Consider the following 230,686-nt stretch of genomic DNA (forward strand, 5'->3'; position numbering starts at 1 on the left):
AACTATCCAAACAATGATTTGAACTGTTGGATTGATGATTGGATATAGTACAATTATCAGTACCACAACCATTATCAAATCTGCACCAGAGTCAAGTTTTTCGCCCAATTTGCTTGCAGTGTTGGTTTTTCTTGCTATATATCCATCAAGAACATCGCTAATTCCACAAACGAGATAGATTGCAAAAAACGCTATACTTAATGGTTTTGCCAAAGCCAACGTAAGGGCAAGAAATATTCTCGCAATTGAAATATAATTTGCTATTGACTTCACTACCTCACCTCAAGGTATCTAATATTTTCCATTATTAAGTCACTTGTGGCATAAACCCTTCATCCATTATTCCCACATCTTATCATACATAGTCTTAGTCTTAGTCTTAGTCTTTGTCTTTGTCTTTGTCTTTGTCTCTTTTTCACTCGTTCCGTCTCTACTTCATCAAAGACATATACCCCATCGGTACCCCGAATGGCATCTGCCTCTTTTAGTCCAGTTCGAACTTCTTGTTTTTAGTGCAGAGCAAAAGTGTACCCCCTAAACTAAAGTGGGTATATTCTATTATTTAGGATCATTTTCCTCAAGCAATCTTGTATAGTAAAATCCGCTTGTATATAATGCTCCGGCAGGATTATGGGCAAGTACACGATCCTTAGTAATAAGGGTTGTCACAGGTGCCTCTGAGTACTTAATGAATATTGAGTCATGACCAACACATAGCCCGACGATTACATTTAGCTCAGTCTTTTCTTTATTAAGTAACATTGCTTGCAAAACAGGATTACATAAGGATTCATGACTGCCCTTTTTGATTTTAAACTTTTCGTCGATTCCGATTTCTGTTTTGTCAATTGAGCTTACCTTACAGACCACACAATAACTTTCCAGTCCTTTTGAATTAAGTATTTTGGCAAAGGTTTTAGCTTCACTCATTAAACCAACACAGGTTGCGATCCCAATTTTTTGTGCTCCAATTCTTTTAGCAAAGAGAACGATTTCTTCTACACGAGTTATCTTACCAAAGTATGTCCCCTCAATCTCTGCTGCCGCATGGGAAAACTTAGAAACGAACTCATCGTTTTGATAAAGGCTATTCGCTTCTTCGATCATTTCCTGATCAGTATTCGTTGTGAGACAGAATTGTGGAAAGCTTTTTTCTTTCCTATAGCAGTTTATTAGTCCGCAGTCTGAACAACTAAGATTCTTAGTTTCTTTACTCATTTTTTAAAACCCCTTTATAAATTGGTCCAATTATCAACTGATATTGTTGTCATCCCTCCTCACCAGCAGAAAACTGAACCTTCTCAAAAATTCTTCTTTTTTTCTTTAGTTTCCTTCTTTATTTTCTAAAAAATAAGAAATATCTCTTCTCATAAATGCCGTTGAGCCAACCAACGGTTAACGTGGCATTCCGTCCGTTCATTCCAAAAGAAGCGCGTGCCGCGCGAAACAATTCGCGAGCTTCTTGACTGCCCGCTTTGCGCCCACGGCATGTAATTCCCAGGGTTATCATACCTTGTAGTGGATGACCAGGACACGATAAAGAACATGGCGGCTATAATCGCCAAGGCCGCAATGGCTTGCGGCGAGGAATTTCACAGTCTCCAGTTTGAAAATTACCGATTTTGAGATGGACTAATCTAGATTAGCCAGACCTCAAAACCGGCAATTTTTAATCATCTCCTCGGACACAGCCTCCTCAACATCCTTCCATTGACGGGCCGGTTCCTTCCCCAGTTCCGCCGGCACTGTCTCCGCCAACTGGGTTTGGCTGTCACCACAGCGCTCTTTGACCTGCCGGACCGCTTCCGCTACCTGATCCTCATAGTGATGTTGTTTCAATAGTTCTGCCGCAATCTTTTGGCCCAGTTTATCCTGAAGGCTTTGATCCAGGCTCTCCTGCATGATCCTTGTGGAGGGTATCACTTTGCCTTTATCGTGCATATTGAATCATTTGTACTTTTTCAAATACTCTTACCCATCATATTTGAAAAGCCCCTAGTTTCCCAAAACCGCCACCCTGGGCAAGTTGAGCCCCCTTTTTATCTTGCTCAAACTTCTTTATTTAAAGCTGGAATTTTGTCTTAAACACAATAACAGCTCTTCCACCAATTTTGACTTGTTCCGGTTTTCCGTTACGTAAACTAACAGTAACGTCTACTATGCCACTACGCCCAATAGCGTTTCCTTGTTCACCTTTGAAAGAAAAGCCAGAACCATTATATTCTGCCAAACCATGTTTAACTAAATATGCGCCAAGAGGGCCATTAGCGTTTCCCGTTACCGGATCTTCGTTAACACCAATGGCGGGCGCAAACATTCTTCCGTGAGTTAAAACCCCCTTTTCTTCAGAATCCATCGTGAAAACAAAATATCCATTACAGTTAATCGCTTTACTTATTTCGGTTAATGCAAGCATATCCGGTGATAGAGTATCTAATTTACTTCTTGTTTTAACTCCAATTATTACTTTGGAATGTCCCGTAGAAACAATTTGAATTGGACAGCGTGGGTCCAATTCATCCTCTTTTAAACCTAGAGCTTTAACTGTATTTCCCCTTTCTTGCTTAGCAAGTGGTGGATTGAACTCGATTCTCCCTTGAGTCATTATTACAGAATAATCGTTTCCCTCTTTAATTATTTCGACCGGCAAAATTCCTATTCCGATCTTATGAATTACCGTGGAAGAGTCCAAATTTTTTTCCCTAGCCCTAACATAGTGAGCGGCGATGGTGGCATGTCCGCACACTGGGACTTCAGTTTGGGGCGTAAAATATCTAATCTTCACCTCGTGATCAGTCCCATCCGGTGAAAGTATAAATGCTGTTTCTGAGTTGTTCAGTTCTCGGGCAATGTTCAACATCTCTAGATCGGTAAGTCCATCTACGTTCATAACAACACCAGCAGGATTGCCTTTGAATTTTTCAGCAGTGAATGAATCCACCTGATAAATCTTTAATGTTCTCACCTGCCTCCTCCTTTCCATTTTTTCAGAGTCGCGAGGTACATAGAACTATTTATTAACCCTTTTCCCCCAAGGCTTTAATATTGACACAAAGACTACTACGATAAGTAGAGCCGCTTGTATCATCCCAAAATACAAATTTAAGTTAAAGTTGCTAATATATTGGTAATTCTCGCTCGGCTTAAAACCAATCTGATTAGATATTTTCGACATGTTATTCAGCCACGGACCAAGAAAAAATGTCCCCATCGCTATCTGCAAAATTATCGTGACCCACTTAAATATTATCCAATAAAATTTAGTGAAACCCCACTTTGTAAAAACAGAATACAAAAGTCCAGTAAGTAAACAACCTATTGCGCTTGGAATAATAATGAAATCATCAATAACTGTTAGCGATGACGTTACTGCATATAATTGAAGTTCCGAATTTGGTTGAGCCTTCATCGAAAGTACCAAAATCATTGACAAAGCGGCACCTAACCAAGCACATGCGAACAACACATGAAAACCTTTAAGCCAAGCCTTACTCTTAAAACCTAATTCCATAAATAATATCCCACCTTTTCATACTTACGCTTTCTAATCAAACAACTTTTCAGACTAGGGGATCTCATTAGTTATTGACTTTCTGTAAAAGATACCTTCCACATCTTTAGTTCATTTCCCTCCAAGATTCCCAACGTGCCCTGATTATTTTGAACAAGGTCTTAAGTTCCATATCCAATCCTGTCGTTACGATCATAATTTTGTGCGCTTCTTTCTCCTTTAGTCCTCTTCACCAATACATCATTTATCTTTACATACCGTTGAATTTCCATATCTCGATCCTCGATTAATTGGCGTAGTCATTCAAACGGCTTGTCCTTTTTCATTATCAATTTCCAAAAGTCCCAAAGAGTGAAATGTAAAAATGTTGTCCCTCCACGGCGACTGGCAGGGACAACATTTATTAACCAGTTATTCAAATCCTATTTCGATTAAGGATAAGACCTTCCTTTTCGGAAGTAATCCGGTCTATTATCTTTATGACTGTGGCATCTACACCAGATGTTGCTTTATTTAGCCGTGTAGATGATATCCAGAAACTAGGTATCCTACTCCGATTCTTCTTCAGATAGGAGTGAATAATCTGCGCTTCATCGATATCATGCTGTGTCAATCTGACTATGCCACTATTCTCTGTCATAAATATATCTCTGATTATTTGATTTATTTCCTGCCTTAATTCAGAAATATCAGCCGTTGCTATATTAAACACTTTTCCATAAAGAATCTTGTTCCCTTTGATCAGGAATAATTTAGCAAGTTCAGTGTCGATAAATTCAACTGCTAAGACATTCCGATTTTTACTTGAGGTTTGAACTAATCGTTGCTTTCCAATGACATGTCGAAGCGCTAAAAGATACGCATTATATTGGGCAGCTTTTTCAAAATTAAGATTTTCAATAGCGGTATCCATCCTTTTAGAAAGTTCCTGAACAGCGATTCTATCATTCCCGTTCAAAAGCTGCCGGATCTCTTCAATATAAACCTTGTACTCATCAGGACTTACCCGCCCAGTACAAACGCCCGTACAAGTACCTAATTGTAAAAACAGACAACCATTAGTCCTCTTAACCAGTCCCGGAGTAGAACATTTACGTATAGGGTAGAAATCCTTCAAATATTTTAATACTGTCTCAACTCGCTGAGGACTGGTAAAAGGGCCAAAATATAATGCACTATCATCCACTTTTTCATTGACTATCGTAACCTTAGGGTAGCGTTCTGACGTTACTTTAATATAATTATACTTTTTAACATTCTTCATCTGCTTATTATACCGAGGTTTTATTTCCTTGATCAGGCGACATTCTTCAATAAATGCATCCAATTCCGTATCTGTAGCTATATATTTAAATGAATGAATATGGCGTATCATTTCAACGACTTTTGGAGCCCGGGCCTTCTGATTATTAAAATATTGTGACACCCTATTTTTTAGATTTTTCGCCTTACCGACATAAATAATATTTCCAAGTGAATCGACCATCATATAAACACCGGGTTTCTCTGGTAGCTGCACTTGTTCGTAATTAAAAGTCATTTGCTACTCCATACGCTTTAGTTCTTGTGCTAAGAGTATTATATCATAATTTATTTCGGCTCATCACTAAAAAAGCCCCTCTTACCTAGACTTTACCCCGGTAGGTTCTTGCGGGGGTAGAAATGTGGTTTTGTGGGAGCGATTTAGGCTACTGGTTACAATAGACTAGACATCATCGGTTATCTTTAGTTAAAGACTGTATTACACGATTGTAGGACCCGTCCTTGCTGAGTTTGTACTTGTTTTGCATTAATTTGTGTATAATGTAAAAGTGGTACATTGCCGTCTAACGGTAATCAGCGGAGCGGGCATATTTACTAAAGGGTATAAGAATAACTGGAAAAAGGTCAAATATGTCATTCTTTCAGAACATAAAGAATGCTCTCGAAAGAATGACATATCTTTTATGGTATTTATGGCAGGGATTTCAAGAAAGTTGTTGAAATCTTGTTAAGAGTAGCTGAACTCATTTCTTATGACGTGACGCATTAGTAGAATTATGTGCAATTGCACATCTTAATAAATTATATAAGAGGAGAGTGTGATAATGGAAAAGGTTATATGGGTTAGAAGTAATGGAAAAATGATAGGTGCAAAAGAAGATGACGGTTTGGATATCGTAAACAGGCATTTAGAAGAAGGTTGGAAAGTTAAGCATATATCTGCATGTGCTTTAGGCGAAAGCATAAACACAGGACAGGCATATATTGTTATTGAAAAAGATAAAGATGTTGATTAAGGCGATACGAACCATCCATATGGGCCGTAATCGGACCCACCGCCATATATTCCCCCATAGATTCGTCAATACCTCAATTTTGATATAGCCGTATCTGGGCTAGCTATCTCATCTTCCAGAATTAATAAGCTAACTAATGGTTGCAACACAACTCTTAATAATGGGTTCAAACTCTAAGGCCCTCCAAGTAGCTTCTGCTTCTAAATTATCTATGACATAGTTAAGCGTAAAAGTGTTGATTCCGCGTTCCTTATATAACTCGATTAACTTGTTTACCATCAACGAACAAACACCCTTTCTCCTATAATCCTCATCAACCCATACATCATTTATCTTTACATACCGTTGAACTTCCATTTCCCTATCCTCGATTAATTGGCCTATAGTCATTCCAACGGCTTGTCCTTTTTCATTATCAAATACCAAAAGTCCCAGAGAATTAGAATTGCCGATAAGGTCACTGTAAAACTGCGGCAACCCCACTTTCCAGGTTTCATTATGTTTTAAGATTCGCTCATTTGCCGTTTCCATGTGAAGTTGGAGCATTAGTCGCATCCGAACTAGAACTGGAACATCGTCCTTTGTAGCTTTGCGAATTATACAGTTGGTTCCTGACTCCGTCTCTAGCAAGGTCCACCCTCCTTATAGCAGTATTGCACCTGATATAACTATCTGAATACATCCTTCAGCAACATCAGGACGTGCAGTTCTCTTATGCTTATAATATCTTCTTATAAATCTATACAAACATATCAACCGATTTATATGGTAGCTTCAAGATATTTAGTCACAACGCTAATAGCAGTCGGATTTTTACTAATTTTCTCATCATTTTTATAAAAGGTAAGTTCATCATCATAACTAAAATTTCTATTCTTTTCGTAACTTTTAATATGTTCATGTTTTTCCACTTTAACTTCACCTTCTCCTGAACCCACTCTAATTGTAAGTCGGTCAATTCCAATACTCTCATGCGGACCAACATATGGTTCTACTTGAAGTTTAATTATAAATGAAAATGAACGATAGCCCATAGGTCTTTCGACATTCAAGATTTCTACATATTCGGGTGAATACATTGGAGAAATTGATAGTAACCGTCCATAGTAGTCATCTAGCTCTTTTTGAATATAGGGGTCTAGTAGCGTAACGAAAACATCCTGGTAAAGTTCCTGTTGTGATTGTTTAGGCGCCTTAGATGCAGTTTCTGTAGAGGAAGTTGATGCTATAGCAACTGGCAATTTTGCTGATTCTAATCCAGCAGTTTTACTGCATCCCATTAAAGTTGCTACCAGCAAACAGCTAAATAATAACAAACTAATCATCTTTTTCACCTAATACCGCGCCCCTTTACTTTATAAGTGCATTTTTTCTAGAAACGTGCAATAGTTCAAAACCAACAAGGGTACCCCTTCGCTGCCCATGCTGATTTCGGCAAGTGAACTTGTAACCAGCAGAAAAACGTCTGTTCATACGAGCTTTGATATGGGAATAATCCTAGACTTATTCCTCTCTCTATTGTGCTAATTCATTTAGCAGTGTTTTGAGTTCCTTCTGGATTGCCCAATATGAACGTTTTTTTCCCGACCTATCGTTTCTTTGAACTTCAAAGTCCTTCCCCGACCGAATAATGCTAAATGTCTCACCATTTTTCTCATTAAGAATTATCCCTGAGCCAGGTGTCTCACCTGCAAAACCTTCGTTTTCCCGAATTCCTGATGCTGAATTAAACCAGTTGACTATTTTTCCAAGCTCTTCTTGAGTTGCCTCTTTATAACCACAATATCCACCCCATAATGTTATACTAGAAATATCTTCAACCTTTATAGAGCGGTGTAAATTCGAAGTCTTGACATAGGTGCAAATACCTAAGAAAAACGAAAGCAATAGAACAACTACCCCAACCAGTAATGATTTCTTTAACATATTATTCCTCTCTCCCTGTTGCATTGGAAAGTCATAACATTTACAATATGTGTTTTCTCTGGCTTATTAACAACCACTTCCTTGATTTTCATTTAACCTAAATCAGACCAAAATTTCTTCCCTTTATGATTATCTTCGATTACACCTATTCGAAAAGATTTTGACACTAACGTAATTGCCCATATTTGCAACACCCAATATTAAATCAAACATTTCCTTTTCGGTTCGCATAATACTAACTCCTTGGTCGAAATATTATTGCATAGTTCAGTGGCTCTATGGATTTACGAAAGCTTAGGTACGAAACCCTAGTTTCAATTTCATAGAGCATTCTCTTATCCATACTCGCTAATCACCCCGAGAATAAGAACGGTAATTACAAACGCCGTAATTTGGTAGGTCTTTTTCATCTCTTATTCCTCCCAAGAAACATGTCGTAGATTCACTCGATATTTCGGCTCGATAACAAACAGACTCGATTTTATATCTACGCAAAAGCCCTACAACCCACGTCTTGTATGTGAAATTCCACATCTTCCCTGTACATTCCTTCCAATTCAACAAATAAAACTTGAACTTTAGTTAATAGGTTCATTCTCTGGGTGCAAAACTAAAAATGACACCGATAATCCATGATGATTCTTAACCCAGAGAAGTGCAAAATTTTCACAAATCATAAGCCCCTGTATTTCACATTCGGGAATACAGGGGCGTTGCGAGACGGAAGAAAATCTGCGTCCCTATTCATTTGTAATTTAGTTCATAAAGCTTCTAATTTTGAACGTTTTACTGTGGGTATTGTGTCCAAGATATGCTGCACATGGGGAAAAGTGTCCTTTCCATGAGGGAAATACATCGCCTGTACGAACTGAGGCTGAAAATCTGGTTCGACAGCTGTTTCCACGAATTGAACAAAATCGGCTACTTCTTGGGCTTCTACCCTTTTATCTTTATCTAAAAGGGCTATTTTGGCTCCGTCTCCCGCAGCATTCCCCACAGCAACTACATTATCCAAATTACAATCTGGGAACAGACCGATAACCAAAGCGCTTTCTTTGTTGATATAACTACCAAAAGCACCGGCTAAGGTAACACTGTCTACTTGGTCAGTACCCCATTTTTTCATGAGGATTTTAGCACCAGTGTACAATGCCGCTTTGGCCAATTGTATTTCTCTAACATCCCCTTGAGTCACAGTAATGTCACTTCCGATGGACGTCTCCTCTGACCAGGCCAATACATACTCGGGCTTATTGTTAGCATCCCGACGTATTCTTCGGGATGTTTGTTGCATATTAAACTTGCCGGTTGGGTCTATAATTCCCGATTTAAACATTTCGGCAATTATGTCGATAATCCCAGAGCCACAGATCCCCTTTGCTTTAATCGTTTGGGACGGCTGGAACCAATCAGCCTCGCCAATGACTTTATACTGTGGTTCTAACGAAACAGGATCTAGTCTTACTTTTTCAATAGCACCCGGAGCAGCTCGCATTCCGAACTTGATCTGAGCTCCTTCCAAAGCTGGGCCAGTGGCACAGGAGGTGGATAACAGCCGCTGTTTATTACCAAAGTCAATTTCTCCGTTCGTACCAATATCGATCAACAACCTCCTTTTTTCCTGTTTATGTGGTTCTTCTGCAATGAGGACCGCTACATTATCTGGACCCACAAAACCGGCTTCTACTGGAAGACAGTGAATATTGCCTCCAGCTGCAATTCTTATCCCTAGGTCTCGCGCCTTAATATCCAGAGATTTGCGGACAGCGGGAGCAAAAGGAGAACGCCCCACGTAGCAGGGGTTAATATTTAAAGCTATATGGTGCATGGCAGTATTAAAGACCAGAACCATTTCAGCGACTTGCTCCACATTAATTCCAGCAGCCTTGGACAGTCGTGTAACAAGGGTGTTAATCCCTTCAATAATAGTCTGGTGCAATATAGCCAAACCGTTATCATCGTCCATACCATAGGTGATCCGCGATAAGACATCTTCACCGTACCTTATCTGGGGATTCATCATTGAATCTTGCTGTAATACCTTCCCCGTGGTTAGGTCACATAGATAGGCCGCAACAGTGGTTGTACCAACATCAACAGCCACTCCATAAGTTGCTTCGACTAACCCAGGTTCAAGAGCAACGACTACCTGTTCCTTCCACAGTGTCGCTGTTACAGACCATTTCCCTTTGCGCACGATAACTGGTAATGAGAGCAACACTGTGTAGTCGATACTCAACTCTTTGTCTAGATGGGAGTAGCGGTCCAGTAGAGCGGCCTTTAATCGTTCAGAATCATCTCTGTGATCTTCCAGACTGGCAGGTATCATTTCTACAAAATAGTTACGTACAGCTGGGTTGACCCGTAAAACTCTATCCTTACCGGTTTCCAAGACAACCTGTTGAGTGCTCCGGCTTTCTTCGGGGACAAAAACTAATATGTCGCCCTCTATTTGGGTACAGCAAGCTAAACGATAGTTCTCACGTATTTCTTGAGGTTGAAGCATATTTTTTTCATTCTCTGTTAATTGAGATACATGGGAAATATGAGTTTCCGCGCTCAATTCATCAACATATCCTTCGTCAATTTTCACCTTGCATTTTCCACAGCAGTTTGTTCCTCCACAGGGACTTTCAATATCTACACCCAGTTTCCTGGCTGCCTCAAGTAGGCTAGACCCTTTTTTTACCGTACCTCTACGGCCAGAGGGCTGAAAAATCACCTGACAATCCATATTTTTGCTCCTTCGATTGCGTATTTTAAAGGACATTATTCTTTCAATATCTAAGATAAAAAAACCAAAAAGATCACATTTCCAATGTTTCAATAATTTCCTTCAATGCACAAGCAAACTCGATGCAAGCTCCTTCTAGATCTTCTTCTGGGATAGAATTAAACCCAAAGAGGAAGATGTTTTCCGGTGCTTTTTGCTGGTTCTGCCAATAGACTTTCGTCCCATAAATTCCAAAGCCTCTCAATCTCATCTTCGTGATCAGACCTTCTTGACTCGTGCATCCCGGAATTTGTATCAAGGTATGAGAACCTGCTGGCGCCGGGAAAATCTTAACGACATCTGCAAGATGTTCTTTTATCACTTTGTTAAATAGTCTGTATTTTCTTCTGTTTGACAGCGACATCTTGCGCACATGCTTTTCGAGATGCCCATCTCTGATAAAATACGCCAGTGCCTTCTGATTATAAGTCGGAAGCGCCGAATAATAATACTTGTATTTATCTTCATATATTTCCATAAGTTTGTATGGGAGGACAAAATACGCACACCGAATAGACGGAGAGAGAACCTTCGATAATGTGCTCAAATAAATCACATTCTGGCCAGTGCTCAAAGCCTGAATAGAGGGAAGGGGTTTTTCTCCATATAAAAACTCATTGTCATAATCATTTTCAATAATATAGGCCCGGTTCTTTTGCGCCCATTCCAAAATCTGCAAACGTTTTGTCAAGGATGTAGTGACTCCGGTAGGAAATTGATGGGATGGCGTTAAGTAAAGTAGCTCACACATCGAGTTTTCTAGGACATCAATATCGATTCCTAGATCGGTCATGGACAGCGCTTTGATCGAGTATCCTTTATTCGTAACTATTCTTTGCATTCCAATAAAGCTGGGGTCTTCCACACCTATCGTAAATACTTCCTCATGCAATAGATCGGTAATAATGTCCATAGCATATTGTGTGCCGGCGGAAATGACGATTTGCTCCCAACTGCATTTTACACCCCGACTGTTATTGATGTAATCGCACAGACTTTTCCGTAATTCTACATTTCCTTTGTTGCATTCATAGGCGATTTTCGTGGAACAGGATTCCTCCAGCATTGCGTCCTGCATATACTTTCTCCACTTCGTCCACGGAAAAAAACTTGACTCAATGCTCTCATAATTGAAATCATACTTCAGCGGAACAATAGACTCCCGTACTACTTCTTTTTGTCCCATTCTATATAACACGCTCGATCTCGGTAAAGTTAACAAGTTCTCTACATAATAGCCGCTTCCCTGAACCGACCGGATATATCCTTCCGCCAATAGCTGCTGATATGCCCTGCTCACGGTATTGATGCTGATGTGCAGTTCTTCCGACAATACCCGAATCGGCTTAAGAGCGTCGTTTGTTTTGAGATCACTTTGTATAATACTCTGCCGTAAAGTCTCAAATAGCTGTTCATACAAAAATGGTCCATTTTTATCCAGCAAGAGCATAGAAATCCCTCTCTTTCCAATTCTGGATATAAATCCTGCAATCATCATAATAATGTGGCATACCACCGGGAAATTTCCTCATCATTTATATGACGATGCGGAGGATTTCTAATTATGTTTCTCTACAATACAATACACGCCAAATTCTACCAGCATTTTTAATCCAGCACCCATTTGCAAAAAACTAATCAGAATATTTGTATCCGTAATACCTGGTGCGTGTGTAAGCAAGTGACTTTGATGCTCCAATTATTTCTTTGGTAATGTTCATAATTTTAGTTATTAGCTTCATAACGATACACCCCACATATTTTTACATTGCAAACCAGCTAACTCAGACAAAAAATGACGCTCTTCTGGAAAATAGGTTAAACCTACCCCGGAAGAGCGCCATTGCTCAGGGAAAAAAATGACGCTCTTCTGGGAATAGGCTAACCTACCCCCGAAGAGCGCCGTTGCTCAGAGAAAATATCTTACTAATAAGTCATTCATAAAGCTACGATGCTTTTCTGAAATTAACTTACCATCACAATATATGAAAAATTTTTACTAGTCAATAGTTTTGAACTATTGAATATTGTATTTTGGCGAAATGATTGAATTAGGTAACCGAGTATAGTATTAAATGTACCTGGCAAATTGACGACGGATATGTTGCATAAACTTATTATGCCATCTTTCTTCCCGCCTTACAATACATACAGGTTTTCCCTGAGGATAAGCAGTTCCCGCAATCATTTCCGACGAAGTTTTGTTTGCTGTTTGTGACCAGAAAGAACCCAGCATAACTCTTTATGGGCGACATAAAACCACTGTCAAGCAATTTTAAACAGATTTTCTCGCCATCCAATATGGCAAAAAATTGCTCCAACTGTGAAATATCCATACCGAAAAATCCCGGTCCAAAATTATCTGAAACATACCTGTCTGTATTGCAACTTAATCCCTGCAAATATTGTCTTAATATTTCCTGCCCGGCATCCATGTATGCATTTTGCCACATATCATAGTAAACCTGATTCAGGATACTGGCTTCGCTCAAATTTAGTTCTCCAACTGTTAACAGGTAGATGTATATTCGCTCAATTTCCTCGGTGGGAATCTGAGCAAGAGCATTACAAGTAAGCAGTTTTCCGTCCAGCTGCATATTTATTCCGTCAACACAAGTTTTTTCGTATTCTGAGATCAGAGCCTTGATTTCCAGCTGATGGTACACATCATTCAAACTTTCTAATGATCTTTCAATTATTTTCTGGGGTACAGGTTTTGCCCTGTTATACCCGCACATGTCTCTAAAATTCTTTTCCGCGAGTTCCTTTCCCTGATCCTTATCTAAAAAAATCACATGGTTTTTCATGCCTGCCTTCTCCTTCTCCTTCTATCGAACACAGTATCACTGTATTTTTAAACAAACACCATCCAGAAAAACATTGCTTTTCGAATAACGATGAATGCCACTCTGCTTTTCCCTGTGCATCAATAATCGTTCCAACCCAAATCCGATGCCGACCCAGGAACAGGTGATTCTCCATTTGTCATCCAGTGGATGAGGCCCCATACCAGTAGATGCCAGCTCCAATCCATCACTACTTACCACATCAAGCCCAACGCCATAAACGACCGAGTCCTCTTCGTGGAAAGAATAGTCGTCGATTCGGGCTACCTTTAACACCATGTCAGCAAATTGTTTCAGTTGGTCGATTCTGTTTTCCTCCGGTGTTCCCCACTCGACCAGATTGAGCATGGTGAATTCTTTCAAATGAGAGTTACCTTCCGATTCCTTGCGGAAACAAGAGCCAATTTCAAAAATACGAAGTGGCAGCTTTTGGCTAGTTAATATCTTTCTGGAAACTTCATATAGATTCGGGGCAAGCATTGGACGTAGGCAAGTCTTGGTATCCAGCCAGAATACCTGCTCGTGCAGAGGGTTGTTCTGGTCAATTGTCATTTTCTCTAGAGCCTTCGACGAGATTATGATAGGGGTCGTCACTTGGGTAAACCCTTTTTCACACAGTGCATCCGCCAATTCCTGCTGCAATCGGCAAAGTGCCGGTTTGTGGCTCTGTTCCAACAGATACTTTAAATCGGCCTTGTTTTTTACAACCGCCTGTTTTTCCACTATTTTATAGGTCTGTTCTCTTTCATTGACCGTTTCAAACATCCGAAATACAGTTTCCTTTTTGAGGCCCAACTCCGTCAATCGGTTTTTTTGAGTTTCCGTAAATTCTATACTCATACCGTCACCTATTTTCTGGCATCCGTAAATACCGTCTGGGAATATTTCGTCAGTTTCCATTCCGGGATCTTGCACTTTTTGCAGGGATTTTTACACCAACGATTGCGTAGCCATCTTGCGCTCCGGCTATTCTTCGAATCCCACGCGACAAAGGATTCTCCACAGTGTGTCGTCACCACCATGGTCTTACCTCTGTTTTCTAATGATTTTACACCGTGAAGCGTTCCGGAACGCGACGGCCATAGTTTGACCTTATTGATCAATTGGAATAGCCTCTGATTTTTGAAGATATACCTTACGACTTTTTGTTTTTTGACTTCCTTTATCTTTTCGTCCATATCTTAATCCTCTAACTGTTTCATACAATTAAAATACATGGTTATGATCCCAAGCTCCAATGGATTATGTATTACAGTGGCTTTTTCTCTGGCTGCAGCCGTCGCTCCGCACGGCATACCCGGTGCCGCAATGATTGTCTTTTCGGTCACGTCTTCTCCCGTAATAAAATCGCCTGTCGTACCGGCATTGATGATATAGGTAAACTGATGGATAGGAGCCGGCGAAGAAATCCATGTGGAATGCTCCAAAGTTGCTGCCAAGCAAGCCGCTTTGTTATTGTCCAAATCGCAGATTACTGGTAACGCATGTTGTTCTGCGATATAATGGGCCGCCGCTTGTCCCACCGGGCCGGCTCCGATTATCAGCACGCGTTCCTGCCGAGGATTTATCCCCTGTTTCCTCATAGCCTCGATGATTGCCGCTGCAAAGCCCCTTCCCGTAGCCCAGCCATTGTCGGAGTGCACGGCACTCCCAATCCCAAATGCCGCGCACACGCAATCGTCGGCAAGAAATGTGATCCCGCATTTCGAGAGATACGCTTGTTGGAGACCGGCAACGTCCGTTTTCTCCGCAATCAACGTTTCCACCCGGCAGTGACGAAGAATGGCTCCCACCGCTTGAGAAAATCCGGTGATAATGCCCAGTCCGCTCGTAACCGAAATTACTGCGGTCTTGATTCTCTTAGTATTTTTCGTTAATCCGACCGCTTTTTGAGCAATTTCCTCCATGGTATAGCCTGTTTGCCTAATAAACAGATCTTCATAATCCTGAAGTTGTGTTTCAATCAAATCAATATCAGATTCCAGTAGTCTCGACATACGTCCGTACTCCTCACATCATTCAATAAACTCCCAGTCTTCGATCCCCAACCGTTTCTTCAATTGCTGAATAAACATGAGAAATGTTTCGTGCGCTTGCTGTCCGGTTTCCCCGGTGACGATAATAATTCCTTTCCAGTCCCTGCTGCCTTCTTCATAGTCGGTGATAGCTTCTGTGCATCCAAAGAATCCTTTGCGAATCTTCAATTGGCGGCAAGACCCAATGATATGTTCTCCTGTGACTTTGATCTTTCCGTCGCAAACCTGTATCTGCTGGTACAGACAAACCTGTTTTGCCGGAAGAATCCGGATACTCTCGGCGTTTCCTAATGCCAGCTCGGTCATCATTTCCACCATGTTCATCCCTGTTGAATGATATACACTGATCGGGGTCTGGCTTGGCAGCCTTGCATCGATCTCTAGTATTTTCAGTTTTCCCGCCTGGCTGATCACTTCAATGTCGAAAATGCCCTTAATCTTCAGGATTTCTGCCAGCCTTTGACCGATCTCCAGCAGCTGTTGCTTTTCCTGCGCTTCCAAATTGGCTGGAGCAACGATTCGTTTGCAGTCATATTCGTCGTCTACTATAACTTCTGTAATCTGCGGAAAATAAAAACGTTTTCCGTCCCCGATCACTTCCAGAGAATAAGAGGCGCCCTCCACATATTCCTGAATTACAGGATGAATGTTTTTATGCGTTTCGAGGTATTCTTCTACCTCGCGACGACAATAAGCCTTCTGTACATGCTTGCTGCCACTTTCCCCGTCCGGCTTTAAAATAACAGGGAATACACAATCGGGATATATTGCGGGTATTGGCAGACGGTTTTTTTGAAAAAGTTCAATGGAACGATGTTTGGAACGGGAAATATTATACGCATTCACATCAAACATGACTTTAGTGCCCATTTTCCTTCCGTACTCGTCCACTTTGGCGATGACTTCATGATCCTCTATTGCCGGCAGCACGACATCCGCTTTCAAAAACAGTGGGAGTATCTCTTCTTCATCAAAGACGTCCGCTTTGATGAATTCGTCGGCCAGATCTCTGCCGGGAGCATCCGCATTATGATCCAAAGCCGTAACATGATACCCAGCCTTTTTCGCCAGATATATTGCCTCAACTCCTTGCAATTTCGCACCGATGATCAGTATGTTTATCATGGAATCCCCACCTTAACCGCAAATGTAATCATCGGCACATTTTTCGCTGCATGCCATATCTAAAGTTCTTCTATCCGCAACCCAACGGCTATAGTCCTGTGCCGTAGCATTCTCCAAATTACATTTCTTCAATGTATTCTGAATCCCCGCCACCGTACGGCTGCCCTCATCAATATCATATTTACATTTTGCAACGCCCGCGAACCCCTTCTTAGGCGGAATGATGGAGGTCACGATGTTTGCCCCAGCCATCAGTCTCTTTTCAAGGCCACCCAACCCTTCTATATCCATGGATGCCGGGATCAATACATTCGGGAATAGCAACCTCATGACCGCGATATTCATCAGTTCATTTTGATATCCCTGATTCTCCGCACCTTCAAACGGTGCTCCCTCTTGCGGGACAAAGGTCATAGTCCTCATTTGCATTGCTCCCAGTCTTTTCATCTCTCTAAACGAATGAACCCTGTCCTCTAACGTGTCTCCGATTCCGGTCAACAAGCCTTCCTCAATGAGCATCCCCAGATCTCTGGCATATCGTTTGGCAATCATCCGTTTTTCGTAACTTTGCCCTTGCCGCAGCTGTTCAAACAAGGATATTCGATGTGTCTCCTGATACAACGCATACCAATCGGTCCCCGCCCGCTCGATCAACTCCAAACCGTGCTGGTCCAGCACTCCCGGTGATACCATGATAGACAGACCGGTTTCGTCTTTTACGGCTTTCACAATTGAGGCCAGTCTCTTCGGATGTTCTGTATAAAACGTATCGTCTCCCGTCGTCAAATCAATCAAATGCACTCCGGAATTCTTCAATTCCACAGCTATGTCAACCACTTCCTGCAATGTTTTGCGATACCGTGGAGAATTGGGGTTTTCTTTTCTGAAATAACAAAACGTGCAGCTGTTCTGACAGTACGTTGAAAAATATACAAAACTATATAAAAAGACTTTATTCCCGAATACGGCTTGCCGTACCTTTCTTGCGGTCGCAAAAATCTGTTCCATTTCACTTTCATCCGTCCGACTCAATAGGTATACAATTTCCTCGGACGATAGTTGATTTCCTCGCTGGCATTTTCTGAGTATCGTTTCAAGCATTCTGTAAGCCTCCTGTAAGCCTCCTGCTTAACTATTTCCTTCCTGTATCTTTATTTTTCTGCCAAAAGGCAGAAAAATAAGCGAACATAACATAAGCACCCTCCCCAAACCTATGGATTTCAATATACATTTTTCAATAAAAAAATATAGGAATCCGCAAGTGCTAAACATACATCAATGAGACATACCAGAATGTTTAGACCTATCAGACACCTATATACTGAAATCCATTATGGCGAAGAGTCCCGGAGTCGCACCCGGCTGTACGGATTTAGAGTCCGCAAGATCACTACGATCCACCCTCCATATAGTCATCTGCCAACAGTCCGCAGATCGTACTTACGAACCCCCTGAGTCAATAAGCGTAAAACCCACAGACTGCCGACAGATTAATACCGTAATAGCATTTATGCCTGATTGAAATTAGTCATTCCAATATGTCAGGCCTAGATCAGTCATAATTTTAACAGCTTCATCGTAAACCTTGATGTATTCCTCCGAAGGAACCAGTTTCTTTACATCATAGCATTCCTGGAAGGTTTTCCCCGCAGGCGCCGCTTTATAATCCTTTTCATACATAGAAACTAGTTTGTCCAACAGAATGTTTACTTCATGAAGATCCATTCCCGCAACTGCATGTGCTACTTCCCCCATGAAACGGGCTTCCATGGGTGTAAAGAGGTCGGTGACCACACCTTTACCGGCAGCGACACCGGACAAGATCTCTCGTCCGCTGACTGTATCCGTAATAGCCTGAGCTGCCGTCTCCAGTAAGCACATGACTGTGCAGGGACCTGCTAAAGTGTAATACTGATTTCCCAAGATCAGATGGGTATTCTCTTCAATGGCACGAGCTGCGTGACCAGCAACGGCAAGAGCCTCTCTCGTCGTTGTTATGCCCCAGCGCACGTGCACCGGCCCATCCAGATGCCAGGTGGCCTGTAACATTACAAATGAGTTTAAAGTTGTAGCGACATCACAGATTGTGGTCTCTTCCAGGCCACCTGCGTATCCGCCGAAGATAGGCATCTGTTCTACCATTACGATTACACCAGCTGTAGCGTAATGTGCTCCAACAACCAACGCACCTACGTCGATTTTGAGCTCATTCAGCTGAGAAACCTCATGTGAATCAGATGGCCTCATGCCGCCTTCAAAGTCTGCAGATATGACTCCAGCAGCACTTAATGATGTCTCATTGCCCTACGTTCCCATGCCTTTGCGTCCGGCTCTGAGCTGTGCCTCGCGCACTTGTATAGCCTCTGAACGCACAGCCATTATCTCCCAGGGAGAACCGGGCGAAGGGTCTTTACCCATGACAGTCTGCAACACACCGTCAACTATCGTATCGATGATCCGTTCTTGTGCGTATGACTGGTGGATTGCCAGGAACAGTTCCTCCGAACAGGGAGAACCGGTTGGGCCGCCCTGAATAACGGGAGCCTTCGACGAATCATAACTCCTTGGCACTACATAGATAGCCTCTTTGCCTTCACCGAAGGTGAAGTGGTCCGGTGCGGCTTTAATAGCATGGAGCACCTCATCCTTTGTGTACTTGATTATCCGTCCGGTATCCATGCAATAAATGCCGCACTCAACCAGCATCTCCAAACCTGCCTTAAACAGCTTGTCGATAAGTTCTTTGTCCTCCGGAATAATTGTTTTTTTGTCCATTTTTATTCCGTATTTTTCTTTTAATTTGCGGGCGGTCTGCGGTATTAATTTAAAATCCCAATCTTTTTCATCCATTTTTGGTCCGGTCTTGGCCCGATCATAGACGTCAAACACCGTAACGTTTTTCCCTATGGCCTTCATTAATTATGCACCTCTTTTCATTGCAATCAAGTCTTTGGCCATGGCAGCGACCTCTGCAGCCGTATCGGTGTAACCGTCTGCTCCGATTTCCTTACACCACTTGGCGGATACGGGAGCGCCTCCGAACATGACGATGTATTTATCACGAATTCCGTCTTCCTTGAGAGAATTGACAATTTCCTTCATGGAGGCCATGGTTGTCGTCATAAGGGCGGAACCGCAGATAAGATCAACGCCGTATTCTTCCGCTTTTTTGATTACTAACGGAACCGGCACATCACGTCCAAGGTCAAATACTTCAAAGTTGTTGGCCGACAACATGACACTTACTATGTTCTTGCCAATATCGTGAATATCGCCCTGCACTGTGTGAATAATAACTTTTCCACTGGAAGCCTTATTCTTCTCCTCGACAGACAGTGCACTTGTCAAGATATTGATCGCGGTTTCGAAGGCCTCGGAAGCCATCATCAAATCAGGAACAAAAGCCTCGCCTACATCGAATAAGTCACCCATAACCGCCATGCCTTTCGAGAGGCCCAAGCTGATACACTCCAACGGATCAAGGCCCGCTTCAATGGCCTCATTAGCTGCTTCTTCTGCTAATGAGGGGTCCATTTCCACAATCGAATTTTTGAGTTTTTCATAAATAGCTTCGCTCAAGTATGTTTCTCCCCCTTTGCTAGAATTTTTCTTTTGCTAGAATACTGACCCATTACAAATAAGCTAACGATATGATTGATTTGACACAAGATTGTTTTACTGCCAAGCAATTCTCCCAAAAGCTTAAAATTGACAATAAAAAAAGAGTCATAAATATTTGCGACCCCATTGTCTGCTTAGCACTTCGTCTCGTCCGTCTCATGTGCCAAATCTATATGCAAATTATAAGATACCGTTCCTCATCTTCAAAGATACAATTTTAGAATTTTTTCGGGATACAATTTCCTTTGGACTATGTCTGTCAATTAAACAATGTAGCTTTTTCCCTTAGTCAATGAAGAATACACTTTGGACGATTTATCTCCGAAGAAATTGTATCCTGAAAATCCTTTCAAATTGTAGCTTCACAATTTTTAAATCATAATTTATACTTTCGTTAATATCTATCAGAAACTCATCACAGCAAAGACAAAGACGCTGTACCATTTTATCGGAAGTGTCTCTTTGTATACATTGCCCTGCATTTGAGGCGGGGTTCGGTGGATGAATATTCATTTCAATACGTCAGGAGGATACAAAATGGGTAAAGAATTGCTAATGAAGGTGTTGAATCACGAGGATACTAACGGACAGCTTCCATGGATTCCTTTCGCGGGTGTCCATGCAGGAAAGCTAAAAGGTTATTCAGGAAGAGAAGTCTTAACTGATTCCGCCAAATTGATCGAATCTCTGCGTGAAGTATACAAGCTTTATGAACCGGACGGTATGCCAATTTCATTTGACCTGCAACTAGAAGCCGAAATTCTTGGTTGCGAGCTAATGTGGGCTGATTACAACCCCCCCTGTGTTGTGTCTCACCTGTTCGACAAAGAAAAAGGGATTCCCTGCAAATGCAAATTCCCGACTCCGGAATCCGGACGGATACCCGTTGTCTTGGAAGCAATGCGCGTGATGAAAGAAGAAATTGGCGATAAAACCGTGCTTTACGGGTTGATCTGTGGACCATTGACACTCGCCTCGCATCTTCGCGGAAGCGACTTTTTTAAAGATATTAGAAAAGATCCTGATTACGTCGTACAGCTCACGTCCTTTTGTGCCGAGTATGCGCAGAAAATGGCCGACTTATATATTGAAGCTGGCATGGATGTGATCGCTGTTGTCGACCCGTTGGTCAGCCAGATTTCTCCGAAGGTCTTTGCCAATCTGATGCACGAGCCGTTCAAAGCTGTCTTTGACTATATCCGTTTGAAAGGTGTAAAGTCTTCCTTCTTTGTGTGCGGGAATGCTTCTTACCAAATAGAAGTGATGTGCGAGACTCATCCGGATTCCATGGCTGTCGACGAAAACGTCGATATGGTTGCCGCCAAAGCGATTACGGATCGGTATAACATTGCGCTGAGTGGCAACATTCCGCTTACAACCACCATGCTTTTCGGTACCCAACAGGATAATATCAAGGGCGTTCTGGATTTGATCGATAGCATCGACAACAAACACAACCTCATTATCAGTCCCGGCTGTGATATGCCCTATGATGTGCCTCTGGAAAACACAGTTGCCTGTGCTTTGGCTGTCCATCATCCGGATGACGCCCGTGCCATGGTTGTCAACTATTCCGCAAGCGAGTTTGACCAGATTGAAATCGAGATTCCCAATTACGCAGGCATGGATAAAGTGTATATCGAACTGTTCACACTGGATCCGGAACAATGTGCCGCCTGCACTTATATGGTGAAAAGTGTCACCGATATTTTTGATGAGATTAAAGATATGGCTGACTATATTGTATATAAGTACTTTATCAAAGAGGACATTGCCAGAACCGCTAAAATGGGACTGAAAAATCTTCCCACGATGTGCATTGACGGGGAAAGTGTGTACATTTCCATCATTCCCGATAGTGACGAATTAATTGCCGAGATAACCAAACGCTACAATGCCAAGCATAACAAATGAGAATGTGCCGATTTAAGGCATATGAAAGAAAATAACAAGTCATGATGCCCAGGATATTTTGCGTCAGACAAGGAGGTGTGTTCCCCTCATAGCGGGGCTATTAGGGGAACATGCCGACGCAGTATGACACGAAATAGACGGGCAGACTGACTAGTTATTTCCTTGAATGTGCCTAGATATTAGAGATGGAAAGAATGATGCTTTATGACACAACTTATCCTGCTTACAGGCTTTCTGGGTACGGGAAAAACCACGCTTATGGAGCGCTTGCTTCATTACTATAAGGATAGCCCTGTGGGGGTTATCGTCAATGAATTCGGTGAAATCAATATCGATGCCCGTTTGCTGGAAAAAGACGGAATTATTATGCGTGAGTTATCCAACGGCTCAATATTCTGTGCCTGCATCAAAGAGAACTTCATCAAGGCTCTGATCGATATGTCGTCCCAAAACTTCGAATATCTGTTTATTGAAGCATCCGGACTGGCGGATCCCGGTAACATGCAGCAGATTCTGAAGACCATCGACCCATACACTGTTCATCCGTACCACTATTCAGGTTCTATATGTATTCTGGACGGCGAAGCTTTTCTCGAATTGAAGGATCTTCTTCCGGCAGTAGGTCACCAGTTGACCCATGCGGGGGTTGTTCTTGTCAATAAAGAAGATCTGATTTCTTCCGCAATTAAGGCCGAAATCCAGGCTGAAGTACGGAAGGCCAATATCAATGCCCCTATATATTTTACCAGTTACTGCGATATCGATATCAATACATTAGTCATGAATTTGCAGCCCTCAAAATTGGCAAGCCGTGACAGCACCAATACGCCGGAAAACAGGCCGCAGACATTTATCATCAAGGTTCTGCCATCTGTAACAATGCAAGAACTTCAGGGTTTTCTAAATTTCATTGCGCCCATTACTTATCGTATGAAAGGTTTTGTAACCGTGGGAGATACCAATTATTCTGTTAGTGGTGTGCGCTCTCATCTGATGATCATGCCCTGGACCAGAGATATTCCATCTTCCGAAATAGTACTTATTTCCGCTGTTGGGATAGGCTTGACCGGGGCCATAGCTAACGCGATAAAAATGAATGCCCCCAAATCAATAAAGCTATGATGAAATATGCATATACATCGCCCACTGCCCATATTGCAGGCAACTTAAACATAACTACTTGGTACATCTTCTTGCTATTTGAATCCAAGAATTTGACCGTAACCGTTCCATCTGCATTGTTAATGGTCATGAATTATCTCCCATCCGGCACTCCTTTCTCTTTAGAGATTTCACAGTCTTCAGTTTAAAAATTGCCGGTTTTGAGATGGACTAATCTAGATTAGCCAGACCTCAAAACCGGCAATTTTTAATCATCTCCTCGGACACAGTCTCCTCAACATCCTTTCATTGACGGGCCGGTTCCTTCCCCAGTTCCGCCGGCACTGTCTCCGCCAACTGGGTTTGGCTGTCACCACAGCACGCTTTGACCTGCCGGACCGCTTCCGCTACCTGATCCTCATAGTGATGTTGTTTCAATAGTTCTGCCGCAATCTTTTGGCCCAGTTTATCCTGAAGGCTTTGATCCAGGCTCTCCTGCATGATCCTTGTGGAGGGTATCACTTTGCCTTTATCGTGCATATTGAATCATTTGTACTTTTTCAAATACTCTTACCCATCGTAAAAACCGCTCCGTGAGACGTAGAATACCTGGCACATCTTCTCAACCGGATACACGGTTCTAAGTTCCTTTATCATCTGGAACATTACTTCCGGTTGTCTTTGGCGAAGATGGCCGTGGCTTTTTTTAAGATATCTATTGTAAGCTCATGATCTGCAAGTTTCTTGTCTTTGGCTTTTATCTCCGCTTGCAGCTCAGCAATGATTACTTTATCTGGATTTTCACGTATCTTGCTTTCTCCAGTCCATTTCCGTACGGTCTGCTGACTGATTCCAAAATCAGTCACAATACTCCCTACAGAACGCTTTTCTTCACGTACCAAACGAACTATATCTGCCTTGAATTCTTTATCATAACGTTTCCCGTTGTTTGACATAATTTTCGCCCCCTACAGGTTTATTTTACACTAACTTCCCTGTGTCCGGCGAATCGGGTATACGTCATTCTATATTTTCTAGTGAGTCACCATACCAAATCGTTTATCTTATTTTTGACTGGAACTATTTCTAAATACATCATTGTTTTCTTTATGTCTCTATTTCCTAATAGCTCATTCACATCATTGATAGCTAGTCCGTTCATTAAACAATGGAGTGCATAACTATGCCTGAAGCTTGATGGATGACTTCTATCATCAATGAAGTCTGCCTTTTTGCAGGCTTTTTTTACATAATTGAAAGCAGTTCTGCTTGTAAATGGAAACAACGGCCAGTTCAATGGAATAGCATGTGAATTGATAAATCTTTTTAACTCTTCTAAGAAATCTTTCTGCAAAGGTATCTCTCTATTATGATTTGTATCTTTACGGCGCTTACGCGTATTTATAACTACTACACTTTTGGCGTAATCAATATCCTTAGGGGTTACACCTAAAGCTTCAGAAACCCTCGCTCCAGTCCGCCACAGAAACTTACAGAAGATGTATAACTCTGGATCAGATTGTACAGCAGTAAGAATACGATCAACTTCGCCTTTAAAAAAATAGTGTGGATTTGCTTCTTTCATACAAGAGGGCATTTGCATCTATACCTTTCTTAAAAAGAATTCTATTTAAGAAAATATTAACATATATTTCATGTAATTACAACAAATTTCCACATAGAATTTACGGATACTATGTGAAATTGAGTCTATTTTTCAAAACAGGTAGGAGGATTGGTCATGTAACTTATGATCGAATGGTCTTCATAATTGTGTCGTAAGTAGTTTAATTAGGTATTTTTATATCCGCAAAAAGGACGACATAAAAATACCCACTAATTCGAAAATCTCCAAATATAGTGGATATATCTACTCTGTATTTTTCTGTCGCCGGACAGATATAGCTTGATTTTGCCAGCATCAAGTATTGGCATTAACTAAGTTGCTCGGTCATTGGTTCACTCATAACCAACTCTAAACCAACTCTAAACTCAGCCTCAAGGAGCCTCTGTAAGGCTTTAACGTATGATCATCTAATCCATAGAAACCATGACGATTGGCCTTAGTACGTGCATTAGGGACATTTTACTAATGAGACACTTTTTATACAATTCGAAAGTGATTGCTGACCGATTAGACGATTAAGATAAGACTTGCTCAACAAAGATTTAACCTATTTACTTAGAGTCACTTCTGTTGTCATAACAACTATGCGCTAAAATACTCTTTAATGCATAGTTATTATTTATTATATTACTATATATAATAGCGTTATCATCTTTACTTTACTTCTTGCTCCTTGACTTGTTGCACTTTACTATATTCATTCTATTTAATTCACGGAGGTTAGGTTTGATGAAAGATAACAATGGATCAACTTCTTCCACCCTTCCCAATTTTGCTCAAGATTTCATAAATCACCTTGCTGTCATTAATAAGTCAAGAAATACTCAATATGCCTATACCCATGAACTTAGATTGTTCTTTCAATTCCTATGCGATTCTATGCCTACCTTCCCCTCTTCTCCTGAAGGCATAGATGCCTTTGCCCTCTTGGAATCTTTCGCTGCTCCCATTATTAAGCAAATAATCAAAACTGAGCAAATACCCACTAGGGATGGTTTTAATATTCTTATTAACTTTATAGCATTAATGGCCTCAAGGACACCAAGAAGGATAAACCATCGTACTCAACCGCTAGTTGACATAAGTGAAATTATGATGGAAATGAATCTTTCAACAAAAGAACGTTGGCTAAACTTAACCTCGAGGATGATAGCTGATGGTAAGTTACCACCTGAATCTCTTCAGAAACAAGATTTAAATTATGATAAACTTCGCGAATTCTTTAAGTCCAAACGATACACTATGACTGTTAATCAAAATTACAAAATAAAACAGCTACTTGATTCCATCGATATCCTAATACCATTATTGGCAGAACGAAAGTGGTCTTTACTTATCAGTAAAGACATGACAACCACGATGCCTGAACTTGGTGGATTCATTTGTTCTGATAACCCTGTTGCTTTGGTTTCTTTAGATCCACTTCCTCCAATTTATTCACCCGGATTTGGTATGCTGAGAACTGAAGTTACTATCCCATTATCTAAAAATGTTACACTCGTAGGCCGTTTTGAGGGAAAAGGAACTGTAACAGTTATATCTGTAAAAGGGATGGCTGCAATTAATAGCAGAACTGGCATGTACGCAGATCGTTTTATATATCACTCTAACCAAAACTTTATACATGTAAACCAGCAGCAGGGAATTAGTAACGCAACCGATTTTCTCAAATATTGTAAACTTAATTCAGAATAATTATCAGACTTTGTTCTTCTCAACCCACCCAGAAAATCACTTAACTACCCCAGATCTCTTTACCAAGCCGGTACACCCTTCCCCTTCTTCGAATGATCCGGCGACAATTTGCCTCAGTGCAAATTCATATTTCTGGATAAATACGCAACAACGTTATAAATACAAAGTAAACTAAATGCTAAATTCGACGCCCACAGCACCCTTATCACGCTCAACTGGCTTTTCAAATTCCTTTTTGCGGCATGAATTAAATAGATACAAAGTAAGCCAACTCCGACCAGCTTATAATAATGAAGAGCATCATGGCCAACAAAGTAATCTGCTATTGGATTTCCTTCTAACTCAAAGAGTTTGGAAATGCAGTCAGTTATAGTTGGACATTCAACAAAAGGTTTTATTCTATCTTTTGTCTTATAATGGTCTTCGTGAACCTTAATATTTATTCTGTCTTATAGTGTTCTTTGAGAAATTGGCGAACTTGCTTCTCGATTTGTTTAAAATCATCATAAGTTATATTAAACTTACTAAATAGTTCATCCATTGAAACCGATTGTGTATTAATCCCATATCTCGAACTTATAATTAATTTTTGCTTATCGTTTAAGTTACAGTGTTCAATTGCATATATAACTTGGTTTTTATTATACATAATCCGAACTCCTCTTACAGTTTCTCGAATTGGATTTCATCAATTAACCATTTGCCATTTTCAAATTGAATAGAGTATATGATTTTCGAACGAAATTCTCGAACTACTTGGTTTATATCTTCAATTTTTCTATAAGTAATAAATTCTATGCTAGGGCTTTCGGTATCTATTTTATCGAATTTCTCGACCCATCCACTGGATACTACATGAAATTTTTGAACAAAATCAACATCCGATGCAGTACCAAAGTACAATTTTCTAGCTTTCTCTGTAAAATATTTTTCTCCTTCAGAACCTTCGTAAGTCTTCCATGAAAAATTGTTAGAAGCATCAATTGATTCTTTAGTAATCATCACTAAATATTCCTCTGAAGGATGAGTCTGAGAAACTCTAAGACATCCAAAATTAGAAGTTAACAATAGAAGTATCAAAAAATATACACAAGTGTACTTGATTTTATATACCATACCCACCCTCCATAAGTTAAATAGACTCTCGGCATTCGTCGAGGTAGTTAGGACAAGGGTTTCCTTGAACCAACCTTATGGCATTCCTTCCTCTTTTAGTGGGAGGACTTTTACTTTTCATCAAGTTTAACTGGTAATTCGCGAGTGATAAAAAGTATCTTAATTTTCCCGATACGTCTAAAAGAACTTGACATTTCTAAAACGTCCCATGATCGCGTAATGAGGAGTTTATTCCTTTGATTACAAAATTTAGGGTTGATTATTTGAAACCTTATACTGATTTTTTCATGAACTCTATCAGGGTTCCGTCATTCTTCGTCTCCGCCAATAATATTCCGGTGGGATCTTCGTCATTGTCAATAAAGACTGGCCTTTGGTCGTAAAATTCTGGCGAAACGATTTGTCTTATATTACCACACTGCTTCAGTATGGCTATGAGCTAAAGGCCCTGAACCCCGTGATCCGGCTTCTATGCTTCGTTCCTATCTTCTCTTTCTCATGACGAAACCTGAAATCGGTCTTACAGAATAGATTAAATGAGACGGATGTGTCAACACATGGATGCTTGGTATTTTCACCAAAAGGAGAGCTTTGATGAACTTAAATCATTAAAGCTCCCCCAAGCAGGCTAACGGCCTCTTTTAATAAAGTGATGCTGTGACGCTTGTTTGCTCTGTCAATCAATTTTTAAAAACCATAGCACATTTACCGCATTTCACATTTGATATGAGTCAATTTCCAGTTATTTTTTGGCAATTTGCTCATTCCATCAACGAAATTCCGAGACGCTATGTTAGTCAGATTATTAAAAAACAAAACAATGGTCACGAGCTTAATTTTAAGGCACAAGTTTTTCTATTGCGGGGTATCGTCAACATTCTATATTAAATAACGCGAGACATATTCTGGAAGCTCATGGTTGTTTTTTTAATTTTAAAACATTATACCAATAACTTAAGTATACTGACAGTTTCGCTGGCTTACCTGGTTGAGTCGTCTGTTTCTATCTTTCTTGTCCTGATTGGCAATTGTATAGAAGCTGATAGAAGCCCGTTTTGGTGTCATGTTTGAATCGCGGACTCGTAGTCGTAGGTCACCGTATTGCCATCGTGATCGTCGCGGTAATCTCAGGTTCTTGTAGTCGCGATCACAAGCGTACTTACCGCAATTTGTAATCAAGTTGCGGCACTATCGGCACAAATTGGTGCCCACGATGCTTGGTAGGAAGCTAAGGTCTATCGAGAAAATGTGGCTACTGAGAGAAAAAAATGAGAAACAGCCTTGGTAGAAGAGTTTTTGAAGCCTATTAAACCGGCTTGTTTCCCCTTTGGTATTAAGTTTTTAGTGTTATAATATAACCCTCTGGGTTTCTTAAGGACAGTAAAACAATTAAACCGTTACGCCGTCTCGCCGTATTGATGAGCTTCTGGTTCTAGTGATGCCCGTTTAAACAGTGTTTTCTTTAATTTTAATAAAGTTAGTTATTCATATGTATCATCAACATATTGTTTTGCACTATAGCACGTATTAGACCAGTAGCTAGGAATAATGTTTGATGGAAAATATGCCTTAAAATAATTCTTGCTGCGATAGTAGCCCCAAGATAATTCTCTGTCGAAATATGTTGGTGTTACTAAGGTTTTACTATTATCGGAATAAACTGTAGTTTGAACTTTTTCATTTGACCAACTTGATCCGACAGCTGACATATACTGTTCCGTTTCTTGAATAGATGCAGAAATCCATGTATTTGCGGACGTAATTTTACCTGAATAATAAATAGCATCGTTGGAAGAATTTATAGCTATAAATGACCCAGCAATATTAGCTCCTACGGCATTTGGAGATATCTCCTCTTTTCCAGGGTTAGTATTATTTAGAGTTGGTGTTTTCTCTGAAGTAACAGAATCTTCTTGAATAGGCATTTTTTCTGAAGCAGAAACTATTATTACATTGCTAACTAAAAGAGTGAAGGTCATAAGTATAATAATTAACCTTGTCTTTTTCATGAAAACAGTCTCCCCTTTCTTCCTTTTTTAGTAATGAAATCAAATGCTTAATCTCACGTAACGGCATATCGTTTCTTGAATCACCTCCTTTAATTGATATCCTAAAGACTTACTTTAAACCTGTTCCAGTTATTTCTAACATTACTACTATTTATTATTCTATCATAAAATTATTAAAATATTTGTATATATATGTAACAATACCCTAAATTTATTTTTCTTACTACATCTTACCTAATTTCAGGAACAAAGTAGGACTATTTTTGTGATTGCAAAGGTTCTATAGCACTACCACGTACTCCACGTGCCCTGTCACGATGAAAGGGATATATTTGTAAGACCTAATTAGGGATTACTGAACAGAACGCATTTTTTCAGATTCTAAGCTAAAATTAGGTTTTCACGATTGAAAAACATCGCTTCGAAAAATAGGCACAAAAGATCCCTGAGACGTTTGCTCAGGTTCATAATAATAAACTGTAATCCTATGACCGTCTCGCTAGTTTCTTTAAGACGCGCCATGATACGGCCCAGACCATCGTTTACCTTCACCAAATTTGCCTTCGACTGCATTTCTTATCCCTGCTTCTTGCTTCTCTAGGCGCCTTTGCTCTAAACGTTCCTTTTTATCTTCTGGTGGTCTGCCAAGTCTTGGCCCATTAAGCCGAATGCCATGAGCTTTGCAGTACTGCAGATTATCTCTATTTCTATAAATTTTATCGGCAATCACAGATTCGGGATAATTCCCAGTGCGCTTCATATAGGTTTCCACGGACTCGATCAGGGTTTTTCCCTCATTAAACTTCCCAGCTCAATTTCTCGATCCAAGCGTATCCATTGACGACGCTTATGGCCAAAGCCTCGGTCTCTCTAACATCTGGCCTTTGCAAAACAATCATTTCAATATTCGCAGTCATCGTCTTGATAAAGCTCTGCCTGTCTTCACAGATTCCGTTGAACATCCGTACAAAGGCATGCATCAAAACATTCTCATCGACCGCTTTGGCTCCACAGGCATCCTTGCCGTCCATTACGTAGGTTTTACACTGCCATACAACTTTCTTTGATGCATTCGTGCTGTTCCAGTGCAGCAATTTAGCCTCTGAATTATTTTCACAAACCCTTATTGTTAATTTCAATTATTTTGTGAATTACTCTCCTATTTGTCTAATTCTCCTCAAAAAGGGTTTGACTGTGGTTGAGGCTAAAGTGCTGCCTATAAACGGCTTGTCCCAAATACGAAAACGTTGTCGTATTTGGGACAAGCTTGGGTTGTATAAAATCAAAAAAAGCGGTCCGCAAATAATAACCTTCGGACAAGCAAAATCATAGACTATACGGACAAGCCGAAATTCAACAGAGTAGGCATTCTTTTTCAACATAATCATGAGCAGCTCCAGATTTGTTTGGGGCTTCTTTTTGTTGGTCCCAATTATTAATTATGAAAAAATTACCAAACAGTCTGATGTAACTTTCCGCTCCCCAGTTTAATACTGTATTTCAGACCCTCAGCTATCCACAAAAAAGGAATTAGTCAAAAGTTGCCTTTGTCTAACAATCCTTGAAAGGAGAGTTATGTAAAATGAAAATGTTATCTGTGCCCTTATCCACACTAAAGCCAGGTGAAAAATCTAACGTTGTACACTTGGACGTAATAGGCTTACTCCGTCGACGAATCCTTGACCTTGGCATTGTCCCAGGCACCGTTCTTACTTGTATTGGGAATGCCCCGGCCGGAGACCCAATCGCTTATTTAGTCCGCGGTACCGTAATTGCCTTGCGCAGTGAAGACGCTAGCCTGATAGCCGTGGAACAAGTATAGAGAGGACCTTACCAGCTTGATTATAAAAATTTCTTAGGGGTGAAAACATGAAATTGAAACTTGGAGACCATTCTAACGCGCTGAATGATCATAGTCGCGTTATGAGAGAACAGTTTGGAATTAGAACAACCGGCGAACAATACGTGATAGCACTCGCCGGAAATCCAAACGTCGGAAAAAGTACTGTGTTTAATGCGCTGACCGGTTTACATCAACATACGGGCAACTGGCCAGGAAAAACAGTGGATAATGCGCAAGGAAATTACTCCTATCGGAATAAATCTTTTTTACTGATTGATTTGCCTGGTACTTACTCCTTACTAGCCCACAGCGTTGAAGAAGAAATTGCCAGAAACTTTATCTGCTTCGGTCAACCCGATGCAACCATTGTCGTAATTGATGCGACTTCTCTTGAACGCAATCTTAATTTAGCCCTCCAAGTGATGGAGATTTCCTCAAAGGTAATTATTTGTGTAAATTTGATCGATGAAGCAAGGAAAAAGAAACTTAGCATCAACTTCGGCGAACTAGAAAAAGAACTGGGTGTACCTATTGTTCCCACGGCAGCAAGGAATGGAGAAGGGCTATCAGACCTACAAAAGGCGGTTTACTCAATGGTCGTTGAGAAGAAAAAGACCTGGCCGAAACAGATTCCCTATTCTGAAGAGGTTGAACAGGCAATTAGTGCACTTCTACCAAAGGTTGAAGCGCTAAGCTTGGCGAGCATAGTAAATCCAAAATGGTTGGCTCTTCGTCTTTTAGATAGTGACGTTTCATTTATCGAGACCATCAGCCGTTATGCAGCAACACAACCTCAAAGAACAGTGGCCTCACAACGGCAAGGGGGTTAATTCACACTATGAGCATCCTCAATCCGCTGGATCCACTTCTGAAGATTTACTCAGATACTGAATCGGTCCGTTCGTCTTCAGGAACGCCCATCGCAGACCGTGTTGTTACAGATATCTTCGCTTACACTGAAAAGCTCACCCAACGGGTAGTATTACGGGAAGACTGTCTACAGAATAGTTGGCAGGATAAAATCGATAAAATTGTTATCTCTCGTGTGTTTGGGTATCCACTTATGTTACTCTTGTTAGGCGCGGTGTTTTGGCTTACCATCGCTGGAGCGAACGTACCCTCGGCAATGATTGCATCAGTTCTCTTTGCCTTTCAAGATGTTCTTACCCATTGGTTTCAGCTGGTTCAGGCCCCTGCCTGGCTGCATGGCGTGTTGGTCTTAGGTATGTACCGTACCTTGGCCTGGGTTACCGCTGTGATGCTTCCCCCAATGGCCATCTTTTTCCCTTTGTTTACTCTCATGGAAGACCTGGGTTATCTTCCACGCGTAGCCTTTAACCTTGATAATATGTTTAAGAAAGCAAATGCTTGCGGGAAACAATGCCTGACTATGTGCATGGGTTTTGGCTGTAACGCTGCTGGGGTCGTGGCTGCACGGATTATTGATTCTCCTAGAGAACGTTTGATTGCCATCCTGACCAATAACTTTGTTCCCTGCAATGGACGTTTTCCCACACTCATCGCCATCGCTTCGATCTTCATGGCCAGCACACTTTTCTTGTCGCAATCACTACTAGCGGCTGGCATGATAACGCTCTTAGTCCTGCTTGGAGTAGCGTTTACCTTCGTAGTATCGTGGGCCTTGTCCAAAACGATTCTCAAAGGAGAACCCTCATCGTTGGTGTTGGAGCTGCCTCCATATCGCTTACCCAAGGTCGGTGCCGTTTTCTATCGTTCCCTGATTGACCGCACAATCTTTGTGTTGCGCCGGGCGCTTGTAGTAGCCGCCCCCGCAGGAGCACTCACGTGGATTCTGGCAAATGTCTACATCGGCGACGTCAGTGTCATTGCCTCTATCGCCGGGGTTCTTGATCCTATAGCCAAGGCCATTGGTCTGGATGGTTTTATCCTTATGGCCTTTATCTTAGGCCTACCTGCCAATGAAATCGTAGTACCCATCCTACTCATGTCCTATCTTGCCACAGGGCAATTGACTGAGTTTGATAGCTTATTCGAATTGAAAAAAGTTCTGCTTGCTAACGGATGGACTTGGCTAACCGCCTTCAACACGATGCTCTTTGCTCTACTCCACTGGCCTTGTGCGACAACCTTACTCAGCATGTACAAAGAAACAGGAAGTAAAAAGTGGACCTTTATGGGTTTCATGATCCCTACTGTGATCGCGTTCTCAGTATGTTTCATCATAGCTCAGGTAGCATACCTTTTAGGCTTAGTGTAGTTTAAATGGCAATGTTATTGGTGGATATGTATGAGAGTTAGTATTTAAGCAATTAAGCTAGTATTTCCTACTTCAGGAAAAACTAGCTTAATTGCTTAAATAACGTTGGTTACGAAAATTAGTTATTAACTCCTGGATTAAAAAACATTTCTAACTATTCTTCTGAATTCATGAAATCGTTAAAGGCTTGTTGCCAAAAGGGATTGTCTTTCATGAACTCTACCAGAGTTTTGATGGCATCGATCGTTGCTGTTGAAAGGTAATGTTCCATAGCTTCGGCCTCGGCAGCAAAGTTACATTTGCTACATATTAGAGCAAGAAACTCCTGCAGCAATTGGTTCCTCGTTACTAAATAGTACCCAAATTCTTTGCCTTGATCGGTAAGCTTAATCTCACCATATCGTTCGTACTTTATGTAACTCTCGTCTCTCAATTTATAGAGGGCTTTAGTGACTGATGGCAAAGCAACTTGAAGCCTTTTACTGATGTCCGTCACCCGAACCGTATCCAGCGATAACGAAAACCGGTATATCTCCTCTAAATAGTCCTCCAAGCTGGGTGTTAGCATGTACGACACTTCCTTTGCTTCACCTTAGTTACCATCCTATGCCCATTTGAGCTAAGAATTCCATAACAGACAGCTTATTGAACCATACCTTGAAACAGAGCATTTTGGACAGTACAATTTGTGATCTGGATACGGGCTTGGCAAGCAAATCCTTAATCGTTTTATCTGTATACTCTCGACCAAATACCCATGCAGCGATAAATGTGTATCCGATAAGTCCCAGTGCGGCAAGACCACTAAGCAATTCTGTTAAATACATTTGCCAATTGATATCACCCGTGTTACTGGACAAAATAGTTCCAACTCCCATCATGATTGGCCCAAATGCAAAAACAAGAAACACCAGCCAAAATACATTAGCACGGATAATCTTACGAATTTCACAATATAGAACAGAAAAAGCCGAGAAAATTTCACCAGTGCCATCATACCCGCTGAAAGGAAGAAGGTCTATCATTCTCTACTAAAAGAAGATAGCCTTCTTTGTTAACACTTGCCAAGAATCTTTTACAAATGATTAGATAAAGAGAGCCGCAAGTAGTAGTGTACTTACCCCAACTTCACCGGTTCCTGCATATCCTGCATATCCTCCATATCGCCCCAACTGAGAATGTCCAAATAGTCTTGTATTTACTGGGCGACCAAGACCACCATAACCACCTAGTCCGTTCCAACCAACAACACGCCCTCTAAACATACAGTTACTCCCCCCTTGCCATAATACTTTTCTCTCAGCAAATATCATTTGTGTCACATCACAAACCTGTTCGTAATCGTCCAACCAGCTATACAAGCCTACATTACTATATGTTTATTACAAATATTTTGAGACAAAAAAGTAGATCTTTTCAAATTAGGAGTTCGTACAACCAAACAGTTATCCGACTACTCCGATAAAGGTTCAATACTTGCCGGGATAAGCATTCTTCAATCTAAAATCGGATAAAAACTCTTGAACTTGCTCCTCAAAAAAATGAGTAATGTGGTTCTTATGTAGCGAAACTATATAGCCACGAATACCTTGTTGTATCCATCTATTTCCATTAGTTAAAGAAGAGCTAATCTAAGGCAAAAAAAGGAGAAACGAATATGTTTGGAAATCAACAAGCCATGCCACAACAGAATCAGAGCTTTCGACCACCGATTGCTCTCGGACAATTCGGTGGGGGTAATTATTCTCCGATGTTTGGCCGGGGACTTCAGAGATTTCTGCCCATGATGGGAGGGCAAGGAGGTTTGCCGATGCCGCCGGGACTTGGCCGAATTCTGAATGGTCTCGGAGGAGGTCTGGGTAGAAGTATACCCTGGGCTAACGGAATACCAGGAGGAAATCCAGGTTGGGGGGCTGGGCCACAAAGTGCGGGTGGTCAGGGCTACGTTGCTCCAGACTATCCACCTCAAGGCTTCGGTCAGCAACAGCTACAGCATCCTATGCCACCAGCTCAAGGTTACCCGCCCCAAGGCTATCCTCTCCAAGGGTACGCACCTCAGGGAAATAACCAAGGGTATGGGGGACAAATGCCCGTCCAGCCTGCCTGGGAACAACCTAAAAAAGGTGGAATCAAAGGTTTTATCAGTAATCTTATGACTAAACGGAAGAGATAGCCTCTAAGTAGTTTTTATCTTAAACTCTAGTAAACCTGAGAGGAATGCATTCAGGAAATGGGAGAAACCAAGAAAGTAGAAAATATGACCTATTTTGAGTTACTGGCTTGGCTAGGTATCGGTAGTTCCCACCCTGGGGGATTCTTTACCACTAAGCAAACGTTAGACACTATACAAATAAAGTCCGAGGACTATGTCCTTGACGCTGGATGTGGTAGCGGCCTGACCACTTGTTATCTAGCTAAAACAACCGGATCTAGAATCATAGGTGTCGATATCAATCCCTTGATGATTGATAAAGCATTCCAAAGGGCAGAGAAAGAAAGAGTATCCCATTTGGTCGATTTTAAAGTAGCCGATGTTTATTCCCTGCCCTTTGCAGAAAACTTTTTTGATTGGGTCATCACTGAATCTGTTACAGTATTTTTAGATAAGGTGAACGTATTTCGGGAATTCTACCGAGTCCTTAAACCCAAGGGCCAAGTCGCTGACCTTGAAATGACTTTGCTTAAAGAATTACCCACTAATCTCCAGAAACAATTGAAGGAGTACTACGGTTCGGGCACCGACCCTGTGTCCATTGAGGAATGGTGTAATTCTTTATCTCGGGCGGGATTTGAAGGTGTAGAGATCAAAAATCCACAACTTCTGAAAACTGACAATCTGGTAGCAAGCGAACTCAAAAGAGATTGGCTGCTCTACAAAGACCTCGACGATAAAATAAAGAAACAGCCCGGCTTACTACCCAGATTGCAGAGAAGTGCTGACTTCATTAAGAAGAACCAAAGCTATGTTGGATTTGGACTTCTCTATGGGCGGAAACCCGTAGCCACTCCCACTAAATTTGTGCTGAAGGAATGGTTACGGAAAAAAACATTCCGCAAATAGGGTATATTTTCTCCGCCCTAGTTGCTTCCATTTACACCAAAAATGTCCCCTGACCCGCTTATTTTCAACCAAATAGGAGGAGTGCTATGAAAATTACGAGCAAGTTTTATATAACCGTTCCACTGGCAGAAATCTGGGAGATTATTTTCAATCCTTACAATATTGGCAAAACAATTCCCGGTTGCGAATCCGTCGAGTTAATAGATGATAACACTTATTTAAGCCTGGTAACTATAAAGGTTGCTAACATTAAGGCTCGCTACAAGCTAATAAGCAAAATTGTGGAACAGTATTCGCCCTTTCGCATTGTCACTTATACAACATGGGAGGGCATTGGTATTACTAGCAAAGTTAGTCAGTCCACTACCCTTCAACTATATGCCTCCAATTATGACTCTACGGAAGTTGCCATTGATTCAGAATTAAATCTAACAGGAACCATAGCTAATCTTACTGCCAGGATTATGCGGGCTAAAATAGAAAGCATAGCCGAAGAATGGAGTCAAAGGTTGAAGGCGTTAATCGAGGAACATTGTCAACCCATAGAAAACGTTAGTGTCTACCTTGCATCCCTATGAGGACAACCATAGCTTCCTCTAGGATTTCTATCAATCACTTTTATGTATATCAGCATGGGACTGTTGGTCTGATACACCAGTAGTCCCTATATAGCATAATTGGCATGCATATTACCATTAATTACATTTCACAGTCTCAAGGGTCCCCGTACATTCCGAGGAACATATCCCCTAAATATTTCCTGAAACATGTTCCTTGGACAACAATTTACCTATATAAAAGAACAGTAGGCACATGAGGGCTCGTGCAATTGGATTAACCGGAAACCGGTTTATCCAATTGCCAAATACATTCTTCTATAAGTGAGGTTCCATGTTCTGCTTTAGTTGATCAAATTAACTATCGAGATCTTCTAAAGCAGATTCTAGGAGCAAATTTCATTAATTTAAAGAGTTGATCAGAAGAAGTGATTCCCATTTCAGCTAAGAATTTTTGCATTCTCATTGGCATTGGGCGAGACTGGTTCAAAAATCCCTCCCCAATAGATACGTAAATAAACAATCCCTTTTCTAGACATTTTTTTTTGCCCTCAATGCTAAAGCCTTCAAAAACTCGCCAGGAGTTCGAAGTCCACCGGCTACAAGTACTGTAAATTCTTGCCTCGCTGTTTTGAAGCATAAAAAAAGGGATTGAAGTAACCCAAGCAATTTCTGTTTGCTGAGGTCATCCTTTAAAGAAATATAACCATCTGATAGCTTCTACCCAAGTATAGATTTTAACCCAGGTTCTTCTGCTTTCTGTTGAGAAACAATGGCAATAATAATTATCCCAATCAGTAATATCCAGCTTCCGATAGTAACAAGCAGTTGAGGCCTGATTTCTTCTTCGTTGGACTTAAATATTTGTTTATATATCAGATCCCTAAATCGGAACGCATTGTTAAATGCTAATATTGCAATGCCAGCACCCCGTACCCAAGCAGATATTGCTGTTATTTTAGTTGGATCAATACTATCCGCTTTCATTCCCAATCTCTTAAATATTTCAACTCTCTCTGATTGTAAACAGGAGATAACAAGAAGAATATATCCAATTGTCGCAGTAACACTGCCGACTTCAGCAATTTTTATATAAACCAGTTCATCTGTTGTCATTATTTGGACCCACCAATCTTTATATTCTACTACGCTATTGTATGTACCGAATTTTATCTGGTCACTATCACTTTGGTTTGCTTTTTGTCTTCAAATATTAATCAGGTACTCCCTTAGTAGAGGCAATGGGATTTATTAGTAAGATTGGGTATAGAGTTCACACCCCTTCAAGAAGGACAGGGAAAAGCCCCCTAGACAGGGTTTATATTTAAGCGACCAGCTGCCTGTTCATCTGCTAGCATTGAAATCACTGTACCATAACCCGTAAGAATAGCTGGTCTGAACTTATTAAATTCTGATACTAATTCATATATTGGGGTGTGTACAAAGGATTCAGATCCATATTGAGCCATCCATTTAGGGTACAAACTTATCAATCATCAATCTTCTTCAAAGAGTTCAAATAATTCAGGGTGAACATAATTGCTTTCTTCGTCATTTCTTCACATAAGTGTGGTGGATTTTCAGGTTTAAATCCTTGTGGCCTTAGAACTCTACAATCTAAGCTCCCAAACTCTATTTCGAATCCCTTCGCGAACTCATAGCACGTATTCACAATATCCCTAAATTCCAAGCTCTTTTCTTTTCCTAAAATTCCAATAAACATTAATGCGCCACTAACTAGTCCGCACTGAGCTCCATACCCACCAGCTCCAGGCATTCCAATGCCTGCATTAACAATTTGTGAGCATAGATTAATATTATATATTTCTGAAAGAGTCAGTAACGATGTAATGGCACAGTTCAAGTCATCATTCCAATAATAGCTATGTACTTTATAGTTTATAAACTCCATATATTGAATATCTAGCTCCCCCTTAAAGATGCGTATTGATATTTATGATTTACTTAAATACTTTTATCATCAAGCGGATTTGGGTCCCTTTCCTACTAAAATAGAATCTGTGAAATATGGATTAATGGGAAGTTAAGTAGTTGTTATAAGACTACGAATTATGTCTTTTATAAGCACTTTCATCGTTCATCTTCTAGACGCCCTTCTGATTTCCTAGAGCATACTCTAGAGCAGACCTTAATTCAAAAAACCTAAATTCAAAACCTGCACCGAGAATTTTTTCTGGAATAGCCCGTTGACCGTACAATAACATTTCTGCCATTTGTCCTAATGCGATTTTCAATAAGCGTTCAGGAACTGGTAGCCAAGATGGTCTTTTTAGGACTTCACCTAACACCTTGGAGAAATCTCTCATTCTTACGGGAGTTGGTGCAGTCGCATTTACGGGACCGATTACTTCCTGATGTTCAATTACAAATCTTATCATACTGGTTAAATCTTTAATGTGTATCCACGAAAGCCATTGATTTCCTGTGCCCAGCGGGCCACCTATGAAGAATTTAAACGGCATTACCATTCTTTTGAGAGCGCCTTCGTTTCCTAATACTACGCCAATCCGTAAAGTTACGACTCTAGTAAAATTGTTTTGAACCTTGTTTGCTTCTTTTTCCCAAGCACGGCAAACTCCAGCTAGGAAATCCTGCCCCGCTTTTTCAAGCTCAGTTATCTTATCATCCTGACGAGGACCATAATATCCAACTGCTGAGGCGTTAATTAGAACTTTTGGTTGCATGGTGCGATTATTTATTGCAGCAACAATTGCACTAGTAGTTCTAATCCTACTTGTCAAAATCTCCTGCTTTATTGAATAAGACCATCGACGATTGCCGATTGACTCACCCGCCAAGTTTATAACTACGTCAATGTCGTGTAACTCATACATAGAAGATAGAGGAGAAATATTGTCCCATTCTATTACCTGAACATTATCTCCCAAGCTGTTGAGGGTTTTTTGACGATTCCTCGATACAACGGATACCTGATAACCGTTTGCGAGTAACTCCTTAGTTAAGTTTCTTCCTACAAAACCCGCCCCGCCAAAAATTAAAATTTTTATCTTTTCCACCTCCAAACTATGTTATTGTTCATTTTGCAAAAACCAATCCTTTGTCTTTCTATTCTTCTCTCCCCTCTACTTTGATGTGACTTTAAAATTCCCTCATATCTAACAAGTGGCACAATAATCTATCATGAATTATTGTCCCTTTTCAATCCCGCAGTTCTCATCTTTTTTAAGAAATTGACCAAACCCTGTGAACCAAGAAAGATTCCTAATCCAACGAGAAACTCAGTTATTAACCCTCCCGATACAAGTAGTCTTAACCTTGTAGAATTAGGAAGCCCACTCATAGAATTAATATTTATTAACGTTGATACTAACTTTGGCAATGAATTTCCGAGAAAGAAAAGGCCGAGAACAGAAAAAGATATTCTCTGTATATCACTGGCTGTTATACCCGAAACCTCGTATGTATGCTTTCCCCGTGCAACCATAATTGCAGATAATTTATCAGAAAGAATCCATAGTAAAACTCCAAAGAGAATATAAACTAATGAAAAAATAATATTGATAAAGCTTTCATTAGCCACATGGTTCGGTATTCCGAATGAGACAGTAAGTACACTGAACAATGCATTAATCCCTAGAATAATTATGTAGATTCCAAGAACTTTACAAGCTAAGCTTGCGACCTCACGATTACTCACTATTCTTTCCCCCTTTTCCCAATAAAGTCGGCGTATAAATGGCTCAAAGACTCCCCACAGTTTAAGACGTTGGGGCCATGCATTCATTGCAGGAAAATACTGCCCACTTCAACAGTGTACCTTAAGATATGTGAGAACTTTCTTTTCAATTTCACGAACCTGTTCCCGTCTTGCTCCAAACCTCAACTCAATCTCATCTAAACTCGTGGTTAATCCGTCCTCTATTCCGAATCTAACCTTAATTATTTTGCCCTCACTTTCGTCTAAACAGTTCTCGATTGCGTCCACAATCTGCTCACGTGAATACAATTAAAATTTCCCCTTTACTGAAAGCTTTATATTATCAGCCTGTCCCAAATACGAATGCGCTTACGATTTTTGGACAGGCATGGGCTGTAAAATGGTGGTCGCTGAAAGTTCCGCCAACCACACTACTCAGAACTACCCCTAAAGGAGCTGCTCACCCTTAGGAAAGCCTTGAACTGTGCGAAGAGCTCATTTTCCCGTCATACTATCTCTTCAACGCGCCATTCGTTATCGCCGTATTTGATAAAATAATAACCATCCCGCTCGATCGCATTTTTACATAACTCACAATAAGAAGGACGAGACAGTTTCGTATCATGCTGCCAGAACAGAGAGATGTAGGGGATATTGTTTTTCATGATAATATTACCCAGGGGTAGGGGGAATTTTCGTCCATCATAAAGCTGTATCATAAGCCGACCACTCTGCTCGGTTATCGATTGAACGAAAAAAGGAGCATCCTCCACCCTCACAGGGTACAATTGATCCTGCCAATCTATATGATATTTATCATAACCATCTTTTTTTAGACCGGAAGCAAATAACATAATAATCTCTTTTTTGATCATAAGCACGCCATCTGCGTACCACAGTCCATCCTTATCAATAAAAAGTTCGAGGGCGCGTAAATTATCCACGATATTGCCTCCTGCATGTAATACTAATTTATGAAACTATTGTAAATCCATAATTGTGTCCATTTTATTCGACCCTTAAGTCACTTTTTTTATTTGGTCGGTAGACAGATTAAAGCATTTATAGGTTTAGTCCACCCAATAACGCCTTAACTGCTTCAGTTCCTCTGAATCTTAGATAACCTTCCTAGCAACAATATTATTCCGGATGCTATTACACCTGAAGATACTCTTGTGGCAATATCAGATACTACCGCAAGTGAGTTTTGTATCAGGGTTGGATCATCTTTGTTCTTTATCTGTTTTAGAGCCTTATTAATAAGTTGTTTCACAAGTTCAGCATCATCTCCAAACTCACTATTAAATGATGAGTCATTGAATTTCTTATTAATTGCATCTAAGACCTTAGATGCTTTTTCATAATTAAATACTTGATTAATAATCGTTACAGGAAAATCTTTTGAACTCATTGAAAATCCAGTCGCGTTATCTCCAATACTACCAATAATAACTGAAGCTCTTGAATTCTTCGAGGCTTCTACTTGTTCATCATGTCTTCTTAAATCTTCTTCAGCTTCCTTTTTCCTATGCTCAATGAAACTATCAATACTTTTATTATAATTTTCCAGAAATTCATTATGACTTTTTTGATAGGAAGGGGTTGTGTTGATGGTAGACAATAACTTTGAAGTATCAAAACCCTCTAAGCCCTTTATCTTATTAAAGGGATCATCTGTCATAATAAACACCTCTTTCTTCTCTCGGCTCCTCTTTCGGTGGCTGACATCACATATGATTTACAGATTAGACCCACCCGGAAAATCACCTAACCACTTTACTTCTTCTTTGGTATGCGTTACACCTTCTCCATATTCGAATGATCTGTTGATCAATTTAGGTTAACATGGGGAGTCAAAAGGAGCTCAAATCAAATTTCTTGCTAGATCCACTGGAGATGTCCTTAACCCTCAACCGTAAATTCCACAATAAATGATTGCTCCTTATATGGACGGTTTGGAACAATATCCTCGGGAGGCCATAACCCTGCTGAAAAACGCAACTGAAATTTATGCCTCCATTGCCTGTCCTTTCCGTTACTTTATTCACAGAATATGTGGCAAATCTCACGAGGGTGACAAACCTTATAGAAACGGCCTGTCCAAGAATCGTATACGTGTACGATTCTTGGACAGGCCTGTCAGCATCCCTTTATAATCAATTTCACACGTAATGCAAGTAACCTTTTAATTAATAAGGCATTATGTAATAGATTGGAGAATCCTCTTTTTTTACGGGATCTCCATATACCATAAAAATTAAACCTTCTAGGCTTCTACCCTTTATCAAATGTAAACCTTCGTCATTAAGTGCATATAGATTATCTCCTGGGCCTATAGCGCTTGATGAATAAAAATTAACATTATAATACGAATAATCTCCTTTGGGAAATGTTATCCGTTTTTGTACTTATCAAATCTTGTTAAGACTTCTGTTGCAGATGGCCCTATTTGGTGAGTATCAATTGCAGTCTGCTGTCAATTCAAACCCGCTTGCCATACTACGCTATATCCTACTAATGCGTCACATAATATGAATGCGTTTTGTTACACTTAACAAGATTTCAACAACTTTCTTAAAATACCTGCCATAATACCATTATTTAAATAAATGCCCTTCTTTCAGAACGTTAAGAACGCTCGTTTTTGGCTATAGTGACTCCCGTATGAGTAATTGAATCTGAAGAGAACTCATACAAAATTTTCTTAAACCATGAGTATATCGAATGATCGTGCCATGGTAGATTAGTATTTTACCTATTGACATTTTAATGGCATATAGGCATAATTAAATATAGGTAGACTATATCTAATATATGGACTGGAGGGAACTTGGATGTCCGAAGGAAAATCTAATCGTCGCGCTTACACTAGCCCCCTGCGTTGTAACCAGAAGGAAAATACGCGGGATCGTATTTTAGATACAGTGGCGGAGATCATCAGTGAAGGGCGCATCCTTGACTTTAGTGTGAAGGATGTAGCTGTCCGTGCTGGCATCTCTTACGGTACGGTTTACCGTCACTTTCCGACGCGGGAATCGTTTCTGGAGGCTCTATATGAAATAGCCTCAGAAATTATGGATCAGAGTTCTCCTTTTAATCCGCAATCGTTGGATGATATCCCAGCTATGGCAGAGAAGACATTAGAGATATTCGAGGAAAGGGCAACCCTTGTACAGGCTTTCACGATAGCTTTGTATGCTAACAATGTTAAACCTAAAAGCAGGCACCAACGAGATCATAAAATACAGGAAATGGTAATGGAAAGAAACTCTCGCTTGTCTTTAGGAGCTGCTAGGCAGATTACTGCAATAATTTCCAACCTCTACAGTTCTCTAACTTGGGCAACTCTCAGGCAGAGGTATGGGCTTAACTCTAATGAAACGGCTGATGCACTGAATTGGGCATTGCAAACTTTGATTAAAGATATAACGCGTCACGAGGAAGATTAAACCCCGGAAACTATTTGTGGGATAAGGGCGATGGATGACATGAATGATAAATCAGACTTAGAAAGGAGGGGTTGGGTGAAACAATTAGTTTACTTATTTAAGGAATTGAGAACTGAGCATAATCAGCTAGCGGGAGGGAAAGGCGGAGTACTTGCGCACCTTTATCAAAAGGGTTATCCAGTCCCCAATGGCTTCATAATTATGCCGACGGCTTTCAAAAAAGACGAATTAATTCCAGAAGCCTGGGGCCAGGTCCAGACGTACCTTAAGCAAATATGTCAGGAGGGAGGTGAAAGCTCCTGCGCTGTCCGTTCATCTGCACTATCTGAGGATTCGTCTATGGCTTCTTTTGCTGGCCAGTTTGACACTGTACTGGATGTCAGCACCGACGATGAAGTCCGAAAGGCGATCCGAACCGTGAGCAAGTCACGCCATAGTAAGGAAGTGCAGGTTTACAGCGAGGTAAAAGGTATTAACGAGTCTCACGACATGGCTGTGGTTATTCAGCAAATGGTAAAAGCAGATATTTCGGGTGTTTTGTTTACAGCTGACCCGGTGACTGGTAACCGCAATGAAATGGCCGGCAACTTTATCTTCGGGTTGGGCGAGAAATTGGTGTCTGGTCAGGTCACAGCTTATACATTCAAGCTGGGGAGAAAAACAGGGATTTGGCGAAGGGTTGCCTATGATGGCCCTCCGGAACTGAAAAATTTCGCCACTAAACTCTATAAACTGGGGAACCGCCTAGAGAAGGAAATGGGTTGTCCCCAGGATATCGAATGGTCGATCGCAGGAGGCACCTTATATTTGCTGCAATCCCGGCCAGTGACGACCCTGATCGGACATAATCCAACCACTGGTGAGTGTAACGATAGTATGACTGGTAATTACTTATGGTCGAACGTTAATTTCGGGGAAGCAATCCCCCAGGTGATGACACCTCTCACTTGGAGTGTACAGCAACAAATATTCGAATCATGGAAGTTGCTACCCGGATATCAATCATCCGGCAATATTGGTGGTCGTATCTATCTTAACTTAAGTATCTATGCTTCGGTTTTAAGTGCTTTGGGCAAAAGCAAACAAGGTATAATGCGGTTTCTGGAAGGCTTGTTATACACACGGATTCCAGAGAGCATAGAGATTCCCTTGATACCTCTGTCCAAGCGAACTATGGTGTCCTTCATTTTTAATTTTGTAGGAATAATAATCACACAGATGGGGGTGGTTCGAGAATTGCCTAGGTTCCTGAGTACGAATCCGGCTTGGTGCGAGAGAATGCAAAAACAGCTCCATGAAACAAATAAGAAAGCCGAACTGACTTTCTTGTGGCACAATGAAATTTTCACTCACCTGAAGGACACTGTTTGGAGCGTAATGGGTAGCACTACTCAGTTCTCAGACTATACGATTAAGTTGCGACGTGAGCTAATTGAACTGCTTGGGCCGGAGGATGCTGATACGTTAATATCGGGTTTGAGCAGCAGTTCGAATGTCAGAGACGCCTCAGGCTCAGGACTCATAGCAAGTCTTGGACCTGTTCTTGGAATAGCAAAATTGGCCCGCCGAGAAATCGACCGTACTGAATATATAGATCAATATGGCCACCGGGGACCCAATGAGTTTGAGCTGTCGGTTCCTCGTCCAGCAGAGGACCCTGGTTGGCTCAATCAGCAGTTGGCACAGTTTGAGAAATCACCGATAGATATAGAAGCTTTACTTATAAAACGACGCGCTGAGTTCACTACTGCCTGGAATCGCTTTGAAACAAGCCATCCACGGAAGGTGCGATCTATGAAACGTCGTATAAATAAAGTAGCTCCAAAGGCTCGCATGCGCGAAGCAGTTCGTTCTGAATATGTGCGTGATCGTTGGGTTGCCCGCAACTTTGCTCTTCGCGCTGGGCAATTGACAGGTCTAGGCGATGACGTTTTTTTTCTGACAATTGAAGAGGTGTTGAATGTCTTGTCTGGAGATGAAACAGTAGTAAAATTTATCCCTGCAAGGAAGGACATCCACAGAAGGTACTCGTCTTTGCCTGCCTACCCGTCGATTATATGTGGCCGTTTTGATCCGTTCCTGTGGGCGGTAGATCCCAAGCGATGTAATGACATTTACGATGCTTATGGCTCCGCCTCCGGTTCCACGTATGATTCCAGTGAGTCGAAGGGTAATGTTATAACCGGTTCCGCAGGGTCTGCGGGTCGAATTGAGGGAGTGATTCGTCGCCTGCACAGCCCAGAAGAAGGAGATCAATTTCAAAAAGGAGAGATCCTGGTTACCTCCCAAACAGACATCGCATGGACACCACTCTTTCCTCGGGCGGGAGCAATTGTCACCGATGTGGGAGCACCGCTCTCTCATGCTGCTATCGTTGCTCGCGAGTTGGGTATTCCCGCAGTTGTGGGCTGTGGCAACGCGACCATGCGTTTGCAGACCGGTGACCGCGTACTTGTCGACGGCGGACAAGGCGTGGTAATAAAATTGACTACCTCGGGCCCAAGTGTTTTGAATAAGGACTCTGACTGTCGGTGCGTTTAGGCCTACTTGAGCCCCTATATTTCCAAATGCGGAACGGGTAAACAAAAGAATAGGGGATTAATTCGTTGGGAAGAACCAATGGATGTAGTTGGAAAATCTAGTTGCCAGGCCTGTCCAAGAATCGTATACGTGTACGATTTGGACAGGCCTGGCAGCATCCCTTTATAATCAATTTCACACGTAATGCAAGTAACCTTTCAATTAATAAGGCATTATGTAATAGATCGGAGAATCCTCTTTTTTTACGGGATCTCCATATACCATAAAAATTAAACCTTCTAGGCTTCTACCCTTTATCAAATGTAAACCTTCGTCATTAAGTGCATATAGATTATCTCCTGGGCCTATAGAGCCTGATGAATAAAAATTAACATTATAATACGAATAATCTCCTTTGGGAAATGTTATCCGGTTTTTGTACTTATCAAATCTTGTTAAGACTTCTGTTGCAGATGGCCTTATTTCGTTTTCTCCTCTCTTTTTTTCCGTTACATTAAAATAATTAGTGTCTCTATCATAATGTATAGAGTAACTTTTCAGTTCAGCATTAGATGTATCAATAACAACATTCATAATCATTACTCTGACTTTATAATTAGTAGTAAGTCCAATTTTTAACTCTTCTAGTTTTAATTTTTTATCAGTACTAGATGAATTATAGACAAAAACTTGCCTATAAAATTCCATCATAGATATATCATCAAATGTATGACTTTCAATGTATTGTTTCGCCTGTTCCATATTATTAATTCGCACACTAGGTTTGGCATTCTCGTTCATAACACTCGTAAAAACTGCAGAAGCTATTAGTATTATCACTAAAAATCCTAACACTGCACTTAAATGAACCGCGCTTAAACTCTTTAATAATAGTTACCCTCCTCTTGATGCTATTTGGTGAGTATCAATTGCAGTCTGCTGTCAATTCAAACCCGCTTGCCATACTACGCTATATCCTACTCATGCGTCACATAATATGAATGCGTTCTGTTACACTTAACAAGATTTCAACAACTATCTTAAAATACCTGCCATAATACCATTATTTAAATAAATGCCCTTCTTCCAGAGCGTTCTTAACGTTCTGAAAGAAGGGCATTTATGCACCTCTTCTTAGTATTTTCAACTTCCCAGTTTAGACATAGTACAGTGAAAGCCCTCATTATCTAATTAATAGACAGTCTAGGCTTTCACTGTTAAAAAATATGTTTTCTTAATTCTTCTAAAGGATGAACTGTTCCACGCCATTCAATACCGCCCCTACTTACAATCTTGACCATGGTATTTAATAACGCCCCAAAATACAGTAAACGGCTATAGGGTAAATTTCCAGTTATAGACTAGCAGAAGCATTCATGGGAGCCCAGCAGGACAAATATACTGCCTTTTCGAACAGTAAAATTGATATTTTCGAGTCGGGTAATAAAGAGGTCTCTCACTATGCTATAAGAAGTTATTTGATTAGATGAGTCAAATTGTTACGTTTTAATTTCCTATATAGAGTCGACTTACCGATTCCCAATAGATCAGCAGACAGGGCGACATTTTTATCACAGCGCATTATAGCGTTCGTAATAGCATTTACTTCTGCAGCTTGTATACTCACTACATCTAAATGAGCGAGGGTACTTGTATTCGTAACTTGTTTAGGTTGATTGCTTTCAATGATTTCTTTGGGTAAATGTTCCAGATCGATGATTATACTTTGAGTTGTGTTTACTGAGCATATCATGGCATTCTCCAATTGCCTTACGTTTCCAGGCCAGTCATATTCGACTATTCTCATTTGAGTTGCATAACTGAGCTTAGGTGGCACTTGACCTCTTTTTTCACAATAGTTGTCAATAAAGTACTGACAGAGTAATAACTGATCAGTTCCCCGGTCTCTAAGCGGTGGTATTTCAATATTTAAAACTGAAAGACGATAATATAAATCCTGGCGAAAACGTTTTTCAGCGACGAGCTTATATAGGTCTTGATTAGTTGCGGTAATAACTCTGAAATCAACATCTATAGATCGCTGTCCGCCTAATCTCATAACTTGCTTATCTTCGAGTACACGAAGTAACACCGCTTGGAGTTCAAAGGGTATATCTCCAATCTCGTCGAGAAATAACGTTCCACCTTTGGCTAGTTCAATCTTTCCTGGCCTACCGTTGCGTTCAGCGCCTGTAAAGGTACCTCCTTCGTACCCGAAGAGTTCACTCTCAATCAAATTTCTGGGCATAGCAGCGCAATTGATGGCTATAAAAGGCCCTAAGGGTCGGCATTCGTTATGAATAGCTTGAGCAAAAAGTTCCTTGCCAGTTCCACTTTCACCAATAATCAGGACATTTTCGTTCGTGCACGCATACTTTTTGCTCAGTGATATTGACTTTTTAATAGGCTCACTGTTTCCAATAACATCCTCAAATCTAAACTTTGCTTTGGCACCAACTCTGTTATTAACTAAGGCATTAATTTTATCTACGTTCGCCAGTCGGAGAACTGCGCCATTTCTACAATTATCATCTTCTGAAATAGGTTTAATCGATAACAGGTATTGAAGTTCATTGATTTGGTTAGTAATAGAGACCTCCAGGAACTCTATAGGCTTTACACTTGTTAAAGCCTTTAAAATGTTAGATTGTTTTCCAAAGAAAGGCTTTAAATCTCTGCCTACTGCCTCGTCTTGATTCAAGCGTAATATGCGTGAAGCCTCTCTGTTTAAGTGTTTGATTTTCGCTTCATGGTCTATGGAGATGATACCTTCATCAACATATTCTAGAGTAGCTTTCAGAGTACTATTTGTCATTTTCAACGCATAGTTGCGCTGGGCTAATTTTAACTGAGCTTCAATGGCCACTCCCATAGATGATACCCATCCTAAAGTGTGAGCTTGCAGGTTTAGAAAATTGTTTTTCCAAGGAGAGTCTCCCCGTATCTGATGTACTAGCACCAGGGCTCCGATAACATGACCGAATTCATTCATGATGGGTGACGCTGAACTTATATTATCCTCTAGTTGCAGACAGTAGTGTTCAGGACCCAATAGCTGTACTGGCCTTTTCAGTCTCATACTCAATGAATGTGCATTCGTTCCAACATTTTTTTCAGACCAAACAGCTCCAACCACAGCGTTTATTCTGTTGAATGAGGAAAGAATAGCGGGTTCACCCTCCTGATGCAATATTGTTCCATCACTGCTGAATAAGACTAACAGGTAACCGGATATTTCTAACAACGGTTTAAAAGTCGTAATTAAAGGAACTGCAGTATCAATTAGCAGGCTATTTTGATGAATGAGCTCTTGAATCTCCGCGGTACTCAACATATAGCCCATTGTTTTCATATCAGGGTTGACACCAAATTCCTTTGACCTTATCCAGGATTCGGCAACTTCAGGAACCATACAAGATGTATTCCTTGGATCTATATTATTGGACAAGAAATTCATCTTATTTTTGATCAATTCTCTCCAGCGAGTAGTAAAAACATCTTGGTTATTAGAAACAGGAATGTTTTCTGCATTGGTCCAATTCATTTAAAATCGACTCCTTGCTGAATCAGAAAAGGTTAGAATATATCATGTATTATCTCTAACAAGAGGAAATATTCAGTATTTGTTAATTATAACATAAGTAACTTCGCTTTAATATTTGATAGTAAAATGCAACATATGAGAAAGTTGGATATTTATTGGGACGAGATTCTATAAAATGAGAAAAAAATACACCTAATCGAATAACAACCGACTCATCAATAAGCCCTTTCCAATTTTATTGGACTATCTGTATCCGTTAATTGCCTGAGTGCGGATAGGCTGATCTAGGGGGTTCTGAACGATTAGAAAGTCTTCCCATCTCAAAATATTACATTATACTACGTTTTGTGTTTTTTGGGCATACTTCTTGCTTAATGTATAAGCAGTACAGAAATTCAAAGTGTACCAGATCGCTCAAAATCGAATTTCGACTGAAAACTCTATTTAGTTTAGGAGGGTAGCCGCCTGTGTTTAATTTTATTAATTGAACGCAAAATTGCAGTTTGGCTTTTGCAATATGTTAGCAAGATGCAGAATGGATTGTACTTTGATACATAAGCTATCTCAATGGAAGGATGGAGAATTATGAAAAATAGTACCATACTAAAAATTACCGTATTAAGTCTATCGCTACTTAATCTCACTCCAAATGCTATTTCTGTTGCCCTTGCAGATATAACCCAATCATTTCCTGATACCAGCCCCAGCACGATTGCGATGATTCTCACTTTACCATCATTATTCGTTATTTTCTTTTCTAGCATAAGCGGAAAGCTATCGACTGTGATTAGCAAAAAATTACTGGTACTCGTCGGGCTAGTGTTATTTACTGTTGGAGGAGTAGCTCCGGCAGTGATGTTTTCTAACAGTTTAATCTTCATTTTAATTATGAGAGCTATTATGGGTATTGGTCTAGGAATTTGTGTACCCTTCACGACAGGATTGATTGCTGATTTCTTCCAAAAGGATGATGAGCAAACAACCCTAATGGGATTTCAATCTTCAGTCGTTAATATCGGCGGAATCGTTACAAGTCTTTTGGCAGGAATATTAGCTGCAATTTACTGGAGCAATGCTTTTTGGGTCTATGGAATAGGAATCATTGTATTCTTGTTAATATTATTCAAACTGCCTGAGCAGACTAGAGTTGTCATTGAAGGTACCCAGAAAACATCTTTAGGAGGGATAGTGTATTTCATAAGTTTTCTTGGGTTTCTATTTTCAGCCTTGACGTTTCCAATCTTTGCTAATACGGCTCTGCTTATAGTTGAACAAAATTTTGGAAATGCAGCTTCTGTTGGCATAACACTAACTTTCTTCTCTATAGCAGGTCTAGTTGCAGGTCTCATATTTGGGAAAGTTATGAGTACTTTAAATAAATTCACAGGCGTTTTTGGAACGATATTCGCAGGGGTGGGTTTTCTAGTAATCACCTATGCAAGTAGTTTGAACATGGTCATTGTTGGGGCAATTTTAACAGGTTTTGGCTATTCAACGATTATACCATTCCTGGTTGTTAACACTGTCATAAACACAGATCGATCACAAACAACATTTGCAATTGGAATCTTGTTAAGTTGCCTTTATTTAGGTCAATTTGTATCACCGTTTATATTAATCAATATAGCTAAATCCACAGGAAATACTTCGCAAATGTATACGTTCTTATTATGTGGAGCTATTTTAATAGTAAGTAGCATCGTTATTTTCCTCTTCAATCTAAAGAAGTCTAGTGCCCTTGCCCTAAGCAACAAGTGAGAATTTCAGAAGTTATTGCTATTTACGACCCGAGAATTTGCTACAAGGAGGTGTTCGCAAGGTAGATTAAGTTTCTGCAATTAGTATTTAGGGATACAATAAATTTACCAGGGAGGGAAAAATAGGATGAATTTGAGCTTACTAACACAAGCGGTAGGAGATATCGATGAAAGCACTATTTTAACAATCATTAACGATTTTGTCGCTTCAAACCCCAATGGTGAAGATGCGCAGAAGGTTGTATTAGCTTGCCAGCAAGGTATGGCGATTGTTGGGGATTTATTTGAAAAGAACGAATACTACGTGGGCGACTTGATTTTTGCTGGGGAATTGCTATCCCAAACAATTGAATTACTAAAACCTGTATTAAGTGGTGTAGCCACTCAAAAAGTTGGTTCGATCGTCATTGGTACTGTTGAAGGAGACTTACACGATATTGGGAAGAATATTTTCGGTAGTATGGCAGAAGCAGCAGGCTTTGACGTGTACGACTTGGGTATTGACGTATCACCTAACGCATTTGTCGAGAAGGTAAAAGAAGTTAAACCACAAATCCTGGGGATGAGTGGCGTCCTTACCCTTGCTATTGATTCTATGAAAAACACGGTAAATGCACTTAATGATGCGGGCTTTAGGGATAGTGTGAAGATAATTATCGGTGGAAATCCTGTAAGTAGAGAAGCTTGTGAACAAATCGGTGCGGACGCTTTCACAACAAATGCTGCTGAAGGCCTAAAAACTTGTCAAGGGTGGGTGAAATAAATGATTGAAAAGATGCCATCATCTGAAGAAAGAACCCAATTGTTTACCGATCTAATGGACGGCAAAATCCCTAAGAGAGTACCGGTGGTTGCGCAATTAACGCATGAATTTGCCATTCAATATGCTGGCGGAGATTTGCAAGAGGATCAGTGGGATACTACCAACCTAGAGGCGAGTTTTGAAAAAGTATGTGAGGACTTTTATTCTGACCTATTACCCGTTTCCGCTTTCAGATTGCCGTCTTTTTACAAATTATTGGGCTCCAAAAATTTTGTAATGGGTTCAAATGGCTTTCTCCAGCATCCCGACGTTGAAGGACTTAAATTAGAGGATTATGACGATTTTATTGCTTCACCTTATAATTGTATCTTAGAGAAGGTATTACCAAACTTGCATTCGGCACTTAATTCGGATCCGGTTACAAGGTCTTTAGTGATGGCTAAAGCCTTCAAGGCCTATACGGATGAAACTAGTAATCTTTTCAGGATATATGGAAACCTAATTAACAAATCTAATTATGGCACGGTAAATTTCTATGCAGGTTTCTGCGAGGCTCCGTTTGATATTTTAAGTGATCAGCTAAGAGGATTTAAGAATATTTCCTTGGATGTAAGAAGAATTCCCGATAAGGTAGAGGCAGCAGTCAATGCAGTAACTCCTTTGATGATAAAAATGGGTAACCAACCCTTCCCTGATAAATACAATGCTACCTTTATTCCTTTACACATGGCTCCCTATCTGCGTGACAAAGATTTCGAAAGATTATACTGGCCTAGTTTTAAAAAATTGGTCGAGGGGCTTGCGGAAAAAGGCATGAGATCCTTTTTGTTTGTTGAACAAGATTGGATGCGTTATGTGGATTATCTTGCGGAACTTCCTGCTGGGACTTTAATGACGTTTGAGCATGGCGATCCCAAGATTGTAAAGGAGAAATTAGGAAATAAGCATATTATCAGTGGTTTCTACCCTCTTTCACTCTTGAAAACAGGTACAAAAGAACAGTGTATTGACAAGGCAAAAGAGCTCATCGAAATTATGGCACCTGGTGGCGGTTATTACTTTAGTTTTGATAAAGTAATTATTACGTTAAACAGTGTTAATGTCGATAATGCAAAGGCTGTATTGGACTATGTAGCTAATAATGCCAGTTATTAAAGGAGGGACTCTTTATGAATACAAATTACTATCAAACCTGGGAAGAGTATTTGGCTGAACATACGGAACTCGACGAGAAAGAGGCTCAGGTAATGGCCCCAAAAATGCAAACCTATGAGGAAATGTTGTTTGCATTCATTATGTTTCTCTGCGCTTAAGGTAACGCTAGTGGTTGAAATCCGTTGTTTTCTCTCTGTGCGAACTGCCTTAGAAGCTGCCCCCATGATTTGATCCACCTTCCACCCCGCAAACCGACTAGGGATTTTTGGTCTATGTCAATGGTTACAGCTTAAAGGCACTTGCGAATGTATTTTGTCTACAAAAGAAGGACAGGCGCTCATTAAAGTGCCTGCCCTTCTCCAATTTTTTTGCCTGCCCATACCCATTCAGTCATCAATGGTTTGACTGAGGTAGCTAAAGTGCTGCTTCCTTGGAGGTCTGGTTCAAATAAAAAGCTTAATTGTTGCAAGGGCAGTGATAGCTATTACAATATTGCGAAAAAACTTATCATCGAGCTTCTTTATAATTGCCACTCCCACCAAAGCACCTATCGTGATAGCGGGTATCATACCGCCGGCAAGCAAAATACTTTTCATTGTAATATTATGCCATACGAAGATTTGAAGAGGAACCTTAGCTAAATTTATAATTAAGAAGAACCAAGCTGTGGTACCCATGAAATCATTTTTCTTAAAATCCGAAGCAAGCAGATATAGTGTGAAAATTGGACCAGCCACGTTACCGATCATCGATGCAAAACCGACCAGAATTCCGATTAAAGCATAGAACCAAAACTTCTTTGGAACATTCAAGCGCTCCCCCTTCATTTCTGTATAAACCAAAATAATTAAACATATTAAAACCATTATGGCTATGAGGGTTTTAAATTGAGAATCGTTGATATATTTACCGACGGTTAAGCCCAATGCAAGTCCAACTACCGTCCAGGGTAAAAGCTTCTTTATATTGCTCCACTCGGTATGCCGATGGTAATACCACACCGCAAACAAATCGCCCACTATGAGCATAGGCAAAATAATTCCCGTTGATTCCCTTCCTCCAAATACATCGGCCAGTATAGGTATGACAAGTATTAAAAATCCACTAATTCCAGTTTTTGAGAACCCTATCATTAATGCCCCAACGAAGAACCAAGACCATTGGAAAATAGTCAAATTGAACGTATGTAAAAATTCCAAAGCATACCTCAACTCCACTCCACTAAGATTTAATTGAATACAAACATTATTCTACTCTCAGATAGATATACCATAATCCAAATCTAAATATATACAAACGAAATATATACAGTTATGCGCTTTGAGATACCTTAAATTGCTCAAGTATAGAATTCAACAAATTCCCTAAATATCCCTGCCATAAATGCGAATATCGGAAAATAATAACCAGAACGCAAATAGTTTAAGTCAATAAAAAAAGAGTCTTCTCTGTAGTTCAACGAACTCATGAAAGGACTCTGCAAAAATTCTTTATGAGATGGGAGCAAAGATCTAGATTCAAGGAAAATTCATCATTTCGCAGCTGAAAACACTCTTATATAGGACAGTGCGTCGCCATCACAAGTATTGTTAAAACGCCTATCTAACTTTCGTATAAAAGGTCAAGTCTTGAGTAAAAACGCAATCTGCGTGATCTTATCCTATCGACATTATTGGGCAAGTATGCTATATAGATTCTGAGCAACTAGTGCAGGATCCACTTTCTTTTTCGCCACACCGCTGTCCATAGCTGCTTTGGCGACTGCGGCTGCTACCTCAGGCGCAACTCTGATGTTAAAAGCTTTCGGGATGATATAGTCTGCACTGAGCTCAGAGGAACTAACAATTGAAGCGATGGCTTTAGCGGCGGCTATTTTCATTGCCCCGTTGATTTCCGTCGCTTCAGAGTCTAATGTGCCACGGAAAATTCCGGGGAAGGCAAGAATATTATTGATTTGATTCGGATAGTCGGAACGGCCTGTTCCCACAACTGCTGCACCAGCTTCCTTCGCTTGTTCCGGCCAAATTTCCGGGACCGGATTAGCTTGTGCAAAAACAATTGAATCTTTGGCCATTGAACGGACCATGTCTGGAGTCACAGTATTCCCCACTGATATTCCGATAAACACGTCAGCCTCTTTCAATGCGTCCGCCAGACTGCCTTTAATCATTGCGCGATTTGTCTTCTTAGCAATTTCATACTTGTATTTATTCATTCCTTCTGTACGGCCCTCATAAATTGTGCCTTTGGTATCGCACATAATCACGTTTTGAAGACCGCAATCCATCAATAGTTTGACAATGGCCATACCTGCTGCTCCTGCTCCACTTGTAACAATATTAACACTTTCCAAGTCTTTATTAACCACTTTAAGAGCATTGATGATGGCAGCTAACGTTACAACCGCTGTTCCGTGCTGATCATCATGGAAGACGGGACCATCATAGATCTCTTTCAATTTTTCTTCAATTTCGAAACATTCAGGAGCTTTAATATCTTCTAAGTTAATGCCACCAAATGTTGGTTCTAATAATTTAGTGAATTCTACAATTTTATCGACATCTTTTGTGTCAATACAGATTGGGAAGGCATCCACTCCTGCAAAATGTTTAAATAGAAGCACTTTACCTTCCATTACAGGCATCGCAGCGCGGGGCCCTATATCACCAAGCCCGAGAACTGCTGTCCCATTGGACACTACTGCCACGCAGTTAGCTCTATTTGTATATATATTGACCAAATTAGGATCTTTGGCAATCTCCAAACAAGGTTCAGCAACTCCAGGAGAATAGGCCAGACTCAAATCATGCTGATCACGACAAGGAACTTTAAGTGCTATCTCGATTTTTCCACGATTATCGGAGTGGAGCTTTAGGGCATCATCTTTTATAGACATAAAAAGCATCGTCCTTCCTTTATATAATTTGTTCAGACTGACAAAATCAAATTACTTGTTTCCTAACTTTGCCTCGATTTCGGCTTGTGCTTTGAGTATATCCAGTGCATTGAGATACACTGGAGTGTCAACCATCTTGTTATTAAAAGAAACTGCTGCTTTTCCCTTAGCAATAGCTTCTTCTTCGAAAACTTTCACAATGCTTTTAGCCCATTTTACATCAACTGGATCCGGGGAATACAGTCGATTGGAGGCTTCAACCAGATTTGGATGAACGATCATACGGCCTTTATAACCCATCTGGCGGCCTTCAGCCACGTTGAGTTCGTAGGCAGGAATATCCAGGTAGGATAGGAACGGAGCGTCAATCGCGATCACGTGGGCTGCACGAGCAGCAATTGCCATATATCCTCGAGCAAACTGTTGTTCTACAGCCTCAGACGTCAGCTTAACTTGCATATCGCGAGTGTAGTCAACAGCACCGAAGATAGCAGCGACAACGCGCGGGCTAGCTGCGCAAGACTCATAGGCATTGATGATACCTATTGCAGTTTCAATCAGTAGGCAGATTTTAACACTACCGACTTCCAAACCGCGATCTCGTTCAAGTTCTTCTAATCTCCAATCAAGACGCTTCACGTCTGAGGCACAGCCAGCTTTCGTCAAATTTATACCGCTAAGGCCTTCGTATACAGTAGCTTCTAAATCATCATTGGTCAGGTTAGTTTCCCAACTGTTCACCCGAACCCAGGCTTCCGCGCCAGTTGAACCGGCGTACTTTATATTTTCACGAACCATTTGACGAGCTTTAGCTTTCTCTGCTGGCGGCACTAAATCTTCAAGATCCAACACGATAACATCTGCCTGAAAAGTCAAAGCTTCCTCCAGAGATTTCTTGTCATTACCGGGAACATAGAGCATTGATCTCATGATTGCCATTATCTGTTCCTCCCCTTTTCACATTACTTATTACAAGCGCTTGTTCTATCTTCATTGTAGATATCTCATATGGTTAAGTAAAATACCTGTTAAGAATGCAGTGTATTTAGACAATAAATAAAGCCATTATGAATTTGACTATTTTAAGCTGAATAATGTTTCATAATCAACCTACTCGCTTTATTCATTAGGTAAATACAATCTATTCTGAATCGATATTTTACTATGTTATGGAAGATATTTATGATGTAGAGAGAATAACCAAGAAGATTTAATTGTAGGGTCAATTTTAGGTACAAAATTATAAATAAAGGCGGGTGTAACGAAATCGTCAGTATGACACCTCTGTCATTAGGATGGAATGATATAAAAATAGTGGATTCTATTGTAATGGCAAACCTGAATCCACTATTGATAAAGTATTGGAATATTTTTTGGAGGATGTTTTGATGGATGAATCGATTCGAAAGTATATGAAAGTTGGCCTGGTCCATTTTATGGCATACCCCAACACTATAAATGGGGAAGGACCGATCCTAGAGACATTAAAGAAAGTTGCCCTAGACGAATACTTTGAAGTGGTCGAAGTAACCTGGATAAAGGACAAAGAAGTAAGAAACAAGGCCAAAAAGATTATTGAAACATCGCACATGGAACTTACCTATGCTGGTATGCCCAGACTGCTAATCACTAAGCAGAATATCAATAGCCTCAATGAACAAGAACGCCTGCAGGCACTATCTAACCTGAAAGAAGGAATCGATGAAGCTTATGAGCTGGGAGCTTTAGATTTTGCCTTTCTGAGTGGCCAATATCTTGAAGAGCTAAAAGAAGACACTTATCAGGTGCTAGTCAAATCGACCAAGGAATTATGTGCTTATGCAAAATCAAAAGGAACAATGAAAGTGGCACTAGAGGTTTTTGACTATGATATCGACAAATGTTCGCTTATCGGGCCAGTCGAACTAGCCAAAAGATATGCTGAAGAAATCTGTCAGGAATATGATAATTTCGGCTTAATGGTGGATTTAAGCCATCTGCCGCAGCTTCGGGAAACTGCAGAAGAATCTCTTATTCCTGTCCAGGAGTATATAATCCATGCCCACATGGGCAATACGGTCGTCAAGGATAAGGCTTGTTCTGCCTACGGCGACACTCATCCGAGGTTTGGCTTTCCCGGCAGCGAAAATGATGTTGAACAACTTGTTGCTTATCTCAGAGTACTCTTATCGATAGGTTTTCTAAACAAAGAAAATCGTCCTATCGTCAGCCTCGAAGTCAAACCTTTCGGCGACGATGATCCTGACTTGATCGTCGCAAATGCAAAAAGAGTATTAAACCTTGCCTGGGATAAAGTATAAAACAAAGCTACTTGTCAGTCTCAGCCCACTAAGGTTGGGGTTCAATCTAATATCAAATAATAGTATGATCCTGGAAATTTGCAAAACAAGCACTTAGTTACGTCGTTCAGATTTAATAGAAAAACTGCTTTAAGCCGCAAGACTTAAAAGCAGTTTTTCTATTAATACCTGGATTTGGCTTAAGAAGGTCTGCCTGTTAATATTCACCAGAGACTACCGCGTACACAGTATAGCCGAAAGTATAGAGCCAAAGAGCGGTTAACATGACCATAAGAAAAATGGTATAATTCATAATTAAAGGAGACAAGAAATTCGCAGCAATCTTTTGGCTGGCAATAGTGTACACATGAAGAGAAAAGATTAAAGCCCACCACCCAAGACTGAAGGAAATTCTCCTTTCCCACAATTCATGAATCAGAATAATTAGGATAACGCCCACAATCCAAAGACCAACGCCCCAAAATAGAACGGCAAGCAGATAAAAGAAATCTGTACTACTAAATAAACCCATGATCTGGGCATTTTCTGCAATATCAATCAATGTACATATCACCAGACCTACTACACCTAACAAGATTCCGAAGAAAGAAGTCATTGAGACCGGGGATAAAGATCTTTGCGCTACCCGAATAAAAATAATTCCAATGATGAAGTGAAAAAAAGTAATACCGATACCCAGCAAGACAAGATTAATGATTAATATTGTCAATGCCCAACTCGGGTGGAGGTTCATCGTTATTTTCAAGACAGGATTCCCAATAAGTAAGATAGTCAGATTAGTAATCGGAACCATAAACCAAGATAAATTCATAGTCTCAGGTAACGAGGATACTTTCGTGCCCATCATTTGCAAAGTGGTATAAAACGTTAAAAAAGCAACTCCTAAAATCACGATAACCCAGATGGAAAAGGTTAATATGTAAACTACGCAAAGACTGAGATAAGAATCCCAAATAGTGTAAATATTTGTTCCTAAAATTATAGTAGCGACAGTCATAACCATAAAGAAGTTGATAGTTACCGACTGGCGCAGGTCAATTCTTACGCACTTGTAATAGATTACCCAGCGAATCAGCCAAAGCATAAGTACTGTGAAATATAAGATATCAGCCGAGCCTGCTAAGAAGGTTCCTAAAAGATGTACCGATATAGCGCTTGGCTGCCATTGACAAAGGATATTAACCAGACCTCCAGTCCCAATAATTACAGCAAACCAGTGAGGTACAAGATACTTAGTAAATTGTTTTTCCGGCATCTGATTTGTCCTTTCTCAACCGTAATTAAACGTTGATATTTAAACCATCAGCATATTAATGCTAATCGCAGTAACACTTAAGAACACTTATACTGAGGATTGGATGCCAGTAAATGAATAATAAATTATTATGAAACCAAGCGCTTGTTAGGTTCATTGTAAATACCTCTTGTTGTTAAGTAAAATACCTATAAAGAATATAGTGTATTTGAACAATAAATAAAGACTCTATTGGATACCAATAGGTCTATCATCCGCCTTGAAACCAACACTTTAGAAGATGGTTTCTTATTAAATTCGCCATTGTATGAAAGGTTGCGAAAATATGGAAATTAGACATTTAGAATATTTTATGGAAGTTTCACGCTATAAAAGCTTCAGTAAAGCAGCTGAGGTCACTCATACCTCTCAGCCTTCTATTAGCAAGGCGATTAAAGATTTAGAGATAGAACTAGGAATAACTCTATTTTATCGCAGTACAAAATATGTTAAATTAACGGACGCAGGAGAGGCTATTCTTGAACAGGCACAACAAATAGTATCATCTTTTAGAAATATAAATGCTCAATTAGAAGGTCTTACTAAAATGCAAACGGGGAAAATACATATTGGATTACCTCCCATCACTGCAGTAACAACCTTCTCTCATTTGCTGGGCGCCTTTAAAAGTGAGTACCCTAAAATTCATATCCAATTATATGAGTTTGGGCCCAAGAAGATTGAAGCATCTCTTCAAGATGGCCTACTAGATATCGGTATATTCACGCCTGAGGACAGTGATCATTTCGAATGGATTTGGTTCGAGCAAGATCCGCTCAGTGTGATTATGCACCCGACACATCGGTTAGCTCAGTGTTGTAACGTTGATTACGAAGATTTCTATGGAGAACAAATAATTTTATACAATAGTGATTATAAACTCCATGATATTATTATCGAAGGATGCAGACGAGCTGGGGTTAACCCGGAAATTGCTTTCGAAACTTCTCAACGCGAGTTGATGACCCAAATGGTGGCTGCCAATCTCGGTTTAGCTCTTTTACCAAGCAAGATATGTAAGGATCTTAATCCAGAAGTTATTGTTTCTCGTCCGTTCTCCGATTCGCAATTATGCTTGCAGTTGGCATTAGTATGGAAAAAAGGCCGTTACCTTCCTCACGCCGCACACGAATTATTAACTTTTTTGAAAAACTATCTTTCTGATGAAATAAGAACGCAAGCATAAAAATAAACCTAACCCACTCCATTGGAACAAATGGCAATATGGATATTATGTAGATTCAGTATAATGTTTAGTTCTTCCCCCTCTTCCGCAGCAATTTAGCCTTTATGATGAATTCCACTGCCTCTTGTTGTTTCAGTTATTCAGTGAATTATCTCCCATTGACTAATTCTCATTAAAATTGGCTATACCTTCCCCTACCCCCAAATATCCCAACGGGCTCTCATTATATAAACAGTGTCTTCAGCGCCATATCCATACTAGTCGTTACTATCATTATCTGTGTAACTTGTTTTGAATCTTCATGATTTTTTCATTGTCATTCGTGTCATCATATTATATAATTTAAATTATAATAATTATAATTTAAAACGATTTATTAATAAAGCAAATCATTTTATTTTAAACAGTGCAAGCTACATCATCATGTTTCTGGCATCGTTGTCAAGGTCGGGAAGTATTTTCTCCTTTCGTCTATAATCTCCATCCTTCCCTTGATAATCCAGATATGCAACACTTATTCAATGACATTATTATACGAGGAGGGAACTTTATGGATGAAAAAGGCAAATGCCCAGTAACAGGCAGAACGAAAAATGCCACTTCAGGCGGTGGTACTTCTAACAAGGACTGGTGGCCGAACCAGTTGAACCTCAAGATTCTTCATCAGAACTCAAACTTGAGTAATCCCATGGCTCCAGAGTTCAACTATGCAGAAGAGTTCAAGAAGCTTGATTTTGAAGCCCTGAAGAAAGACCTACATACATTGATGACCAACTCGCAGGATTGGTGGCCTGCGGACTACGGTCACTACGGGCCGCTCTTCATCCGGATGGCATGGCACAGCGCAGGCACGTACCGCACAAACGACGGCCGCGGGGGCGCGGGATCCGGCACCCAACGCTTAGCGCCCCTCAACAGCTGGCCCGACAACGTGAACCTTGACAAGGCGCGCCGCCTACTCTGGCCGATCAAGCAGAAATACGGCAGGAAAATTTCCTGGGCCGACCTGATGATCCTCGCCGGCAATTGCGCTATCGAGTCAATGGGACTTAAAACCTTTGGCTTCGCCGGCGGACGCAAGGATGTGTGGGAGCCGCAAGAGGACATTTATTGGGGCTCTGAGGCCGAGTGGCTTGGCGACAAGCGCTACTCCGGCGACCGGGATCTCGAGAATCCCCTTGCCGCCGTACAGATGGGGCTGATCTACGTGAACCCGGAAGGGCCGAACGGTAACCCGGATCCCGTCGCCTCCGGCCATGACGTTCGGGAGACCTTCGCTCGTATGGCCATGAACGATGAAGAGACCGTCGCCCTCGTCGCCGGCGGACATACCTTCGGCAAGTGTCACGGTGCTGGCGATCCGGCGCATGTCGGTCCAGAACCTGAAGCCGCCGGCATCGAAGAACAGGGCCTCGGCTGGAAGAGCAGCTTCGGCAGCGGCAAAGGCGGAGATACGATTGGCAGCGGCATTGAAGGGGCCTGGAAGCCGAACCCGACTAAATGGGACATGGGCTATCTAAAGGTGCTGTTCAAATACGAGTGGGAGCTGGTCAAGAGCCCGGCTGGCGCACATCAATGGCTGGCCAAGGACGTGGCCGAAGAAGACATGGTGGTTGATGCCCACGATCCGTCGAAGAAAAACCGGCCGATGATGACCACGGCGGACCTCTCCCTTCGCTACGACCCGATCTACGAACCAATCGCGCGGCGCTACCAGCAAAACCCCGAGGAATTTGCGGACGCATTCGCCCGTGGATGGTTCAAGCTGACCCACCGCGATATGGGGCCACGTTCACGCTATCTCGGTCCTGAGGTTCCTGGGGAGGAACTGATCTGGCAGGACCCGGTGCCGGCAGTGGATTATGTATTGATTGACGAACAGGATATCACTGATCTCAAGGGTAAAATCATGGTTTCCGGCCTGTCCGTCCCCCAGCTTGTCTCGACAGCCTGGGCATCGGCCTCTAGCTTCCGCGGCTCCGATAAACGCGGCGGAGCAAACGGGGCGCGCATCCGTCTTGCACCACAGAAGGATTGGGAAGTCAACCAGCCAAGTCAGCTGGATACAGTGCTTTCGGTCCTTGAAAAAATCCAAAGGTCGTTCAACAGTGCACAGACAGGCCAAAAGAGGGTTTCTCTCGCTGACTTGATCGTCCTTGGTGGATGTGCGGGTATAGAGCAAGCAGCGAAGAATGCCGGTCACAATGTGTCCGTTCCTTTTAGGCCGGGACGCACAGATGCCAATCAGGAGCAGACCGACGTTTCGTCATTCTCGGTGCTCGAACCGGCAGCAGATGGATTCCGCAACTACTTAAAAACCAAATTTTCCGTATCAGCGGAAGAACTTTTGCTTGATCGTGCCCAACTGCTGACCTTAACCGCTCCGGAAATGACAGTTCTGGTTGGTGGCATGCGCGTTATGAATGCCAATTACGGACAATCTCAGCACGGTGTCTTCACCAAGAAACCAGAGACACTTACCAATGACTTCTTTGTGAACCTGCTCGACATGAGCACAACCTGGAAGGCGACATCTGAAGATAAAAACGTGTTCGAGGGTCGTGATCGCGCGACAGGCGAACTCAAATGGAGCGGCACCCGTGTTGATCTCATCTTCGGTTCAAACTCTCAACTCCGGGCCATCGCGGAAGTATATGCCTGTGACGACTCTCAGGATAAGTTCTTACATGACTTCGTATCTGCCTGGAACAAAGTGATGAACGCAGATCGTTTCGACCTGGCCCGAGTCATAGCATAAACGACTTTGATGTCTTTTGAATGGATCTGCCAACCTGCGTTGACACTCCTCTGCAAACTATAATATTTTCAAGGATCCTTCCCCCGATCACCGGGGGATTTTTTATGCTCATGACTTTGAATTGATGAGCATAAATTGCAGTCTGCTGTTAATTCAAACCGCTTGCCATGTTGTTTAATTAATGTCATAGTCAGCATTTGGAGTAACCATGCTATGGATAATCCTGCAAATAAAAGTCAACCAAGAATTTCTGGAAATATTAATATATATTGAGTATAGCAAAGCTGACCAGATACTGAAAGTCATCTGGTCGTTTTGAACAATGAGTCTTTAGGCTGCAACACAAACCTCTTTCACTCTAGCTTATTAGATTATTTAATGAGAGACATTTCCAGTTTATATTACTTTTTCGGGGGGAGGTTATTAATAGAAAATAAACTAAAAGGAAGTGTGCTTGCTTTGAATAAAATTAAGGACAGAATAACCCTCGGGATAGTCTCAGGGCTTATCGGAACAATCGTAAAAACAGCCTCAGATGAACTCTTCCTACGACAAAAAGCTTCAAAACGCTCATTTAGGGTAACCGCAGCGGGAGTGTGGGTTAATACAAAAAGACAAGCAAGTACACCGTATGGACAAATTTTAGGTGCAATAATGGATTTAGGTCTGGGTATGGTCGGAGCTGTCGCTCAAGTTTATATTCTTTCGAAAACTGGCAAAAACAATCTATTCGCTAAAGGTTCTCTTTTCGGAATGACATTTGGTTCTACAATCACTGCGATGCTTAGTGGTTTTGGTTCTAATAAGGTTAAACCGAAAGATGCTAAAAGTAACCTCACCTATATATTTAGCAGTGGTATTTTCGGGCTGGTAACAACTTATGCCGCAGCATTACTCGGAGATGATTCTCTATGGGATGCACCGCCAGCAAACAACTATCTACCACCGACCAAACCAACAACTGCTGAAAAAACTAGTCAAGTCCCTATACCATCTAATGAACCATCTAATAGCCATGAGTGGTCAATAATGCAAACTGACTAATTCTCCTCCTGTTCAAACTATCTTAGAGAACCTTGCTGTATCTGATTGAGAAGCCCTATCCCTTACCTATTAAAATGAAAGAATGCGAAGTACTCCAGGCCGTTTCTCCTCTATAAATAAGCACAAGCATCCAACCCGTTCATTCGGGTCGTTTGCTTGTGCTATTATAGTAACAATGCGAATCTGAGGCGCTCCATATCTCATTGCGCTTCCGAACTGTCATTAACAGATTTGCGTCTGAATTGTCAATAATCTCTTAAATTTCAAGAAGTACTCAAAACTGCACTTCTTCAGCCCGATTACTGCTCATTCTCTGCTCTGAAGCCACAAGATGTTGTGGTTTCAGAGCTTTATTTATCCTTTTGACCACTATTAGTCATCAGAACAATACACTCAGCCTGCCTTGTCTCATTTTTTACTATAACCTGCTAATCCTAATTTGTCTCCCATAGAACGATATTCTCCAAAAGTATATCCATAAGGTCTTATTTTATCTACGTCAGGAACCCCATTTTCTTTAAGCACTTCTTCATCATAATGAGTTGCAACAACTTCTCCAACAAATATATCGTGGCTTCCAAAATTTAAAATATCCTTTACTTTACATTCTATATTAACTAAACATTCCTTTATTAAAGGAGCTTTAACAATACTTGCGGGTATTGGCGTTAGACCAGTTTCTTTGAATTTATCTACATTCTTTCCCGATACAATTCCGCAATAATCGGTTATCTTTGCTAAATTTTCAGAAGGTATATTTATGACATACTCCATCGACTCTTTTAACATTGAATGAGAATATCTTGCTGGATGTACCGCAATGTATACTATAGAAGGGCTATGACTAAAGACACCAGTCCATGCTATTGTAATAATATTGGGACTTTTATCTTCTGCTTTTACTGTTACTAGCACAGTTGGCTCTGGTAATGGTGAAACATTCATTTTGTTTATAATTTTTTTACTCATATTTATTCACTCCATTTTAAATTTATTGTAATTAAACTCTTAAATTTTTCCGTAATAACACTTCAATGGATTTCTTTCCACCCCAATTTGGCAATAATTACAATTTATGCACTTTGATTGCTGCTGTTTTCCTTCCATAAACTTCTTTACAATGTTTGGTTCAGTGATAAATGGTCTTGACATTGAAACAAAATCACTTTTTTCGTTATTAATAATCTCTTCAATATCTTCGAGCTTTCTAATACCGCCTACAACTATAACAGGTATTTTTACATTTTCTTTGATTTTCTTTGCACTATTAACATTATACAAGTATCTAGGTTCTGGGCTTGCAAAGGAATGTTTTAATACAGGTTTAACCACAGGATAAAGGATCTTGGGAATTCTTTTCATTAAATGATTATGCTTCGCTATCATTTCAAAAGGAAAATCACCTCTTAAAGCCATAAATCCTTCTTCAGCAATGCCACAGGATACCTCAATCCCATCACATCTTGATTTTTCAAGGTACTTGGCAATTAATACAGCTTCCTCTAGTGTTATACCGTCTTTTGATTTTTCATAACCGTTTATTTTTGCAATAATTGGATAGTAACCGACCTTCTCCCTAGCCCGTTCCATAATCTCCTTAACAATTCGGAAACGATTTTTAGTAGTTCCACCCCATTTATCCTTTCGTTTGTTCATATGAGGAGATAAAAATGATGATAACAAATACCCATGTGAAAGCTGTAACTGAACACCATCAAATCCTGCTTTTTTTGCTCTTTCTATTGCACTTACGAAATTATCGATAATCTCATAGATTTCCGCGTCATTCAATTCATGCGGAATGTCTTCATTGTATAATTTATCTTTGATAGGAGACGGAGCAACAGTAGGCAGACCTGTTGTCTTTGAGAACGTTTGTCTACCACAATGAGTAATCTGCAAAAATATTGGAGTATTGTACTGATGAGTTCGATCTACAAGTTGCTTATAATATGGGATTTTTTCATCATTATCAATCATTAACATATTAGCTAGTGGTGATTTTCCATTTTGCATAATTGCAGCATAGCCTGTAATTATTGCTCCAACGTCCCCCTTTGCTAGCGCCTCATATTTCTTTATTAACGCTTCAGTAGGATTTCCCAAATCATCTGCCAGGGCCTCATGGGTTGCAGCGCGAATGATTTTATTTTTTAGTCTAACTCCAGCAATTTGAACTTCTGAAAATACTTCTTTCAACCTCGCCCCTCCTTGTTATAGCCTTACCATTCTTGACACGAATCTTTTAATAGACTACAATCTATTCCTAGACACACGTTTATTATATTGATAAGTTCTTTTTCCATCAACCATCAATGTCGAGACTAAAGTCTGTTATTCAACCAATCTATCAACTAGGTCTATTATAAGAGGAGAATTAAGATGAAAGATCGACGTGTAAGAAAAACAGAACAAGCTATCCAAGCCGCTTTTGCCAAATTATTATCAGAAAAAAGCATGGAGAATATCACTGTAAAAAGCTTATGTGAAACAGCCGATATTAATAAAAGCACTTTCTATTTGCATTATAAAGATATTTATGATTGTGCTGACCGCTTACGAGATACCATCGTAGATGAATTAAGTGCAGTGTTTGCACCGTATAACTTTGCTGATATAATAAATAATTTTTCGGCAATTCTGGAAAATATTATGGATATATTTGAAAAGAATAGAGAACTTTATATGCCCTATCTTAAATCTCCAAGTCTTTCAGCCAGTTTATGCAAAATGAAACAGCTAATACTTGAGAAAGTATTAGCAAGAGTGGATGATAAAGACCGAAGTAACGGAATATCCCGATGCACTGTTTCCTTTGTTATAAGTGGCATTATAAGTGTACTTGAACAACATGAATTTGCTGAAATTAATCACCAAGCAATTTTGGCTCTGGCTGATAAAGTCCAAAATGGATTTGCCTGTCACAAATAAAAAATATGGGCAAAATGCCCCAAAACCTTTAATACAAGTCTATTTCCTCTCTATTCTCACAATGGATGGAGTGCGCATTGTCCACTTGGGTGACCTCGGACAACTTCTGACTCCAGATCAACTTGCTGAGGTTGGACATGTTGACATCGTCTGATGCTAGTCTTGCCGCCCTGCGGATTGGGTTCTGGCTTATGATAACGTTTTTCTTGTAAAAACACATAAAAATAGGACAGGCGCTCATTCTAAGCTGCCTGCCCTATTTTTATCTATATTGCTTTACTTATTCATGGTGACCGGACTGGCTATGGGACATATGTCCACTATTGTCATTATTACTATGTTCTGTCACAATGTGTACAGCGGGCGTAGCTGGAATAGCTGGTGTAGCACCCATGTGTGTTTCTGAGGAATCAGTATTGGGAACAGCAGGCGTTGCTGGAACTGCTGGCGTTACACTCATATGTGTATCTGTGGCATCTGCATTGTGAACAGCTGGTGTCGCAGGAGTAGCACTCGAGTGTGTAACTGAACCATCCGCATTGTGAACAGCAGGTGTCGCAGGAATGGCTCGAGTGGCTGGGGTTGTAACCGACTGAGCAGCATGGGTATCAGCGGGAGAGTCCGTGGAATTAGTAGTGGCAGCACTGACTATTCCGACAGTACCTACTATTAAACAAAGTGATAAGGCACTTACCTTCAATGTGTTTTTAAAGTTCTTTTCCATAATAAAATCATCCTTCCCTTTTTAGACCATTGTTTCATAATCTTTAAGCAATATATTGCTTAACTGTAAACTTGTTTTAACCAATCACTTTTCTGCGTGGCCTCCCCTGTTGTCATTTAGTTATTCGTTAAAGAAAAGTCAATTTTGAGGGGTAGGACAAAAATATTACTGTTTTTTTACGTTATCTAACACAATAGCAACATTAATGTTACAATACTGTAGCATTAAATACTTATATATAGAGGTAGAATGGTTTTTTCTACCCCATGAAAACTGCTTCAGTTTTACGAATAACTAGTAAGCGGAGTGATTAAATGAAAGAAAAGATTTTAATAGATACCTTAATAGCAGCCCAAAGCGGAGATATGCTCATTCGAGAGGAACTTATAAGATCTCATAAAGCATTTATATCACGGGTAAGCTCCAAAATCTGTAACAGGTATTTAACCTGGGATAATGACGACGAGCTCAGCATTGCACTTATAGCCTTTAATGATGCGATCGACACCTTTGACCCTGATGGGGGCGCTTCATTTTACAGTTTCGTTCATATGGTGATTCACCGAAGATTAGTGGACTATTTTCGCAAAGAAGGAAAACATCAACATCTTTCTCTTTCGCCAATGAACCCAGAGGATGAAGAACTGAGTCGCTACGATAGTAATACGTCCCAATTTCAGTATCAAGAAATTGAGAATACTGCAGTCTTTGCAGAAGTCGTTGAAAACTATGTTCACGTGCTAAGTGACTATAACGTTACGTTAGATGATTTGGTCAAGGTTTCTCCGAAACACAGAGACAGCAAAGAAACACTCCTCAGGGTAGTCTTAGCTTTAAGCAGTGAGCCTAACCTAATGACCCATCTAAAAATACATCGACTTCTCCCCATTAAAGAACTAGAGTTATTGACTGGAGTAAAACGCAAAGTCCTAGAAAAGGGGCGGAAGTATCTTATCGCCCTTGCTCTCGTCCTATACGAACCAGAATTTCATCCCCTGAAAAATTTCATGCAGATTCCAACCGAACCGGAAGAGTAGGAGTAGAAAAATGGAAAAAACTAAAGGCCTCGTTATGAGAACCTCAGCAAAGGTTACAATCATCCTTACAGCAAAAGGTGACTATATAGAAATTTCTACTCCCAAGGAGCCGCCTCTCGTAGGCCAAACAATTGAAGTAGCGCTAAAGCCGTTAGGGATTCCATGGTTTCATAATTCCTGGCGAAAATACTCGACTGTAGCAGCGGCTTTATTACTTGTATTAAGCATTACTGCCTTCTATCTCTTCATCCCTAATATGGCAGTTGCCTCGGTCGCTCTTGATATCAATCAAGGTGTAGAGTTAATGATCAACAAAGATGGCAAGGTTATTAATGTGCGCGATGTTAACGGTGGATCAAGTATCATTGAAGGATTGTCAATCAAAGGGTTGGATGTCTATCAAGCCGTTAATTTGATCGTAGAAAAAGCTCATAACAAAGAAATGCTAAACGAAACAAAGAACTTGGTTTTAGCCAGCGTGGTGCCGTTGAATAAGTGGGGAAACCAATTGATTGATACTGAAAAACTTCGAAACGCAATCCGTGATGACCTGATTCTCAGGAACCAGTCTGGAAGCGTGTTTGTGGGTCAAACGAGCCAGGCAATTCAACAAGAAGCCAGACAACTGGGAATGACAGTGAACAGTTATCAAATTTATGATCGATGTAAAGAGAATGGTATAATTGTCCAACCTGAAACACTGCGCATTGATGTGCAAAAGGCTCTGTTAGATGCGAATGTAAGTATCTCCAGCCTTTTCCCTGAAGAAGGTTTGGAGGTCATAGCCCAAAACGGGATGAGTAACTCCAATGATACGCAGCATAAGCCAACTGATCAAAAGGCTTCTGAACACATCCAACCGTCAGATAAGGACTCAAAGCCTACAGAGAACCATGGCGATACGAACGATTCCGAGAACCAGAGTCATTCTCCTGTAATTCAACCTTCACCAGATAAATCCCATGATATGAGCGAGCGGAGTTCCGACCATTCTTCTCTTATACAGCCCCCCACAGCTACATCTCATGATTGAGAATATCCGTGATATCAATGGTTTGATTGTGGTAGAGGCTAAAGTGCTGCCCACTCGGTATATTGAATATTTCCTCTGGATACTTTTTAGCTGTCGGACGACGTTTAGACGAAGAATTGGAATTCCTCAGCCTTACAATCCGCTATATGATTTTCCCCGCTAGAATTAAACTTATAATAGCCTAGGTTATAAATACCTTGGCTATTGCTCGTTACATCTGTGTTCCAACAGTCAACGTTTATGATCATCTCCTTTTTAGAGTGCCACTATTTTCTGATAAATTTTATAGTCTGGGGGAACGACGTGTCACATTCTTGTTCAGGTACGTTCGAGATTACCACAATAAAATGATTGTATTGTATTGTGGGAAGTCATGTAGAATATCAGAAATTAAAAGGGAAATAATAGAGATGTATTAACTAATGGGGGTTTGATTATGAGCGACATACAACAACAAAATCAATGTAACACCGAGGAAGTCCTTTTTGGTGCCGTCCAACACAACTTGTCAGATATTTTGCCTTCAGCGTCTGAAGTCGGTCACCTTTGGATTAGTTACTTAGCTGAATGTATGGGTGTGTGTTTTCTCAAGTATTATGTTGCTAAATCAAAAGACCCCGATATTCACGCTGTTTTACAACGCGCACTTGATGTCTCAAGCCAACGCGTAAACACTATGGAAGATATCTTTAATTCGATTCATCATCCCATACCTGAAGCTTATGGTGAAAGGGATGTGGATACCAATGCCAAACAGTTATTCTCAGAGAGTTTTACACTTCAATATGCTAAACTTATGAATAAGTTTGCCTTAATTAATTATAGTAAATCATTAAGTGCGTCTTCTCGTTCTGACGTTCGTCGCTATTTTTCTGGAGCTCTAATCACTTCGCTGGAGGTACATCAAAAAGCGATGGAGGTATTGTCAGCTAAAGGGTTATTGGAAAAATCGCCTAGTATTGTGACTCCTGACAGGGTAGACTTTGTGCATAACACAGACTATCTTGGCAATATTTTGGGTCTTGGAAATCAAAGACCTCTTAATGCACTGGAAATCAGTCATATTGTCACAATAATGGAGACTAAACAGTTATTGAAAACCTTGAGCCTAGGTTATAGTCAAGTTGTAAAGTCTGAGAAGGTTAAGCGTTTTATATCCCAAGAAAAACAAACTGCTGATAAGCAACTAAAGAAACTAGCTACTTATTTAGACGATGAAGATTTGCCTCAACCAATATTAACATCCAATATAGTGGCCGACTCTACTGAATCTCCACATAGTGATAAATTAATAATGTGTCACGTCACCTCTGTTATAGCGACTATTATTTCTGAATACGGACTTTCGGCTTCATATACTGCCCGAAAAGATTTGGCCGCTACCTTCGCTAGTTTATCGTTGGAGGTTCTTGCTTTAGCAAAGGACGGAGCAGAATTAATGATTGAAAACGGATGGTTAGAGAAAATTCCCCAAACAGCTAACCGTAAAGAATTAATAAACTAAGTGAAAAACAAAGGTCTTTGACGGCGTTATTTGACCCAGTTAAAGACCTACTCATATTTGCGAATGGCCTTAACCACTTTTATGGTTTTCTATTTATGTAACTTGATGCATTGAACCCTGTCTCACGGATATCTCAACCACTAAACACAAAAGAATCAGGATGGATGGACCGGCTGCAAATGGCAACTCCAACAGTTCGGCTTTACCGCAGCATAATCATGGCATGAAACACAGAATTGATCAGACGTATTCGAGGCAGGGTCATGATGACAGTTCAAGCACGTTTGAAGACTAATTCTGAATGACTTCCCTTCACTATTAATATATTCCGTTTTACCCTCGCGCAAATGTCGCAACGAAAAGAAGGATCAGCGCAACGAAAGCAAACAATTAAACGGCTATGTATTTCGATAACAAAACCTTCCATCGCTTTATTGGTCTGATCAGCAATAGTTTTATGGTTCCAATATTAATTTCTTCATTACCGTCGTATTTTTAGATCCTCGTTTATTTAACTTTCCCATACTTAAAGCATATTACTAAGCTTTTTATAGAAGCCATATGGATCAGGTTCATATCATTCTCAACTGTAACTTTCAGATTATTTAGCTTTTAACCGAGTAGCCAATGGCAAATCTGCAATAAGACGTTGTTATAAACTTGAAATAATATATAATAATGGATAGAAGAACAACCTAACAGTTTGTTCCAGGAATGCGCCGAAAGTGGTGCACAGCTAAAGAGCACTTATATGTATGTAGGAGGTAAAAACTAGATGCTGATAGAGGAAGATTACAAGAAAAGATATAAAGCAGGTGATACTCCTTGGGATATTGGCAAACCTGATTTCAACCTTATTCAGACTGTAACCACCATGGCGATAAGACCCTGTAAAGTATTGGATATTGGATGTGGAACTGGTGATAACTCCATATGGCTTTCTCAAAAAAACTTTGATGTAATAGGTATTGATACTTCTGATATTGCAACGCAGAAGGCTTTAGAAGAATCTTCTAAAGCTAATGTCAAATGTACCTTTATTAAGATTGAGTTCCATACAAACAAAATTGAAGGAGCGCCATTTGGCTTTGCGTTTGATAGAGGCTGTTTTCATTCATTAACTTCTGATGAGGAACGGAAGATCTTTGCCGAAAATGTAGCTGCACATTTAGAAATAGATGGCCTGTGGCTGAGTATTATTGGCAACGCTGATGAACAACGGGATAGACCAGGTCCACCGCAACGTACTGCCAAAGATATTGTTATCTCTGTGGAACCTTACTTCGAAATCCTTTCGCTCGTTTCAAGCCATTTTGGATCTAACCGCCCACTCCCGCCTAGAGCCTGGGTTTGCCTAATGCGGAAAAGGCGTTTAGCATAAAAGACTTGGTTAATCAGCTTACTTTTCAATCCTATTCAATTTCACATATAGGGACCCATCAAGTAGCTAAAAAATAACCTACCATTATTAAATCGTTATTTTTTAGGAAAACAAACGTGAGAAGCCGCTTGCTTCGCGGCTTCTTTCTTCTTGAGTAAAAATATAGTTTTAGACGCTCCTTGAGATCCGTCTTTACACCAGCCATACAGTAATATAATATTTGACTGTACACGAAACAGGGAGCTGATATATAATGTCCAATGCTTACCTAATGGCTGGTGTTGCAATGGTGTTTTGGGGCATAGCTCCGATCTTTGGGAAATTGGGGCTAGGTGGTACGCCTCCGTTAGCCGCTCTCACTATCCGCAGCCTAATTATTAGTACAATCCTTTTGATAACGGTTACTGTAGCAGGACAATGGGGAAATGTCGTCGGAGTAACGGCAAAAAACACTACATATATTGCACTTGAAGGTATTTGCGCTGCTCTGATAGGTCAACTGGCTTATTATTACGCACTTAAATTCGGCGAAGTAGGACGAGTATCTCCGATTGTTGCGGCATTTCCGCTTGTAGCTTTGTTTGTAGGCATAGTATTTTTAGGTGAACAAATCACTTTTTACAAAGTTATTGCAGCATTTCTAATTGTTGCCGGGATTTTCCTTTTAAAGTTTTGATTTATAACATCTAATTGAAACATTAAGCTCTGCGACTGTCACAAACGAGGAACCTCTTTCAGGCTCCTCGTTTGTTTCATATTATAGTCATTCAACGATAAATTTCTTTTTTCGTTTGCTGAATTGGGGATACAGTTTTTTTAGTATTCCTGCTGAACTTTTTCCTCAGATCATCCAGCAGAGAATAGACTACAGGAACAATAAAGAGTGTTAATATCGTGGAAGTAATCAACCCACCAATGACTGCATGCCCCATTGGCGCACGCATCTCTGCCCCGGATCCTGTTCCAGTGGCAACGGGAATCATACCGAAGATCATGGCCAGAGTCGTCATGAGAATAGGTCTTAACCGGACGGCACCTGCTTCAATCAAAGACTCTTTGACACTAAGTCCTTCATTCCTTTTCTGCTTTGTAAAGTCAATTAGCAGAATACCATTCTTTGCTACCAGTCCCATCAGAAGAATGATACCAATGAGGGACAATATGCTGAGTTCACTGCCCGCGATATACAGTCCAAGAATAGCACCAATAAGCGCCATTGGCAGAGAGAACATAATGGCAATGGGATCCAAAAAACTTTCAAACTGCATAGCCATTACCAAGAACATGAACATTATACCCATCAAAAGCGCAGTTACAAGGCTACCGAAGCCTTCCTGCATAGTCTCATTCATTCCTCCAACTTTTATAATAACCCCCGGTGGAATATCCAACTCATTCGTCAGTTTGCTCGTATACATGTTTAGAAAGTCTCCAGTGGCTATTCCTTCAACATTTGCTGAAAGCTCAATCTGCGTCAATCTATCATATCTATGGATTGTGGAAAACGAAGTGGAAAGGACTTTCTTAGTAACATTGGCAAGCGGTATCTGTCGGTCATCTGAGCCAATTACATAAATACCATCCAGATTATCTAAGCTCTTACGCTGATCGTCTTTCAATGATACCCTCACATTATACCTATCACCTGCCCACTCAAATTTACCGGCATCTATTCCGTCAAAAAGCGCCTGTATAGTCGCAGCTGCAAGTGATGTATTAACTCCTAGATCAGAAACCTTATCTCTGTCAACCTCTAATTTTGTTTCCGTTTTGCCAGTTTTGAGATCTAGCGCTACATCTTTGGCATGAGTATCCTGACTCAGTATCTTTTTCGCTTTCAGCGCAAAAGCCTGCATCGCCTCCGTGTCATTCCCCAGGATAACAAAGGAGACATCTTTACCTTCGTTGGGTCCTAACGAACTTGCTTTTACAGCCAGTTCAATTCCGGAGATTTCTTTTAAGTCCTCCCTGATTTCTGAAGCAATCTGTTTAGACGACTTTTCTCTCTCTTGTTTCTCAGTTAATTTTACATAGAGTGATATTTTTTCAGGGCTAACCGTAGTATAAACATGAGTGACTTCAGGATATTCTTTAATCCTTTTTTCAAGTTCTTTGGCTTTTTCCCCTCCTGCCTGCAGTGTCAAACCAGAGTCCGTACCCACGCTTATATTTATACCCCCTGCATCAGTGGAGGGGATAAAACTGAAGCCCAGCAAAGGAATCAAGCGCATACTGGCAGCAAAAATTACAATAGTAACGATTAGGGTTATAAAACGGTGACCAAGAACCACCTTTAATAATTTAGAATATTTGGTTCCCAGTAAATCAAATTTGTCATTAAACCAGTCTAGAAAATGACCAACGAAGGTTCTTTTCATCTTTCTCTCAGACTTTAACAATCTGGAAGCCATCATAGGCACTAATGTGAAAGATATAAACAGTGAAACCAGCATGCTAAATGCTACGGTGAGTCCAAATTCAATAAAGTATTTTCCGATAATCCCCGTAACCATGGCGATAGGCACAAATACCGCAACCACTGCAAAGGTAGTTGCCATAACCGCTAATCCAATCTCTGATGTAGCCTCCCGGGCTGCCTGCATGGGTGACTTCCCCATATGTAAGTGCCGGACAATGTTCTCGATTACCACGATGGCATCGTCAATCAATAACCCGACCGATAGTGACAGGGCCATCAGTGACATGGTGTTAAGAGAAAAATTCATGACCTTCATGGCAATGAAGGTTGTTACAATAGATGTTGGTAAGGAAATTCCACTGATCAAGGTAGTTTCCCATTCCCGTAAAAAGAGGAATACTATAATGACCGCCAGGATACACCCTTCAAGGATCGTTTTTACTACTTCGTTGACCGAATCACGTATAGACACAGAATTATCCGCGACGACATCTATCGTTATTCCTTGGGGCAGAACGCCTTTGATAATCTCCAATTGTTTTTTTACGTTATCCGAGACAAGCACTGTATTAGAACCAGACTGTTTAACAATATCGACCCCTATGGCCTCTTTACCATCATAATAAGAAATACTGTCCTTATCTTTAATTCCGTCTGATACCGTTGCTACATCACGAACCTTAATTTCACGGCCTGAACGTACCCCTACTGTAATATTGTAAAAATCCTCTAGACTTTTAACTTTGTTATCGGTCCGAAGAGATATTTCACTTTGCCCGTCCGTAACCTTCCCGCCTGGTCTTTCCATGTTACCATTCTGAACACTGGTCACCATCTCGGCTGGAGTTAAACCATATGCTGCTAGTTTCTCTAGATCCAGCTTGATCTTTATCTCCCTTTCCTCTTTACCGTATACCTTAACCGAGCCAACACCGCTTACGGTATAAAGACTCTTTATGAGGACATCATCCACGATCTTGGAGATGGCGCGATTATCCATGGTACCGCTTACTGCGAGTGATAATATTGGCGTTGCTGAGAAATCATATTTTGCAATAATCGGCTCATCGATATCATTAGGGAGGCTTTTCCTTATCGAACTGACTTTATCCCGCACTTCTTGGGCTGCAACATCCGGCGATTTTGCTAGGTCAAATTCAACGATTACGTTGCATACGCCTTCACTGATATTTGTATAAATATGCTTTACACCGGAAATTTGCCCGATAGCTTCTTCAACTTTCTTGGCCACATTGGTTTCCATCTGGTCGGGCGCAACCCCATGCTGTTCAATGGCAACAGTTACATAGGGAAAGTCTGCTTGTGGCATGTCATTAATGTTTAATCCTTTATAGCAAAGCATTCCTACAACAATGAATGCTATGATGATAACGGTTATAAATACAGGCCGTTTTGTACTGATATTTGTTATAAACATCCTTTGTCCCCCTATTCTGAAACCACCGTGATCTCATCACCCTCTTGAAGCATGTTCAGGTTTGTAGATATAATTGATTCATTTCCTTGAAGTCCTGATTTGATCTCTGCCTGATTATTTACTAAGTTTCCAACAGTTACTGCAAGTTTTTTTACAATTCCATTATCATTTATGTATACGGAATAGTCGCCTTCCTTCCCAGTTATGAGCGCTACAGGGATAACAAACTTCTGGACTTTTACATCATCTGTCAGCATTACCTTAGCAAATACCCCCGGTCTTAACGACAACTTCTCATTATTCAATTGAATCTTCACCTTGAAGGCCCTTGAGGATGGATCGGCAGAGGGGTTGATGCTTTTTACGATACCTTCATAATTATTAGTATCATCTTCATTTAGCTTTACCCTAGCCTTTTGTCCTATTTTTATAGTTTGAATTAGAGCTTGGTCTACCTCAATAGCAGCATCTATCACTGAAATATCTTTAACCTTACCCAGCACGCTTCCTGGAGCAAGAAACTGTCCAAGACTGACATTTTTTCCGTCCATAACTCCGGTGATTGGAGCTCGGATGATCATATCGGCTAATCCAGTTTTCAGATTGTCAATATTGGTCTGCGCCGCTTGAATATTAGCTTGACTAGAAGCAATGTCTGCCTTAATCATTTTAAGAGACGTTTCTGCGTTATCCAGTTCAGCCTGAGCAACAACACCTTGCTGCGCCAGTATTTTTGTCCGATCGTATGAGCGTTGAGTATTTTCTAGGCTCGCCTCCGACTTTTGCAAAGACGCCTTTGAAACCTCTAACTGACTTTCAGCGGACTTTATCTGATTCTTGATATCTTGATCATCTAAAATTACAAGTGACTCACCCTGTGTGACTTGCTTTCCATCATTAAATAAAACACTGATTACCTTTCCGCTGTTCTTCGAACTAACAATTCCTTCCTGATCAGCTTCCAGTGTTGCTTTATAGTGTAACCCTTCGCCTTGAGCTGCCTTTTGCGGACTGATTACTTGTACTGCGACCTTGTTACTTGCAACTGGTGCCTCACTTTGTTTGTCCTTGGCTAAAAAAGTTGATTGAAATTCATTTCCATTAAAAATGGCAACTCCACCTATAAAAATAACGACTATAATTACGATTGAGATCATTCTTTTTTTACTCATACCTTCACCCCTCATTAGACTGAACAAAATCCAATCCTTACTTTGTTTTAGCACCTATTCCGTTTAGTATAAAATCAATCATTTTTTTCCTATCAAGGTCTTTCTGATCCTGCGACCAGCAATCACCCAGAATATGCACCTTGAATTTACAATAAGCTCCAATCATTTCGGGTATGAAATTTGCCGCAAACTCCCAATCAAATTCCCTGAGAATTCCCTCTGCAGACCCTTTTTCAAAGTGTTTCCGTAATACATTTACAGATTCCTCTCTATTACTCAAAATCATTTCGTACAACGTTTGCTTTACTTCGCAGCTCATTTCGAAAAATTCACCAAACACCATGAACTTGAAGAAGAACTCAGTCTCTTCCATCGTTTCCTGAGTAAACTTAATAATTTCGTTTAATATATCCCGCAGCGTAGTTTTATCCCTAATCCTTCTGTTAATTTCATTAAAGAAATGACCTGTTTTCGTCTTGACTACCTGTATAAACAAATCTTCCTTGTTCTGAAAGTATTCATACAGAGTACCTTTTCCAAGTCCTGCCTTCGCTGCGATATCCTTCATGCTGGCATTTGTAAAACCATTCTCACTAAACACTTGAAACGCTGCATTTAATATTATTTCCTCTTTGTCTTTCAGCCTGGCCATATTAACCTCCGTTCCGATAATGTCCGACTGTTCGGTCAATATAAATATATTGTGTCTCTTTAGACATGTCAATATCTTATAGCATAAAGAATAAAATATGCCTTTAAATATATAAAAAAAGCACCCTAAAGAGTGCTTCATACAGAAGGTTTGTTATACAGCCATCTTGTTGACACTTTCAGCAAGTCCATTATTAAAAACTTTCTAATATCTAATTATAGCAATAAGCTCCCCATGTGAAGGAGAGCTTATTGTAATTTTAAGAAGGTTGTGATCAGTGATTACCCATAGGGAATATTACAGGCTTTCGGATGGTACTGGCTCCATCAATTTATTGGGAGTAGTCATAATATGTCCTTGAATTTTCTTTTTAGGCGATTTCATCTCCAAGCTGAATTTCTGCCATGGAAAGTGTTGCGTTAGTCTTTTTAGCTTCTGTTGACCTTAGACTCGCAATATTTATCAGTTGCTCCATTGTGTGCCATGGATCATCAGCACGTTCTTCATGCCGCCGTCCCCCAACTACTCCTGCTGAAATACTTATCTCTATTCCACAAGTAAAGCTGTGCCGACCTATAATATCCGCTAAATAGTAAGCTAAAGCTGCACCTGTGTCCATGTGTGCTGGTAATAAAATAGCAAATTCATCCCCTCCAAAACGGCACAAAAAGGCCTCCGAAGGAGCATTTTCTCTTAACAGTTTGCTCACTTCGATTAAAATATTGTCCCCTACTGTATGTCCGAAAGTTTTATCGATTAAACCGAAATTGTTTATGTCAAAAAAAAGAATACTAATTTCTTGCTTATTTTCAAGTAGTCGAACGCCATGATAATATATGTAATCACTCTTATAAAGACCAGTCAATGAATCAATATGAGATCCTAGTTGAATCTCGAGCAGGTTTCGAGGTAGAATACCGGATAATATACCTTTTTCTTCTACTAAGAAGACATCTAAACCGGTCTCGTCAAAGAGTTCTTTGGCTTGCCAAAGCGGCATTTCTGCAGGAACTGTGACCGGTTTCCCTCGCATAGCATCTGCAATGATTCGATTGGGATGTGTTCTCAGGAGCTCCTTGTAGGTTATTACTCCAACCAGATTACCTTCATCCATTACCGGACAACAACCATATTCTATTTCCAATAATAATGTCCTTATCTTTGAAACTCCATCCAATACATCCACTGCGTAGAATTCTTTAGAATAAATATGTTCAACTCGCCTAATATTAATCATAAATCAATAGATTTGCTGATGTGTACAGTTATATTGACATGAGCTTTGATAATCGTAGTTTCATCAACAATCTTCCCTCCTTCCTCTAAAATGAACTCACATAATTTATCTTCGGGGATCATGTTCATCAGAGCATTACGTACTACTATGGCTTCTATGACTGGGTGATCAACTTTAATGATCTTATATTGATCTGGGCTAAGGACATCAACCATCCTTTTTAATGCCTCAGGTCCTATAGGTGCATTACGACCCACAATGACAACGTCTTGCATGGGAGGCATTTCAAATTCGGTCAGATTCATTTGGATTTCCGCTTTTTTGGCTTCTTTCATGACGTTCGCGTTAGACCTCCGTTTTTTTTGATATATAATAACTAGTTTGTCCAAAATAGTCATTTGATAGTTCTTCGAAAAAGCACCGCGCCTCATCTCTACATGCCCAATAAAACGAGTTAAATCCTGCATCAAATCTACATATGTCTCTTTAAGAAGGAAAACAGAGCTCCTTCGATGTTTCTTACTGCAGCATTTCAGTTAATATCGACTTATTGCTTTATGTTACACCACTACAATTGATAATCCCACAAATTTTGTTCGACATATTTTGCATAAAGCGAAAAACTGCTCAGCTGTTCACAACACTTTTAACTTAATACTATTAAACACACACTTTATCTTTGGCTCTATATTAATTAATTTGTCATTGTTGCCTCAGTAATCGTTACCCAAAGCATGGTATTTGTAGAAATCTATTTTCATCGCATCCCCCCTTGCAGAAAGTTTTAACACCAAATATTATAAGCTTTACATTGGCGGATTGCGGTGTTGTTCAGCAAATTGTTCCGCAAAAGAACAAATCAATTATATCACTTCCATCACGGCTTTTCCGTAAGGTTAAGCCGTTCTTTTATTGGAAACACGAAAATTTAGGGCAACAAAAAATCTAGGGTCATTCATGATTCTTGCAACAGTAGCAATCTTAAGTAAACAGGCATACTTTATCCTAGGTTTGGATACCAAAGCGTTTTGGGCAATACGTAGCAGCTAACGTTAAAAAATGTAAATAGTAATTGTTTGCTCTTTCCCGTTTTTGAAATGGCGTCGCATTCTAGCAGTACTATCGTAAATTCTTATTTGAATCTAAATGCCATTCGGCTGTCCTCGACACTGAAAACGCTTGTCCAGGGTTCCAGACCCTCGTTTTGGTCAAGAAATTGACCGTATTAGCTACTGAATAATTTATACAAAAGTATATAAACTGAGAGGACGTGCTTATCTTGGAACAAGAAGGATTAACAGGTAAGGTTATATGGCCTTGTGATCCAGAGTATGAACAAGCTAGACAAGAGTACAACAGAGCTATAGATGAATATCCTATAGCAATTGTCTATTGCTATCATAATCAGGATGTAGCCAATGCCATTCTTTGGTCGGAAAAAAATCAAGTAAGACTTCGCATTCGTTCAGGGGGACACAACTACGCAGGCTATTCAACCGGAACGGAGAAACTGGTAATCGACACGACACTAGTGAATCATATAGAAATAGATACTCTTAAGGACGTAGTAAAGGTACAAGCAGGAGCTAGGCTTAGAAAATTATATGAAATACTATATGAATACGGATATGCATTTCCGGGAGGTACTTGTCCTACAGTAGCAATTTCCGGATTGGTTTTAGGTGGAGGAATAGGTTTATCTACCCGCTACTTGGGACTTACCATTGACAGCTTGATTGAAGCAGAAATGGTGGATGCCAAAGGAAATATATTAATAGCTAATCACAACTGCAATCCAGATTTGTTTTGGGCATTACGAGGAGCAGGAGGAGGAAATTTCGGGGTTGTCACTTCCTTCACGTTCGCCTTAAAAAAGAAAATAGATAAAATAACGCTTATTCAACTGAAGTGGAACAACAATCAACCTGCTAGGCTCAGCTTTTTGAGTGTATGGCAAGAATGGTTAGAAGATTTGGATAGAAGAATGAGTGCATTTGGCAGAGTATATAAACAAGGGGCATTAATGTTTGCTTTCTTCTATGGAAGCCCCGCTGAAGCCAGAAGACTATTAGAGCCTATCCTAAGTATACCGGGGATTACTTTTGAAAGTATCGAGTATGTTGATTTTATTGATGCTGTAAGCACCATAGGAAACACATATCCGAAAAGTGAGAAATTCACGGACACAGGAAGATTTATGTATAAGCATCTTTCCGACCATGAATTAGGTGAAATCATAGAAATAATCGATAAAGCCCCTACGGATTATAATTCCTTTGTTAAAGTTTATTCATTAGGCGGAGCAGTAAGTGATGTTATGAAGAATAATACTGCTTTTTATTATAGGAAGGCAAACTATATTATGGCCATTTCGTCAAGCTGGGAAGAGAATGATGAAGCGTCAATCAACAAGGAATGGGTAGCAGAGGGCTTTTTATATATTGAGAAGCTTACTTTAGGTTCATATGTGAACTTTCCGTATACTAAACTAAAGGATTACCAAATGGCTTATTATGGTCAATACGTGAACGTTTTGCAAGACATCAAGACTAAGTATGATCCAAGTAATGTATTCAGTTTTCCTCAAAGTATTAATCCTTCACAAAACCCAGCTACGGAATTATTCACTGCTGACCTAAAGCGCCCCTACTCTGTTAGCAATAAAGAAGATAAGTCGGTAGGTGAGGGTGAAAGCGACCTAGAGGAAACTCATTTAAATGGAGCCGAGAGTTTAGCGCCTAATCCCCTTGATCCGACAACTATTCCGAAGTTTGTAAACCGATTTTTTGTCCCGCCTGTCTTTATGCCAACAGTTGTAAAGCACTCGATTAGCTGTAAAATAAAAAGCCACGACTATAATGTGACAGTCAGCCAGTTCACCCAGCAAATTCTACCAGAAGGTTTTCCTGAAACAACCGTATGGGGTTATGGCGGCAAAGTCAGGATTCCTGAAACGGATGAGATCATACCTGATTTCAAGTCTACACCTGGTCCAACGTTTGAGGCCAAAAGACACATTCCCATCAATGTGCAATGGAGCAACAACCTAACTGAACCACATCCGTTAGCGGTAGATCCTACGCTACACTGGGCTGACCCGAATAAAATGGGCATGCCTATGCCCCCCTTCCCAACGTTCCCCTCAGGATTTCCTTTAGCCCAAAGCCCCGTGCCAATGGTTCCTCACTTGCACGGCGGGGAGATTGAATCATCTTCTGATGGGTACCCTGAAGCTTGGTTTACTGCCGGGGAAGCTGAAATTGGACCTGCTTTTGTTAAATCCCTTTATCATTACGTTAATGAGCAGGAACCGACCACTATGTGGTATCATGACCATACGTTAGGTATGACTCGCCTGAATGTCATGATGGGACTCGCCGGTTTCTATTTATTACGCGACCCTCAAAATCACCTCGATGAAAAGCATTCCGTGCTTCCGCAGGGCAAATATGAGATACCCATGGTCATCCAAGACAGGTCCTTCTTTGACGACGGCTCCTTGGCGTATCCCAGTAATGGACTCGTTCCGAATGTTCATCCCTACTGGATACCAGGGTTTTTAGGTAATACGATTATGGTAAATGGCAAGGTATGGCCCAATTTGGATGTCGAACCCAGGCAATACCGTTTTCGAATTTTGAACGGATCTAATGATCGTTTCTATAATATGGCCTTCTCAAATCAGATGCCATTTGTGCAAATTGGCACAGATGGTGGCTACCTGCCGAAACCTGTTCAGCTCGACTCCTTGCTCATTGCTCCTAGCGAAAGAGTTGACATCCTTATAGACTTCTCCCAGCTAACACCCGGCACCAAATTAATTATGACTAATACTGCCAATGCTCCGTTCCCTAATGGGAATCCACCTGATCCCCAGACAACGGGACAGATTATGCAGTTTACTGTGCTGAACAAACCCGCTGTCGTACCCCCACCATTGCCAAAAATCTTGAATATTCTATACCCACTCAAACGTGACAGCAAAAAACGAACCCTGACTCTTAATCTGGTTCTAGGCCCCACGGGACCCTTAGAATTTCTGCTGGACGGTCAGAAATGGCATATGCCGACCTCCGAACTACCCTTAGTAGGATCTACCGAGGACTGGCAAATCGTTAACCTAACGGGAGGGGCTCATCCGATTCACATCCACTTAATTCAGTTCCGGTTGATCAGTCGTCAGGGCTTTTTGGTTAACAAATATAGGAGCGATTGGTTAGCCCTAAACGGTGAGCCTCCCCTTGACCATCCAACTAAAGTGTTACCCGTGGAACCTTACCTCCTGGATGGACCAATTAACCCACCCGCTCATGAAAATGGCTGGAAAGATACAATTCAAGCCTATCCCGGACAAGTAACTACGATCAGGATCCGATTCGCGCCTCAAGCCGAGGTGGTCTCAATCCCCGGCATTAATCAATTTCCCTTCAATCCTGCCGCGGAGCCAGGTTATGTTTGGCACTGCCATATTCTCGACCACGAAGACAATGATATGATGCGTCCCTACGAAGTCAGAAATCCGCTGGAAGATTGTTAGCTGCTGTTACTCTCTGTAGACAATATAATAATAGTTCAGATTGGAGACTAGGTTTATCCAGTCCTCAATCTGAACTATTGACATTACAAGTACCACTACGAAAAAAAATGTCTTTTTAGCTTTGGTATTCTTCAAGCCTTCCGGGTAACTTTTCTTATTGCTCCCGAAGAATACGGACTGCATTATTTATTGCCGTATGCATATCCTCTGCACTAATCACCAAATTATCCAGGCAATCCTCACCACTTGTGATAAACCTATCCATAGCCATCAGCGCTGCTTTTTCACATATGCCGTAAATATCAGAACCGGCAACCCCGGCAGTATGACCTGCCAGTTCTTCGATATTCACTCCCTCAGCCACGGGCCTGCCTCTCAGATGAATTTTAAAGATCTCACATCTCTCCAACTCATCAGGTTCAGAAATTTGAAAGATGTGATCAAACCTGCCCTGTCTCAAGAGGGCAGGGTCTACCAGGTCTATCCGGTTGGTGGCAGCAAGGACAACAACACCTTTCAGTTCTTCTACCCCATCAAGTTCGGTCAGCAACTGACTGATAACCCTTTGACTCACACCTGAATCAGAGGCTCCCAAATCCCTTCCACTCGTCATGGCATCAATCTCATCGAAAAATATTATACAAGGAGCAGCCTGCTTCGCCTTTTTAAAGATTTCTCTCAATCTCTTTTCTGACTCACCCACCCATTTAGTAAAAAGAGCCGGACCTTTAACTGAAATGAAGTTTGCGTTGCTCACAGAGGCCACGGCCTTAGCGATGAGGGTCTTACCACTCCCTGGCGGTCCTGCCAATAAAATACCTTTCGGATTTCGAGCCTTCACATGGTCAAAAAGTTCTCTATATTTAAGCGGCCACTCAATTGCTTTCTTAAGAGCTTCCTTTATCTCACTTAACCCACCTATATCGTCCCACATTACATTTGGAATCTCAACAAATACCTCACGAATGGCAGACGGCTCGATCTCCCCCATTGCACAGGTAAAGTGGTCCATGTTGACCTCCAGCCCAAGCAAGCTCTCCTTGGGTATAAAGTTCCTGTGAAAATCTATTTCAGGAAGGATCTCTCTGACAGCAAACATCCCTGCTTCCCGACATAAAGCCTCTAGATCTGCTCCGACAAATCCATGTGTGATCTCAGCAAGCTTTGCTAAATCAACGTCCTTCGCCAGAGGCATTCCCCTAGTATGAATCTCAAGAATTTCTGTCCTTCCGCCTTTATCAGGTACACTGATAGAGATTTCTCTGTCGAACCTGCCCGGTCTCCGCAGGGCTGGGTCTAACGCGTCAGGAATATTGGTCGCCCCAATAACTACCACCTGCTTGCGTTTTTCCAGTCCGTCCATCATCGCTAAAAGCTGGCCTACGACCCTCTTCTCGAGCTCTCCGGATACCTCAGTCCGTTTTGGCGCAATCGCATCAATTTCATCAATGAATATGATGGCAGGTGCATTACTGGCAGCTTCATCGAACACACTTCGTAATTTGGCCTCGCTCTCTCCATAAAACTTATGAATGATTTCAGGCCCGTTTACTGCAATAAAATGAGCCTCGGTTTCCGAGGCTATAGCCCGGGCAATCAAAGTTTTACCCGTTCCCGGAGGGCCGTAAAGCAAGACACCTTTGGGCGGATCTATCCCAATCCGTTCAAATATCTCTGGAAATCTGAACGGAAGCTCGATCATTTCCCGTACCCGCTGTATTTTAGTATGAAGGCCTCCTATATCCTCATAAGCAATTCTGACCCTACCTTTCCGCCCATCAGTAGTATTCACAATTTCCAATGCTGTACAAGAATGGATCAGCACAACCTCCCCCGGAGACGTCTTAGTCACCATAAAATCCATAGATCTTGACCCAAAGAGTGCGACCCGGACCCGGTTACCTTGCCTCACAGGCAAACCTTCCAGTAATTTGCAGATATATCTGGTATCCCATCTCTGATTGGGGTTACAGTCTTCAATGATTGGAGACAAAGTAACAGAACTGGCTATAGTACATATACTTTTTCTCACAACCACTTCGTCATCAATACCTACCCCAGCGTTCGCGCGCAGGATTCCATCGATCTGGAGAATTGATTTACCCCGGTACTCCTTATGGGCTGGCAGGACCTTGGCAACAGCATCCTCTTTGCCAAAGATAGAAATAACATCACCAACCTCTACACCTAACAAGAGGATATCGTCCGGATCCATTCTTGCAATACCACGCCCCACTTCTCTGGGCCCAGCTTCTTGCACTCTCAGAGACATTGTATTTTCCTGACCTAAATACACGCCTGTCATCCCGGTTTGCTCCCCCTTTATGCTTATAAACTTTGGCCAGAGTTAAAGACTCAAATCCATTCTAATCTTCGAATCTCTGATTATTCGTTTTTGAAAGTAATTGGCATCACACATATACATTTATATTGAAAAGCATTGATAAGTATTCATAGATTTCAAACTCTATTGAAATACACGGAAAAATAAAATATTTTATACCAATTTAAAACTTCTTTAGAAAACACCCAAGCCAATAACCTCCCTCAAAAACTGATGAAGGAGAGTTACTGGCTTGGGTGTTTTATTTCCCTTTGTCAGTATGCTAATTATATGGTTAAAATCAGATCACCATAGAGGGGGGGATATTTCCTGTTATTCAAATAATAGTTGTATTGCCGATAACGAACAAATCATGTCTTCTGGATCTTGAGCTAGCATTACCTGTATAGAAGTTCCAAACATAGCTCCTAATATCATCCTTGATAAGGCTACAGATGAATAGCTTTTATACTTTTCTTTAATGGAAAAGCTACATAAAATATATCTTTCAATTAGGTTTGTCAAATCATTAAAAAGATTACTAAGAAGTTCTTTCAACGCTCCCGACCATAACGCCATGCTTGTCAAGTCAAAAAGAAGCTTAAACAACTCAGGTTTTGTTCGCAACATATCTTCAAAATACTTTATAAAATATGCTATCCTTTCATCTGCCGATTCGCCTTTTTTTAAGTTATCCTCAATTTCAGATAGATATTGTTGAGCTAACATCTTGATTACTTCTATTAATAGCCCCTCTTTATTTCTGTAGTAGTAATTTAACTGACTTAAAACTACACCTGCTTCATCCGCAATATCTCGTAACGATACATTTGCATAGCCTTTTGATGATATACATTTAAACGCTGCGTTAAGTATTCTTTGCGATTGACTCACTTCATTTATTTTTTCATTCACAGATCATGCACCTCAAATCGGACGTATGTATTATTCATTATATCGCTTATGCATTCTTCGAGTCAACATAGCTCTGGATCAAGCTTAGTCTGTTTAATGGAGTTATTTTTTCTCTTCATTTTATATTGTGCTATTATGGTGTAAAAAATGGGGACTACGACAAGAGTGAGGATTGTCGAATACAACAGCCCAAAAATAATCGCGATGGCCAGAGGGCGGAACAATACATTACTGGACACAGCGATAGGTATCAGGCCTACAATTGCCGTTGAACTTGTCAACAGAACCGGCTTCATACGTGCTCCGACTGCATTGATTACCGACGGCTTTAACTCAGCTCCGGTATGATATTCATTCTCAATAAATTCAATCAAGACAATTCCATTTCTGGACACAATGCCAACCAATGAAATAACTCCCATAAGTGCCATGAATCCGATGTCCGACCTGGTTATGAACAGCCCGATGAAGCTACCAGAAAAAGCAAGAAGAATTGTTAAAAGCATTAAGAAAGCCGCACTCAGGGAGTTAAATTTAATAGCAACTGTAAGGATGATCAGCAAAACCGCAACAGCCAGGAGCGTTCCGAGTTCCTTCAAAATATCCATTTCTTTACTGATTTCTCCGCCCAACTCCCAGTAGTACCCCTCGGGTAAAGTGATTTGATTAAGTAATTTCTTTACTTCAGGTGTGGTATTAAAGGCGGTATAGCCCTTTAAATCACCTGTCACGTCAATCACCCGAGATAAATTCCTATGGTTTATTACTTTTAAATTAAAAGAGGTTTTCATCTGGGCGATTTCCTTCAAGGGAATTTGCTGTCCTAAGGCATTGGGTACCGCTAAGTTTTCAATCCGCTGTAGAGGATCTGTTATTGATTTATCTGCGTATAGATCAATATTGATCAGGTCCTTACCGTCATCAAAATTGCTGACTAAAATTCCATCTGTGGCTAAGCGCAAAGTACTGGAAAGAGCTGCACTACTGACTAATTTATGATCCATGAGCGGTTTATTGACCTCTAGTCGAAGGGTGAAAAGGTTGGAACCCATGCTATCCTGAATATTGCGTATCCCTTTGACATCTTTTATTCTTTCTTTCACCTGCTGTGCAATACTGCTTAATTCTGTTATATCCTGGCCATAAATCCTAATATCGACCGGTTTTCCCACTGGAATACCCAATACTAATTCTCTGGGCATAATTACCGCTTCAGGATACTTTTCTTTTAGTTCGTCATACCATCGGTCTACTACTTCTGCCGTTTTTGTTTTATTATCCACTCTAACAATCAATTGTCCTAATTCAGCGCCAATTCCTATAGGTTTGTCATCGCCGAACATATCAGGAGCACTGCCGCCTGCATATGCCGATACCATGACAACTCCTGGCTGGTTTGAAACCCATTTGGAAACCTCCGATACCAGATTTTTGGTATTTTCCAGGCTGGTGCCCGAAGTTCCTCTGATATCAACCAGCATTTCAGACCGGTTCGCAGGCGGAAAAAGCTGTATTGGAGAAACAAAAATCAATCCATAAGCAGATATACTTACAATTAAGACGGTTAAGCCGATAAGCAAAGGTTTTTCTAAGACAACCGGCAATATTTTGAACGCATACCAGTCTGTGAACCTTTTAAATGGTTTTCCCAGCAATCCAGCGGGTTTTTCATAATCCTCTATCTTCTTTCGCGAGCGTTGTTCGTACCATGTGCGAAATATTGGAACAATGGAAATGGACATCATCATAGATGTTCCCATAGCGAGTGCTGCGATGATTGGCAGCGGACGTCCCATCTGACCAATTTCGCCGGATAGAAAATATAGAACTCCAAAAGAGAAGATCGCTGCCAATACTGCCGTAAAAATAGATGGCAAGACCTCTTGGGCTCCTTCAACAGCTGCTTGCTGGGGTGTTTTTCGGAAAACAGAAAGGTGCCTGTTGATATTGTCATTGACAACCACCGAATCATCGACCAGTACACCAATCAGAATAATCACAGAGTAGATGGAAATCTCATTTAATGTGACATTGAAAAATTGGGCAAAAAGCATGGAAACTGCAATGGAAATAGGGATAGCCAGGGCAATGATTACAGAGGTTACAAAACTCAAGCCCAAAGAACACACCAGCAGGACTGCTGCAATTGCGACAAGCATTTCCCGGGTGATGTCATGAGACAAGTCATCTAGGTAATCCGTCTTGGTATAGACATTTTCTATTTTTGCCCAGGAAGGAATGTCTTTTTGAAAGGATGCTTCTTTCTTGTCTACATCCTTTTGGATCTCGACGATATTGCTCCCCAGATTTGCTACTAAGGTGAAGGATATGGCTGGCTTCCCATTATGGTAAACGTAGTGATCAGGTTTTTTAAAACCGACGGAGACCTTGCCAATATCTCTCAGATAGACCGGATACCTATCTTTGGAAAGGGTAATGAGGCTATTGTTTAATTGCTCCGGGTTATATAATTCATCAAGCTCCAACTTATATGTACGATCTTGGGTGTCAAAATTCCCCATAGGTGCCTTTGTATTATCTGCCTGGATGGCGCTGGACACCTGCTCCCACGTAATCCCGTATTCACGAAGCTTTCCGGCGTCCAGATCGATCTGGACTTCCTTGGTGGGCAGTCCGATCAATTGTACATCTGACACGTTCCGAATGGTTCTTAACTGATCTTTCCAAGAATTTAGCGTTGGATAAAGGCTATACAACTGATCAAAAGTGTCGGCAGTAACATTGAAGGTCTGAATGAAAGATTTGCTCAACTCATCGTTGACAGAGGGCGCCAAAGTACCTTCCGGGAGCTCTGGCTTCACGTCCCCGACTTTTGTTCTCAGTTCCTCCCATACCTTTTCTATATCAACATGTTTTTTAGCCTCAACCGTAATAATTGAAACACTGTCCTTGGATTGCGAAGTGATGGTTTCAATGCCGTGCATTTCATTTATTTTTTCTTCAATTATTTTGGTTACCGCATACTCTACTTTTTCAGGAGATGCACCTGGGTATACAGTCGTTATCATAGCACTGTTAGCAGCAATATCCGGCATTTCTTGGCGTGGGATCTTGAGGAAATTGAATAATCCCATGACCACAATCATTGAAAATATAAGCAAGGTTATTTTTCTTTTCTTAACAAAATAGTTTATCAAAATTTCACCCCCCCTACGATCTTAATTTTATCTTTATCAAATAAACGTTCCGCACCTTTAATAACCACTTGATCACCAGGCTTTAGACCGGAAGCTATCTCTAACTTATCATTCTGTATTTTTCCGAGTGTAACAAATTTTTTTACAGCGATATCATTGTCAGCTATAAAAATATGCGGATTTTCATTTCCATTTTTGATGACCGATGCTACGGGAATATAGATAGCCGCCTTCCCATCAATTGCATGTGAGCATGTTATGACCTGTCCCGGAAGCCAGTCATTTTGTTCATTAGCAATCTTCACCTCTACTCCAATGGTTGCGGTTCCTTCGTTGATGGAGGGGGATATTTTTGTCACTGTTCCCTCTTTAGAGTTTCCATACAGGGTTGCTGTGACTTTATCTCCGATCTGCCAGTTTGAAATTTCAGAATCTGGAACTGCTAGTACAACTTTGAGGCTTTCAATATTACCAATCTTAAATACTGGTGTGCCGACATTGATTAACTGACTTGCCGTAATATATTTGGCTATGACCGTCCCTGAAATCGTCGATTTCAGTTGCGTTTTTGATAACGCAAGGGTTGCTTGATCTTTTGAGGCTACAGCAGAGGCATAGGCTGCTGAAACCTGGTCACGGTCTTCCTTACGGGCGCCTTCTGTTGTGAGAGAGTAGACCTGTTGTGCTGAAATCATGTCTTTTTCGGCAATTGTGAGTTGAGTCTCGATCGACTCGTATTGAGTTAAGGCAATACCACCTGACTTATAGAGTTCTTCCCACCTTTTACAATCAGTCAAGGCCTTTTGATAAACAGCGGTAACCTGATCTAACTTTGATTTGGAAATGAGTATCTCTTGTTCACGGGCCCCCTTTGATATTAAGTCTAAGGCCGCAGCAGCTTTTTTCAAATTTGAATCTGCCATATTGACCTGCAACTGATAACTTTCATCGTCCAATTCGGCAAGGACATCCCCGACGTTGACCTTTGTGCCCTCAGTGACATTTATGTTTTTGGTTCTTCCTGGGACTTCAAATGAAGAAGTAGTTTCCTCAACTACCTGCAATGTCCCTGAGAATTTCGAGATTTCAATTTCATTTTCTTGTTTTACCTCAATGGCCGCAACTTCTTTTATTCCCTCTACTTGAGAGTTTGACTGTTTGCAGGCAGTCATCGTTAAAATCGTTATCAAACACAAAAGAATTACCAGAATACTTTTAACCCTCATGATTAAACACCACCTTTACAAAAGTTGAGTTTTGCCACATGTTTATACACTCCAGTTGACGACAATATAACTCCTTACATAAATTAATACATACATCCGAATAATTCGGACGTATGTATTAATTTATCTTAACATATGCATTCCTTTTGAGTCAATCATATGAATACAATGCCTGAGAGAAAATAAAACATAAATCGCAATAATATTAAACAGGAATCAGTCTGCCAGCAAGCATCCCTGCTTTCCGACATAAAGCATGCCTGTCATCCCGGTTCACCCCACCTTTAGGCTTATAAGCTTTCTCCTTATTGTATCCTGTGACTCACCCATCCACACCGTGAACAGCCGTTTATGAGCAAATCATCCCTGGTTGCTTTTCTGCCACACCTGGGACATGTTTCCATCCTTTTTCCGGCATCATGTTCCTTGGTCAGTTCTCCAATCACTTTCTCCCATTCCCGCAGGGACGCTTCATTGAATGAAAAGCAGACCACTTTATTTTCTTTTCCCTCTTTATATAATACCAGTAGAGACTTTTCCTCTACTGGTGCACTTCCAAACTGTACATTTTGCACGGTAACGTGTTGAAGCTTTTCAGAAGGAATCTCCAAAAGCAGCTTTCTTTCAAAATCATACCACCAACAGAGCCTCTTATTCGTGAGATATAAGTGTCCCGGTTTCCATTGATAGCGCGTGTTTCCATCCTCCAAAAAGGAGATCTGATGCCACATCTGACCCGAATGATGCACCTCTTCCTCCTGCTCTAGAAAGTCGCCCGGCACTTCTTTCTTATCCGGGAAGACAAGATTCTCTGCCAGGCTTAGTCCCTTAGCTTTAATGGCGTTTTCCAAGACTTTTCTCAAGGCATCCGAATCTTTTGTGTGCAGCTGAGCCACGTCATCTTCCCTTAACAGGAGATGTAGTTCCTTTCGCTTGCTGCCTGTGAAGTGATCCCTTTCCCGAAGAGCCATCGCCCTGATCTCTTCGTAGTACACTTCAAATAAAACTTCAGAGGGCATTTTCCTGAACTGGATCAGCCTTTTATTCGTAATATATAGTGTGCCTGCCCGCCAACTGTTATAGATCCCCTTGCTGTACCAGTGGGTTCCGAATACGGAAAAAATGATATATTCATCTTTCCCCAAGGAAGGCCTATCAATTTCTGTTTCTTTCATAGCCACAGCACGCTGGGCTTCATCCCAATCCTGCATGATACCGTATTCCAACATGGTTTCCATCCCTGCCAGGGCTAGTTTGAGATTAACACCCAGGAGGGGAATCCCGGCTACAGATATAATCAGGTCTGTATTTAACAGAATACCATTGTCAAGGATTCTATCCAGCAGGTCATTCAGTGTTGCCTGGGAGCTCCGGGTTGGCTCCATTGTAACTCCACCTTTCGGCCAGCATAAGTGTCATACTTTCATTAATCGCCTCAACCCATTTCTTAGGTTCTACCAAGGTTATGTAGACTTGCTTCGTCTCAAGGCCAGCGCTGTAGCTAATACATAGCTGTTTCACTCTCACCCCCAGCAGCCAGCTCCTTTTGGCAATGCTCATTCCGGTAATCTGATCCAGGCTGACTTCAAATAGCTTTTTAGCAATATGGATAAAATATAGCCGCCTGTTCGTAAGGAAAAAATGACCCTGCTTCCATGAGGCTCCAAACTGTAAGTGGCCTTGTGCCTGTAAGATCATCTTTTCGCCACTATTCAGACTGGTCTTCTCCATTTCTTGTCACCCCCTTTTCAGGAGTGACAAAGCTGTAAGGCGCCCATGGGCCACTAAATCTTACCGAAATACCATCGACGTTTTCAATCTTCTCCAGCTCATTTCCTAATTCGCTGACCCTGTCTTTTTTCACCAAACAAGACAGATTCATCAGCATTTGCTGATTTCCCCCAACCTTTTTAGCCTTTCCTATGACAATGTCCTCAGTGGATTCTTTAATCCTGTGGTAAAACTCCCGAAAGTACTGATCAGCACTCTCCTCAACCTTTTCCTTCAAAAGGTCCTTCAAAATTTCTTTCTCCATATAGGCAATTCCTTCCGGTTTAGTGTCGATCTCTGCCTTTTTCATTCTCAGTTTTTCATCGGTTGCAATGAGTCTCTCACTTATAATGCCTGTGTCCATGATGACCTGGACTCCATATTCCTGCTTGTCCTTAAGAACAGACATCTTTGCGCGAAAAGTTTCATAATTTTTTTCTAGCCATTCCGTTACCGCTTGATCAGGATCACTTCCGTTCTTTCCCTCTACGATCATATCGAAGCTCATAGGAAGCACCACGCCAAACTTCTCCGCTACCGAATCCAGTACTTCCTGCTGAGTGAAAAGCCATTCCTTTACTACGTTCTCATCCTCTGATTTGTAAGGCTCCGCTGAGCAGTCGTGAACAATGACACAGGTGTCTTTATAAGGAATTGTGTAGACTTCGTTACCATCCAGACCTATTGGTCCCAGAAGTTCCTTTATTCCTTGATCGGCTATACCATACACATACCGGGCAGGTTGTTTCTGCACTACTTTCTCAGGTTCATCTGCCTCTTTCACCTTTTCTTTGTCCGCGTTGACCGCTAATCTTCCCGGCTCCTCGTGTTTGGGGAATGCCTTCTTCTCAGCGGCTTTTGTCAGAGAGTTTTCCAAAACCTCAAATCGTTTCTGCAAATAGCTGATCTGCTGACCATGAGAAGGTTCCGCTGTTTTATTGATCGTTTTCCGATGAGCAGTTGTTAAAACGGACAATGCGGGGATCAGAAACTGAACTTTAGCCTCATCCGCTTCCATGTCCAAAGCAGCAAAAATCGTTTGTATATTTGTTTCATTGATCTCCTTGCCAAGCTCCTGGAGAAACATCGATAGATATAGATACTCCATAATCACCCCTACCTTTGCCTAAAGACTTATTCGATTTGTCCTTTATTCACTGATCCGCTTCTTCCGCCCATCTCTCAGGATTTAGAAGCCTGTCTACAACACTATCTACAATTTCATCCAATCCATCTCTTACACCCTTTACCGATTCGGTAATTCCCTGTTCCTCTTTTATTTCCTCAATGGCTATATCGAGTTCCATTAAGGCCCTCCCTAATCTCTCCATCTCCTTATCCGCTAAAATCCCACTTTTCATTCTTTCACGGGCTTGGTGTTTTAAAGAATCTCTAATAATCTCTACCAGAGCCATAACCAACCCCAGTAAGCCGTGTTTCAAATTGTCCTCATTAATATCAATGGCCATGGCCACTCCCCCTCTTCCCTGGATTTTATCGGAGTTTATCTAGCCTGATACTTAGGATACCCGGCCTCTGCTCCACTTTCACCTGATCGCTTACTGTCAATGAGGGAGATACCTCAGAGATTATGACAATATGGTCATGTTCATCAAAGAGATCCAGGGCTGGTTTCCCCCCGACCTCTGTCTGAAGTTGGTTAACTTCTGTGAAATCCTGCAACCACCAATGAAAAAGCACCTTTTTCCCGGTAACTCGGTCAATCCTGGATTCACAAAAATCCACCAAAGACCTGCCCAAAATGCTTACGGCTAGGGGATTTATTACCTCTCTTAGTCTGTATAAGACCTCCATATTGTTAGTAGCATTAATAAGTTCAGTCAGTTCGGCAAGTCTAACGTGTCCATGACATCGGAAATGCCAGAATAGCCTCCTGCTCTTCTCGTCCAGAGCATCCATGAATAACCTGAACTCTTCTTTATTAATAGGTCTATTTCTCCGCTGCTTCATCCTGCCTCTCCTCCACGCCAAGTTCTACCGTTAATACTTGTAAAGCATTATCTCTGAAGCATAGGCGGTATTGGCGCAGATATTCTCTGCATCTCTGCTATCTCTCTCTCTTTTAATCTCAGTTCAGCTTTGGCGCTGATCCAGCCGCACCAAGGACAACATTCAGTGAGTAACTCTTCTTTACTCACTTCCTTGCCGCACTGAGGGCATGTTTCCACACCGGCTTGTGCTATCTTCCATGCTTCAGTCTGGTAATTGGTACCAGAGGGGAATTCAAGGCCATACTTTGCTGCAGTTGCAAAAGAGGCCAGGGCGGCCCTAACCTTTATACCCAACAGCTCCACTCCGGCTACAGATACTGTAATATCTGCATTAATTACCAACCCTTTATCCAAAAGCCTGTCTATCACATCTACAAGAGACGACCTGTCATTTTTGTCCCGAACTGCTTCCATCATCTTAACGCCCTCTTTTCTTTAACTAGTGTTAATTCTTTCCGACTCCTCTTATACCGCTTATAGGAAAGAGTAACCGTACCAAAGACCGCTCAATATCTGATTTGTTCTCATCTTCTACAAAGGAATACGGAGGCCATGGCCCACTAACTACCAAAGTTATCCCCTCTGGTTCAAGTTCAGCGGATAATTTGTTTATTTTGTGCTTGAAATCATGAAATGCGTTTTTTTCTACAAGGTAAGACGCATTGAAAAACAGAGGATTTTCTAACTGCTGTTGATTGAAAGATTCCACATCCAAAATTGACTCGTGCTCGCTCGCATCTCGCAGTAGCTCTACAATGTGTGGAATAATCCCCTCAAAACGTTTTTCCATTCGTGCCTTAATCAGGTTGTCTATTTTGAGTTGAATGAGAAAGGAAGCCTTGACTGACATGAAGGAAAGCATTTCACTTCTTTCTCTAATTTCTGGAGTATTATCGATAATGAACTGTTTAAACTTTTCAGAACTCAAGTATGCCTTAACACCCCACTCCTCTCGACCTTTCACTCTTTCGAGTGCTCTCTCATATTCATGGTAATTGTCAGCTATATAAGCTATTATGTCTTCTTTTTTTCTCACAATTGAACAAAACCTTGCGGGTAGAAGAACATTCTCTTTCATCAATCTCTCAACTATCTTTTCATGAGTTTGGGCCTTTTCCTCAATCCACTCCATATCAATTTCTTCACCTACAGCTGATATTTGTACTTTAAAAGTATCAATCTCCACCTCGCTTACAACAGCAGTAAGGTTGCGATATTGTGTTGAAAAAAGGCTGCCAATACCATCGATCCCCTTATGGTCTTCTATCACTGCTGTGTCGCCCAGCATAATACAGTAAATATAAAACCCTTTCTCCTTTGTTCCGAGTTCGTCACAGATATTACTTTTCTCCATATAATCCATTATTCTCCGCCCCTTCATATGAACAGAAATATTTCCACACTCTTTCCGGTTTAGACGTGAGATACGAACTCTTCGATAATCTTAACAAAACTGCTTACACTCTCTGCTGGCATTCCCTCCAGGATATTTCTAATAAGGCTGTATCTGTACTTAAGAATATCTTCAAGCAAATCATGTCCTTCCTTTGTAAGATTTAGTTCGATAACCCTGCGGTCATCTGAACGCCGTTCCCTACTCAACAGCCCACTAATAACCAGTTGATCGGTAAGATTACTGACGGTACTGAGAGTTACACACATTTTTTCATAAAGTTCAGTTAATGAAAGGCCGGGGTTGAAGTATACCTCAACTAGCAAAATAAAGCGGGCATTCGAAATGCCTTTTAAAATCAGGTACCTACGTGTTTTCTGATCCAAAAACAATTCTATCTGGCGAAGATTTCTTTCCAATTTTACCCAGTTTTCTTTTCCTTCTATCATGTCCTCAAGCCCTCTCTAAGCTTCGAATCTCTAATTATTCGATTTTGAAAGTAATTAGCATATAATCATTTATATTGAAAAGCTTTAATAAGTATTCATAGATTTCATAGCTTATTTACAATAGAAATTTATTAAAATATTGGAAGCAACGAAAATTTTATAACAAACCCCCCCCTAAACAAAAAAACAAAAAGCACAGGCAAAATAACTTGCCCTGTGCTTTTTGTGGAGTTAGCTCTTCCGTCAGACAGTTTATTCAAACCAGTGCAGCTAACGCTCTTTTTTCTTTATAATCCTCACGAAATCATTTTTAAGCAAATTTAGATCTTTATCTGACGTTAAACTAAATCAGCCAGGTATTTTCTTACTTTATCTGGATTTCCCGAAATACTTTCTGCACGTTTTTGATCTTTATTGAATTTGTCAATAGATTTTCTTAAAATCTCCTCTTCGTTATTTTGTGGAATAACTACAACGCCGTCAACATCACCCACGATAAGGTCCCCTGGATAAATTGTTGTTCCACCACATGAGATAGGAACGTTAATTTCTCCTTGATCATGTTTGCTGCTAGCGGCTACGGTAGTGCCTTTACAAAAAACCGGAAAATCCAACTGCTTGATCCCCATAATATCTCTAATTACTCCGTCAACTACAATTCCACCTAACTCCAATGTTTTAGCCATTCCGACAATAAAATCACCAGCTATAGCCCGATAGGTGTCTCCTTTTGCATCAATGACTAAAATATTACCTGGCTTTGCTTCCCTGATCGCTATCAGCACAGCCAGGTTTTCTCCTACTGGTATTTTCACGGTAAACGCTCTGCCAGCAATTTTATAGTTTTCTTTTAGTGGTTTAACGGATGAATCCAAGTTATTTAACCCATTCATTGCGTCAGAAATGCAGGTTGTTGGAATTTCCTTAAATTCACTAATTATATTGGTCATCATAATTCCTCCATAATTTACTCATTTATTTGATACATGGAAGATCCCATTGCTGATAGGGTATTCCCATACTATCGATAATCTCTATTGAATTACGGCTTTTATCATGAACCTCAAACGGAAAATATTCAAAATCCACAGTTGTGGAAATTTTTTTGTATATTCATATTTGCCAAGATGCAGGTTCAAAATCAAGGTTAGTATAGCATTTTATTTTGAAGGGATTCAATGATGATTGACCTTTGTGATTGATTGTGACACTAACGTGTGTGAGCGATTAGTCATATATAATGATGCATGGTGTTATCTTTTTATTGCATTACTGCTGTCCATAAACTCTGCATGGACCATTTTTAATAACTCTGGGATTTCTAAAGTCTGAGGGCAATTTCCTGTACAGATTCCACATGACACACATTGATCTGCACCAGAACCTGCAGGCACCAAATTACTTTGATATACTACTGTATCTATCGGATGCGATTTCATAAGCTGTTGGCTGTTATAAAGCTTAAATATTTCAGGAATTGTTACCCCTTGTGCGCATGGCATACAGTATCTACAACCGGTACAGCCAATGCTATTTTTTGCTTCGTAAGCCTCACGAATCATTTTAATCAAATTTAAATCTTCATCTGACATAACATTTGAAGCTGCCTGTTCAAAAATTTTCAAATTATCCTTTAACTGTTGTAAACTGCTTGTGCCGCTTAAAATTGTTGAAACTTCTGGCATGTTGTAAAGCCATCTAAAACACCACTCTACCAAAGTACGCTTTTCCGGATATTGATTAATCAAATCCTGAGCTTCCTGAGGAACAGTATTTAGAATATAGCCACCTCTAAGCGGTTCCATTATAACTGCTGCTAAGCCTTTGTCTGCAGCATATTTCAAACCCTCAACACCAACTTGTTGCGTCTCATCCAGTATATTAAGCTGAATTTGAGCCATCTCCCAATCATAGGTATCTACGATTTCTTTAAATGCCTTTAAGGTATTGTGAATAGAAAAGGCTCTATGAAGTATTTTTCCTTTTTTCACCATTTTATCTAAGAAAGTAAAGCCATCAAAGTTTTTGACCTTCTCCCAATGGCCATGATTCATATTATGCAGAAGATATACATCGATATGATCTGTTCCAAGTCGCACCAATTCTTCATCTAGATATTTCTCGAAATCTTCATGTTTGTTTATATTCCAAATAGGACTTTTGGTAGCTAGGTAAGTTTTATTTCTATAGCCATCCCTTAAAGCCTTTCCCGTTATGATCTCGCTATCTTTATAAATAAAGGCGGTATCAAGATAATTCACTCCATTATCGATGGCGTAACGTACCATTTCAATAGCTTCTTTTTCATCAGAAGGAAATCGCATGCAACCAAGTCCAAATCTAGACACTTTTATCCCTGTTTTTCCATAATTTGCGTATTCCATATTGTTTCACTTCTTTCTAAATATCAATTCGGTTATCGTGGTGAGATACATCTACTTTCATGCCCTAGCCTGTACCTAGAGGACATACATTTAGCCTTACTAGTATCTCTACTTGCTCAGAGTATTTAAAACACTTCTTAAGATAGTTTTATTCTATATCTTAGAGTTCACTCTAAGTCAATAGTTTTATACGCTAATTAAATATTGCTATTGGATTTCCTCGAAAAGCTGCGTTTCCCATAGTTCTAAGGTTAGTAAATATGTCAAGGCTAAAAGAAACTAAGTTCATCTTGTCCTTATAGTGTAAATAATTAACCGCCCCCTTATGCCCTCTTCAATATTTCCATTTCAGCGCAAAAATACTACCCTAAAAAAGAAAAGTTCCCTTAGAACATTGCGTCCAAGGAAACTTAAAATATACAATCAAATTAACTCTGAAACCTCCAAATACCAAGCTATTTCCGTTCTATCATCATAACTGTCTCCGCGTACATCCTCTGGGGCGTAGTCCTTACTTAATAGAACACACACTAAACCGTGATAAAATATTATTTACTTTTTAGAGCTTATAAGCATCCCAATTAGCATAATAACGCAGAAAATAATTAGGTAGAAGAATACTGCCTTGCCATGGGCATAGATAGCCGCAATCACCATGAAGACACAAGCGCAGATAGCAAGCGTAGGCATGAGAAAACGTTTAAAAAAGTTCAGAGACTTTTCTTTTGCCATCATCATAAAAAAGATAGGGATATACATTGCATAGATACTAACAATGGGAAGTTCAGAACTATCAAAACTAAACGGGCCAAACCAAGGGGTAGCTGTCAGATTTGCACCGTAAAAGTACAAAAGCCACGTTCCGCTTAACAGAAGACCTATAATCGAAGAGTTAGTTGGCATATTGGTGTTTACATCGATGCATTTTAAAATTTTTGGTGCAGGACCCATATCTCTAGCTGCCAGAGAGTAGAAACCGCGGGTGCAACCCATCATCAAACCATTTAATGTTCCCAAGCAAGAAATTACAACGAATACGAACAAAACTGTTCCTCCCATGTTAGAGAAGACCGTAGAAAATGCGAGCTTTGCCCCTGCTTCGCCGCCTTCCATCATAACGCTGTTACTAACAGCTCCGGCCAGTCCTGTATAGTACAGAATGTAAATCAGCGCAACAAACATTGTTCCAAAGGTAAGTGCTAGAGGCAGGTTTTTCTTTGCATCCTTCAGTTCAGCATTGATACTGGTTGCAATAATCCATCCTTCATAAGCGAAAGAGGTAGCAACAACAGCGGTAAAAAGCGGGTTAGTACTGGTCACATTAACAATGACACCACCAGTGAAGTTACTAACCAAAACACCGTTACTTAGACCGACAATTGTCCCGACGACTGCCATCAGAGCAAGTGGAATAACCTTGATAATAGTTGTAGAGACTTGGAACTTCCCGGCAAGCTTTGGAGAAAGCGCGTTTAAAGCATAGCTTCCAACCAGATAAAAACCAGCAATGGCCATCGCTTCAGCGCCAACGATATTCCATCCCAGCAAAACACATGTGTATCTGGCTGAAACCCAGGCAAGTACAGAGGTGAGCGTTGGATAATAAATAGCAGCCATGAACCAACCAATAAAATAAGCGTACTTACTGCCAAGAGTCGCTTCAGCGTAGTCAACGATTCCATTCACTTTCTCATATCTAGTTGCCATCGTCGCGAAAACATAGGCACAGACGATCATTATTATTCCGCCAATGGTCCAGGCTAAGATACCCTGTGGAAGATTGCCACCAGTAGCGGTTAAAACTTTCTCCGCTTTAAAAAATACTCCACTACCGATTACAATACCAATAACCATTGCTATAGCAGTTATAAGGCCGTACTTTTTTTGTAGTTCGTTTTCCATAATCAATCTCCTCACTACCCAATATTTTGTAGAAAAAACGATATTTTTGCAGTTTCTAAACTACTGTAACACAATGTCCGAAATAAATAAATGCTAGGTCTTCAATTTTTATATCGATTATAACGTGTATTTAGCTCCAATAGATTGTTTAGCAGGATAATTCTAGTGCACCCTTAAGAAGGAAATTACTTTTTGTTGGGTGAATGAGATATTTGATGCATATTATATTAGAAGGTAACTTCCTTGTATTAGACAATTTATAGAAATTACATGATCAGTTGTCAGAAGAAAAGAAAGGCGGAGTTTGCTAATGAGTGAAGATAAGAAGTGCCCTATCTGCCCTAAATGTGAGAAGGAGTATAACTATACTGCAAATTCTAAAGATGAAATTAACGTCTGCCCGAATTGCGAAAAGATGGAAACACTTAGAATTTACGCAAAGCACCTAGTCCAAGAGGGATAAATAGTAAAATGGTACGTTTTTCTAGTTGACTAAAATGCTTAATATTACCTTCTTCTTTTCTAGTGATTGGAGTTAAGTTTATGAAATCATCTATGTCTGATTTAATAAACTTAACTCCAATCACCTGTATCATCGGGCGAGAACGATATAAATGCCATAAAACTTAATCGGAATAGGAAAACCCCCGAAGACAGACTTCGGAGGCTTTTCTAACCCGAGTATATTTGATTTTCTTCACTAATACATTTAGAACATTTCTTTACTCATTTTATCGATCGCTGCAGATGCGCTGTCGTAGACACCTGGGAAGGAACTGAAACCCAAACCTTGAGTTAGACAAGGAATAAAGTATAACTTTCCGCAATTTTTGCAAGCTCTCTCGACTTCTTGCGTAACTATTTCAGGTGTCCAAGTTGGGAAATCAACCGTACCGCTATCGATGTCTCCCATGAAGGAGATTTGTCCCCCATATTTCTTAATCAGCTCAGGGGTATTGTTGGTTGTCATAACTCCCTGCCAGATATCTATTCCCATCTCGATCATATAGGGAACCAGATTAGCCGCATAAGAATCACTGTGGTGCACGATCAATTCAACACCATTCGCTTTATAGAAGGCATAAACTTTCTTGTAAGCTGGTAAAAAGAACTCTTCAAACATGGCAGGTGAAATGAAGGAAGATTTTTGGCTTCCCCAGTCGTCATGATGGAATAATGCATCAGGATGGATACGATCTATCAATATTTGGGCATAGGCTAACTCATACTCAGTAAGGGTTTCGATGAGCTCATGCATAGCTTCAGGTTCTTCATAGAGCGCCATCAAGGCATCTTCCATACTCATGAGGTGATGCGTCATTTCAAAGATACCAGGTGCAACAAACGCAGTTACAAATTGGTCGTTGCGGTCGACAGAATTTGCGTGCGCTACAGCTACAGCCCAAGCCTCATCTGAATTTTCAATAGTAGGAACTTTAATGTATTTTTTCCACTCTGTGATATCCTTCAATACCTTGTGTTCATCGTCATGCACAGGAAATTGACCAAGCTGACCTTCCGGCCATCTGAAGGTAATGCCCCAATTATTCTTAAACTCTGTACCTGGTGTGGTCATTGATTTTACTGGAACTTCCAGTATTATATCCATAAATTCGTACTGATTGACAAATCGATCAGGATTTCCACCTTTAATTGTTTCCATTAAATTCTGTCTTTTTGTTAACATATATTTCGGCCTCCTTCTTCTAATGCCTAGTTTTTAAGCGCTTACTAATTCTTTAGCTTTGACAGCGGCACTTCCTGCATCGGGAGCAAAACCATCGGCACCGACTTCTGCTGCGAATGCTTCTGTTAAAGGCGCACCACCGACGATGACCTTAAACCCTTTTAATCCACTGGCTTTGAGCGCCTGAACGGTGCCCTTCATCGCAGGCATTGTTGAAGTAAGAAGTCCTGAACAGGCCACTAAGGTTACATTTTCATTATCTTTGACTGCATTTATAAATTTTTCTGCAGATACGTCTACGCCCAGATCGACGACCTTAAATCCGGCGCTTTCGATCATCATGGCAACGAGGTTTTTGCCGATGTCATGGAGATCGCCTTCAACCGTACCGATAACGCATGTGCCGAGAGAAGAAGTGCTCTCGCCTGTGAGCAAAGGTTTGAGTACCTCTACACCCTTGGACATGGCTTTAGCTGCCATCAGCATTTCAGGAACAAAAAGATCACCTGTGGAGAATTTATCACCGACAACGCCCATTGATTCAATCATAGCCTCAAGAATATCTCCAGCTGCGTTTCCTTCGTCTAAGGCTTCCTGTACCAACCCTGCGATTAGTTTCGCTTTTCCTGCCTCTACTTTGGCTTTTACTTCTGCAATTTTAGACATTATAAATTCCTCCTTAATAATTATTGATGACTATTTTTTCTCACCGAATTTACCCTCACGGAATGCTCCGATGTATTCCATGCAGTATTCGTCTTCACCTTTGAGTGCTTCAGTGGAATAGATCATGCCCATCATATCTCTGTTTAACGGGTTAATGATCGCACTGTCCATTCCTGCTGCCATCGCCAAAACTATGAAGGCTTGATTCACGAGTTTTCTAGATGGGAGATTATAGGAAATATTGCTTGCTCCCCCAGTGACATGAATCGTCGGATACTGTGCTTTGATTGCTCTTATAACTTCTGTTACTGAGTTGATTCCGTCTTCCGAGGTGCAAAGCATTTGAACCAAAGGATCAATGTGCAAGCGGGACGGATCAATGTTATATTCTTTTGCCTTGATCATGAGGGCAGCAAAGACTTCCATGCGTTTCTCAGAGTCCTGAGGAATTCCTGTGTCATCGTTTAAGAGGGCAACGCATTCCCATTTCGTATCAGCTATAAGCGGGAATATTACATCAACCTTGTCGCCTTCCATGGATACCGAATTGATAAGACCAGGCTTGTTGCAGAATTTAATCGCTTCTGCACAGATACGTACATTAGGGCTGTCGATAGCAATAGGTGTAGCTGTAACCTCCTGTACCAGATCAATAAGCCACTTTATAGTCTCGAGTTCTATGCTGTTCTCAACCGATGCGCATACGTCAATAAATGCAGCTCCTGCATCTGCCTGAGCTTTAGCCAGATTCCGAATAAAGTCTGCATCCTTTTCAGCGATTGCCTTTGCTACGGAAGGAATTGTACCGTTAATTTTTTCACCGATGATTATCAAGATCGATCTACCTCCATTTCTAATTTGACTTTCAAGCTGAATTTGCAGATTCATGAATAGCAACACTTCATAAGAGGATTAAAAAACCTTTAGCTAAAGCAATTCATCTTAGGTATAATAAAGATTAGTTGCTGTCCCCTCCTCAGATATTATTTGTATAGACATCTCTACAGTTTATATTCGTTTTTTTAAAGGTTCTCCCTTTGTAAAATATGACATAATATTCTGTTAAAAAAGTGCATAGTGCACAATCACCTAGTAAGGAGGCACCTATGGAGGATAATGTATTTCTTGCTCGCTATTCCCTGGAGTTAGTAAAGACACTCAGCAAAGGGTCCGGCTTGCAAGCCCTAGTCGATCTGGGATATCAAATGCTGGGCAACCCTTTTACGATAACTGACTTTAGCGTAAAGCTTCTTGCTTCAACCGGCGAAACCAACGTAGCCGATGACCCCGTCTGGAACGAGCTTCAGCTGAATAATAATTTTATTTTCCAAACCTATTCGTATTATGCTAAGAACAGCCTCTTTGACGAAATAGTGAAGCATGAAGAACCTTTTTACTGGTTGGACCCATACTGTAAATACCCCAGAATTATCGGGAAAATCTCCATCAACAATAGGAATGTGGCTGTTTTGGTGGCTTGCGCCCATAACCAGGATTTTAGAGAGAGCGACAAAGAAATCGTCTCCATCCTTTGCGATGCCTTTTCGATCGAGCTACAAAAAAATAAGTATAATCATTTATCTCAAGGCATGCTGCATCAAAGCTTTCTCCTCGATCTGCTCGATGGCAAGTTTGATGACGAAAGAAAAATTAATGAACGAATGAAAACATTAGGTTTAAAGTTTAAACGCAAGCTGTTTGTTATATGCTTGGACACCCAAAATTTGGATACATCAAAGTCAACGCTTCCTTATTTGAGAGAAGAAGTTGAGATTAAATTAGCTAACGCTAATGCAATAATCTATAATCACAATATTTCAATTCTCGCCAGTTGTGAAAATGAAATACATTTTCTGGAGATTGAATCAAAGGTTTTAAGAGAATTCATTATAACTAATAATTTACAGGCAGGTATCAGTCGCTCATTTACTGACTTAACGGAAGTAAGAGAACATTATCTGGAGTCCGTTGAAGCGCTAAAGCTGGGCAATCTTGTCAGAAAAGAGATTCATCTTTTCAGTTATGCTGATTACCTTATTTATGATGTTCTAAATCTTCATGTTGCTAACGGAAAATATAAAAAGTTTCTGCACCCTTCCTTGCTCAAACTGATCGAATATGATAAAAATTACAGCACAGATTTTGTCCACAGCTTTCATATCTATCTCTGTAATTTTAAAAACATCAAGGATTCGGCTACAGTTTTGAATATCCATCGCAATACCATGTTTAACCGGATAGAAAAGATCGAGAGTATATTAAATGTCGACCTTAATGACGTTGATATTTTGTTTCAGCTTTATCTGTCCTATAAAATCTTAGAAATGACGTTGGACGTTGAGGCCTGATCCGTCCCCAACGATCTGGAATCGTTGGGGACGGAAACTTATTGAAATATGGTTTTTACTCGTTGGGTTGAGCCGTCAAGAGCAAAAAAAGATATGCTCTCCTTAAGGTAGACAGATTAAAGAATACAAATCTGTTACTTTAAAGGGGAGCATATCTTTTTGCATGTTTTCAGCAAACATTCAGTCCATCTTCAATTGTGATTCAGAAAGCTTAGTTATAATGCCACTATACCAATTAAACATTACACATGAGGAGAAACGAGGTGTGAACACTGAACCAGCCCATTAAATATCGTCATGAGTTAAAGTTCTTTGTCAATTTTCATCAATATTACACAATTCGGCAGCGTCTTAAAAACCTAATGCAACCCGATGAGCACGTCAGTCCTACGGGAGAGTACCATATTCGCAGCTTATACTTTGATGACATCGGTAACACGGCGCTCACGGAAAAGTTAGGAGGAATACGTCAACGAAAAAAATACCGGATCCGTATGTACAATTTAGACGACAAGGTGATTCACTTTGAAAAAAAGATTAAGAATGGGGAGTATATTGCCAAAATCAAAGAGTTACTCACCAGAGAAATGGCTGACAACATCCTCGCCTGTGACTTTCATGAACTCAACATCCCGAGCAAGCCGTTTTTAATGGAATTGCACAACGAAATGACCCATAGATTGTTGCGACCCAAGGTGATCGTGGACTATGTTAGAGAGCCTTACACTCATTCTAACGGCAATGTTCGCATTACCTTCGATAAAGACTTGAAAAGTGGTTTACACCGCACGGATCTTTTCAGTCGAGATTTGAGTATGGTTCGGGCCTTGTCCGAAAACCAGATCATCCTGGAGGTTAAATTCGATGAGTATTTACCCAGCCCTATTCGAACTGCCTTGCAGTTGGAGGGTTTACAACATCAGTCCGCCTCGAAATATGTTATTTGTAGAAAATTTATTAAATTGAATGCATGGGAGGACCAGTAACGTATGAACACAGATGTAGCACTTACCTTTTCAGATATTATTAAAAACTCCGTCACTAGTAATTTTGTTTCCGATATCGCGATCTCAGAAGTCCTTATCACGATGACGATGGCCTTCTTTATCGGCTTCTTCATCTATCTACTCTATAAGCGAATTTTTAGCGGTGTCTTATATTCGAAGAGCTTTAATGTGACCTTGATTGGTATCACGATGGTTACCTCTATGATTATCATTGCCATCAATTCGAACCTTGTCCTCTCCCTAGGTATGGTCGGCGCACTCAGTATTGTGCGTTTTAGAACTCCAATTAAAGACCCAACGGATCTGATTTTCATTTTCTGGGGTGCCGCTGCAGGTATCGTGGTCGGCGCAGGATTCTATTCCCTCGCCATTGTTGGATCCATAATGATTGGTTTAGTGATGTTTATCTTTATTAAAAAGTCCTCCTTTGAAACACCCTACCTACTAGTGGTGAATTGCGACGGCGACGATAGCGAAAAAAATATTCTCAGCCTAGTTCACAAACATGCCAAACGATACAACCTGAAACAAAAAACCATATCGCAAGACAATATTGAAATAACACTTGAAGTTCGAGTCAAAGACAAAGAAAGCAGTTTTGTCAACCAAATCTCGGCACTTGTTGGCGTGAAAAATGCCGTACTCATAAGTTACAGCGGTGATTTTGTATCATGATCGGTGGTGATAATCAATGAAGTCCAAACTTGCAGTACCGTTTCTTCTTTTCGGGTTTGTCATCGTACTAATTGTCGGGTTCATGACTAATGGGGGATTCAGCCAAACTGATGCCTCCGTCCCCTCGACGAGCAACTCAGAAGTTATAGACAACAACGCAGTCCTAGACGAAACGGTGTTTCCCAAGGACAAAGTCGTCGATGTGAAAATTACGATGGATGACAATGATTTTCAGAATCTCATTGAAAATGCCACGGAGGAGGAATATAAAACCGCCTCTGTCGAATATAACGGCATAAAGCTTGATAATATCGGCATACGTGCCAAAGGCAACTCGTCCCTACGGAGTATTGGCAAGACGGATTCTGAGCGTTACAGCCTTAAGCTGTCGTTTGATGAATATATGGACAATCAGTCGTTGGCTGGACTGACTAAAATCAACCTCAACAATATGTACAGCGATGCCTCCTATCTGCGTGAATTTCTAACGTATGAATTAGCCGAGAAAATGGGACTACCGACCCCTAAATACTCCTACGTCAATATCTACGTCAATGACGAACTCTGGGGCTTTTATCTCGCGGTGGAGCAGATAGGAGATACCTACCTTGAACGGAATTTCGAAAATACCACCGGTGAATTGTACAAGGCCGAAATGAATGGTTCTGGTGGTGATCTCACGTGGTTGGGAGAAGATATTTCATCCTATTCAAGCCTAGTGGAGAAATCAAAGTCTTCCGACAGCGATAGCCTTATCAACATGTTGAATGAACTCAATAACGGCACGGATTACGCAAAGGTGTTAGATGTGGAAGAAACACTTGGTTATGTTGCTCTTAACGTGCTTACTTCAAATATGGATAGCTACTTGGGCCAAAACAAGCATAATTATTATTTGTATGAAGATGATGGCGTCTTTTCGATACTACCCTGGGATTATAATATGGCCTTCGGAGGATTTGGGGGATCCAATATCTTAATCGATGAGCCCACGCAAGGTGCTTTGTCTGAAAGACCCCTTATAGCTAAGTTACTCCAAGTGGAGGAATATAAAACAGCTTATCATGAGATGCTTAATGAAGCCATCGAAGGATACTTGTCTGATGCTCAGTTACAAACCAGAGTGCAAGAACTAACCCAGCTGATCGATCCCTATGTCAAGGCGGATCCATCCGCGTTCTCCACTTATGAAGAATATGAGCAAGGCGTAACACAATTGCTAACCTTCAATACCTCTAATGTTCAAACTATCGCTCAACAGCTTGACGGAACGATTCCTTCCTCTGGAGATGGTTCAGGAAGTGGCGAGAGTCGCGGAGGCGCCATGGGCATGGGCCAGAGAGAAGATAATGTCCAAGGGAACGAACCAACCGCAGCACAAGGGCAACCCGAGGCCAAAGCCCAAAACACGGCCATCTCAACACAAGCTGAGCAGACTCCTGACGCACAGACTAACCCCTATCAGGCTAACGGTCAACAGGAGCCTAATGACCAACAAAATGGTGCGCGCCAATTCGATAAAGGGGGGCAAGGCGGTCCACCAACTGGAATGGACGGCATGGGCGGTCCCCGCGGCGATATGAACGCAACAACTGGCCAAGGTAGCATAACAGAGTTGATTACAACAGGGATTTCGCTACTTGTTCTCCTTCTTGCCGGCTTGTTTATCACCTTCTTCAAGCGCAAGAGATAAACACAAAAGGACGTTGTCTCGCGCAGACTGTGCCACCGAGGTTTTAAGACTATCGGGTTAACCCTAGTGAACAACGCCCGCAATTATGCAGTGAGTGTTAGTGAGTGAGAGGTCAAGACTACCTTCGTAGTCTTGACCTTTACCATTTATTGTTTATATTTTCAGCTGAAATTGGCTCAATATTTCAGCTGAATTTCAGCTTCAACTCAGGTTCATTTAAGGATAGCCTTGTAAAGTATAAATAGAGTTATTAACTCAGTAAAGGAGGATAACAATCATCGATACTAAGGTCAAGACGAACAAAGCAAGATACATCCTGCTCATTCTAATTTTAGCCATTGCCTCCGTGTTATACCTTCTTGCTGATCGTTATTTGATCGAACATGTCGAAGGTAAGGAATTAGTAACAACTGAAAGTGCTATTACAGAAACGGCAAGCAACGTGTCGTCCGATGATTGGAACTACAAAAGTGACAACGTGGCTATCAGCATTGAAAAAATACAAACCGGGCAAGGCAAAGACACGGTCACTTATTTTGTGGCGGACGTTCAATTGAGTGATTCTTCAAGTTTAAAATCAGCCTTTGCCAAAGATCTCTTCGGACAAAACATTGTTGAAAAAACCTCAGAGATTGCCGCAGATAACAAGGCCGTCTTCGCGGTCAATGGAGATTATTACGGGTTTCGCAGCGATGGGGTATTAATCCGTAATGGTGTATTGTACCGAGATGAACCAGCTCGTGTTGGTGCTGTCTTATTAAAAAATGGGACGATGCAAACATTTGACGAAACGGATGTAACCGCCTCTTCCCTATTAGCCGATGGTGCCCTTCACACCTTATCCTTTGGTCCGGTCCTCATTAAGAATGGTGAAGTCGTTGAGGACTTTGACAAGGTTTCGGTGGATAGTAATTTCGGAAATCGATCTATTCAAGGCTCGAATCCGCGAACGGGTATTGGCATGATTTCTGCTAACCATTATGTCTTCGTGGTCGTCGATGGGCGTAAGGAAAACTACAGTAAAGGTATGACGTTATCTGAGTTTACCGATGTATTCGCCGACCTTGGCTGTACCGAGGCCTATAATCTTGACGGAGGAGGTTCGTCAACCATGTATTTTATGGGCAGAGTTGTGAACAACCCTCTAGGTAAACAAGCGGAACGCTCAATTAGCGATATTTTGTATATAAAAGGGTGATTGGACCTAAGTTGAACGACAAACTCATTAAGTAGGAGGTCGGATGTAATGACGATACTGATTCCTGCATACGAACCAGACATAAGACTATTGGCCCTGATCGAGAAATTACAGGCCGTCTGCAACTTTAAGATCGTCGTCGTGGATGATGGTAGTGGCCATGCTTACAGCGGTATTTTCAAGACTGTCCAAGATTATGGGTGTACTGTATTAACCCATACAACAAATCAAGGTAAAGGCCGAGCCTTGAAGACAGGGTTCAGATATATTCAGGAAACAGGTGAATCTGACGGCGTTGTCTGTGCTGATAGTGATGGACAACATTTACCCCAAGATATTCTCAAAATATCTCAAGAAATTAATGCATTTAAAGGACACATTATTCTCGGTTGTCGACGTTTTACAGGGAACGTTCCAATGCGTAGCCGTTTTGGAAATACTATAACCAGAATGGTCTATTCCTTTTCTACAGGTAAATCGATTTATGATACCCAGACGGGGCTGCGTGGTTTTTCTTCTGATATGCTCGACTGGCTCTGTAGTGTTTCGGGAGAACGATTTGAGTATGAAATGAATATTCTGCTCGAAGCTGACAAGGAAGACTTCTCCTTCAGGGAGGTGGATATTGATACTGTATACCATCATAACCACTCCTCACATTTCCGAACCATTATCGATTCGGCCAAAGTATATCTTCCGATTCTAAAATTCAGTGCGTCTTCCCTGCTGTCTGGTGTACTTGATATCGCCCTATTGCTACTAATCCAGTCAATATATCCAAATTTATTACTTGCTGTAGTAGGAGCAAGAGTTTGTAGCTCAGTCTTCAATTATACTTTGAATAGGGTTTTTGTCTTCTCTAAAGGCAATCGGACTGGCTTCCAAAGTTCTCTGAAAAAGTACTTTACCCTGGTACTCATCATAATGGCCTTGAATTATGGACTTCTATACATGATCAATCTCCAATTTGGTGTTCCCTTGTTTTATGCAAAGCTGCTCACTGAGACAATCTTATTTCTATTCAGCTATTTGATACAAAAAAGACTAGTATTTAAAGATCGTAGGGGTTCTTCGGGACCCGTGATGTTCAAAGGACCCGAATATTTTAAACCAACGTTCTAAAACTTACTAATTGAATTTAAAGGAGTAAAGACATGATATTTAAAAAAATTAAGACGATTTACATTGGGCTATTCACCCTCCTATTAGTTGTTGGAATTGGAATCGGATCTGTTTATGCTACTCAAAACAACATTGTTGCCAAGGTCAACGGGGTAGAGATTTCTGAGACTGAACTGCAGGATTTTCTACTTCAGCAAGGGGGGAACGATGCATTAGATACTTTGATTCAACAGAGTATTATTAAACAAGAATCCGAAAAACAGAATATCCAAGTTTCTGAGGCAGATATTGATAAGGAACTAGCAACAGTGAAAGCAACTTTTGATAGTGAAGAAGCCTTTAACCAAGCCTTAGAAACGAATGCCCTTACACTAGATGATCTTAGGAAAAATATCGTTACGAATATTCAAATATTACGCCTTCTTGAAGCCAATAAGCCTATAACAGAAGAAGAAATAAAACAATACTTCGAGACGAATAAAGACAGTCTTGCCGTTGCCGAGGAAGTTAATGCTAGCCATATTCTAGTGGCAACCGAAGAACTTGCCACCGAGGTTAAAGCGAAGATTGCAGCAGGGGAGGATTTTGCTGATTTGGCTAAACAGTATTCGACTGACGAGAGTACCAAAGATCTAGGTGGAAATCTTGGTTTCTTTGCAAAAGGAGAAATGGTACAAGAATTTGAGGAGGTCGCGTTCTCTTTAGAAGTCGGATTAGTTAGCGATCCTGTCAAAACAGAGTATGGCTATCACATTATTAAAATAGAAGATAAAAAAGAAGCAAAGGTAGCCACTCTTGAAGATAGCACTGCAAAAATCAAAGAGGCCTTGTTGGATCAAAAATTGGAAACAGAATTTGATCCTTGGCTTCAAGAGCGGTTAGCAGAGTATACTATCGAAAATTATCTGACGAAGACTTGATAACCTTCGTTAACTAACCTCAAAGGGGATCAGGCGCCAATGTGCCTGATCCCCTTTGGGGGTCATCTACAACAAAAATCTTAGCCATCCCTTGCCCTCTTTCCCTATAATTATTGATAGTTATAATATTCCACAAATATTATAAGATTCTTTCTTTTACTTAAACTTCTTTCCTTATCTAATCTTAAAATTTAAAAACAAAATGCGCTGAATTTTGCATCTTCTCAACCAACGCATTAAATATTTCATGATCAAACTCTCCAAGTAGTTAGTCCCTACTGTTTATTGTCCCTTGGATTTCTTCAAGCCTTTGCTTCAACCATCTTTTGATCGATTACCTTAATCCCTAGACACTTTTTATATATGAATATCTTGAACATAAGAGGAGTTTTTCCAGTGGAGAGCATATAATAAAAAAAGGCGTGAAAACAGATGATCATGATTGTATTCTACCATGGTTCAAGTTCGCAATCTTAACCTGGTGGTGCCCCTTTCGAACAGTCACATATTAATTTGGTAGAATCCGATGACTGTCAGCAATTTACTTTTAAAAATAGATTTTTAGGGGTGTGAGTAACCTACAGGACAAAGGTATATTAATTGTTTCAAACTGTAATATTTAATAGGAGTGGATAAGACATGGGAAATAATATCAAGAGTAAAAAGGGTAATATGGTAATTAAGGCTGCTATGTTTGGAAGTCTTGCTGGAGTAATAACGGGGTTATTACTTGCTCCAAAGAGCGGATTGGAATTACGCCAAGATCTTGCCGTACAGGCCCACGAAATCGGAGACAAAGCCGTAGAAATCAGAAACAAGGCGCAAAGTGCTTTGCAAAACGTCGAGGAAAAAACCCAAATTACAGTTAATACCGGTAAAAGTTTGATTCAGAAAGGAAAACAACTGGTTAGTAACCTAAAAATACTGGTATATGAGATTCAACATGGTGCTTTGACAAAGACCGTTTCTATTTATGCATCTGACAATAAGGATAGCGGTGAGCCAACAAATGATATACCAATCATTGAAAATGAACATGAGTACTAGTTTTGCTGGTCCAAGGTAGAGATACAAACCAAAATTTCTCCATCCGGTGGAAGGCGTGGTGCAACAGATATACTTATGAAAGCTATAAAGGGGTATGTGAATAATTTATCGGGGTAACTTTATACTCCATTATTTCATCCACCCTCAACCCACTCTTCATTGCGCAAAAACAAAATGCGCTGGTGTGAGAATTTCTATCTTCTCAACCAAGCATTAAATATTTCTTCATTGAACTCTTCAAGTAGTGTATTCGGCTATTTATCGCTTCTAGGATTTCGTCAAACCTTTGTTTCAACCCTTCATCATTAGATACTACCAACACTATTATATATATACTGCTTCTCTCTTTCATTTAATAGCTTTCCAGTGATGTAAGCAATGAGAATAATTACAGGAATATTAATTACAAACCGAGTTATCATGAACTTCCAGCCCATCGAAGAAGCCTCAAATAAAAGCATTGGTATTTTGGTTGTTGACCAGGCACCAATAAAGATTAAGACATTTGAAAGCTTGCTCCCTTTCTGAAGAAGCACGCCTGCTACAGGAAACGCTGCATATAACGGCCCTGCCGCAGCCGAACCTAAGAAAAATGCGATTAGAACCCCAAGTATTCCCGATTTCTCACCCATCAACTTGATCATTGTTTCACGTTGTACCCATACATCCAAAAGACCTAATAGAATAAATATGGGAGGAATAATCGAAAGCATTTCTACAGCATTGTTCCAAGTGATGTCGATTGACTTTTGACCCACTGCCGGATATAAAGCATAGATGACGATATTTATGATGATCATTCCCAAGAAATACTTGTATCTTTTAAGCAACATTTTCATCCCAACACCACCCCGATTGCTATTGCAACGATAAACGAAAACATGAACGCCAAGCTATTCCTGAGTATTGTGGCTTTTCTGCCAAAATACTTTATCTCCAAAGGAATTGTCACGATTCCAACCATCATTAATGTAGAGATAAATACGGCGATTTGCATAAACCCCGCACCGCTGTTCAACAAGGCCGAAGCTAAAGGAAAGGCCACAAATCCGGGTATTAAGGTGACTGAACCGACAATAGATGCCATAAGCATTCCCCACCGCCCAGATTTCTCCCCGATTAATCCAGAGATTACTTCAGGGCTCAAGACTGCCAGCATGATACCTATAATCACCAAAATTGATAGTAATTGTGGGAGAATATTTTCAAAAGACTTCCACGCCTTCTTTAAGGCTAGGAACGTCTTTTTCTTATCCCTTATGTAGGAAAAGATAAGAAAGCCGAAAGCCACAACGTACATAAGAATAGTAAACATTTTTAAGCATCCCTTCTCAATTTTGCTATAATAATCTTGCAATATAATTACAAATATTTTCGTTATCTTTCATGTTTCGCGAGATTAAAGGTTCTATCCTCGCCCTTGATCATACTCCCCTGGACTATGATCAAGGGCGAGGGAAATCAATCAACTTAATCGAACTAAGCTCATACTTTTGATGGCCACGGAAAATTGACAGTAATCACATCCGAAGTCCATCATTAATACTAATCTTCATCTTACGTTTCCCTAATTCTTGCTCTAGCAAAAGAAGGTGTTGTAAGGGAGGCAAGATTTCGTCATCCTCTATAATTCTTTCAATGAAATAAAGGCAGTTGGCTTTATCCTCTTGTGAATTGTTCAAGGTTTTATACTTAAAACAACTTACTAGGTCGTTGTTGTCTTCAATACCCAAACCGCAGCTCTGACATGTTTTCATGTTCTCGCTTCCTTTCAATTTTCCCAGCCTCTTTAAATTTCTTCATTTATAGTAAAGATCCTCCTGCGATAAGAAAATAATCCTCACAGGAGGCGAGTTTGACCCGGTATTCTTATCCCCATAGCTGAAGTTAGGGGCTTTACGGCAACAAGTGGTAATCAAAAAAAGGACAGCTAAAGCCGTCCTGAGATGTTGAATAATTAATCATGACTAGGATCTGCATTATCATTAGTTGGGATATCCGTCTTTTCTGCTATTACTTTTGACTTTGGTGTTATTATTCCTGGTTTAGGAGTATTTCCTAGTGGTAAGAAATTTGTATTGTTGCTTTTACCTAAGGTTGCCATGTTTTAATCTCCTTTACAGTAATCTGACTTTAGTTTCTACAATAGGCGGAATTCTAAAACGTTAATTTATGCCATTAAAATAATTACCAGAGCACAAAACATCAGACTGAGTTTCTTCGCAAAAGACGACTGGGGGCCAAGCCCTCCATTTGTTAAGCATACATTACCATAAAGTTGAGCATAATTTTCATGATCATAAATACTCCTGTATATTAAATATAGAGGAAAGACAGATGAACAGCATAGAAGAAGCACAGGAAATGATTTCAAATTGCAAATACAGCTACGGGATGTAAGCATGAATTACTGGACCGAGCATGTATTTAATACTTGGCAATGGTGGTTTAATATAGCGGCCCTTTTACTGCCAGTCATCTTATGGTGGAAATTGGTGGACAAGAAAAAGCTGATGGAAATCATTGTCTATGGTTTTATGGTAAGTGCTTTTGCAATTTACTTTGACACTATCGGTGAAACTTCCGTACTGTGGGAATATCCCTATCTTATCATTCCCCTGGACTATATATTAATCGATGTAGATTATGCAATCATGCCAGTGTTATATATGCTAGCTTATCAGTACTTTCCCACCTGGAAGGGCTATACAGCTGCAAATATTGTACTTTCCGCCTCTTACGCCTTTCTAGCGGAACCGTTGTTTGTAAAGCTCGGTCTTTATGAAATGCACGGTTGGAAATTCATTTATTCCTTCCCTATCTATGTCGTTATAGCAATTTTATGTAAATGGCTCACACTCTATTTTATTGAAAAGCAGACAGCTATGGAAGATTAATATTTATTCTTAGCCTAAATCCAAAAATAGTCCCTACCGACAAGGTAAGGACTATTTTTCGTTACTATATTTCCAAGGTGTGAAACACAAAACTCCAATGTTCTAGCTATGAGTGCCTTTCAACTGTGCTTATTATTCTCAAGAATTTATAAGCGTATTAATAATATTAATTTAGAACTATTCAAATATAGACTTTACTTTTTCCAGCTCTTGTCGAATCGGTATAGCCTGAGGACAATGAGTTTCACATATACCACATTCTTTACAGTTTGAGGCCCTTTGCTGTGGTTGAAGCATCTTATATGATTCTTCTCTGCAGAACATATGATGGTTGTTGTACATAGCAAAACAAGAAGGAATATTTACCCCGGCTGGGCAAGGCATGCAATAGCCGCAAGCTGTACAATTTATTTTAATTCTTTGCTTAAAGAGACTTTTAGCCCTATCGATTACGTCCAATTCTTTTACTGGTAAAGAGTTCTCTCTCGCTTCGCTAGCTATCTTTAAATTTTCGACAACCTGTTCCATGGTATTCATACCGCTTAACACAACCGATACTTCTGGATGATTCCAAACCCATCTTAAAGCCCATTCAGCCGGAGTTCGATTTACCTCGGCTTGGCCAAATGCATCTAGAACGTCATCCGGCAGTCCCACTGCAAGCTTCCCGCCTCTTAAGGGCTCCATGATTGTAATGCCTAAACCCTTTTGGGCTGCATATTTCAGTCCTTCCAAACCAGCCTGAAAATTCTCATCCAAATAATTATACTGTATTTGACAGAAGGACCAATCATAATAATCTACGATCTCATTAAAATTATCATGCTTATCGTGGAAGGAAAAACCTGCGTGTTTAATCCTTCCATCTTTAATCGCCTGATCTAGGAACTCAGTAATTCCGGCTTCTTTGACATTTTTCCATAAGACACTGTTCAAAGCATGGACTAGATAAAAATCGATTACATCAGTCTCAAGTCGTTCTAATTGTTCATTAAGGTATTTATCCATATCTTCTCTAGTTTTTATCAGCCAACTAGGGAGTTTTGTAGCTATTTTTACCTTCTCTCGATACCCATCCTTTAATACTTTGGCAACGAAGGGTTCACTTTGGCCTGCTGACCCCATACCCGTACCATGGTAAGGATAAGCCGTATCTATGTAATTTACGCCTTCATCTATTGAATATCGGATCGACTGGATGGCTTTTTCTTCATCGATTTGGGTCTGATCACCTCCTGGAAGAATCGGGAGCCTCATACATCCAAATCCAAGAATTGAGACCATTTCATTTGTTTTACCAAATTTTCTAAATAGCACATTAATTCCTCCGTATAAACAAATTATTATTAGCTCACTGTTAATTATACAATTATTACGCTATTTTACCCAAAAAACGCCTACAACTATTTGTTCAGACGTTTTTTAAGGCGTATTATTTTTAATAGCCACTATCCTTGTCATAATGTGAAACTCCCAGTTCTAGAGGAGTGAGGCCCCCACGCACTAAAACTTTCATAATATACCAAAAGTTCATTTTTACACTATATCGTTGTATAATAAATTAATATAATAATTATAGAGGTGTTAAATATGCCCGTAGAGCCCGTAGAGATTGAAGATAAAGAGAAGATGATTAAAACCTGTCAAGCTATCTTGGATTCTTGCGAAAAACCTTTTGTTTGGGAAGACGAAGATACATATCAATATGGGAACTATAAAAAGCCTTTTAATCTTTTTCTGCCGCATAGACAGATTGATGACGAATTGCATAATCTGTTTGAAGGATTTTCAAGCTCTAGCTATTTGTACGATCAGATTAAGGCAACTTGTACACTTGATGAGGAATGGGTTGAGTATGGGACTTACGGCTTGGATAGAGATTTCAGTTGTTACTTCAGTAAATTTACTCTAAAACCAGAATATATTGAGCAAGTCAAAACCTATTTTAATAATCGCCTTAGCGAATTAAAGAAGAGTACAAGTGCAGTAATTTAGCTGCCGACATTATTGCGGATTAAATACATCTCTTCGCCGAAATGGTACGACTTAATGGTACGACTTATTAGAAGAGGCTGTTACGAAACTTGAGATTATTTAAGTCGGTGGTGCGTTATCCCAAAAAAGAGGATTGTACACCTTTGAAGTGGTGAACAATCCTCTAAATATATAAGGAATTAACAAATATAGTGGGGCTGTAACAAACTGGAAAACATGTTTAGTTACAGCCTATTAATTGTTCAATTCCAGTGCTAACTCTATTCCACAAACTCTTTTTATGAGTGATCTAATGCCTTTATCAGGTACCGCAAAAGGTTCGGTAAGGACGGGCTGATAGCTCAGGCAATGTACAGTAATCAGCCTGTTCGGTGGAGTGCGCGTACGGGCTTGAAAGGACATCAAGAAGTTTTTCCATCACGCTGTAGTCTTCTTTTTCCACCGCGGCTTCTAGCGCAGCTTCTACCCGGTGGTTGCGAGGGATTACGGCAGGATTGGAATTCCGCATCAACTGATGCGAGGAGGCTTTCGATTCCTGTTGCCTGCCTAGTCTCTCCTGCCACAACTCATGCCACTTAGCAAATTCCGAGTTGCCATACAGAACCGTATCCTTCAGCGTATCAAACGTTAAGGCGCGGAAGGTATTGGTATAGTCCGCACGATACTTCTGCATATTGCTGAGCAGATCATCAATAAGGGATTCATCTTGTTTCTCTTCATTAAATATCCCCAGTTTTGCTCTCATTCCCGAGAGCCAATGATTGTGATACAACTCAGTAAAACCTGAAATCGCATCCTGGGCCAGTTCGACAGCCTGGTCTTGATCGACATGCAGTAGCGGCAGTAGGGTTTCAGCAAATCGGGCAAGATTCCACCCGGCAATAGATGGCTGATTGCCATAGGCATAGCGTCCTTTAACGTCAATAGAACTAAATACTGTTGCAGGGTCATAGACATCCATGAAGGCGCAAGGACCATAATCAATAGTTTCTCCACTAAGGGCCATGTTGTCGGTGTTCATCACCCCGTGAATAAAGCCAACCAGTTGCCATTTGGCAATCAGCATTGCCTGGCGTTTGATTACCTCCTGAAGTAGTAAAAGATAGTTGTTTGGGGCAACGTCAAAGTCTGGAAAATGTCGATACAATGTATAATCAGCCAAGATCCGAAGATCCGGCGCAGTGCCCCATTCTGAAACAAATTGAAAAGTGCCGACGCGCAGATGACTAGTAGCCACACGGGTTAGAATTGCACCAGGCTGTTCGGTTTCGCGGATGACTGATTCACCGGTTGTCGCCACCGCTAGGCTGCGGGTGGTAGCAATACCAAGCGCATGCATTGCCTCGCTGATGATGTATTCGCGCAGCATCGGTCCAAGCGTTGCTCGACCATCTCCCCCGCGGGAGTATGGCGTTCGCCCTGAACCCTTGAGCTGAATATCAACACGATCACCTTGAGGAGTGATCTGCTCGCCAAGCAACACAGCCCGGCCGTCCCCTAATAAGGCAAAATGCCCGAATTGATGCCCTGCATAAGCTTGCGCAAGAGGCAAAGAGCCTTCAGGAATGCGGTTGCCAGCAAGTACCTCTACACCATCTTTACTTCGCAGTGCCTCGACGTTCAACCCGAGGGACTTTGCCAACGGATAATTAAGTATGACCAACTTTGGTGAGCGAACAGCGATTGGGTTGAGACTGGTGAAAAATGTTTTCGGTAGACGAGCATAACTGTTGTCTAAGTTCCATCCTGTTACTGTCATCGTATCTCCTATTCTTCTTTTTGTCTTTATCTACTTTGCCAATTTATTATACCCTTTTCAACGGGATTAATATATTTAGCAATCTTTTAATTTCAATTTTACATACACGCCCGCATGATCGGATGGCCAGAGTTTTGTTGTACGATCACGTGGAGTCTCTCCTACCACTTCAGCTTCGACTGCAGTCCAATCCATGTTATTCTTGAACAAAATTAAATCGACTCTTTCATTTAGTTGAGATTTAACATTCAACAAATCAGCATCTTGGCAACAAGTGAACCCATAACTTTTGTCAGCGGCAATCCAAGTGTCCTCAAAACCTGCTGCAATCAAATTCCGATAAGTTGGGGTTCCACTGCCATTGGCATTTGAATTAAAATCGCCTGTAAAAATTAGTGGGATTTTCGTTGCTGCTGGCCCCGATAACAATTCATTAGCCTGGGAAATCTGTACTTCAGGAGAAGCCGAATCAAGATGTGTATTAACCAATCTGAATCTACATCCCTGAACTAAGGCGTCAATAGCTGACCATCCCCGCAGAATTGTAAATGGTTGTCCGGCAATTTTCACCTGCAAGTTAGTCTTAAAGTTGGTCTCTACCTTTCTGATAACCTTTACCTGACTTGTCTCACGAACCAAAATAACATCTCTATCGGTTAAACGGATAACATTCCATAAACTGCTTGGTAATGTCGCTTCTGAATTCTTGTTTTGTGCTACTACTTTATATACTAACCCTCTGCATTTTAATTCACAAAGAAGAATATGTACGAAGTCGTATACAAGTCTTTGCGAATATGGTGAATTAAGCTCCCATAACGCCGCTTCCTGCAATCCGATAATATCTGGTTTTTTTAAAATGATCTGGTGGGCAATAGCCTTTGCTCGTTTCGAAAAATCAGTAGCCAGAAATTGATAAAATACCTTTGTTACAAGTCTTGGAATTTGTTGATGGATTGCTCTAAGAAGAGGTGTCAGCTCCGCACCAATATAAATATTCCAAGTCATGATTGAAAGCAGGACATTTCGGGATGATCTCAACATGTTCCCTTCTTTCTCCATAATAATATAGTGTAGTATATGTGCCTCTTTCTGAGTGGTGGTGCGCTATCCCCAAAAAAGAGGCTTATACACCTATGAAATGGTGAATAAGCCTCGAAAATAACGGCAATTCTCGAACAAAAAGGGTCTGTAACAAACTGGAAAACAAGTTTAGTTACAGACCCTATATCTTTACGAAGAATTTAAATAGTAATTTAAATTTAAACTTCCACCTCAAAACTGAACACGTTAGCAACTCACTGAGCAGTCACTATGGTTATGGCAATCGCACAAGTAGTCGAGGATATAAGTGAGTATTTTACAGTTCCTTTCTCAGCCTTGGGTCGAGAAAGTCCCTCAAACTGTCCCCGATAAAGTTGGTCCCCACTGCCATGGTCAGAATTGCCAAGCCAGGAAAGGCTCCAATCCACCAATAGTTAAAATTCAAAACGCCATCTGCCACCATTGCTCCCCATTCCGGTGTAGGCGGAGGGGAGCCAAGACCCAAGAAACTCAAACCTGAGAAAAGAAGAATTGCATTGCCAAAATCTAACGTAGCCAAAACCAAGACTGGACCAATACTATTAGGCATAATCTCATGAAAGAATATTCTAAAATGGGAGGCACCCAGTGATTTGGCCGCTTCCACATACTCATTCTCTTTGTTGGCGATAACCATACTGCGCATAACACGAGCATAGTTGGGCCACCAGATAATTACCATAGCCAACAAGGTATTATAAAGACTTGGGCCTAAAGCGGCAGCAATGGTCATAGCCAAAATAATCCCCGGAAAAGCCATTACCATTTCTGAGACACGCATCATGATTTCATCCGTTAGTCCACCAACATAGCCAGCAATACCACCATAAATCATTCCTATAAATGACGCTAAGGTAATTGTAGCCAGTCCCGCGATGAGAGAGATTCTACTCCCTATCAGAACCCGACTGAAAACATCGCGCCCAATACTGTCTGTGCCAAACCAATGGGCACTGCTTGGTGCTTGAAAGCGATTTGCCAAATCTTGTCCTAAATAGCTATAAGGGGTAATCAAAGGTGCAATAATAGCTATTACAATCCACAAGGTACATACAATGATCCCTATCGAGAATAAGAAGTTGTTTTTCATGATTCGTAGTAGCATTTTCATTTATACCTCACTCTGGGATCTAGAATTCCATAAAGGATGTCTACAATCAGATTAATAACAACATAGTTAATGGAGATCAAGATAGAAACCCCGATGATAGCAGGAAAATCTAAGTTCCCCGCCGCCTTATAGGCATATTGACCGATACCAGGCCAAGCAAATATCGTTTCTACTAAAACCATTCCACCCAAGAGATTCCCAAAGCCTATACCAATCACCGTAACTACTGGTATCAAAGCATTGCCCAGGGCATGTTGCATAATAATCATTTTTTCAGTCAGACCCTTAGCCCTTGCGGTACGAATAAAATCCATTGACATAACTTCTAATAAACTTGAACGGGTCGTACGAGTAATTAAGCCCATAGTGAAAGAGCCCAACACTAGACCCGGTAAAAACAAATGCTGTAAAGCATCCCATGCCAGACTCCAATTTCCTGCTAAAAGGGCATCAATAACGTAAAAATTAGTGACCGCAACTGGTGGCATCATATAAGGGCTTATCCTCCCTGGCCCCGGTGCTATCCCCAGTTTTACATAAAAAACTAACAACACCATTAGCCCTAACCAGAAACTAGGCACAGATACCCCTAGAACAGAGATTCCTCTGATCACTTGATCGGTAGCGCTATTGCGTTTGATAGCAGAAATTATGCCAAAGAGCATACCAAAAAATATGGCAATAATAATTGAAAAGATCGCTAATTCAAGCGTTGCCGGAAAATATTTTTTCAGGTCCTCCATTACAGGCCTCTGGGTTCTGATGGAGTTCCCCATATCTCCCTTTACTAAGTTACCTACGTATATAAAATACTGGGTATGTAAAGGTTTGTCCAAGCCCCACTTGGATTTAAAGGCTTCGACCATTTCTTGGTTATCAATATTCCTCTGGCTTAAATTGGCCAAAACGGGGTCACTGGGCACAGAGTGGGAAATGAAGAAGACAACCAACGAAACTCCAATGACAAGGAATACTAAGAATAGCAATCTTCTGGCTGTGTATTTTAGAAGTCCCAACGTTCGTTTTACCTCCTTAAAGCCTTTTGGGTTAAGAAATATCTATGTACTTGCTGCTCAGACTCAAACAGGCTATTCCAGGTTTTAGAGCGCCGGCTATTGAGGCAAGTTTCCCTGTAGCCAGACTCGAACAGGACGTTCGAGCTTAGAGCGTCGCCATGAATGGCTTGTGCTCCGTAATGACGAGAAGGGACAATCTCAAGGGAGGCAGATGCTAGTATGCACCTTGCACCTGCCCCCTTTTAACTATTTAGCGGAAACATCTTTGAGATTAATTTTATAAAGATCGATATAGTCAGTGCCCACGATGTTATCTCGTGTAGCGTAATGACGAGCGTGCTGTAACAAGACATCAAAAGCGCTATCTTCATCCATCATCGCTTGAATCTCTTGGAGATACTTGATCCGAGTTGCTTTATCAGTCTCAACTGACGCCTTTTTACCCAGTTCGGCTAATTTGGGATTCATTTCGGCAGTCCAATTGGCACGAAGACCGACTGAATTGCCAGGTAAGAAGGCTAATTGGGTGTTTGGATCTGGATAATCTGGACCCCAATACCAAAGCGATAGAGCCTGTTGACCTTTACGATAGGGGTCAAGGGCAACCATGATATCCGAAGTTTTGATTTCAGTTTCAATACCAATCTGGAGGAGATCGTTTTGGATTTTTTGAGCGAGTGTGGGTAAATTCATACCTTCCACAGCCAAGGTCGCAACTTCAAGGGTAGTTTTGAACCCTTTTTCGTACCCCGCTTTTTTCATTAACTCTTTAGCTTTTTCGATATTTTGAGCAGTTTTAGGATCTCGCGGAGGCAAAGTGCCTAGAAATCCGACTTGAAATGGTGCAACGGGTGTAACAGAACCTTCACCGGCAATTGTTTGTATCCCTTGATAGTCTAAAACCAAACGAATGGCTTTTTGAACATCCGGGTTAGCAATGGGGCCACCGATTTTCGGATCACGATTCATCAACAGGAAGGTCAGGGTCATTGATTGTGCTTTCTTGATTTGAATGCCAGGCTTGTCTTGAAGTTGCTTGACATGTTCAGGTCCTAGGTTGAACGCGATGTCAATATCCCCTTTTTGGAGCATCATTAATTGCGTTCCAGGATCAGGGATTGATTTCAAAATCACTTTATCGTAGTACGGGGCTTTACCCCAGTAAGTTTTATTCCGAGCTAAGACTACTTCCACTTTCGGGGTATAGGATTCAATTACGTAGGGGCCGGATCCTGCAGAATGAGTGTCAAACCACAATTTCGCCTTATCAGAGGTTGCCGCATCTGCTGCATTGGTTGCTCCATTGGCCATCGCCAATTTGCTGTCAATCACACCAAACGCATTATAGGTCAGTTTGGTCAAGAAAGAGGCATCTTGCTCTTTTAGCTTAAAAACCACCGTATTTGCATCTGGCGTTTCGATTGATGTAATACCATCTGTCAAGAAAGCACCATTACCTTTTAGGTTAATGGAGCGCTCGACACTCCATTTGACATCTTGGGCGGTAAGCGCATCACCGCCGGCAAACACTATTCCCTTGCGGAGCTTAAAGGTATAACTTAGACCATCCTTGCTGACCTCATGGCTTTCGGCTACGCCATATTTTGGGGCATCAAGGTTCTCTTCGAACTGCATCAAGGTATCATAAACCGGATGCAAGACAAGCAAACCATAGACCTCATAAGCCAGACCTGGATCAAAGGTTTCATAGTCTGGATCGAGTGCCATAATCAACTGTTTACTACCGTCTGAGGCTGGCTGCTTAGTATCAACAGCCTTGCTCCCTCCACATCCTGCGATTAAGAGTAACACCAGGGACAGCAAAGCTAGCAAAATTCCATACCTTTTCTTCATAATCTCCCTCTCCTTCTCTTTTTAAATCGTATTTGGGGATTAGTTTTACACCCCCTTAAGAAATCAGAATCTAATAATCCCTCCTTATTCCAATTATTAAACTTGATGACAAGCTGCAAAATGACCCGCAAACACCTCCTTTAGAGGAGGTTCAACTTGAGCGCATAAGTCTGTCGCCTGAAGACACCTAGTATGAAAACGGCACCCTGTCGGAGGATTCGCAGGACTTGGCACATCCCCTTTAAGCAGGATTCGTTCTATCGAATTATCCGGATCAGTATGAGGAATAGCAGATATCAAGGCCTTGGCATAAGGGTGCAGAGTGTTGCGATAGATATCTTCATGATTACCGGTCTCCACAAGTTTACCTAAGTACATTACACCGACACGGTCGCAAATATGATGTACCACGCTTAAGTTATGGGAGATAAATAAATACGTCAAATCATATTCTTTTTGCAGATCTTCCAACAAATTAATCACCTGGGCCTGAATCGAAACATCCAACGCAGACACTGGCTCATCGCAGATAATCAGCTTCGGATTCAAGGCCAAAGCACGAGCAATCCCGACCCGTTGCTTTTGTCCTCCAGACATTTCATGGGGATAACGACTAAGATGATAGGCAGAAAGACCCACCTTGTCCAGTAAATCGTTTATTTTCGCCTTGCGTTCAAGCTTTGTTCCAACCTTATGTATGTGAAAAGGTTCATTTAAAATATCCGCAATAGTCTTCCTAGGGTTTAAAGAAGCACTGGGATCTTGAAAAATCAGTTGCATTTTTTTACGCATTTCTTTCATGCTCTTATTTTTAAGGGCAAAAATATCTTCTCCCTCAAAAATCACCCTACCAGCATTGGGCTTATAAAGCCCCAGCATAGTGCGCCCAAGTGTGCTTTTTCCACACCCTGATTCACCGACCAAACCAAAGGTTTCTCCCTTAAAGAGTTCAAACGACACGTCATCAACGGCTTTAATATACTTTTTCGTGAACGAATAGCTTCCTTCCGTCTGAAAATACATCTTGAGGTTTTGAACCTGAACAAGCACATTATCATCCATGTTACACACTCCTATTGCCCCTGCTTACTTAAATCCTTCGCCTGCCGCCAGCATCTAACTGCACGTTCATCTGGCAGATGGATCAGATCTGGGATCTTCTCGGAGCAAATAGCCGTTGAGTATTGACACCGAGGTTGAAAGCTACAACCAGGAGGCATGTCGAAAGGGCTGGGAACTGTACCCTCAATCGTATGCAAACGTTGCTTTTCTCTGGTTATCGTTGGAATAGACTTTAGGAGCCCTTCCGTATAAGGGTGCAACGGTTCTCGGAGCAAATCTTTTAGTGGGCTAGACTCCACCACCTGCCCCGCATACATTACTACCACACGATCGCACATCTCGGAGATAATCCCCAAATCGTGGGTAATCATAATGATGGCGGAATCTATTTCCTTACGCAAATCCTTCATTAATTCTAAAATCTGCGCCTGAATTGTGACATCCAACGCCGTTGTAGGTTCATCGGCTAAGAGCAGTTTTGGACGACAAGCCAATGCCATAGCAATCATAATCCTCTGTCTCATTCCGCCAGATAATTGATGAGGGTACTCCTTAAATCTTTGCTCCGGAAGGGGAATTCCAACCATCTTCAAGAGTTCTAGCGCGCGTGCTTTGGCTGCTTTTTTGGTGTAGCCTTTATGCAGTAACAGAGGTTCCATGATCTGCTTCCCACAAGTGTGGATCGGATTTAAGGAGGTCATGGGTTCCTGAAAGATCATCGATATTTCATTGCCTCGGACTTTTTGAACTTCTTTGACAGGCAATTTTAATAAATCTAGGCCATTAAAGAAAATTTCTCCGGTAACCTCCCCAGGGGGATTAGGAATTAAGTTCATAATCGAGAGCGCCGTAACACTTTTACCACTGCCACTTTCCCCTACAATACCGAGCGTCTCGCCAGAACGTATCGAGATACTTACATCTCTAACCGCTCTGAACACTCCTTCAGTAGTCCTGAACTCAACATTTAGGTTTTCTATTCTCAGTAAATCATCATAGCCTAATGGATCGTCACTCATGGCTTTAGCTCACAATCATCAAGATTTGTTCTTCTGAAACAAAGGCACATTTAAAGAAAACTTGGCTAGTGCCAAGCCTTCAGGGGCCGGCGATCGCCTTAGTTGCACTTATGCTTCCAGAAAGTATGTAACTGTAAAGTTATACTTTTTGACTAGTACAAGAAAATAACTAGTCCTCACACCTCAATTAATTCTCGAGGGAAATTGTTAAAACGTACCGGTCCTTTTTCGGAAAGTCCGACAATGTCTTCAATGCGAACCCCAAATTGCTGCGGTAAATAGATCCCTGGTTCAATACTAAAGGTCATTCCTACTTTCAGGATTTCTGTATTACCCGAGACCAAAAAGGGATCTTCATGGACATCAAGACCTATACCATGACCTGTACGATGAACAAAATACTGACCGTACCCTGCTCGGGAAATGGCATTGCGGGCGGCCTCATCTACTTTTTCACAAGCGATCCCTCCTTGGACAGCCTGAAAACCAGCTTCGTTGGCCTCTTTTACAGCATTGTAAACCTTTTTGACTTCTTCAGACGCTTTACCTATGGAAAATGTTCGGGTCATATCCGAACAATATCCTTGAAAGAGTCCTCCGAAATCTAACACGACTAAATCGCCAAGAATTAACTTTCTTTCTCCCGTATTGTGATGTGGGGAGGAGGTGTTGGGTCCTGAGGCTATAATTGGTTTGAATGAAACCTCATCTGCTCCATATTCCTTCAGCTTATTTTCGACAAAGAAGGCTATTTCCTTTTCGGAAATACCGGGTTTGAGCACCGTGGGTACTTCTCCCATCACCTTGTCCGTCAACCCACCGGCCTTTTCTAGAATGCTCATCTCGTTTTGGTCTTTAATCATTCGCACTTGCCTCATCAATGCTGAGGCACCCATGAATTCGTAACCAGCAAAAGCTTTTCTGATACTCAAAAAGTGTCCTGCCCACATTCTTTCATCGATCGCTACTATTCCTGAAGGTTTATTGATTAACGGGAGTAACAAGTCCACAGGATCTAATCCATCAGCCCATGTCAATAAATGAAAGCTTTTTTTCTCAAGATTGGTCGCCATTTCCCGATACATCTCTGGCAAAATCATAACAGGAGTGCCTTCTGCTGGCACTAAAAAGAGTTGCACCCTCTCATCTGCAGTAGTCTTTAATCCTGTGAGATAAAATAAATGGGATGAAGGAGCCAATACCATGTATTCCGTTCCTTGACGTTTCATGATTGCTTGGATTTTCTTGATTCTCGCTATAAAATCAACCATAACTCTTGTATACCCTCCTTATAATTCTCCGCTATTTGACCAAAACCCAAATTAATTCACAGTTTTCAGTTCCATCATTAAAAGCCCAGTGTTCTTCACCGGCAGGAATTAAGGATGCTTGCCCTTCGGATATACGGCATTCTTTTCCTCCACTCACAGTTAAGAGTGATCCGCTTATTACGAATGAGTATTCATGCTCAGCATGAACTCCCGCGCCCTCCGCCGGCACTCTTGCTCCAGGGGGAAACACCACAGTCCCCATGGTCACCCTCGCATCCTCCACTGCATCAACGCCAAAAAGAGTTTTCATGATCACATCACAACGATTGGCTGCTATAACATCTTTGTTAATTACAAGTTTCAAAAGTGCCATTCTCCTTTTATCTTCTTCTTTTTTGAAGGCTTGTTTATAGCCGTTAAACATAACGATTACTCATGAAATATTATTGGGGTAAGTACAGCAATCATGTGTACTGACTCCTCTGTTGGGTTACGCCAGGTATGATCTAACATTGAGGGGAAATGAATCGTATCACCCTCGTTCATTTCATATTCTTTCTCCCCGACTGTCATTAGAACACTTCCTTTTAATATGTAATAGAATTCCTCGCCTGGATGGTTAAATACTACATCTTTTTCTTGACGCGGGGCTAAGATTATATGAAGCGGTTCCAACACTTTTCCTGAAAAGTCCCCTCCTAATCGTGCAAATACAGAATTTGATCGCTCAATCTGAAAAGACTTGCGACCTTCAACCGGTGTAAAGAAACTGTTACTTACTGTACTTTCAAAAAAAGATGACATTGAAACATTGAATACGTCCGCTATCTTTTGAAGAGATGTAATTGCCAGAGAGCTGTTTCCCCGTTCTACCTGAGAAAGAAAACTGATTGATAATCCACTTTTTTCACTTAACTCTTTAAGAGTCATGTTCATGTTGACGCGCAAACTCCTAATTCGTTCGTATATATTTTCCATAACTACCTCAATTTCCTTTATCAATTACACTTATATGAAATATATTATAGTAATACAATAATGTCTATACTTTTTGTAATATAATACAATATTACGATATTAGCTATCATTATTTATATAATATAGAAAGCAATCTATATCAACTATGATTAAGTTTGCCTTTGCCTTTGCCTTTGCATTTCATTCCGATATCAGAGCGGAAATAGCAATTATTTCTTTGGCTGAAGAGATTTAAGATTCTATTACTGACGACAAACAAAGCCAAGCTAGTCTCAAAAACCAGCTTGGCTTAACATTTAATGGACGAGTTCAAAAAGTCCTTTTCCATCTCTTGTACTTTTTGATACAGCCATTCATTCGTCGGTGTTGGCACATGGTATTGCCTACCCAATGAGATCGTTCATCTCGATATCCAGGCCTATTTGAATGGACTCGTATTGAGCGCACTCGATGTTCATCCTTAGTTGAACAAGTTCACTTTCCTAATTTATTAAACACGGCGTAAGCGTCATCAATATTGTATTGCTCTGATTCGTGATTCCCTTTGGCGCCTGCCGTTACAAGTATATATTCCTTGCCATCTTTCTGCGCTAAGCTTGCAAGGCATAGCCCGGCTTCTTCCGTGTATCCGGTTTTACCGCCTAAAATTTTCCCACCTTTAATCACTGGATTATTAATATTTTTAAACATTGTGTTTTGAAAGGTAATCCCCTCAGGATGTTTGTTTGTCGGTGCCGTGGAGTAGCGTGAAGCAGTAAAAATATTCCGAAACGTGTTGTTTTGTAAGGCATAGCTCAAAAGTATCGATAAATCCTTTACGGTCGTGTAGTGATTATCGTCTTGAAGTCCGGTAGAATTGGTAAAATGTGTATTGCTCATTCCGAGTGCCACTGCTTTTTGATTCATTTTCTCGACGAATTTTTGCTCTGATCCACCAATATTGTCTGCCAGACCAATGCAGCACTCCGCTCCGCTTGGCAACATTATGCCGTAAAGCAAATCGATTGCTCGGACTTTTTCATTCGGTTTGAATCCTGCTAGTGAAGCATCAGCTTTGTACAATTCCTGAAACATGGAATTAGGTAGATCTATATTTTTCTGTAAGTCCGGTAACTTCTCGATTGCAACGATTGCAGTCATGATTTTAGTTAAAGACGCGGGGTAAATCTTTTGAGTGCTGTTTTTCTGCATTAAAATGCTGTGATTATCCATCCGAACCAAAATCGCGTTCGAACTATACAGATTGTCTATGGGTATGGAAACTGCGGAATTAGATACTACCGCCGTTAACGAAGGAACCGACTCGACTTTATCGCCGCCGATATTTTTAAAGAATGATTGGCCGTTAAGAACAATGTCAGATTTGTACCCGATAACAATAACGACAATCATTAACAGCAGGATCCAAGACTTCGATTTTCTCTTTTTTGTATTACGCATTATATAAAACTCCTTATTCAGTGCTGTTTCTATTTAAGCACTGAATAAGGAGCTATGTTGTACTTTTCTCTTATGGACTTCTTAAGATTTTCTTATGACGGAAGCTTTACCGTAAATATGGTGTGTTCTGGGTTGCTTTCCGCTGTAATCGTTCCGCCATGTGCCGTAGAAATTTCTTTGGCGATTGCCAAACCCAAACCAGCTCCGCCAGTGTTTGTGGAGCGTGCGGAATCCAGTCGGTAAAATATTTCGAAAATAGTGTCCAGCTTTTGGGCAGGAATCGGATCACCCTGATTGGTGAAAGTAATAACCACGTCCCCCCCCTGTTGGGCCGCTGAAATATCAATCACGCTGTTTTCATAACTGTAGGCAATTGCATTCTTCAAAATATTGTTAAAGACGCGGGCAAGCTTATCCGCGTCCCCCACCAAGATGAGATCTTCGGGAACATTAATCGCGGCTTGTTTTCCCTCCGGCGTGAGCATGGGGTAAAATTCATCAGCCATCTGCTGAAGCATAAAGGCGAGTTTTATTTTGCTTTTATGCAAAACAATAGACTGTAGATTAAATCTTGTAATTTCAAAAAATTCATTGATCAAGTCTTCCAGCCTATAAGCTTTCTTTAAAGCTATGCCAACGTATTTCGCTTTTTGCTCTGCTGGCATATCCGGGGCTTCATCTAACAGGCTCAGGTATCCGATTACTGAAGCTAGTGGGGTTTTGAGGTCATGCGCCAAATAAGTAATCAGATCATTTTTTCGTTGCATTTCCGTTTGCACAAGCTGCTGATGTTTTTGTGAGATTGCTTTTATTTTGATAAGCTGTGTTTCAATTTCGGAATATTTTTTTGGCAGAGTTAACTCATCATTATTTGAGTTCATGAAGGAATTCATTGAGTCTGTAATAAAGACGATGTCTTTTTTACTTATATAACGCGCATAAAAATGTGCTGAGAGACTCAGACATAATATGAAAATCATTAGAAAAGCAGAAATTCCATTAATAAAAAATTGTTTGATTTCAAACCAGCTTCTAAATATGACTCCTATTTTTTCATTACTTGAACCTCGGGCGTCAACAATAAATCTACTGAAAAACCAATCACTAAATGCCCCATTAAAGACATGGTCCGCTAGCCACACCGCACTTAAACAAAATAAAATAATTCCTATGATGATAAGAGATGCTTTCAAAATTCTCGTTTCATTATTTTTCAATTTTGTAGCCGACCCCCCACACCGTTTTAATGTATTTTGGATGCTCTGCGGAATCGTGCATCTTTTCCCTCAAATGGCGGATGTGTACCATCACTGTATTATTGCTGTTTTTGAAATATTTATCGCCCCATACCTCGTGGAATAGATGTTCTGAACTCACTACGCGCCCCTGATTCACACCCAGCACCCACAGAATAGAAAACTCTGTGGGTGTAAGCGCAAGCGGCTTTTCGTTTAAGGTACATTCATGAGAATCCTTATCTAAAACCACCCCTGAGAATTCAATTAACTTTTCCTCACGCAATGGTTCGCCAGAATTATATTTAATAAACCTACGCAACTGTGCCTTGACACGGGCAACAAGCTCCAAAGGCTGAAATGGTTTTGTCATGTAATCATCCGCACCAAGTGTCAGTCCGGTAATTTTATCGACTTCTTCTTCTTTTGCTGTGAGCATGATAACCGGGAAATTGTGATTTTCCCTAATTTTTTGGCAGAGAGCAAAACCATCAATATCTGGTAGCATGACATCAAGTATTGCAAGCTCCAGCTTTTCCGACTTAACGCACTTCAACGCATCTTGGCCGTTATAAAATTTAAACACTGTAAATCCTTCATTTTTTAAATAAACTTCAATTAAATCCGCTATGGTCTGTTCATCGTCTACAACTAAAATATTGATTCCCATAAGTCCATCTTCATCTTCTTCCTACATGTAAATGGAAATCCCCATTATCAGGGTACTGTAAAAGAATAATTTGTATCATACTAAATTTCTTAATATAACCTTAAGATTTTATTAAGATGCTTTCTGAATGTATTCGTTGAAATATTATTTGTAATTTACTTCATAGCTCATTACAGAATAATCCTTCAAATTAACCATCATTGATACATTTTTTCCATCTTCTAAATTGCCTATAACGCTTATTGTACCATAATTAATAGACTTGCTGACTTTTATAGTCATATCTAGAATATCTTTCTCCATTTTACTTAGATAGCTAGAGATTGCTTCTTTAACTTTGCTATCATCAATTGTTTCTTTATAACTCCACATCTTTCTAATATTTTCTCCCAAGACCGTTTTTAATCCAGGAATGAATTAATAGACCGTTCAAAGAACGGTCTATTAGATAATTATAACGACTGATATATCACATAATTCTACGCCCAGTTACTTAGGCTTATTTATTGCGCATTACTCCTAAGAAAGCTTAAGTACCTAGTACCTTGAAAGTTTAGTTTTCCGATGTCATCCTCCGCAAGTTGTCCGTATTCACTACCATTGACCATGAATTCCATGCGATCTCCGCTTTCAACCTCAAAAGTTACAAAATATGTAGTGCTGGAATGGACATGATGCATTCCTGTTTCTCCAGCACCATTGTGAATACTGCTTGTTGAATGCGGTCTTTTTGCGGTAACCTTGGCAATGACACTTAATATTGGTTGTGAGTTATTATATTTCCATTGTCCAATACTTTTTACGATACCAAAAATAATTATACCAAACACTAAGAAGAAAACTACAAAGAAAATAATTGGTGCTACTGAAAACAAAAAATTAGGTGGACCATTATCCATAAACATGCTAACACCCCCTAAAACCTGAATAGTCCCTCTATGGTTAAAGTCGACCCAACTACTTATAAACTTACATTCTACATCTTTCTAAATAAATCCTCCCATATATGGTCCGATTAGTAAAAAGCAATTAACCCCTTGCTGTAGGCAAAGGGGTTAATTGCTTTTACCAAGGCATTTGCTCACCTTTTGTCAGTTTTTGCTTTTTGGGTTTTATGTTCTTATTTCTAGATGCAGATAAGGATTTCATAGCCCAATCCGCTAACAGTTCTCTGTTTTCCAAAATATCAACAGGAACCTCATAATATGGCATTACCAGGGGTTTGTCATCAAATGGTTGGAATGGTTCCATTCCTGCCCTTACATAATCTGACTTATTAGAGTCATCAACTCTAAAATATAGGACATCATCCCCAAGTAATCCGAAAATCAAACTGTCATAGTAAATACCAGCACCGCCAAACATCTTCTTGACAGTAACAACACCCAACATACCAAGTTGGTCTACTACATAGTCTTTGAAACCTTCGTCAACTGCCATTCTCTTCCTCCAGTTTAAGTTAATCAAACTCTTTCTTTAAGACACATTTTATCATAGCAATAAGTAATCAAATTTGCTAGCTCTCTTATGTCCTCAAAAGAGTTGATATAAATCCTTGATTCTCCAATTCCTTTTGGCGCTGCTTATTTTAAAACCGTTACCGTATTTTTCCAAGATATCTGGGGCGATTCTATAAAAAGACAATCGTTTTCTCAAACCCGCTCATATCATGGCTTTCTGTCATCAACAATATAGCCCTATCAAGCAATCCACGTGCCCTGTCACGACAAAAGAGCTGTATTTATTATAGCCATTTTGCCGTGACCAGGGTGCCTCGGTTCGCCGCACAGGCTCGATAGAAAACACATGTAACTCATACAATATGTGCCAATGCACCTTGAAAAGTGATCTCAAATAAATTAAAAATACACGTTACTGATTTAAAACCTCAGTTATAGCTTCTAGTGTTCGAGAATATAAAAAATCAAGATCATGCTGATTCACAACATAAGGTGGCATAAAATAAATCACATTTCCTAAAGGTCTAATTACTATGCCTTTGTTTAGGCCTTTCTTATACACTTCATAACCTATACGTTTTTGCGGTTCAAAACCCTGTTTTGAGTTTTTATCCATAACCAACTCTATAGCTCCAACCATTCCAATCTGTCTATACTCACCGATATTTTTATTCTCAGAGAAATAGGTATTAGCACACTTTAACATGTACTTTTCAAGAATTTTGTTCTTTGCAACGATATCCTCAGTTTCAAAAATAAGCAGTGATTCATTTGCCACAGCACAAGATATCGGATTTCCAGTATAACTATGGCTATGCATGAATGCCTTATGCTCAAAATAATCACCATAAAAGGCATCATATATTTTAGCTGAAGTTAAGGTTAGGGCAAGTGGAAGATACCCCGCTGTAATCCCCTTTGATAGACACATGATGTCAGGTGAAATTCCAGCATGTTCGCAGGCAAACATCTTACCTGTCCTCCCAAAACCAACAGCTATTTCATCTGCAATTAGATGTATATCATATTCATCACATAATTTTCGCAACCTTTTTAGATAAACAGGTGGATACATTTTCATACCGGCAGCACACTGTATCAAGGGCTCAATAATTACCGCACACAGTTCTTCATGATGCAATATAATATCCTTTTCCAAGTTCGCAAAGCATTCAACATTGCAGGTATCTCTACTTTTACAATAGACACATCGGTAGCAATCCGGGCTTTCGAGACGTAATGTATTGAGTAAAAGTGGATTAAAAACCTTGCTATATAAATCAAGATCACCTACTGACAAAGCACCTAAAGTCTCACCATGATAGGCGTTTTGTAACGCAGCAAACCTTTGCTTTTTAAATTTCCCCGTTTGCTGATGATATTGAAAGCTCATTTTTAAGGCAACTTCGATAGCGGATGAACCATTATCTGAGAAGAAAACTTTGTCTAGCCCCTCAGGAGTGATATTCACGATTTTTTCTGCAAGCTGAATAGCCGGTTCATGAGTGAAATTTGCAAAGATAACGTGTTCCAGCTTTTCCACTTGTTCGTTAATTGCTCTATTTATTCTATCGTTTGAGTGGCCGAAAAGATTTACCCACCAAGAGGAAACCGCATCAAGATAACTCTTCCCGTCGATATCGAATATATAAGCGCCCTTGCCATTTTTTATAACGATTGGTTCAAGGTCTTGATAGTCCTTCATTTGAGAGCATGGATGCCAAATATATTTAAGGTCTTTTTCTACTAAATTCATAGTCTCATATCTCCTTATACAAGCTGCAAAGCTTATCATTTTGCATATTCAGCCTTTTTGCACCTTTCTCTACCATTGCCATAACTTCGATACCAGTCAACCTTTCTATAATCCGCTTGTTATCCCTGTGCAAAAAGCTTTTATCGTCATAATTATTAAGAATAATTCCTCTAATGCAAATACCCTGTTGTTTTGCATATTCAACAGTCAATATAGTATGATTTATTGTTCCGAGTTCTGCTGAAGCAACTATAATCACTTCAAGCCCAAGTTTTCTAATAATATCAGTCAGCATGATCACTTCAGAATCTAACCGAATTGGACAGATAATACCGCCGCTTCCCTCAACGGTTATATACTCAAATTCTGATTTAATCCGATTGAAATGATTATACATAGTATTAAGTTCAAGCGTGACGTTTTCAAGTTCTGCCGCTAAATGGGGTGAGACAGGAGCTTTCAAAATGTAGGAAACATAATCATTGGGTTCTTTTTCAATTTTTGCACAATCAAACACAAATTTCGCATCCCCAGCAATAATCTTTTCATTGATTATTTCTGCTCCACTAAGTACTGCTTTATAGTACCCTGCATTTATTCCATTATCACATAAAGCTTTTGTTATCAATGCTGTAACATAGGTTTTACCAACATCTGTACCTGTTGCTGTTATAAATATTCCTTTACTCATAGCATTTGCACCTTATATCCACAGTCACTTATTATTTCGATATCTTCTTTAATCGATATCCCGCTTGTAGTAAGCATATCACCCGTGATAGCAGCATTCGCTCCAGATAAGAAGGCTCTCTTACCTTTGTCAGCAAGCAACCCCCTTCCTCCTGCAAGGCGAATTGCGCCATCAGGAATGATAAACCTGAAAACAGCAATTGTTCTTAGTACCTCTTCGTCGGAAAGCATTGGGTTATGCTCCAAAGGCGTACCTTTAATGGGGTTTAGTATATTAACAGGTATAGATCTTACGCCAAGCGCTCTTAAATCCATCACCATATCCACTCTATCCTCAAATTCTTCTCCAAGCCCCATAATACCGCCGCTACAAATTTCAAATCCTACCTGTTGAGCATTTTTAATTGCCGTTATTTTGTCATCATAAGTATGCGTAGTGCAGATATTGGGGAAAAATCTTCTTGATGTCTCAAGATTACAATGATATCTTGTAACCCCTGCTTTTTTAAGCAGTTTGAACTGTTCATAGGTTAATAAGCCATGAGAAGCACATAATGATAGGTTACATTTTTCTTTAATAGACTTGTAGGTACTGCAAATATCCAAAAGTTCATGATTATTCAAACTGCGCCCTGATGTAACAACTGAAAAACGAAGCACTCCCTTTTGATAATTGGATAAAGCACACTTTAAAATCTCCTCTTCACAAAGTAGTGAATAGTCCTCGACACAAGCTTTATAATTTACTGACTGGGCGCAATATTTACAGTCTTCTGAACAGTTACCACTTTTTCCATTAATAATTGTGCATATATCGAAAGAGTTTTTACTTAAAACTTGTCTAATCTCATTTGCCAAAACTAACAGTTCATCAAGGGGCCAATCATAAAGTAATAGAGCTTCTACCTTTGTTATTCTGTAACCATTAATCACATTATTTTTCAGACTTTGTATATAAGACATCTACAATCACCCCATATTTCCCCAAATGACTTGTTTAGATAATCACTTATATATCTCTCTGTCCCCAGCCAAATAAACACTGATAGGTGGCAAAAACTCCCTGTTCATTAGAAAACATTGAATCATAGCTCTTAATGAGAGGGAAAATTCCACTGCCCATCCCCTGTTCACCCAGTTTCCCAGCAAGGTAATTATTTGCGCCAATCTTTTTTATAGCTCTTAAAAATTCACGGCATGAATTAAAATATTCTTGTTTTGTGACTTCTTCTACACCGATAAACTTAAATCCAGTATTAATTAGGTGTTCCTGAAGGCTTTTGCTTTCAATAAATGATTCCTTATTGGGGTGCCCTTCACTGCAACTTAACTCCTGTTGGGTTTTAACCCTTGAGCTATTGTTCAAGCAACTATATAATTCCTTAAAAGTTCCGGCGCCAAGCGTGCTGAAAATCAGATAACCACCAGTATTTAACAATACGTAGTACTGAGTAAAGGCCTTGGCATAGTTAGTAAACCACTGAAAAACTACATTGGATACAATTAAGTCAAAGGCTGAGGCGACTAGTGATTCTTCACCTATTTGCAGCTTTTCTCCATCAGCTATTAAATAGCTTATATTTGAAAAACCCGATAACTTTTCTTTAGCCATATCGATCATTTCCGGAGCAATGTCAAGCACTGTAATTAGTGCTTTTGGGTATTCTCTGGCAAGGAGTTCTGTAAAAAAACCGGTACCACAGCCAATTTCTAATATGGTCTGAAAGCAACGCCCCGTACTCTTGATCTTAGCAAGAAGTACCTTAGCCATCTCCTTCTGAACTATTGCGTAATCGTCATAAGTAGCTGCACTTTGACCAAAGTTTTTTTGCACCTGCACTTTATTTACCATCATAGAACAGCTAACCACTCCTCTAGATCTAGATGAAAATTTCTAAATTCAGTTAAGAACGGGATGTGTCCAACTCCTGGATAACTGACTAATTGGGCACAGGGTAACTGTCGTTCAATAGACTTAGCTCCCTCTAAGGGGCAAAGGTTGTCCGCTTCACCATGCAGCAACAAAGTAGGACAAGTAATATTCTGCAAATCTTCACGGACATCTGCTTCCATCAGAAAATCTAAACCAGACAGGGCTTCTAGAAGCTCCCATCTCCGTCCACAGCTGAGGTTATTGTCCGTAATTTTGTCATCCAATCCCTGTGCCTGCTCTTTAGAACTAAACATCAGTTTGTAAAAATCTTTTAATGTTCTCTCCAGATTTTTGCTCAGTCGTTTTTTCATTTTTGTTACCAATACTGAAGGAATACCTTCCTGATAAAGCTCGTTATTTTTAAAATCTGTATCCTCGAGAGAGTCTCCGCTGCCCAGAACCTGTGTCGGCATTTCAGCTATAAATTTACTCGTTCCACTGACTAATACCATTCCTTGTACTTTTTGTAGCAGGTAACTTGCCACCTGGATGGCAACAATGGAACCCATAGACCAACCTACCAAAACTACTTTAGTCAGACCCTTTTGCTCAATCAACTCAATCACAGCATCTCGATAACTATAAGTATTTTTCATTAAAAGTAAGTTGATAGTATACAAGCAGTATTTTTGTTCTAGGTAGTTTTCGGTCTCCTGCCAGATACTTTCATCACAGGCCCAGCCGTGAATAAGTACGATATTTTTGATCACCGTTCACTTCCTCTTAGATTATCCCCAGTTCCCGACCGATAAGCTTTATCTGTTCCACTGCCCAGGTCAAATCTTCTTTGCTGTGAGTGGCCATAATAGACAAACGTAAGCGGGCGGCGTTGGGTGGTACCGTTGGTGGCCTAATAGCCACTGCTAAGATATTCACATCAAAAAGACGGCGACTGAACTCCAGAGTTGCTTCATTCCCCCCCACTAAGATAGGAATAATCTGGCTTTCACTGTTTAACAAATTGAATCCCACCTTGGCAAGTTCTTCCCTCACCCAGGAAGCTTTAGCCAAAACATCTTTTTGCCGCCAATTCTCCAGTTGTACTACCTGAATAGCTGCTTGAATACTGGCCACAACAGCTGGTGGGAGACCCGTAGTAAAAATAAAGCTGCGAGCTTTATTACGCAGATAATCTATTAGTACTTTTCGCCCGGCTACATAGGCACCGGAACAACCTAAAGCCTTACCCAACGTACCCATGATAATTTCCACCTGATCAGAAACCCCGTAAAAATCCGCTAATCCTCGTCCATTTTCTCCAAAGACTCCACTCCCATGGGCTTCATCGATCATCAAAACCGCTTTATACTTTTCCTTCAATTCTACTATTACAGGAAGGGGGGCAAGGTCTCCGTCCATACTAAAGACACTGTCAGTGACGATCAATTTACGCCTGTAACCCTCCGCCTTTTGCATACACCGCTCCAAATCGACCATATCTTTATGCTTATAGCGCAGAATTTCTGCCCCACTCAAGCGGGCACCATCAATAATACTGGCATGGTTGATTTTGTCACTGACGATGATATCTCCTTTGCCTACTAGTGCCGTAATTATTCCTACATTAGCCATATATCCAGAGTTAAAGATTAGAGCTGCTTCAGTGTTTTTAAACCGCGCTAAGTCTCTTTCCACCTGATCATATAACTCGTAGTTTCCCACTATCAGGCGTGCAGCAGTGGCACTACAGCCTAATTGTTGAATCGCTTGGATGGCTGCACTTTTCAACATAGGATGATTAGCAATGCCCAGATAATTATTGCTGCTAAGATTTAAGAGCCTTTTTCCCTTGATCTCCACCCATTCGGTCGAAGCCCCCTGTACAATTTTCATCTCTCGGAAAAGATGCTGTTCATCTAATTTATGCAACTCATTTTCCAGATTTGTGTAAAAACTTTTCATCGACTCTGCCCCTTTTTATTCACCCAAATTTCTAATCCTTTGAAAAATATACATTCTCATTATTATTGTAAACCATTTTTAATTCTTAGGTTTACAATAAATTTATATCATGTTTATATCCGTTGTCAAGTTAAGAATATTCCCCCAAAATCCCCCTTACTTCAACCCCCATTTTGAACGCAAATTCAGATGAAGAAAGGTGCATTTTTGTAATTCACAAATTATAACGATTGTTCTTCGTTCTTTCATCCTCATATTCAATGAAATTTAATGCAAGAAGGGATTTCTTGTTGCTTGAGGAATAACTTATCGATGCATATTTATTGAATTATGTGTAATCAGATTATTATTTTGACGAGGTGTGAAATGTTAAAACGAGCATTAAAATTTGCTATAGGTCCTAGCATAGGGATTACAATAGGCGGTATCATTATTCCAAGAATTATGTTTTCAAGCCTATATAACGAAACATATCCATCTATACCATTACACGCTAGTTTATATTTTGTTGTTGGGTATATTTTATCTTTTTTAGTATTCTTGCTCATTGAATGGGTTAAATCAAAAATAAAAAGTAAGTAGCGAGATTATGAGTACTTTTACTGATTGATTAATTTCGCACCATTGTAATTATCCAAAGTTAGGGTTAGTTCAATCCTCAAAATATCCATTTTAAGCTACTCAAGCTCTACTCCAAGCTTCAGCATTTTTATGCCTAACTTCGGATAATTTGCTGTGAATGTTGCGACTTAACTTTAAATTGCCCGTTATGCTCAAAATGCGAAAATATTATCTCTCAACCACTGCCTAAAATAGTATAGTTGTTCGTCAGTATGGAAATAGTGCTCCCCATCTTCAAACACATGTAACTTGCAATGGTAACGTTTTGCAAATTCAGAAACCACATTAAACTCAGAAAGATTGTCATTTGAACCATAGAGAATCGCAGTAGGTTGGTTCCAAGTGTCAATAGGATGGGATTTTACATAGCAGTAATAATCCCAATAAAGTGTCTGTCCGATTGGTGTTTCAATTTCTTTTTCGGCTTTTAATCTATCCTCGCTTACGTTGAACCATGTCATCATATTGTTTATGATTCGCTCCATGTTTAACACAGGAGAAAGAAACAGACATTGTTTGAGTGGCAAGTCTCTGTATGCAAGTAAACTGAAATATGAACCCATACTGCAAGCAAATACGCTTATATTACTTGAAATAGTTTTGACATACTCCACAATGGCTGTAAGGTCACTAATACAGTTTTGAACCTTGCAAGCATAACCTTCACCTTTACGGTCACCATGTTCAGGCAAATCAAAACTGAGTACCTGATACCTTTTGTCAATTGCTTCTTCAGCAAAAATTTCAATTAAATCATCATCCTTGCTGGACATGTTTCCGTGAACAGAAATAAATATTTTATCAGATGGCTCTCCCCACAAAATTGCTGGAATGCCTTCAATCTTAAAATCAACTTTTAACATTTTCTTCCCTCTTTCGACAAATTTGATAATCTTTACTTCGTGTCACGAATACGTCACAACATAAGAAGAATACGACACAGATGAGCTTTAATATTTCGCGCGAATTTTCTCGATATCCTTTTTGTTATCAATCCACTCTTCAGAATACCCGCAGCTGCAACATAAATATCGAGTCACCAAGACTGCACTAAAAGTTGTCATTCCAGTCATGATATTATTACCTGAAGCATATGCACCAGCCCTTCCTGGTATTTTTACAATGTCATTCGAATTGCACTTGGTACATTTCCCATTAGTTTTCATACGACACCTCCACTAATTTATTTGAAATTAATTATCCTAAAAGAAACATCTATTATGTCGCATGGATATGTGAAGTTGACATTTAACAGGATATCCTACGGTTAATAAGTTGTTGTACATTAGTCACTAAATTGGACCATGGATTTTAGAGTAATACGATTTTAATTACTACACCCAAGCAAAATATACTTGATAAAATAACCATTATGCCATCTCTTTTTCTATCTTGCTCGTAAAGTGTAAACCATTAAATAATTGAAAAAAGCTCATAGAAGTAAGCATATAGTTAATTTGGTTAATATCGATATTACCCATTAACCCATATATGGCTAATATCATTGTTTGTTAAGATTCCAAGTATAAATCTAGGTATTAAATATTTACTTCTCACTCTATATATATCACCTTTCATTTTTTGAGTATAGGTTTCCTACTAAATACATCACATCATAAGAATGCGTTCAGCTACTCTTAACAAGATTTCAACAACCTTTTTAAAATACCTGCCGAAATACCATTACACAAAGAAGGGTTTTTATGGAATGAAATTGAATTTAATTTGGAGGTGATATTTATGGAGGTAGTTATGAATGTTCTTTTTTCAGTATTGTCCTTAATTAGTGCCTTTATAGGAGTAGGTACAGTCTTGCTTTGGTTTAGATATATTAAAAAGAGACCCGTATTTCTGGAAACCGATAGTTCGAACAATGGTGTTATTTATCCAGCATTATCTGTAATAATTCCAGCCTGTAATGAAGAAGAATCCATTGAACAGGCAGTTAGACAGTTAATCAGTCAAGATTACCCTAATTTAGAGGTAATCGTAGTGAATGACCGTTCTACTGATAACACTGGGGCGGTTTTGGAGAAACTTAAAGTTCAATACCCGCAACTGAAAGTTATAACTATTTATGATTTACCTCCCAACTGGTTAGGTAAAAACCATGCTGTTTACCAGGGAGTGAAAGAGGCTACGGGCGAGTGGTTACTTTTTACCGATGCTGATGTTATGTTCTCCTTAGGAAGTTTAAAGAAAACCCTTAGATATGCTCTTGAACACACGCTCGACCACCTAACAATCGCTCCTGATTTATATTACGGAGGTGTTTTCTATCGTGCCTTTCTTACCTACCTCAGTTTTGCAATTACCGCTACGGTGATGTTTACAAACAAGGTGGGAGTTGGTGCATTTAACTTAGTGAAAAAATCCGTATACCAGGAAATTGGTGGATACGAAGCAATAGCAATGCGGGTAGCTGATGACATGTCTTTTGGGGAACTCGTGGTAAATAAGGGATACAAACAGGATTTCGGGCTATCGGGTAAAGGCTTTATTATAGTGAAATGGTATGATAACCTTTTTGCCCTGCTCAAAGGAATTAAAAAAAATCAGTTTGCTCATTTTAAATACAGTGTTGTTACAACATTACTAATATGCCTTTATGCTCTGCTAGTGGGTGTTTACCCATTCGTTGGTATATTCCTCGGACCAATTTGGGCAAGAGCTTTGTGTGGTGTTTCTGTCATCAGTTTGTTTGCTGTCTATAATTACTTAGCGAAATACTTGAATATCTCCCGTAGTTATGTTGTGATTCACCCTATATCTGTCTTGCTGTACATTGGAGCAATATTAAATTCGATGGTTAAAACTATAAGCCAAGGTGGTATCGAATGGCGAGGAACCAATTATCCCATAAAAGTATTGAAGAAACATATAAGATGGACTAAAGAATGAGTAACTGAGACAATAGTAGTCTTGTTGGATTAATGGGAATTCTGGGGTAAGTCTTTGCCGCGTCAGATAATAAAGATATTTAAGATACGATAATTAAAAGTCCCCCCGTCCGAAGTACGAGGGGACTTTACGTAACCGTAACTATAGGTCTCAAACTTAAAAAAGGGCGAAAAAAGACCCGGGATCACCCCGGGAAGGTCGGCGTCATTATTTCCCCCTGTGTTTCTGCTTCGCTTTGTGAATAGCCATTTCACGCTTTTTAGCTTGAGCCGCTTCCTTCATCTGGCGACTGGTGATTTGTCGTTCTTGCTTGTTACCTTCCAATTGGACTCTGAGCGCTTCTTGAGCTTTTGTAGATATACCATGAGTGTTGATTTCCTTTGCTGCGATTCTAGCTAAACGTTTAGGATTTACGACACGTTCAACGACTGTTTTAACCGTCACTGCTTTGGAAGGCTTTGTTAATAACGTCAATATTGTGCGATCTAAGAAATCTAGTACGTCTGCGTCATGGGGTTCCGTACCAAAAACAAATCTCATAGCTGTTAGTTTAGAATCCACACATTCTTCAATGACACCAACCCAAAATTGTCCATTATGATAGATCGTCAATTTCACATATATCCCCCCTCTAATTAATAATTAGAGAACGATGGACATCCCGAGGGGGAAGGTTACTGACATTGGTAAGACAACCAATGCATCCGGACTACCTACCGGATCGTGTTTTTACGTTCCATAAATATTATATAGATCCGCTTAATTAAAAGCAACGTATCACCCTGAAAGTGAAAGCAAGAAGATATTTTAAATGCGACTTTTCTTATCCATGTTTTTTCCTTTCGTGACCGTAAAATTATCTATATCAGTTCATAAGCTTTACTCGTTATTTATTCACCTATTAGCATTCTACAAATAACGAGCGATAATCCGAACCAACTTTGCAGGGAACTCTTTTAGATTTGTAATATCCAGAAATCGTTCTTTTCCATAGATATGACTAATCACATCCTTATCCTGGCCGATTGCGGCTGCTAGAAATGTAATTCCTTTCCGTTCATATTCGGCTATTGTCTGTTGCATGTCTTCAACTGCATAACTTCCGGTATAATCGTCCATTGCTTTGGGTTGTCCGTCACTTATGCTAATCAATAGCTTTGTCTGTTGGGAGGAAACAGTTAATCGATCCGCAATAATTCTAAGAGCCATTCCATCACGGTTATTACTTCTGCCGCGAATCCCCATAAGCCTAAATCGGTCATTGGAATCTGGTTTATCATAGTCCGTATAGGCAAAAATCGACATTTGCTCCAACTTAGAAACATCCGCAGTATCACCGTAGACCATTATGGGAATATCACAAATTTGACAAAACTCATAGACAGCAATAACTGCACGCTTTGCTGCTTCTAATCTCCCAAAAGCTGACATAGAGGCTGATTCATCAACCCTTAAGCCCGCCACAAGGGAGGGGGATTCAGATGGCGGACGTTTCTTAGAAAAATACCTGAAATCCCGATAAGCAACGCTATCTGCTTGAAATTTACTGCCATAATAATGATTTCTCGCAAATTCAGAAGAAATATCATGTTCCAACAGTGGAAGTGTCTTTCTGGCGATTTCCCGCACGATCGGCATAAGTTCCTTACTTAGATTGGCATATTCCTGTTGGTTTTCCAATCCGTAATCTGGACGGTGGACAATGAGCTTGACCCCTTTATGAATTGACTTGGACACAACTTCCCTAGCATCTCGATTCAGCTTTTTACGGAAATCCCGATCTTTTTGTAACGCATCCTCGGATATTGTTTCAGGATTTGCCTGATGATATTTGGGAGAGCCATCCTCTCCCAAATCCGAACTTTCTATATCGGTAGATTCATCCGAAACATTGGAAGAACCTTCGTCACTATCAGCAGACTTCTTAAAGGCGATCCCATTTTCCTCTGCTTGGTTGTCAGTGTCAAAATCGGTGTTGTCTATATCTCCCCATGTCCTTATCTCTTCTGCATCAGAATTTGGTTTTTTTTTACTTCAATCTCAAGTTCATTTAAGCTGACTAACAAACCATGGCTTTCTAGTGCTTCTTCCAATAGTTCGATTTCTTCGGAATCGGTTGTTATCTTGTAGATGACTTTATGATAAAGGGATTCTTTTGCTGAGGCACCTCCAGCAACCGCATCTGCCCAGTAAAAAAATGAACGCATACCAGCCACGCCTTTAATCGCATTGGCTCGGGCTGTTTTGTCCAAAAGAATAATTATATCGGCTAATACATCCAATACCAATGGATTCCTATAATTGGTTTTGGCAATCGCACGTTCTATCATGATTTCTTTGGTTGGCAAGTCCATCTTTTCCGTGTGTTGAACCCTGTCACGCAATGCCTCGTTTAGCGGTCTGCACCCTGTATAACTGCGGTTTGTCGTAATGACTACTATAAAGTCTGGATGTCTGCGTATTATTTCTGTAGGGAGATTGATGCTTCCATCGAGCTCTAAGGCAGAGTTTAGGGCCATTAACACAGCAGCATCTCGAATAACGGTTGGTTCCTGTATTTCCAGAAGATAGCCTTTTTGATAGGCTCTGACTATTTCGGAGGGGTAAAATCGATACTCAACCACTTCACCCTCAGTATTTTCATTAACCAGCTTCAGTACTTGCTTCATTTTTAAAGCAGCCTGTTCCTGTGTAACCCCCAGTACGTCCATCAATATTTCCGTTGTGCTTTGAAAGCCATCGCTCTCATATAATGCGTTCAAAACGATTTGTTCCACAGGCTCCATCTTCTCTAATCGCTCCGATGAAATAACGGGCAAAATAGCGCCAATAATATCTGATTTATCCATATCCGCAAAACATGTCACTTTCGTATAGGGCAAACCGGAGTTAGCTGACAATGCTTTTGCAAGTTGTGTTTTGCCAGAACCAGCATCACCTTCTAGTAGAATGTTGGCGATTTTCATTTCCCTGCGATTCCAATTGCGTTTTATTTCTTTACAAATACGCAGTTCTTCCTCGCTTACCTTATGAGATAATGGCTTTTTCCAAACAAGTTCTTTTTCTACATCAGTCAGTTGTCTTGTAGGTGACAAATAATATTCTTCACGGATGCTGTCACACCCATGTTCTATTGTGTTCAAAACAATTCTCCTTTTCTAGCATTTCTAATACCCCATTTCTTTTAATAGCCGGGATAAGACACGAAGTCGCTCTCCAATCATTTCACCATCATCACTAAGAGCCTGAGAAAACAGTTTAATATCCTCATCAATCATGGGATTTTCTGTACAAACGGAAACACTCATGGCATCCCCTTGCAACCCAATACGGTCAATCAGTGTCTTATCAGGATCATACAGTTTCGGGAACCGATAAGCGTCCTGGAAATATAAGCTGGTTCTACAAGTCAAAATGGCAAGGTCAAGAACACGGTGCATTGGCAACTCTTCTGATTGACGAGACCATTTTTCTCCTGTATAACGCCATACTTTGGCGGAAATATCCAGTTTCCCTCGATCATTCCACTGGGCTAGCCCCAAGGAGAGCCCTTTGGCATCTGTATCGTGAGCCTTCCGGCCATCAATATTTTCATAGTTTTCAGATATAATGACCGGTTTATGTTTTAAAGTAGTTGGTATTTTCATGAATAAGCCTCCTTGAGTTCATTTAGTATATTAGTAATTTAGTAAACTACTAATTGAATTATAACCAATATCCCAAACTATGTCAACTGAAGGATAAAGATAGATATTGAATCTTCAATTCAAAAGCAAAATGCGTTGGTGTGAGAACCATATCTCAACCAACGCATTAAATATTTCTACATCAATCTCTTCAAGCAGTGAATCCAATGAATGATTACTGTTTCGGTTCTCCGGAGTACATATCCAAACTTTTTATTGCCCCATACTTGCACCATTTCATACAGGTTCCGCATTTTATGCACTTTTGTTCATCGATCACATACGCTTTCCCACGTTCTCCGCTGATCGCCCCAGCCTTGCAAACTTTTTTACATCTGTCGCAGCCCCGGCATTTTTCAGCGTTAATCTGATACCGGCAGGGAGGTGTGACTGGATTTCTATTTGGCTTCCCATCTGCATTCTTTTTGAGACGAGAAAGTATATCCTTTAGCATTTTGCACCTTCTTTTTTCTTTAAACGATCTATCCATATCCCACACAGCTTCTGGTTATAGCCTTTAGCAATTAAAATCGTATTCTTAAATATTTTAGACCCATTGTAAGTCAAACAGCATTCCCGTTCATCGATAGGACCGATGCTGTATTTTTCATATTTCTTGTAAGTCATGCCACTCACGCCTGATTCGTAAATTGAGGCTTTGACTTAGTGTCCGCTTGTCGTAGCGCCAAATCTTTTGCCGCTGCCGCCTGGGTGGTATTTATTATTTTATCTCAAGAAAACATTATGAATCTCCGTATAATAAGTTTTTGTATGGGTCACTTTTTCAAGAATCCCGATGTTATGGCTTTGGACGGGCAATTCTTTTTGCACTTGCCGCAACGTATGCATTCAATGTGGTTCGGTGTTTTATATGGTTCAATATCCATTTTACAAACATCAAGGCATACTCCGCATTTGGTGCAGCTTTCTTGATTGACCTTGTATTCGCCGAAAGGAAGCAGATTACACCAACCAAGGATTGGGCCCACAGGGCACAGATATTTGCACAACGGACGGCTAATTACAATACACAACAGGGCAAACATCGCCCACCCGCTTGCTAAGCCCGCATTAAATGTATGCGCTTCATTCATCGAGGTGGTAGAGTACCCGAACAGATTCGCGGCTACCATCAACATCAGTAAGACATATTTCATGTACCTTAAGTGCTTATCGCCTTTGAAAGACCGAATTTTTTTCGGAAATGGTATCTTATTCAGCAAGTCTTGCAAAAGTCCGAAGGGACATATTCTACCACAGAAGAATCTGCCGCAAAATACACTCAATACAAAGAGGATTGTCAGCAATACGGCTGAAATATTCGCGGTCACTATCATGCCTCCAATATTTGCGCGCCATTCTCATATCAACGACGCCATTTTCTCAAATGAAATAGAATTATTTTTCTTTTTCAATCTTATCAGCCGATTTACTGTCAAAAAGATCGTTAATATCAGTGGCAAACCGTAATATTGTAGCTTGCTCGTTGTCACTGTAGTGTTCGAAAAAGGACAACCACTCTTGTCTGGCTTCGCTATGGATTTTTTTATGCTCGCCATACACAGACTGTCCGCCCTCAGTCAGTCGAAAGTAAATTTCTTTGTTATTTTCCGGCTCCTGGTAACTCTCTATTAAGCCCTTACCTAGTAACTTTTTGCAGATTCTACTTATGCCTCCCCGCGTCAGGCCCATCTTTTCGGAAATTTTTGTTACATTCGGATGGTCAGTCATACCAATCCAGTCAAGACAGTGTACTTCCGCAAGGCTGATTTCATCCAACAGACCCTCTTGTTTATGTTGGAATACGTCCGAGCGCTCCTGTATTTTTATAAAAATGTCTAAGATCTTCAGGGCTTGATTCATACGATCCCTCCTTTTTTGTTGACGTGGTAACAATAATAATTTATCACGTTTTTGTTCCCTTGTCAACAAAAGTTCTGTTTCAACCGCGATAACGAACGGCGTGCGGCCATTGATTAAATCGCACATCACAACTTCCTCCATACTCTTACTTTATTCACAGAATATGTATCCAGCTTAAGAGTGTGACAAGCTCATACCCAGGCCTGTCCCAGAATCGACAGCGCTGTCGATTCTGGGACAGGCCCGGGTACCTATAAGAACCTTGCTGCCGGACTCCACTGGATCAAAACCAATCCATTAGGTCAATGGGAACCAGATATTATCATGTTATCCCACCAACAACCACTACAATCCACTGCGAATTTAGGGGGATAAATAAAGGAAACTTGGCTGTGGCCAAGAATTAGCGAAGAAATTTTTGACACCGAGACATAAAAAGGCGGCCCTACGGCCGCCTTTTATACAGGATCAACTATGGTACCTTTTCTACGAATATTTCTTTTTATGGCATTCACTACGCTTAGAATAAGTTCAACGCCCACATTTTATCTAACCCGGTTCTGCCACTTCGACGCAGTCCGCTTTCGACGTCAAAGAACAAAGGAACTTACATCCTTTTAGTACTAACGCTTGAGTGTAGCCATCTCCAATATCCTTGCGCTGATACTTACTATTCCAACCTTCAAACCATTTTTTCATTACAGGAACATCGTTAGCCCAATGTCATTCGCATTTGTGGTTTAAAACAGAAAGCATAATTCTCTTCCTGGTTCATACGATGCGTATGGATTTTATCATTCGCCAAATACCACTTACAATAGGGGAGACGAGTGAGAGCTAAGAATATTTTTAAGATTGTATAAAATTTTTTAATTTTATTTTTTAATATATGGTTGTAATTTCGAGAATAAAATTAGCGATCCAATCATAACACAAGTTGCCACTCCATATAGAATGCCCGGACTTAATGAATATATAGCTGCTGCTGCAAGAGGAACAAGAACTCTGTAAGCCGACTGCAAACTTTGATTTACACCTTGTAATTTTCCTTGGCTACTTTCGTCTACAGACTGCGAGAGTCGTCCGTTGTAGGACGGATCGAACAAGCCTTCGCCTAGCGTGATACTCATAACCGCAGCAAGAATAAGTACTGGAGACGAGATATGAATACTAAGAATTATTAGCGTAAGTCCCAGTGCTAGTCCGAAAAGACCAACAATACCAATATTTTGCTCACTGAACTTTTTAAGAAGAAGCGGTAATAACACAGCTCGCGAAATAATATCGCAGGCTCCAATAAGAGTAAATATACCACCGATAAGCGCGGGCCCCCACGAGTAAATATCTTTTAAGAAGATGCTGAAATTGAATTGATAGATTCCTAATCCCACATAGAAGAATCCTCCGACGATGATAAGCGCTCTGGCCTCTTTCATGGTGAAAATATCTTTGAACTGACCCAAGATATTGAAACTTTTTATCGAAAAATGGGTTGATCGTTTTTCGGGAGACAGTGATTCCGGCAGAAAGAAATAGGTACAAATAACGGAGAGGAACATTATACCTGCCGTAACAAAAAACGGCAGCGTAATTGAAATGGCGCCAAGCGGACCTCCTAGTGCAGGCCCTATCATGCATCCTATTCCCATGGCAGCACCTATATAGCTAAACCATTTTGTGCGCTCCTGCGGCTCGGTGCTATCAGCAATGTAAGCAAACAACGTACTGATATTGCCTGCTGTTAGTCCATCAATTATCCGGCCCAGAAAGAGCACCCACAGCGCCCCACCGATACCAAACAGAATATATCCTATAACAGATCCGAGTAAACTAATGATTAAAATCTTTTTTCTACCGTAGCGATCGCTTAATGCCCCAAATATTGGCGCTGCCAAAAAAGTGCAAGCCGCAAAAACTGATGCCAGCGCACTCATTCCTACAACTATTTGCGAAGCGGGCAAGTAGTTGCCAAGTAAAAATGGCAATAGCGGGAACACCACCGTCATCCCGATTCCATTCATCAACACAATCCCCACAATGATCCACAGAAATTTTTTATGCATTTAAAATTCTCACCTCTCGAAATAAATTACTTATGTTTCCTTGGCAACATAAGTAATTTACCATTTTATCGTTTCCTTGTCAACAATAAAATGAGGCTGTATCATACGCTGATGTTCCAGCGTTTTGATACAGCCCCCTTTAGGCTACTTTTTGATACAGCCCCATTATTCAAAATCATTTCTATTTGTTATATCTACACCTTGCTTCTTTATTTCTGCATCCAAATGCCTACTATACTTTTCCACGAAGCTAAGCATACTGTCAAATTGTTCCTCGGTTACCTGCTCAAATACGGCTTTATCCCGCTCTTGAAACTCTTTGTGCAGTTCCTCATGGACTTTATAAATTACTTGCCCTTGCGAAGTCAAGCGGAAATAGATTTCTTTCTTATTATCCGGTTTCTGATAGCTTTCAATGATACCCTTTTTTATGAGCTTCTTGGTCATTTTGCTTATGGCGCCCCTAGTCATATAAAAGGACTCCGCAAGTTTTGTCACGTTGGACCCTACATTTCTTCCAATGTATTCGATGCAATGTACTTCAGAAGACTTATAACCCTTAAGACTGTCTTCCATCTTAAACTTATTAAGCCAAGCCATCTTGTTTAATAAGTCCCTGAAACCCATTGTGACCTGTTCTTCTCTGTTCATGGCCTGTCCTCCCACCCGTTGGTGCATTAACTATATTATATTAAATTTTTGTTTCTATTTCAACAATGTTAAAGTAAATATTCTTAGAATTGAGCTACAGGCCGCCGGCATCGAGGAATATCTCGGTACCGAGGTTCCTTCGGAGGAACTGATCTGGCAGGCCCCAGTGCCGTAGGCTATTAAATTGGCGGATTTGGAATACACTCCTTGCTGGGGACTTCCTCAGCGTAGTACCGAATTGTATTAATCGGGGTTGCAGAGAGGAACTTTAAGGTGATAGCCACCTTCTGAGCCATAGCCTGGTTTTCAGCAATTTAGAAGAGTGTCAATACGAATATACAATTCTGTGCCTACCTTTGCATTAGACCCGTCCTTGCCATTTTGCATATAGGTGTTGCCATTCATTATGAAAAGATAATAATCATGCGACGAATTTGAATTTTTGCTGCTATAGATTACTCGCAGCATATAGCACGCATGGAAGGAATCAATATCCTGTGGAGGATATTGGGTAGACTTTATCAAGTAACTGAATACTCTATATTCCGCAACGGGAACGTTGTCAGTTGTCATTAAGTGTTTTGATTGGCAATCGAGAGAAATAAGGCGAGTGGCATCTGGCCGAGCATCCGAGTAGCGGGAATAGGAGGCTGAGAAAAGCGTAATGTACATGGCCATTTAACCGCAGTAAAATTATATCGAACCTTTAACTCGCAGACATGTCCCTGTCCACTTGTCACGTTTCCCTTGTCACGTTGTCACGTGTCACGTCCAACGTTCACTGCTTCTTCATTAATACGAGATCGACTGAACTCTTCTAAAACATCTTCGGTTTTGCCCAATATTATGCCCTCCCAGTTACTCAAACTCACGACAGATTGACTACTTGCGGAATGCTATTTAACACAGTGATAATCTTTCTACCTATTTGAAATTTCGCTTCAAATCATGATAACTTGTCTGTGTAAATGTACATTCTTTAACGCAAACTGTACACCCTTCTTAGCAACTAAACGCGGTTCTGTATTCCCGATTAACACTGAGGCCTGTTGAAAAACAAGCTATAACAATGATAAACTAAATATAATAATATACCAACCAGAATATCCAAACTTAAGGTTTGGGAAAAAGCTATAGAAACCTTGAGGGAAAGTGGGGAGAAAATTAGTAAAATGATCGGCGACGAAAAATCATATGTTGAAGATATAGTAGAAAAACCAAAGAAACAAAGCCCTAGAACGATTATCGGTATCCTGATAACTTTAATACTAGGATTATTAAAGTTTAGCAAGCTTGCAGTTATCGCAAAGTTTTTGCTGACCTTACTAAAGGCATCAAAATTTGCCGGCACCTTTTTGAGCATGGGTTTAACCATTATTCTGTATGCTCAAATATATGGTTGGTTATTTGCAATAGGCTTTGTTGGTGTTATTTTTGTTCACGAGATGGGTCACTATGTCACGAGCACGAAAATTGGTCTTGATGTCTCTGCTCCAACTTTCATTCCTTTTCTTGGCGCTTTTATCAGGATGAAGAGTATCCCGAAAAGTGTTAGGGAAGAGGCAATAGTAGCGATTGGCGGACCCGCGGCAGGGGCGTTCATCACGCTTGTTTGTATAGGGCTATACTCTATAACTGGTACTCCCTTTTGGGCAGGATTAGCCTATATAAGTGCCTTAATAAATGTCTTCAATTTACTACCTTTTGGCTTCTTAGATGGGGGCAGAATTTCGAAAGCAATTTCGCCCTTTATTTGGATTATTGGCTTAATCTTAGCTATCATTCTTATCTGGAAGCTACATGCTTATATACTCCTCTTGATCGTGTTCTTTGGCATCCTTGAAATCATCTCTATGTATAGAAATAAAGCTCAAACTGCTCTATACCTGAGTGTAGAGCCCATCTTCAGGTTTCAGATAGGGGTCTCCTACCTTTTTTTACTCGTGCTTTTAGTAGGTTTAATGATGTATTCGTTAGACATTTCAACGGCATTCACAGATTCGCTTCGTGATATGCGATAACTTTCTTCTCTATGTTGTTCTCAATAGGACAAAAACAGGTAGTTGACCAGTCAAGTCAACCACCTGTTTTTTATCATGCATTTTATACATCTTAACTACTTAAGCTTACTAAAACGAGAGATCCCCTTCTCGATCGAATCCTTCAACTCGTTCCACGATTTCTCAGTTCCAATTTTTATATCTTCCCATCCAAGTTCGCTGGTTTCTTTAAGCTGTTCATATTTCTCAAAGAAAGCATCCCTTTTCTTTTCTAGGCTATCCATGTGAGAAAGGTACTCTAATTTAATATCCGCCTTAACCTCAGCGACTCCAGCCTTCATCACCGCTAATTTTGCATTATATTTTGCTAGATTGGCCTCAAACATGATCGAGATAGGGTTGATAAAGCTTTCAAACTACTAAACCAGAAGTGTACGGGAAAGACGAAATAATAAAATCATAATAGTCAATTTCTAAAGATTTATTTTATTGACTAAGCATCTCATTAAGATTCCCGGTAAGGTTATTGACAAGGGCATCGTTATCCTGGATCACCCACATTTTTTTTGCCTTATCTTTATTCAATGTAATCTCAAGTTCATTTGTCAGAACGGGAGCATCCGGCTTTGATATACTTTCCTCCAGATACTTCATCATGTTTTCTTCCATTTTTTCATCAGAAATTTCCTCGCCTCCGAAAGCGGAATTAAGCGCTTCATCCATGACTTTCCCCAATATCCCTTCAAAGATTTTCTGAAGGTCAAGATTGGTTACCTTGACTTTAGCAGTTGCCGTCTCTCCTGCTTCTACTGAAGAGACGATTTCATGTTTCGTTTTTGAAAAGATTAATTTTGCAAGCTTTTCTTCTTGTGGGTCAGCAAATGTAAAATTACCGCTATCAGAAGCACAATATGACTCTGCAGTTTTCAAATCAGCTTCGCTTAATGATTTGAAGAACCCATTTACGCTTTCTTCTGCCTTTGGAAAATTAGTCTTCGTGCAACCTGCCATAGAAAAAACTAATGTGATGATTACCAGGATGAGTAAACATCTTGATGGGTGTGAAAATTTTGTCATGATATCTCCCCTTTAGTTGAATTTTCAATCGAGTAATATAAATTTCTACAATTTTCTCGACTATTTTCATTGTAAATAAAAAAGCCCGACATTTAACCTATCGAAAGTTAGGTTAAAAGTAGGGCTTTTTCTGTTTTATAAACTATTTATAAAACTCAGCTGATTATATTAAGACGTCTTGCCTTATCCACTGCCTGAGTGCGCTTATTGACTTCCAGCTTGGAAAATATGTTGTTGATATGCCATTTGGCCGTTCCGGTTGTAATGAAAAGCTTTTCAGCGATCTCATCATTGGACAAACCTTCCGCTATAAGCTGGAGAATCTCTATTTCCCTTTTCCTGAGAAGATCTGTACGTTCGTAGATTATTTTTGTTTCTTTCCTGAATAATTTATCAATAAATTCCGGAGCTGTATCCCTCACTTTATAAGTCAGTTCCAGAAGCTCGCTTCCCTCATCAATAAAATATCTTTCATAGCTTTCAGGGGCGGCTATTGTTACTGCTTCTCTCACACAGTCCAGAGCTTCGGCCTCCGTCCCCAGGTGTTTCTTGACCAAAGCTGACAGCAGCAGCACTGTAATCAGCTCTCCATACCGGCCTTCTTTTCTTACAAGTTCTTCTTTCTCTTCAAGAGCTGTCTGGGCTTTGAGGAAATCTTTCTGCGCAATCAAAACCCTTATGTATGTAAAATAGGGGTTTATGTCCGATATCCCCGATACCTTATCAAAGGTGATTCCCGGTTCCTTCAGCCACATGGAAACCCTCTCAATATTTCCTTCCCTAAGAAACAGCTCCATTTCCAATGCTTCGAAAAATACGGTGATCCTATGGGCTATAAAATCTTTGTAATAAGCTTTTAATCGATATGCCATTTCGAAAGCCTTTTCCTTTTCTCCCGTACTATAAAGCAATAATACTAAATACCATTCTCCCAGCCCTCCCAAATGAGCAAATCCCAGTTCCTGGTAAGATGCAATACCTTCCTCCAGATACTTTTGCGCTTCTTCCAGCTTATTAGCGCAATACAGTAGCATCCCCACAGGCAAATATACGATTTTAGCCATCGGCAAGTGATTCCCGCCATGATCCGTTAATCTTTCAAGGGTTCTTTCACATACGGCGAGCGCTTCTCTTCTCTTCCCCATACAATTAAGATAAAATGCCACATCGTGAAGAGAAGTCACTTCCAGGAAACGGTAACCCTTTCTGCGGGCTCCTTCATGGACTTTGGCATGTAAGGCTTCCGCTTTGCGGGTATGTCCGTTCAAACCATTTGCGTGTCCCAGAGCAATTAACGCTCCATAATAGAAAAGCTCCTGCTTATCCTTCACAAATGAAAGTCCTTCTTCTGCATCCTTCAAAGCCTTCTCTTTATCTTCACTATTATATCTGAAAGGCGCGGATGCCTTTGCCATCCCAACGATTATCGGATCATTGCTGCTTTCCTCTATATGTTCCAAGCTATCGATCACTTTATTTGCTTCATTGATTTCTCCTGTAATCAACAGGCACCAGGCCCTATATACTTCCAGAATACCTTCCTTTTCCTTCTTTATTGCCGATACTGAATTCAACCATGAAAGCAGAGTTTTTAACTCACCTTTTTGAAAAAGCTCCATTGCCTTATCTTTAACCAGGCTTGCCGCCGCCTCTCCGTCTCTCGCCTCCAGGGCGTATTCCAGAGCCGCTTCGGTAAATCCGTGCTCCCTGCACCACAGGCTCGCCTTTCTGCACATTTCTGCCTTCCGGTCCTCATTCAGGCCCATCCTTAAAAATTCAGAGAATAGATGATGGTATCTATACCATGTATACGTGTCATCCAAGGGTACGATAAAGAGATTATCCTTTTCCAACTGCTTTATGATTTTTCTGCTGTCTTTGATTCCCGTTACAGCTTCGCAGAGCTCTCCGTTAAATTTTTTCAACGTACAGGTCCTGTTCAGAAAAATACGGATTTGCTCCTCCTGGCTTTTCAGAACCTCATCCATTAGGTAGTCTGCAATGAACCGGTGATTACCGTTAAATTCTTTCATAAAGCTTTTGGCCCGGGCTTTTTCCATATTCTTTATGGACAAACCGGTCAATTGCATGCCCGCAGCCCAGCCTTCCGTCTGCTTTTCAACGATTTTCAGCATATCATCGTCAAAAACCAAATTAAAATATCTGCTAAAGAATCCGCTGATCTCTGCACTTGTGAATTTTAAATCCGTGGAATTCAGCTCTGTTATTTTATCTTCGACTCTCCACCTTGAAAAGGCAAACGATGGTTCCTTGCGAGTAATTAAAACAAGCCTTGGTGCTATGGAATCAAGCAGTTTTTGTAACAGTTCATTAATGTACGCGTTATTAATAACATGATAATCATCAAACACCAGAATAAAAGGCTCTTGGACCTGTTCCAGCTCTCTTGCCATATATAAGCTAACAGTTTCCACTCCCGGCAGCTTTGGCGCAGCCATCAAATCCTCTATCATTGTTCCGAATCTTTGATTTATCTTTCGGACTGCCGCGAGCAAATAGTTTATGAACTTTAAAGGATCATTATCATATTCATCTAGGGATAACCAAGTGTAATTGTACTCCAATCTGCTTAACCATCCCGAAATAAGCGTTGTTTTACCGTATCCCGCCGGAGCGGAAACAATTATTATTTTATGCTCTTTATCCAGTCCCTCATCCAGCTTTTTATTCAGAATATCCCTGCATATATGGTTCTGTCTGATAGACGGCATATGCAGCTTTGTATCCAGAAGAAATTTTTTATCCATTTTTCCCCCTCATATATATGAAAAATCATCACATTGTAATATCGTATTTTTTTGATAAAAAGAACAGATTTCATCACAGAATCAGGAGGTTTCTTTTTTTCAACCGCTTTTTTATTTCATCGATGAATAACAAGGCCAAAAAATGCATTTTTTCGGTCCGTCTTTTGCCGATTTTTTGCATCAAACCACTTTATACTGGTTGTCCTGCTTATTTTCCCCGGGACCACAATTCGTCATCAGAATTATACTCTCTAACTCATTACTACCTGCAAATTGCAGTTGGTGTTTTTTATATTTCAACTTCTATTCTCGATAGGTTCAGAGCTTTTCCACCCACTTTGACCTCATATATTTCATTGTTTTCCACGCTTAAAGAAACCATAATCTCCGATGGCATGTTCATAGAGTATCCTTGCTCAAAAACCATGTTTTTTGCGTGTTCGGGCTTAAGCTGATCATATTTAAGCAAATAACAAGCCAATGCACCGTTTGATGTCCCAGTAGCTGACTCTTCAGGAATACCATAAAGAGGAGCCAAGTTGCGACAATGTGCATTTGAATCATAGAGCGAATCAAGAGCAAACAAGTGATAACCAATTGTGTTGTACTTTTTGCTGATTTCTGAAACCTTTTCAAAATCGGGCTTTATGCCATTCAATACTTCCATGCTTCTGATGGGGACTATGATATCTCTGAGCCCAGTCGATACAATCTGTGCAGGCAATTTTTCATTCATGTCATTTACAGAAATATTTAAAGAATCTGCTATTTCTTGTTTTTCTACCGCCTCATAAAAACCAGGCTTCGTTTGATTCATCATGATTGATGAGTCCGCCATAACCTCTACATTTAAAACACCTGCTTTTGTTTCCTGCGTATAATTTCCACGTTTAATATAGTCCTCACTTAATAATGTTGAAAAAGCCGCTATTGTGGCATGCCCACATAAATCAACTTCTTCAGTCGGTGTGAAAAAACGTACTCTATAGTCTGCAATATCAGACTTCATGACAAAAGCAGTCTCGCTTAGTCCAAGGATGCCAGCTATCTTTTTCATATCATTTTCTGATAATGAATTTGCATTTACCACAACGCCTGCTGGGTTTCCACCTTCCACTGTTTTAGCAAATGCATTTATTATATAAGCCTTTACTTTCATACGAATTCCTCCAAATCAATTTAAATATGTGCTGTGAAAACAATTTCAATTCCTCTGCTTTTTCTACCAGGTATTTTGAAACGGTAATATCTTGCAATGCTATCCCTGTACTATCAAAAATTGTGGTGTCTTGTTCCGATATCCTCCCTTTTACATTACCCGCTATCAACTGTCCAATTTCTCTCAGAGCCTCTCTTTGATAAAGATTTTTTCATTTATAACGACGGGGTTGAATTCGAGCATGAGAGGCTTACCTTTCATGCTTCGGTTATGTTGGGGGTTAAGAAGGCTCAATCCCTAGCTCCATTATATTCATCGTCGCTTCTCTCCCTCTTTGTCCACTTTAAAAGTCTGTAAACAAAAAAAGTGCTGTCCGCACTTTTTTAAAAACTATAGCTTTTCATCAACTAGCCAGGTTATGAAATGATCAACCAGCTCCTGCTTTTTCTCATCACACAGCTTGATTTTTTGATTAATTTGGGAAAGCAGACTGTCATTCGTGTGTCTGAAAATACCCAGCAGGAGGTAATCCGGCGTGATGTCCAGGGCCTCACATATTTTAAGCAATGTATCAATGCTGGGAATAGAATGATTGTTTTCTATATTGGAAATGTGGTTGTTGCTAAGTCCCGTGGCTTCTGCGACGTCATCCTGGGTCAGGTTCAACACCTTGCGCCTTTTCGCAATCCGTTCACCTAATTCTTTGTAATTAATCTCCAAATCTTATCACCCTGTTTAACTTTATCAATTATGAATAATATTTTTAACAAAGTACAAGGGTATTTATACACTTGTACTTGTATCTTTAGGGATATATAATGGTTTTAATACCTTTTTAGTTGTATATAAAATAGCTTTGGAGGGAGATATTTTGTTTACTATCGGCATTTGCGATGACAGGCCGTTGTGTCGTCATTTATTGGAGGCATTCATTCATTTATATGAAGAAGAAAAAGGGTATTTATTTGATATTTACCAATTTGGCAGTGGTGAAGATCTTCTCGAAGAACTTAATACGCAGGGGATGATTCTTGACCTTCTTTTTCTTGATAATAGTATGAAAAAGATGACTGGTCTCGAAACCGCCAAACAAATACGGCAATCCGATTCCATGTCAACATGCAGCATTGTGTTTGTGACATCTGCCGATGATTACCATCAATTTATGCAGGTCCAGCCTTTACAAGTCGTATGCAAGCCCGGTACCCAGGAGCGTATTGCTACTATATTAGACAAGGTTCTGTCCAAAAAAGTGTAATAGTAAGCTTCAGTGGGATTAAGTATTGTCACTGAAAACTCTCCTTCTGTATCCACATAGTTGAGTTCATAGGCTTCTCCATAGATTTCTGATTGCTTTCGTAGATTGGCCATGAGATCTTCCATTTCTTGATTTGAACGTACACCATTAATCACTCTGGATGCTAAGTATTCCACATTGCTTGGAATCAATTAGAAGATGGAGGGAAGTTTCACTCTTCGAAGTTTTGCTGCCAGCACGTTGTTTAAAAGAACGGCTGGAAATGACCCAGATTATAGAAATTTATACCACTGTAAGCCTGAAAGTTTACAGTGGTGTTTTGAAGCTTCCCTAAATAATAATCAAGTTTGGCACCTTTTAATATACCGTTTTTGTAAACTAAAACTACAAGGCACCCCTATCTTTAGCGGTATAAATAGAAGGATATTTTGGGTGGAAATTTAGTTCTTTTTTAATGCGCTCTGTATCTGCTGTCAATTCCCATAGGTTAGACATAAGCCACCCATCCTTATTAGGAACCTGCTCTGGTCCTCCGTGTAGCTTATATAATTCACCTATAGTAATAGGGTTATCATCAGCAACGTTGTATATGCGACCGCCAATACCGGGTGTACTGGCAGCAAGCAGCAGTGCTTGGCTGACATCCTCGTGATGCACTGGCGATAGTTTCTTTAACGGGTTCCAGTTAATCATATAAGGCAAAATTTCTTCAATGTGAGGATCACCATTACCATAAACAAATGCTAGTCTCATAATACGAATATCTAATCCTTGTTCACGATATAATTTTAGTAGAGCTTCTTCTGCAGCAATTTTTGTTTTGGGATATATCTCTTTAGCTGGTATAAGAATATCGTCTTCTCTGCATGGTCTGTTTACATTCGTGTCTCGATATACATTACTGGTACTGGTAAAAACAAATCTTGTGACACCTGCTGCTAGAGCTGCTTTAGCTAATGCAATCGTTGCATCTAGATTCACTGCTCGAGCTACTTCTTCACTAATACCACCTCGAAATTGGGCTGCTGTATGCACCACAGCATCAACCCCTCGTATGGCTTCAGTGAGATTCTCATTATCCACAAGATCACCTAAGACCACTTCTGCCCCCTGTTCTTTCAATGTGAGTGCTCGCTCAGCACTTCTTACAAGAATACGGACAGCATGACCTTGCTTAAGTAAATACGGTACTAAACGACTTCCAACCTTGCCTGTTGCCCCAGTTACAAATAGTTTCATAAATTAATTCACTCCAAGCTAAATAGTTTTTGTTTATCAGTTATCTTTTTGTTATATTACTAATATATCAGAGTTAAAAATTTCAACCAGATTGTGTTTATCATACGATTGAGAGTAGTAGGATATGAGGAGCAAACTAAATGAAAGAGATTACATTACAGCAGTCGCTAGGTGAATTTTTGCGTGCAACTAGAGAACGCCTTACACCAGAACAGGTTGGATTGACCTCACACGGACGCCGCCGCACATCCGGACTTCGCCGCGAAGAGGTCGCTGAGCTTGCCAATGTTGGTGTTTCTTGGTACACATCTATAGAACAAGGGAAAGACGTACACCCTTCTCCTCAAGTATTGGGAAGTTTGGCTACTGCGTTAAGATTATCCGATGATGAACGCCGATATCTTTTTTTATTATCTAAATCCGATGAAATGGAAGAATCAGAAGTTTATAAAGAAATTAGCAAAGGATTAGAAAGAACTGTTTTCGCATTGGAACCTCATCCTGCATATATAATGGGTAAATACTGGGATGTACTATTATGGAATCGTGCAGCAGAATTTGTATTTCGATTTCCTCCATATTCTTCGAGCATAAATCCAAAACTAAACTTATTACATCATTTTTTAATTGATCCAATCAGTAAAGAAATGAACTCAGATTGGGAGGAACGGGCTAAAATCATGATTGCGAGATTCAGGGCAGATTGTGCCAAGTACCCTCAAGATGCGAGGCTAAACGAAATGATTGAGAAATTTAAGCAAGAAAGTGAATTATTCAATTCATGGTGGTCTCGCTATGAAGTTAAAACTGTTACTGACTGTCACAAATTATGCAATGATCCTCGAATTGGAGAATTGGAGTTTGAACATGTGAATTTGCAGTTATCAAACTGTCCTGATTTGAAACTAATGATTTATACTGCCTCACCTTCTACAGCAGAAAAGCTTAAAAAAAATGCGCTGGTGTGAGAACTTCTATCTCAACCAACGTATTAAATATTTCTTCGTCAAACTGAGCAGGGCGGAGAGTCTGTCACGGACGTAGCTAAAAAGATTTGCCAAGTCGGAATTAAAGTCGTTGTAGACCTCTATGACGGCGTCAGATCAGAATTATACTCTCCACGTGCCTAGCAATAACCTATCGTTCAATTAGAAAACACATGAGATAGTAATTTTCTTCTTTATCTGGACTGTGCTTTCAATGTTGTTTTTTTGAAGTGCTAGCCTCAAGCCCACCCCTTCATTCTCAAGCTTTAAACTCCCTAATTCGATTCTCCAACATTAGAGATTTACGTCCTTATTGCTATCATTTATTAGGTCTGCAAATGATATGAAGGCACCGATTACTAAAAACGATACTATACTCTATTATCTATAAGGTCTTCGAGATGCTACCTGAACTGAAATCTTTCTCTTTGCCCTTTCCGTAGCAGAACTTTCCGATACGAAGTAGTTCCATTCACCAGTAATAGGTAACTATCAGTTACGCACCTCTCTCTCCTGATGACGGCCGTCTCAAACTTCCCCATCCCAAAATGTCAAAATGTCTCCTGAAATATCACGGATAACCTTGCCTTCCTTGAGCAGTAGGGCAGCCCGTGTCGAAGTCACGTTATAGCGCTGAGCTATCCTTTTCTTCCTTGACATGTCCACTTTAACCAGTCTTACTTTGTGCCCACTTTCGGCTACTGTCTTCTCCAGCCTCGTTACGGCGTGTATACTTTCTTCATCCACAGGACTCCAAAATGCAAGCAGCACCGGCTTGTTCGCATTTAGCACATTCTCTTTAAAGTCGTCTTCTTCGGCCAAGTATCTCTCAACTGTCACTGCCGCTACTGCGCCGTCATTTGCTGCGGTCACCACCTGGCGGAGGTATTTGACCCTGGCGTCTCCCGCTGCGCACACGCCATCTACACTAGTCTCCATCATCTCGTTGGTAACAATGTACCCTCGATCGTCTAAGTCTACTTTGCTTTGTAAAAATTCTGTCTCAGGCACCATGCCCACATATATGAAGACTCCTTCAGCCTTTACTTCTGTGTGCTCTCCGGTCTTTAAGTTTTGGATCACGACTGCCTCGACATCTTCACTGCCTTTGATCTCGGCTAGGACGGAGTTCCAGATGAAATCCATCTTTTCGTTCTTAAAGGCTTTTTCAGCACTGGCCTTGTTGCAGTCCACGATTCCTTCATCGTGAATGACGATTACAATGACTTTGCTGGCGTACTTTGTGATGTAGATGGCTTCTTCTATGGCAGCGTCTCCGTTGCCAACGACTATTACGGTCAAACCTTCGTAGAATTCGGCGTCACATGTGGCACAGTAGGATACTCCATTGCCTCTCAGTCTTCTCTCGCCTGGTATGTTCAGCAGGCGGGGCTGGGACCCTAGCGCTAAAATTACTGCTCTGGCCTGATACTGATTGCCTTTTTTAGTTTTGATAGTTTTGATTTCTCCATCCAGCTCGACTTCCGTGACTAGACATTTAATAATTTCAGCGCCAAACTCTTGGGCATGGTTTGCCATAGTTTTTGTTAAGTTCGGACCTGTTATCGATTTATAGCTGGGGTAATTTACTATCTCCCGAGTGGTAAAGGCCATACCGCCGACCGCGCCTTTTTCTAAGATTACTGTTTTCAGCTTGGCACGCGCTCCATATATTCCTGCAGTTAAACCTGCGGGGCCACCTCCAAGTATCAGTAGATCGTATATTGACATTAGCAAGACCCCTCAATGCAAGTATGTTTTAGAAGTTTGGGATAAAACTGCTCGTTGACTATTGTTTACAGCAATTCTGCAATCTTTTCTTCTAATTCTTCTTCCTCAACTTTACCAGCCAACTTAAATTGATATTCACCATCTTTAAAGAATAATAGCTGTGGTACTCCTCTGAGGGAAAATCTATTGTACAGGTCCCTTTGTTCTTCTGAGTCAACATAGTAAAATCCCAATTTGTCTTTGTAATTCTCGGATATCCCTTCAACCATGGGAACAACTTCTGCGCAAACATGGCAGGTTTTCCGACTAAATACCACCAGACAATTTTCAGCTTTATCGTAAATAATCTCATCAAAGGTTTTTGCATCCAATCTACTCAGTTCCATTATTTTACCTCCATCATATTATTAGCTTTATAGCTGGAGCGACAAATAATACATTTCGAAAACAGGACAGTATATGTTTCACAACGACAAGTCTTGATTTGTCAATATTAAATATTAATTTCTTCTAGCGTCAGATATAATGTTTCAGTTACAGCATCATACTTCTCACTATAGCGACAATAACCATAATGATTAACGTCATAAGGAAAGCATAAAAGTTATAGAGGTAAGCGTGTTTAACTGGAATCCATTCGCGGTTGCCAAAAACTAAAGCACCCGGAGTTGACGCACCAGGGGTTGCGATGGCTGCACTCAAAGCCAAGTTCAAAAATGGAGCAATCACCAGAGGATTAATACCTAATTGAATTGCAAACTGACACATAAGGGGGGTCATTATGGCCGCAGCAACTAGATTATGAGCAAACTGGGTTAATACACTGGCAACAATCGTCACACTAACAATTAACATCATAGGACTGAGACCGGCAATATAATGACCAAAATTCTGGGCGACAAAGGCCATGATACCCGAATCTTTGGCACCCAACCCATTGGCAATTGGTATTGAAGCTGCAAGCAAGATAATTATTTGCCAATTCATATTTGTATTCGCCATTTTGGCAAAATCCATTAGAGGCTTACCTTTAATTCTGACAGCGACTAGAATTAGTAAGACAATAGCTATACTACCAGTCATGCCTATATTGGCAAGCTGCTTTATCCCCGGGGTTGTCATAGGCAGTACCCCAGGCAAAAGCAACATGAGAATAAAGGTTCCTAGAGCTGCGATGCCAATTTTTTGCTGGTAAGTTATTTTTTCATCTCTAAATTCCGCAAAAAAGTCTTCCCCTTTTTGAAGAGGTGCAACATCAGGTCTAATAATAAACTTCATCACAGCCAAGTAAGCAAGAATACCTAAAATGCTAATTATTAAGCCAACAATGGTAAAGCTTCCAAAACTAACGGTCAAGCCTGTCAATTTATTCATATTCCCCAAAATAATTGCCGGTAAGGGTTTCCAAGGCAAAAAAGAACCGCCCAACATACAGCTATATGCTATCCCAACTAGCATCGCTGAAACATACTTTTCGCCGGGTTTATAGCCCAATTCCGTTGCAACTTTATAAAAAATAATCCATAAAATCAAGGTACAGGCAATTATACTAATAAACGAACCTAGAACAAAACCTGCCAAAAAAATCATTAACGAAAATACATAAGGCCGTCCTATGGAGATTCTTCGACTAATAAACCAATGTGCAATGGTCGTAGTTAAACCAGTTGAATCTAAATACACCGCAAAAACTAAGGCAAATAGTATGAGCAAGGTAACAGAGTTGCCAAAGCCGTCCTGGAATGCGGCTGTGACAGTAATGAAGCCGGATAATCCTACTGCAATGATCCCTAGCAAACTGGGCCAGATCATATCGACGAAAGTCCAAGCGTACAGTAATCCAAAAAATATTCCTAGCAAATTCATACCTAAGTGGGTAATTGGAGCTACGGGTGGAATATACTTAAAGCCAAACATAAGTGCCAATACCACTACACAATGCAGAAAATATGCGGTGTCTTTTGTCTTTGCCTTAGGCACAATATTTTTCGTTTCAACTTTATTGGAAACACTCATCGTTTATCCCCCTGTTCATATAATTGTTAAATAAAAATTATAATAGTATTGTGTTTGCAACAAATTCCGTGAAAGCCTATACTTTCACAAAATATAAGAATTCTAGCACATTGAATTTCATCTAGGTTCTGCCTAATAGGGTCTCTTTCCTATGCAATAGTAGAAAAATTGCATACTACCAAATAACACTTCTGAGAAGTTATTGAATATTGGTAGTATGCCTTCCTGCATTCATCTATAAATCAGACAAAAATTAATATTCTAATCCTAGAACTCTTCAGATAAGATCTGGTACACGGGTGCACCTTCACATTGAGCAGGCATTCTGACACCGCCAATAACTGCTACTGTCGGGGCAACGTCGACTTCACGAATAATACGCTCTGTCTTAAAGCCAGTCTTAAAGCCAGGTCCTGCCGCCATAAAGATTGGAGAAACTGAGGTGCCACCGTACCCTCGGGTCGTGGACAGCGAATCGCAATGGTCGTAGTTATAGCCTTCTGCCGTCCAATAATTGATATCGCCTGATTCAGGGCCGCCCATGCCTAGTAATACAGCATCTTGGTTTCTTAAAGCCATGGCAATAACCCTCTTGCCAGTTATCTTGTCTTTATAGCCATAAAGGGCAGTCATGATTTCTTCTTCAACTTCGTATTGATCTTCAGGCTCTACAATTCCGTATTTATCCCGGCCTTTAATATTGAGATAAATATGGTTACCCCGGCTGGCAACGGCTTTGGTATTGGCCCAGTCGATTTCTCTAAGATCATTACCCTCGGCATCTTGTTTAATGTTCGTGAAGCCCAGCTCTCTCATCAAAGCAACGTTAACACCAGTCATATCCCCAATTAATGGTACATCATGCTCTGGACAAACGGCAGCGTGATCTGAAACAATCAATACTGTCCAGCCTTCATCCAATAAATGCAGAAAGCGACCGATATAGCCATCTGTCTGCCGATAGACATCCTCCATCATTTGGCTATAATCTTCCGGATTCCCTTTCCCCCCCTTCTTCATATTGTGGATAATCATATGACCTTGCAGGTCAATATTATGGAAATGAGAGAAAATGACTTCGAAGTTTTCCTTCTCGATCAGGTAATTCAGCGTATCTGCCTGCCAGTCAGCGGTAGCCTGCCATGTGGCGATCATACATTCCTTTGCGATCTGGATAGTGGCATTACCAATTAAACAAGTCGGCTGAGGGAACGCTACATTTTCGGTTACAGTTCTAAATAAACTTTTAGGATGCCATAAATCATCGTTTGTAGTATCCATACCGGCTGAAATCCACATTCTGACCTGCTCGCCATTAGGATCCAAATGCAGTATCCGCATATTGCGGTTAGCCAGGACTTTTTCATCATCGTCTCTAATGGCTTCGTCAAGCAGGTCCCTGACATACACACCCTTTACCAGGACGACCATCGGTTCCGTTTCTTTCTTGGACTTATAAATGGCTACTCTGTCATATATACCCTCGGCATTTTTCAGAATAAGACACGGTCTACGAATCAACCCATGACCGTGTAGCATGGTAAATTCCCTTGCATCTGCCGGCGCATCTGCCCAGCCAGCTGCGTCTTTAATTGGTGAGTAGACCACATCAAAGGGGGCTTCCGGCATAGCACCTTCGCCATCCGCTAAGGTCAACAAAATACGGACCTTTTTCTTGGCTTTTACACTTTCAGCCAGATTAAAAGTGCTTTTCTGAACCTTCAAATCGCTGATGACGCACGGTACATCACCGTCAGAGGCTGCTTGTTTCTTATATGTCACTTCTTCAGTCTTGACACTGGCGATCAAAAGCTTTTCAGGATCAACTATGGCCACGCCCATATTTACATTGCCAGGCTGTGTACCATCTACAACACTCAGGTTAGGGCTACTTGAGCTTGGAGGCCATGAACTCCCTGGCCAATGCCAGACGAGGGTTTTCTTCCCGGCTTCGGCAAAAACATTCCATAACTGTTCTGCATGACAATTGGACGAATCCAAATTATATTCGATGGTGTCCAGAGACTCCTTTGACTGTCGATAAAAACAAGTTATCCCATGGGTTACTGGATAAGCGCCAGTTGCCAAAGTAGTCCACATTGGAGGTGTAACTGTTGGATGCCCTCCCTGCATAATCAAATCTTCTCTCTGAGCACCTCGTTCTAAAAATTTTTTAGTATTAGGCATCTTGCCTTCATCCACAAACCTTTTCGTTAAACTTGGATCCATACCATCAATACCTAAAATTAGAATCTTGTCTGCCGATGCTTTTCTACTTCTATCCATTACCCCACTCCTTAATTTTTTTCGGATGACGTGTGGAAAGTCTTAATCTAATTGGCATTATGCATGCACAGGTATTTGCTTTCCTAATATCATTATAAGTAATGTAACTATATTGCATAGCAGAAGTAATGGACATCTATCGAAATATTGCAAATAATAGTTGCAACAGAAAAATGACAGAGAAGACATAAATGCTTCATAACGACAACGTTTGATTTGTCATTATGAAGCATTTATGTCTTTCTAGAGTCTTATATGGGGTTTCATTGAGCGAAAAGATCAAAAGGATATCGAGGCCAAATTGTGGACGTAACGAAATTTGGAAAAAAAGCTGAAAGCACTGGCTAGCGGATCAGGTAAAGTTTTTCAGCATATCCAAGAACAGATCAATTACCTTCTGATTTTGCGCATAAGATTCTTTGTTGAGCACCGATATAATGATAGGGGTTGGCGTGTTCTTCAACGGAATAAAAGCCAATCGCTCTTTTTGTTTAAAGAAAGTAGTGCTTTTGATTAATAATTTGCTGACAAAACCAATGCCCTGCCCAGCTAAAATCGTTTCTTCAAAGGTTTCAAGACTGTTGGTACTAATTTTAATATGAGGTGAATAACTTTCTTTTAATGCCAGTACGGCAGGAATATTGATTTCTTTCCCTTCATGATAAACTACAAAAGGATATTTGAGGAGCGATTTAGGAGTAACGGCCGTTTTTTTCTTGGCCAGCGGATGTTCATTGCTCGTGACAATATATGATTTGTCTGTCAAAAGGGGATTAATTAGAAAAGGGTTGTCAGGTTCGAGCCATTCTAATGGCGTTTCATATATGACTATGAAGCCTAACATGATTTTTTGTTGCTTGATATTGCTCAGGATATCTTCCAAGGTTGATCTGGTGATATCAATAGTAATTTGTGGATATTTCAACATAAACTGCTTGATGGTTGGCTGAACCAAGCTGTAGTTGGGGATCGCCATAGTTGCAATGTTGAGATGGCCTTTAGGTAAGGCGACGTTTTGGCCCCCCTCAATTTTGGCAATCATTTCTTGCAACTGGGCGAGCTTGATTAAATGGGTTGTCGCAAAATCCGCCGTGAGTTGGCCGGTTTCTGTCAGAGAAACCCCTTGTTGATTGCGGTGTAAAAGACAGGTATTCAATTCATCTTCTAAGTTTTTAATACTTGCATTTAGCGCTTGATGGGAAATATTCATTTTTTCACTGGCCTTATTAATAGAACGGGTCTTGGAGATTTCCAGCAAATAAAGTAGTTGCTGAGTGCGCATTTTGCTCCTCCTTACTTAGGGGCAACTGAAAGACCCCTCAATATATCTTCAATAATTCGAATATACCTCCGGTCATTGTATTGAAACTGTGATACTATACTCATATAATTAAGGTATAATATGAGTATAATCACGATACATTAAATTTGGAAGGACCCCAATTATTTTCCGATTCGCTAATGGCCTCAGTACGTTATCACCAATAATGAGGTCCCTCTGGAGAGATAAAACCACCTGTGTTAGATTATTCTACCACAGGTGGTTTCCTTGTGTACATTATGCAAATTTGAGGCAGCGTTTTGATCATCTGACTGCTTAATCAATTGGAATCTCTAGCATTTCGTGGTTGCTTTTTGAATAAGTCATTCTTTGGACGTCTAGTTCCAACTCATCCCCAGTACCCAAGAAACGCAGTGTTCTTGTATGAATGATAGTACCATCGTATGGTTTATCAGACTTGTCTATAATGGTTTGTTCTAGAGAAGCTTTCTGGCCATCCATCACTAGATAAACCCGACTTAATATTAAGCTTTCTTCACTGCTAATGGTTATATGTGTAGAGGGAGAATACTAAGATTCAAAAGTTTAATTTTCCACTAGGAGAGATTTTCTGGTCTTATGTAAGTATGAGGATGCTCTGGGAGAATCAAAAATATGACCAGTAATTATACGTTGGCGAACTGATGACAAATGAACCCAATGAATCCAAATATTTGTATTATAAATATTGAAAACTAATTACCGGGCAGTTGGATGCCACACCAACCGCTTACATCGCATTGGCCATATTCATTATCACCCACAGCAACCACCGTGCCGTCCGATTTAAGGCCGAGAGTATGAGCGCAACCCGCCGCAACCGCCACAATATCGCGCCAGCCACTTACATTGCATTGGCCATGCACATTCCAACCCACAGCCTCCACAGTACCGTCCGATTGAAGGCCGATGGTATGAAGGTAACCCGCCGCTATCGCCACAATACCGCGCCAGCCGTTTACATCACATTGGCCATGCTTATTCAAACCCACAGCCGCCACCGTTCCGTCAGATTTAAGACCGACGGTATGAAGGTAACCCGCCGCTGCCGCCACTATGTCGCACCAGCCGTTTACATTGCATTGGCCGTACCGATTAATACCCACACTCGTCACCGTTCCGTCAGATTTGAGCCCAACGGTATGCCAGTCACCCGCCGTGACCGCCAGCATATCACGCCAGCCACCTACATCGCATTCGCCGTAAGTGTTGCGACCCACAGCCACCACCATGCCGTCCGATTTAAGACCGAGGGTACGACACCAACCCGCCGCAACCGCCACAATATCGCGCCAATCGAAGACATCGCATTGGTCATGCTTATTCCAACCCACAGCCACCACAGTACCGTCAGATTTAAGACCGACTGTATGAGCATTACCCGTGTTCGTCGCCATATGTACATTACCCGCCGCGACCGCCACAATGTCGCGCCAGCCGCTTACATCACATTGGCCATAATTATTATCACCCGCAGCCGTCACCGTTCCGTCAGATTTAAGACCAACGGTATGACGACGGCCCGCCGCTATGGTATCTTTGGGAATCCATACCTTGCTGAACCGAACAACGCCATTAATCCGTCCTTCCTCGCACAATTTTTGGATGCGCCGTTCTGAAACGCTCCACCTCAACGAAGCTTCTTTCGGTGAAATGTAATCCATGTTTTACCTCCTTGAAAACAAGTCCTATTTTGTTATATACGAAATGGAATACTTTGGGGTTCAGTATACATTGACATTCATATATTAATTATTAATTGCTTACCTCTGTTACGGATTGAATGAAAAGATATTGTTTTGAGAAGTGCCGCCTGCATCGCATGATGACAGGCGGCCTAAATTTCATTTCAATTAACCTTCTCCAGCCGCACCACCGTCTCCACATGCCCCGGAGCGACGATTCGGATAACTCTGTCTTGAATACAATTGCCACAAGGACATGGACGAGGTTCTGACGGACTTTATGAAGTTCATTAGCCCTCCAATCGGCACGGGGGTTTCATTCCAAGTTAGGAGAGTAACCCCATCCCTTGAAGGCCAGTGGCATCCGCAATCCCCATTACGGCAAACATTCACCTAACGGCTACTAGATCAAGGCGTAAATTTGGCGACAATCAGGACTCAGCTTGGACTTGTTTCGCCATACCAAAAATGTCCTTCATATAATACAGATATTCAGCGCACCCGAACCGAGCTGCCGGACAAGGCTTGGGCGCCATAAGCGAGAAAAGATTTCTCCCAGCTGTCAACATAAGACCCTGTGGCCCACTCAGCCATGATTACGGTTGCTCCTTCCGGCAGGTCCAGCTCCGCCAAGGGGTTTTCGGCTAATTGCTCTGCACCGATGGTGTAAATCGTTAATTTATTTTTGGTTTTAACCAGGGCAATATCCCTATTGGGGGAGGTAAAGGCGTCCATGGCGTCAGGAACCCGGTCCTTGATATTGTGCCAGCTTAAGACTAAGGTATCATAGAAGACCAAATTGGTCGGCGGGATGATCTTGAGGTCAAAGTCTGTTTGCTCAAACATTCCCCCATTTTGATAGTTAATTCTCCCCACCAGAGACCAATGCCCGTTTTTCCGTGCCAGGCCGAAATTTTCCCCAGATTCATCTCTGACAATCGAGGTAATCCCTTTGTCTCTTAAGCCTGCAACAGTCTGTTCCCTGACACTCAAATAAGCGTTAAATCCGTTGTCCCCCAGCAGATCAGATACCTTTATTTCTGCAGGAGATGATAGTTTGTCGACCGGAAGCACCTGTAATTGATTAACACTGCCGATTTTCTTCTCGATAGCCACATAATCATTACCGATATAGTTGATGATTCTTTCCGCCGGATCGGTATAGACTTGATCGTCCGTTCCGTCTTCCGCTTTCTTCATGTCGGAGATCTTAGCCGCCACATTACGGGCGCTCAATAGATTGCCTGTCTTTCCGGCGGTCGGGAGGTCCTGGACACTAAGTTCCCAAAAACCGCTGGTCCGCGGAAAAAAAGGCTGTTCGGAGGCCAGAACCGGGTGAAGCTGATGATGATCGGCGGCAATCCAAAGTGTTTGATAGGTATAGCCATCGCCCTCCTGCATCCTCAGCCCCAGCAAGACACCGGAAGTTCCTTCATTGCTGTCTTTGTTCAGATCCTGGGCATTGGTATTAGCTGCTCCCAAAGTACTTTCCGCCTGATCGGAAACTTTTTTCAACAAAAGAACTTCGTTTTGCACAAAGAAAATCATATTTTTATCATCAAGCTTCATAAATTCACCCAGATAATTGGCAGCCGCATAGACAGTAAGCACATCAACCTCCTGGGTTTTCTGAGCAGAAATACCGGCAGGCGGGATATATTTTGTCAGCAAGTAATCATCTGCCTTCACCCTTTTGATTTTATAAGAAAGCTGCTCCCAGACATGTCCGCCGAAAGAGACGGCACCTGCAGCAAACTGGACATCACTTCCCACCCATTGCTGGGTTGCTTCTTCCCCATTGCTGTTGGTATCCAGCTCTTGAAGCACCGTCCATTTACCAACTAACGGAGAGACCGGTTTGGACGGCGGGATAATCTTACCGGCCGATGCTCCCGAGGATTCGGCGCAGCCGCCAAGTATCAGCAGCAAAAAGGAAAGCAAGAGAAGCTGGCATTTTTTAGCCATTGGCACACACCTCTCTAGGCAGAGTAATGACCACGGTTGTCCCCACGTTGACTTCACTGCTGATTTCCAGCTGCCCCTTCATCAGGATGACAATCTCTTCACAGATGGATAAACCAATCCCGTTTTTGGAACGTGAGCTCTTGCCTTTGTAAAACTTTTCTTTCACCATGGGCAGCTCCCCGGCAGCAATGCCGCACCCCCTGTCGGCAATCGTAAACGTATAGTCTTTTTCCCCGATCTCAGCCTGAAAGCGAACAGACCCCTCGGCAGCCGTAAAATTCAGGGCATTATCCAGAATATTGATTAATACTTGTTTCAAACGGTTAGGATCTGTCAACAGATCGGGAAGGTTTTCCGAGTAAACAACCGTGAAATGAATATTTTCCCGGGTAGCCCGCGGCGTCAGCTGTTTGCGGATATGTTCCATAAGCTCGGCCAAATTAACAGTTTCATATTTGAGTTTGATCCTGCCGGAAACAAACTTGGAAAAGTCCAGGAGTTCCTCGACCATCTGGGTGAGGCGTTCAGCCTCCTTGGCAATAATCCCCAGGCCGTCCTTCAGCATTTCTTTCTGCTGGAATTTTTCGCTTTGCAGCGTAATCGCCCAACCCATAATCGAGGTTAGCGGGGTGCGCAATTCATGGGAAACCGAAGATATAAAATCATTCTTCAGCTTTTCTTTTTTGGTAATTTCATCAGCCATGTAGTTCAAGGTATCTGAGAGCTTGCCAATCTCGTCATCCCGCTTTTTTTTGCTCTTGATTTTAAAATTGCCCGCCGCCATGCTCTCGGCAACGGCTGTCACTTCTCTCAAAGGGATAAGAATAGTATTGGCCAAAAAAATGCTGAGCAACCCGACAATCAGCGCCACAAAAAGGCCGATGGCGATAAAAATTTTAGCCGTGTCTCGAATGTCCTGATCAATAGCACTGGTAGAAGCAATAAAACGCAAGGCTCCGACAATTTGCCCCTCCGATTTCAAAGGATAAGCTACGGCCATAACTTCCTGGCCGTTTAATTTCCCTACCCATTCCCCCATCTTGTCATTGAGAGCATCCTGGATATCCTCCATGGACTCTCCTTGTTCAGGGATCATCCCCAGGGAATCCATGACAATCTTCCCGTCCCGATCGACAATCTCCACTTTGGCATCGCTTTGATTCCAAAAGGCATCCACATTATACAGGATGTTATCTTCTAAAGAGGTATCGGAATAGTATTTGGAATACATATCCGCACTGATTTTGACCTGATTGGTCAGGTTGCCCCTTAGGCTGTCGTAATAATTCTGCTGAACCGTATAAATCAGCAGCACTTCCAAAATGGCCACCGAAACCAAAATCACAATCATAAAATTGGCCGTCAGTCTCCCTCTGATCCCTTTCATGGAAGCCTCCCACCAGACTCTGGCTGCCACCGGTAACCGGAACCCCAAACGGTTTTAATATGGCGGGGCTCAGAGGGATTATCTTCGATTTTTTCTCTGAGCCGCCTGATATGCACATCTAGAGTTTTGGTATCGCCAAAATAATCTTCTCCCCAGACCGCATTCAGCATCTCTTCTCTTTTCAGAGCTTTCCCCGGATTTTCCATGAACATTTTTAACAGAGCATATTCTGTAGGGGTCAGTTCCACTTCCGTATTGTTTCTGAGGAGTTTATTGGCGGCGATATCCAGGGACAGGTTGCCGTAAGTATAGGCCGTTCTTCTGGCTTCAAAATGGTTCCGGCGCCTTAACATGGCTTTGATCCTGGCAATTAATTCAAAGGGATTAAAGGGCTTGACCATATAATCATCCGCTCCCAGTTCAAGACCCATAATTTTATCCGTATCCTCTCCCTTGGCCGTCAGCATGATGACGAGCGGGTCCGGCATGGTTTTGCGAATCTGCTGACAGACTTCCAGTCCGTCTATCCCAGGCAGCATCAGATCCAGCACCACCAAATCGGGGAGGAATGTCGTGAGCAGAGCCAAGGCCTCCTCTCCGCTGGCCGCTTCTCCGACTTCATATCCGGCCATCTCCAAATTGAGCGTGATAAAACGCCGGATCGAAGCTTCATCTTCAACAACCAATACTTTTATCTTATAATCGTGCATATTCTCATCCCTTAGTTTTTTTGTTATTATAACACGATTTATGTTTATCGTTTTGATTGGAAATCAAGGCTTCGATCAGTAATTCCCCGTAGGCTTCCACCCCGGTCTGGGTCAGATGAACACCGTCCGAATAAAAATAATCGCCATGGCCGCTGCTGGCCGAATACCAATCGATCAGCCTGGTCTTGGGGTAAGACTCGGCCACCTTGCTCAGCGTCTCATTCACCACCGTTTCCCAAGGCTTCGGGACACGGGTATTCACCAGCACGATCTCCGTGGTTCCTTGCAGGGAATCCAGGGTCTGCATTAACTGTTTTTCGGTGAACGCACCGTTTGATCCTAATTCAATAATCACAATATTCCCCAGCTCACCTTCTTTTTGGAGCTTGGCCATGACATCCGGGGCCTGATGCATCTGTCTGCCAATTTGCGCGTCGATGACAATGCCCGGCAGGTGTTCTTGCAAAGCAGGTTCCACATTGATCATTAAGGAATCTCCAATGACCGTAATATCCTCTCCCTTAATATCGCTCTTCTTATCTGCCTCAGCAAGTTCCCCCTTGGCAGCACTATCTTCCTTGACCGTCCCTGGCGTTTGAGCTTGAGCTTGTTCTGTAGTCACCTGGCTCTCCGCTATCGCTTTTGCCGAAGTTTCCATACCTTCATCGGGACTTACAAACACCAGCAGAAACATCAATACCATACTGACCGTAATTTTGGTGCTGTGGGCCAATGGTCTTTGCCACCACTGAAGGGCCGGCGCCCGCCTCCGCACTCGTTTCCGTCGTCCGTAGCGGATCGGGTCCTCGATGAGGTAGCGGGACAGAGCCGCCAGGGTAATGCTTAGGGCAATTTGCCCGAGGGTTAGGGAAAGGTTCAAGCCTTCCGTATTTACAACCGGATTAGTCAGGATGATAACCGGGTAATGCCACAAGTAAATCCCATAGGAACACCCTCCCAGCCAGCGTAAGGGGCCCCATCCAAAGAACTGGCCCAGATAACTGGCGGGGTGGGACAGAACTGCCACCAGACAAGCCGCCGCAACAGAGAAGAGCAGGAGCCCGCCCTGGTAGAGGGAGGTCTGGTATTGGCTGGTTTTTCCGATCATCAAAAGTACCACCAATAACCCCAGGCTTCCCGCCCCATCCAGCGCCAGTCTCTTTTTGCCGGACAGATCCGCAGTCATTTTCCCGCTGGGCCATACCATCGCCAGTAGAGCCCCGACCAGCAAGGCGAAAACACGGGTATCCGTTCCATAATAGACACGGCTGGGATCATGACCCGGTATGTAAATCATTGCCATTGCTGCGGCTGAAGCCAACGTGACAGCCACTGTGCCCCCGATCAGCCATTTGCGCTGCCGAAAACAACGCAGCCCCCATCCCAAAAGAAGCGGCCAGAAAAGATAAAATTGTTCTTCTACCGCCAAAGACCAGAGGTGCCCCAGCGGAGACGGCGGACCGAAGCTTTCAAAATAGGATACCTGATGGAAAATCAGATACCAGTTGCTGGTATAGAATACTGCAGCCAGCGCTTCCGGCTTCAAGGCTGCCAGGCGTTCCGGAGCACAAAGCATAACCCAGAGCATCACGCCTGCCAGCATCAGAAAAAGAGCCGGCAGCAGTCGCCGGGCCCGGCGCAGCCAGAAATCTTTCAAATCAATCGATCCCGAGCGCTCCCATTGCTTGAGCAGAATATTGGTGATCAAATACCCGGACAGCACAAAGAACAGACTTACTCCTAAAAGCCCTCCCGGGGCCCAGGTCAGCTTAAGATGGTAAGCAATCACGGCAAACACCGCCAAAGCCCTCAGTCCGTCCAATCCCGGCATATAGCCGCTGGAATCCGCCCGCACTCCTCTTTTCTGCAAATTCGACTGCCAATTCGATTGATCTGATTTCTTGCTGCAGTTCATGTCATCTTCACTCTCCACTTGTGCCAGGCTTGGGGTTTTCCCGTCATCGCCCTTTCTTCCTCTTCACTTTACCAAGCTTTGAGTTTCAGTGCTTTACAAAATACTTAAAATTTCTTACGAAAAAGTTAATAATTCACGAATGATGGCAGATCGTGCACAAAAAAGAAAAAAGAGCGGTTGAACGCTCTTTCGGTCGGCAATGAACTTGCCATTTCCTTACTTATTTACTCAAATCTCAGTTGAATTAGGCATCCCATTGTTGATCTTACATACACCAGCGAATTGCTTTTCAAATGGCCATAGCATTTTTCTACTTCATCAAGGAAATCGGTGACTGCTGTGAATACTGTTCTATTGCTTCTTCAACATACTGATTCAATGATTTGCCCTCTATCAAGGCCCTTTGTGCTGCTTGTTTATGAAGCTCAGGGGTTATCCTTACATTAAAGCTACCTTTATACATCTTTTCCGGTTCTTTACCGTTCAAATTGCACAGTTCAAGATAATCCTCAACCGCTTCTTCAAATGCTGACTTTAGTTCGCTGACACTACTGCCTTCATAACTGATTGAATCATTTATGCCTTCAATCTTGCTATAGAAAATCTCGTCTTCTGTGCTGTAATGTAATTTTCAATAGTAGATAGTTCGGAGCGCAGTAAATTATTGATGAGTTGCTCCTAGATCCCACCCATAGGGAACACCCTTAAATCTACCTTCAATAGAAGTAACACCAACGTGCCTTGAGGATACAAAACAGATGTCGTATCAATCTGGTATCCCCTTGACGGCATAGTATATTTCTGAAACCATCGTCTATTACAGGCTCTTTTTAATAAATCAGCTGCTCGCATTTTGCTTTACAACCCAATTGAATTGTAAGCAATAAAGCCTTCAAAAGCAATTATCTTCTTGAAGGCTTTATTCGATACAATTTCGTCATCATCTGTGACTGCTTTTACTTTACAATGCATAAATGACTACAGCTCATATATTCAACTCACGGCACATCTCATCAAATCATTTTCTGCCCCATACTTTCACCGTCAGTATATATCATTTCGAGGCTTTCATCCAACTTAAGCAATGTTTGATACAGTTCTTTCATGCGAATAGATAACTGTATTGGTGAAACAATATCCTCTTTTAGAAATACATAAATGATATATTTCAATAATTGAGATAGGAGGAATTGTCGGTGACAGTAGCAAATCAATCCAACATCAGACGCCAGCAGGTGTGAAAGATATCACCCGACTTATCGTCCTCCCCATTAACTATTCAATGCCACAACTCCAATTGCAGTCATCATTGCCAGCCCTACGATAATCATACCAACCATAATTATCTTTCTGGAATTGTCGCCACTTAGAATAAACAAATCAGGTTTTTCTTTACTATAAGCAATCTTAAGCTCAGTTCCAACCGGATATTTTTGGCGATTGGAGCTGCTTTGTTCTCTTGCCTGAATTAATCTTCCATCTGAATGATAGTATTCAACAGCCATCGTATACATCGTAATAGTGTTAGGATAATCTGTGTACTCATAATATGCGACCACTTTGGCAGTTGTATTTACCGAATCTCCAAATAATCTATTTTCCCTTTTCAATGAGAATATTCCAGCGATAAAAGTCAGCAACCCCACTATAAACACAATTGAAAAATCATCCATATTAACCATCGCCCATTTCCTTAGTTTAACATCTTCAGTTCTTGCTCATACGGATCTTTCATTTCATATACCTCGCCAGTGCTTTTACTGACGAAATACCAGCCAATATTATCTTGTGATATACTGTCGCCTTGTTTTTCTTCGGTATATACACGGATTATATAACAATCAATCCCATTCGCTACTTTACCATTGTCACGATTGGCATTATAATTTCCTTTACCGTCGGGAATCACTTGATCTTCATGATCAAGCTCAAAAGAATATTTGTTGTTCCCGTTCCCCAAAAGCTTTATCACTCTAGCGATGGCAGCGTTTGCAGTGGTCACAGATTTACCCTTACCAGATTCCGCATTCGTATTTGTATTTGTACTCACTGTGCCTGCGCGTTTAAATTCCGTACCACCGATTTCTATTGTGTTATCATCCAGAAATGTTATCGTTTCCGAACTGCTTTGTTTGTCACTGTCCGTGAGGCTAACCTTTATCGAATCTTTACCGCCATTCTTGCCTTCCGAGGTCGCTTTATATGTAAACTGACTCCGCTCTCCGCTTTCCGTAACAATAGCTTCTCCCTTGCTGTTGAACTCTATAGAACCCCCATCTGTGCTCCATTTCCCAACAATCAGCTCCTTTGGATTTTTCTTTGTCTCCACTTTCTTGTCAGCCTCCGCTGTCTTCGAATCGGCTGCCGGACTATCCGATCCGCATCCGGTCAACGTTACAAAGCATGTTAACAAGAGAATCAAGCACATTAAAACAGTTGATACATGTCTCTTCATAAACCCATCTCCTCGTCTTCAAAAAATCTTTATTTGCTATACTGCTAGCGGGCACAATTAGTCACACTTCATCTGTGCATACAGCGAGTTAAGTTTGCAGTATATAACCTTGAGCAATGCGTTCCGTCAGCTTTTGACAAAATGCCACATCCTCCTGAAGCTCTGTGTTGCAGTTTTCAGAGTTCATTTCCATACCTCTTTGACTATATTTTTATCTGATTCCATCAATTATTGTTTAGTGTTAGAGCTGTTGGAGGTCTTGGAACCAAAATAAGCCATCAGATATTTCACTGCAGTCACTATACCCACAATTGGACCTGCGACTAAAAAGATCACCCCAAAAACTACAATTATAATGACAAACCCAAGTTCGTCACCTATTGAAGTCGGAATAATATTTTTAACAAAATTCCAGGTTGCTTTGGCTCCAAGGGCTAAAAGAATAATATAAACAGGAAACAATACCATTAACATCCGAACTATTCCTCCTTTCTTTAATTTTTCCGTATTTCATGTGTATCCCAAAAACATGAACTATTTAATGGCAATCGTATCCGCTATGCTTTCGAATTCCTTAACAGCGGCGTCAAATCCCTTTTCACCGGCCCAAACCTGGGTGACAAGAAGATACCCGCTCACTGCTGTGACCTCCATTTTGACCTTAAAGTAACCGGAACTGGTCCTGCAGTTGAACAGCGCCTCCCGCGTCACAGCTCCACTACTCGAGGTGGCGCTACTATCCGTATAGTTCGTTATTTCATCGTTTGCATTGTTTTCCAGATTGTCTATATAGGTGTAAATAAAATCCTTGGTCGCACCCGCGTAGTCGAGGCCTTTATCAAGGGAATCCTGCAGGTATTTTTTTTCGCAGCGGATGAAATAGGTTGCATTCGTTGCGCTGACCAGTTGAACCGTATTGTTATCCTGCGGGGTTATTTTCCACGAGGCGGGATATTGGAAAGTTGCATAATAACCGGAATCATCAAAGGTTTTTGAATTATTGCCGTTATTGGATTTGGCTGTATTTGTATTGCTTGTATTGCTTGTATTGCCTGCACTGCTTGAATTTGCGCGTTTAAAGGTTGAGTCTCCCAGGACCATAGTATCTTTGTCTTTAAAAACTGCGGTTTCCGTGCTGCTGCTTTTATCGCTGTCCGTTAAGGTTACCTTGATTGAATCCGAACTTCCGTCAATGGTCGTTAATTTATAGGTAAACTTTTTTGTTTCTCCGTTTTCCGTGGCCGTCGCTTCCCCGTTTTTGTTAAATACAAGAGTATCCCCTGACAAGGTCCATTTTCCAATAATCAAATCCTTCGTTGAATTCGAATCTGTCGTTTGCGTTTGCGTTGTGGCATTTTCACTGCCACAGCCGCAGAGCGCGACCGCGAGGGTCAGTATCACGATAAGGCTCATCGTCATAAACTTAGTCATCCTACTCAATTTTTTCATTTTCTTCCTCCTTAATTTTTCTGCCCGGCTTCTGATATTTCAGAGAAGCAATTCATCTATTTTTTATGCTCCTGTCACCGTAATGTTATTCCGTAATTTTGACCGTATATTCAACCGTATTGACGGTTGCTTTCTCAGTTTCCCAACCGCGATAATACTTGAAGGTGATTTTTGTCGTACCGGCTTTCAACCCTTTAAAATTCCACGTATGTTCGCTGCCGGCACCGACACGGCCGGGTACACTGCTGGCTGCGCTGCTATCCGAATCCGCGGTATTCTCCGAGTCAAACTTGATCAAATCCGTATTCCCGATCACATAGTGCCAGCTGTACCCGGTGGTCGTATTTTCGTCCAGGGTTATGGCAACCGTTTTTCCTGCGCTTGCCGTAAGTGTCAAACTGGAATTATCCGTTGCGCTTGTTTTTGCTGTCGCGTTCTTCGTTAATTCAGTGCTCATTTTGGTGACGATATCTTTAAAACTTTCTTTTTCGTTCTCCGGATAGGATATGATGAACCCACATACCTGATCGCCGACAGTACAGCCGATTTCATCAAAAATGATGGGGTTTTCATCACCGCCGCTATATTCAATTTGATACGTTTTATCGTCGGCAGACTCACTGGCGATATGACTGACTCTTTTTTTAGCCGCTGCCAAAAGCTTGGTGCCGTTATCATTGCTCACATTGTTTGCGCCCCAGATCTTCAGGGTATATCGTTTATCCTCGTTCTTCATCGTGATCCCATCGCCGTTGTCGCTTTCCGTTTTTACGGTATAGATATCCGGATAGGACAGGGAAAAACCAAACCGGGCATTGGTATACGTCAAATAGGTCACGGACGTACTGTTTAGTTTACTTTGCTCCGTTGTCTGAGAAGCCGTGTTAGTCTTATTGGCCTCCGTATTTGCTATATTTTTACTGTTGCCGCAGCCGATCAGGGAAAAGACCAGTATGAGTACAATAATGCTGACCGGCATTCTTAGCATCCTTTTCATTATCTTCGCTTCACCGCTTTCTGTTCGTTTACCGTTTCATCAACTCAGAAATCTGCTGTTGGACATTTTGACTTACAGCACCTTCTCCGCCAAGTATGGTTGCTCCCGGCAGTTCTCTATTTTTCAAGTATGTGGTTTCATTATCTGATAGAGTTTTGTCTGCCAGAATAATCGCGGCATTGTAATTGGCCGCATAGACGCTTCCTGCCAAGGCATCCGTGAAGTCGTTGCCGGTGGCGATACAGACATTCTGACCGGATAAGTTGAAGTACTTGGCTACCGCCAGTGAGGTTTCATACCGATCGGCTCCCCCGATCCTTACAATATTCGTTTGAGTTAAACCTGTTATCTGGGCAACCTGGTTTTCAACGGACGTACTTATGACCCCTTGCAAACCGATAATATATACTTTTGCCGGTTTGATTGCGGTAATTTCATTCTTGACCGCGTCACTGAGTCCATCATTTTGAACCAATAAGATGGGACTCTGCATTACTGCCGCAGTGCTGCTAATAGATAAAGCATCAGGATAGTTTTCGCCGCTGACCAGGACGATTGGTGTTCCTGTTTTGATATCCAATTGGCCAGCTATTTTAACAGAAGTTTCATAACAGTCTGCTCCACCCAGTCTGGTTACATGGTTGAAACCGCTTGCTGTTACTTTGGCTTCCACAGCACTGCTGACGGCACCGGTACCTCCCAGGATATAAACGGTTCCTGCTGAGTCCATATTTGATTTCATGTAGTCCAATACCTTTTCCTGGCCGGCATTCGTGCTGTCAACAAGCAGGATTGGAGCATTAAGCTTATAAGCCAGGACACTTCCGGCTAAGGCATCCGGATAGTTATCCGCCGTGGCTAAGATGACATTGGCAACTTTGCTTGAGTAGTTGGCTTTAGCTATTTCCAGTGCCGTATCGATTCGGGTCAGGCCGGAGAGCCTTTTTACTCCTTTAATTGCTTGATTCATCTTGAAGTCCCATTTTACGATATCTTGTTCTACAGAGATTGTCGGACTCTTATATTGCTCATAACCCTCTTTAGCTGCCACAATATAGTAGTCGGATACGGGAAATACCATAAAGCCATATGAACCGCTGACATCACTGACTTGGGGATTTTTATTATTATTGGGTTTGAATCCGTCTATTCCTGGAAGAGCAACTACTGTGTCCGGGGTTTTGCCTGCCGCTTTATTCCGATCGGTATTGGCATAATATAAGGTTACATTTACTTCCTGCAGGGCTTTTCCTGTAGCTGCCTCAATAATTATGCCATAAGGGTCAATTAACGAAATTGTAAGGCTCACATTGCCGCTGCTGTCGGTTTTAATGTCTATGGTTCCGATCGTAATGGTCTGTCCATTGCCTAAATCGTAAGTCATTTTGAAAACATTATCTGTTCCTTTGGCTAGGTTTGGCACTTGGATTGTTCCGTCACTAGATATTGTTATGGTAGAACCGGCTGCTGTTGTAATTGTCAATTTGGTAATATCACTGAACTGGCTTGTACTGCCGTCAGGTTGTTTAAAGATTGCCAGTTGCGCTGCCGGCATGGAAACCGTTTTATTACCGCTGCTGTCCGTGGTTACAGTTGCCGTGATATTGGAAACATTCGCACCCGTAGCACCGTTTATGACACTGCCGGTAACGGTAGTTCCTCCGCTTGCTGCGCTTCCGCCGCCCGATGAACCTCCTCCGCTGCCTCCATTTGAATTAGGTACCGCTTCAAACACTGCCGATATAGTGACGTTAGCCGCCGGCATGGTGAAGCTGGTTCCGCTGATTGGGTGATCCGTTGTTCCGTCATTATACTTTAAGCTCCCTGCTTGCAGCCGCATCCCTGGGTTTGGGGATATGGTGAGGTTAATTGCCGAACCGGATGTTGCGCTGGTCGGGCTGGCTGTTATCGTGCCTCCGGCCAGCGGGCTGATACTGATGGTGTAATTGCCTGCCGGTACCGCTTCCTGTCGTGTGATGGTGAGGGTATATACCTTTGTGGTGCCGTTTTCAGCGGTTACTTGAACGTAAGCGGCGTTCGGGCCTACGGAAAGCACCATGGTCTTGTCGATGATCTCGTTTAGGCAGGCGGCATCGCTGTACAGCTTCCAGCTTGCGTTTGCGCTCACGGAAAGAGCTATTGCTTGGCTGGTTACGCCGTTTGCCACCGTTGCCGTAATTGCCGCCCCGCTAATGGAAGCTCCGCCGGGCGTGGCGACGCCGGTCACGTCCTTCGCATCGCTTGGCGGTGAAATGCTGCTGTCCGTCACGTTGACTGTAATTATCCGATCGTATTTGGTGTCGCCAAAAGCAACATCCCCGCCGGAAAAGCCGATGGAAACCGTAGCCGCGCCTGTGCTTATGCCGGTAACGGTGATGCTGCCGTCTGCGGTCAGATCTGCGGGCGTGGCAGGTGTCACGGAAATCGCGCCGCCGGTTGTCGTTACGGTCGCTTTTCCTGCAAGCACGTTTGGATTGCCGCCGCTTTGTCCAAGTTTTACCTGAATGGTGGCGGTGTTGGTTCCGCCCAGGTCAAGGCTAATGGGGTTTATGCTGATTACGGCAGGTGCCGTACCGGATGGAGCTGAATTCACTACTACTGTTGCCACATTGGAATTGACCGGAGTTGCGCCTGCGGCTCTTACCTCGCAGTAGTAATAATAGCTTCCTGCTGTGAGGGTGGTGGGAATGGTAAAGGTATTTGCCGTTACGCCTGTGGTAACCGGATTTGTATGGCTCGTATCATCACAGGAGAACCACTCATAAGCCGGCGTACCGCTTGGGTGCACCGCTGCCGCAACCGTCAGGCTTCCGCTGATGCTGCTCTCGGTGACGTTGGTCAAAGCAGCTGGCTGTGTGGCGATGGTAATGGCTGGTGCCACGGGAGCCGGATTGACCGTAAGAGTCGCGGCATTACTGGTTATATTCCCTGCCCCATTGCTCACATAGCAGGTGTAGCTTCCTGCATCCGATGCCTGGACATTCGTGATTGTCAAAGTGCTGGAAGCAGCTCCGATAATATCAACCCCATCATTTTTCCATTGATAGGAAAGAGGTGCCGTGCCGGATGCCGCGACTGTGAAGGTAGCCGTCTGTCCTGCCGTTACAGTCTGATCGCTTGGATGGGTGGTAATGCTTGGAGCCCCAGGTGCTGCTTCCCTGTTTATTGTCACAGCATAGTACCGGACTGTTATCATATCCTGTGCCGTCACCTTGATATATACTGTCGTCGCTCCTCCGGCCGTCAGGCTCACGCTGCCGGTTTCCGGAGTTGTAAAGCTGGTGTCCGTTCCGTAAAAGGTCACCGTTGCTCCCGCACCATGTCCTGCGATGTCTCCCGAAGCCACTGTCGCTGTGATATTTGCTACGTTGACGGAGGCCGTTTTCGGAGCTGTGTCTGTCCCTGCTTCCGGTCCTGCGTTAATTGTCTTCGCCGACACGCTGGTCAAGCCTGCATCGCTGTTTGTCACCTGAATCCGGTGATTATCGGTATCAGCGACATATATATTCCCCACGCTGTCCGCAGTCATGCCGCACGGCCCGTTAAACTGTCCGTCGCCGTTTCCGTTGCTCCCCCACTTTGCAATAAAAGTGCCGGCTGAATCGAATTTTTGTACCCGATGGTTATAGGAATCGGCGACATATATAATCCCCCCGCTGTCCACAGCGATGCCGGCCGGAATGTCAAACTGACCGTCGCCGCTTCCGCCGCTCCCCCACTTTGTAACAAATGCGCCGGTAGAATCCAATTTTTGTATCCGATTGTTATAGGTATCGGCGACATATATATTCCCCATGCTGTCCACAGCTACGCCATACGGCATGTTAAACTGGCCGTCGCCGCTTCCACCGACTCCCCAGCTTGCAACGAAACCACCGGCGGGACTGAATTTCTGTATTCGGCTGTTATAGGTATCGGCGACATATATATTCCCCCCGCTGTCCACAGCGATGCCGGTCGGAGTGTTAAACTGACCGGTGCCGCTTCCGGCGGTCCCCCATTTTGTAACAAAAGCGCCGGCTGAATTGAATTTTTGTATCCGATGGTTATAGGCATCGGATACATATATATTCCCCCCGCTGTCCACAGCTACGCCAAAAGGTGCTGAAAACTGGCCGTCGCCGCTTCCGATGCTCCCCCACTTTGTAACAAAGGTGCCGGTTGAATCGAATTTTTGTATCCGATTGTTATTGGTATCGGCGACATATATATTCCCCCCGTTGTCCACAGCTACGCCGTTTGGAGAATTAAACTGGCCGTCGCCGCTTCCTGTGGTTTGCCAGCTTGCCAGAAAAGCTCCCGTGGAATTGAATTTCTGTATCCGGTTATTACCGCAGTCGGCGACGTATACGTTCCCTGCGCTGTCCACAGTGATGCTGACCGGAGTGTCAAACTGGCCGTCGCCGCTTCCTGTGGTCCCCCATTTTGTAAGGTAAGTGCCTGTCGAACTGAATTTTTGAATCCGATTGTTAGAGAAGGCATCGGCGACATATACGTTCCCCGTACTGTCCACAGCTATGCCAGACGGATTGATAAACTGACCGTTACCGTTTCCGGCAGTCCCCCACTGTGTAACGTATGTACCCGTGGAACTGAATTTTTGAACCCGGCGATAAGAGGAATCGGTAACATATACATACCCCGTGCTGTCCACAGCTACGCCAGAAGGCGCTGAAAACTGGCCGTCGCCGCTTCCGGTGGTTCCCCATTGTGTAAGGTAATCACCTGTATAACGAAATTTTTGAATCCGGTTGTTAGAGGTATCGGCGACATATACATTCCTCTCGCTGTCCACAGCTACGCCAGAAGGCGCTGAAAACTGGCCGTTGCCGCTTCCGTATTCTCCCCATTGTGTAAGGTAAGTGCCTGTAGAACTGAATACTTGAATCCGGTTGTTCGAGGTATCGACGACATATACGTTGCTCGTGCTGTTGTCCACAACTATACCAGACGGATTGCTAAACTGACCGTGACCGCTTCCGGCGGTCCCCCATGTCGCAAGAAGAGTGCCTGTAGAATTGAATTTTTGAATCCGGTTGTTCGAGGTATCGGCGACATATATATTCCCCGTACTGTCTACCGCTATGCCCCGCGGATTGCTAAAAAAAGATTGCCGTTCCGGTACAAGGGTAGATGAACTTGTAGCCGCGAATGCCTGTGTTCCGCCAATAAAGGATACTACAAGCATCAATGCCAGTATCAAACGCAAAATCCGATTCCTTGTTCCTTGGTTCATCTGTGTTTCCTCCAATTGTTTCTTATTTTGTCACCAGCTGAAATACCTCAGCGGCGGAAATTTCAATCAAATAGCACCACCTGATATAGCTTTCGAGCTTGCTTTTTACTTTTCCCATACCAGACGCTTTGCCAGAACAAGATACCCGCCCTTGTCCGTGTGATGAATAAATAGCCGGTTTCCCCGTTTGTGCATATCCCTTAGAAAGGCATCGTCCGCCCCGCACTCGTCATAGAGCCGGGCCGCTGCCTGTCTGTACTCCGGCTCTATAAGCTGCTCCGGCGTGATTTCAGCGGCAAGGGTAATCACAAGCCCTACGCTGCTTTCATCAAGCTGGCTGTAATACATGCCTTCGTATACAAGCTCCTGTTCCTCCCGTTCATCGAAAACCGCCCGTATCCGAAGGTCTCCGCTCACTTCATCGGATACCACCTGTATCAACCGGGCATTCGCATAATAAACGCCTGGAGCCGGCCCCCGGATTGGCCAAATCATACAAATTACCCCTTTCCGTTTCGCTTGTGTATAAAATAACATTTTCTAAAACCGGCAGGTACACCCTAAAAGTTACCTCTTTTGCGGAATGGGCAAAAAAGTGGCTTCGCCACTTCCGCTAGGGAACCCTATGGTTCCCTTCGGCGGCTGCAGAGCAGCCTGAGCCCCCTCCTTTATCGGCGAGGGGTGCCTCCTCTGCACTCCCCTTTTTATCGTATAGGAAACGATATTTCCTATACGATAAAAAAAGCCGGAGGCTTTGAACGCTCCCGGCTTTGGTCTGAAATGCTGTTATAAAAATAGTTTTTTTAATTCACTTCTTTTGCTGACGTACTTTTTCTCATAGATCGCAGCGACGACTTTTTTTACATAGTTATAGGAATAGTGAAGCGCCTCGCCTATTTCCTGATTGGTGTAGCCCAGCGCAATCAGCCGCGATACTTTCCTCTCGGTGTCGCTTAAACCGGCTGATGTCCGTTCAAATTTTCCCTCGTCGATCCGGATTTCCTGCCTGTTTTTCTCAACGATACTAAGCTGACGGAGCCGCTTGCCGTTTTCCAGATGCACTTTCAGCCGCGCCAGCAGGATTTCCTTGATAAACGGTTTGGTAATGTAGTCCACCGCGCCGCAGGACAGCCCCTTCAGTTCCGCTTCTGTTCTAGTCACCCCCGTGAGAAACACAATGGGAATATCCTGCGCATTCTCTATTTCCCGCAGCGCGGTCAGCGTGTCAAAGCCGTTCAGTTCCGGCATATCGATGTCCAGCAGGATGATGTCGGGCACATAGTCCGTCTGCAGCAGGGCAACCGCTTCACACCCTGATTTCACACAGCTTACCGCATAATTACCCCGCAGGATTTCTCCCGCCATTTTAAGAAGCGCCGGATCGTCGTCCACAATCAAAATCGTGTTTTTATCCTCCAACTGCGTCACCTCCCATGCCAATCAGGAGGCGCTCCGCTTCCCGAAATTCTATCTCGTCAACCTTTTGCCAAATTTCTCGCAGGCGTTCTATGGTATCCGTCCTGTGGGACAAAGCAATCATGCGTTCAAGCGCCGCAAGAGCGTCCGGCTGCCGGTTGTGTTTAAGCAGGATCAGCAGCTCATCCATACTGATACCGGTATTTTCTGTTTCAACCTGCCCGGCCGGAAGCTCATCAAGCTCTGCGACAAACTGTTTTAAACCTTCCTGCGCCCGGCTCCATTCATAGTACAGGACGGGCATCGTAAGTTCTAGATACGCATCGTTTTCCTCCATACACTGCTTTTCCACCTTGGCGGCAGTATCGGAAAGATTGACGGCTCCCACGGCTCTTGCCTTGCTTTTGAGGGAATGAACCGTAAATTTCAGGCTCTGCCAGTCTTTTTGTGCCTCAGCTTTCGCCGCTTCCCGCCTGCTCTTGTCGTAATTTTCCACAAAAAACACCGCCAGGTTTTTATACTGGAGCATATCGCCGCTCAAATAGCCCAAACCCTCCGCCAGGTCTATGCCGTAAACAGCCGCATCCCGCGCGAGCTTATTCTTGATCTCAGGGGGGATCAAATTCTGTGCGCACCGGTTATTGACCGTTATCAGGTCTGCGGGAAGAAGCCCCATGAGCGTTTCCTCCAAATCCTTCCACATGATGGGTTTGGATAAGTATTTGATAAACCCGGCATTCAGCAGGGTTTGCTTTACCCCGGCCACAACATTGGCGGTCAGGGCCACCACCGGCGTATCAAAGCCGGGGATTTCCTTCAAAGCGCGCAGGGTGTCGATACCGTCCATATCAGGCATCATATAATCTATTAGAATAACATGATAGCGTTTTTTCGTAACCGCCTTGATACATTCCTTTCCGCTTATGACCGTATCCACCCGCAGCAGTGTCCGGGAAAGCAGAGATTTTACGACCAGCAGGTTTTCCGCGCTGTCGTCCACCACAAGGACATTGCCGCCGGGCGCAATAAAGCTGCCTTCCCCTGCCGCTTCCTCTTTTGCCGTTGTCGTCCGCTTGTGGAGCGGCGTTTTATTGTGAACCTTTTGCGGAATCTCCACGGAAAAGACGCTGCCGTGGCCAAAGCGGCTTTTTACATCAATACGCCCCTGCATCAGACCGGTGAAATTTTTCGCTATGGCAAGACCCAGGCCGGTGCCTTCAATGTTCCGATGGTTGGAGAGATCCACCCGGGTGAACGCATCAAACAGCAGGGCGATGTTTTCCTCTTTGATACCGATCCCCGTATCGGAAACCGATACGCAAAGCAGTATTTCATCCGGTGCCTTTCCCGACTTTTGGGCGAAGGAAAGTATAACACCGCCCTGCTCCGTATACTTTGCCGCATTGCTTAAAAAGTTGACAACCACCTGTTTGATATGTAAAAAATCACCGGTCAGCCCGCAGGGCAGGCTTTCGTCAGCCTGAACCTTAAACCCAATACCGTGCCGGCTAACCCGTTCCATTCCGATCATGGCAAGATCATCAATTAAATCCGCCGTCTGGTAATTTTCCGATACAATCTCCAGCTTCCCCGATTCGATTTTTGACATGTCCAGAATATTGTCGATAAGAGCCAGAAGGGTTTTGCCCGCGTTTTGGATATTCAGGCTGTAGTCTCTGATGCGCTCCGAGCCCCTTTCCCGCATAAGCACTTCGTTCATACCCAGCATGACATTGATAGGGGTTCGGATTTCGTGGCTCATATTGGCGAGAAAATTGCTCTTTGCTTTGCTGAGCCGGAGCGCTTCCACTCGGGCGGCTTCAAGCTCCCGCTGCTGTTTGTTGTACATTCTGAAATGAATGTACAGGGTAACGCCCAGCGCAAGGCTGACACTGGAAAATCCGATGATGATGTCCGTTAAAAGTTCCTGTTCCGTTTGAAAAAAGCGGACGCTTTGGGGATACGCATACGCAGCCAGGCAGATTCCTATGTAGACCAGCATTTCTATGACGGCCATCACAATCATTTTTTTGCCTTCCAGCATAAAGACCGTAAATAAAACGGCAAACACAAAGAACGTAGGCATTCCACTGTGATAGCCTCCGCCGGTAAAAAACAAGACAGGGAAAAAGATCAGAAAGATGATAATCGTGGTGAACATGTAGCACTGCTGATATTTGCCGCTCTTGTAGGAGTAGTACAGCAGGCAGAACGCAAGCGCCGCAGCGATCAGATTAGCCAGTATATTCCAAAATCCCACGTTTGTAAAAACACCCAATACCGACATCATGATACTAATCGTCATGCCCGCCGTTGCCAGTACGTTGAACAGCCGCACACGGAAATCCAGCCGTTTGGCTAAAAATTTATCACTGATAAAGCGAAGAAATCTGATCACACAAACACCTCTCGAAAAGTAATAATTCTATATGCATAAAATTGTATGGCGAAACATTTATAGAAGTTTTTATAAAATAATTATACCATTGTAGATTTCAGAAATATCATCTGGAACAAAATTAACAAAAAATAGAACCTAAACCGTGCATCGATATACTTTGATCTTTACAGGTAAGCTCTATTTACAATATTTTCAACCTGTGAGAATATAGGTTAATTCTTACATACGCTTTCGGAGGTTGATTCCTTGATTGATTTTTACGCGCTTGGTTTATATTTACGAAACTGGCTTCTAATAATTGCTTGCTTTTTCCGTACAAGGTTGATGTCTAATTTTGCCAAAGACATGGAGATTTTAGCCCTTCGCAGCCAATTGTCCATCACTCAGCAGCAAATAATGAACGGTAAAATCTCCAAACCACAATTTACTCCCGCATTCCGACAGTTATGGAGATTCTTATCAACAACTCCTGCCTGATTGGCAGTCAGCTTTATTCCTTGTCAAACCAGAAACGGTTATTGGCTGGCATCTGATTCCAACATCAGAATGCCTTTTTTTGTTGGCGTTTTAGGGTTTGATCGGTAATCTAAACATAGTATTTAATTGACTTATTGTTCTATTCCGACACCAGCCTTGCTTCAGATGATATTTTTGAAGGCTACAGGTTTTCTGAGGTGTGCGTGGATGGTTGGTTTTGATAACATACTTGGGTTCGGAAATGCCTGCCTTTTCAGCCTTAGCCCTTGCTTAAGAATTCCACCTTTCTTAATGATATGGATAAGTCTACCAAGCTGTTGCTTGCATCCAACGATATGAAGATTCTGCCGCCAAAAGTACAAAATGCAAATTATTGGCTTTGAACTATAGCAACAAGCAATGTGTTACAAATTATGTTACGTATGGACTGCAAAATATATAGAAATGATTGGTAGGGGGATTGGGGATTTAATAATAAACTCCTTTCCTCAAATCTCCCTTCGCAACTATCCCCAGTAGGTGTAGCATGGAAATCACCTACACTTGCGTAGGGGATGCCATCAGATCACTTGCTGCTTTGTGCCGGTATCGATGATCAGATGGCTGTTCTATTTAAATGGCGAAAGCCATCCAATAGCCAAGGGATAATATTTATTTGCCTTGGGCCATAAGCGATTCGGATAACTCTTCCTTAAATTACAATCGCAAAAAAATACCAAGCAATTATTACCTGGCACTTCGCATTTATAGTCTGTTATGTCATTAGGTGACCTGCCTGAGGATTGTCTTTTTATATTTCATCTGATTTAAGTTGTAGGCGTAGAGCAATAAAACTCATAATATGGTCTGCATCTTCTATTGCTTGCCGCATATCACTTTCGGTTAGCTCAATCTCCATAGGGTAACGAGGCTGTACACCGTAAGCAGTCAGACGTATACAAAATTCCTCAATTTCATCAAAGCCATCTGCCATTTTCCCGCACATTCTCCTTAGCAATCTTAAATCATGCGTTTTCGGCGGGTCAATATTCTTGTCAATTAGAAACCCTTTCAATATCTTTTCAGCCGATTGCTGGCAATGATAACATATGATCTCTAGTTTAAGTGGATGCAGCCCCAATAAATATTTTGCTGTTATCAAATCATCCTTGGCAAAATCACACCATGATTTGACTATGCTGTTCTTGTCCATAGAGCTTCACCCCATCTCTGAAAATTGTTCTTTCAAGAGTAGGGAGTTGTTTTCGCTGGTTAAATTCACTTTCCTTGCCGACAATAATGTCTACTGCCCGAATATCCTTCCGACTGATCGCTCGACCAATTTTTTGCATGGCTTCGATAGGGCGCATACTCTCATCAGGGATAACCACATAAATATCAAAGTCACTATCATTATGAGTCGTTCCATAGACAAAAGAACCAAACAAGTATATTTCATTAACTATAATAGTATCTAAAATGGCTTGCTTAATCGTTTCAAGCTCTTTACTTGCGGCAGCGTCCATATAAAACACCTCGATCTCAATACTATTGTTTTGTAAGTTTTCATTATTCTAACGTAATCATCATATCATGATATGGTATAAAAAGGTAATATGTTCAACTTTCCTTCTATGGTTCTCGCAGCACTTTTTAAATTTTTTGCCGCTGCCACAAGGACATTAATCATTATACCTATTTTACCACCGTCCTTATATCAAAATGAATAATATGCTCTGTCACACCGAAATATTAAATCAAAAAAGTTCGTATCTATTTGACCCACCCTAAATGGCTACTCTAGTAGCAGTTCTCAAGTAATTTATTCTCTTTTTTTGCGGCGGCCAGAGCAATTTTCATTTCATCACCATTCAGCGAGGTAATAACTACCGATCTATATCCTCCATTATAATGCATTCTCATAATAATAATAAAATGTTCGTAAATTATATTTTGCATTATTTAAAATAGCAATGCTTGTTGCAGCTGATATACAAATGTCGTTATTATTCGTTATTATTTGAAAATCTGGCTGTTTTGAGATTGACTAAGCTAGATTAGTCAATCTCAAAACAGCCAATTTTTAAAGGAAATAAACCTATACAGCTGCTACTTTTTTGTTGGGCTTTTAAGCCACATCAATCTTTTTCCTTAGAACGGTCAATAATGATACCATTTGAAGTCAGATGCGCAAACTCAATGAGTCTTTTGCCGCCTTCGGTGAAATCTCCACAGGCCACTACCACTTTTTCTTTCCCGCGTGGATCAGTATAGGTGAACAGGGTCTCCTGGGTTTTGAATCCGAGGGATGCAAAGATATGGCAGGCAAGGTATTCACTGATACATCCGTTGGTGTGACTCATGGTTTTATTGCGGCTTGGGATAGGCGGAAATTTAAGCATATAGCTATTGCCGTCATAAAGAATATTGATTTTATTCCCATTTGCCCCACCGTAAGCTCTGAATTTATTTACTTCACACAATGTAAAATCAATCATTAATACCATCCTCCTTTCCCTCTGTGCCAAGATATTTTACACGTAGATAGCTTGCCTGTTCCTCAGTAATTAAGCCAGCCCAAAGGTCGGCATTAATGGCTCCATATAACTCATTCCACAAGCAGTCAAGATATAGCACCTGCTCCTTTTCGCCTTGCAAATAGTCTTTTTTGCTTTTTGGACACTCTCCGACAGCCCGGTTTCCAAGTAAGTTTTTATGTTTGGTTTCCCGGCGGCTGTGTTTTTTTCCGGCTCTGTTTCCATTGCCAACAGTTCCTCAATAGATAGACCAAGTGTTTTGGACAGTTTGGAAAGCGTTCCTGCGCCACATCGGTGCAAATGGGTTTTCCCGGAATAAATATCCGCGAGAGTTGCCCATGGAATCCCACTGATTTTCGATAAACGATAACGGGACATTTGCATATCATGCAAAAGCTGTTGTATTGTCATTTTTATCACCTAAATTTATTATATCGGTGTTCCGATATAGCGTCAAGGAAAGTTATAACACATAATTCAAATGGGATATCTCCTTTGCTTTACCCTTCACGTTGCAACAGCACTACACATTCTGTATGCCTTGAGGATACAAAAAAGATGTCGTCAAGACCAATTATCTTAAAAGAGAAATTTAGACGAAGTTTAAATGGAATCATACTTTCTAAAAATATTTGAACACAAAAAACGGTGGATTAGCGATCCACCGTTTTTCAAAATGATTTAAAGTTGTTTCATATACCACTACCATGGCCTGGCACTAATTTTATTTATGAACCGAAGACTTTTTAAAATATTTTAGTTCGATTATGGCCCTAGTCTGTAAAGTATAGCCCGTCGAAAACCTCACCGGCCGGAATACCCAGTTCCCGTACCTGTTGGAATCCTTCGACAGAAAACCATCCTTTTACGCCGTTCGCGGTAGTTGCATAACACCATTCCTTGTCATCACTGCCCACCAGCAGCAATTTATCTCCGGGTACCACACGAACCACCACCTCTTGACTGCCCGGAGCCGTGTAGAGGGTCAGCACTTTTTTGACTGTTACGTATTGTTCCTTGAAGGTTGACAGATAAAGCGGTTTTGCCACGTGTTCCAGCACATGCTGCTCATTGATGCGGTATTCATCGTCATAAAACCATGTTTGAAGTATCTGAAAACGCGTCTGGGCCATTACTTTCCCGTCTCCGGGCAAGCGGCTGTAAGTTCCGCACAGGCCCTGAACCTGGCCCATCTCGATGATCTTCCCGCCCCCATAGGCATAAAAGGTAGTTCTATAATCTTCACTGGGGCCATACTCCTGGACCGCAATTTCCTTTACGCCGTCCATAATGTCCAGGTCGACAATGGAAAAACCCTCTTCCACATTCGTACCACTGTCATGGACGGTGGCACCGTTAATGGTCAGGGTGAAATCGCTTCCTTCCGACAGGCTGTACTGAATTTCTTCCGGCTTCCCATCCCCATCCAGGTCAAAACGGGCATATTTCCCTAGGGGCAGTCCCTGGCTTTTTGCCGGTTCCTTCCGTGCTGTTTCATATCTTTCAATCAAGTCCACATTGTCTTTTTCAATGTCCGAGATTTCATTATTGAAAGCTGCATTTTTCGCATACCAGCTTTTAGCCCCGAAATACTTTTGCAATCCCTCATCCTTAAAGATATAGCCCTGTCTGGCGAAAATTTCATTTCTGGCAAGATATAGCAGGCGGTAATCCAGGTTACGGACATTTTCCTCTTTCAGCCGGGTTGAATCGCTGTCCTTAAAAATATAGCCTTCCTCTGCAGCCTCCGCTTTGTCCCCTTGTCCGCTTCCCGCATCGGCATTCATGCCGGCCGGGCTTTCTCCCGTCTGCAGACCGTTTGTGTCGGCCTTTCCCCCGCAGGCAGTCAGCCACAGCAGACTGGTGCAGCAGATGCAAGCCAGTACCCCCAGGGTTTTCTTCATCCCTTTCATCTGACTTCCCTCTCCCCTCATGTATCCATCCTGTATCCACAATTATTACGCTAATAAAAAACAAATTAAGCGGGTATATCGAATAGTAATAAAGTGATTTTACGACAATAATACTTGGACTACAAGGTATTGAGATTATCCGTACCAATGTAAATAATGGCATATTTACTGTGAGGAATTAAGTAATGGTCGGTTAAGAATTGCTGCAGGCACAATGTACGTAGCGATTAAGAAAAATTTCCGTACTCCTCTGGTATCCCCTTGGCGGTGGGGTATTTTCCTTGAATACTTGGATATTACCTTTCCACATTAGGTTTAAACTTTCGCAATATCTTCAAAATCACTCTTTTCTAAAGCATTATATGGTGAAGAAAGTTTGAAAAACCAGAATTAATCTGTTCAATCTTTGCCAGAGGCACTAATCTCCATTCCTACTGACAATTATTAGAGTATCACAAGTTCAATCATTCTAGAATAACCTTCCCCTGTAACCTTTTATGTAAAAAACTCTCAAGAGTTGCTATCCCTGTAATAAGAGGATATGTCATCTGTTTTATATTCTCCAGGGTCATGTAATTCCCAGCTACTATAATATGCCCCAAACGCTTTATACACATTCAAGCAAGCAAACCGATTCTGTATGCCTTGAACGGTCAAAAAAGATGCCGCATGAAGCTGGCAGAGCCTTGGCGGCAAAGTATATTTATGAAAATGCCACATAAATGAAATACAAAAAAGCCTTAGTCATCAGTTTTTACCGCATATTTCATTGTTCAGATGGCAAATCTCTTTTCGTGTCATTATAAACAATATCCATATTTTTCTATCCTTTTTGCTAATATAAATCAACATAACATCATGCACTGCGTATCGGATGCCGAAGCACTGTTTTCAACTTCTCCGGCGCTACCTTGCGGGGGTCGGAAATGTATATCTCGTGATGACGGCGGGTGTCGTCAATATCTATGATATAGCCGTTTTCTATGGCGAAACCGTCAAGCGCCGCTACCGTGGCAGGTTCATCATCATACGAACCGATATGCATTACCTGAACGCATAAACCCTCGGTGATTGTTTTGAATTTTGCCTTTGATGTATCAATGCTCGGTTTTTTCTTGGCGAGGGCAGCCTTTGAGGCTTCGAAAATGTCCGCTGTTACGAAGTCAGGTTGTCGAATCACCATCGTCCATACAAATTTGCTCTTGTCACTTATCACTGCACCGCCGCCCCCGAAATCATCGTCAACACTCCAGAAGCCTTCAAGCGGCGGAACAACGTATTCCAAGATCGATTTGTTGCCCATCTTTATCGTGTAGGAAAACCCATACAGCAGTTCAACGGCAGCGGTATATTCCGCGCTCGTGTTCGGATCGCCTTTACCATCAACGGTGATAAACGTCATCTCCGGCACATTAATAATGGATGGCGTGGTTTTTGGTTGGTATAAGTCTTTTTCGGTTTTCTTATAGTCAATCGGCATCGTCGCACCTCCTCTCTTTTTCAATCAGCGCCAGTGCAATCCTCAGGGCCTTTACCCGCCTGTCGTTTAGGGTCTTCTGGGCCAGAGCATCTCCGCGGGCAGCAGACCGCATAGTAATGAGGCTGTTCCCATGCCCAGAAGCCCCAGATGGACAACCGGGAACTTGCTTTTGATCGCGCTGAACTTTCCAAGGATGACGGCGCAGAGCATCATGCCGCCTGCATAGGCGAAATTGACCGCGCCTGCATGCCAGGCGTCGGCGCGGAAATAGTCGCTGGTCAACCTCAACTCCTCAAAACCTTCTCCATTGGCTTGCCTTTTGCCAATTCGTCAACCAATTTGTCAAGCCAACGGATTTTCTGCATAAGCGGGTCATCGATTTTCTCTACGCGAACACCGCAGACTACTCCCGTGATTTTATCGGCGTTCGGGTTGATCTGCGGGGCTTTGCTAAAGAAGGTTTCGTAATCGACATTCTTCACAATTTGCGCTTGCAAACCAGAATCGTCATACCCCGTTAGCCAACAAATCACAGCATCAACCTCGAATTTGGTGCGCCCTTTGCGTTCCGCCTTTTTGACGAGTAGCGGGTAGACGCTCGAAAACGCCATCTTGTACACGCGCTCGTTTGTCATAAAGTATCACTCCGTTTCGCTTCCTGATTTACTCTCCACCGCACGATGTCGGTGATGAGTTCATAATCTATCGGCTTGCCAAGCAGTAGCTGAATCGCTCCCTTGGAAGTCTTATAACCCGCGAGCCGCTCCGCAAATTTGGATGTGACTTCGCCGCCGGGGTACAGCCCGATGTGCTTCTTGAACGCCGCAAAATGGACAAGGTTCTCACCCTGCCAGAACGTCGGCATCTGCCACGAGATTTTCTCTGTGGCTTCCGGCGCAGCTGCACGGATGGTTTCCCGGATACTTTGCAACAAAGGCCGCACATCTTCCGGTTGTGCGGCGATGTATTCGTCAATGCTGTTCGGTTTCACGCAAAAGTGATCTTGTTCCGTGTTTTTGAACTCACGACCGCACTTCGGGCATTTCCACATTTCATCCACGCTCCTTGTTATTGTGTCACTGATTCCTACTTGATACGCACCCATCGGTGACTTATCAATAGCAAAGCGACAAGTAATAATGCCAAAATGGTGAATACCGCGGCAAGTACATTGATAACCTTATTTGTCCTGCCTTTCAGAACCTTGAACAGCAAGGCATACATGCCAATCCCGATGATTCCTCCGAGCGTGTTACTAAGTACATCCGTGATGTCAGCTCTGCCGATTGCAAAAATAAATTGTATTATTTCAAAAGCAGAAGTTAAGCCAACAATTGCAAGAACCTTTTTCCAATAGGCCACTCAGCTTTTAGCATACAAATATAGATTCCCAAAGGGACGAAAGCGAGAATGTTAACTCTGATTTCGGCAAATCGAATAACGTCGTTATCACCGTAAGACCCTAGAAGCGGAATCAGATTGATGATTCGTCCTTCCTTTATTACCGGGATAGAAAATTGCAGTTTGAAGAGAATCAACCAAGTTAACGCCAGTAAATAAATTACGAATAGCACAAGAGTAAGCGTGTTTCGTTTTTCCGATTTCAAATTTTCCATATCACTGACGCTCCTTAAGGACTACTTTTACGGTGTTGCCAGCTTGCTTGCCGATTTTCGCTCGTATATCCTTGCGGATTCCTATGATGTGGCAGACCGAGCCATCGGCGTTCTTGATGCCCATATTGACGACGCTCCCGTCGTAAGGTTCACCGTCAAAAGTAGCGTGAACCTTAACACGCCCCTTGCCGAACTCCGCTTTCACATCGTAAGGAAATTCGATATATGCACCGTCTATATCGGGGGCCTTCTGAATGATTGCTTCAAATTCGTATCTCTTTTGATTCATATATCTCACCCGACCTTTCGCCGATACTAATATTTGACCTGTTCCCACTCACATGTCCAAATCCGAAAAACATCTATCCTGTCGTATCGCGAACGCCCGACATTATTCTGTACACTCGCGAAAGGTACTTGAGCTTATGGACTTATTCCCATCCAAACTTCATGCATAGGGACACGTTTACTTACACCGACTAAATTAAACGCTGGTTTGTCTTCAATTCTAAATTCCATAGATACTCCTCCTTTGATATTTATTACGAATGAAAGTTTTGGGAACGATTTACTTATGCCTTTTTTTTCCTTTGAACCACAATACGTCATCATTATTATACACTCAACGTGCGTGGAGACCCCAATAGAGCTATATTTATTTTCTATACAATAAAAAAACAATAAAAAAGCACCCCCTGTTATTATGCTAACAGAAGGCGCTCAAATTGTAATTATTTTATTTATCTAGTTCTTTTGTTCGGAGCCTGGCACTTACTTTTCCACCCCAATATCTTCATCATCCCAACTGCAACCAGAAGTATAAGAAATGAATAAGCAGCCATTGATACCTGAAAACTAACGGACGCCGCTATCCTGGTCATTATAGGGGGACCGAAAAACATACCGACGCCCCAAAAAAGATAATATGTCCCCAAAATTGTGCCTTTTAAAGAATCAGGTACAGATTCGTTCAAGAAGGCCATTGAAGCGAGATGAAAAACCCCCAACCCTAGACTTGATATAGCTAGCACCAATAAGATCAACGGGAAGCTGAAGGCTGGCGAAACAATGATCCCAACAGCAGCTATAAGTAGCCCTAAAATCATAAAACTATTCCGACCAAATCTGTCCGATAATGAACCAGTAAGAATTTGTGAAAGGCTTATAGCTACATAGAACAGTGAAAAAAACACGCCGATATCAACTGCACTAAAAGCCTTTTCTTGTAACAGAAATGCGGGAATTGTTGTGTGTAAGATGCCGTAACCTGCTCCGTATAAAGTGATTCCCATAAAACAAATCAACGTCTGTTGCTGTTTTACCAGTTCCAATATGTTTTGATAATAATCTGATAGGTCGATTGTCTGCTCTTCCTTCTTAGCAGGAGTCTCTACTAGAAAATAGATTACAATCGCGCCCACTAAACAGGAAAAAGAGTAAACTAGGAATATCTCATTGCTGTTTAATCCCTTCGCCAGTACTACACCTAGAAAAGGCCCTACAGTAAGGCCAAAATGAAAGGCCGCGTTATATATCCCCATCACTTTCCCCTTAGCCAGAGGAAATCTTAGCGATAGCAACGCCGGGGCCAATGCCCAAACCGGTGCTTCGCCAGCACCTTGTAAAAGCCTGGCAAAAAATATCATGTTAGAGCTTGTTGCAAAGTAAAACACCAGTCCGGTAAGAAAACATAGCAAATATCCAGCAATGAGTAACGGCTTGAATCCTATCTTATCCGACAAGCGGCCGATAGGAACTTGAAGTAACAGATACGAGAAGGCAAAGGCCGACGCTATATACCCAACTGATCGTCCATTTCCATCCAAATCGACAACTCGCTGCGGCAATAGAGTGACTACCATGCCTACTCCGATCATCATTAACACTACCGCTACAACCAATCCCAAGAGAGTTTTATCCTTAAACATTCAATTATCTCCTTGTTCTCTTTTCGAGCCAAGGAGGACACCACCAATTATTTTGTGTAAGCAGGCAATCCTTCTGGCTAGAAAAGATTGTATTTGGAATTGACGCTACTTACAGATTGTGGTGGTGAAAGCTTATTTACGTAACAGGTAGCCACAACTTGAATCTCCAACTTATAGTTGTTTGACACAATAAAAACCTCCTTTTTTGCCTTTCTTACGCCAAGGAGTAACTATTGATATAGCTTAACAAGGCAATACTTCTGGTTTGGGAAAAGTTATTTTGTAAAGGGACTGCTTTCGTTTAGGAGAAGAAACTCCTTTCAACAATCTTAAATACACACTCGGCATCCGTCATAATTCTTTCATAAGGCACTAAATTTTCCAATTAACTTCTATATTTTATTCCCTCAAAATAAAGGTAACATATTTACAACTAAGCATCAATACATTTGTTTAAACAAAAGCACAGATTGACTCCTTCTTTTAAGATCCTACCTGCGCTAAAAAGGTACATCTTTTTTATACACTCAAGGACTATCCAAAACTTGAAAATTAATTAAGCGTCTCAAACCCTTTATTTATCAGCCTTTCAATCCTCGCGACGACCTTACAACGCCCTGTCTGAGACATAAAGCTACACTAAAAACTTACAATGAAGTAACGCCAAAGTGCCCTGTCACGATAATATGACTATATTAAATATAGTCATATTATCGTGACCAGGGTGTGTTTTGGGGTAATGATGATACGGGTGCGCGGAAATATTGTTTTGCGTAAAGGTAGAACGCACTCATTTCCGAGTGCGTCCATTACCTTATCTTGTATTTAAAAATATATTCCAGTTTTCATTTTAAGTATTTAAATAATATTCAAAGCCAAATGCCCTACAAAACTCTAAATCTATTTTTACTAATTTGTATTTAGATTTCTATGAGTAATACACAACTTTATTTAGTTCATAATATTCTAATTTAACACAGGGGGATACAGCCACAAGTTAGTAGCCCCATTCTTGATTTATAGTTCATTGAAATAGAAAATACTGTCTTATGGCTGAAGTACAAGTTAGTATAATTATCTCCACCAAATAGAGTTAGGGTACTCCACCGAGCCTATAAACACTGTTTCCCCAATTTTGGGTGTTGAAATGCCTAAGTTACGTTTTCTCGCTGCCTTCCTTACCCGTTCAATGGGATCTGTCCAATCATGAAAGGCTAACGTAAAGGCTGACCAATGTACGGGGATCAGAATTTTTCCCTTCACATCAAAATGAGCCTGAACTGTTTCCTCTGGCATCATATGAATAGCAGACCATCGTTCATCATATTGACCGCATTCGATGAGAGTTAAATCAAAAGGTCCGTACATTTCTCCGATCTTTGCAAAATGAGGACCATAACCAGTATCTCCACTGAAATAGACCCGTGATTCTTGCCCTACGATCACCCAAGAACTCCACAGTGTGGTGTCTCGATCGGACACACTCCTACCTGAAAAGTGCCTAGCCGGAGTACAAACCAATGTCAAACCATCAAGTTTATATTCATTCCACCAGTCGAACTCTTTAATTTTCTCTGCTTCGACACCCCATCTTGCCAGATGATTTCCAACGCCAAGGGGAACATAGAACTGACTGACTTTGTCTTTCAGTTTCTTTATTGACTGATAATCCAAATGGTCATAATGATCGTGAGACAGAATGACAACATCGATGGCAGGTAGCTCCTCGAGTTCGATGGGTAATATCTTGCTATAGCGTTTACCCCCGATCGAAGAAAACGGAGAAAGAGTCTTCGAAAACATTGGGTCTAATAATAATCGTTTCCCGTCCATCTCCAATAATAAAGTCGAGTGACCAAACCATGTAACTTTTGTATATTTATCTGGCATGATGACTGAATTTAAAGGCTCCACAGGAATTGCCCTCTTTGGCTTACCGTTTGGATTACCTTTCATAAAATCTCTCAATATGCCAACCATAGTCGTTATTCGAGTATCCATTACCGTCGGGATCTGATTGATAAACTTTTTCCTGGCAAAATTTTCGGATTGACTTAAGGCGTTAGCTTTCTCCTTAGATGCTTTTCCACCAAAGACTGGATGATATTTCAGGAATAGAAAACCAGCCAGGAGAATCCCGATAACCAAACTAAGCATAACCCTCAGGATCATGATTCATACCTCATTTCTTTTCTGGATTAGACTGCCATCTACTATTTCTTCATTACTACTGAAATGTTATAATTTAATAATTTTACAACTGTCGAATCATTTGAATTTTTAACTCTGTGATTAAATCATTATGCTGTATTCAAACAACCAATAATATCTGCGACACAACATTCCCCTCCCGTTTCAAAACCCGCTTCATGAGCCTCGGCAATTTTTAAATATAATTCTAGCCTATTGGGATTGGAGAGGGCCTTAAATATTTTTGCCATTTTTTTAGTATCCATCTTATGAGCCCCTCAAATCTATTTCAATATAATTCGATAACTGTCGAATTATATTGAAGTTTAGTTTATCGCACTCTTCTTGTCAATACTCTTTTCGCAAGTCTTTACCAATATAGAAGATTCTTGGTGTGAATAAACGCTGGTGCTTTTACGCAATAGACATTATCAAACTCAGACAGGAATATAAATGCGCATGTGCATCCCTATCTTAATATACAATCCTATGTGGTGGTATGCCCAGGCTGGCACTATCCATCCCCCAAGGACACGACGTGAGCCGAATAGGAAAAACCCGAAATAAACACCATAGTAAATCGACGTGAGCGAGAGGTCTTGGCATTTTCATTCTAACTATATTAGTGTGAACTGTTTTTGTTCCATTGTTGATGACTAAGCTATTATCTTAATATGTTTTTTACGAGAAGTTTGGTATACGCACGTTGGTTATCCGTTTGGTTTAATTCTATTCCGAAAATATCTACAGCTCTATTTCCCAATAGAACCGGAAACGCAAGTGAGCTTAATAACTGCATTGTTAGCATATAAAGAATAGAATCATTCTCTTCTGGTCTAAGCTGGTGAATCGTATTTTTTATTAACTCTATTCCTTCGAATTTCAAATATTCTTGAAAATTGTTGCTTACAGAATGCTCATGTATGCTCTGATGAATTAAATTCTTAACTGGATCAGGATACGTAAACAAAATTTTCGAATATTTTTGAATAAAAATTTCTAATCGCACTTCTGGAGAGTGTTCTTCATCTTTTAAATAATTAAATATTTTCTTCATTTGAATCATTACATGTTCAAGAGCTTCATTAAGTACCTTTTCTTTAGAACCAAAATGATAGTTGACTGCCGCTATGTTAACACCAGCCATAGTGGCAATTTTTCTGATGGTAACTTTTTGAAATCCCTCACTAGCTATAATCTCTAAAGCAGCCTCAATAATTTTTTCTTTGGTTGTAAGATTATTTATAGTTTCCTCCATATAGTCTAGCCTCTATTCATTCTTATGTTTAAAACAGCGTTTAGCAGTATCTTATTGTAATATTTTTTTTTTGTCAAATACCATTAAATATATTTAATGTGTTAATCATTGACATTTTTTATAAATCGTAATATTATTTCACCATAGATTAAAACAATGTTTGAAATAACGTTTTAATCTATGGTGAAATAATATTGGTAAAGAGGTGAATTTTTATTATGGGAATACCTACCGGTGACTTTGTTATTTGGGTTTTAGTTTTGGCCTATGGATGGCATATTCTAAAGAATTCAATTACAACTGGAGGGATTGGGCAGGCCAAACGTTTGAATTTGATACAAATTGGGATCACTTCTATGTTGTAAATAGCTTTGTCATTGTTTTTGGTTTTTCGGCGCTTTACGCCTGGGCTTTTCACTGGTGCTTTTCTATTCATACCAATTTCACTTTGGGCCTATTGGAGTGCATACGTAGACAGAGTATTAACAACACACAGTATACTAATATCCTTACTAGGCGGCGTAATAATCATGGCTTCGCTTCCCCTGTTAATAAAAACTAGGAATTATAAAGTGTTTGATCCCATGAAAAACCAAAATCCCAGATAATTTGTTTTACTGGTCTAATAAACAGCATAGCTGTAGTTCTATTGAAAAAACAAAATACAGGAGGATAATACTATGAATCAATCAGTTATCAACATTAATGAGACTACCAATCATTTTTATGGCCTTATCTGGAAAGAAGTACAGATTCCTATGCGAGACGGTAGTTATTTGGCAGCGAATCTCTACCAGCCTGATTTTCCGGGTGAATTTCCAGTTCTCATAACAATATGCCCATATGGTAAAGACTTGCATTTTTCTCAATTTGCTCCGATTAACCCGACAATTGCAAAAGAATATAGTCAGCTCCAAGACAAAGGTCCTCTGCTTAGTTGGGAAACCCCAAATCCCGAATTTTGGGTACCACAAGGATATGCATTGTTGCGTATCGACGAGCGTGGTATCGGAAATTCGCCAGGAAAACTGGATATATTATCCGAATCTCTAAAAAGAGATTACTATGATGCAATTGAATGGGCCGGTAATCAGTCTTGGAGCATTGGCAAGGTCGGCTTGATAGGAATTTCCTATTTAGCCATGAGCCAGTGGGCTGTCGCATCAGAACAACCTCCTCATCTAGCGTGTATTGTGCCTTGGGAAGGTACTGTCGATTACTATGCTGAATTTTGTTATCCTGGAGGAATTCAGGCCAATGGATTTCTTTCTTTTTGGTGGAAAAACGGTATTTTGCCTCGTCAATACAATCCTGACAAGAAATTTTCTGAAGAACAATTAATTGCCAATCGCGTTGAGTTTCCTGAAATGGTGAAAAATACGCCCCTGCGTGATGAATCCTGGATAAAACGTTCTGCTGATTTAAGCAAAATAAAAGTACCCATTTTATCCGCCAGCAATTGGTTTAGTGCCGGAATGCATACCCGTGGAAATTTCCATGCATTTCAATATGCAGCAGCTGAAAATAAATGGCTCGAAGTGCATATTGGCAGTCATGTTGCCGGGTTTTATACCGAAGAAGGCCGCGCATTGCAGAAAAAGTTCCTGGATTATTGGCTTAAAGGCATTGACACAGGTCTCATGAGAGAACCTAAAGTCAAACTTGCCATCCCAAGAGGCGGCAAAAATTATACATGGCGCTATGAAAATGAGTATCCTCTCAAACGTACCCAGTGGACCAGATTTTATCTTGATGCCAATTCAAACAGACTTACGAAAGAACCGCTACCAAGAATGACTAGCCAAGATTATGAAGGAGATAGAGATCAAGAGTCAGCGTCTTGGTTAAAGCCGATGAGGAAGGTGTTTACCAAGGCTGAAGATAGTTCCAAGCGAGTACTGTTTGAAACTGCCCCTTTTGAGCACGAAACAGAGATTCTCGGTCCAATTAAACTTCGACTATGGGCATCATCATCAACTGATGACATGGATATTTTCGTGAGTTTGCGCAACATTGATCCCCAAGGTAATGAGGTAGTTAATTCAGGTGCATTGTCAGAGGCTTTTCCGATCAGTAAAGGATGGTTGCGCGCTTCCTTGCGTAAAACTGATGAAAAACGATCCACCGAGTATAAGCCTTACTACACCTTCGATGAGAGTCAGAAGTTAACTCCCCACGAAGTTTATCCTCTCGACATTGAAATCTGGGACAGTGCAATTGTTTTCGATAAAGGGCATCGGCTGCTTTTAGAAATCGGTAGTCAGAGTCAATGTGGATGCTTTATGCTGGAAACTGGAGATGACCGGATATGGGATGCAGATGTAACTATATATACAGGCGAAAAGTTTGAATCGTACTTGTTGCTTCCTATTATTCCTTAGGGAGTTTCACCACCGCCTGTCGCCATCGTTTTCTTGGCAATACGGCACTTTTTATTGCTTTACTATCCGAATAAAATTGTAAGCAATAAAACCTTCAAAAGCGAGCATAGCTTGAAGGCTTTATTCGATACAATTTTTTAAAATTATGAAGCATAAAATCGTATTCGATCCTTATCTGTGGGGATTCCGTTATACACTTTTCGCCATTCACCGTCTTTGAATGATTCATACTGCTCAAAAGCGCAAGGCAGTCCCCTTGCTGAAAGTATGTCACTACTATCCATGAGCTGAAAATGCAAATGTGGAGAAAATGAATTGCCTGAATGCCCTACTTTACCTAAAACATCACCTTTTTTCACACTTTGTCCAATCGAAACCCTAATTGAACCTTTTTGAAGATGGACTAATCCGGCATATACATCGTTACTACATTTCATAATGATATAGTTGCCGGCAACGGATTGTATATTGTCTTTTCTTGGGTTAAAGGCATACGCGCTCTTTACAGCAACAAACAAATCCGAAAGTAAATGCGCTCTGGCTCTTTCCTTATAACCATCTTCGGCTTTAACAATTACCCCGTCGCAAGGCGCATATACATCTTGCCCCCAACAGTAACACTTATTTAGAGGAACACCTATAAGGAGATACCGCAGCCAGTGAACACGATAACTGGGCCAGCCTTTTCTTTTCCAATCCACTTGTAAAAAATCGTAAGCATATCGTGTCCCTAACTGATCTGTTCCGTGGCTTGGAATCTTTTTGCCCGGCGTATTGGGAGCCAACCATTCTCCCCTTAAAGGAAACTCAACTATTATAGGTTTATATATTTCTTTCATTTCATACCTCCGCAACATCTAATGATATCCTCAACTTTAACATTAGGATTGTGATATCTTGTACGTCCAATTGTATTTCTGCCATACTCAATAGCTTCCCAAGGACACCAGTGAATACAAGCAAGGCATGCATGTGGTCATTGACTGAATAACACAGTTTTCTAATTCTTCTTCTAAATTACGGGCAATTTGCAGCGAATTCCCTGTGGCGGAAAAATAAAAAATCTTAATACCCATGCAAGCCTACATTACTTAATCGACCAACTGCTTTTCTGTTTTGGTCAAAAATATCTGTAGCGCATCACAGATGTCGATGTTCATACGCTCTGCCAAAACAATCAGCCACCATGTACATTCGCTAAGCTTATGCTCCAGTTCAGATACACTATCCCCACCTTTCGGCCAACGCTCTTGTTGGTACATAGTCAAACGTCCAACCAATCCAGCATCTGTTAGAAAAGCTAGGGCATCTTCTTCTACCGTCCACTCTTTTCCATGGTATTTCATCTCCATTTATGATGATTTTCTCTTATAAAATTTATTATCTTTCAAACTTTCCTCCATATCTTTGTAAATTTTTCTTTTCAGTAGAATGAGTTTATATCCATATATAATCAAGGCAATTCTCTTGTCTACCTAAAGCATTTGTTTTACGTCTGAAATCGTTATTTCTAATACTCTGTTCAAAAATGTAAATTTATCTTTCATCATATCAAATTCCATTCCTGGTCAAAAAATCTTGCCGTTCCTTCCACAACAAAGCCTGTTCCTTGATAATCATTATAACCTAATACATTTTTACTGCCTAATGCCATCTTTACTTTATTATTCACATTTACGTTTTTCTCTGTTCTACGCATTATTCCAGCTGGAATAAGAATTCTTTCATCTTTTGTCACTACCAAATAAGAGTTCCATTCATTTACGATGTGTGGTTCACCTTCACCCCATGTTACAATAGTTACGATACCTTCATTTTAATTTTTCTGTAAGCATATTAACTCCTTATTTTAAATTAAATTACATGCATTAATGTAGAGCATTGCATAATGCGTGTTTTTTCTTTTGTTATATATAATATTAACATTTATAATATGACTACATCCTGTCATATTATAAATGCCTGCATTGACCCATTTCAATATTACTAGAGCCAATATCTGAATTTTTTTCATAGATTAACAAAATCCAAATGACATAACCATCACCCTATCGTCAAATACAGGCTTAGTATAGTTATTATTGGGAAAACCCAAAGAAGTATCCTTGAATTCATTAGGTTTGGCATTGAAAGGGTATTTTAATACTGGCAGCCCTTTATCCCCTTTGTCATCTGTGAAAGTGCTCAAAAAAAGGGGCCGAAAAATGCACTTTTTAGCCCCCATTTTAGCTCAATTTTTGTTCCAAAACTACAATATATTGTGTTCGAACCGTCTCACTTTCCATTCCGACCACAATACGTCATCATTATTATCACCTCCACGTGCCCTGTCACGCTAAAAGAGCTATATTTATTATAGTCATAAATCAGAGACCAGGGTGCCTCGACTGCTCGAATTGTCTGTTTATAAAACAGGTTGAGGGCTTAGTATTCTGTTTAGAAAACAGTTGACAAAATTATTCTCATCCGTCTGCTCATATTTGTCCTATTAACTGAATTCTATTCCTGTTGTTATAATATTTATTAAATTCCATGTGCAAAAACAGGCACGTCCCCAATGCCCGCCCTGGATTCCTCCGGCCCTGGTGCGGAAAATAGTACAATACTTCATCAGATTCCCCGGCCTAATTTGGTACTATTAGAATAGTTCAAACCATATCTTTATAAAAGATAACAATAAGAAGGAGTATAAAGGCAATTGATAACAGTTAGTTTACGGCCCATTGTTAGTAAGATAAATTTACCTACTGTTTTGAAAACAACTATACATCCAGGTGACTCAATCGAAAGATTATTTATTGCAACCCAGACAGGGGAGATCTTTTACATTGGAAACGGAGTTATAGAGACTTTTTTAGATATTCGCCCGCAAATCATAAAATTAGGTGCTTCTGGTCGTGGATATGATGAAAGGGGATTAATAGGTCTTGCGTTTCATCCCGAATTTTATTATAACGGCCTGTTTTATCTTCATTATTCAGTAGCTGGAACACAAGGTCCAGGTGCTCTTCCAAGTGCTCGTCTTGAATCTTTTAAGCCTAACCCATGCGACCCCAGAACCCTAAACCTAAAGTGGATAAATAGAGAAATTAAATATGATCATATTGATACAGTTGAAGAATGGATTTTGCAATCGAATGGTCAACCTCAAAAAAGGCGGACATTACTTAATTTAAGAAGACCATTTTTTAATCATAATGGTGTCAATAGCTTAAACTTTTCACCCGAAACAGGAAAACTTGTTTTAACAACTGGAGATGGTGGATCAGGCTATGATCCATTTAATTTAAGCCAGGATGATATGGAAATCGCCGGTAAAATAGTTGAAATTGATGTAGTTAAGGCTACATTTATTTATAATCCACCCATAGTCACACGTTTTAATGAACTTCCCACACCTATTCAGGAAACGCTTACGGTAATTGCCAAAGGGGTTCGCAATATACCAGGCATTTCATTTCACAGGTTTTATGATCAGTATATTAAATATGTGGGAAATGTCGGACAGGATCTGGTAGAGTCGATTTTTTCATTCGTTCATTATAAACCAATACCGGTTACTAAGCTAGTTCAAGCTTCTTTAATGAAATCTGAACTTGACCAAGAAGGATTTATTAACTTTGGCTGGCGAGGGTGGGAAGGTGCTTTTCCTACATCGATTATAAGGGGCTGCTCTGCAAATCAAACTTTGGATGAGAAAATAACTGCTTATTACAATGACGTAGTAAAAACTTCAGTACGGCGTCTTCAACCTCTAACTAGTTATTTTCATAAAGACCCCCGACCCGATAAGTTTGGAGGAACTGCACTTACAGGAGTCCAGCCATATATGGGGAATGAAATCCCCGATTTAACGGGAAGCGTTGTGTTTACCGATTTTGCCCGCGATAAAGAATCTCAATCTCCGGTTAGAGGGGTTTTAGCTTATACCTGGGTAAGAACAGATTGTAAGCTTAATGATTTTAGTGTTATTGAAACCGATTATAATTTTGGGTCTCAATCAGCCTTTTATGTTAGTTTGGGAGCGAATCTGGATCAAACCAGACTATATTTAGGAGTTTATGGCTCTATGAATGTGACTAACTTTAATCAAGGTACTGTTTTTGAAATTGTTCCATGATTCATAACTAATAAATTTTGCTTAAAAATTTATTAGTTAACAGAAAATCACTTGGTCAACTTTCGCTTTGCGGCTTATGGAATATGTTACCATTGGGAGTAACTATTACAGGGGAAGTGAACACTATGCACTATCAACAAACCGTACCGATCTATGCACCGTATCCGCGTATGGTTGCAAGATATCCAATTAATTATATTGGTGGTTATGAACCACCTGAATGGGAATTATTCGAAGAACAATTCCACCCACTTTGGCTTAGACGACTTGAACGAAAAATGGGCATAAGACCAGGACTTGAGCCTTTATGGTGGGAACTTTTTGAAGAACAATTTGAACCACCTTGGTTACAACGTTTAGAGCGAAGAATGGGAATTCCTCAGCCTTACAATCCTTTATATGATTTTCCCCGCTAGAAGTTAGACTAACTATAGCCTAGGTATAAATACCTAGGCTTTTTTACCGAGCATGTTTAAATGCATCTTTGTCGAAACGTCTCTATACTCGAACCGTAGTTATAAGAAAAGCAGTTTAAATTCCTATTATTACTTTTTCATGGCAACTATTGTTTATACTGGGGTTCCTGCTGTCCGATATATTGTTCTCTTCCGTTTAACTCGTTTAGAGCAGAATCAAATGTTTGAGCAAGTTGTTCAAAGCTCTTTTTAGCCTTCTGGTCCTCAGTTTCTAGAGCAAACGTCTTCATGGTTGCTGCTGCGCTTTGAACTGTTGCTATAGCTTGTTGCATCTGGGTTCCAACCGTCATTTATTAATCACCTCCTTATTAGAGTATCAGTTTAACCCTTAGGTCTGAAAATGAGTGCCCCCATAAATGCGAAAATAATTGCCGCTGATATCCCTGCACTGGTAATACTAAAAATCCCGGTCAGGACTCCAATCGGACCAGTGGAATCAAACTCTTTTAAAGCACCCTTGACCAACGAATTCCCGAAACTACTAATCGGTACGGTCGCTCCTGCACCAGCAAACTTAATCAGTGGATCATACAGACCCAATCCTCCCATGACTGCTCCTGTGACGACCAAAGTAACGGTTGTGTGAGCAGGCGTCAGTTTAAATCCATCCAATAACAATTGGCCAATGACACAAATCGTTCCTCCGATCAAAAATGCCCATAGAAATTTTTCCATAGTGATTCTCCTTATAGTTCAATACTTACCGCATGAGCAACCGAAGGGATACTTTCTTTCTGCTGGTAAGACATAGGGGATAATAGAGCACCCGTTGCGATGACCAATAATTTTTTAATTTCCCCTTTACGCATCCGATTGAGAAAATGTCCAAAGGTTGTTGTTGCAGCACAGGCACATCCACTACCGCCTGCTAACACCACAGGCTGATCCTTCCTATAGATCAAGATCCCACAGTCTGTAAAAATTTCTTCGGGGATGTTTAGGCCATGCTTCTTCAATAAGTCGCCTGCGATTCTATGGCCGACTCTGCCTAAATCACCGGTGGCAATCACGTCATAATAGGAAGGGTCTCTGTTTAAGTCTCTAAAGTGAGCCTCAATCGTATCAACGGCCGCTGGAGCCATGGCGGCCCCCATATTGAAGGGGTCGGAAAGCCCCATATCGATGACTCGACCTATTGTTGCTGCTGTTACTTTTGGACCCTCTCCGGTATCTGAGACCAAAGCGGCGCCTGACCCCGTCACGGTCCATTGGGCAGTTGGAGGCTTCTGTGCGCCGTATTCCGTGGGATACCGGTATTGTTTTTCGGAGGCAGCATTATGACTTGAGACACAAACGAGAGCATTTTTGGCGAATTTGCTATCGACGAGGAGTGACGCCAAAGCCAAACCTTCCATCGAAGTTGAACAGGCACCATAAAGACCAAGAAAGGGAGCCCCTAGTGTACGAGCAGCAAAACTACTGGGAACAGTTTGGTTCATCAGATCCCCTGCGAACAAGAACTGAACATCTTCTTTTTTCAGGTTGGCTTTTTTTATGGCTGTCTCACAGGCTTCTTCTTGAAGTTTCTTTTCCGCTTTTTCAAAGCTATCCTGTCCCAGCCAGAAATCGTCATGGAGGAGATCAAAATCGCACGCTAAGGGACCTTGTGCTTCGTGGGGTCCTCCCACGGCTGCCGAAGCAATAATGGTGGGCTTGGAATCGAAAACCCAAGTTTGATGACCTTGTAACATTTACATCACACCCAATGCTCTAAAAATGATCACGACTAACGAGACTACAAACGCTGAGAAAACACCGAATACGATCACTGGACCGGCAATTTTAAACATATTGCCGCCAACGCCCAGAACAAACCCTTCACTGCGGTGGTCAATCGCTGCGGAGGCCATGGTATTGGCAAAACCAGTCACTGGAATGATCGTACCCGCGCCTGCCCATTGGGCAATATGGTCAAAAACACCCAACCCGGTGAGTAACACCGACAAGATGATTAATACTGCGACTGTCGGGTTTCCTGCATTTTTTTGGGAAAAATGAAAGTATGTAACAAAGAACATCTGGATACCCTGACCGATGACGCAAATGACTCCTCCCACCAGAAAGGCCTTCAGACAATTTAAGACAATCGGCCGTTTAGGTTCTCTAGCCTGAGCAAATTCTTGGTATTCTAGTTGAGTCGGGGTAAGCTTTTTTTTCAATTTATCCGACATATAACACTAACACCTCTAAACTTATTAATTTAGTAAGTAAGGACGTAATTTATCGAGGAGATTTTCAAGCTTTTGAGAGTCTCTTAGATACATTCCTTTGGCCTTTTTATCGTCAGTTTGCAGAGAGAATGCGGAAAGATCGGCTTGAACTTTTTGAAGGTTAGCAAAGAGTAACTCCTTCACCTTTGGTTGTGGAAGTTCCACAGCATCATCAAAGAGGTCTAAGAATAAGTCCCCTGAGGAGTCGACCTGCCCGAGAAACACATTCTTAAGGTCTACTTCCATTTTCTCAAGTTCAACCTTGAGCCATTCCTGGTTGAGACCTAACGAGAACAGAGGCTCATTGAGGATATTCCCATCCATGATCACGGTTTGTGGCTCAGCCTGTGGGGCTACCTTTCGACTTAAATCGTGCGCAGTTACTGGCTTTTTATCCGATTTCAGATAAGCATTTAGCTCACCGTTGGTCTCCATGACTGCAAATTCTACGTCGGTAAGATTAAAGATATTCTTAGAGCGTAGTTCAGCGAGAAGGTCCTCTCCGGTCATTCTAAGTTGGATAAGGTTTTCTTCCATGATCTTGCCATGCTTGATCAATACGGTTTCTTTTCCGTTGATCAACTGATGGATTACTTCACTCTTGATCGATAAATATTCTAGGGCTATGGGGAGGACAAGCCAGGTTAGTAAAACTATAAAACCTGAAATGAGATTTACTAGGTTTAAGGACATTAAAGTGGCGACAATGGCTAACACAATATAACTCATAAAATTAAAGGGTTTTACTCGACTAATCGTTCGTTTGCCGATAAGTCGGGTCGCTAACCAGACTAAAACAAAGAGAGAAAGTGATCTAATAATAACCGCCAGTGGTTCCTGCATTGTTTCACACCCTTTTAATTACCTTTATACTGTGGCTCTTCAAATTCAAGAGTTTTAAGTCGTTCCTCTAAATCATTGATAATGGTATCGGTTATTTCTAGTGAATTCGTGTAAACTGATTCCGTTTCTTCATCCCTTGTTTGCGTGGTATACATACTTAACGTTCCCCGAGCTCCCTTTAAACTGGCGAGAGTTTGCTTTACTTGAGAAGCAACCGTCATAGGTATCGACCTCCATTCACTCTTGCTTATTATTACAATTAATCCCTGTTTAATCCTTATTGTGAGTTGGTAAGTAAAGGATGTAATTTAATCAAAAGAGAGGCCCCCACTGTTCCAATGAGGGCCAAATGAGTAGGACGAGAGTTTTGTTGAGTGTAAGGTTGCCCAGGATTTTGACAATATACTTTAAGTGAATAGTCAGAACCTACCAGCATACAGATTTACTCCTTAGATATAATAGACTTGTAATGGTCGATGAGGCTTCTTGAAGAAATAATGCCACCAACTTACAAGAAGTGATCCGTTCCATTTATACAACAAACAAAGGGAGAGCTTAACGGCCCTCCCCTTTTGGGTTTTCGACATTGATAAACCCTATAAGGATGTTCAGAAGATTTGACCCTGCTAAATACTTGGTTAAGGGCAAGACGGAGAATCATTCCCGGCGTATGCATGCCTATGCCTATCGTTAAAGGTTGTAACGCCTTGGTAGTAGTGGATATGACCGCCCCCAGGAAAGTAAATGGCAGGTCCAGTTACACCTCTATAGTAGTGAACATGTCCATCATCCAGAGTGGTAGCCCCATAGTAATGATGAACGTGGGTATTTCCTCTTGCAATTCCCAGAGTGGTAGTACCGAACATTCTGTGGGTGTGACCGTCTTCAAAAGTGGTTCCAAAGCTGTAGTGATGAACGTGATATATCTCTGCAGTATGATTCAATAAAATTCACCTCTCTTCCCAACTTCTTTTCCATTATATGGAGTAAAAAGGTTAAAAGAGACTGACCACATTAGCATACCTGAAAAGATGGGTTTATGTACTTAACCTCATTATTTACCGTGCACTTCAACAAAGAATAATGCTTCTCGTCTGATATGGTCTATTAACAAGGGGTAATTAAAAGTAAATAAAGTGCAACTTAGCATTTGATTTAAAATTCTAGTTTTAAACTGTATAAGCTCCTGGGTCAAAGCAATAGCCCGTTGATTCAAATTTGCTACAGCGGTCTCTAAGCTTGGGTCTGAAGCGCCGGGCTCAAGCATTAGTTCGTCTAATGTTAATTCGGTATCGATAGGTATGCCTGAAAGTTCGATCGTTTTTTGCTCTGCTCTGAGGGTTTTGTCAGTTACCACTTCCCCGGAAGACAGGACTACCCTACTGACATTTCTATTCGCTAAACTGACAGCTTCCCGTAAAAGCGCATTAAATTGTTCCTTAAACTGATCTGCCTGACGGGCTAAGTCACTATCGATTGGTAAAAACCCTGCTTCAAGGAATAATGAATGTTCTTTCATGATGCGTAAAAAAAACAGGTTTGATTCAAGGGACAAACGTACAAAATCCGTGACTGATATCTTACGACCCATTTTTACCCTCCTTATCTAAAGTCTTTAGGACATAATATTCAACTTTAGGACAAGGGTGACAAACCTTATAAATCCATAACTGAGTTCAAATGCTGATTCCTAAAAAGCAAAAAGCCTAGAGTTGCACAAATACTTGTGGCTCAAGACTCGCTAGCTTGCACTAGACGGGTTTAATTGTAGCGTTGGGACGGGTCGGACAAACTACAAAATCGCAAAAGCTCTAATCTCTTTTCAGGTGCAATTTCACAAATGAGGCCAGATGAGGAAAAAACGCCCCTGAAAGCGGATAGACAAAAACTACCAGCTTACAGATTCACTCCTTGGATATAATAGAAATCAGAATGTAGCTAAGGTTTTATATATTTCATGGAATAATATTCTATATTGGGGTGTCGCCAAGCGGTAAGGCACCAGACTTTGACTCTGGCATTCGTTGGTTCAAATCCAGCCTCCCCAGCCATTAATCTATAAAAAGTACAAATTTAAGGTAAATTGAGAAATCAATTTACCTTTCCGTTTAGAAGGGTATGCAGTAGATTTATGTGAAATTAAACAATAGGAGAAGCGCAAAATGGAAATTCTAAGCCTAAAAACAGGTAAACTGATACACTTTTTCCTTCCGATTATTTTTTTCATCGTTTTTATATGGTCTGCTTATAAACCTTACCAATTAGGTACCTGGTTTTTAGAGGTTACCCCGATTGTTGTGGGGACAATTATTATTATATATTCCTATAATAAGTTTCGTCTCACGACTCCCGTTTATTTGCTTCTATGTTTGGGTGCAATCATAGTCCTCATCGGGGGGCATTACACCTATGGCAAAGTACCACTGTTTAACTGGCTACAAGATTCTTTTAATCTTGGGAGGAATTACTATGATCGGTTTGGCCATTTTGTCAATGGTTTTGTTTGGGCCCTAACTTTACGAGAAATCCTGCTGCGAACATCTGCCTTACAAAAAAGAAAATTACTCATAACCGTTGTTCTCGGCTTAGTTCTCGGGGTAAGTGCACTTTATGAATTAGTTGAATGGTGTGTGGCAATAATGTTGGGCGGAGATGCAGAGGCTTTCCTTGGACTTCAAGGAGATATTTGGGACACGCAGTGGGACATGTTTCTTGCATTAGCTGGGGCTATAATTTGCTTGTTAAGTTTATCCTCGATTCATGACCAATATTTAATCAATGAAATCGACGTACAGTAAATGCGTTAGTGTGAGAATTTCTATCTTTGGTATGCTACCCCCAGACTGAAATGACCCCAAAAAGTTAGACAAAAATATGGTTCAAATTTTCGTAAGGTAACCGAGAAGCGGTTACCTCTTTTCATGCAGTGTCTAACATTCGGTACTGTACTGGACTCATGCCGCCAAGCTTATGCTTAATTCGCCTGTTGTTATAGTAATCAAGATAATCTATTAGTTCTTTCTTAAAGTGTTCAATAGATTCAAAGTCTTGAAGATAGAGTAACTCGCTTTTCGAGCATTTCCACTATCATTCGAAAATTGGGATGCTCACTAAGACTGAATGCAATAAGTTCTCCATTATATAGGTCAAGCAAAGGAGATAGATATAGTTTTTTACCGAACAGTGAGAACTCGGTAACATCGGTTGTTAGCTTCTCAAAAGGCTTGTCCGCCTTGAAGTTCCGTTCCAACAGATTTGGTGCAACCTTGCCAACGCCACCCTTGTAGGAGTTATATTTCTTCATCCTGACCCGACAAAACAACCCCATTTTATCGCACCTCCTAACCAAATTAATTATACATTTTTTTGTGATTGATGAAAATTAGTTTCACAGACAGTTCCTCCATCAACTTATAACCGGGCCATTCTGCTGTTCCTGTTCTGGATTACTTTCTTTGCCGTGCTCATCAGGTCGATACAGGTTATTCTCCATTTCCTATTGGTCCAGATAACACACATTAAGCATGTCTGCTATCTTTTCCGGCACATTATCGAAATCCACAAGATGGTCACGTTCTACTGAAACGGTGTACCAGTAATCATAGGGTATATAGGTCTGATTCAAATACTTGAAATCAGTAGCGGACATTTTCTCCTTGCCTTGGTCAATCACACCTCTCGGCGTTAAAAAGAAGGTCCCCCAATGTTCTCCGGAGGACTCTAAATCAAGCGTGTTTTCCAGAATGTTGACAAATAGAAAAACCCAGCAATTTTGCACGCTGCAAATTACTGGGTTTTGACTCTTGTATGATATCAGATAAATGTATGCATATATAATAATTGCTCCGTATTTATTTCGGCCTCCCGAAGAAGGGAAAACAGGTAATCATATAGAGTACCCCTTTCACCAGGAGCGTAGCGAAAGCCCTGTATCTGATACCCCAAAATCATCCGTCAAAAGCCACAAATATTGCAAAAGCCTACCCTTGTAAAAAAGGGCTCTTTATAAAGCAAGCAAATTATTGTCCTACCAACTGTCCAAGCTGTAGCTCGATGTCCTTACCGACTACGGCCTCTCCGCCGAAAATGGCCGTTCCGGACAGTTTTCCGGACTTGAGGTAATTCATGACCTGTTCGGACAAGCTGCCGTCCGCTAAAATAATCGGAGCCTTGTGTTTGGCCGCATAGACGCTGCCAGCCAGGGCGTCCGGGAAGTTGTTGCCGGTAGCGACACAGACAGTTTGGCCGCTTGAGCTTGTATTGAAGTATTGCGCTACGGCCAGGGAGGTGGCATAGCGGTCGGTACCACCAATCCTTACGATATCCGCTGGCTCCAAACCGGTGAGCTGAGCCACCTGGTTTTCCACGGCCGCACTGATTACCCCCTGCAGTCCGATGATATAGACTTTACCCGGCTTGATGGCGGCGATTTCCTGCCTGATAGCGTCGCTGATCCCATCTTTCTGGACTAAGAGTACGGGAATCTGCCTTTGGGCCGCAATGCTGCTGACAGATAAAGCATCGGGGTAGTTTTCCCCACTGACCAGTACCACCGGGGTTCCGGCCTTGACTTCCAATTGGTCCGCTATTTTAGCGGAAGTTTCATAGCGGTCCGCTCCGGCTATTCTGGTGAGATGGCTGAAACCGCTCGCTGTTATTTTGCCTTCCATGCTGCTGCCGACTACGGCGGTGCCGCCCAGGATATAGACCATCCCTTCCGGTTCCAGATTGGATTTCAGGTAATCCAGAACCTTTTCCTGGTCCGCTTCAGAGCTGCCAACCAGGAGAATGGGGGCATTGAGCTTGTAGGCCAATACACCGCCGGCCAGGGCGTCCGGATAATTGTCCGCCGTGGCTAAGACGGCATTTTCAATTTTGCCCGGATAGATTGCTTTGGCTATGGCCAGGGCCGTGTCGACCCTGGTAGGCCCCGCAAGCCTTGTTACGCCGGTGACGGCGGTCTTCTGCCCATAAACCACGGCGTAATAGCTGAAATGGGTGGTGGTAAAGATAACGGCACCGGTGGCCGGGTCAAAATGGCCATTGGGTACCGGGATCGCGTTGCCGCTGCCGTCAATATACCAGACGACGATGGGCTCAGGATCAGCCAGTTCCGCCGCTGTCGGCGTGTAAGGGATGCTTACCGTTACCGGCGCATTGGGATTGTTCCACTCGGTCTGCGCTCCATCCAGGGTCAGGGTGAGCTGGACAATAGGCCGATCGCCGATGGCCGCCTGCACTTCATCCGGTAGCCCGGACTTGTCGCCCTGGCCGATGGTTATGTCTGCGCTCGATCCTTCCGTTCCCGGAATTCCCGCCAGCATGTCGGCCGGAATGCTGACGCTGCCTGTACCGGTGGAGAAGGTTAGTGTACCTTCTCCTTGCGAGCGCGATAGGGAAGCGGCGGGTATTCCCAAGGTATAGGCATTCACTCCAGAGATGGAGGGTACAGAGATAGTCGTTCCTTCACCGGCAAAAGCGTCTCCTGTCAGAGTTCCCAGCTCCACCACAGCACTGCCCGCCTGCGTATTGACGGTAACCGGCAGGGTGGTTGCTGTCGTACCGCTCCCTGAAACAGCCGCGTAGTAAGTCGGCGTCGTGGTTGTGGCGCCGCTTCCTCCGCTGCCGGAGCCGCCACCGCCGTTATATGTGAAGCCGACCGTAATTGTGACTGCGTTTGCGGGCATAGTAAAGGTTGTGCTGGCGCTGTTGGCATTGGCAAAGGTTCCGCCGCCGGTGGATGTCCATTTATTGAAGCTGTACCTGGAGACAGGTGTCGCAGCAATGGTAATAATCGTACCTGCCGTATAATTGCCGCTGCTGCCGGTCGTGATGCTGCCGCCTGTTCCCGCCGTAATGGTAAGGGCGTAAGCGGGCGCCGGCAAATCGGTTACCGCAATCGGCACGGTCACATCCACCGTATCCGTTCCGGCACTGACTCTGACAATGACCGATGTTCCACCCGTTGTTACGCCGGTTATCGTCACCGTTCCGCTGTTCAGGCTTGCCGTCGCGGTCGCGGAGTCGGGAGCGGTCACAATGCTTGTGATTGTCAGCGGATCATGGTCGGCATCCTGCGCAATATCGGAGGCAGTGAAGCTGATAGAGCTGCCTGTCGTTACACTTTGCGCGGGTACCGGTGTTTTAGCCGTGGGCGCGGTATTCGGTGCCGCTCCCAGCGTGAAATTTACCGTATAGGTTTGAGTTGTTGCCGTATTCTCGGCGGTCACCACAACTGTTGCTGTACCTGGGAGGGCTGCCGCCTGGGTGATATTAACGGTTGCATGAGGGTCGGAAGGCGTTGCGCCGGCCGTGGATGCCGGGCTGCCGGGCAAAGTGCCGTAGGGCAGTTGAATATCATACTCATATTGGTCTGCCGCAAAACCGTTTACAGTGCTGCCTCCCACCGTCAGATCGCTTAATGAAGCATCGCTGCCGGGCGTATAATTTTGCACGGCTTCGACCGTCAGCGTGGCGCTGTTCCCGACATCAAAGGATATCTCGATATCCGCAGAGTCGCCTTCCGTCAGGTTCAGGCCGGAGATATAATTCTTATTGATGGTCAGTGTATTTCCATTTATTGTATAATCCATCCCCGCTGACAGGTGTTCGCTTCCGTAAACCGCGTCCGTAACACTTTGAGCGCTGTTCCAGGTTATTACGGTGGTCACGTCAGCCGGGTTATTGAGGTCGAAGGTGCGCAAATCCGGGCTTATTGCGGCACTAACCACAGGAGGAGTCTCTATCGTGTAGGTGAAGGCCGCAATACCGCTGTCTGACATACCCGACTTTACTGCATACGCCTTGACCGTTACTAATGAACCGGCTGCTCCGCTGATGGTCACGAAGGTTCCGCTTGGGCTGCCTGCGTTTGGGTCACTTCCGTCCGTTGTATAGTGTATGGTCGCTCCACTTGTCGTCGTAGCGAGGGTTACTGTTGAATTATTTGCTACCGTGGCTCCACTTGCAGGTGTTGCTGTGGGAGCCGCTGCCTGGTCAGGCGGTACTACAGCTTCGGTGGTTACTGCTCTCATGGTGTAGGCTGTTTTGTTTCCGGCTTCATCTTTGACGATGATGTTGAAGTAGTAGGTAGTGCTACTGTTTAAGCCGGTGATTTCCTTCGTATTGATATCTGTAGCATATGAGCCTACGGCAGTTCCGTTGGCTTCTATATTTACTACTGTGTCTATGTTGTTGCTGTTTGACCTGTAGACCAGATACTGCAATGCTCCCTGGGTGCTCACATTATCCGTCGCCTTGTTCCAGCTTAAGGTAACGACCGTATCCGTGAGGCCGCTGGCAGTGATGGTTCCATCCGCTACTGCTGGCGCGGTGGTGTCAGGCTCGGGCGGCGCTGCTTCCGTAGCCGGGAATACGGCAGTTACTACGCCTGAATCAGCCGCATTGCTTACCGATGTAGCTCCTGCTACCGTGAAGGAGTTGACTCCTACTCCGGTCAAGGTGTATCCTGCTTTCGGTGTCAGGGTTATGGTTGCAGTATAGATTGTGCTGGCACCAAACGGATTATCGGTCGGTGACCAGGTTACAGTTCCTGTATACTGAGCCGTTTCAGTTATCGTAGTAACAGGCGTTGCTCCTCTTTCAGGGGCGGTTACTCCCAGAATAGCAGCGATGTTGATTACAGCCGGTGATTCTGCTTCCGTGGCCGGGAATACGGCGGTTACCACGCCTGAATCAGCCGCATTGCTTACTGTGGTTGCACCGGCTACGATAAAGAAGTTTTCAACTACACCAGTTAAGGTGTATCCTGCTCTCGGTGTCAGGGTTATGGTTGCAGTATAGATTGTGCTGGCACCAAACGGATTATCGGCCGGTGACCAAGTTACAGTTCCTGTATACTGAGCCGTTTCAGTTATCGTAGTAACAGGCGTTGCTCCCCTTTCAGGGGCGGTTACTCCCGGAATAGCAACGATATTGATTACAGCCGGTGGTTCTGCTTCCGTAGCCGGGAATACGGCAGTTACTACGCCTGAATCAGCCGCATTGCTTACCGAGGTTGTACCTGCCACCGTGAAGAAGTTTGCTGCCAGGCCGGTCAGGGTGTAACCCATTTTAGGTGTCAGTGTGATAGTTGCCAAATACACGGTGCCAGCCGCAAACGGATTATCTGCAGGAAACCATATAACGGTTCCTGTGTATTGGTCTGTTTCCGTAATGGTAGAAACGGGAGACGCATTTCTTACCGGCGGCGTCACTCCAGGGATATCCGTTATGCTTATTAGAGTGTAGGTGGGGATGTTCTCCCAGATGGCGTACAGGGTGAGCGCGTTGGATGGCATGGTGACAGTCGCATCGGTGGCATAAGAGGTACCGCCTCCGTCTGACTGTGTGTTCCACTCTTTAAATTGCTGTCCAGAGGGCGGGGTAAAGGTGTTCGTTGCCGCTGCAAAGGTAGCACCCTGCGCCTTTGGACCTTCGGTCGGCGCAGTTCCTGACCCACCGTTTGCGTCATAGGTTACCGTATAGATCTGAACAGTGGTATAGCCGAGACTGTCATAGCCCGTACCTCCGGCAGGGTAATAGATTGTAAAACCGGAGGCAGTGTCCTGAAACGCATATGTTCCGATACTGGGAGCCGTGTTGCGCATAAGGGTTGCGGAAACAAGCTGAGAGCATGAACGAAACGCATTGATACCAATCGTGGTCATACTGGACGGTATGGTGACGCTTTGCAGGGAAGTGCAACTAATAAATGCACACATATCAATGGTGGTTACGCCGGAGGCAATACTGACGGAGGACAGCGACGTACAACCGGAAAATGCGTATTGACTAATGGTATTCACACCACCGGGAATGGAGACTGCCGTAAGAGATGAGCAATCCGTAAATGTGCCGTATCCTATTGTGATGATGTTTTCAGGAAGGTTGATGGCACTCAAAGAGGAACAGTTCCTAAACGCTCGATCTACAATATTCGTCACGCTGTCGGGGATGATTACATCAGTCAGATTTATACAATCCAGAAACGCAAATTGGCCTATCATGGTTACACCTTCCTCAAGAACAGCCTTTTTCACCGCATCCTTTGCGATGCCGGTATCCTCCCGCCACTTTGTTGTGCCGGTATCGCTGCTGATGGTCAGCGTTCCGTCCACGATGTCAAAGAGATAACCATCTCCGGAAACGGTCGCATTTCGCCAAACGGCATATAGCGTAAGTGCGTTTCCCGGCATGGTGACAATCGCTCCGGCGGTATAAGAGGTGCCGCCTCCGTCCGCTTGAGTATTCCATTGCTTAAAAGCTTTTCCTGTGGGAGGGGTGAAGGTGTTTGCCGCAGCCGGAAAAGTAGCCCCCTGCGCCTTTGAATCCTCAGTCGGAGCGGTTCCTGTTCCGCCATTGGCTTCGTAAGTGACGGTATAGATAGGTACGGCGGAATATCCGAGGCTGCCGTAGCCTGTACCTCCGTCTGGATAATAGATGACAAATCCGGAGGCTGTGTTGTCAAACACATTGCTGCCGACGGTCGGCGCAGCCATTCCGCGAAAGATTGCGGATGTGATTTGAGAACAGCTTTCAAATGCATAGTCGCCGATACTTGTTACGCTGGACGGGACAATAAGCGAACCGCTGAATCCCGTGCAATAGCGGAACGCGGCGATACCGATGGTTGTTACATTTTGCGGTATCGTCAGCGAACCGGTCAATTTGTTACAGTTATAAAACGCGGTATTACCGATGGCAGTTACGCTCTGGGGGATGACGGCCGATACCAGTTCCGTACATTCGCTGAATGCTGTATCGCCGATGCTGGTCACGCCATCCTGGATTATCACATTTTTGACGCCTGTCATTCTATCAATATTAGTGTTTGACTGCCAACTGGTCGTGCCTGCATTACTCGTAATGGTCAGCGTACCTGTATCCGTGTCAAATGTATACCCGTTGCCGATTTCTGCCGCCAGAGTGATTTGAGACGGCAGCAGTGTTATGACCATCATAAAGGCCAAGACCAACGAAAGAATTTTTCTTTTCATATGATTTCCTCCTCGTAATTTCTCATAAACTAAATAAAATGTGGTTCAAATGTCCCCTTTAAATTTGGTAATTATAAATGCATGGATATGCTTCGTGCTATGACGATGTATTCATCGGTTTTCCCTACATAATGAACAAACAGCTTGTTACCCCGTTCTGCCATCACGTCAAGAAAACCATCCTCCATACCGCCGCAGGATTCCCAAAACTTTTGGGCAGAATCTCTATGTTCCTGTGTTTCCAGAGCCCGAAGGGGCAATTCCTCTGACATGACTATACGCAGGCCTACGCTTTTTTCATCAAATGCACTGTAAAATACTCCGTCATACCGGATTTGTTGTTCTTCTCTGTTGGCATATATGACATTCAGGTCCAGTATTTCCTTGGTCTCATCCATTTGTATCTGCCGTATGCGCACGTTTCCGTAAAGAAAATGCTCGCCTACTTTTTCACACGCAGTATCCGACATAAAACCACCTCGTATCCATATTGTAGCAATTGGTTTTTCTTTACAATAGGTACTTGAGGTACACTCTTTTAATCTTGGGATAGTTTTTTGTACACAAAAAAACAGAGGGGCTTGCAGGGCTCCCCTCTGTTATTTTAAATATTGTTTGATTTCATTTCTGATCCTGATATTCAGTTTTGAAAGTATCCGTGAAACAAGCTTTTTCACATAGCTAAGGGAATAATTCAGCTCGCGGCTGATTTCATCATTGGTGAAGGACTGTGCCAACAGCTTTGCCACCTTCAGCTCTGTCTCAGTCAAAGGCTCTATCAGCAGCCTCAGCTTTTCCTCGTCCAAGCTGTTTTTTTCCCGCATTCGCCGACCGCCATCCAAGTGCACCTCAAGCCTTGCCAGCAGTATTTCCTGCACAAAGGGTTTCTTTATATAATCCACAGCACCTGATCGCAATCCCCTGATTTCGTTCTCCGCCTCGGAGAGCCCAGTCAGGAAAATGATGGGGATGGGTTCGGCCTCCTTGATTTTCTTGATTTCAGCTATGACTTCATAGCCATTCATGCAGGGCATATCAATATCCAATAGGATCACATCAGGTAGAATCCCCTTGTGTAAAAGCCGCAGTGCCATTTCACCAGATTGGGCAAGACTCACATCATACCTTCCGTCCAGCAGCTCCGCTGCCATTTTGAGGAGCATCATATCGTCATCTATCACAAGGACCTTGCTTTTTTCACACATGCCCATCCCGCTCCTTTGTTCTTAAGTATTCTTCAAACAATGCTTCTGCCTGTTCAAATTTCATATGTTCTACCGCAATAAGTACTTTTTCCAATCTTTCCTTTACAGAATTGTCTTGTGCAGAAGAAAGCAACACACTAAGCTCTTTTTTGGCTTCTTTCCACCGGTAGGCAGCGATCGCGGCCAGTGCCCTGCTTTTACAGACATCAAGTGCTTGTCCGCTATACTCATGCGGCAAGTCAGGCAATAGGTTGTCCAATGTGGAGACAAACCGCAAAAGCCCGTCGTTTGTACGGTTCCATTCCAATAGTAAAAGCGGCATGGCACTTTCGATATAGGCGCTGTCCCTGCACCGTTTTTCCATACGGGCAGCAGTATTGTATAGATCCAGCGCTCCCAGCGCATGCGCGTTGGATTTTAAGGAATGAATGATAAAGGCAAGGCTTTCAAAGTTTTTATCGGCATGCAGTTTCTCTGCCCGATTTTTTGTTTCTGCAAAGCCTTCAGTGAAAAACATTGCCCGTTTTTTATATTGCAGAATATCGCCGTTTAAAAAGTGAAGTCCCTCAGATAAAGAAATATCATGCTGTATAAGGTCCTTCTCAAGTACCTGCTTCACTTCGTCGGCAATCAATTGTTCCGTTGGAACCGGAACTGATTTTGTAACGATTTCAACCGGCAGACAGGAGAGCAGAACTGCCTCCAGCTCCTGCCACATAATGGGCTTTGTCAGGCAGCCCGAAAAACCTTCACGCAGGAACATTTCCTTTGTTCCTGCGATAGTATTGGCGGTCAGGGCTATAACTGCCGTATCAGCAATTAAATTTTGCTCCCGCATACGGCGAAGAGTCTCCACGCCGTCCATGTCAGGCATCATGTAATCTATGAGAATGACATGGTATTGATTTTCTTGTACCTTTTGAAGTGCTTCAGAGCCGCTCCCCGCAGTGGCAATTTGGAGCATAGTACGCCTAAGGAGAGATTTCACAACCTCCAGGTTTTCGACATTGTCATCCACCGCCAGAATTTTACCCTTTGGAGCAAGGAAGCTTTCCTCCTGCCGCTGTGCCTTTGCTTCCGACTCAATGTACCCTGCTCCTATCGGTGCAGTGTTTTTTATCTTTTGAGGAATTTCCACGCCAAAGGTACTGCCCTTTCCCCAAACGCTTTCTACGAAAATACGACCGCCCATACTCTCGGTCAGTTCTTTGGCAATAGCCAACCCCAACCCCGTTCCCTCAATATTGCGATGAGCAGGAAGATCCACACGGCCGAAGGCTTCAAACAGTAGTCCGAGGTTTTCTTCCTTTACACCGATGCCCGTATCGGCGACTGAAAGGCAGAGCAGGATGGAACCCGGTTCACTGTCCGGCTTCTGCTTTGCGGAAAAAGTGACTGAACCTACTGCCGTATATTTCACGGCATTGCCGATGAAGTTGGTGATGATTTGTTTGATTCGGGTTTCATCCCCCTCCAGCACAGAGGGGATGCTTTCGTCTACTTCCTTCAAAAAAGCCAGCTTCTTTTTCTCTATTTGCTTCCCGCCCATCTGTGCCATATCCGATAAAAGGCTTGCCGTCCTATAGGGCTTTTCGTAAAGCTCCAGCTTACCTGATTCAATTTTTGACATATCCAAAATATTGCTGATGATGTCAAGGAGCATTTCTCCTGCGGTTTGAATGTTTTCTGCATATTCCGTAATATGCTCGACAGTGCTTTCCCTCATAATCATTTCATTCATGCCCAACATCATGTTGATGGGAGTACGGATTTCATGGCTCATGTTGGCGAGGAAAGCGCCTTTTGCACGACTGGCTGCATCCGCCTGCTCTCTGGCTTGCTCCAGAAGTTCTTGCTGTTTCCGATACATCAGAAACTGGATGTACATGGTTACGCCCAATATCAGGCTCACGGCAAGAAAGCCGGTGATGATGTCCGAGAGAATTGCGGCCTCAGTGTCGAATGTGTGAACACTTTCGGGATGATTGTAAGCCCACAAGCATATCCCTACATAGACAGCCGACTCTAAAAGAGTCATTACAAGCATTTTTCTACCACTCACCATATAGACGGTGAATACCACAGCAAAGATAAAAAAGGAAGGCATACCGCTGTGAT

Annotated in this window: 213 protein-coding genes, 1 tRNA gene and 12 pseudogenes (2 of these 226 cut by a window edge); 52 read left to right on the top strand and 174 right to left on the bottom strand. The window is 41.5% G+C overall.

Annotation, left to right across the window (positions count from 1 at the left end; genetic code table 11):
• From E4K67_RS15390 to E4K67_RS15415, 6 genes are all read right to left on the bottom strand, one after another.
• Nucleotides 1–273, bottom strand: partial view of a CDP-alcohol phosphatidyltransferase family protein gene (locus tag E4K67_RS15390; protein ID WP_135548225.1) — the 5' portion only. Its footprint begins 258 nt before the window's first position; the window shows 273 of its 531 coding nt (coding positions 1–273); it begins with the start codon at nucleotides 271–273; its stop codon lies beyond the left edge, outside the window.
• Between the two features lie 285 nt (nucleotides 274–558).
• Nucleotides 559–1,218 carry a DUF1847 domain-containing protein gene (locus E4K67_RS15395; RefSeq protein ID WP_135548227.1) on the bottom strand — a complete coding sequence of 220 codons (660 nt, stop codon included), beginning with the start codon at nucleotides 1,216–1,218 and terminating at the stop codon, nucleotides 559–561.
• Between the two features lie 435 nt (nucleotides 1,219–1,653).
• Complete coding sequence (locus tag E4K67_RS15400; RefSeq protein ID WP_135548602.1) at nucleotides 1,654–1,902, bottom strand: hypothetical protein; 249 nt, start codon at nucleotides 1,900–1,902, stop codon at nucleotides 1,654–1,656.
• A gap of 160 nt (nucleotides 1,903–2,062) precedes the next feature.
• Nucleotides 2,063–2,983 carry a PhzF family isomerase gene (locus E4K67_RS15405; protein WP_199242557.1) on the bottom strand — a complete coding sequence of 307 codons (921 nt, stop codon included), beginning with the start codon at nucleotides 2,981–2,983 and terminating at the stop codon, nucleotides 2,063–2,065.
• Between the two features lie 27 nt (nucleotides 2,984–3,010).
• A complete protein-coding gene (locus tag E4K67_RS15410; protein ID WP_135548231.1) occupies nucleotides 3,011–3,511 on the bottom strand; it encodes a hypothetical protein in 501 nt (166 codons plus the stop codon).
• 415 nt (nucleotides 3,512–3,926) lie between these two features.
• A complete protein-coding gene (locus E4K67_RS15415) occupies nucleotides 3,927–5,051 on the bottom strand; it encodes a GIY-YIG nuclease family protein (protein ID WP_135548233.1) in 1,125 nt (374 codons plus the stop codon).
• A gap of 547 nt (nucleotides 5,052–5,598) precedes the next feature.
• Between E4K67_RS15415 and E4K67_RS15420 the strand changes: the two genes are divergently transcribed.
• Complete coding sequence (locus tag E4K67_RS15420) at nucleotides 5,599–5,790, top strand: hypothetical protein (protein ID WP_135548235.1); 192 nt, start codon at nucleotides 5,599–5,601, stop codon at nucleotides 5,788–5,790.
• 129 nt (nucleotides 5,791–5,919) lie between these two features.
• Here the strand turns inward: E4K67_RS15420 and E4K67_RS15425 are convergent, their stop codons facing one another.
• The 13 genes and pseudogenes from E4K67_RS15425 to E4K67_RS15490 form a co-directional block, all read right to left on the bottom strand.
• On the bottom strand, nucleotides 5,920–6,420 hold the full coding sequence (locus E4K67_RS15425) for a GNAT family N-acetyltransferase (protein WP_135548237.1): 501 nt from the start codon (nucleotides 6,418–6,420) through the stop codon (nucleotides 5,920–5,922).
• A 131-nt stretch (nucleotides 6,421–6,551) separates the two neighbouring features.
• Nucleotides 6,552–7,115 carry a DUF3888 domain-containing protein gene (locus E4K67_RS15430; RefSeq protein WP_243454509.1) on the bottom strand — a complete coding sequence of 188 codons (564 nt, stop codon included), beginning with the start codon at nucleotides 7,113–7,115 and terminating at the stop codon, nucleotides 6,552–6,554.
• Nucleotides 7,116–7,305: 190 nt separating this feature from the next.
• The gene (locus E4K67_RS15435; protein WP_135548240.1) at nucleotides 7,306–7,716 is read right to left on the bottom strand and encodes a hypothetical protein; all 411 of its coding nucleotides are present in this window, start codon (nucleotides 7,714–7,716) and stop codon (nucleotides 7,306–7,308) included.
• Nucleotides 7,717–8,476: 760 nt separating this feature from the next.
• Complete coding sequence (locus E4K67_RS15445; protein WP_135548242.1) at nucleotides 8,477–10,450, bottom strand: ASKHA domain-containing protein; 1,974 nt, start codon at nucleotides 10,448–10,450, stop codon at nucleotides 8,477–8,479.
• Nucleotides 10,451–10,523: 73 nt separating this feature from the next.
• Entirely contained in the window at nucleotides 10,524–12,005 is a 1,482-nt protein-coding gene (gene pdxR, locus E4K67_RS15450) for a MocR-like pyridoxine biosynthesis transcription factor PdxR (RefSeq protein WP_243454490.1), read from the bottom strand.
• 601 nt (nucleotides 12,006–12,606) lie between these two features.
• Nucleotides 12,607–13,296: a vitamin B12 dependent methionine synthase gene (locus E4K67_RS15455; RefSeq protein ID WP_135548244.1), complete on the bottom strand. Its 690-nt coding sequence runs from the start codon at nucleotides 13,294–13,296 to the stop codon at nucleotides 12,607–12,609.
• 36 nt (nucleotides 13,297–13,332) lie between these two features.
• On the bottom strand, nucleotides 13,333–14,175 hold the full coding sequence (gene pylSc / locus E4K67_RS30135) for a pyrrolysine--tRNA(Pyl) ligase large subunit (protein ID WP_206752206.1): 843 nt from the start codon (nucleotides 14,173–14,175) through the stop codon (nucleotides 13,333–13,335).
• 8 nt (nucleotides 14,176–14,183) lie between these two features.
• Nucleotides 14,184–14,513: a pyrrolysine--tRNA(Pyl) ligase small subunit gene (gene pylSn / locus E4K67_RS15465; RefSeq protein ID WP_135548246.1), complete on the bottom strand. Its 330-nt coding sequence runs from the start codon at nucleotides 14,511–14,513 to the stop codon at nucleotides 14,184–14,186.
• A gap of 3 nt (nucleotides 14,514–14,516) precedes the next feature.
• Nucleotides 14,517–15,332, bottom strand: coding sequence for a 3-methylornithyl-N6-L-lysine dehydrogenase PylD (pylD, locus tag E4K67_RS15470; protein ID WP_135548250.1), 816 nt, complete (start codon nucleotides 15,330–15,332; stop codon nucleotides 14,517–14,519).
• Between the two features lie 18 nt (nucleotides 15,333–15,350).
• Nucleotides 15,351–16,496 carry a 3-methylornithine--L-lysine ligase PylC gene (gene pylC / locus E4K67_RS15475; RefSeq protein WP_135548252.1) on the bottom strand — a complete coding sequence of 382 codons (1,146 nt, stop codon included), beginning with the start codon at nucleotides 16,494–16,496 and terminating at the stop codon, nucleotides 15,351–15,353.
• Nucleotides 16,497–16,508: 12 nt separating this feature from the next.
• A complete protein-coding gene (pylB, locus tag E4K67_RS15480; protein ID WP_135548254.1) occupies nucleotides 16,509–17,597 on the bottom strand; it encodes a methylornithine synthase PylB in 1,089 nt (362 codons plus the stop codon).
• Between the two features lie 423 nt (nucleotides 17,598–18,020).
• A pseudogene (locus tag E4K67_RS30680) lies at nucleotides 18,021–19,412 on the bottom strand (monomethylamine:corrinoid methyltransferase).
• Nucleotides 19,413–19,415: 3 nt separating this feature from the next.
• Nucleotides 19,416–20,075 carry a cobalamin B12-binding domain-containing protein gene (locus tag E4K67_RS15490; protein ID WP_135548256.1) on the bottom strand — a complete coding sequence of 220 codons (660 nt, stop codon included), beginning with the start codon at nucleotides 20,073–20,075 and terminating at the stop codon, nucleotides 19,416–19,418.
• A gap of 579 nt (nucleotides 20,076–20,654) precedes the next feature.
• On the opposite strand from E4K67_RS15490, the gene E4K67_RS15495 reads away from it, so the two are divergent.
• A complete protein-coding gene (locus E4K67_RS15495; RefSeq protein ID WP_135548258.1) occupies nucleotides 20,655–22,031 on the top strand; it encodes a uroporphyrinogen decarboxylase family protein in 1,377 nt (458 codons plus the stop codon).
• Between the two features lie 204 nt (nucleotides 22,032–22,235).
• Entirely contained in the window at nucleotides 22,236–23,153 is a 918-nt protein-coding gene (locus tag E4K67_RS15500; protein WP_135548260.1) for a CobW family GTP-binding protein, read from the top strand.
• A 285-nt stretch (nucleotides 23,154–23,438) separates the two neighbouring features.
• Here the strand turns inward: E4K67_RS15500 and E4K67_RS15505 are convergent, their stop codons facing one another.
• From E4K67_RS15505 to E4K67_RS15515, 3 genes and pseudogenes are all read right to left on the bottom strand, one after another.
• Entirely contained in the window at nucleotides 23,439–23,633 is a 195-nt protein-coding gene (locus E4K67_RS15505) for a hypothetical protein (protein ID WP_135548606.1), read from the bottom strand.
• A 75-nt stretch (nucleotides 23,634–23,708) separates the two neighbouring features.
• Nucleotides 23,709–24,088: pseudogene (locus E4K67_RS15510) on the bottom strand (transposase); the annotation flags it as partial.
• Between the two features lie 86 nt (nucleotides 24,089–24,174).
• Nucleotides 24,175–24,717: a tyrosine-type recombinase/integrase gene (locus tag E4K67_RS15515; protein ID WP_158408489.1), complete on the bottom strand. Its 543-nt coding sequence runs from the start codon at nucleotides 24,715–24,717 to the stop codon at nucleotides 24,175–24,177.
• Between the two features lie 771 nt (nucleotides 24,718–25,488).
• Here E4K67_RS15515 and E4K67_RS15520 point away from each other — a divergent pair.
• A complete protein-coding gene (locus E4K67_RS15520) occupies nucleotides 25,489–26,454 on the top strand; it encodes a DUF4238 domain-containing protein (protein WP_135548265.1) in 966 nt (321 codons plus the stop codon).
• 439 nt (nucleotides 26,455–26,893) lie between these two features.
• Here E4K67_RS15520 and E4K67_RS15525 read toward each other — a convergent pair whose 3' ends face one another.
• From E4K67_RS15525 to E4K67_RS15540, 4 genes and pseudogenes are all read right to left on the bottom strand, one after another.
• Complete coding sequence (locus E4K67_RS15525; RefSeq protein WP_135548267.1) at nucleotides 26,894–27,103, bottom strand: hypothetical protein; 210 nt, start codon at nucleotides 27,101–27,103, stop codon at nucleotides 26,894–26,896.
• 14 nt (nucleotides 27,104–27,117) lie between these two features.
• A complete protein-coding gene (locus E4K67_RS15530; protein WP_135548269.1) occupies nucleotides 27,118–27,456 on the bottom strand; it encodes a hypothetical protein in 339 nt (112 codons plus the stop codon).
• Between the two features lie 1,595 nt (nucleotides 27,457–29,051).
• A complete protein-coding gene (locus tag E4K67_RS15535) occupies nucleotides 29,052–29,579 on the bottom strand; it encodes a hypothetical protein (RefSeq protein WP_135548271.1) in 528 nt (175 codons plus the stop codon).
• Between the two features lie 381 nt (nucleotides 29,580–29,960).
• Nucleotides 29,961–30,436 (bottom strand): annotated as a pseudogene (locus tag E4K67_RS15540) (transposase); the annotation flags it as partial.
• A 725-nt stretch (nucleotides 30,437–31,161) separates the two neighbouring features.
• Between E4K67_RS15540 and E4K67_RS15545 the strand changes: the two are divergent.
• The 3 genes from E4K67_RS15545 to E4K67_RS15555 are packed head-to-tail and all read left to right on the top strand — an operon-like array spanning nucleotide 31,162 to nucleotide 33,661.
• The gene (locus E4K67_RS15545) at nucleotides 31,162–31,401 is read left to right on the top strand and encodes a FeoA family protein (RefSeq protein WP_135548273.1); all 240 of its coding nucleotides are present in this window, start codon (nucleotides 31,162–31,164) and stop codon (nucleotides 31,399–31,401) included.
• A 47-nt stretch (nucleotides 31,402–31,448) separates the two neighbouring features.
• Nucleotides 31,449–32,252 carry a FeoB small GTPase domain-containing protein gene (locus E4K67_RS15550; RefSeq protein ID WP_135548275.1) on the top strand — a complete coding sequence of 268 codons (804 nt, stop codon included), beginning with the start codon at nucleotides 31,449–31,451 and terminating at the stop codon, nucleotides 32,250–32,252.
• An 8-nt stretch (nucleotides 32,253–32,260) separates the two neighbouring features.
• Nucleotides 32,261–33,661 (top strand): nucleoside recognition domain-containing protein, encoded by a 1,401-nt coding sequence (locus E4K67_RS15555; protein WP_135548277.1) that lies wholly within the window; start codon nucleotides 32,261–32,263, stop codon nucleotides 33,659–33,661.
• A gap of 154 nt (nucleotides 33,662–33,815) precedes the next feature.
• On the opposite strand, the gene E4K67_RS15560 is transcribed toward E4K67_RS15555, so the two are convergent.
• The 3 genes from E4K67_RS15560 to E4K67_RS15570 are packed head-to-tail and all read right to left on the bottom strand — an operon-like array spanning nucleotide 33,816 to nucleotide 34,926.
• Complete coding sequence (locus E4K67_RS15560; RefSeq protein ID WP_135548279.1) at nucleotides 33,816–34,229, bottom strand: metal-dependent transcriptional regulator; 414 nt, start codon at nucleotides 34,227–34,229, stop codon at nucleotides 33,816–33,818.
• Nucleotides 34,230–34,257: 28 nt separating this feature from the next.
• Nucleotides 34,258–34,686, bottom strand: coding sequence for an ABC transporter permease (locus E4K67_RS15565; RefSeq protein WP_243454491.1), 429 nt, complete (start codon nucleotides 34,684–34,686; stop codon nucleotides 34,258–34,260).
• A 60-nt stretch (nucleotides 34,687–34,746) separates the two neighbouring features.
• On the bottom strand, nucleotides 34,747–34,926 hold the full coding sequence (locus tag E4K67_RS15570; RefSeq protein WP_135548281.1) for a hypothetical protein: 180 nt from the start codon (nucleotides 34,924–34,926) through the stop codon (nucleotides 34,747–34,749).
• Between the two features lie 392 nt (nucleotides 34,927–35,318).
• On the opposite strand from E4K67_RS15570, the gene E4K67_RS15575 reads away from it, so the two are divergent.
• The 3 genes from E4K67_RS15575 (at nucleotide 35,319) to E4K67_RS15585 (ending at nucleotide 37,300) form a co-directional block, all read left to right on the top strand.
• Nucleotides 35,319–35,834: a hypothetical protein gene (locus tag E4K67_RS15575; RefSeq protein WP_135548283.1), complete on the top strand. Its 516-nt coding sequence runs from the start codon at nucleotides 35,319–35,321 to the stop codon at nucleotides 35,832–35,834.
• A gap of 57 nt (nucleotides 35,835–35,891) precedes the next feature.
• Nucleotides 35,892–36,722 (top strand): class I SAM-dependent methyltransferase, encoded by an 831-nt coding sequence (locus E4K67_RS15580; RefSeq protein ID WP_135548285.1) that lies wholly within the window; start codon nucleotides 35,892–35,894, stop codon nucleotides 36,720–36,722.
• Between the two features lie 86 nt (nucleotides 36,723–36,808).
• Nucleotides 36,809–37,300, top strand: coding sequence for an SRPBCC family protein (locus tag E4K67_RS15585; RefSeq protein WP_135548287.1), 492 nt, complete (start codon nucleotides 36,809–36,811; stop codon nucleotides 37,298–37,300).
• A 699-nt stretch (nucleotides 37,301–37,999) separates the two neighbouring features.
• Here E4K67_RS15585 and E4K67_RS30685 read toward each other — a convergent pair.
• The 8 genes from E4K67_RS30685 to E4K67_RS15620 form a co-directional block, all read right to left on the bottom strand.
• Nucleotides 38,000–38,395, bottom strand: coding sequence for a hypothetical protein (locus E4K67_RS30685; protein ID WP_243454492.1), 396 nt, complete (start codon nucleotides 38,393–38,395; stop codon nucleotides 38,000–38,002).
• Nucleotides 38,396–38,586: 191 nt separating this feature from the next.
• Entirely contained in the window at nucleotides 38,587–38,772 is a 186-nt protein-coding gene (locus E4K67_RS29780) for a hypothetical protein (RefSeq protein ID WP_158408490.1), read from the bottom strand.
• Nucleotides 38,769–39,191: a C-GCAxxG-C-C family protein gene (locus E4K67_RS15595; RefSeq protein WP_199242560.1), complete on the bottom strand. Its 423-nt coding sequence runs from the start codon at nucleotides 39,189–39,191 to the stop codon at nucleotides 38,769–38,771. Before E4K67_RS15595 ends, E4K67_RS29780 begins: the two co-directional genes overlap by 4 nt.
• Nucleotides 39,192–39,384: 193 nt before the next feature.
• A complete protein-coding gene (locus E4K67_RS15600) occupies nucleotides 39,385–40,308 on the bottom strand; it encodes a TIGR01777 family oxidoreductase (protein ID WP_135548608.1) in 924 nt (307 codons plus the stop codon).
• A 131-nt stretch (nucleotides 40,309–40,439) separates the two neighbouring features.
• On the bottom strand, nucleotides 40,440–40,958 hold the full coding sequence (locus E4K67_RS15605) for a hypothetical protein (RefSeq protein ID WP_135548291.1): 519 nt from the start codon (nucleotides 40,956–40,958) through the stop codon (nucleotides 40,440–40,442).
• Between the two features lie 108 nt (nucleotides 40,959–41,066).
• Complete coding sequence (locus E4K67_RS15610; RefSeq protein ID WP_135548293.1) at nucleotides 41,067–41,267, bottom strand: hypothetical protein; 201 nt, start codon at nucleotides 41,265–41,267, stop codon at nucleotides 41,067–41,069.
• Nucleotides 41,268–41,464: 197 nt separating this feature from the next.
• A complete protein-coding gene (locus tag E4K67_RS15615) occupies nucleotides 41,465–41,902 on the bottom strand; it encodes a DUF1285 domain-containing protein (protein WP_135548295.1) in 438 nt (145 codons plus the stop codon).
• Between the two features lie 155 nt (nucleotides 41,903–42,057).
• A complete protein-coding gene (locus tag E4K67_RS15620; RefSeq protein ID WP_135548297.1) occupies nucleotides 42,058–42,639 on the bottom strand; it encodes a hypothetical protein in 582 nt (193 codons plus the stop codon).
• 1,153 nt (nucleotides 42,640–43,792) lie between these two features.
• On the opposite strand from E4K67_RS15620, the gene E4K67_RS15625 reads away from it, so the two are divergent.
• Nucleotides 43,793–44,407 (top strand): TetR/AcrR family transcriptional regulator, encoded by a 615-nt coding sequence (locus E4K67_RS15625; RefSeq protein WP_135548299.1) that lies wholly within the window; start codon nucleotides 43,793–43,795, stop codon nucleotides 44,405–44,407.
• Between the two features lie 75 nt (nucleotides 44,408–44,482).
• A complete protein-coding gene (locus tag E4K67_RS15630; RefSeq protein ID WP_135548301.1) occupies nucleotides 44,483–46,948 on the top strand; it encodes a PEP/pyruvate-binding domain-containing protein in 2,466 nt (821 codons plus the stop codon).
• Between the two features lie 201 nt (nucleotides 46,949–47,149).
• Here E4K67_RS15630 and E4K67_RS15635 read toward each other — a convergent pair whose 3' ends face one another.
• Together E4K67_RS15635 and E4K67_RS15645 are read right to left on the bottom strand one after the other, a co-directional pair.
• Nucleotides 47,150–47,767 carry a hypothetical protein gene (locus E4K67_RS15635; RefSeq protein WP_206752207.1) on the bottom strand — a complete coding sequence of 206 codons (618 nt, stop codon included), beginning with the start codon at nucleotides 47,765–47,767 and terminating at the stop codon, nucleotides 47,150–47,152.
• A gap of 634 nt (nucleotides 47,768–48,401) precedes the next feature.
• A complete protein-coding gene (locus E4K67_RS15645) occupies nucleotides 48,402–50,471 on the bottom strand; it encodes a sigma-54-dependent Fis family transcriptional regulator (protein WP_135548305.1) in 2,070 nt (689 codons plus the stop codon).
• Nucleotides 50,472–51,056: 585 nt separating this feature from the next.
• On the opposite strand from E4K67_RS15645, the gene E4K67_RS15650 reads away from it, so the two are divergent.
• The 4 genes from E4K67_RS15650 (at nucleotide 51,057) to E4K67_RS30150 (ending at nucleotide 54,304) form a co-directional block, all read left to right on the top strand.
• Nucleotides 51,057–52,229, top strand: coding sequence for an MFS transporter (locus E4K67_RS15650; RefSeq protein ID WP_158408491.1), 1,173 nt, complete (start codon nucleotides 51,057–51,059; stop codon nucleotides 52,227–52,229).
• Between the two features lie 126 nt (nucleotides 52,230–52,355).
• Nucleotides 52,356–52,991 (top strand): cobalamin B12-binding domain-containing protein, encoded by a 636-nt coding sequence (locus tag E4K67_RS15655; protein WP_135548308.1) that lies wholly within the window; start codon nucleotides 52,356–52,358, stop codon nucleotides 52,989–52,991.
• Entirely contained in the window at nucleotides 52,992–54,146 is a 1,155-nt protein-coding gene (locus E4K67_RS15660) for a uroporphyrinogen decarboxylase family protein (protein WP_135548310.1), read from the top strand. It begins immediately after the preceding gene.
• A 14-nt stretch (nucleotides 54,147–54,160) separates the two neighbouring features.
• The gene (locus tag E4K67_RS30150) at nucleotides 54,161–54,304 is read left to right on the top strand and encodes a hypothetical protein (RefSeq protein ID WP_199242561.1); all 144 of its coding nucleotides are present in this window, start codon (nucleotides 54,161–54,163) and stop codon (nucleotides 54,302–54,304) included.
• Between the two features lie 285 nt (nucleotides 54,305–54,589).
• Here E4K67_RS30150 and E4K67_RS15665 read toward each other — a convergent pair whose 3' ends face one another.
• The 3 genes from E4K67_RS15665 to E4K67_RS15675 form a co-directional block, all read right to left on the bottom strand.
• The gene (locus tag E4K67_RS15665) at nucleotides 54,590–55,345 is read right to left on the bottom strand and encodes a sulfite exporter TauE/SafE family protein (protein WP_243454493.1); all 756 of its coding nucleotides are present in this window, start codon (nucleotides 55,343–55,345) and stop codon (nucleotides 54,590–54,592) included.
• A 470-nt stretch (nucleotides 55,346–55,815) separates the two neighbouring features.
• On the bottom strand, nucleotides 55,816–57,042 hold the full coding sequence (locus E4K67_RS15670) for an NAD(P)-dependent malic enzyme (protein ID WP_135548312.1): 1,227 nt from the start codon (nucleotides 57,040–57,042) through the stop codon (nucleotides 55,816–55,818).
• Nucleotides 57,043–57,093: 51 nt separating this feature from the next.
• Nucleotides 57,094–57,981: an HpcH/HpaI aldolase/citrate lyase family protein gene (locus tag E4K67_RS15675; RefSeq protein WP_135548314.1), complete on the bottom strand. Its 888-nt coding sequence runs from the start codon at nucleotides 57,979–57,981 to the stop codon at nucleotides 57,094–57,096.
• 449 nt (nucleotides 57,982–58,430) lie between these two features.
• On the opposite strand from E4K67_RS15675, the gene E4K67_RS15680 reads away from it, so the two are divergent.
• A complete protein-coding gene (locus E4K67_RS15680) occupies nucleotides 58,431–59,342 on the top strand; it encodes a TIM barrel protein (protein ID WP_135548316.1) in 912 nt (303 codons plus the stop codon).
• A 196-nt stretch (nucleotides 59,343–59,538) separates the two neighbouring features.
• Here E4K67_RS15680 and E4K67_RS15685 read toward each other — a convergent pair whose 3' ends face one another.
• Nucleotides 59,539–60,597, bottom strand: a complete 1,059-nt coding sequence (locus E4K67_RS15685; RefSeq protein ID WP_135548318.1) for an SLAC1 family transporter — start codon at nucleotides 60,595–60,597, stop codon at nucleotides 59,539–59,541.
• A gap of 325 nt (nucleotides 60,598–60,922) precedes the next feature.
• On the opposite strand from E4K67_RS15685, the gene E4K67_RS15690 reads away from it, so the two are divergent.
• The 3 genes from E4K67_RS15690 (at nucleotide 60,923) to E4K67_RS15700 (ending at nucleotide 65,624) form a co-directional block, all read left to right on the top strand.
• A complete protein-coding gene (locus E4K67_RS15690; RefSeq protein ID WP_135548612.1) occupies nucleotides 60,923–61,822 on the top strand; it encodes a LysR family transcriptional regulator in 900 nt (299 codons plus the stop codon).
• A 550-nt stretch (nucleotides 61,823–62,372) separates the two neighbouring features.
• Entirely contained in the window at nucleotides 62,373–64,580 is a 2,208-nt protein-coding gene (gene katG, locus E4K67_RS15695) for a catalase/peroxidase HPI (RefSeq protein ID WP_135548320.1), read from the top strand.
• A 459-nt stretch (nucleotides 64,581–65,039) separates the two neighbouring features.
• Nucleotides 65,040–65,624, top strand: coding sequence for a hypothetical protein (locus E4K67_RS15700; RefSeq protein WP_206752208.1), 585 nt, complete (start codon nucleotides 65,040–65,042; stop codon nucleotides 65,622–65,624).
• A gap of 408 nt (nucleotides 65,625–66,032) precedes the next feature.
• On the opposite strand, the gene E4K67_RS15705 is transcribed toward E4K67_RS15700, so the two are convergent.
• Together E4K67_RS15705 and E4K67_RS15710 are read right to left on the bottom strand one after the other, a co-directional pair.
• A complete protein-coding gene (locus E4K67_RS15705) occupies nucleotides 66,033–66,593 on the bottom strand; it encodes a flavin reductase family protein (protein ID WP_135548322.1) in 561 nt (186 codons plus the stop codon).
• 39 nt (nucleotides 66,594–66,632) lie between these two features.
• Nucleotides 66,633–67,823 (bottom strand): NADH:flavin oxidoreductase, encoded by a 1,191-nt coding sequence (locus tag E4K67_RS15710; RefSeq protein ID WP_135548324.1) that lies wholly within the window; start codon nucleotides 67,821–67,823, stop codon nucleotides 66,633–66,635.
• Between the two features lie 183 nt (nucleotides 67,824–68,006).
• On the opposite strand from E4K67_RS15710, the gene E4K67_RS15715 reads away from it, so the two are divergent.
• Nucleotides 68,007–68,555, top strand: a complete 549-nt coding sequence (locus tag E4K67_RS15715) for a TetR/AcrR family transcriptional regulator (protein WP_135548326.1) — start codon at nucleotides 68,007–68,009, stop codon at nucleotides 68,553–68,555.
• A gap of 61 nt (nucleotides 68,556–68,616) precedes the next feature.
• Nucleotides 68,617–68,709: an MBL fold metallo-hydrolase gene (locus tag E4K67_RS31560; RefSeq protein WP_420841553.1), complete on the top strand. Its 93-nt coding sequence runs from the start codon at nucleotides 68,617–68,619 to the stop codon at nucleotides 68,707–68,709.
• Nucleotides 68,710–68,835: 126 nt separating this feature from the next.
• Here the strand turns inward: E4K67_RS31560 and E4K67_RS15725 are convergent, their stop codons facing one another.
• The gene (locus tag E4K67_RS15725; RefSeq protein WP_135548329.1) at nucleotides 68,836–69,279 is read right to left on the bottom strand and encodes a hypothetical protein; all 444 of its coding nucleotides are present in this window, start codon (nucleotides 69,277–69,279) and stop codon (nucleotides 68,836–68,838) included.
• Nucleotides 69,280–69,593: 314 nt separating this feature from the next.
• Here E4K67_RS15725 and sigI point away from each other — a divergent pair, with 314 nt between their 5' ends.
• From sigI to E4K67_RS15740, 3 genes are all read left to right on the top strand, one after another.
• Complete coding sequence (gene sigI / locus E4K67_RS15730) at nucleotides 69,594–70,316, top strand: RNA polymerase sigma-I factor (protein WP_135548331.1); 723 nt, start codon at nucleotides 69,594–69,596, stop codon at nucleotides 70,314–70,316.
• A 10-nt stretch (nucleotides 70,317–70,326) separates the two neighbouring features.
• Nucleotides 70,327–71,349 carry an anti-sigma factor domain-containing protein gene (locus tag E4K67_RS15735; RefSeq protein WP_135548333.1) on the top strand — a complete coding sequence of 341 codons (1,023 nt, stop codon included), beginning with the start codon at nucleotides 70,327–70,329 and terminating at the stop codon, nucleotides 71,347–71,349.
• Between the two features lie 436 nt (nucleotides 71,350–71,785).
• On the top strand, nucleotides 71,786–72,853 hold the full coding sequence (locus E4K67_RS15740; protein ID WP_135548335.1) for a DUF3231 family protein: 1,068 nt from the start codon (nucleotides 71,786–71,788) through the stop codon (nucleotides 72,851–72,853).
• Between the two features lie 155 nt (nucleotides 72,854–73,008).
• On the opposite strand, the pseudogene E4K67_RS31565 reads toward E4K67_RS15740, so the two are convergent.
• Nucleotides 73,009–73,200, bottom strand: a pseudogene (locus E4K67_RS31565) (sulfate reduction electron transfer complex DsrMKJOP subunit DsrJ); the annotation flags it as partial.
• Nucleotides 73,201–73,628: 428 nt separating this feature from the next.
• On the opposite strand from E4K67_RS31565, the gene E4K67_RS15750 reads away from it, so the two are divergent.
• Both E4K67_RS15750 and E4K67_RS15755 read left to right on the top strand, forming a co-directional pair.
• Nucleotides 73,629–74,234: a class I SAM-dependent methyltransferase gene (locus E4K67_RS15750; protein ID WP_420841545.1), complete on the top strand. Its 606-nt coding sequence runs from the start codon at nucleotides 73,629–73,631 to the stop codon at nucleotides 74,232–74,234.
• 253 nt (nucleotides 74,235–74,487) lie between these two features.
• The gene (locus tag E4K67_RS15755) at nucleotides 74,488–74,910 is read left to right on the top strand and encodes an EamA family transporter (protein WP_135548337.1); all 423 of its coding nucleotides are present in this window, start codon (nucleotides 74,488–74,490) and stop codon (nucleotides 74,908–74,910) included.
• Between the two features lie 91 nt (nucleotides 74,911–75,001).
• Here the strand turns inward: E4K67_RS15755 and E4K67_RS15760 are convergent, their stop codons facing one another.
• From E4K67_RS15760 to E4K67_RS15780, 5 genes are all read right to left on the bottom strand, one after another.
• Nucleotides 75,002–78,091: an efflux RND transporter permease subunit gene (locus tag E4K67_RS15760; protein WP_135548339.1), complete on the bottom strand. Its 3,090-nt coding sequence runs from the start codon at nucleotides 78,089–78,091 to the stop codon at nucleotides 75,002–75,004.
• A gap of 11 nt (nucleotides 78,092–78,102) precedes the next feature.
• A complete protein-coding gene (locus tag E4K67_RS15765; protein ID WP_135548341.1) occupies nucleotides 78,103–79,263 on the bottom strand; it encodes an efflux RND transporter periplasmic adaptor subunit in 1,161 nt (386 codons plus the stop codon).
• A 37-nt stretch (nucleotides 79,264–79,300) separates the two neighbouring features.
• Nucleotides 79,301–79,915 (bottom strand): TetR/AcrR family transcriptional regulator, encoded by a 615-nt coding sequence (locus E4K67_RS15770; protein ID WP_135548616.1) that lies wholly within the window; start codon nucleotides 79,913–79,915, stop codon nucleotides 79,301–79,303.
• 370 nt (nucleotides 79,916–80,285) lie between these two features.
• Entirely contained in the window at nucleotides 80,286–81,152 is an 867-nt protein-coding gene (locus tag E4K67_RS15775; RefSeq protein ID WP_135548342.1) for a GGDEF domain-containing protein, read from the bottom strand.
• Entirely contained in the window at nucleotides 81,149–81,619 is a 471-nt protein-coding gene (locus E4K67_RS15780) for a hypothetical protein (RefSeq protein ID WP_338031884.1), read from the bottom strand. The genes E4K67_RS15775 and E4K67_RS15780 overlap by 4 nt, the downstream gene beginning before the upstream one ends.
• An 803-nt stretch (nucleotides 81,620–82,422) precedes the next feature.
• Here E4K67_RS15780 and E4K67_RS15785 point away from each other — a divergent pair.
• Together E4K67_RS15785 and E4K67_RS15790 are read left to right on the top strand one after the other, a co-directional pair.
• Nucleotides 82,423–83,736 (top strand): annotated as a pseudogene (locus E4K67_RS15785) (FAD-binding oxidoreductase); the annotation flags it as partial.
• A 177-nt stretch (nucleotides 83,737–83,913) separates the two neighbouring features.
• Nucleotides 83,914–85,689: a multicopper oxidase family protein gene (locus E4K67_RS15790; RefSeq protein ID WP_243454510.1), complete on the top strand. Its 1,776-nt coding sequence runs from the start codon at nucleotides 83,914–83,916 to the stop codon at nucleotides 85,687–85,689.
• Between the two features lie 154 nt (nucleotides 85,690–85,843).
• Here the strand turns inward: E4K67_RS15790 and E4K67_RS15795 are convergent, their stop codons facing one another.
• The 15 genes from E4K67_RS15795 to E4K67_RS15865 all read right to left on the bottom strand — a co-directional run bounded on the left by E4K67_RS15795 (nucleotide 85,844) and on the right by E4K67_RS15865 (nucleotide 103,221).
• On the bottom strand, nucleotides 85,844–87,994 hold the full coding sequence (locus tag E4K67_RS15795) for a CDC48 family AAA ATPase (RefSeq protein WP_135548344.1): 2,151 nt from the start codon (nucleotides 87,992–87,994) through the stop codon (nucleotides 85,844–85,846).
• Nucleotides 87,995–88,345: 351 nt separating this feature from the next.
• Nucleotides 88,346–88,927, bottom strand: a complete 582-nt coding sequence (locus tag E4K67_RS15800; RefSeq protein ID WP_135548346.1) for a TetR/AcrR family transcriptional regulator — start codon at nucleotides 88,925–88,927, stop codon at nucleotides 88,346–88,348.
• Between the two features lie 62 nt (nucleotides 88,928–88,989).
• Nucleotides 88,990–92,085: an efflux RND transporter permease subunit gene (locus E4K67_RS15805; RefSeq protein WP_135548348.1), complete on the bottom strand. Its 3,096-nt coding sequence runs from the start codon at nucleotides 92,083–92,085 to the stop codon at nucleotides 88,990–88,992.
• Nucleotides 92,082–93,311, bottom strand: a complete 1,230-nt coding sequence (locus tag E4K67_RS15810; RefSeq protein WP_135548350.1) for an efflux RND transporter periplasmic adaptor subunit — start codon at nucleotides 93,309–93,311, stop codon at nucleotides 92,082–92,084. The genes E4K67_RS15805 and E4K67_RS15810 overlap by 4 nt, the downstream gene beginning before the upstream one ends.
• A 305-nt stretch (nucleotides 93,312–93,616) precedes the next feature.
• On the bottom strand, nucleotides 93,617–94,696 hold the full coding sequence (locus E4K67_RS15815) for a gas vesicle protein (protein WP_135548352.1): 1,080 nt from the start codon (nucleotides 94,694–94,696) through the stop codon (nucleotides 93,617–93,619).
• On the bottom strand, nucleotides 94,659–95,042 hold the full coding sequence (locus E4K67_RS15820) for a hypothetical protein (protein ID WP_135548354.1): 384 nt from the start codon (nucleotides 95,040–95,042) through the stop codon (nucleotides 94,659–94,661). Before E4K67_RS15820 ends, E4K67_RS15815 begins: the two co-directional genes overlap by 38 nt.
• Nucleotides 95,020–96,189 carry a GvpL/GvpF family gas vesicle protein gene (locus tag E4K67_RS15825; protein ID WP_135548356.1) on the bottom strand — a complete coding sequence of 390 codons (1,170 nt, stop codon included), beginning with the start codon at nucleotides 96,187–96,189 and terminating at the stop codon, nucleotides 95,020–95,022. The genes E4K67_RS15820 and E4K67_RS15825 overlap by 23 nt, the downstream gene beginning before the upstream one ends.
• 46 nt (nucleotides 96,190–96,235) lie before the next feature.
• On the bottom strand, nucleotides 96,236–96,550 hold the full coding sequence (locus E4K67_RS15830; RefSeq protein WP_135548358.1) for a gas vesicle protein K: 315 nt from the start codon (nucleotides 96,548–96,550) through the stop codon (nucleotides 96,236–96,238).
• A gap of 25 nt (nucleotides 96,551–96,575) precedes the next feature.
• Nucleotides 96,576–97,052, bottom strand: coding sequence for a hypothetical protein (locus E4K67_RS15835; RefSeq protein ID WP_135548360.1), 477 nt, complete (start codon nucleotides 97,050–97,052; stop codon nucleotides 96,576–96,578).
• Nucleotides 97,053–97,099: 47 nt separating this feature from the next.
• Nucleotides 97,100–97,510, bottom strand: a complete 411-nt coding sequence (locus E4K67_RS15840; protein ID WP_135548362.1) for a gas vesicle protein — start codon at nucleotides 97,508–97,510, stop codon at nucleotides 97,100–97,102.
• 28 nt (nucleotides 97,511–97,538) lie between these two features.
• Nucleotides 97,539–98,456 carry a GvpL/GvpF family gas vesicle protein gene (locus E4K67_RS15845; RefSeq protein ID WP_158408494.1) on the bottom strand — a complete coding sequence of 306 codons (918 nt, stop codon included), beginning with the start codon at nucleotides 98,454–98,456 and terminating at the stop codon, nucleotides 97,539–97,541.
• A 50-nt stretch (nucleotides 98,457–98,506) separates the two neighbouring features.
• Nucleotides 98,507–98,935 (bottom strand): MarR family winged helix-turn-helix transcriptional regulator, encoded by a 429-nt coding sequence (locus E4K67_RS15850; RefSeq protein WP_135548366.1) that lies wholly within the window; start codon nucleotides 98,933–98,935, stop codon nucleotides 98,507–98,509.
• 338 nt (nucleotides 98,936–99,273) lie between these two features.
• Nucleotides 99,274–99,888: an RraA family protein gene (locus tag E4K67_RS15855; protein ID WP_243454494.1), complete on the bottom strand. Its 615-nt coding sequence runs from the start codon at nucleotides 99,886–99,888 to the stop codon at nucleotides 99,274–99,276.
• Between the two features lie 300 nt (nucleotides 99,889–100,188).
• Nucleotides 100,189–101,319: an aldo/keto reductase gene (locus tag E4K67_RS15860; RefSeq protein ID WP_135548368.1), complete on the bottom strand. Its 1,131-nt coding sequence runs from the start codon at nucleotides 101,317–101,319 to the stop codon at nucleotides 100,189–100,191.
• 552 nt (nucleotides 101,320–101,871) lie between these two features.
• Entirely contained in the window at nucleotides 101,872–103,221 is a 1,350-nt protein-coding gene (locus tag E4K67_RS15865; RefSeq protein ID WP_135548370.1) for an APC family permease, read from the bottom strand.
• Between the two features lie 310 nt (nucleotides 103,222–103,531).
• Between E4K67_RS15865 and E4K67_RS29785 the strand changes: the two genes are divergently transcribed.
• On the top strand, nucleotides 103,532–103,684 hold the full coding sequence (locus E4K67_RS29785) for a hypothetical protein (protein WP_158408495.1): 153 nt from the start codon (nucleotides 103,532–103,534) through the stop codon (nucleotides 103,682–103,684).
• 246 nt (nucleotides 103,685–103,930) lie between these two features.
• Here E4K67_RS29785 and E4K67_RS15870 read toward each other — a convergent pair whose 3' ends face one another.
• The 3 genes from E4K67_RS15870 to E4K67_RS15880 are packed head-to-tail and all read right to left on the bottom strand — an operon-like array spanning nucleotide 103,931 to nucleotide 106,408.
• On the bottom strand, nucleotides 103,931–104,908 hold the full coding sequence (locus E4K67_RS15870) for a uroporphyrinogen decarboxylase family protein (RefSeq protein WP_135548372.1): 978 nt from the start codon (nucleotides 104,906–104,908) through the stop codon (nucleotides 103,931–103,933).
• 33 nt (nucleotides 104,909–104,941) lie between these two features.
• Complete coding sequence (locus tag E4K67_RS15875; protein ID WP_135548374.1) at nucleotides 104,942–105,574, bottom strand: corrinoid protein; 633 nt, start codon at nucleotides 105,572–105,574, stop codon at nucleotides 104,942–104,944.
• Between the two features lie 30 nt (nucleotides 105,575–105,604).
• Nucleotides 105,605–106,408 (bottom strand): methyltetrahydrofolate cobalamin methyltransferase, encoded by an 804-nt coding sequence (locus E4K67_RS15880; protein WP_135548376.1) that lies wholly within the window; start codon nucleotides 106,406–106,408, stop codon nucleotides 105,605–105,607.
• Nucleotides 106,409–106,680: 272 nt separating this feature from the next.
• On the opposite strand from E4K67_RS15880, the gene E4K67_RS15885 reads away from it, so the two are divergent.
• The 8 genes from E4K67_RS15885 to E4K67_RS15920 all read left to right on the top strand — a co-directional run bounded on the left by E4K67_RS15885 (nucleotide 106,681) and on the right by E4K67_RS15920 (nucleotide 115,584).
• Nucleotides 106,681–107,922: a PucR family transcriptional regulator gene (locus E4K67_RS15885; RefSeq protein WP_135548378.1), complete on the top strand. Its 1,242-nt coding sequence runs from the start codon at nucleotides 106,681–106,683 to the stop codon at nucleotides 107,920–107,922.
• 284 nt (nucleotides 107,923–108,206) lie between these two features.
• The gene (locus E4K67_RS15890; protein ID WP_274594884.1) at nucleotides 108,207–108,908 is read left to right on the top strand and encodes a polyphosphate polymerase domain-containing protein; all 702 of its coding nucleotides are present in this window, start codon (nucleotides 108,207–108,209) and stop codon (nucleotides 108,906–108,908) included.
• Nucleotides 108,909–108,911: 3 nt separating this feature from the next.
• Nucleotides 108,912–109,604, top strand: coding sequence for a DUF4956 domain-containing protein (locus E4K67_RS15895; protein WP_135548383.1), 693 nt, complete (start codon nucleotides 108,912–108,914; stop codon nucleotides 109,602–109,604).
• 16 nt (nucleotides 109,605–109,620) lie between these two features.
• Entirely contained in the window at nucleotides 109,621–111,297 is a 1,677-nt protein-coding gene (locus tag E4K67_RS15900) for a CotH kinase family protein (protein WP_135548385.1), read from the top strand.
• 373 nt (nucleotides 111,298–111,670) lie between these two features.
• Nucleotides 111,671–112,495: a phosphodiester glycosidase family protein gene (locus E4K67_RS15905; protein ID WP_243454495.1), complete on the top strand. Its 825-nt coding sequence runs from the start codon at nucleotides 111,671–111,673 to the stop codon at nucleotides 112,493–112,495.
• Nucleotides 112,496–112,543: 48 nt separating this feature from the next.
• Nucleotides 112,544–113,617, top strand: coding sequence for a bifunctional glycosyltransferase family 2/GtrA family protein (locus E4K67_RS15910; protein WP_135548389.1), 1,074 nt, complete (start codon nucleotides 112,544–112,546; stop codon nucleotides 113,615–113,617).
• A gap of 32 nt (nucleotides 113,618–113,649) precedes the next feature.
• On the top strand, nucleotides 113,650–114,537 hold the full coding sequence (locus E4K67_RS15915) for a peptidylprolyl isomerase (protein WP_135548391.1): 888 nt from the start codon (nucleotides 113,650–113,652) through the stop codon (nucleotides 114,535–114,537).
• A 639-nt stretch (nucleotides 114,538–115,176) separates the two neighbouring features.
• Entirely contained in the window at nucleotides 115,177–115,584 is a 408-nt protein-coding gene (locus tag E4K67_RS15920) for a YtxH domain-containing protein (protein ID WP_135548392.1), read from the top strand.
• Nucleotides 115,585–115,889: 305 nt separating this feature from the next.
• On the opposite strand, the gene E4K67_RS15925 is transcribed toward E4K67_RS15920, so the two are convergent.
• From E4K67_RS15925 to E4K67_RS30155, 4 genes are all read right to left on the bottom strand, one after another.
• Nucleotides 115,890–116,423, bottom strand: a complete 534-nt coding sequence (locus tag E4K67_RS15925; RefSeq protein WP_135548394.1) for a permease — start codon at nucleotides 116,421–116,423, stop codon at nucleotides 115,890–115,892.
• Complete coding sequence (locus E4K67_RS15930) at nucleotides 116,420–116,899, bottom strand: permease (protein ID WP_135548395.1); 480 nt, start codon at nucleotides 116,897–116,899, stop codon at nucleotides 116,420–116,422. Before E4K67_RS15930 ends, E4K67_RS15925 begins: the two co-directional genes overlap by 4 nt.
• A 205-nt stretch (nucleotides 116,900–117,104) precedes the next feature.
• The gene (locus E4K67_RS15935; protein ID WP_135548397.1) at nucleotides 117,105–117,341 is read right to left on the bottom strand and encodes a hypothetical protein; all 237 of its coding nucleotides are present in this window, start codon (nucleotides 117,339–117,341) and stop codon (nucleotides 117,105–117,107) included.
• Between the two features lie 200 nt (nucleotides 117,342–117,541).
• Complete coding sequence (locus tag E4K67_RS30155; RefSeq protein WP_199242563.1) at nucleotides 117,542–117,688, bottom strand: hypothetical protein; 147 nt, start codon at nucleotides 117,686–117,688, stop codon at nucleotides 117,542–117,544.
• Between the two features lie 298 nt (nucleotides 117,689–117,986).
• Here E4K67_RS30155 and E4K67_RS15940 point away from each other — a divergent pair, with 298 nt between their 5' ends.
• A complete protein-coding gene (locus E4K67_RS15940; protein WP_135548399.1) occupies nucleotides 117,987–118,481 on the top strand; it encodes a CBO0543 family protein in 495 nt (164 codons plus the stop codon).
• 177 nt (nucleotides 118,482–118,658) lie between these two features.
• Here the strand turns inward: E4K67_RS15940 and E4K67_RS15945 are convergent, their stop codons facing one another.
• On the bottom strand, nucleotides 118,659–119,798 hold the full coding sequence (locus tag E4K67_RS15945; RefSeq protein WP_135548401.1) for an aldo/keto reductase: 1,140 nt from the start codon (nucleotides 119,796–119,798) through the stop codon (nucleotides 118,659–118,661).
• Nucleotides 119,799–120,071: 273 nt separating this feature from the next.
• Between E4K67_RS15945 and E4K67_RS15950 the strand changes: the two genes are divergently transcribed.
• Nucleotides 120,072–120,476 carry a nitrite reductase gene (locus E4K67_RS15950; RefSeq protein WP_135548403.1) on the top strand — a complete coding sequence of 135 codons (405 nt, stop codon included), beginning with the start codon at nucleotides 120,072–120,074 and terminating at the stop codon, nucleotides 120,474–120,476.
• Nucleotides 120,477–120,777: 301 nt separating this feature from the next.
• On the opposite strand, the gene E4K67_RS15955 is transcribed toward E4K67_RS15950, so the two are convergent.
• From E4K67_RS15955 to bioF, 22 genes are all read right to left on the bottom strand, one after another.
• Complete coding sequence (locus E4K67_RS15955) at nucleotides 120,778–122,235, bottom strand: protein adenylyltransferase SelO (protein ID WP_135548405.1); 1,458 nt, start codon at nucleotides 122,233–122,235, stop codon at nucleotides 120,778–120,780.
• A 75-nt stretch (nucleotides 122,236–122,310) separates the two neighbouring features.
• Nucleotides 122,311–123,279 (bottom strand): endonuclease/exonuclease/phosphatase family protein, encoded by a 969-nt coding sequence (locus tag E4K67_RS15960; protein ID WP_243454496.1) that lies wholly within the window; start codon nucleotides 123,277–123,279, stop codon nucleotides 122,311–122,313.
• Between the two features lie 316 nt (nucleotides 123,280–123,595).
• Nucleotides 123,596–124,429, bottom strand: a complete 834-nt coding sequence (locus tag E4K67_RS15965; protein ID WP_135548407.1) for an ABC transporter permease — start codon at nucleotides 124,427–124,429, stop codon at nucleotides 123,596–123,598.
• A complete protein-coding gene (locus E4K67_RS15970) occupies nucleotides 124,426–125,445 on the bottom strand; it encodes an ABC transporter permease (protein WP_135548409.1) in 1,020 nt (339 codons plus the stop codon). Before E4K67_RS15970 ends, E4K67_RS15965 begins: the two co-directional genes overlap by 4 nt.
• 246 nt (nucleotides 125,446–125,691) lie before the next feature.
• Nucleotides 125,692–127,299 carry an ABC transporter substrate-binding protein gene (locus E4K67_RS15975; protein ID WP_135548411.1) on the bottom strand — a complete coding sequence of 536 codons (1,608 nt, stop codon included), beginning with the start codon at nucleotides 127,297–127,299 and terminating at the stop codon, nucleotides 125,692–125,694.
• A 96-nt stretch (nucleotides 127,300–127,395) separates the two neighbouring features.
• Complete coding sequence (locus tag E4K67_RS15980) at nucleotides 127,396–128,361, bottom strand: ABC transporter ATP-binding protein (protein ID WP_135548413.1); 966 nt, start codon at nucleotides 128,359–128,361, stop codon at nucleotides 127,396–127,398.
• Nucleotides 128,362–128,372: 11 nt separating this feature from the next.
• Entirely contained in the window at nucleotides 128,373–129,380 is a 1,008-nt protein-coding gene (locus E4K67_RS15985; RefSeq protein WP_135548415.1) for an ABC transporter ATP-binding protein, read from the bottom strand.
• A 176-nt stretch (nucleotides 129,381–129,556) separates the two neighbouring features.
• Nucleotides 129,557–130,651 carry a M24 family metallopeptidase gene (locus tag E4K67_RS15990; RefSeq protein ID WP_135548417.1) on the bottom strand — a complete coding sequence of 365 codons (1,095 nt, stop codon included), beginning with the start codon at nucleotides 130,649–130,651 and terminating at the stop codon, nucleotides 129,557–129,559.
• A 31-nt stretch (nucleotides 130,652–130,682) separates the two neighbouring features.
• On the bottom strand, nucleotides 130,683–131,075 hold the full coding sequence (locus tag E4K67_RS15995) for a cupin domain-containing protein (RefSeq protein ID WP_243454497.1): 393 nt from the start codon (nucleotides 131,073–131,075) through the stop codon (nucleotides 130,683–130,685).
• Between the two features lie 5 nt (nucleotides 131,076–131,080).
• Complete coding sequence (locus tag E4K67_RS16000; protein ID WP_135548419.1) at nucleotides 131,081–131,629, bottom strand: helix-turn-helix domain-containing protein; 549 nt, start codon at nucleotides 131,627–131,629, stop codon at nucleotides 131,081–131,083.
• Between the two features lie 474 nt (nucleotides 131,630–132,103).
• Nucleotides 132,104–133,072, bottom strand: a complete 969-nt coding sequence (locus E4K67_RS16010) for a D-alanyl-D-alanine carboxypeptidase family protein (RefSeq protein WP_243454513.1) — start codon at nucleotides 133,070–133,072, stop codon at nucleotides 132,104–132,106.
• A gap of 89 nt (nucleotides 133,073–133,161) precedes the next feature.
• Entirely contained in the window at nucleotides 133,162–134,286 is a 1,125-nt protein-coding gene (locus tag E4K67_RS16015) for a sensor histidine kinase (protein ID WP_135548423.1), read from the bottom strand.
• The gene (vanR, locus tag E4K67_RS16020; RefSeq protein ID WP_135548425.1) at nucleotides 134,276–134,974 is read right to left on the bottom strand and encodes a VanR-ABDEGLN family response regulator transcription factor; all 699 of its coding nucleotides are present in this window, start codon (nucleotides 134,972–134,974) and stop codon (nucleotides 134,276–134,278) included. The genes E4K67_RS16015 and vanR overlap by 11 nt, the downstream gene beginning before the upstream one ends.
• Before the next feature lie 144 nt (nucleotides 134,975–135,118).
• Entirely contained in the window at nucleotides 135,119–135,367 is a 249-nt protein-coding gene (locus E4K67_RS16025) for a hypothetical protein (protein ID WP_135548426.1), read from the bottom strand.
• Nucleotides 135,368–135,477: 110 nt separating this feature from the next.
• Nucleotides 135,478–135,879 carry a DUF2500 domain-containing protein gene (locus tag E4K67_RS16030; protein ID WP_135548428.1) on the bottom strand — a complete coding sequence of 134 codons (402 nt, stop codon included), beginning with the start codon at nucleotides 135,877–135,879 and terminating at the stop codon, nucleotides 135,478–135,480.
• A 160-nt stretch (nucleotides 135,880–136,039) separates the two neighbouring features.
• Nucleotides 136,040–136,414: a TfoX/Sxy family protein gene (locus E4K67_RS16035; RefSeq protein WP_135548430.1), complete on the bottom strand. Its 375-nt coding sequence runs from the start codon at nucleotides 136,412–136,414 to the stop codon at nucleotides 136,040–136,042.
• A 432-nt stretch (nucleotides 136,415–136,846) separates the two neighbouring features.
• The gene (bioA, locus tag E4K67_RS16040; protein WP_135548432.1) at nucleotides 136,847–138,190 is read right to left on the bottom strand and encodes an adenosylmethionine--8-amino-7-oxononanoate transaminase; all 1,344 of its coding nucleotides are present in this window, start codon (nucleotides 138,188–138,190) and stop codon (nucleotides 136,847–136,849) included.
• A gap of 4 nt (nucleotides 138,191–138,194) precedes the next feature.
• A complete protein-coding gene (bioD, locus tag E4K67_RS16045; protein WP_135548434.1) occupies nucleotides 138,195–138,881 on the bottom strand; it encodes a dethiobiotin synthase in 687 nt (228 codons plus the stop codon).
• Nucleotides 138,878–139,843, bottom strand: a complete 966-nt coding sequence (gene bioB, locus E4K67_RS16050; RefSeq protein ID WP_135548436.1) for a biotin synthase BioB — start codon at nucleotides 139,841–139,843, stop codon at nucleotides 138,878–138,880. Before bioB ends, bioD begins: the two co-directional genes overlap by 4 nt.
• Before the next feature lie 46 nt (nucleotides 139,844–139,889).
• Complete coding sequence (bioC, locus tag E4K67_RS16055; RefSeq protein WP_135548438.1) at nucleotides 139,890–140,735, bottom strand: malonyl-ACP O-methyltransferase BioC; 846 nt, start codon at nucleotides 140,733–140,735, stop codon at nucleotides 139,890–139,892.
• Nucleotides 140,732–141,523: an alpha/beta fold hydrolase gene (locus E4K67_RS16060; protein ID WP_135548440.1), complete on the bottom strand. Its 792-nt coding sequence runs from the start codon at nucleotides 141,521–141,523 to the stop codon at nucleotides 140,732–140,734. Before E4K67_RS16060 ends, bioC begins: the two co-directional genes overlap by 4 nt.
• Before the next feature lie 13 nt (nucleotides 141,524–141,536).
• Nucleotides 141,537–142,715 carry an 8-amino-7-oxononanoate synthase gene (bioF, locus tag E4K67_RS16065; RefSeq protein ID WP_135548442.1) on the bottom strand — a complete coding sequence of 393 codons (1,179 nt, stop codon included), beginning with the start codon at nucleotides 142,713–142,715 and terminating at the stop codon, nucleotides 141,537–141,539.
• Between the two features lie 366 nt (nucleotides 142,716–143,081).
• Here bioF and E4K67_RS16070 point away from each other — a divergent pair, with 366 nt between their 5' ends.
• Nucleotides 143,082–143,297, top strand: coding sequence for a hypothetical protein (locus tag E4K67_RS16070; RefSeq protein WP_135548444.1), 216 nt, complete (start codon nucleotides 143,082–143,084; stop codon nucleotides 143,295–143,297).
• Nucleotides 143,298–143,488: 191 nt separating this feature from the next.
• Here E4K67_RS16070 and E4K67_RS16075 read toward each other — a convergent pair whose 3' ends face one another.
• Nucleotides 143,489–144,199 (bottom strand): alpha/beta hydrolase, encoded by a 711-nt coding sequence (locus tag E4K67_RS16075; RefSeq protein ID WP_135548446.1) that lies wholly within the window; start codon nucleotides 144,197–144,199, stop codon nucleotides 143,489–143,491.
• 87 nt (nucleotides 144,200–144,286) lie between these two features.
• Nucleotides 144,287–144,502 carry a hypothetical protein gene (locus E4K67_RS16080; protein WP_135548448.1) on the bottom strand — a complete coding sequence of 72 codons (216 nt, stop codon included), beginning with the start codon at nucleotides 144,500–144,502 and terminating at the stop codon, nucleotides 144,287–144,289.
• A 586-nt stretch (nucleotides 144,503–145,088) separates the two neighbouring features.
• Here E4K67_RS16080 and E4K67_RS16085 point away from each other — a divergent pair.
• Nucleotides 145,089–146,237, top strand: a complete 1,149-nt coding sequence (locus tag E4K67_RS16085; protein ID WP_135548627.1) for a glycosyltransferase family 2 protein — start codon at nucleotides 145,089–145,091, stop codon at nucleotides 146,235–146,237.
• A 207-nt stretch (nucleotides 146,238–146,444) separates the two neighbouring features.
• On the opposite strand, the gene E4K67_RS16090 is transcribed toward E4K67_RS16085, so the two are convergent.
• The 11 genes from E4K67_RS16090 to E4K67_RS16130 all read right to left on the bottom strand — a co-directional run bounded on the left by E4K67_RS16090 (nucleotide 146,445) and on the right by E4K67_RS16130 (nucleotide 154,500).
• Nucleotides 146,445–146,855, bottom strand: coding sequence for a YjdF family protein (locus E4K67_RS16090; protein ID WP_135548450.1), 411 nt, complete (start codon nucleotides 146,853–146,855; stop codon nucleotides 146,445–146,447).
• A gap of 291 nt (nucleotides 146,856–147,146) precedes the next feature.
• A complete protein-coding gene (locus tag E4K67_RS16095) occupies nucleotides 147,147–148,091 on the bottom strand; it encodes a vWA domain-containing protein (RefSeq protein WP_243454498.1) in 945 nt (314 codons plus the stop codon).
• A gap of 143 nt (nucleotides 148,092–148,234) precedes the next feature.
• On the bottom strand, nucleotides 148,235–149,380 hold the full coding sequence (locus E4K67_RS16100) for an AAA family ATPase (protein ID WP_243454499.1): 1,146 nt from the start codon (nucleotides 149,378–149,380) through the stop codon (nucleotides 148,235–148,237).
• A 24-nt stretch (nucleotides 149,381–149,404) separates the two neighbouring features.
• Entirely contained in the window at nucleotides 149,405–149,884 is a 480-nt protein-coding gene (locus tag E4K67_RS16105) for a DUF6530 family protein (protein WP_135548454.1), read from the bottom strand.
• Between the two features lie 214 nt (nucleotides 149,885–150,098).
• Complete coding sequence (locus tag E4K67_RS16110) at nucleotides 150,099–150,377, bottom strand: DUF362 domain-containing protein (protein WP_158408496.1); 279 nt, start codon at nucleotides 150,375–150,377, stop codon at nucleotides 150,099–150,101.
• A complete protein-coding gene (locus tag E4K67_RS29790; RefSeq protein WP_158408497.1) occupies nucleotides 150,371–150,550 on the bottom strand; it encodes a hypothetical protein in 180 nt (59 codons plus the stop codon). The genes E4K67_RS16110 and E4K67_RS29790 overlap by 7 nt, the downstream gene beginning before the upstream one ends.
• Nucleotides 150,551–150,699: 149 nt before the next feature.
• Nucleotides 150,700–151,254, bottom strand: a complete 555-nt coding sequence (locus tag E4K67_RS16115) for a 4Fe-4S binding protein (protein ID WP_158408498.1) — start codon at nucleotides 151,252–151,254, stop codon at nucleotides 150,700–150,702.
• 67 nt (nucleotides 151,255–151,321) lie between these two features.
• Nucleotides 151,322–151,912 carry a MarR family transcriptional regulator gene (locus tag E4K67_RS16120; RefSeq protein WP_243454500.1) on the bottom strand — a complete coding sequence of 197 codons (591 nt, stop codon included), beginning with the start codon at nucleotides 151,910–151,912 and terminating at the stop codon, nucleotides 151,322–151,324.
• A 423-nt stretch (nucleotides 151,913–152,335) separates the two neighbouring features.
• Entirely contained in the window at nucleotides 152,336–152,485 is a 150-nt protein-coding gene (locus tag E4K67_RS29795; RefSeq protein ID WP_158408499.1) for a hypothetical protein, read from the bottom strand.
• Nucleotides 152,486–152,661: 176 nt separating this feature from the next.
• Nucleotides 152,662–153,849 carry an MFS transporter gene (locus E4K67_RS16125; protein ID WP_135548460.1) on the bottom strand — a complete coding sequence of 396 codons (1,188 nt, stop codon included), beginning with the start codon at nucleotides 153,847–153,849 and terminating at the stop codon, nucleotides 152,662–152,664.
• A gap of 165 nt (nucleotides 153,850–154,014) precedes the next feature.
• Nucleotides 154,015–154,500: a MarR family transcriptional regulator gene (locus E4K67_RS16130; protein ID WP_135548462.1), complete on the bottom strand. Its 486-nt coding sequence runs from the start codon at nucleotides 154,498–154,500 to the stop codon at nucleotides 154,015–154,017.
• 1,172 nt (nucleotides 154,501–155,672) lie between these two features.
• Between E4K67_RS16130 and E4K67_RS16135 the strand changes: the two genes are divergently transcribed.
• Nucleotides 155,673–156,521 (top strand): site-2 protease family protein, encoded by an 849-nt coding sequence (locus E4K67_RS16135; RefSeq protein ID WP_135548464.1) that lies wholly within the window; start codon nucleotides 155,673–155,675, stop codon nucleotides 156,519–156,521.
• A gap of 95 nt (nucleotides 156,522–156,616) precedes the next feature.
• Here E4K67_RS16135 and E4K67_RS16140 read toward each other — a convergent pair whose 3' ends face one another.
• From E4K67_RS16140 to E4K67_RS16165, 6 genes are all read right to left on the bottom strand, one after another.
• Complete coding sequence (locus tag E4K67_RS16140) at nucleotides 156,617–156,886, bottom strand: sll1863 family stress response protein (protein ID WP_135548465.1); 270 nt, start codon at nucleotides 156,884–156,886, stop codon at nucleotides 156,617–156,619.
• Between the two features lie 100 nt (nucleotides 156,887–156,986).
• Nucleotides 156,987–157,577, bottom strand: coding sequence for a DUF5105 domain-containing protein (locus E4K67_RS16145; protein ID WP_135548467.1), 591 nt, complete (start codon nucleotides 157,575–157,577; stop codon nucleotides 156,987–156,989).
• 155 nt (nucleotides 157,578–157,732) lie between these two features.
• Nucleotides 157,733–160,345, bottom strand: a complete 2,613-nt coding sequence (locus E4K67_RS31125; RefSeq protein WP_135548468.1) for a winged helix-turn-helix domain-containing protein — start codon at nucleotides 160,343–160,345, stop codon at nucleotides 157,733–157,735.
• Nucleotides 160,346–160,634: 289 nt separating this feature from the next.
• A complete protein-coding gene (locus E4K67_RS16155) occupies nucleotides 160,635–161,504 on the bottom strand; it encodes a PhzF family phenazine biosynthesis protein (protein WP_135548469.1) in 870 nt (289 codons plus the stop codon).
• Nucleotides 161,467–161,691 carry a hypothetical protein gene (locus E4K67_RS16160; RefSeq protein ID WP_135548632.1) on the bottom strand — a complete coding sequence of 75 codons (225 nt, stop codon included), beginning with the start codon at nucleotides 161,689–161,691 and terminating at the stop codon, nucleotides 161,467–161,469. The genes E4K67_RS16155 and E4K67_RS16160 overlap by 38 nt, the downstream gene beginning before the upstream one ends.
• 203 nt (nucleotides 161,692–161,894) lie before the next feature.
• Nucleotides 161,895–162,224 (bottom strand): helix-turn-helix domain-containing protein, encoded by a 330-nt coding sequence (locus E4K67_RS16165; protein WP_135548471.1) that lies wholly within the window; start codon nucleotides 162,222–162,224, stop codon nucleotides 161,895–161,897.
• 151 nt (nucleotides 162,225–162,375) lie between these two features.
• Between E4K67_RS16165 and E4K67_RS16170 the strand changes: the two genes are divergently transcribed.
• Nucleotides 162,376–162,762, top strand: coding sequence for a LytR/AlgR family response regulator transcription factor (locus E4K67_RS16170; RefSeq protein ID WP_135548473.1), 387 nt, complete (start codon nucleotides 162,376–162,378; stop codon nucleotides 162,760–162,762).
• On the opposite strand, the gene E4K67_RS16175 is transcribed toward E4K67_RS16170, so the two are convergent.
• Both E4K67_RS16175 and E4K67_RS16180 read right to left on the bottom strand, forming a co-directional pair.
• Nucleotides 162,663–162,887 (bottom strand): phage portal protein, encoded by a 225-nt coding sequence (locus tag E4K67_RS16175; protein ID WP_135548634.1) that lies wholly within the window; start codon nucleotides 162,885–162,887, stop codon nucleotides 162,663–162,665. The genes E4K67_RS16170 and E4K67_RS16175 overlap by 100 nt on opposite strands.
• Before the next feature lie 259 nt (nucleotides 162,888–163,146).
• Complete coding sequence (locus E4K67_RS16180) at nucleotides 163,147–164,001, bottom strand: NAD-dependent epimerase/dehydratase family protein (protein WP_135548475.1); 855 nt, start codon at nucleotides 163,999–164,001, stop codon at nucleotides 163,147–163,149.
• A 140-nt stretch (nucleotides 164,002–164,141) separates the two neighbouring features.
• Between E4K67_RS16180 and E4K67_RS16185 the strand changes: the two genes are divergently transcribed.
• The gene (locus E4K67_RS16185; protein ID WP_135548477.1) at nucleotides 164,142–164,969 is read left to right on the top strand and encodes a helix-turn-helix transcriptional regulator; all 828 of its coding nucleotides are present in this window, start codon (nucleotides 164,142–164,144) and stop codon (nucleotides 164,967–164,969) included.
• A 546-nt stretch (nucleotides 164,970–165,515) separates the two neighbouring features.
• Here E4K67_RS16185 and trxB read toward each other — a convergent pair.
• From trxB to E4K67_RS16295, 21 genes are all read right to left on the bottom strand, one after another.
• Nucleotides 165,516–166,718 carry a thioredoxin-disulfide reductase gene (trxB, locus tag E4K67_RS16190; protein WP_135548479.1) on the bottom strand — a complete coding sequence of 401 codons (1,203 nt, stop codon included), beginning with the start codon at nucleotides 166,716–166,718 and terminating at the stop codon, nucleotides 165,516–165,518.
• Between the two features lie 65 nt (nucleotides 166,719–166,783).
• Entirely contained in the window at nucleotides 166,784–167,104 is a 321-nt protein-coding gene (locus E4K67_RS16195; protein ID WP_135548481.1) for a thioredoxin family protein, read from the bottom strand.
• A 148-nt stretch (nucleotides 167,105–167,252) separates the two neighbouring features.
• Nucleotides 167,253–168,734 (bottom strand): SLC13 family permease, encoded by a 1,482-nt coding sequence (locus tag E4K67_RS16200; protein WP_135548483.1) that lies wholly within the window; start codon nucleotides 168,732–168,734, stop codon nucleotides 167,253–167,255.
• Nucleotides 168,735–169,001: 267 nt separating this feature from the next.
• Complete coding sequence (locus tag E4K67_RS16205; RefSeq protein ID WP_135548485.1) at nucleotides 169,002–171,020, bottom strand: alkaline phosphatase family protein; 2,019 nt, start codon at nucleotides 171,018–171,020, stop codon at nucleotides 169,002–169,004.
• A gap of 352 nt (nucleotides 171,021–171,372) precedes the next feature.
• A complete protein-coding gene (locus tag E4K67_RS16210) occupies nucleotides 171,373–172,302 on the bottom strand; it encodes a LysR family transcriptional regulator (protein ID WP_135548487.1) in 930 nt (309 codons plus the stop codon).
• Nucleotides 172,303–173,036: 734 nt separating this feature from the next.
• Nucleotides 173,037–174,005 carry an RCC1 domain-containing protein gene (locus E4K67_RS16220; protein ID WP_135548489.1) on the bottom strand — a complete coding sequence of 323 codons (969 nt, stop codon included), beginning with the start codon at nucleotides 174,003–174,005 and terminating at the stop codon, nucleotides 173,037–173,039.
• 189 nt (nucleotides 174,006–174,194) lie between these two features.
• Entirely contained in the window at nucleotides 174,195–174,317 is a 123-nt protein-coding gene (locus tag E4K67_RS31130; protein WP_274594881.1) for a hypothetical protein, read from the bottom strand.
• A gap of 201 nt (nucleotides 174,318–174,518) precedes the next feature.
• A complete protein-coding gene (locus E4K67_RS16225; RefSeq protein WP_135548491.1) occupies nucleotides 174,519–175,991 on the bottom strand; it encodes a hypothetical protein in 1,473 nt (490 codons plus the stop codon).
• The gene (locus E4K67_RS16230) at nucleotides 175,984–177,378 is read right to left on the bottom strand and encodes a sensor histidine kinase (RefSeq protein ID WP_135548492.1); all 1,395 of its coding nucleotides are present in this window, start codon (nucleotides 177,376–177,378) and stop codon (nucleotides 175,984–175,986) included. Before E4K67_RS16230 ends, E4K67_RS16225 begins: the two co-directional genes overlap by 8 nt.
• The gene (locus E4K67_RS16235; protein WP_135548493.1) at nucleotides 177,375–178,088 is read right to left on the bottom strand and encodes a response regulator transcription factor; all 714 of its coding nucleotides are present in this window, start codon (nucleotides 178,086–178,088) and stop codon (nucleotides 177,375–177,377) included. The genes E4K67_RS16230 and E4K67_RS16235 overlap by 4 nt, the downstream gene beginning before the upstream one ends.
• A 4-nt stretch (nucleotides 178,089–178,092) precedes the next feature.
• A complete protein-coding gene (locus E4K67_RS16240) occupies nucleotides 178,093–180,003 on the bottom strand; it encodes an acyltransferase family protein (protein ID WP_135548636.1) in 1,911 nt (636 codons plus the stop codon).
• 310 nt (nucleotides 180,004–180,313) lie between these two features.
• Nucleotides 180,314–180,607 carry a toxin-antitoxin system HicB family antitoxin gene (locus E4K67_RS31340; RefSeq protein WP_199242570.1) on the bottom strand — a complete coding sequence of 98 codons (294 nt, stop codon included), beginning with the start codon at nucleotides 180,605–180,607 and terminating at the stop codon, nucleotides 180,314–180,316.
• Between the two features lie 667 nt (nucleotides 180,608–181,274).
• The gene (locus tag E4K67_RS16255; RefSeq protein WP_158408501.1) at nucleotides 181,275–181,676 is read right to left on the bottom strand and encodes a DUF3592 domain-containing protein; all 402 of its coding nucleotides are present in this window, start codon (nucleotides 181,674–181,676) and stop codon (nucleotides 181,275–181,277) included.
• 20 nt (nucleotides 181,677–181,696) lie between these two features.
• Complete coding sequence (locus E4K67_RS16260; protein ID WP_135548497.1) at nucleotides 181,697–182,458, bottom strand: hypothetical protein; 762 nt, start codon at nucleotides 182,456–182,458, stop codon at nucleotides 181,697–181,699.
• 228 nt (nucleotides 182,459–182,686) lie between these two features.
• On the bottom strand, nucleotides 182,687–182,932 hold the full coding sequence (locus E4K67_RS16265; RefSeq protein ID WP_135548499.1) for a hypothetical protein: 246 nt from the start codon (nucleotides 182,930–182,932) through the stop codon (nucleotides 182,687–182,689).
• A 60-nt stretch (nucleotides 182,933–182,992) separates the two neighbouring features.
• Nucleotides 182,993–183,907 carry a hypothetical protein gene (locus tag E4K67_RS16270; protein WP_135548500.1) on the bottom strand — a complete coding sequence of 305 codons (915 nt, stop codon included), beginning with the start codon at nucleotides 183,905–183,907 and terminating at the stop codon, nucleotides 182,993–182,995.
• An 85-nt stretch (nucleotides 183,908–183,992) separates the two neighbouring features.
• Entirely contained in the window at nucleotides 183,993–184,886 is an 894-nt protein-coding gene (locus E4K67_RS16275; protein WP_158408502.1) for a protease inhibitor I42 family protein, read from the bottom strand.
• Between the two features lie 46 nt (nucleotides 184,887–184,932).
• Nucleotides 184,933–190,140, bottom strand: a complete 5,208-nt coding sequence (locus E4K67_RS16280; RefSeq protein WP_135548503.1) for a cell wall-binding repeat-containing protein — start codon at nucleotides 190,138–190,140, stop codon at nucleotides 184,933–184,935.
• Nucleotides 190,141–190,245: 105 nt separating this feature from the next.
• Complete coding sequence (locus E4K67_RS16285) at nucleotides 190,246–190,677, bottom strand: hypothetical protein (protein WP_135548505.1); 432 nt, start codon at nucleotides 190,675–190,677, stop codon at nucleotides 190,246–190,248.
• Between the two features lie 249 nt (nucleotides 190,678–190,926).
• A complete protein-coding gene (locus tag E4K67_RS16290) occupies nucleotides 190,927–191,559 on the bottom strand; it encodes a response regulator (RefSeq protein ID WP_243454503.1) in 633 nt (210 codons plus the stop codon).
• Nucleotides 191,549–193,954 (bottom strand): ATP-binding protein, encoded by a 2,406-nt coding sequence (locus E4K67_RS16295; protein WP_135548507.1) that lies wholly within the window; start codon nucleotides 193,952–193,954, stop codon nucleotides 191,549–191,551. Before E4K67_RS16295 ends, E4K67_RS16290 begins: the two co-directional genes overlap by 11 nt.
• 249 nt (nucleotides 193,955–194,203) lie before the next feature.
• Between E4K67_RS16295 and E4K67_RS16300 the strand changes: the two genes are divergently transcribed.
• Entirely contained in the window at nucleotides 194,204–194,434 is a 231-nt protein-coding gene (locus E4K67_RS16300; protein ID WP_135548509.1) for a hypothetical protein, read from the top strand.
• 790 nt (nucleotides 194,435–195,224) lie between these two features.
• On the opposite strand, the gene E4K67_RS16305 is transcribed toward E4K67_RS16300, so the two are convergent.
• The 18 genes and pseudogenes from E4K67_RS16305 to E4K67_RS16385 form a co-directional block, all read right to left on the bottom strand.
• Nucleotides 195,225–195,626 (bottom strand): HEPN domain-containing protein, encoded by a 402-nt coding sequence (locus E4K67_RS16305; protein ID WP_135548511.1) that lies wholly within the window; start codon nucleotides 195,624–195,626, stop codon nucleotides 195,225–195,227.
• On the bottom strand, nucleotides 195,592–195,939 hold the full coding sequence (locus tag E4K67_RS16310; protein ID WP_135548513.1) for a nucleotidyltransferase domain-containing protein: 348 nt from the start codon (nucleotides 195,937–195,939) through the stop codon (nucleotides 195,592–195,594). The genes E4K67_RS16305 and E4K67_RS16310 overlap by 35 nt, the downstream gene beginning before the upstream one ends.
• A gap of 60 nt (nucleotides 195,940–195,999) precedes the next feature.
• Nucleotides 196,000–196,095 (bottom strand): annotated as a pseudogene (locus tag E4K67_RS31570) (SEC-C metal-binding domain-containing protein); the annotation flags it as partial.
• Between the two features lie 486 nt (nucleotides 196,096–196,581).
• Nucleotides 196,582–196,911: pseudogene (locus tag E4K67_RS16320) on the bottom strand (CtkA family protein); the annotation flags it as partial.
• A pseudogene (locus tag E4K67_RS16325) lies at nucleotides 196,904–197,361 on the bottom strand (helix-turn-helix domain-containing protein). The pseudogenes E4K67_RS16320 and E4K67_RS16325, both read right to left, overlap by 8 nt.
• A gap of 362 nt (nucleotides 197,362–197,723) precedes the next feature.
• Entirely contained in the window at nucleotides 197,724–198,863 is a 1,140-nt protein-coding gene (locus E4K67_RS16330) for a YARHG domain-containing protein (protein WP_158408503.1), read from the bottom strand.
• Nucleotides 198,864–199,719: 856 nt separating this feature from the next.
• The gene (locus tag E4K67_RS16335) at nucleotides 199,720–200,343 is read right to left on the bottom strand and encodes a GyrI-like domain-containing protein (protein WP_135548517.1); all 624 of its coding nucleotides are present in this window, start codon (nucleotides 200,341–200,343) and stop codon (nucleotides 199,720–199,722) included.
• A gap of 66 nt (nucleotides 200,344–200,409) precedes the next feature.
• The gene (locus tag E4K67_RS16340; protein WP_243454504.1) at nucleotides 200,410–200,625 is read right to left on the bottom strand and encodes a hypothetical protein; all 216 of its coding nucleotides are present in this window, start codon (nucleotides 200,623–200,625) and stop codon (nucleotides 200,410–200,412) included.
• Nucleotides 200,626–200,627: 2 nt separating this feature from the next.
• The gene (locus tag E4K67_RS16345; RefSeq protein ID WP_135548519.1) at nucleotides 200,628–200,978 is read right to left on the bottom strand and encodes a DUF2200 domain-containing protein; all 351 of its coding nucleotides are present in this window, start codon (nucleotides 200,976–200,978) and stop codon (nucleotides 200,628–200,630) included.
• Complete coding sequence (locus E4K67_RS16350; RefSeq protein WP_135548640.1) at nucleotides 200,975–201,394, bottom strand: iron chaperone; 420 nt, start codon at nucleotides 201,392–201,394, stop codon at nucleotides 200,975–200,977. The genes E4K67_RS16345 and E4K67_RS16350 overlap by 4 nt, the downstream gene beginning before the upstream one ends.
• A gap of 35 nt (nucleotides 201,395–201,429) precedes the next feature.
• Entirely contained in the window at nucleotides 201,430–201,705 is a 276-nt protein-coding gene (locus E4K67_RS30710) for a VanZ family protein (RefSeq protein ID WP_243454505.1), read from the bottom strand.
• Complete coding sequence (locus E4K67_RS30715; RefSeq protein WP_243454506.1) at nucleotides 201,666–201,959, bottom strand: VanZ family protein; 294 nt, start codon at nucleotides 201,957–201,959, stop codon at nucleotides 201,666–201,668. The genes E4K67_RS30710 and E4K67_RS30715 overlap by 40 nt, the downstream gene beginning before the upstream one ends.
• Nucleotide 201,960: 1 nt before the next feature.
• Nucleotides 201,961–202,248, bottom strand: coding sequence for a DUF1905 domain-containing protein (locus E4K67_RS16360; protein ID WP_135548521.1), 288 nt, complete (start codon nucleotides 202,246–202,248; stop codon nucleotides 201,961–201,963).
• Nucleotides 202,249–202,412: 164 nt separating this feature from the next.
• A pseudogene (locus tag E4K67_RS31345) lies at nucleotides 202,413–202,544 on the bottom strand (AraC family transcriptional regulator); the annotation flags it as partial.
• A gap of 155 nt (nucleotides 202,545–202,699) precedes the next feature.
• Nucleotides 202,700–203,887, bottom strand: a complete 1,188-nt coding sequence (locus tag E4K67_RS16370; RefSeq protein WP_135548522.1) for an MFS transporter — start codon at nucleotides 203,885–203,887, stop codon at nucleotides 202,700–202,702.
• 1,074 nt (nucleotides 203,888–204,961) lie between these two features.
• Nucleotides 204,962–206,059 carry an MBL fold metallo-hydrolase gene (locus tag E4K67_RS16375; RefSeq protein ID WP_135548524.1) on the bottom strand — a complete coding sequence of 366 codons (1,098 nt, stop codon included), beginning with the start codon at nucleotides 206,057–206,059 and terminating at the stop codon, nucleotides 204,962–204,964.
• A 128-nt stretch (nucleotides 206,060–206,187) separates the two neighbouring features.
• On the bottom strand, nucleotides 206,188–206,343 hold the full coding sequence (locus tag E4K67_RS16380) for a helix-turn-helix transcriptional regulator (RefSeq protein ID WP_199242564.1): 156 nt from the start codon (nucleotides 206,341–206,343) through the stop codon (nucleotides 206,188–206,190).
• 398 nt (nucleotides 206,344–206,741) lie between these two features.
• A complete protein-coding gene (locus E4K67_RS16385) occupies nucleotides 206,742–207,335 on the bottom strand; it encodes a TetR/AcrR family transcriptional regulator (RefSeq protein ID WP_135548526.1) in 594 nt (197 codons plus the stop codon).
• 218 nt (nucleotides 207,336–207,553) lie between these two features.
• Here E4K67_RS16385 and E4K67_RS29805 point away from each other — a divergent pair, with 218 nt between their 5' ends.
• Both E4K67_RS29805 and E4K67_RS16390 read left to right on the top strand, forming a co-directional pair.
• On the top strand, nucleotides 207,554–207,700 hold the full coding sequence (locus tag E4K67_RS29805; RefSeq protein ID WP_158408504.1) for a hypothetical protein: 147 nt from the start codon (nucleotides 207,554–207,556) through the stop codon (nucleotides 207,698–207,700).
• Nucleotides 207,701–208,015: 315 nt separating this feature from the next.
• Nucleotides 208,016–209,716, top strand: coding sequence for a CocE/NonD family hydrolase (locus tag E4K67_RS16390; protein ID WP_135548528.1), 1,701 nt, complete (start codon nucleotides 208,016–208,018; stop codon nucleotides 209,714–209,716).
• Nucleotides 209,717–209,859: 143 nt separating this feature from the next.
• On the opposite strand, the gene E4K67_RS16395 is transcribed toward E4K67_RS16390, so the two are convergent.
• The 3 genes and pseudogenes from E4K67_RS16395 to E4K67_RS16410 form a co-directional block, all read right to left on the bottom strand.
• Nucleotides 209,860–210,555 (bottom strand): M23 family metallopeptidase, encoded by a 696-nt coding sequence (locus E4K67_RS16395; RefSeq protein WP_135548530.1) that lies wholly within the window; start codon nucleotides 210,553–210,555, stop codon nucleotides 209,860–209,862.
• Between the two features lie 252 nt (nucleotides 210,556–210,807).
• Entirely contained in the window at nucleotides 210,808–211,068 is a 261-nt protein-coding gene (locus E4K67_RS16405) for a nucleoside triphosphate pyrophosphohydrolase family protein (protein ID WP_135548532.1), read from the bottom strand.
• A 123-nt stretch (nucleotides 211,069–211,191) separates the two neighbouring features.
• Nucleotides 211,192–211,523, bottom strand: a pseudogene (locus E4K67_RS16410) (pyridoxamine 5'-phosphate oxidase family protein).
• A gap of 891 nt (nucleotides 211,524–212,414) precedes the next feature.
• On the opposite strand from E4K67_RS16410, the gene E4K67_RS16415 reads away from it, so the two are divergent.
• Both E4K67_RS16415 and E4K67_RS16420 read left to right on the top strand, forming a co-directional pair.
• Nucleotides 212,415–213,836: a PQQ-dependent sugar dehydrogenase gene (locus E4K67_RS16415; protein ID WP_135548534.1), complete on the top strand. Its 1,422-nt coding sequence runs from the start codon at nucleotides 212,415–212,417 to the stop codon at nucleotides 213,834–213,836.
• Between the two features lie 125 nt (nucleotides 213,837–213,961).
• On the top strand, nucleotides 213,962–214,252 hold the full coding sequence (locus E4K67_RS16420; protein WP_135548536.1) for a hypothetical protein: 291 nt from the start codon (nucleotides 213,962–213,964) through the stop codon (nucleotides 214,250–214,252).
• 146 nt (nucleotides 214,253–214,398) lie between these two features.
• Here the strand turns inward: E4K67_RS16420 and E4K67_RS16425 are convergent, their stop codons facing one another.
• The 8 genes and pseudogenes from E4K67_RS16425 to E4K67_RS16460 all read right to left on the bottom strand — a co-directional run.
• Complete coding sequence (locus E4K67_RS16425; protein ID WP_135548538.1) at nucleotides 214,399–214,602, bottom strand: DUF1657 domain-containing protein; 204 nt, start codon at nucleotides 214,600–214,602, stop codon at nucleotides 214,399–214,401.
• 31 nt (nucleotides 214,603–214,633) lie between these two features.
• A complete protein-coding gene (gene spoVAE / locus E4K67_RS16430; protein WP_135548540.1) occupies nucleotides 214,634–214,987 on the bottom strand; it encodes a stage V sporulation protein AE in 354 nt (117 codons plus the stop codon).
• 11 nt (nucleotides 214,988–214,998) lie between these two features.
• Nucleotides 214,999–216,003: a stage V sporulation protein AD gene (gene spoVAD, locus E4K67_RS16435; protein ID WP_135548542.1), complete on the bottom strand. Its 1,005-nt coding sequence runs from the start codon at nucleotides 216,001–216,003 to the stop codon at nucleotides 214,999–215,001.
• Nucleotides 216,004–216,483 (bottom strand): stage V sporulation protein AC, encoded by a 480-nt coding sequence (gene spoVAC, locus E4K67_RS16440; RefSeq protein WP_135548544.1) that lies wholly within the window; start codon nucleotides 216,481–216,483, stop codon nucleotides 216,004–216,006.
• 24 nt (nucleotides 216,484–216,507) lie between these two features.
• On the bottom strand, nucleotides 216,508–217,365 hold the full coding sequence (locus tag E4K67_RS16445; RefSeq protein WP_135548546.1) for a DUF421 domain-containing protein: 858 nt from the start codon (nucleotides 217,363–217,365) through the stop codon (nucleotides 216,508–216,510).
• 14 nt (nucleotides 217,366–217,379) lie between these two features.
• Complete coding sequence (locus E4K67_RS16450; protein ID WP_135548548.1) at nucleotides 217,380–217,586, bottom strand: DUF1657 domain-containing protein; 207 nt, start codon at nucleotides 217,584–217,586, stop codon at nucleotides 217,380–217,382.
• Between the two features lie 417 nt (nucleotides 217,587–218,003).
• Nucleotides 218,004–218,231, bottom strand: a complete 228-nt coding sequence (locus tag E4K67_RS16455) for a YmaF family protein (RefSeq protein ID WP_243454516.1) — start codon at nucleotides 218,229–218,231, stop codon at nucleotides 218,004–218,006.
• Between the two features lie 206 nt (nucleotides 218,232–218,437).
• Nucleotides 218,438–218,884, bottom strand: a pseudogene (locus E4K67_RS16460) (DUF2935 domain-containing protein); the annotation flags it as partial.
• Nucleotides 218,885–219,341: 457 nt separating this feature from the next.
• Between E4K67_RS16460 and E4K67_RS16465 the strand changes: the two are divergent.
• Nucleotides 219,342–219,416 (top strand) — tRNA-Gln (locus E4K67_RS16465).
• A 111-nt stretch (nucleotides 219,417–219,527) separates the two neighbouring features.
• Entirely contained in the window at nucleotides 219,528–220,163 is a 636-nt protein-coding gene (locus E4K67_RS16470) for a DUF2238 domain-containing protein (RefSeq protein WP_135548554.1), read from the top strand.
• A 121-nt stretch (nucleotides 220,164–220,284) separates the two neighbouring features.
• Here the strand turns inward: E4K67_RS16470 and E4K67_RS16480 are convergent.
• The 6 genes and pseudogenes from E4K67_RS16480 to E4K67_RS16505 form a co-directional block, all read right to left on the bottom strand.
• Nucleotides 220,285–220,696 (bottom strand): annotated as a pseudogene (locus E4K67_RS16480) (IS3 family transposase); the annotation flags it as partial.
• A gap of 165 nt (nucleotides 220,697–220,861) precedes the next feature.
• The gene (locus E4K67_RS16485; protein ID WP_199242565.1) at nucleotides 220,862–221,143 is read right to left on the bottom strand and encodes a hypothetical protein; all 282 of its coding nucleotides are present in this window, start codon (nucleotides 221,141–221,143) and stop codon (nucleotides 220,862–220,864) included.
• A gap of 241 nt (nucleotides 221,144–221,384) precedes the next feature.
• Nucleotides 221,385–227,363 (bottom strand): leucine-rich repeat protein, encoded by a 5,979-nt coding sequence (locus tag E4K67_RS16490; protein WP_135548558.1) that lies wholly within the window; start codon nucleotides 227,361–227,363, stop codon nucleotides 221,385–221,387.
• Nucleotides 227,364–227,434: 71 nt separating this feature from the next.
• Nucleotides 227,435–227,833 carry a hypothetical protein gene (locus E4K67_RS16495; protein ID WP_135548560.1) on the bottom strand — a complete coding sequence of 133 codons (399 nt, stop codon included), beginning with the start codon at nucleotides 227,831–227,833 and terminating at the stop codon, nucleotides 227,435–227,437.
• 129 nt (nucleotides 227,834–227,962) lie between these two features.
• Entirely contained in the window at nucleotides 227,963–228,568 is a 606-nt protein-coding gene (locus E4K67_RS16500; RefSeq protein WP_243454508.1) for a response regulator transcription factor, read from the bottom strand.
• Nucleotides 228,561–230,686, bottom strand: the 3' portion of a protein-coding gene (locus E4K67_RS16505; protein WP_158408505.1) for a response regulator. Its footprint extends 301 nt past the window's final position; the window shows 2,126 of its 2,427 coding nt (coding positions 302–2,427); its start codon lies beyond the right edge, outside the window; it ends in the stop codon at nucleotides 228,561–228,563. The genes E4K67_RS16500 and E4K67_RS16505 overlap by 8 nt, the downstream gene beginning before the upstream one ends.

It is taken from the genome of Desulfosporosinus fructosivorans, assembly GCF_004766045.1.
In the GTDB taxonomy this organism is placed as follows: Bacteria; Bacillota; Desulfitobacteriia; order Desulfitobacteriales; family Desulfitobacteriaceae; genus Desulfosporosinus; species Desulfosporosinus fructosivorans.

Bases quoted from the DNA above. Each gene is read 5' to 3' on its own strand.
- E4K67_RS15645 (WP_135548305.1), bottom strand. From the start codon at position 50,471: ATGAATTGGACCAATGCAGAAAACATTCCTGTTTCTAATAACCAAGAT.
- E4K67_RS16125 (WP_135548460.1), bottom strand. From the start codon at position 153,849: ATGCATAAAAAATTTCTGTGGATCATTGTGGGGATTGTGTTGATGAAT.
- E4K67_RS15715 (WP_135548326.1), top strand. From the start codon at position 68,007: ATGAAAGATCGACGTGTAAGAAAAACAGAACAAGCTATCCAAGCCGCT.
- E4K67_RS15550 (WP_135548275.1), top strand. From the start codon at position 31,449: ATGAAATTGAAACTTGGAGACCATTCTAACGCGCTGAATGATCATAGT.
- E4K67_RS16140 (WP_135548465.1), bottom strand. From the start codon at position 156,886: ATGTTTGAGGCCAATCTAGCAAAATATAATGCAAAATTAGCGGTGATG.
- E4K67_RS15740 (WP_135548335.1), top strand. From the start codon at position 71,786: ATGAGCGACATACAACAACAAAATCAATGTAACACCGAGGAAGTCCTT.
- E4K67_RS15595 (WP_199242560.1), bottom strand. From the start codon at position 39,191: ATGGAGTTTATAAACTATAAAGTACATAGCTATTATTGGAATGATGAC.
- E4K67_RS15435 (WP_135548240.1), bottom strand. From the start codon at position 7,716: ATGTTAAAGAAATCATTACTGGTTGGGGTAGTTGTTCTATTGCTTTCG.
- E4K67_RS16395 (WP_135548530.1), bottom strand. From the start codon at position 210,555: ATGAAAGAAATATATAAACCTATAATAGTTGAGTTTCCTTTAAGGGGA.
- E4K67_RS16210 (WP_135548487.1), bottom strand. From the start codon at position 172,302: ATGCGCACTCAGCAACTACTTTATTTGCTGGAAATCTCCAAGACCCGT.
- E4K67_RS15565 (WP_243454491.1), bottom strand. From the start codon at position 34,686: ATGATAGACCTTCTTCCTTTCAGCGGGTATGATGGCACTGGTGAAATT.
- E4K67_RS15850 (WP_135548366.1), bottom strand. From the start codon at position 98,935: ATGATAGAAGGAAAAGAAAACTGGGTAAAATTGGAAAGAAATCTTCGC.
- E4K67_RS15855 (WP_243454494.1), bottom strand. From the start codon at position 99,888: ATGATGACCAATATAATTAGTGAATTTAAGGAAATTCCAACAACCTGC.
- E4K67_RS15410 (WP_135548231.1), bottom strand. From the start codon at position 3,511: ATGGAATTAGGTTTTAAGAGTAAGGCTTGGCTTAAAGGTTTTCATGTG.
- E4K67_RS16105 (WP_135548454.1), bottom strand. From the start codon at position 149,884: ATGAAAATACCAACTACTTTAAAACATAAACCGGTCATTATATCTGAA.
- E4K67_RS15980 (WP_135548413.1), bottom strand. From the start codon at position 128,361: ATGGATGATAATGTGCTTGTTCAGGTTCAAAACCTCAAGATGTATTTT.
- E4K67_RS16085 (WP_135548627.1), top strand. From the start codon at position 145,089: ATGAATGTTCTTTTTTCAGTATTGTCCTTAATTAGTGCCTTTATAGGA.
- E4K67_RS16360 (WP_135548521.1), bottom strand. From the start codon at position 202,248: ATGAATCAAAAGAGATACGAATTTGAAGCAATCATTCAGAAGGCCCCC.
- E4K67_RS15525 (WP_135548267.1), bottom strand. From the start codon at position 27,103: ATGTATAATAAAAACCAAGTTATATATGCAATTGAACACTGTAACTTA.
- E4K67_RS15670 (WP_135548312.1), bottom strand. From the start codon at position 57,042: ATGTCTATAAAAGATGATGCCCTAAAGCTCCACTCCGATAATCGTGGA.
- spoVAE (WP_135548540.1), bottom strand. From the start codon at position 214,987: ATGGAAAAATTTCTATGGGCATTTTTGATCGGAGGAACGATTTGTGTC.
- E4K67_RS16110 (WP_158408496.1), bottom strand. From the start codon at position 150,377: ATGCTAAAGGATATACTTTCTCGTCTCAAAAAGAATGCAGATGGGAAG.
- E4K67_RS16225 (WP_135548491.1), bottom strand. From the start codon at position 175,991: ATGGCTAAAAAATGCCAGCTTCTCTTGCTTTCCTTTTTGCTGCTGATA.
- E4K67_RS16490 (WP_135548558.1), bottom strand. From the start codon at position 227,363: ATGAAAAGAAAAATTCTTTCGTTGGTCTTGGCCTTTATGATGGTCATA.
- E4K67_RS15735 (WP_135548333.1), top strand. From the start codon at position 70,327: ATGGAAAAAACTAAAGGCCTCGTTATGAGAACCTCAGCAAAGGTTACA.
- E4K67_RS16390 (WP_135548528.1), top strand. From the start codon at position 208,016: ATGAATCAATCAGTTATCAACATTAATGAGACTACCAATCATTTTTAT.
- E4K67_RS16375 (WP_135548524.1), bottom strand. From the start codon at position 206,059: ATGATCCTGAGGGTTATGCTTAGTTTGGTTATCGGGATTCTCCTGGCT.
- E4K67_RS15760 (WP_135548339.1), bottom strand. From the start codon at position 78,091: ATGTTTATAACAAATATCAGTACAAAACGGCCTGTATTTATAACCGTT.
- E4K67_RS16330 (WP_158408503.1), bottom strand. From the start codon at position 198,863: ATGAAAGGGATGAAGAAAACCCTGGGGGTACTGGCTTGCATCTGCTGC.
- E4K67_RS16220 (WP_135548489.1), bottom strand. From the start codon at position 174,005: ATGGATTACATTTCACCGAAAGAAGCTTCGTTGAGGTGGAGCGTTTCA.
- E4K67_RS15845 (WP_158408494.1), bottom strand. From the start codon at position 98,456: ATGGATTATATGGAGAAAAGTAATATCTGTGACGAACTCGGAACAAAG.
- E4K67_RS15560 (WP_135548279.1), bottom strand. From the start codon at position 34,229: ATGCTAACACCCAGCTTGGAGGACTATTTAGAGGAGATATACCGGTTT.
- vanR (WP_135548425.1), bottom strand. From the start codon at position 134,974: ATGGGAATCAATATTTTAGTTGTAGACGATGAACAGACCATAGCGGAT.
- E4K67_RS15725 (WP_135548329.1), bottom strand. From the start codon at position 69,279: ATGGAAAAGAACTTTAAAAACACATTGAAGGTAAGTGCCTTATCACTT.
- E4K67_RS15415 (WP_135548233.1), bottom strand. From the start codon at position 5,051: ATGACTTTTAATTACGAACAAGTGCAGCTACCAGAGAAACCCGGTGTT.
- E4K67_RS16120 (WP_243454500.1), bottom strand. From the start codon at position 151,912: ATGTGCGATTTAATCAATGGCCGCACGCCGTTCGTTATCGCGGTTGAA.
- E4K67_RS16075 (WP_135548446.1), bottom strand. From the start codon at position 144,199: ATGTTAAAAGTTGATTTTAAGATTGAAGGCATTCCAGCAATTTTGTGG.
- E4K67_RS30155 (WP_199242563.1), bottom strand. From the start codon at position 117,688: ATGGCAACCTTAGGTAAAAGCAACAATACAAATTTCTTACCACTAGGA.
- E4K67_RS29785 (WP_158408495.1), top strand. From the start codon at position 103,532: ATGAGTGAAGATAAGAAGTGCCCTATCTGCCCTAAATGTGAGAAGGAG.
- E4K67_RS16155 (WP_135548469.1), bottom strand. From the start codon at position 161,504: ATGAAAGTAAAGGCTTATATAATAAATGCATTTGCTAAAACAGTGGAA.
- E4K67_RS15920 (WP_135548392.1), top strand. From the start codon at position 115,177: ATGGGAAATAATATCAAGAGTAAAAAGGGTAATATGGTAATTAAGGCT.
- bioA (WP_135548432.1), bottom strand. From the start codon at position 138,190: ATGAATTTAGTAGAAAAAGACCTTAAATATATTTGGCATCCATGCTCT.
- E4K67_RS16130 (WP_135548462.1), bottom strand. From the start codon at position 154,500: ATGAACAGAGAAGAACAGGTCACAATGGGTTTCAGGGACTTATTAAAC.
- E4K67_RS15915 (WP_135548391.1), top strand. From the start codon at position 113,650: ATGATATTTAAAAAAATTAAGACGATTTACATTGGGCTATTCACCCTC.
- E4K67_RS16175 (WP_135548634.1), bottom strand. From the start codon at position 162,887: ATGGAAGATCTCATGGCCAATCTACGAAAGCAATCAGAAATCTATGGA.
- E4K67_RS16470 (WP_135548554.1), top strand. From the start codon at position 219,528: ATGGAAATTCTAAGCCTAAAAACAGGTAAACTGATACACTTTTTCCTT.
- E4K67_RS15755 (WP_135548337.1), top strand. From the start codon at position 74,488: ATGTCCAATGCTTACCTAATGGCTGGTGTTGCAATGGTGTTTTGGGGC.
- E4K67_RS15820 (WP_135548354.1), bottom strand. From the start codon at position 95,042: ATGGAGAAGACCAGTCTGAATAGTGGCGAAAAGATGATCTTACAGGCA.
- E4K67_RS31130 (WP_274594881.1), bottom strand. From the start codon at position 174,317: ATGAACTTCATAAAGTCCGTCAGAACCTCGTCCATGTCCTTGTGGCAA.
- E4K67_RS15875 (WP_135548374.1), bottom strand. From the start codon at position 105,574: ATGTCTAAAATTGCAGAAGTAAAAGCCAAAGTAGAGGCAGGAAAAGCG.
- sigI (WP_135548331.1), top strand. From the start codon at position 69,594: ATGAAAGAAAAGATTTTAATAGATACCTTAATAGCAGCCCAAAGCGGA.
- E4K67_RS15585 (WP_135548287.1), top strand. From the start codon at position 36,809: ATGAAAATTACGAGCAAGTTTTATATAACCGTTCCACTGGCAGAAATC.
- E4K67_RS16035 (WP_135548430.1), bottom strand. From the start codon at position 136,414: ATGGCAGTTGACGAAGGTTTCAAAGACTATGTAGTAGACCAACTTGGT.
- E4K67_RS15690 (WP_135548612.1), top strand. From the start codon at position 60,923: ATGGAAATTAGACATTTAGAATATTTTATGGAAGTTTCACGCTATAAA.
- E4K67_RS15620 (WP_135548297.1), bottom strand. From the start codon at position 42,639: ATGACAGATGATCCCTTTAATAAGATAAAGGGCTTAGAGGGTTTTGAT.
- E4K67_RS16350 (WP_135548640.1), bottom strand. From the start codon at position 201,394: ATGTGGAAATGCCCGAAGTGCGGTCGTGAGTTCAAAAACACGGAACAA.
- E4K67_RS15625 (WP_135548299.1), top strand. From the start codon at position 43,793: ATGTCCGAAGGAAAATCTAATCGTCGCGCTTACACTAGCCCCCTGCGT.
- E4K67_RS16345 (WP_135548519.1), bottom strand. From the start codon at position 200,978: ATGACAAACGAGCGCGTGTACAAGATGGCGTTTTCGAGCGTCTACCCG.
- E4K67_RS16425 (WP_135548538.1), bottom strand. From the start codon at position 214,602: ATGACGGTTGGAACCCAGATGCAACAAGCTATAGCAACAGTTCAAAGC.
- E4K67_RS16195 (WP_135548481.1), bottom strand. From the start codon at position 167,104: ATGGAACTGAGTAGATTGGATGCAAAAACCTTTGATGAGATTATTTAC.
- E4K67_RS15950 (WP_135548403.1), top strand. From the start codon at position 120,072: ATGCCCGTAGAGCCCGTAGAGATTGAAGATAAAGAGAAGATGATTAAA.
- E4K67_RS16270 (WP_135548500.1), bottom strand. From the start codon at position 183,907: ATGAAAAAATTGAGTAGGATGACTAAGTTTATGACGATGAGCCTTATC.
- E4K67_RS29790 (WP_158408497.1), bottom strand. From the start codon at position 150,550: ATGACTTACAAGAAATATGAAAAATACAGCATCGGTCCTATCGATGAA.
- E4K67_RS16200 (WP_135548483.1), bottom strand. From the start codon at position 168,734: ATGAGTGTTTCCAATAAAGTTGAAACGAAAAATATTGTGCCTAAGGCA.
- E4K67_RS15830 (WP_135548358.1), bottom strand. From the start codon at position 96,550: ATGGCCATTGATATTAATGAGGACAATTTGAAACACGGCTTACTGGGG.
- E4K67_RS15655 (WP_135548308.1), top strand. From the start codon at position 52,356: ATGAATTTGAGCTTACTAACACAAGCGGTAGGAGATATCGATGAAAGC.
- E4K67_RS15770 (WP_135548616.1), bottom strand. From the start codon at position 79,915: ATGGCCAGGCTGAAAGACAAAGAGGAAATAATATTAAATGCAGCGTTT.
- E4K67_RS15680 (WP_135548316.1), top strand. From the start codon at position 58,431: ATGGATGAATCGATTCGAAAGTATATGAAAGTTGGCCTGGTCCATTTT.
- E4K67_RS16370 (WP_135548522.1), bottom strand. From the start codon at position 203,887: ATGTTTAAGGATAAAACTCTCTTGGGATTGGTTGTAGCGGTAGTGTTA.
- E4K67_RS16205 (WP_135548485.1), bottom strand. From the start codon at position 171,020: ATGGATAGAAGTAGAAAAGCATCGGCAGACAAGATTCTAATTTTAGGT.
- pylB (WP_135548254.1), bottom strand. From the start codon at position 17,597: ATGCTTGAAACGATACTCAGAAAATGCCAGCGAGGAAATCAACTATCG.
- E4K67_RS15455 (WP_135548244.1), bottom strand. From the start codon at position 13,296: ATGAAAAACCATGTGATTTTTTTAGATAAGGATCAGGGAAAGGAACTC.
- E4K67_RS15750 (WP_420841545.1), top strand. From the start codon at position 73,629: ATGCTGATAGAGGAAGATTACAAGAAAAGATATAAAGCAGGTGATACT.
- E4K67_RS15775 (WP_135548342.1), bottom strand. From the start codon at position 81,152: ATGATTAATATTAGGCGAGTTGAACATATTTATTCTAAAGAATTCTAC.
- E4K67_RS29805 (WP_158408504.1), top strand. From the start codon at position 207,554: ATGGGAATACCTACCGGTGACTTTGTTATTTGGGTTTTAGTTTTGGCC.
- E4K67_RS16335 (WP_135548517.1), bottom strand. From the start codon at position 200,343: ATGCCGATTGACTATAAGAAAACCGAAAAAGACTTATACCAACCAAAA.
- E4K67_RS15810 (WP_135548350.1), bottom strand. From the start codon at position 93,311: ATGAGGGTTAAAAGTATTCTGGTAATTCTTTTGTGTTTGATAACGATT.
- E4K67_RS15840 (WP_135548362.1), bottom strand. From the start codon at position 97,510: ATGATGGAAGCAGTTCGGGACAAAAATGACAGGTCGTCTCTTGTAGAT.
- E4K67_RS15650 (WP_158408491.1), top strand. From the start codon at position 51,057: ATGAAAAATAGTACCATACTAAAAATTACCGTATTAAGTCTATCGCTA.
- E4K67_RS15420 (WP_135548235.1), top strand. From the start codon at position 5,599: ATGGAAAAGGTTATATGGGTTAGAAGTAATGGAAAAATGATAGGTGCA.
- pylSn (WP_135548246.1), bottom strand. From the start codon at position 14,513: ATGGACGAAAAGATAAAGGAAGTCAAAAAACAAAAAGTCGTAAGGTAT.
- E4K67_RS16305 (WP_135548511.1), bottom strand. From the start codon at position 195,626: ATGGACAAGAACAGCATAGTCAAATCATGGTGTGATTTTGCCAAGGAT.
- E4K67_RS15580 (WP_135548285.1), top strand. From the start codon at position 35,892: ATGGGAGAAACCAAGAAAGTAGAAAATATGACCTATTTTGAGTTACTG.
- E4K67_RS15555 (WP_135548277.1), top strand. From the start codon at position 32,261: ATGAGCATCCTCAATCCGCTGGATCCACTTCTGAAGATTTACTCAGAT.
- E4K67_RS16255 (WP_158408501.1), bottom strand. From the start codon at position 181,676: ATGGATGATTTTTCAATTGTGTTTATAGTGGGGTTGCTGACTTTTATC.
- E4K67_RS15570 (WP_135548281.1), bottom strand. From the start codon at position 34,926: ATGTTTAGAGGGCGTGTTGTTGGTTGGAACGGACTAGGTGGTTATGGT.
- E4K67_RS15935 (WP_135548397.1), bottom strand. From the start codon at position 117,341: ATGAAAACATGTCAGAGCTGCGGTTTGGGTATTGAAGACAACAACGAC.
- E4K67_RS15835 (WP_135548360.1), bottom strand. From the start codon at position 97,052: ATGAAGCAGCGGAGAAATAGACCTATTAATAAAGAAGAGTTCAGGTTA.
- E4K67_RS15400 (WP_135548602.1), bottom strand. From the start codon at position 1,902: ATGCAGGAGAGCCTGGATCAAAGCCTTCAGGATAAACTGGGCCAAAAG.
- E4K67_RS16275 (WP_158408502.1), bottom strand. From the start codon at position 184,886: ATGCCGGTCAGCATTATTGTACTCATACTGGTCTTTTCCCTGATCGGC.
- E4K67_RS15765 (WP_135548341.1), bottom strand. From the start codon at position 79,263: ATGAGTAAAAAAAGAATGATCTCAATCGTAATTATAGTCGTTATTTTT.
- spoVAD (WP_135548542.1), bottom strand. From the start codon at position 216,003: ATGTTACAAGGTCATCAAACTTGGGTTTTCGATTCCAAGCCCACCATT.
- E4K67_RS15975 (WP_135548411.1), bottom strand. From the start codon at position 127,299: ATGAAGAAAAGGTATGGAATTTTGCTAGCTTTGCTGTCCCTGGTGTTA.
- E4K67_RS30685 (WP_243454492.1), bottom strand. From the start codon at position 38,395: ATGACAACAGATGAACTGGTTTATATAAAAATTGCTGAAGTCGGCAGT.
- E4K67_RS16385 (WP_135548526.1), bottom strand. From the start codon at position 207,335: ATGGAGGAAACTATAAATAATCTTACAACCAAAGAAAAAATTATTGAG.
- E4K67_RS15575 (WP_135548283.1), top strand. From the start codon at position 35,319: ATGTTTGGAAATCAACAAGCCATGCCACAACAGAATCAGAGCTTTCGA.
- E4K67_RS16230 (WP_135548492.1), bottom strand. From the start codon at position 177,378: ATGAAAGGGATCAGAGGGAGACTGACGGCCAATTTTATGATTGTGATT.
- E4K67_RS15940 (WP_135548399.1), top strand. From the start codon at position 117,987: ATGAATTACTGGACCGAGCATGTATTTAATACTTGGCAATGGTGGTTT.
- E4K67_RS16280 (WP_135548503.1), bottom strand. From the start codon at position 190,140: ATGAACCAAGGAACAAGGAATCGGATTTTGCGTTTGATACTGGCATTG.
- E4K67_RS16285 (WP_135548505.1), bottom strand. From the start codon at position 190,677: ATGTTATTTTATACACAAGCGAAACGGAAAGGGGTAATTTGTATGATT.
- E4K67_RS15395 (WP_135548227.1), bottom strand. From the start codon at position 1,218: ATGAGTAAAGAAACTAAGAATCTTAGTTGTTCAGACTGCGGACTAATA.
- E4K67_RS15445 (WP_135548242.1), bottom strand. From the start codon at position 10,450: ATGGATTGTCAGGTGATTTTTCAGCCCTCTGGCCGTAGAGGTACGGTA.
- E4K67_RS16455 (WP_243454516.1), bottom strand. From the start codon at position 218,231: ATGTTCGGTACTACCACTCTGGGAATTGCAAGAGGAAATACCCACGTT.
- spoVAC (WP_135548544.1), bottom strand. From the start codon at position 216,483: ATGTCGGATAAATTGAAAAAAAAGCTTACCCCGACTCAACTAGAATAC.
- E4K67_RS15660 (WP_135548310.1), top strand. From the start codon at position 52,992: ATGATTGAAAAGATGCCATCATCTGAAGAAAGAACCCAATTGTTTACC.
- E4K67_RS15530 (WP_135548269.1), bottom strand. From the start codon at position 27,456: ATGATTACTAAAGAATCAATTGATGCTTCTAACAATTTTTCATGGAAG.
- E4K67_RS15520 (WP_135548265.1), top strand. From the start codon at position 25,489: ATGAAAGATAACAATGGATCAACTTCTTCCACCCTTCCCAATTTTGCT.
- E4K67_RS15955 (WP_135548405.1), bottom strand. From the start codon at position 122,235: ATGACAGTAACAGGATGGAACTTAGACAACAGTTATGCTCGTCTACCG.
- E4K67_RS15535 (WP_135548271.1), bottom strand. From the start codon at position 29,579: ATGAAAAAGACAAGGTTAATTATTATACTTATGACCTTCACTCTTTTA.
- E4K67_RS16240 (WP_135548636.1), bottom strand. From the start codon at position 180,003: ATGAACTGCAGCAAGAAATCAGATCAATCGAATTGGCAGTCGAATTTG.
- E4K67_RS15900 (WP_135548385.1), top strand. From the start codon at position 109,621: ATGAAGTCCAAACTTGCAGTACCGTTTCTTCTTTTCGGGTTTGTCATC.
- E4K67_RS15865 (WP_135548370.1), bottom strand. From the start codon at position 103,221: ATGGAAAACGAACTACAAAAAAAGTACGGCCTTATAACTGCTATAGCA.
- E4K67_RS16235 (WP_135548493.1), bottom strand. From the start codon at position 178,088: ATGCACGATTATAAGATAAAAGTATTGGTTGTTGAAGATGAAGCTTCG.
- E4K67_RS15960 (WP_243454496.1), bottom strand. From the start codon at position 123,279: ATGTTGAGATCATCCCGAAATGTCCTGCTTTCAATCATGACTTGGAAT.
- E4K67_RS15815 (WP_135548352.1), bottom strand. From the start codon at position 94,696: ATGGAGCCAACCCGGAGCTCCCAGGCAACACTGAATGACCTGCTGGAT.
- E4K67_RS16260 (WP_135548497.1), bottom strand. From the start codon at position 182,458: ATGAAGAGACATGTATCAACTGTTTTAATGTGCTTGATTCTCTTGTTA.
- E4K67_RS15925 (WP_135548394.1), bottom strand. From the start codon at position 116,423: ATGAAAATGTTGCTTAAAAGATACAAGTATTTCTTGGGAATGATCATC.
- E4K67_RS16070 (WP_135548444.1), top strand. From the start codon at position 143,082: ATGTTAAAACGAGCATTAAAATTTGCTATAGGTCCTAGCATAGGGATT.
- E4K67_RS15430 (WP_243454509.1), bottom strand. From the start codon at position 7,115: ATGATTAGTTTGTTATTATTTAGCTGTTTGCTGGTAGCAACTTTAATG.
- E4K67_RS31125 (WP_135548468.1), bottom strand. From the start codon at position 160,345: ATGGATAAAAAATTTCTTCTGGATACAAAGCTGCATATGCCGTCTATC.
- E4K67_RS16495 (WP_135548560.1), bottom strand. From the start codon at position 227,833: ATGTCGGATACTGCGTGTGAAAAAGTAGGCGAGCATTTTCTTTACGGA.
- E4K67_RS15995 (WP_243454497.1), bottom strand. From the start codon at position 131,075: ATGTTTAACGGCTATAAACAAGCCTTCAAAAAAGAAGAAGATAAAAGG.
- E4K67_RS15505 (WP_135548606.1), bottom strand. From the start codon at position 23,633: ATGCAGGAGAGCCTGGATCAAAGCCTTCAGGATAAACTGGGCCAAAAG.
- E4K67_RS16380 (WP_199242564.1), bottom strand. From the start codon at position 206,343: ATGGATACTAAAAAAATGGCAAAAATATTTAAGGCCCTCTCCAATCCC.
- bioC (WP_135548438.1), bottom strand. From the start codon at position 140,735: ATGATGGTAAATAAAGTGCAGGTGCAAAAAAACTTTGGTCAAAGTGCA.
- E4K67_RS16450 (WP_135548548.1), bottom strand. From the start codon at position 217,586: ATGACGGTTGCTTCTCAAGTAAAGCAAACTCTCGCCAGTTTAAAGGGA.
- E4K67_RS15405 (WP_199242557.1), bottom strand. From the start codon at position 2,983: ATGGAAAGGAGGAGGCAGGTGAGAACATTAAAGATTTATCAGGTGGAT.
- E4K67_RS15860 (WP_135548368.1), bottom strand. From the start codon at position 101,319: ATGGAATACGCAAATTATGGAAAAACAGGGATAAAAGTGTCTAGATTT.
- E4K67_RS16405 (WP_135548532.1), bottom strand. From the start codon at position 211,068: ATGGAGATGAAATACCATGGAAAAGAGTGGACGGTAGAAGAAGATGCC.
- E4K67_RS15675 (WP_135548314.1), bottom strand. From the start codon at position 57,981: ATGGCAATCATGAGATCAATGCTCTATGTTCCCGGTAATGACAAGAAA.
- trxB (WP_135548479.1), bottom strand. From the start codon at position 166,718: ATGTCAATATACGATCTACTGATACTTGGAGGTGGCCCCGCAGGTTTA.
- E4K67_RS15795 (WP_135548344.1), bottom strand. From the start codon at position 87,994: ATGACAGGCGTGTATTTAGGTCAGGAAAATACAATGTCTCTGAGAGTG.
- E4K67_RS15990 (WP_135548417.1), bottom strand. From the start codon at position 130,651: ATGGTTGATTTTATAGCGAGAATCAAGAAAATCCAAGCAATCATGAAA.
- E4K67_RS16000 (WP_135548419.1), bottom strand. From the start codon at position 131,629: ATGGAAAATATATACGAACGAATTAGGAGTTTGCGCGTCAACATGAAC.
- E4K67_RS29795 (WP_158408499.1), bottom strand. From the start codon at position 152,485: ATGAAAAAATGGTTTGAAGGTTGGAATAGTAAGTATCAGCGCAAGGAT.
- E4K67_RS15895 (WP_135548383.1), top strand. From the start codon at position 108,912: ATGAACACAGATGTAGCACTTACCTTTTCAGATATTATTAAAAACTCC.
- E4K67_RS16265 (WP_135548499.1), bottom strand. From the start codon at position 182,932: ATGTTAATGGTATTGTTTCCTGTTTATATTATTCTTTTAGCCCTTGGA.
- E4K67_RS15910 (WP_135548389.1), top strand. From the start codon at position 112,544: ATGACGATACTGATTCCTGCATACGAACCAGACATAAGACTATTGGCC.
- E4K67_RS31560 (WP_420841553.1), top strand. From the start codon at position 68,617: ATGGATGGAGTGCGCATTGTCCACTTGGGTGACCTCGGACAACTTCTG.
- E4K67_RS16080 (WP_135548448.1), bottom strand. From the start codon at position 144,502: ATGAAAACTAATGGGAAATGTACCAAGTGCAATTCGAATGACATTGTA.
- E4K67_RS16185 (WP_135548477.1), top strand. From the start codon at position 164,142: ATGAAAGAGATTACATTACAGCAGTCGCTAGGTGAATTTTTGCGTGCA.
- E4K67_RS15685 (WP_135548318.1), bottom strand. From the start codon at position 60,597: ATGCCGGAAAAACAATTTACTAAGTATCTTGTACCTCACTGGTTTGCT.
- bioB (WP_135548436.1), bottom strand. From the start codon at position 139,843: ATGTCTTATATACAAAGTCTGAAAAATAATGTGATTAATGGTTACAGA.
- E4K67_RS15825 (WP_135548356.1), bottom strand. From the start codon at position 96,189: ATGGAGTATCTATATCTATCGATGTTTCTCCAGGAGCTTGGCAAGGAG.
- E4K67_RS15500 (WP_135548260.1), top strand. From the start codon at position 22,236: ATGACACAACTTATCCTGCTTACAGGCTTTCTGGGTACGGGAAAAACC.
- E4K67_RS30150 (WP_199242561.1), top strand. From the start codon at position 54,161: ATGAATACAAATTACTATCAAACCTGGGAAGAGTATTTGGCTGAACAT.
- E4K67_RS15545 (WP_135548273.1), top strand. From the start codon at position 31,162: ATGAAAATGTTATCTGTGCCCTTATCCACACTAAAGCCAGGTGAAAAA.
- pylSc (WP_206752206.1), bottom strand. From the start codon at position 14,175: ATGAGTATAGAATTTACGGAAACTCAAAAAAACCGATTGACGGAGTTG.
- katG (WP_135548320.1), top strand. From the start codon at position 62,373: ATGGATGAAAAAGGCAAATGCCCAGTAACAGGCAGAACGAAAAATGCC.
- E4K67_RS15965 (WP_135548407.1), bottom strand. From the start codon at position 124,429: ATGAAAATGCTACTACGAATCATGAAAAACAACTTCTTATTCTCGATA.
- pylC (WP_135548252.1), bottom strand. From the start codon at position 16,496: ATGATAAACATACTGATCATCGGTGCGAAATTGCAAGGAGTTGAGGCA.
- E4K67_RS15515 (WP_158408489.1), bottom strand. From the start codon at position 24,717: ATGAAAGAAGCAAATCCACACTATTTTTTTAAAGGCGAAGTTGATCGT.
- E4K67_RS15870 (WP_135548372.1), bottom strand. From the start codon at position 104,908: ATGTTAACAAAAAGACAGAATTTAATGGAAACAATTAAAGGTGGAAAT.
- E4K67_RS15495 (WP_135548258.1), top strand. From the start codon at position 20,655: ATGGGTAAAGAATTGCTAATGAAGGTGTTGAATCACGAGGATACTAAC.
- bioD (WP_135548434.1), bottom strand. From the start codon at position 138,881: ATGAGTAAAGGAATATTTATAACAGCAACAGGTACAGATGTTGGTAAA.
- E4K67_RS16030 (WP_135548428.1), bottom strand. From the start codon at position 135,879: ATGTTTATGGATAATGGTCCACCTAATTTTTTGTTTTCAGTAGCACCA.
- E4K67_RS15780 (WP_338031884.1), bottom strand. From the start codon at position 81,619: ATGCAGGATTTAACTCGTTTTATTGGGCATGTAGAGATGAGGCGCGGT.
- pylD (WP_135548250.1), bottom strand. From the start codon at position 15,332: ATGTCGAGACTACTGGAATCTGATATTGATTTGATTGAAACACAACTT.
- E4K67_RS15930 (WP_135548395.1), bottom strand. From the start codon at position 116,899: ATGTTTACTATTCTTATGTACGTTGTGGCTTTCGGCTTTCTTATCTTT.
- E4K67_RS16135 (WP_135548464.1), top strand. From the start codon at position 155,673: ATGATCGGCGACGAAAAATCATATGTTGAAGATATAGTAGAAAAACCA.
- E4K67_RS16180 (WP_135548475.1), bottom strand. From the start codon at position 164,001: ATGAAACTATTTGTAACTGGGGCAACAGGCAAGGTTGGAAGTCGTTTA.
- bioF (WP_135548442.1), bottom strand. From the start codon at position 142,715: ATGAAAAGTTTTTACACAAATCTGGAAAATGAGTTGCATAAATTAGAT.
- E4K67_RS16310 (WP_135548513.1), bottom strand. From the start codon at position 195,939: ATGGACGCTGCCGCAAGTAAAGAGCTTGAAACGATTAAGCAAGCCATT.
- E4K67_RS15705 (WP_135548322.1), bottom strand. From the start codon at position 66,593: ATGAGTAAAAAAATTATAAACAAAATGAATGTTTCACCATTACCAGAG.
- E4K67_RS15985 (WP_135548415.1), bottom strand. From the start codon at position 129,380: ATGAGTGACGATCCATTAGGCTATGATGATTTACTGAGAATAGAAAAC.
- E4K67_RS16500 (WP_243454508.1), bottom strand. From the start codon at position 228,568: ATGTGTGAAAAAAGCAAGGTCCTTGTGATAGATGACGATATGATGCTC.
- E4K67_RS16445 (WP_135548546.1), bottom strand. From the start codon at position 217,365: ATGCAGGAACCACTGGCGGTTATTATTAGATCACTTTCTCTCTTTGTT.
- E4K67_RS16420 (WP_135548536.1), top strand. From the start codon at position 213,962: ATGCACTATCAACAAACCGTACCGATCTATGCACCGTATCCGCGTATG.
- E4K67_RS16145 (WP_135548467.1), bottom strand. From the start codon at position 157,577: ATGACAAAATTTTCACACCCATCAAGATGTTTACTCATCCTGGTAATC.
- E4K67_RS15885 (WP_135548378.1), top strand. From the start codon at position 106,681: ATGGAGGATAATGTATTTCTTGCTCGCTATTCCCTGGAGTTAGTAAAG.
- E4K67_RS30715 (WP_243454506.1), bottom strand. From the start codon at position 201,959: ATGGAAAATTTGAAATCGGAAAAACGAAACACGCTTACTCTTGTGCTA.